We start from the raw sequence: 230686 nt of genomic DNA, 5'->3' as shown, positions 1-230686 counted from the left end.
GTCGACTCCTGGGCCGTCGACTACGCCCTGCTGCGCCGGGGCCGGATGCTCGGCGCGCCGTACCACTACCGCGACGAGCGGACCGCGCGCGGCGTCGCCGACGTGCACGCGCGGATCGGCGCCGAGGAGCTCTACGCGCGCAACGGACTGCAGCACCTCCCCTTCAACACGCTGTTCCAGCTCGCCGCCGAGCGCGACGTGCTCGCCCTCGCCGACCAGGCGCTGCTCGTCCCGGACCTGATCGGCTACTGGCTGACCGGCGTCGCCGCGACCGAGATCACCAACGCCTCCACCACGGGTCTGCTCGACCCGCACACTCGCGCGTGGGACCACGAGCTCCTCACGCGCCTCGAACTGCCGCTCGGGATCCTCGCGCCCCTGATCGAGCCGGGCTCCCGGCTCGGCTCGCTCCTGCCCGCCGTCGCCGCCGAGCTCGGCGCCCCGGCCGGGCTCGGCGTCGTCGCCGTCGGCTCGCACGACACGGCCTCGGCCGTCGTCGCCGTGCCGGCCGCGGACGAGGACTTCGCGTACATCTCCAGTGGCACCTGGTCGCTCGTCGGCGTCGAACTCGAGGAGCCGGTGGTCTCGCTGGAGGGTCGGGCCGCCAACTTCACCAACGAGGGCGGCGTCGACGGGCGGGTCCGATTCCTGAAGAACGTCTCGGGGCTGTGGCTGCTCTCCGAGTCGATCCGCACCTGGGAGCGCAGCACCGGCGAGCAGATCGACCTCGCCGAGCTGCTGCGCCAGGCCGCGGCGATCCGCGGACCGATCACGACCTTCGACCCCGCCGACGAGCGCTTCCTCGCCCCCGGCAACATGCCCGGCCGGATCGTCGAGTGGTGCGTCGAGCGCGGTCTCGCGCAGCCGCGCACCCGGCCCGAGTTCGTCCGCTCGATCCTCGAGTCGCTCGCCGAGGCCTACGCGAGCACCCTCGCCGACGCCGTCCGACTGAGCGGCAAGCGGGTCCGCACGATCCACATCGTCGGCGGCGGCTCCCAGAACGAGCTGCTCTGCCAGCTCACCGCCGACCGCACCGGGCTGCCGGTCGAGGCCGGACCCAGCGAAGCCACGGCGATCGGGAACATCATCGTCCAGGCCCGCGCGCAGGGCCTCGTCTCCGGCTCGCTCGAGTCGCTGCGCGCGCTCGTCCGCCGGGCGTTCCCGCCGACGCGCTACGAACCCCGTCCCTCCTCCCCCGAGAAAGGCTGACCAGCATGGTCCAGCGCCAGTTCCCGAAGCCCGTCGAGCTGCTCGAGTACCTCAGCTTCAAGAAGCCCGAGCTCGACGGCCGCAAGCGCCGCCTCGACGCCGCCCTCACCATCGAGGACCTCCGCTCGATCGCGAAGCGCCGCACCCCGAAGGCCGCGTTCGACTACACCGACGGCTCCGCCGAGGGCGAGATCTCGATCGCCCGCGCCCGCCAGGCCTTCGAGGACGTGGAGTTCCACCCCCAGGTGCTCCGCGACGTCGCCGCCGTCGACACCACCGCCACCGTCCTCGGCGCACCCTCCGCCATGCCCTTCGGGATCGCGCCCACCGGCTTCACCCGCCTGATGCAGACCGAGGGTGAGACCGCCGGAGCCGGAGCGGCCGCCGCCGCGGGCATCCCCTTCACCCTCTCCACGCTCGGCACCACCTCTATCGAGAACGTGAAGAAGGCCAACCCGCACGGCCGCAACTGGTTCCAGCTCTACGTCATGCGCGACCGCGAGATCTCCTACGGCCTCGTCGAGCGCGCCGCCGCCGCCGGCTACGAGACCCTCTTCTTCACCGTCGACACCCCCGTCGCCGGCGCCCGCCTGCGCGACAAGCGCAACGGCTTCTCCATCCCGCCCCAGCTCACCGTCGGCACCGTCCTCGACGCCCTGCCCCGCCCGTGGTGGTGGTTCGACTTCCTCACCACCCAGAAGCTCGAGTTCGCCTCCCTCAGCGCGACCGGCGGCACCGTCGGCGACCTGCTCGACCTCGCCATGGACCCCACCATCAGCTACGAGGACCTGAAGGTCATCCGCGAGATGTGGCCCGGCAAGCTCGTCATCAAGGGCGTGCAGAGCGTCGAGGACGCCCACACGTTCGCCGACTTCGGCGTCGACGGCATCGTCCTCTCCAACCACGGCGGACGCCAGCTCGACCGCGCCCCCATCCCCTTCCACCTCCTCCCCGAGGTCGTCCGCGAGGTCGGCACCGACACCGAGGTCATGGTCGACACCGGCATCATGAACGGCGCCGACATCGTCTCCTCCATCGCCCTGGGAGCGAAGTTCACCCTCATCGGCCGCGCCTACCTCTACGGCCTCATGGCCGGCGGCCGCCAGGGCGTCGACCGCACCATCGCGATCCTCTCCGACCAGATCATCCGCACCATGAAGCTCCTCGGCGCCCACTCCCTCGAAGAGCTCACCCCCGCCCACGTCACCCAGCTCGAACGCCTCCAGCCCCGCCCCCGCGCCTGACCCGGCACCTCCGGCACGCAGAACCGGCTCCGGCTCGCCATGATCCCCCGATCCGGCGAGCCGGAGCCGTTTCCACGTGCCGAGCCCCTGCGTGCTGGTCGAGCAACTGAAGCCACATGCTGGTCGAGTAGCCGCCGCAGGCACCCTCATGCTGGTCGAGTAGCCGCCGCAGGCGGCGTATCGAGACCCACGTCCCCCAGCACGGTGGATCTCGATACGACCGCTCCGCGGTCTACTCGATCAACATGGAAGGGTCCGCGCCCCACCGTCATGCCTGCCAGCCGCCGCAGCCGCCCTCATGCTGGTCGAGCAGTCGCCGCAGGCGTCCTATCGAGACCCGCCGCACCCAGCCTCTTGCCAGGAACACCCGCGGCCCGCTACGGTCGACGAACGCCACCACGAAAGGAGCCGACCATGACGAACGCGCCGCACTTCACCACCGCCGGCTTCTTCGGCGCCCTCTCCGACTGACCGGTCGAGCCTCCCGCTCGTCATCGCTCAGACGGTGACGGCGCAGAAGAAGCTCCCGGTCCCACGGCACCGCCGCACGGACCGTCGTCCCGTTCCCGACCCGATCCCCGGGTCCCGCGCGCCGCCCCTCCGGCGGCCGCTCCGCGCGCTCCGAGCGCGCTCCTCGCCGCGCCCACCAGGCGCTCTCCGGCGCGCCCGCGCGCCAGCCGCCCGGCATCGACCGGGCGCCGCACGAAGGACACCATCGTGAACACCGCAGCGACACTCGTCGCCCGCCTCCCCCGACCTCGACTCGCCCAACTGCTCGACCGCCTCGCGCTCCGCGCAGGCATCGCCCTCGTGGCGTGGAGCACTCGGGAGCGCCGCCTCCCGCCCACCCACGCGGAGATCGCCGCCCTCCGCCACGAGCGCGCCGCCCTCGAGGACCGCGAGCGCCGCACCGCACTCCAGCGCCTCCCGCGCTGACCCCGCCCACAACGCAGAAGTTGCGGTAGTCGAACGCGACTACCGCAACTTCTGCGTCATGAGCCGAGCGGCCTAGAGCTGCTGGTCGAACACCTCGGCCTTTCGGAGTGCGTCCTGGAACCCGAAGCCCAGCACGCCCTCGTACTCCCAGACCTCCAGTCGATCGCCGGGATTCACCCCGTCGATGAGGAAGGTCGTCTCCGCGTCCTCGGTCGACTTCGAGACCCCGGCCACCCCGCGGGCATCGTTCTGCCGCATCTCGGCGACGGGCTTGCCGCCGACGACGACCACGAAGCGCCGATCCGACTCGACGATCGCGTCCGGCAGGGTCACCAGGGCACGACCGTCCGAGATCGACGCCTTCACGAACGTCGGCTCCGCCGGGGCGGGCGGGGCAGGCGCAGCCGGAGTGGCCGTCAGAACCTGGTCGAGCAGCTTCTCCTTGCGGTGGGCCGGATCGCGCGAGTCGTACCACGTGCCCTCGTACTCCCAGACCTCCAGGTGCTGACCCGGCGTCACCGTGCTGAACTCGAACAGCTTGGCGTCGCCCTCGCGCCACACCTTCACGGCCCCGTACGCCGCGTCGCCCTGGATCTCGCCGAGGTCCCTCCCTCCGGCGGAGACCACCAACCGCTTGTTCGTCCGGAGGACCTCATCGGGCACGGACAGCACGGCGTTCCCGTTCACCAGGGACACCGCCACGCCGGGCTTCTCGCCCACCTGCTGATCGAACAGCTTCGCGATCCGCTTGACGTCGTCCACCCCGAAGTCGAACGCTGTTCCCTCGTACTCCGAGACCTCCACCCGGCTGCCGGGCTTCACACCGAGGAGCTGCACCCGCGTCAGGTCACCGTCGGTCCGCTTGCTGCCGAGGAACATGGTTCTCCCGTCCTGGCCGCCGCCGATGAAGGTCTCCCCGCCGTAGCTCTGACCGACCTCCACCCCGTCGGCCCGGAACACGAGCCTCCTCTCCGCCGCGAAGACGGCGGTGGGCACGCTCACCACCGCGAAGCCGTCCTCGAACGACGCCGTCAGTCCCGACTCGAGCGGAGCGTCCGACGCCCGGAAGTCGGCCAGCTTCTTGATCCAGTGGGCGTCGTCGACGTCGTCGCCCAGAGATCCCTCGAGCTGGAAGACCTCCAGCCGCTCACCCGCCTGCGCGGCACCGAACTCGACCTTCATCCGGCCGTCCAGCGCGTAGTACGACTTCCCGCCGAGGACGACACCGTTCTGAATCTGACCGAGGACCCTCTCCCCGGCGCGGACCATGAGCCACGTGTCCGACGAGGCGATCTCACCGGGGAGACTCACGATCACGTGACCGTCCACGAGGGATGCCGTCACGGTCGAACTCGCTGCAGGAGCGGACGTCGCGGGCGCAGCCGCGGACTGCGAGGCCCCGATCCCGGCTCGATCGGCTGGTGCGGCCATCGCCGGCGTCGCCGACAGCAGGCCGACCAGGGCGGTGGCGGCAGCGCAGGCCGCCAGAGTGCGCGTGCTTCTCATGGAATTCCCTTCCTTCAGTGCGACCGGCGACGACGAAGCGGCATCTTCTGGAGCAGCCCCGGCCGGTCACGAGGAGCCATTGTGTTCGGAGCGCACCGCACCCCCTCTCCCCCTGTCGCGCCGTGCGGCATGCCCGCCCCGCCCCGCTCGAGACCCCGGACGTCGCGCTGAGTCGCCCCCGCAACGCAGAAGTCGCGGTAGTCGAACGCGACTACCGCGACTTCTGCGTTCTCAGCCGGAGTCCCGGTGTCGGGCGAGAGTGCCTGCGGTGCGGGCTACGCCGCGGGAGCGGGGGGCGCGGTCGCCGGGAAGGCATCGCCGAGCTGCGCCGCGTAGACCCTCGTCCGGCGGAGGGTGTCGTCGAACCCGTCGTCCAGCGATCCCGCGTACTCCGTGACCGCCATGCGATCACCGGGCTTCACCCCGGGGATGTAGAGGACCGTCCGCCCATCGACGACATCGGGGACCACCCTCACCACCCCACGAGTCCGCTTGTTCTGGATCTGAGCGACAGGCTTCCCCTCGACGATCACCACGAACCGCTTGTCCGTGCGGTAGAGGTCATCGGACACCGACACCAGCACCCCCTCGTCCGAGAGCGTCGCGATCACGAACGGCTGCTCCGCGATCGGCGCCACTCCGGGAGCGGACGGCGCGGTCGCCGGGAAGGCATCGCCGAGCTGCGCCGCGTAGACCCTCGTCCGGCGGAGGGTGTCGTCGAACCCGTCGTCCAACGATCCCGCGTACTCCGTGACCGCCATGCGATCACCGGGCTTCACCCCGGGGATGTAGAGGACCGTCCGCCCATCGACGACATCGGGGACCACCCTCACCACCCCACGAGTCCGCTTGTTCTGGATCTGAGCGACAGGCTTCCCCTCGACGATCACCACGAACCGCTTGTCCGTGCGGTAGAGGTCATCGGACACCGACACCAGCACCCCCTCGTCCGAGAGCGTCGCGATCACGAACGGCTGCTCCGCGATCGGCGCCACTCCGGGAGCGGTCTCGGTCGACTCCGTCGCAGCGGCGGGCTCGGCCGACGTGTCGGCGAGCGCGGGCTCGATCCGCGTCGGAGTCGGGGCCGGCACGGTCGGCACCTCCCGAGAGGGAAGACCGAGCTCGCGGACGTCCGGTCCGCCCGGCTGCCGGCTCGCGGACATGGCCGCCTCGCCGCGATCCGGCTGCCCGGCCGGCACGTCCGTCACGGAGTCTCCGAGGAGTCCGAGACCGGCGCCGGGCGACTCCTCCCGCTGGACGGCTCCTCCAGCACCGCCGTCGAGCGGGCCGGCCATCGCCGGAGTCGCGGACAGCAGCCCGAGCAGAGTGGTCGCAGCGACGCAGGCCGCTGCAGTGCGCGTGTTCCTCATGGAGATTCCCTTCGATGAAGGCGACCAGCATCGGAGAGGCAGCACGTCTCTGTCGGCTGCGGCCGGTCGCGACGAGACATTCTCACCTCGACGCACCTCCGGCCGCTCCCCTGTGACGCGGTACGCACGCGAGCTCACGGAGCCCTGCCCGCAAGCCCCCGGATCACTCACCGCGCTCTCGTCCGCCTCGCGCTCCGCCTCGGTCCCCTAGAGCGTCACGGAGAACAACCTCCCCTTCGAATTCTCCGCGGTCAGCGGGTCCGTGATCTCCCCCTCGAACTCCCAGACGTCCAGCTGCTCACCGGGCTTCACATCGGGGATCTCGAACAGCCGATCCGTGCCCTCCTTCCACTCCCGGTCCACCCCCACGGCGGTGTCCCCCTTGATCTCGGCGCGGACGGTGTTGATGCCGACCACGAGCAACTGGTTCGCGGCGAGGAACTTCTCCGGCACCGAGACCACTGCTTTCCCGTCCACGAGAGTCGCCGTGATCTCGGTACTGACCGCGACCTGCTGGTCGAACACCGTCTCCTCCCGGGGCTCGGTGTCCCGGCCGAGATCCAGTCGGCCGAAGTACCGCCGGACCTCCACACGGCCACCGTTCCTGCCCGCGTCGATCCGGAAGCGCGCCACTGCGTCCGGGCCCTCCGTGGACACGAGGTGGACGCCGCCGATCTGACCGTCGGCACTGGTCTCGCCGATGTACTCCCCGTCGACGTAGAACACGTAGCGCTGCCCCGAGGAGAACCGCTCCATGGGCAGGGAGACGATCAACCTCCTGTCCGCTTCGAGCGTTGCCGCGAAGCCGGGCGTCGGAGCCGGAGTCGACTCGGTCGGCGCCTCCTGCACGGGCCGCGAAGGCAGAGGGGCGTCCGGTCCGCTGGGCTGCGGGGAGCCGAGCATGCCCGCGTCGCCCCGGTCGGGCCGCGCGTCCGCCGCGTCCGTCGCGAGGTGGCCGAGCAGTCCGAGGCCCGAGCCGCGCGACTCCTGGCCCTGGACGATCGAGGCGTCGCCCCGATCGAGCTCGGAGGCCAGCGCCGGCGTCGCCGAGAGCAGGCCGAACAGGGTCGTCGCGGCCACGCAGGCCGCCACAGTGCGGGTGTTTCTCATGGGTGTCCCTTTTCTCGATGCGACCAGCAGCGAAGGAGCGGTACGTCGAGGGACGGCCGCAGCTGGTCGTGATGAGACATACTCACCTAGACGACTCGACGATCAGTCCGCCGTGGCGCGCCACGCACGCCCAGCCACCGAAGTGAGCCGACGGCAGGGCCCAGGCACAAGCCGGAGAAAGCAGTCGCTCACAGTCGCCGCACATATCGCTGAGTATCGTTCGGAGCGACACGGTCGTTCGGAACGGCACACTCGGAAGACACACGGAGGTCATCATGAAGAACCAGTCCTCGACCGGCGCGTTCGGCGCCGGCAACCCCGTCGACGGCATCTGGCAGGCGATGGAGCAGGCTCGCGCCGGCTTCGAGAAGCGCGTCGGCACCCGGGTCGGCCGCGGCGATGTCCGCGACGCCGTCCTCGCCCTCCTCGCCGAGCAGCCGATGCACGGCTACCAGATCATCCACGAGATCGAGGAGCGCAGCAGCGGGAGCTGGAAGCCCAGCCCCGGCTCCGTCTACCCGACCCTGCAGCTGCTCGCGGATGAGGGCCTGATCGCCGCCGACGAGTCGAACGGCCGCAAGACCTACAGCCTCACCGACTCCGGTCGTGCGCAGGTCGCGGCCTCCGGCACCGGCACCCCGTGGTCGGAGTCCGACCAGGTCGACTTCGGCGCGCTGCCGAAGGCCGGCGTCGCTCTCGCCCAGGCCGCCGCGCAGGTCGGCCGCTCGGGCACCCCGGCTCAGATCCGGCAGGCCGTCTCCGAACTCGAGGACGTGCGCCGCCGCCTGTACGCGATCCTCGCGCAGGACTGACCCGGGTGGCGCCGGTCCGCCCGGGTCCTGCCGACCCGGGCCGCCGAGCCCGCAGCGACCAGCGTCGCTACCGCCGCATCCTGCGGTTCGCCTCCTGGCACCTCGCGGTGACCTGGTTCTTCGATCTGCTGCTGCCCCGCGTCGGGCTGACGGCGATCGCGCTGCGCACCCGCCCGCAGCGGATGCGGCGCTTCGCGCGCAGCTTCCACGTCCTGGCCGTCGACCTCGGCGGGCTGATGATCAAGGTGGGGCAGTTCATGTCGTCGCGCCTGGACGTCCTCCCGCCCGAGATCACCCGTGAGCTGGAGGGCCTCCAGGACGAGGTGCCGCCGGTCCCCTTCGCGCGCATCCGCGCGCTCGCCGAGGCCGAGCTGGGCATGACCCTCGCACGCGCCTACGCGGACGTCGACGAGTCGCCGGTGGCCGCGGCCTCGCTCGGGCAGGCGCACCGCGCGCGGCTCTCGCCGGTGGACGCGGCCGACTCCGGGCACGAGAACGCCGTCGTCAAGGTCCAGCGCCCCGGCATCGACGAGATCGTCGAGGTCGACCTCGCGGCGCTCCGGCGCATCGGCGGCTGGCTGACCCACGTGCGCCTCGTCTCCGATCGCGTCGACGCGCCCGCGCTCGTCGAGGAGTTCGCGGTCACCAGCCTCGAGGAGATCGACTACCTGCGCGAGGCCGCCAACTCGGTGCGCTTCGCCGCGGACCTCGCCGGTGACCCCCGCGTCGGCGTCCCGGACGTGATCTGGGAGCGCTCGACCCGCAAGGTGCTGACGCTGCAGGACGTCACCGCCATCAAGATCACCGACGCGGAGGGCCTCGCTGCCGCCGGAATCGACCCGCGCGACGTCGCCCCGGTGTTCGCCGCGGTCATGTTCGACCAGCTCTTCACCCACGGCTGGTTCCACGCCGACCCGCACCCGGGCAACGTCTTCGTCACACCCACCCCCGGCGGCGAGCTGCCCTGGCGGCTCACCTTCATCGACTTCGGGATGATGGGCGAGGTGCCGCCGACGACGCGGGCGGGCCTGCGCGCGATGCTGATCGCCGCCGCCTCCCGCGACGGCAAGGGGCTCGTCGACGCCGCGCGCAACGTCGGGGTGCTGCTCCCCTCCGCCGACTCCCGCGAGCTCGAGCGGGCGATGACCCAGCTCTTCGCGCGCTTCGGCGGCATGGGCTTCGCGGAGCTGCGCGAGGTCGACCCGCGCGAGTTCCGCGACTTCGCGATCCAGTTCGGCGACGTCGTGCGCTCGCTGCCGTTCCAGCTGCCCGAGAACTTCCTACTCATCATCCGGGCCATGTCGCTGACCTCCGGCGTGTGCAGCGCGCTCGACCCGGCGTTCAACCTCTGGGACTCGGTCGAGCCCTACGCGCAGCAGCTGATCCGGGAGGAGCGCGGGAACGTCGCGCAGGACGTGGGCCGGCAGGCGCTCGACACGCTCGGGCTGCTCGTCCGGCTGCCGCGACGCCTGGACGAGCTGGCGACGACCCTCGAGGACGGCACCCTCGCGGTCACCGTTCCGACGGTCGAGCGCCGGCTGAACCGGCTCGAGGGGACCGTGCGGCGGATCGTCTCCGCGGTGCTCTTCGCCGGGCTGCTCATCGCGGGCGCCGTCGTCCGGGCGGACGACACCGTGTTCGGCACGGTGCTGATGGCGGTGTCGGCACTGCCACTGCTGCACGCGTTGTTCTCGCGCTCCCGCCTGCTCTGACCCGGTCGGCGACTGACCGATTACTGCCAGGTCATCGCTCTCCGCCGATCAGTGGAGAGTCGGCCGGTCGAGGTCCACGGTGGAACCACGGTCCCCCACCACCGGGCGCCCGATCAGGTCCGAGGAAAGGAGTTGTCATGATCTTCGCGTTGATCGCCTATCTCATCTCGATCTTCGACTAGTCCCGCCGCACCGGCCGCGGCCACCCGCACACGCACGGGTGACCGCGACCACGACGGGGGATGTGAATCCCGTCACCGCGGATCCCACCACCGCGGGCCTGAGCACCACGGAGGAGTCCCGGGATCGTCGAGCGTCAGCGCTCCGATCCGGGCGCGCTCAGCCGCTCCTCCAGCAGGCTGTGCTGTCCGTAGCGGGAGCCGAGCGACCCGCCGGGCGTGCCCCCGATCACCGCGACCCGCAGGGCGTCGCCGGGCTTCGCGGGCTTCATCCTCAGGAAGACCCGATCGCCCACGGACCAGCGGTCCGCGTAGTAGGCGGAACCGCAGTAGGTCTCGCCGATGTACTCGTCGTTCACCAGGACGACGATCCGGGTGCGCGTCCGGAAGAGCCCGGCCGACAGGTCGATCACCACATCCTGACCGTCCAGGTGGGCGTTGACGGTGGTGTCGACCTGATACACGGAGTAGTTCGTGGTGCAGAGGGTCGGGTCGGTCGCCGTCCCACCCGTGTCGCCCGCCGCCGTCGCCGGGGGCGCGGACGTGAGTCCGAGGAGTGCTGCGGCGATCACGCCGATGGTCGTGGTGCGGACGAGCTTCATCCTGTTCCTTTCGATCGGACTCTCGACCGGTCGGGGGAGGACGGCGGCCTCCCCTCGTCCTGGACGAGAGGGGGTCGTCCGATCCTGGCGGAGCGAGTGCTGAAGGACGTCGTCGCTGTCACGGACTGAGGTGGATGGCACAGAGCCTGCCCTCGGCGACCTCCCGACAGGGAGCCCCTCGGCGGCCTCTCGAAGGGAAGCGATTCCGCCGCCCAGGACGAGAAGCGCCACGGACTTGAAGACGCCTCGGGGCGTCGGCGACAGTGGGCCCCGGTCATCGCGACCGCTCCCTCCGCCCCGCACCACGAAAGGAGACAGCCATGATGCCCACCGCCCTCGTTGCGATCTTCATCGCCTTCTTCGGCTCGCTCTAGCGAGTCGACCACGGGGACGCGCCTCTTCCGCCTGAGCAGTCGCCCCTCCCCGTCCTCGAGGCAGACCCCGGCCGTCCCGGCCGCACGTCCCGTCCCGCCCCTTGAAAGGAGTCGATGTGCTGCTCGCATTCTTCGCGTACCTCATCGCCATTCTCGCCTAGCCCGGTGACGCCACCGCGGTCGTGGTCCAGCACCGGAATCGGTGACGGGTCACGACCGCGGGGATCCCGGCATCGGGATCCCCCGGCCGCGCATTCCGTCCGCCGCGCATTCCGTCCGTTCTGACGAGAGGAGCTGACATGGCCTTCTTCGCCCTGGCATTCAGCTGGCTGTTCAACCTCTGACGTGGCGCTCCTTTGAGCGAAGAGCTCGAGGGACGACGACCACGACCCGACCGGCAGGGGGAGGCGGTCCTATCTCCCCGCCTCCCCCTGCCCCACCCCGCACTGCTGAGACCGCGGTCGCGCAGTCTCATGCGAGGACGATCACCTTCCCCGCGATCCGGCCCGCGGCCGCCTCGGCGTGGACCGCCGGCAGCTCGGCCAGCGGCACCCGGCGGGTGACCTCCACGGTCAGCTCCCCCGCGTCGACCAGGGCGACCAGCTCGGCGAGCCGCTCGCGGTTCGGGAGCACGAAGACCGTCGCGGCCCGCACGCCGCGGGTCTCGTCACCCGGAGTCGACAGGAAGGCCGTCGTGCTGACGACGGCCCCGCCGTCCCGCACCGCGGCGACGAGAGCGGCGAACCGCTCCGGCTCGAGCGGCGCCAGGTTGAGCAGCACGTCGACCTGCTCGCCGAGAGCACCGAGGAATTCGGTCGTCGTGTGGTCCACGATCTCGTCGGCCCCCGCCGCACGGACGGCGTCGATGCTGCGTGGACTGGCGGTCGCCACGACGTGCACGCCGGCGCGCTTCGCGAGCTGCACGGCGTACTTCCCGACCACCCCGCCCGCGCCGACGATGAGGACCCGCTGCCCGGCCACGAGCCGGCCGTCGTCGAACAGTGCCTGCCAGGCGGTGAGCGCCACCGACGGCAGCGCGGCCGCCTCGGCGAGCGGAAGGCTCGTCGGAGCGGCGACCACGGCCTCGGCCGGCGCCAGCACGTACTCGGCGGCTCCCCCGTCCCGCTCCATCGGCAGGAATGCGACGACCGGATCGCCCACCGCTACTCCTTCGACACCGTCGCCGACGGCATCCACCGTTCCGGACACGTCGTAGCCGGGCACGTGCGGGAGCTCGACCGGGATCGGCAGGAAGCCGGCGCGCATCCCCGCGTCGGCCGCGTTGAAGGCCGAGGCGGCGACCCGGAGCCGCACCTGCCCGGCGCCCGGAACCGGAACCGGGATGTCGTCCCGGACGAGGACCTCGGGTCCACCCACCTCGTGGAATCGCATTGCCTGCATGATCGTCTCCCTCTCGTAATTGCTTCCAATTCGAAGCACTGAAGCCACGCTAGCACTGCTTCCAATTCGAAGCAACGATAGGATCGGAGGCATGACGAAGCCCGCCCTGACCGCGACCCAGCTCTCGGCCTATCTGGCCTTCACCGAGGTGGGCAGCCTGCTGCGGCCCGCGGTCGAGCAGCAGCTGCGCGAGGCGGGCGACCTCAGCTATCTGCAGTTCCAGCTGCTGGCGCGACTCGGCGACGCCCCGGGCGGTCGACAGCGGATGACCGACCTCGCCGATGGCGTCGTCCACAGCCGCAGCGGCCTCACCTACCAGGCGCAGCTGCTCGAGCAGCGGGGACTGGTCACCCGTTCCCCGTCGCCGGACGACGAGCGCAGCACGGTCGTTGCGCTCACCGGCGCCGGGCGCGACGTCCTGGCCGCCGTCTTCCCGGGGCACATCGCGACCGTGCACGGTCTGCTGTTCGCACCTCTCACCGACGCGGACGCGGGCGAGCTGGCCCGCATCCTGGGGCGGGTCGGTGAGCACCTGCGGGCGGCTCCGCCGAGGTCGGCGCGGCGCCGACGGCCGAGAGCAGCGCCGGCGCCCGAGGCGACCGGCGAGTCCTAGAGCAGGCCGGTCAGCACGCCGCCGTCCGCGCGCAGGGCCGCACCGTTCGTCGCGGAGGCGCGCGGGCTGGCGAGGTAGGTCACGAGCGAGGCGATCTCGTCCGGCTCGAGGAAGCGCTCGACGAGCGAGGTCGCGTTGCCGCCGATGATCGCGGCGCGGAGGACGTCGACCGGCACGCCCTGCGCATCGGCGATGCTCTGGACGCTGCTCGCGACGCCGTCGGACCAGGTCGGGCCGCCGAGGACCGTGTTGACCGTGACTCCGGTGCCGCGGGTCAGCTTGGCCAGGCCGTTGCCGAGAGCCAACATCCCCGCCTTGGTGACGCCGTAGTGCGTCATGTCGCCCGGCACATCGACGCCGGACTCGCTGCTGACGAAGACGATGCGCCCCCAGCCCGACTCGAGCATCGGGTCGAGGACGTGCCGGGACAGGCGGACTCCGCTCAGCACGTTCACCGTGAAGTAGCGCAGCCACTGCTCATCGGTGATCGCCGCGAAAGGGGCGACCTCGAACAGGCCGACGTTGTTGATCAGGACGTCCACCCGGCCCAGGAGGCCCAGGAGCCGGTCCACCGACTCCGCGTCGGCGAAGTCGGCGGCGATCCCCGAGACGACGGCGCCCGGGACCTGCGCGCGCAGCCCCTCGACCGCTGCGCGGACTCCCGCCTCGCTGCGGCCGTTGACGACGACCTCGACGCCCTCCCGCAGCAGCGCGAGGGCGATGGCACGGCCGATGCCCTGCGTCGATCCGCTCACGAAGGCGCGCTTGCCGTCCAGTTCCAGGTCCATGCGGGTCGGTTCCTCTCCGTCGCAGCCGAATGCTTGCCTGGGAAACCATAGTCAAATCACTTTCCTGGTCAAGTGAAATCCGGCTACGCTCAGGGGATGCCCGATCCCGATGACTCCCCACTCAGCGGGGACGACCTCGCGGCCTGGAGCGCGCTCGCGACCCTCCTCGAGTGGCTTCCCGCGGCACTCGACGCGCAGCTGCTGAAGGACTCCGGCCTCAGCCACTTCGAGTACGGCGTCCTCTACGCCCTGGCCGCCGCGCCGGAGCGGACGCTGCGGATGAGCGCACTGGCCGGCTTCGCGAACAGCTCGCTGTCGCGGTTGTCGCGGGCGGTCTCGCGACTGGAGAAGCGCGGCTGGGTCGAGCGGCGGGCCGACCCGGAAGACGGGCGCACGACCCTCGCGACACTGACCGCGGCGGGACTCGCTCAGCAGGCGAGCGCGGCTCCGGGGCACGAGGCCCTGGTGCGCGACGTCGTCCTCGGACCGCTCAGCGAGCGGCAGCGCCGGGAGCTGCGCGGGATCGCCACGACCATCGCCGGCGCGCTCCGCCCGGACGGCTCGTGGTCGGCGCCGCGGGGCGGCCGTGCCGCGGGGTGAGCCCTCGCGGCGCGGCCGAACGGCGGCCTCACCGGGGCGTCACCAGGTGAACGTGTAGCCGGGAAGGTTGAAGACGCTCTGGTAGAACCACGCGACGGAGGGGTTGCCGGCGGGCATCTCCCCGGGGTAGCTCCGCTCCGCGAGGACCGTGCCCGAGGCGTCCTTCACCTGGAGGTCGACCTCGCGATCATCGCCCTGGAGGATGGTCTGCCACGCGGGACCACCGGGCTGGAGGAGCGGGGACACCTCCTTGAAGGAGTCGCCGTTGCCCTGCTGGTAGCGCACCTCGAGGTACGCGGCGCTCGGAGCCTGCGGGGGGTTCGTGAAGGTCAGCGTCCTCTTGGGGGCCGGGGTCGCGGCCGGGTCGACCACCCGGTACTCGACGGTCCGCTCCTCGACCGGGACGAGTCGGTAGCCGGGCGTCTCGAGGTCGCGCGCGGGTCCGGTCAGGAGCGCCGAGAGGTCGTGCGCGGGGGCCAGCGCGGCCGCGACCGGTCCGCTGCCCTCCGTCGGTGCCGCCGTCGCCGGGGCGGCGGACAGCCCTGCGAGCAAGGCCGCCGTCGAGCAGATCGCCGTCGTCTTCCAGAGTCTCATCGTGATCCCTTCTCTCGCCGCGCGCGGGAGGACCCGGTCGATCGGGTCACCGCTCGCGGACCGTGGATCCCACAGTCTGCGAGTGACGCGCCGGATCTCCGCAGTCCGCGTCGGAGAACGATCGGGATGGCACGGAACGGTGCGACCGGCGTCCGATCGCCGGGCGCGTGGAGCACTCCCGGGCGGAGTCAGCTCACAACGATGCGGGTGAAGACGGTGCTCTCGTCGGAGGCCGCGTTCACGTAGGCGTAGCGGCGGGCGGTCGAGAAGGCGACGTGCTGCCCGGTCGCGAGCCGGAGGTCCGGCTCGCCCTCCCGCTCGAGCAGGAGCACCCCCGCGGTGACGAGGAGGATCTCGTGCCAGCCGTCGGGGTCGGGCTGCGCCTGGTAGCGGTCGCCGGGGCCGAGGGTCCAGGTCCAGAGCTGCGCCTCGGCGCGGGCCGGAACGGAGGCGAGCAGGACGGCGACGCTCCCCGCATCCTCGCCGCGCCAGGCCACCTCGTCGATCGCCGCGGGAACGGAGCCGGGAGCGGAGACGAGGGCGGTGAAGCTGGAGCCGAGCGCGCTCGCGAGGCGGTCGACGCCGGTGAGACTGATGTTCGCCTCGCCCGCCTCGACGTTGACGATCGTGCGCCGGCTGATGCCGGAGAGCTCGGCGAGCGCCGCCTGACTCAGCCCGACCTCCAGCCGCGCCCGGCGGAGGTTGCTGCCGACGTGAGCGAGGACGGCGGAGGGCTCTGGCGTGCGCATCGTTCTGCACTCTATAGTGTGCAGAATGCTGCGCACCCGCCCTCTCTCGGCCGTCCGGTTCTCGCGACCCGAGTGGGCGCTGATCGGCATCACGGCACTCTGGGGCGGCACCTTCCTGGCGGTGCACGTGGCGATGCAGCACAGCGGTCCGCTCTTCTTCGTCGGGGTGCGGTTCCTGGCGGCGGGAGTCATCAGCGCGGTGGTCTTCCACCGGTCGCTGCGCGGGATGCGGCGGATCGATCTCGGCGCGGGGGCCGCGATCGGGGTGATGATCGTCCTCGGCTACGGGCTGCAGACCTCCGGGCTGCAGACGATCCCGAGCAGCACCTCCGCCTTCCTCACCGCGCTCTACGTGCCGCTGGTGCCGCTGCTGCAGTGGGTCGTGCTGCGGCGGAGGCCCGGCGTCTTCACGCTGGTCGGCGTCGGTCTGGCGTTCGTCGGACTGCTGCTGATCGCGGGGCCGCGGACGGGAGTGGGGCTGGGCCCGGGCGAGCTGGCGACGCTGATCAGCACCCTCCCGATCGCCGCCGAGATCATCCTGATCAGCGCGTTCGCCGGCCGGGTCGACCTGGGGCGGGTGACGGTCGTGCAGCTCCTGGTCGCCGGACTGCTCTCCTTCGCCGGAATGCCCTTCGCGGGGGAGGCGATCCCCGCGTTCTCCTGGGTCTGGCTGATCGCCGCCCTCGCCCTCGGGGCGAGCAGCTGCCTCATCCAGCTGACGATGAACTGGGCCCAGCGCTCCGTCTCGCCGACCCGCGCGACGATCATCTACTCCGCCGAGCCGGTCTGGGGCGGCGTGATCGGACGACTCGCCGGCGACCGGCTGCCGGCGCTCGCGCTGGCGGGGGCGGCGCTGATCGTCGCGGGGACGCTGGTGAGCGAGCTGCGGCCTCGGCGGGCGGGCGGGGACGCGGCGGAGGCGGACGCGCAGGCACCGGAGGGGGCATCGGAGGGGGCCGGTCCTGCGCCGGAGCGGCTGGACCGCACCTCCGGCTCGTGAGAAGGCCTCCGGCTCGCCGGAATCCGCAGATTCCGCGTGCCGAACCCTGTTCCACGAGCCGAACCTCGCGCCTCCTGACCTCCGGCTCGCAGAAACATCCTGAGCTCGCCGGAATCCACCTCTTCCGCGTGCCGGACGCGGTTCCACGAGCCGGACCTCGGCCGCCACGGCTTCCGGCTCGCGAAAGTACCTTCGGCTCGTCGGAGCCCGCGGATTCGGCGAGCCGAACCCAGTTCCACGAGCCGAGCCTCCGGCGCGGCGAGCTTCGGCTCGCAGGAACACCCGCGGCTCGCCGGAATCCGCGGATTCCGCGTGCCCTGCGCGGTTCCACGTGCCGGAGGTCGGACGCAGCGACCGCACGCCCGGCAGAGGCAGGCCAGCGAGCAGCCGGCCGGCACTGGCCGCGGCCCAGGAAGTTAGGTTAGGTTAACCTTCGCAACCCCGTCACCCCCTCCGAAGGATCGCCGTGCCCGTCTCCCGCATCCCCCTCCGCCGCACGCCTCTGCGCGTCTCCGCCGTCGCCGCACTCGGCCTCTCCGCCCTGCTGCTGACCGGCTGCTCCGCGGGGGCCGACGCCGCCGGCACCGACGGAGGCACCGACGCCGCCGCGACCGGCGCGGGCTTCCCCGTCACCGTCGAGCACGCGTTCGGCGAGACGACCGTCGAGTCGGCGGACCGCGTGGTCGCGACCAGCTGGACCAACCAGGACGTCGCGCTCGCCCTCGGCGTGACCCCGGTCGGCTTCGCGAAGGCCTCCTACGGCGACGAGGACGGCGACGGCCTGCTCGCCTGGACCAAGGAGGCGCTCGACGCGAGCGGCGCCGAGACGCCGACCCTCTTCGACGAGACCGACGGTGTGCCGTTCGAGGCGATCTCCGACCTCACCCCCGACGTGATCCTCTCCGCCTACTCCGGCCTCACACAGCAGGACTACGACACCCTCAGCCAGATCGCCCCGACCGTCGCCTACCCCGGTCTGCCCTGGGCGACCACCTGGCAGGACTCCGCGAAGCTCGACGGCGAGGCGCTCGGACTGGGCGACGAGGCCGAGGCGAAGGTCGCCGAGGTCGAGGACGAGATCGACGCCGCCGTCGCCGCCAAGCCCTCGCTCGCGGGCAAGACCTTCACCTACGGCTGGTACGACCCGACCGACGCCAGCACCTTCACCTACTACACCGGCAACGACGCGCGCGTGAAGTTCGTCGAGGACCTCGGCCTCGAGCTCGCCCCGAGCGTCGTCTCGCTCACCGGCGACTCCGAGCTGTTCAGCGGCACCGTCAGCTCCGAGAACGCCGACCAGCTCGACGCCGACGTGCTCATCGTCTACGGCGACGACACCACCCTCGCGGCGCTGCAGGCCGACCCGCTGCTCTCCAAGATCCCCGCGGTCGCCCGCGGCTCGGTCTACGTCCTCACCGACGACTCCTCCGAGGCGATGGCGACCTCGTCGCCGAACCTGCTGAGCATCCCGTGGGTGCTCGACGAGTACACGACCGGCCTCGCGACCGCCGCCGACAAGGTGTCGTGACCGCCGAGGCCACGGCACCCCACCGGCGCCCCGGACGCGACGACACTCGCCTCCGGGGCGCCGGTGCGCGCTGGCGCGTCCCGGCGCTGATCGCCGTGCTCGCCGCGCTGGTCGTCGCGTCGGTGCTCTCGCTGGTCTACGGCTCGCGCGAGATCCCGCTCGGCGCGATCTGGCCGGCGCTCACCGCACCCGACCCGGACTCGATCGTCGACGCGGCGGTGCAGGGGCGCGTCCCGCGCACGGTCCTGGCGCTGCTCGTCGGCGCCGCGCTCGGGCTCGCCGGCGCGGTGATGCAGGGGATGACCCGCAACCCGCTCGCCGATCCGGGGATCCTGGGGCTGAACGCGGGCGCGTCCCTCGCGGTCGTGCTCGGGATCTCGACGGTCGGAGCGACGACGCTCCCCCAGTTCATCTGGCTCGCCTTCCTCGGCGCGGCGGCGGCCGGCGCCTTCGTCTACGCGGTCGCCTCGCTGGGTCGCGAGGGCGCCACTCCCCTCAAGCTCGCTCTCGCCGGCGCCGCGACCGCCGCGGCCCTCGCCTCGCTGATCAGCGCGGTGCTGCTCACCCAGGACGCGACGCTCAACCGCTTCCGGTTCTGGCAGGTCGGCGGAGTGGGCGGCGCCGAGTTCACGAGCATCGTCCAGGTCCTGCCGTTCCTCGCGGTCGGCGGTGCGCTCGCGATCGGCAGTGCTCGCGGGCTCGACGCCCTCGCTCTCGGCGACGACCTCGCCAAGGGGCTCGGCCGCCGCGTCGGCCGGACGCGCCTGGTCGCGGGGCTCGCCGCGGTGCTGCTCTGCGGAGCGGCGACCGCGATCGCGGGGCCGATCGGCTTCATCGGGCTCACCGTGCCGCATCTCGCGCGGCGGTTCACCGGGCCGTCGCACTCCTGGCTGCTCCCCTCCTCCGCACTGCTCGGCGCGCTGCTGCTCCTGGTCGCCGACGTGATCGGGCGGGTCGTCGCGCGACCGAGCGATGTGGAGGTGGGCATCGTCACCGCGCTGATCGGGGCGCCGGTGCTGATCGCGATCGTGCGCCGCTCGAAGGTGCGGGCCCTGTGAGCGCCGCCCCGTCGCTCCGCTCTTCTGCGGGTGCTCCCCCGCTCGGCGTCGCCGCGGGCCGTCGCCGCCGAGCCCGCCGCACCGCGCTGGGCTGCGGGGTGCTCGCGCTGGTCGCCCTCGCACTCGCCGTCGTGTCGCTCACCGTCGGCAGCACCGTCTACTCGCCGCTCGAGGTGCTGCGGGTGATGCTCGGCGAGACCGTGCCGGGCGCCTCCTTCACCGTCGGCACCCTGCGGCTGCCGCGCACGCTCACCGCCGCGCTGGTCGGCCTGGGCTTCGGGATGGGCGGCGTCATCTTCCAGACGATGCTGCGGAACGCGCTCGCCAGCCCGGACATCATCGGCATCACCTCGGGTGCGAGCGCGGCGGCGGTCGTCGCGATCGCGTTCTTCGGACTCTCGGGAGGCGCGGTCTCGGTGATCGCGGTCGCAGCGGCCCTCGTCACGGCGCTGCTGATCGCCCGGCTCGCCGACGGCAGCGGCGTGATCGGCGCCCGGCTGATCCTGATCGGCATCGGGATCGCGGCGATGCTGCAGAGCGTCATCGCCTACGTGCAGACCCGCGCGCAGTTCGAGGACGTGCAGGAGTCGCTGCGCTGGCTGACCGGCAGCCTCAACTCCGCGTCGTGGGCGGGGGTGCCCGCGCTCGCGCTGTCGATGCTGGTGCTCGTGCCGCTCGCGCTGCTGCTGGCCGGACGACTCTCGATGCTGCAGCTCGGCGACGAGTCGGCGACGGCGCTGGGCGTGGACGTGCGGCGCAGCCGGCTGGGGCTCCTCGCGGTGGCCGTGTGCCTCGTCGCCGTCGCGACCGCGGCCACCGGGCCGATCGCGTTCGTCGCCTTCGTCTCCGGGCCGATCGCGCGGCGGCTCGTGCCGGACGCGCGCGTGCCGCTGATCCCGTCCGCGCTGGTCGGGATCGTCGTCGTGCTCGCGGCGGACCTGGTCGCGCAGCACGTCGCCGGGCTCGCCTTCTCGGGCGCCCGCTTCCCCGTCGGAGTGGTGACCGGTGCGCTCGGCGCGCCGTTCCTGCTCTGGCTCCTCGCCCGCCGCAACCGCACCGGAGGATCCCTGTGACCGCCTCGACCTCCCCCGTGACCGCCGGTCACTCCACGCTGTCGGTGGACGGCGTGACGCTCGCCTACGACGAGCGCGTGGTCGTCGACGGGCTGTCGCTGACCGTGCCGACCGGGGCGATCAGCGTGATCGTCGGGGCGAACGCGTGCGGCAAGTCGACGCTGCTGCGCGCGATGGCGCGGCTGATCACGCCGAGCGCCGGGGCCGTGCTGCTGGACGGCGAGGCGATCCACCGGCTCCCGACGCGGCAGGTCGCGCAGCGGGTGGGACTGCTGCCGCAGACGCCGATCGCGCCCGAGGGGATCGCCGTGGCGGACCTGGTGGCGCGGGGACGGTACCCGCACCGCGGCTGGTTCGGGCGGGGCGCGTCCGCGGACGACGACGCGATCGTGGAGGACGCCCTGCGCGCGACCGGGACCCTGGAGATCGCGGACCGGCCGATGGACGAGCTGTCCGGCGGGCAGCGGCAGCGGGTGTGGATCGCGCTGGCGCTGGCCCAGCGGACCGACGTGCTGCTGCTGGACGAGCCGACGACCTACCTCGACGTGTCGCACCAGGTCGAGGTGCTGGACCTGCTGACCGACCTCAACCGCGAGCGCGGCACGACGATCGTGATCGTGCTGCACGACCTGAACCTGGCGGCGCGGTACGCGGACCACCTCTTCGCGGTGCGGGCGGGCGCGCTGTACGCGTCGGGCACGCCGGCCGAGGTGGTGACCGCGGAGACGGTGCGCGCGGTCTTCGGCATGGAGTCGCGCGTGATCGCGGACCCGGTGTCCGGGACGCCGCTGGTGCTGCCGATCGGCCGGCACCACTCGAGTTGACGGGCCTCGACACGCCCCTGCGGGGCCACTCGACCAGCGTCTTGCGCCGAGGCGTCCTCGGACGGTCGAGGCGTCCCGGTGCTGCTGGACGTCTCGACCGTTGCAGGACGCCTCGGCGGAGTGCACTCCATGCTGATCGAGTAGGCCGCGCAGCGGGCGTATCGAGATCCACCGGTGCCGAACGGGTGGTTTGCAGACCCGCCGTCCTGACGACCGTGGGTCTGCTGCGCCCCTCCGGGCCGCTCGACCAGCATGCAGGGGTCGCTGCACGTCTCGGCGGGGTGCTGCCAGACTCTCCGGCGTGGAGATCGTGGAGCTCGGTACCGGCGTGTTCGGCACCGCCGCGTTCCGGCACCTGCTGTGGCTCGCGGTGGAGGTCGACGAGGCGGCGATAGACGCGATCATCGTGGACGAGCTGCCGGGCCTCCGCGTTCAGGGCGCGGTGGAGGGCGGAGCCGTCACGGCATTCGTCGCCTACGAGGAGCGACCCGACGGGGTGCTGATCGACTACCTCGCCTCGGCCGAGTCGCAGCGCGGGACGGGGCTGGGCCGGGCACTCCTCGCGGAGATCGCCCACCTGCACCCGCACGCCGCGCTCCGCGCCCAGACCGACGACGACGCGATCGGCTTCTACCGGTCCCTCGGCTTCGCGGACTCGCCGGCGCCACCGGACCCGCGCTGGCCGGACCGACCCCGCTACGACTGCGTCCTCGCCGGGTGAGCTCCCTGCTGATCGAGCAGCCCGCGCAGCGTGGGTATCGAGATCCACCACCGTCAGAACGCGCGTCTGCAGACCCGCCCTGCTGATGACGGCGGGTCTCGAGACGCCCCTGCGGGGCCACTCGACCAGGGCGCTGCGGCGAGACGTCCTCGGACGGTCGAGGCGTCCCGGTGCTGCTGGACGCCTCGACGGTTGCAGGACGCCTCGGCAGGGTGCACTCCATGCTGATCGAGCAGGCCGCGTAGCGGGCGCATCGAGATCCACCGGTGCCTAACGGGTGGTCCGCAGACCAGCCGCCCTGACGACGGCCGGTCTCGCTGCGCCCCTCCGGGGCCGCTCGACCAGCATGCGGGGGCGGTGGGAGCGGTTTCCTGGGGCGGGTGTCGGAGGCGTGTGGCACCCTCCTCCGAGGAGTCCGCAGGCGGCGGACGGAGCGGAGCGGCATGATCGAGCTGGACCTGAGCGGACGGACGGCCCTGGTGACGGGGTCGGGGCAGGGCATCGGACTGGCGATCGCCGTCGGGCTGGCGCGCGCCGGCGCCGAGGTGGTCGTCAACGCGCGGTCGGAGCGCTCGGTCCGGCGCGCGATCAAGGACGTGCGCGCGGCGGTGCCCGACGCCACCGTGCGCGGTGTGGCCGCCGACGTCTCCAGCGAGGCCGGGACGGCGAAGCTGCTCGAGTCCGTGCCGCGCGTGGACGTGCTGGTCAACAACCTCGGCATCTTCGGCAGCACCGAGCCGCTCGACATCACCGACGACGAGTGGCGCCGCTACTTCGAGGTCAACGTGCTCACCGGCGTCCGCCTCACCCGCGCCTACCTGCCCGCGATGACGGAGGCGGGCTGGGGTCGCGTCCTCTACATCGGCAGCGACTCCGCCGTCGTCACGCCGGCCGAGATGATCCACTACGGCGTCTCGAAGACCGCGCTGCTCGGCGTCTCCCGCGGCTTCGCGAAGGCCGCCGCCGGCACCGGCGTCACCGTCAACAGCGTGCTCGCCGGGCCGACCCACACCGGCGGCGTCGAGGACTTCGTCTACGAGCTCGTCGACCACTCCCTCCCCTGGGAGGAGGCGCAGCGCGAGTTCATGCGGCTGCACCGCCCGCAGTCGCTGCTCCAGCGCCTGATCGAGCCGGAGGAGATCGCCAACATGGTCGTCTACCTGTCATCGCCGCTCGCCTCGGCGACCACGGGCGCCGCGGTGCGGGTGGACGGCGGGTACATCGACGCGATCGTGCCGTGAGGTGCCGGGAGGTGCCGGGAGGCAGGGGCGTGAGCTGCGGCAGTGCCGGGCTCCCCTCCTCCGCCCACCGGCCCGGCCCCTCGACCCGGATCAGCACTCCCCGGATCGCCCTGCTTGAATGAGTCGATGACCTCCCGCGCCGACCACCTCGCCGACTTCGCCGAGTTCCTCACCGCCTCGCCCTCCTCCTTCCACGCCGCGGCGGAGACCGCGCGGCGGCTGGCGGCGGCGGGGTTCGACGCGGTCGACGAGACCGCCGCGTGGCCTGCCGAGCCCGGGCGCTACTTCGTCCTCCGCGACGGCGCGGTCATAGCCTGGCACGTCCCGGCCGGGGCCACCGCGGTGACGCCGTTCCGCATCCTCGGCGCGCACACCGACTCCCCCGGCTTCAAGCTCAAGCCCCGGCCGACGGTCGAGTCGAAGGGCTGGCTGCAGGCCGGTGTCGAGGTCTACGGCGGACCGCTGCTCAACTCCTGGCTCGACCGCGAGCTCGAGCTGGCCGGGCGGATCGTCACCCGCGACGGCGCCGAGGTGCTCGTGCGCACCGGGCCGTTCCTGCGCATCCCGCAGCTCGCGATCCACCTCGACCGCGAGGCGAACGACGGCCTGAAGCTCGACCGGCAGAAGCACACCGTCCCCGTCTACGGCCTGGGCGACGCGGACGGGAACGACCTGCTCGAGATCCTCGCGGCGAAGGCCGGGCTCGACGGCGCCGCCGACATCGCCGGTTACGACCTCATCACCGCGGACACCCAGCCGCCCGCTCGCTTCGGCCTCGACGACGCGCTCTTCGCGGCCGGGCGGATGGACGACCTCAGCTCGGTGCACGCGGGGCTCATGGCGCTGCTCGCGGCGAGCGGCGGGGATGCAGACTCGGACTCGAACGCGGAGCCGGGGCACATCAGCATGCTCGCCGCCTTCGACCACGAGGAGCTCGGCTCGGCCAGCCGCTCCGGAGCGAGCGGTCCCTTCCTCGAGGACGTGCTCACCCGCATCGGCGCCGCGCTCGGCGCGGGTGTCGACGAGCGCGCCCGCGCGACGGCGCGGTCCTGGTGCCTCTCCGCCGACGCCGGCCACTCCGTCCACCCGAACTACCCGGAGAAGCACGACCCGGTGAACCAGCCGGTCGCCGGCAAGGGCCCGCTGCTCAAGATCAACGCCTCGCAGCGCTATGCGACCGACGCCCGCGGTGCGGCGCTCTGGGCCGGAGTGTGCGCCCGGGCGGGCGTGGAGTTCCAGGAGTTCGTCTCGAACAACACGGTCCCCTGCGGCTCCACGATCGGCCCGCTCACCGCGACCCGCCTCGGCATCTCGACCGTCGACGTCGGCGTGCCGCTGCTGTCGATGCACTCGGCGCGCGAGCTCGCCCACGTCGACGACCTCGTCGCCCTGACCCGCGCGATCGAGGCGTTCTTCGCCGCTGCCGACTGAGGCCGGCGGGTCGGCGGGCCGCCGTCTCGACGGGGCCGGATCTCGATACGCGCGCTGCGCGCGCTACCCGATCAGCAGGGAGAGGCGCCCCGCGCGCTACCCGATCAGCAGGGAGAGGCGCCCCGCGCGCTACCGATCAGCAGGGAGAGGCGCCCCGCGCGCTACCCGATCAGCAGGGAGGGGCGCCCGAGCGCTGCTCGATCGGCAGGAGGGGGACTGCGCCCGCTGCTCGATCGGCATGCAAGGCGGCCTCTGCCTGATCATGCTGGTCGAGTAGCCCCGGAGGGGCGTCTCGAGACCCGCCGCCGCCGCGAGGGCGGCTCTGCAGACTCGACCTCTGATGCTGATGGCTCGCGCGACGCGCGCTGCTCGCGCCGCTCGATCAGCATGGGCCGAACCCCGCCCATTCGACGAGAAGTGTCGGTAAGGCTCGCGCAGAACAGCGTTTCTCGTCGAATGGACGCATCACCTCCGAGTGAGGACCGTCGCGGGCGGGCGATCAGCGGGCTCCCCAGGATCGCAACCCCCTTGTCGGGGTCCCCGAGCACGGGGTGCCCTGGGGCATGCGCGAAGTGAAGCTCGTCCGTCTCGTCAGCCGTCTCGAGAACGTCGCCGCCCTCGATCCGCTCGTCGACCGGGTCAAGAAGGTGGTCGACGCGGTCATCCGGCCGCAGCCTGTGCGGGACGTGCTGCACGGCGTCCCGATCGGGCACCCCGTGCATCCGCTGCTCGTGCTCGTGCCGACCGGCGCGTGGGTGTCGGCGGCGGTCCTCGATCTGCTGCCCGGCAACGAGCGCGCGGCGCGCACCCTCGTCGGCCTGGGGATCGTCAGCGTGCTGCCCACCGCCGCCGCCGGCTACACCGACTGGTCCGAGCTGCACGAGCAGCAGAAGCGCGTCGGGCTCGTCCACGCGGCGGCCAACGTCGCCGGGACCGTCCTCTACACCGCGTCCTTCGTCCAGCGCGTGCGCGGGCGGCGCACCAGCGGGAAGGTGCTCAGCGCGCTCGGCCTCGCCGTCGTCTCCGGCGGCGGCTACCTCGGCGGCCACCTCAGCTACCGCCAGGCGGCCGGCGCGAATCACACCGAGGACGTGCCGCACCGCTTCCCGACCGGCTGGCAGCCCCTCGGCCCGCTCGCCGAGCTGCCGCAGAACTCCCCCGTGAAGAGGACCGTCGCCGAGACCCCGCTGCTCGCCGTCCGCCGCGGCGACCGCGTCGACGTGCTCTCGAACGTCTGCAGCCACCTCTCCGGACCCCTCGACGAGGGCGAGCTCCGCGGCACCGGCGCCGACGCCTGCATCACCTGCCCCTGGCACGCGAGCGCCTTCTCGCTCGAGACCGGCGAGGTCGTCCGCGGCCCCGCCACCTCACCCCAGCCGCGCTTCGAGACGCGCGTCACCGACGGCCTGGTGGAGGTGCTGCTGCCGCACGCGGGGTGAGCGCGACCCCCGCGGCGCCACGGTGCCGGCGGAGCAGCAGTGTCCGGGCGCTTCCCGCCCACGCCGGACCGTCCCGTCGAGCGACCCTTGGCCGAGGACTCCTCGCCGCGGTCGTCCCGAATGGGCGCACAACGGGCTTCGGCTGCGCTCAGACCCCGTCGTCCGTCCACTCGCGGGCGGGCACGCAAGCGACTGGCCGCGAAGAGGGCTCCGGGACGTGCCACGAGCCCGTTCCGGGTCCACTCGCGCGCGAACCACGGCAGCTGCGGCGCTGGACGACGGCGGGTGCCCGACTCGGCGGTCAGCTCCGCTCCGCAGGTCCAGGCGCGCCTCCCTCGCTCCGCCGCTCCTCCGCCAGCGCTGCGAGCTGCTCGCGGCAGCGCGCCAGCAGCGCGTCCTTCTGCTGCTGCGGCTCCAGCGGGAACAGCTCGCCGGGGCGGGTCCAGTCGGCCGCGGCCGGGATCGCGGCCTCCTCGTCGATCCACTCGGAGAAGGCCGTCGTCAGGCGGTCGGCCTCAGCGCGGCGCCCGAGCGCCAGGAGCGCGCGGATCGCGGAGACCGTCTGCTCGTCATAGCGCGGCGCCGTCACGGCGTCGCCGGTCAGCCCGGCCGCTGCCTCCCAGTCGTCGGCGGCGCCCGCGTCGTCGCCGAGGCGCGCACGCGCGGCACCGCGGCGGAGCAGCAGCCCGGCGGGGACGGCCGACGGCGGGCGCTCCTCGCCGAGGCAGGCGGGCGGCGCGAGAGCGGCGCAGAGGAAGGTCAGCGCGTCGGCGGGCGACGACGCATCGGCGAGCGCGATCATCGTCGCGTCCCAGACCTCGAGCACACGCCCTTCGGGGATCCGGCTCCCGGGGCCCTCCCCCTCCCCGAGCACCCGGCCCAGCAGCAGGCCCTGAGCGCGACCCGCGCGGCCGTCGGCGACCAGCAGCGCCGCGTACTCGAGGGTCAGATCGTCGCGTTCGAGGACGAGGGCCTCGTTCTCCTCGAGGAGGGCGAGCCGCCCCTCGTGCCCGAGGAGCACCCGGAGCCGGTCGTACTCGACGAGGAGCCCTGCGTCGCCGGGGGCGAGGTGCCGCGCGCGCTCGAGGTAGGCGAGCCCCGCCTCGGCGTCGCCGAAGGCCGTGCAGGAGGCCGCCCCCAGCGCGCGCAGCGCGGCCACCCGCACCCACGCCCTCGGGTCGTGGGCGGCGGCGGACCACGAGGCCGCGAAGGCGTCCTCGACCCGACCCACCGCGGCGTACCAGCCGCCGAGGAGGAAGCGAGCGGTGGTGTCCTCGGCGTCCGCCGCCTCCAGCGCCTCGACGTCCTCGAGGCGGACCGGGCGGCAGCCCTCGAGCGGCGCCTGCTGCGCGGTCCACCGAGCGGCCCGCGCCTGGTCGGGCCGACCCTGCCGCTCGTGAAGCAGTGCGGCGTGGTAGTGCACCAGCGGCACCACCCCGGTCCGCTCGGAGGGCGTGCGCCGCGCGGCATCGGCTGCGAGCGCGAGGGCGAGCAGCCGCAGTGCGTCGTCCGGCAGGCCTGCGTCACGGTACTCCAGCGCGACGTCGAGCAGCGCGTCGGCGTCGGCGTCGAGCGGGCGGCCGGCGAGGTCGCGCGCCCAGTGGTCGAGCGGATCGCGCGCGAGCACGCTCTCGAGCAGCGCCCTCGACTGCTGCGCCCGCCGACAGCGCCGGAGCACGACGGCGAGCAGGACCGTCGCCCGCGCGTGCTGCCCGTCGATCGCGCGCACCTCGCGCAGCACGGCCTCGGCCTCCTCGAGACGGTCCGCCGCCAGGAGGAGCCGCCCGAGCGCGACACCGGACGCGGCGCGCCAGGCTCTCGCCCTCCGCGCCGTGCTCAGAGCCTCGAGCGCCTCCTCCGGCCGTCCCTGCCGGGCGAGGAGCTCGCCCAGCCGGTGGTGCGCCTCGCCGTCGGCCGGCACCACGCCCAGGGAGGTCAGCCGCTCGATCGCGGAGCGGAGGTGGCCCTCCGCCTCGTCGAAGCGGGCCGCGACGGCGAGCGACCGCGCGAGCGCGACATGGCAGCGGGTGTCGCCGGGGTCCCGCCAGACCGCCTCCTCCCAGTAGTGCTCGGGCGCGCATCCGGAGCGCGGGCGCTCCTCGAGGTGCAGGCCGAGGAGGAACAGCTCGTCGTTGGACGCGACGTCCTCCGGGGCGGGCGGAGGGGGCGGCGCCGCAGCGCTTCCCCTGGACGTTCCACTGGTACTGTCTGCGGGAATGGCAGCGCTGTCATCGAGCATGACGCCCAGTCAAGATCAGATTCGGGGCCGGGACGGAGGACGGAAACCGTGGAACTTCTGGACGGAACGCTGATGCGGTGCGCACGGACGCCGACGATCCTCGGCGCGGGCTTCCCGGGCGAGACGATGCACGTCCTGCCGCGACCCCGCGTGCGGGAGGCGCTGACGCAGCCGGGGACGTCGCACCTCCTGGTCACCGACTGCGGCCACTTCCCCGAGGCGCGCGGGCACGGGCGGGTGCGCACCAGTCCGATCGCGGACGCCGTCGTCCTGGTCTGCACCCGGGGCTCCGGCTGGTGCACGACGGCGGCGGGGACCTTCGCCGTGACCGCGGGGCAGATCGTCCTGCTGCCGCCCGGCGAGCCGCACGGCTACGGGTCCGACGCCGCCGACCCGTGGACGCTGTGGTGGCTGCACCTCGCCGGCAGCGATCTGCCCGAGTTCCTGCAGGCCGCGCGCGCGACGGTCGATGCGCCGGTGCGCAGCCTGTCCGACGCCTACGCCGCGGTCGCGCTGATCTCGGCGGCGATCACGCACCTGGGCTGCGACTCGACGACGAACAGCCTGCTCGCCGCATCGGGCGCCGCCTGGCACCTGCTGGCGATCCTCGCCTCGGACCGCCCGCCCGGTGACGCGCGCAGCACCGCCCTCGACCGGGCCGCGCAGTTCCTCCACGACCACCCCGCGGAGCGGATCGAGGTGGCGGAGCTCGCCTCGATGGCCTGCCTGAGCCCGTCGCACTTCGCGGCCCTCTTCCGGCGCCGGTTCGGGATGCCGGTGCTGCAGTACCGGACCGAGCTGCGGATGGCGCGGGCCCGCGAGCTGCTCGACATGACGGAGCGGCCGATCGCCGAGGTGGCCGCCGCCGCCGGCTACGAGGACTCCTTCTACTTCGCCCGGCAGTTCAAGCGGATCCACGGCCTGACTCCGCACGCGTACCGGACGCGGAACTGAGCGGCGCGGTACCGAGCGGACTGGAATCGAGCGGCGCGGAGCCGAGCGGCGCGGAACCGAGCGGTGCGGAGGACAGCGGCGCGGGCCCGGCCTCCCTTCACTCCTCGGGTTCCCCCGTCTCCGCGGACTCCGCGGTCTCCCCGGACGCCAGGACAAGGCCGTTCAGCCGCCGCTGCAGCTCGACGTTCGACCAGCCCGGGTGCTGCGGTGCGGAGTTGGAGCCGACGAGCGTGCCCCAGTAGCCGAGGTCGATGCAGCGCTGGACGGCGTAGCCGGCGAGGACCTGACCGGCCGGCCCGTCCTCGAACTCCGCCTCCAGCGGCGTGTAACCGATCCAGCCCTCGCCGACCACGGCGGGGACTCCGCGGCGGCGGGCCCAGGTCGCCACCGCGCGCAGCCGGACGTCGATCGCCTCCCGCATCGCGACCTCGTAGTGGCCGTAGTGCGAGGAGAGCCAGGCGTCCCACGCGACCGGATCGACCCGGTCGTAGGCGTAGAACATGCTCGGGCTGATGCCGGTGGCCGCGAGCCGCCACGGTTCGACGGCGTGCGCCACGGCGTCGAACTCGGGCGCCCCCTCGCGCAGCAGCGACCTCAGCTCGGCGCTCGGGAACACCGGCGGCTCGGCCCGCACTCCCGCCCACTCCTCCAGCGCCGCGAGGACCCCGTAGACGTAGAAGTGCACGTGCGCGACCTGCGCGTTCTCCGGCACGGAGTCGAGGTCGAGGTAGGGCGGGATGCCGTAGCAGACGGTCGACAGGACGTCCAGATGCTCCGCCTGCAGGATCTCCAGCGCGGCGGTCAGGTACGGCTTCTGCGCCCAGAAGGTGTCGAGCCCCTCCGCCGGCACCTCGCCGAGCCGGGACAGGTCGACCTCGTTGTGCACCTCGACGTAGGCGATGCGGTCGGCCAGCCCCTCGGCTTCGAGGAAGGCGATCAGCCGCGATTCGGCGCGGGCGAGAGCCTCGTGCCGCTCGGTCGGCGGGATCGCCGTCAGCATGTCGTGCCAGGACGGGTCGCTGAGGAACGCAGGGCTCTGCTGGTACTCCCAGGAGGAGACGATGACGAGCACGTCGTGCGCGGCCGCCTGGCGGAACAGCTCGACCAGGCGCGCCCGCAGGTCGAGCACGGCGCCGCCGACGGCGTCGTACCAGCGCGTGCCCCGGCCGATGTCGCCGCCCATGTTCGAGAAGCGCAGCTGCGAGCTGTCGATCGAGTGGTCGCCGAACAGCAGGAGCGGAGCCGCGCAGATCCGGACCGTGTTGCAGCCGCGCTCCACCGCCTCGTCGAACGCGCGCCCGAGGTCGTGGAAGGGCTCGCCCGGCATCGTCCGCGTGTACCAGGAGAAGTCCCAGAGCGAGAGGGTCAGCCGCGGCGGCAGGTGGGCGGGCGGAGGGGGTGAGCGGGTCGCGCGGGTCATGCCGGGTGCTCCTTCGGGCCGGAACGGTGCTCCCACGCTAGGCCTCGTGCCGCCCGACCCACACGGGCGATCCTCCGGAGAAGACTGGAGGATTCGCTGATCAGTCAGGAACCGCCACTTACGACCAGTCTCTGCCACCTGGACGATGGGACGGTCGGCTGACCGGTGCGGTGCGAGCGCGCCGGTGCTCAGCCGCGCGTCGCCGCGACGGACCCGCCCGGGCGCCACGGCCCGCCGATGCGCTCCTGCAGCAGCGGCGCGGCCGGGTCGGCGAGGCGCGCGAGCAGCGCCTCCACCCCGCGGCGGCCGAGCGCGTGGCCCGGCGCGACGAGCAGGTCGAGCGCCGGATCCGCGAGGTCCCCGACGTCGGGGTCGGAGGCGAGCAGGACGATCGAGAGGTCCTCGGGCACCCGCACGCCGCGGTGGCGCAGCTCGTGCGCGAAGCCGACCGCGGCGCCGCCGTTGATCACCAGGACCGCTGTGGCCGCCTCCGGGTCGAGCGAGCGGGCCAGCGCGCGGCCGCCGGCCGGCGACTCCTCGCAGTGCAGGAGCGCGGCGGTCAGGCCGCGGGCCGCGGCCGCGCGCTCGAACGCCTCCCGGGTCCGCGCGTACGGGCCGAAGTCCGCGCCGCCCTCCGGCCCGAGCACGAGCGCGACCCGGCGGTGCTCCAGGGCGGTCAGGCGCTCGAGCGCCTCCTCGACCATGCCCTCGAAGTCGATGTCCACCCAGTCGAGCGCCGAGGGGTCGCGGGTGCGGCCGAGCAGAGCGAAGGGGGTGCCGGAGTCGCGGAGGATCGCGACCCGCTCGTCCTCGGAGGTCACCTGCATCAGCACGACGCCGTCGAGCAGCCCGTCCGCCCGCAGATCGGCGAGCTTCTCCGCGCCGCCGACCGTGGGCCAGAGCACGATCGAGTAGCCGCTCTCGGCGGCGGCCTCGGCGGCGCCGGCGAGGAAGGTCGTCGCCGTGTTCAGCGGCCGCGTGGGCACCAGCGGGTACACGATCGCGATCATCATCGAGCGCCGGCGGGCCAGCGCGCGGGCGAGGGCGTGCGGGCGGTAGCCGAGCTCGCGCATCGCCTCGCGGACCCGGGCGGCGGTCTCGGGCGAGACCGGCTTGGTGGCGTTGACGACGAAGGAGACGGTCGCGATCGACACGCCCGCGCGGCGCGCGACGTCCTGCATGGTCGCCATCGCGCCTCCCTCCGCTCGACGCGCCCCGCCGCGGTTGACGCGGGGGCGCGGTGTCCCGCAGTCTAGGAGCACTCGCCGGTAAAGCGCTTAACCGCTGCGCCGGCGCACTCGACACCCTCCGACGAAGAAGGACCACCCGTGACCACACCCGCCGCTCCCCTCCGCGTCCTCGTCTGGGGCGAGAACCGCCACGAGCAGATCGAGGAGAAGGTCCGCGCGATCTACCCCGACGGCATGCACACGACGATCGCCGCCGGCATCACCGAGAACCTCGGCGAGCGCGCGACCGTCTCGACCACCACGCTCGACGAGCCCGAGCACGGCCTCACCGAGGAGGTCCTCGCCGGCACCGACGTGCTGGTCTGGTGGGGCCACATGGCGCACGACGCCGTCGCGGACGAGATCGTCGAGCGCGTGCAGCGCCACGTCCTGTCCGGCATGGGGCTCGTCGTGCTGCACTCCGGCCACTGGTCGAAGATCTTCGGGAAGCTGATGGGCACCACCTGCACGCTCCGCTGGCGCTCGGCCGAGGACCGCGAGATCGTCTGGACCGTCGATCCGACCCACCCCATCGCGCAGGGCGTGCCGCACCCCTTCACGATCCCGCAGCAGGAGATGTACGGCGAGTTCTTCGACGTCCCCGCGCCCGACGAGCTGGTCTTCCTCTCCACCTTCTCCGGCGGCGAGGTGTTCCGCTCCGGGATGACCTGGAAGCGCGGCCACGGGAGAATCTTCTTCTTCTCGCCCGGCGACCAGGACTTCCCCGTCTACCACCACGCGGACGTCCGCCGCGTGATCGCGAACAGCGTCGAGTGGGCGCGCTCCGACCGCCCCGAGCGCCGCCTGCCCGTGCTGCAGCGCTACGAGTCCGGCGAGTTCTTCGCCGGCGAGGACTACCGCGGAGCGCTCGTCCGATGACCGTCCGTCTCGTCCAGGTCGGAGCGGGCGCCATGGGGCGCGCGTGGATCCGCACCATCCGCGACCACCCCGACGCCGAGCTGGTCGGCCTCGTCGACCTCGATGTCGACCTCGCCGAGCGGGCCGCCGAGGAGGAGGGGGTCGGGCCGATCGCGGTCGGCAGCTCCGTCGCCGAGGTCGCCGCGCGCTCCGGTGCCGACGCGGTCGTCAACGTGACCGTGCCGCGCGCGCACCTGCCGGTGAGCAGCGAGGCGCTCTTCGCCGGGCTGCCGGTGCTGTCGGAGAAGCCGATCGCGCCGACGATCGCCGAGTCGCTGATCCTCGCCGCGACGAGCGAGGTCGCCGGGCGGCTGCTGATGACCAGCCAGTCGCGGCGCTACTACCCCGCGATCGCCGCGTTCCGCGAGCAGGTCGCCGGGCTCGGGGAGCTGGGGACGGCGTCGGTGCTCTTCGCGAAGGCGCCGCACTTCGGCGGCTTCCGCGAGGAGATGCCGCACGTGCTGCTGGTGGACATGGCGATCCACGCCTTCGACGCGGCGCGCTACGTCCTGGACCGCGACCCGGTCGCCGTCTACTGCGAGGAGTACAACCCGGGCTGGAGCTGGTACGCCGACGGCGCCGCGGCGAGCGCCGTCTTCGAGTTCGCCGGCGGCGTCCGCTTCAGCTACACCGGCAGCTGGTGCGCCGACGGGCTCGAGACATCCTGGAACGGCGACTGGCGCGTGACCGGCGCGGGCGGCACCGCGCACTGGGACGGCGACGGCGCCCCCTCCTGGCAGGCGCGCGAGTCGGAGGCGGTGCAGACCGCGACGCTCGAGCCCGGCCCGCAGGAGATAGCCGGCTCGCTCGCCGAGTTCGTGCGCGTGCTCGGGACCGGCGCCGTGCCCTCGGGCGAGGTGCACGCGAACGTGCGGAGCATCGCGATGGTCGAGGCGGCGGTGCGCTCCTCCGAGACGGGCGCCCGCGTCCGGATCGACGACGTGCTGGAGGAGGGCTACGCCGAGGCGCTCGCGCTGGCGCGCGACGAGCGCGTGCGCGCCGCCCTGGCCGGCTGGGGCTCGGCGGCGGCGGGCCTCGCGGCCCGCTGATGCGGCGGGCGAGGGCGCGCCGGCCCATGCTGGTCGAGTAGCCGCGGCACGCGGCGTATCGAGACCCGGCGTCCTCAGCAGGAAGGGTCTGCAGACCACTGTTCTGACGCGGGTGGATCTCGATACGGCCGCTAGGCGGCCTACTCGATCAGCATGAACTTCCCCCACGTGCGCGTTGCATGCTGGTCGAGTAGGCGCGGCACTCGGCATATCGAGACCCCGCCGCCCCGGGCGTTCGCCCGCCGGACACCTGCGCGCGCCGTCGCGTTCACCCGGAGAGGCCAGCGTGGGCGAGTTCCTTCGAAACCGCTCAGGAGACCCGTGCCCCGTCACTTCGCCCCCCGCCGCACCGCCGGCGCCGCGCTCACCCTCGTCCTCGCGAGCTGCACCGTCGGCGCCGCGCTGCCCGCCACCGCCGCCGGCGACTCCTTCTTCACCCGCGTCGCCACGGTGCCCGCGTACCTCAACGCCGCCGACCCGGCCGTCGACTCCGCCGTCGCCGAGATCTCCAGCGCCTCGCCCGACGGCCGCCTGGTCTACTCCACCGACTCCGCCGGCCAGCGGATCAACGTCCTCGACATCAGCGACCCGGATGCGCCGAAGCCCCTCGGCGGCGTCGGCGTCGGCGGCGAGCCCACCTCGGTCTACGCGACCGGCGAGTACGTGCTCGCGGTCGTCGACACCTCCGACGGCGACTTCGCGAACCCCTCGGGCCACGTCAGCGTCCTGCACGCCAGCGACCTCGCCCCGGTCGCGACGATCGAGCTCGGCGGCCAGCCCGACTCCATCGACGTCACCACCGCCGGCGACCTCGCCGTCATCGCGATCGAGAACCAGCGCGACGAGGAGTTCACGCCCGAGGGCGCCGAGGAGGGCGACCTCCCGCAGGCTCCCGCGGGCGAGCTCGTCGTGATGGACCTCACCGCCGACCCGTCCGCCTGGGTCGCCGAGCACATCGCGCTCACCGGCCTCGCGGGCCTCGACACCCCGAGCGACCCGGAGCCCGAGTACGTCTCGATCAACCCCGCCGACACCGCCGTCGCGGTGACCCTGCAGGAGAACAACGCCGTCGCGATCCTCGACCTGGCGACCCGCACCGTCACCGCGTCCTACTCGGCCGGCACCGCCTCCGTCTCCGGGATCGACACCCTCGACGACGACCGCATCGCGCTGACCGACTCGATCACGGACGTCCCGCGCGAGCCCGACGCGATCGGCTGGGTCGGCGACGACCACGTCGCGATCGCGAACGAGGGCGACTGGAAGGGAGGCACCCGCGGCTGGTCGATCCTCGACGCGGCCTCCGGCGCCGTGGTCTGGGACGCCGGCAGCACCTTCGACCACCTCGCCGTCAGCCTCGGCCTCTACCCCGACAAGCGGTCCGACGCGAAGGGCTCCGAGCCGGAGGGACTGCTCTCGGCGACCTTCGACGGCGTGCCCTACGTCTTCGTCGGCGCAGAGCGCGCCAACTTCGTCGCGGTCTACGACGTCTCCGACCCCACCGCGCCCCGCCTCGTGCAGGCGCTGCCGTCCACGCCCGGCCCGGAGGGGCTGCTCGCCCTGCCCGAGCGCGACCTGCTGGTCGTCTCGAGCGAGACCGACGACGCCGAGGCCGCGGTTCGCGCGAGCGTGCAGCTCTACGCGCTCGGCGCCTCCTCCCCCGCCTTCCCGACCATCGCGTCGGCCGACGTCGACGGCTCGCCGCTGCCGTGGGGCGCACTCTCGGGCCTGTCCGGCGACCCGGCCGCCGCGGATCGTCTCTACGCCGTGAGCGACAGCGCCTACGCGCCGAGCACGGTCTACTCCGTCGACACCTCGGTCGTCCCGGCACTGATCGACTCCACGCTCACCGTGACGGAGGCGGGTGAGCCCGCCGCCCTCGACCTCGAGGGCATCGCCGCTCGCGAGGACGGCGGCTTCTGGGCCGTGACCGAGGGCGCGACCGGTCCCGAGAACGCGCTGCTGCGCCTGGACGCCTCCGCCGCCGTGCTCGAGCGCATCGCGCTCCCCGCCGAGCTGGGCGACGCGCTCGGCTCGCAGGGCTTCGAGGGCGTCACGATCGAGGCGGGCGCCGACGGCGAGATCGTCTGGACCGCACTGCAGCGGGAGGCGTCGACCGACGCCGACGGGATCGTCCGGATCGGACGCTACGACGTCGCGGCAGGCAGCTGGAGCTTCTTCGGCTACCCGCTGGAGGCGCCGTCCGGCGCCGAGGGCGACTGGAACGGCCTCTCCGAGATCACGCTGACGCCCGCCGGGACCCTCGCGGTCATCGAGCGCGACAAGCGCAACGGACCGGATGCGGCGCTCAAGGCCGTGTACACGGTGCCGCTGCCGACGGGGCCGGGCGCCGCGATCGGCGAGGAGCTCCCCGTGCTGGAGAAGACGCTCGCCGTCGACGTCCTGCCCGCGCTCGAGGCCGGCCACGGCTGGACGCAGGAGAAGCTCGAGGGCCTGGGCATCACCGGCGCCGGCGAGGTCTTCGCGGTCACCGACAACGACGGCGTCGACGACGCGAACGGCGAGACGGTGCTCGCGTCGCTCGGCTCCGCGGCGGACGTGTTCGGAGCGGCGGTGACGCCGACCCCGGTGCCGACGGCCGGACCCACGGCAGTGCCCACGACCGAGCCGACCGCTGCGCCCACCGCACAGCCCACGGCCGAGCCCACGTCGCAGCCCACGGCCGCGCCGACGCACCCCGCCGGTGCCGTGCCGCCGCGGACGGGCTCGGGCTCCGGCTCGCTCGCCTCGACCGGCGTCGAGACCGGCTGGCTCTCGGCCGCCGCGCTGTCCCTCCTCGCCGGCGGAGCCCTCGTGCTCGGCCTCGCCCGGCGGCGCCGCACGGCGCGCTGACCGGAGCGGATCTCGATACGGCCGCTGCGCGGCCTACTCGATCAGCATGATTCCTCTGCTGGTCGAGGAGGCCGCGGCAGGCGGCCCCACCTGCTGGTCGAGTAGCCGTGGCACGCGGCGTATCGAGACCGCCCTCACCAGCAGGGCGGGTCTGCGGACTCCGCTTCTGACGCCGGTGGATCTCGGTACGCCCGCTCCGCGGGCTACTCGATCAGCAGGAGTGCGCGGCCCCGCTCCCAGGAGCATCCGCACCCTTCCTGCGCCGACGGCGGGCCTCAGGCGAGCTCGGAGACGGTGCGCCGGATGACGCGGATCTCGCTGCCGTCGGAGAACAGCTCGGGTGAGCCGGCGCGGATCCGCTCCACGTCGTCGAAGACCGCCCGCAGGTGGGAGCGGAGGGCGACGACGGCCCCGTCGCCGTCGCCGCGCCCGATCGCGTCGACCACGGCCTCGTGCTGATCGATGAGGGCGTGGATCGGGCGCGCGTCGACGAGGCTGAGCCGGCGCGCGCGATCGAGATGGGCCTTCGCGGAGTTCACCGCGTTCCAGGCGCTGCCGTGGCCCGAGAGATCGAGCAGTCCGCGGTGGAAGTCCTCGTCGAGGCGGAAGAAGCGCTCGACGTCCTGCTCGGTGTCCGCCTCCCGCTGCTCGTCGAGGATGTCGCGCAGGGCCGCCAGCCCCGCCCGATCCGGTTCGCCGTGCTCGCCGACCTGCTGGAGGGAGGAGCACTCGATCGCCTCGCGGATGAACTGGGCCTCGGCGACCCGCTCAGGATCGACGCGCGAGACGAAGCTGCCGCGCTGCGGGAAGATCTGCACCAGGCCCTCCTCGCGCAGGAGGATCAGGCTCTCTCGGACCGGCGTCCGGGAGATGCCGAGCTCGGCGGAGAGCTCGTTCTCGGAGAGCGGGGAGCCCGGCTTGAGGTCGAGCGAGATGATGCGTCGCCGCAGGGCGTCGACCGTGCGATCGCGCGCCGATGCGGTCCTGATCGCGGGCTCGCTCCGTGTCGCCATCGTCCGAGTCTAATCGGCGTTGACACAACTGCCATGGCAGTGCTTGTATGGCAGTTGTCGGCCGCTGCAGATCCTCCGTGCCGCCGTTCCGACCCGCATGCAAAGGAGCACCGGATGTCTCAGCGATCCACCGCGTCGTCCTCGACGCAGACCCCCGATCAGAAGGGGGCGCGCACCACCAAGGACCTCGCCAAGGTCGCCGTCTCGGGCTGGCTCGGCACCGCGATGGAGTTCATGGACTTCCAGCTCTACTCGCTGGCCGCCGCCATCGTCTTCAACCGGATCTTCTTCCCCGAGTTCGATCCGGCGGTCGGCCTCATCGCGGCCATGGCCACCTACGGCGTCGGCTACGTCGCCCGGCTCCTCGGCGCGATCTACTTCGGCCGGATGGGCGACCGCATCGGCCGCAAGAAGGTGCTCTTCATCACGATCGCCCTGATGGGCGTCTCGACCACGCTGATCGGCGTCCTGCCCACCTATCAGCAGGTCGGCCTGCTCGCCCCGATCCTGCTGGTGTTCCTCCGCCTGCTGCAGGGCTTCGGCGCCGGCGCCGAGATCGCCGGAGCGACCGTGATGCTCGCCGAGTACGCCCCGGTCAAGAAGCGCGGACTGATCTCCTCGCTCGTCTCGCTCGGCACCAACTCCGGCACCCTGGCCGCCTCCGCCCTCTGGGCGGTCCTGGTCGCGACCCTCCCCGACGAGGACCTGATCACCTGGGGCTGGCGCGTGCCGTTCCTGGCCAGCTTCGTGCTGCTCATCCTCGCCGTCTGGATCCGGACCTCGCTCAAGGAGAGCCCCGTCTTCGAGCAGCGCGACGACCTCGTCGACGGCGTGGCGCTGACCAAGAAGCAGCTCGCCGAGCAGGCGCTCATCGCCGGCACCGGCAGCATCGAGACCGCGCTGAAGCAGAAGAAGGGGAAGGCGTTCCTGATCGCGCTCGGCCTGCGCTTCGGCCAGGCGGGCAACTCCGGCCTGATCCAGACCTTCCTGATCGGCTACATCGCCACGGTGATGCTCAGCGACAAGGCGATCGGCACGAGTGCGATCGTGATCGGCTCGCTCTTCGGCTTCGTCACCGTTCCCCTCGTCGGAATCCTGGGCGACCGCTTCGGCCGGCGCCCGCTCTACCTCTTCTTCACCTCGCTCACCATCCTGTTCGCGATCCCGATGATGCTGATGGTGACCAGCGGCGATCCCGTCCTGATGACGATCGGCATCGTGGTCGGCCTGAACATCGGCGTCCTCGCGCTCTTCTCGCTCGAGTCGGTGACGATGGCCGAGCTCTTCGGCTCCCGCACCCGCTTCACCCAGCTGGCGCTCGCCAAGGAGATCGGCGGCATCCTCACCACCGCCATCGGGCCGGTGCTGGCCGCGACCCTCACCGCCGTGACAGGGTCCTGGTGGCCGCTCGCCGCGATGGTGATCGGCTACTCCCTCGTGACGCTGGTCTCGGCGCTGCTGAGCCCCGAGGTCCGCGGACGCGACATGGTGCGACTGGAGGACGCGGTATGAGAGCCGTCGTGGTGCACGGCGCAGGAGATCTGCGCATCGACGAGCGGCCGGAGCCGGTCGCCGGACCCGGCCAGGTCGTGCTCGCGGTCGAGTGGGGCGGCGTCTGCGGATCCGATCTCAGCTACTGGAAGCACGGCTCCTCCGGGACCGCGCGCCTCGTGGACCCGCTCGTCCTCGGGCACGAGTTCGCCGGCCGCATCGCCGAGCTCGGCGAGGGCGTCGAGGGCTGGGAGATCGGGCAGGCCGTCACCGTCCACCCGTCCGAGCTCCTCGGCGACCCGGGCCTGCCCGAGCGGATCGCCGGCCGCACCAACCTGCACCCCGCGATCCGCTACTACGGCTCGGCGGCCTTCCGCCCTCACGCCGACGGCGGGTTCAGCGAGCGGAAGACGGTGCACGCCTACCAGCTCCGCGCACTGCCCGACGGCGTGGACACCCGGCACGGCGCACTCGCCGAGCCGCTGGCCGTGGCGATGCACGCGGTCCACCGCGCGGGCGACGTGCGGGGCAGGGACGTGGTCGTGAACGGAGCCGGCCCCATCGGCTCCCTCCTCATCGCCGCCCTCCGCCACGCCGGCGCCGGCCGCATCGTGGCCGCCGACCTGAGCGCGGCCTCGCTGGCGATCGCCCGTCGCATGGGCGCCGACGAGACGCGCGACGTCTCCGCCGGCGACGCCCTCCCCGAGGACTCCGAGCTCGTCTTCGAGGCCTCGGGAGCCCCGGCCGCGCTGGGCTCCGTCCTGCACGCGACCGCCCGCGGCGGCACCGTGGTGCAGGTCGGCAACCTGCCCGGCGCTCCGGCGCCCGCCGCGCTGGGCGATCTCGTCACCCGCGAGATCACCTGGATCGGCAGCTTCCGCTTCGTCGATGAGATCACGGACGCGGTCGTCGCGATGCGCGACGGCCTCGACCTCTCTCCCCTGATGACCCACGAGTTCGACCTGGACGACGCCGAGGAGGCGCTGCGGACCGCGGCGGACCCGGCGTCGGGCAGCAGCAAGGTGATGCTCCGCCTCGGCGGGCGTCGCACCGAGACGGAGGACGCTCCCGTGAAGAAGGTGGCACCGTGAAGATCACCGACGCCCGAGTGGTGGTCTCCTCCCCGGGGAGGAACTACGTGACGCTCGTCCTCGAGACCGAGGACGGGGTGATCGGTGTCGGCGACGCCACGCTCAACGGCCGCGAGCTCTCCGTCGCCTCCTACCTCGAGGACCACCTCTGCCCCCTCCTGATCGGCCGCGACGCGCGCCGCATCGAGGACACCTGGCAGTACTTCTACAAGGGCGCCTACTGGCGCCGCGGCCCGGTCACGATGACCGCTATCGCCGCCATCGACGTGGCGCTCTGGGACATCAAGGGCAAGGCCGCCGGGATGCCCGTCTACCAGCTGCTCGGCGGCGCGGCCCGCGACGGCGTGATGGTCTACGGCCACGCCAGCGGCTCGACGCTCGACGAGCTCGACGAGGACTTCCAGGACCACCTCGACCTCGGCTACAAGGCGATCCGCGCCCAGGCCGCGATCCCGGGCCTCGAGAAGACCTATGGCATCGCCCCGGCGGACGGGAAGCTCTACGAGCCCGCGAGCGGGAACGTGCCGCAGGAGGACTCGTGGGAGACGACCGCCTACCTCGACTTCGCGCCGACGATGATGGCGCACCTGCGCGAGGAGTTCGGCTACGGCGTGCACCTGCTGCACGACGTGCACCACCGCCTCTCCCCCATCGAGGCGGGTCGCCTCGGCGCCGCGGTCGAGCCCTACCGTCCCTTCTGGATCGAGGACCCGACCCCGGCCGAGGACCAGTCGGCCTTCCGCCTGATCCGCAGCCACACCACCACGCCCCTCGCGGTCGGTGAGATCTTCAATTCGATCTGGGACTGCCAGCAGCTGATCACCGAGCGGTTGATCGACTACATCCGCACCTCGGTGTCCCACGCCGGCGGCATCACCCACCTCCGCCGGATCTTCTCGCTGGCCGACCTGTACGGCGTGCGCTCCGGATCGCACGGCGCGGGCGACCTCTCGCCGATCGCGATGTTGGCCGCTCTGCACGTCGATCTGAGCATCCCGAACTTCGGGATCCAGGAGTACATGGGCCACCGCGATCCGGGCGACGAGGTGTTCCGCTCCAGCTACCGCTTCGACGACGGCTACATGCACCCGGGCGACGCGCCCGGCCTGGGCGTCGAGTTCGACGAGGAGGCCGCGCAGCGCTTCCCGTACGACCCGAAGTACCTGCCGGTGAACCGCCGGCTCGACGGATCGGTGCACGACTGGTGAGCGCCGTCGACAGCACTCCCGCCTTCGACGTCGTCGCGATCGGCGAGGTCCTCGTCGAGGTCGCCACCGAGAGCGCCTTCGGACACGGCGTCCCCGCGCTGCTCGGGATCTCCGGTGACGCGCTGAACGTCGCCGCGTCCGCCGCCGCCGCCGGCGCCCGGGTGGGCCTGCTCGCCGTGCTGACCGACGACGAGCTCGGCCGCGCGATCGCCGACCGGGTCCGGGCGCTCGGGATCTCCCCCGATCTGCTCCGCTTCCGCCGCGGCCAGCAGGGCGTGTACCTCGTGCACAGCGACCCCGACGGCGAGCGCGAGTTCTCCTACGCCCGCTCAGGCAGCGTCGGCTCGACGCTCTCGATCGGCGACGTCGACGACGACGTGCTCCGCTTCGCCGGAGCGGTCGTCGCCAGCGGCATCGCCTGCGCGATCTCGGAGTCCTCCCGCTCGCTCGTGCTGCACGCCGCCGAGGTCTCCGGCCGGTTCGTCTACGACCCGAACCACCGCCCCCGGCTCATCGACGCCGCCGACGCCGCGGCCGACCTGCGGAGGATCGCCGCCTCGGCCGCGCTCGTCACCCCCTCCTTCCCCGGCGAGACCACGGCTCTGCTCGACGCCGTCACCGCGGCCGAGGCCGCGCGCGCGCTGCTCGCCCTCGGCGCGGGCGTCGTCGCCGTCACCTGCGGCTCGAAGGGCGTCCACGTCGAGTCGGCCGACGAGTCGTTCTGGGTCGACGCCGTCCCCGCTCCGCTCGTCGTCGACCAGACGGGCGCCGGCGACGCCTTCGTGGGCACCCTCACCGCCCGCATCGTCCTCGGCGACTCCCTCGCCGAGGCCACCGCACTCGCCGCGGCCGCCGCATCCCTCGTCGTCGGGGGCCGCGGCGGGACCGGCCTCGTCCCGACCCTGGAGCAGACCAGGACGCACGCGGGAGCGAGAGCATGACCCGCCTGTCCCTCGCGGCGCTGTCCGCCGCCGGCCTCGGCCCGTCGATCCCGCGCGAGCGGCTCGAGCCGGGGATCGTCCACCTGGGCCTCGGCGCCTTCGCCCGCGCGCACACCGCCGTCTTCACCGAGGACGCCGTCCTCCGGACCGGGGACACTCGATGGGGCATCACCGGAGTGACGCAGACCTCCGACACCGTCGTGCGGCAGCTGTCGCCGCAGGACGGGCTCTACACCGTCGTCGAGCGCGGCGAGGGATCCCGGCCTCCTCGGATCGTCTCCGCCGTCACCGGTGTCCTCGCCGGGCGGAGCGACTCCACGGCGGTCGTCGACCGGATCGCCGATCCGAGGACGGCGGTCGTCACGCTGACCGTCACCGAGAAGGGCTACCGGATCCGCCCCGAGACGGGCGGGCTCGACAGCGACGACCCGGACGTGCGGGCCGACCTCTCGGGACGGCCGCCGGTCACCGCCGTGGGCCAGATCACCCGCGGCCTGCAGAGGCGCCTCCGCGACGACCTCGGCCCGGTCTCGGTCGTGTCCTGCGACAACCTGCCGGCGAACGGCGCCCTCACCCGCGCCCTCGTCCTCGACTTCGCTGCAGCGCTGCCGTCCGGCGAGTCGGCCCCGCTGCACGAGTGGATCTCGGAGCGCGTCCGCTTCCCGAGCACGATGGTGGACCGGATGGTACCCGCCACGACTCCGGAGGACCTCGACGCGATCGAGCGCGCGACGGGCCTGCGCGACGAGGGCGGCGTGGTCGCCGAGCCCTTCGGGCAGTGGGTGCTCGAAGACGACTTCGCCGCCGGCCGCCCCGCGTGGGAGTCGGCCGGCGCGCTCCTCACGAGCGACGTCGAGCCGTGGGAGTCGGCCAAGCTGCGGCTGCTCAACGCCAGCCACTCGCTCCTCGCCTACCTCGGGCTCGCCGCCGACCTGACGACGATCGCCGAGACCGTCGACGACCCCGCCTTCCGCCGGGCCGCGGAGAGCATGATGGCGGAGGACGCGCTGCCGACCATCGCTCTCCCCGCCGATCTCGACGGTCCGGCCTACTCGGAGTCGGTGCTCCGGCGCTTCGCGAACCCCGCTCTCGGGCACACGACGGCCAAGGTCGCGTCCGACGGGTCGCAGAAGATCCCGCTGCGGCTGCTGAGCACCGTCCGGGCCTCGCTCGCCGCCGGCCGCGAGCCGCGCTGGGCCGCCCTGGGTGTCGCCGCCTGGCTGCACCACGTGGCGACCGCGTCCGCGATCGCCGACCCCTGGGCGGCGGAGCTCAAGGCGCTCCTGCCCGACGACCGCTCGTCGACGGCGGTCGTGCCGGCGCTCCTGCGCTCCCGCAAGGTCTTCGGGCCCGACCTCGCCGAGAACGCCGTCTTCACCGCCCTGCTCACCGACTGGTACCGGATCCTCGATCGGCACGGCGCCCGAGGCCTCAGAGAAGAGATCACCGCATGACCACAGCACTGGACGTGATGCGGGTCTCGCCCGTCATCCCCGTCGTCACCCTCCTGGACCCCGAGACCGCCGTCCCCGTCGCGCGGGCGCTGCTCGCGGGCGGCGTGGGGCTGATCGAGCTCACGCTCCGCACCGAGACCGCCCTCGAGTCGCTGGCGCTGATCGCGGCGGACGTGCCCGAGATGCTCCTCGGCGCCGGCACCGTCCTCTCGGCCGCGCAGGCCGATGCCGCGCTGGCGGCGGGGGCGCAGTTCCTCGTGAGTCCCGGACTCACCCGGACGCTCCACCGCCACTTCCGCACGCTCGGGATCCCCGTGCTGCCTGGGGTCTCGACGGTGGGCGAGGTGATGACGGCGCTCGAGGAGGGGGCGACCGAGCTGAAGTTCTTCCCGGCGGGGCCGGCCGGCGGGGCTCCCTACCTGGCCGCCCTCGGCGCACCGATCCCGCACGCGACCTTCTGCCCGACCGGAGGGATCTCGGTCGAGAACGCCGGCGACTACCTGTCGCTGCCGAACGTCGCCTGCGTCGGCGGGAGCTGGCTCACGCCGCAGTCCGCGATCGATGCTCAGGACTGGGACCGGATCACGGCGATCAGCGCGGCGGCCGCCGCACTCGCCCCGTCCGCAGGCTAGGGGCGCCGCACCTCCGGGTACAGCACCTCGATCGGCGCGGCCAGGCCCGCCTTGACCTGCGCGCTGAGCTCGTCGGCGACGATCTCGACGGCGCCGTTCTCGACGCCGTCGAGGACCGCGTCGACGAGGTCGGCGGGCGCCAGCTTGGGATCGTCGCTGTGGGCCGCCATCGCGGTGTCGACATAGCCGACGTGCACGCCGGTGACGAGCACTCCGCGAGGGGCGAGCTCGAGGCGGAGCGAGTTCGTCGCCGACCAGAGGGCGGCCTTCGACGCGCTGTACGCGCCGCCGAAGGCGTACCAGCTCGCGACCGAGTGCATGTCGATGAGCACGGCGTCCGCGGCGGCGACGAGCAGCGGGGCGAACGCCCGGGCGACCAGCAGCGGAGCGAAGAAGTTGATCTCCATCGTCCGGCGGAGGTCCTCCTCCGTCACCTCGAGGACGCTCGCCGTCGCGGGCAGACCGCCCGCGTTGTTGATCAGAACCGTGACGTCGGAGGCCGCGGCGACCGCCACCGCGATCGAGGCGGAGTCGGTGACGTCGAGGGTCAGGGGGACGACGCGGTCGTCGTCCCACTCGCGAGGGCTGCGCGCGGAGGCGTACACCTTCGCGGCACCGCGGGCCAGCGCGGCGTGCACGAAGGCCGAGCCGATACCGCCGTTCGCTCCGGTGACGAGGACGACGGACTGGGAGAGGGAGGGCACGGGGTTCTTCTTCCTGAGGGGTGAGCGGGAGGAGTGAGCGGGAGGAGTGGGCGGGAGGAGTGGGAGCTACTTCGGGAGGTTCGACCGCAGGGCAGCCGCGAGGACCCGGTCGAGGACGCGGTCCGGCAGGATGCGTGCCAGGCGCGTGAGCACCGCGGCGTCGCGGCCGATCGTGTAGCGGGTCCGCGGCCGGGCGTCGGTGGCCGCGGCCACGATGACCTGCGCCGCCTGCGAGGCGTCGCGACCGGTGCGGAGGAACCCCTCGGACTGGGCGAGGATCGCCTGCATCAGGCCGCCGTACCGGCGCTCCTGCTCCGGGGTCATGCCGCCGACCAGCTTCCTCGCCGTCACTCCTCCGCGACCGACCATCTCGGTCCGGACCGCTCCCGGCTCGACGATCGCCACGGTGACGCCGTGCGGCGCGACTTCGCGGCGGAGCGCGTCGCTGACCGCCTCGAGCGCGAACTTCGATCCGGAGTAGGCGCCGTAGGTCGGCTGCGCCAGCCGGCCGCCGAGCGAGCTCATCATGACGACGCGCCCTCGGCTGCGCAGCAGCGCCGGCAGCAGAGCCTGGGTCACCTCGATGTGGCCGAAGAAGTTCACGTCGAACTGCCGGCGCCACTCGGCCATCGGGAGCACCTCGACCGGGGCGTTCACGGCGATGCCCGCGTTGTTGATCAGGGCGCGGAGGGGGCGGCCGTCGGCCCGCACGAGGGCTGCGAGGCCGGCGACCTGCTCGGGCACGGTGATGTCGAGGATCACGGGGCGGACCCGTGCCGACGCCAGCTGCTCCCCGTCGGCCTCGCGGCGGACGCCGGCGAGGACGTGGTGGCCGCGGGCGGCGAGCTCGCGGACGGTCGCGGCCCCCATCCCGGTGGAGGCGCCGGTGACGACGATGAGCTCTGATTCAGGTGACGATGTCATCTCAACAAGGTAGCACTCCGGTTGACGTTGTCAACTGTAGAATGAGGGGATGGTCAGTCGTCTCGAATCCGCCGCGGCCACGCGCCGCGCCCTGCTCGATGCCGCCCGCGCGCTCCTGATCGAGGGCGGGCCGCAGAGGGTCACGCTGCGGGAGGTCGGCGCCCGCGCCGACGTCTCGCGGGGCGCGGCCTATCGCCACTTCGCCGACAAGGAGAGCCTCCTGGCCGCGGTCGGCGCGGAGAGCTGGGACCGGATCACCGCCGAGCTGGCGGCCCTCGGTCCCGCCGCTCCGGGCGGTGGGGCGGCACTCCTCCACAGCGCCCTCGAGGCGCTCCTCGCCGTCGGGCAGCACGAGCCGGAGGTGTTCCGGATGATGTTCACGATGCCCGCGGGAGACCCCACTCTCGCGATCGAGGCGGCCGGACGTGCGCAGGCCGAGTTCCTCCGGATCGTCGGGAGCGTGGTCGGCGACGAGCACGCCCATCTCTACGGAGCGATGCTGCTCACCAGCGCACACGGCATCGCGAGCATGCACGCCAGCGGGCACCTCTCGCCGCAGATGTGGCGGACGACACCGGAGGACCTGGTGGCGGCACTGGTGGCGCTCGTGGCCGGCAGCACCGAAGCCGCTCGCTGAGCGGGCGGCCCCCGGGGCGCGGCCTCCTCCCGGTCGAGCAGCCGCGGCACGCGGCGTATCGAGCGGCGAAGCCGCTTCGCGTCTCAGTGGTGAGGGAAAGGACGCAGCTGCGCCGCGTCAAGGTGGTCGAGTAGCCCCGCACTGGCGTATCGAGACCCGCCGTCACCAGCAGGGCAGGTCTGCAGACTCCACTCCTGGCGGGTGTGGCTCTCCTTGGAAGAGACGCCCGCACACATGCTGGTCGAGTAGCCCCGAAGGGGCGTATCGAGACCCGCCACCGCATGAACGTCGGATTCCTCCCCGCCCCGCGGTGGCGCCGGAGGCGCCCCCTCCGCTCGATACGCCCGCTCCGCGGGCTACTCGATCAGCAGGAGTGCGCCGGTCACCCGAGGACGAGCGTCAGGCGGTGCGCTCCCGGCCAGAGTGCGTCCTTCGGCAGGACGTCCGGGCCGCAGGCGCGCGAGCCGAGGCCGTGCTGGGCGGCGTCGAGGAAGAGGTGCAGGCTGTCGGAGGGCGGCAGCTCGTGCGGGTGCGCTACGGAGCCCCGCTGCTGCGGGGTGTGGCGCGAGAGCTGGAAGCCCGGACGGCGGCCCTGCGCATCGGGGAGGGCCGTCACGCTGAGCGGCCCGAGCTCGAGCGAGCGCAGGTCGGAGCGGTGGCCGGACTCCTGTGGGCGGGCGTAGGCGACCTCGAGCGCATCGACTGCGGACGTGTACCGGCCGACCCGGGCCGCCGCGCGCGAGTCGGGGTAGGACTCGGCGGGACCGGTGCCGAACCACTCCACCGAGCCGTCGGCGAGCGAGCCGGGCAGGTCGAAGCGCAGCCCGACGCGGGGCCAGGTGCAGTCCCAGACTCCGAAGGGCACGATGTCGGCCCGGAGCAGGAGCCCGGTGTCGACCAGGGTCCACTCCAGCCGGGTCTCCACGCCGATGCCGGTGCCGGCGGCCATGCTGCGCAACCGGCGGACGAGTCCGCGCTCGCCGAACTCGACCGAGAGGGTGCGGTGGCGGAGGCGGTCCAGCCCGCGCTCCCGCCACCGGTCGGCGGAAGGAGGCACATCCTCCGCTCCCCGCCCGTTCGTCAGCGCCGGATCGGCGACCTCGTACGAGCCCTGGCCGTCGAGCCGGTCGTTCTCGGTGGGCGCGCGCCACAGCTCGAGACGCGGGCCGGCCATCGGCAGGGCGGCGAGTGCGATCAGTGCTCCGTCCGCGGCGAAGCGGGCGCTGCCGAGAGCCGCTCCCTCCGCCGTCCTGCGGAGGCGGTCGGTCCTCGGTCGCGGGCAGGTGCTTCGGCGCGCCACGGACGCCTGCGCGGTGGCGACGACATGTCCCGCCGCCGACCACGCGGTCGCCGCGCGGCGCGTCGCCCGTACGGTCAGCCAGCGCTCGGCGCCCGTGAGCGGTGGCGTCGGGAGCAGCAGCGGGACGTGCGCGACTCCTCCGGCGGCGACGGGTACCGCCTCGACGACGCCGCGGGCGACGGGGCGGCCGTCGTCCTCGAGCGTCCACTCGAACGCCAGATCGGCAGTGTCGAGGGTGTGCCTGCGGTTGCGGATCTCGAGGGTTCGCAGAGCGGGGTCGATCGCGAGCGCGACCTCGGCGGCGACCGCAGCGAACTCGGCGAGGGCCGGTGTCGGCGTCCCGTCGGAGAGGACGAGGCCGTCCATGATGAAGATCCCGTCGTGCAGCGCCTCGCCGAAGTCGCCGCCGTAGCCGAAGAACTCGGTGCCGTCGGCGGTCCGGGTGCGCAGGCCGTGGTCGCGCCACTCCCAGATGAAGCCGCCGTGATGGCGCGGGTACCGGTCGACGAGGTCCTCGTAGTCGGCCAGCGCCCCCGGCCCGTTGCCCATCGCGTGCCCGTACTCGCACATGATGAAGGGCTTCGACCGCTGCCGGGCGCCGGCCGCGGGGCCGATCTCGTGCACCGGCATGGTCTGGGTGCCGCAGACGGAGTGGATCTCCTCGAGCGTCGGATACATCCGCGAGTAGAGGTCCGTGTAGGCGCCCTCGTAGTCGCCCTCGTAGTGGACCGGCCGCGTGCGGTCGCGCTCGTGCACCCAGGCGGCCATCGCCGCGAGGTTGCGGCCCGTCCCCGCCTCGTTGCCGAGCGACCAGACGACCACGCTGGGGTGGTTCTTGTCCCGCTCGACGGTCCGCTGCACGCGGTCGAGGAACGCGTCGCGCCAGGCCGGGTCGTCGGACGGGTTGCCCGCCCAGGAGACCTCCCAGAAGCCGTGCGTCTCGAGATCGCACTCGAGGACGACCCAGAAGCCCAGCTCGTCGGCCAGGTCGAGGAAGGACGGGTGCGGGGGCTGGTGCGCGGTCCGGATCGCGGTGATGCCGTGGCGCTTCATCAGCTCGAGGTCGGCGCGGGTCGCGGCGGCGTCGTGCACGCGCCCGCGGTCGGGGTGGGACTCGTGGCGGTTGACGCCGCGGAAGACGAGCGGGCGGCCGTTCGCGAGCAGGCGATCGCCCTCGATGCGGACGCTGCGGAAGCCCAGGCGCAGGGTGACGGTCTCCTCCGGGGAGGCGACGGTGGCGTCGTAGAGCCGCGGCGACTCGGCCGACCACGCCTCGACACTCGGGACGGCGAGAGGAGCGACATCCTCCGCGGTCGCCCAGACCTCGTGGATCCCGAGCTCCGGGACGCGGATCGTGATCGGGAACGCGCCGGTCGGCACGACGGCCAGCTCGCCGCCGCCGATCTCGTCGTAGGAGGCGGTGATGTCGACGTCATCGAGGGCGAGGGCGGGACGGGCGAGCAGGGTCACCGAGCGGAAGATCCCGGCGAGCCACCACTGGTCCTGGTCCTCGAGGTAGCTGGCGGCCGAGAACTGGTGCACGCGCACGGCGAGGACGTTCTCGCCGGGGACGAGGTGCTCGGTGACGTCGAACTCGGTCGCCAGCCGGCTGCCGGTGAACCAGCCGATCTCCGTACCGTTCAGCCACACGGTCGCCAGCGATTCGACTCCGTCGAAGCGCAGGAGCACCCGGGCGGCGCCGTCGAAAGCGGCCGGGAGCGCGAAGGTCCGGCGGTGGTCGCCGGTCGGGTTCTCGTCGGGGACGTGCGGTGGATCGACGGGGAAGGGATAGCGGATGTTCGTGTACACCGGCCGCCCGTGGCCCTCGAGCGCCCAGTGCGAGGGGACTCGGAGCGACTGCCAGCCGTCGGTGCTCGTCGAGGGATCGGCGAAGGAGGGCGGCGCTGCGACGCCGTCCCCGGGGTCGCCCGGCAGGAGCCGGAACGCCCAGTCGCCGTCGAGCGAGAGCGCCGGGGCGTCCGAGTGCAGCCAGGAGCGCGGGGCGAGGCGGGAGGAGGAGCCGGGGGCGGTGGTGCCGAGGTGGGGCATGGCGGTGCGGGGTCTCAGTTCTCGAGGGGGCGGCCGAGGGCGGCGTGGTCGGCGACGACGCTCACGCGCGGGTGGCGCTGCAGGGCGGAGGCGGGCAGTCGCGGATCGACCGCTCCGGTCAGGGCGGCCCGGAGGGCGCCGGCCTTGCCGGCCCCGCGGGCGAGGAGGAGGACGTGGCCGGCGTCCAGGATCGTGCCGATCCCCTGGGTGACCGCGCGGCTCGGCACCCGGTCGGGGTCGCCGCCGAAGTAGCGCGCGTTGTCGCGGCGGGTCGAGGCGGCGAGCTCGACGACCCGGGTCCGGCCGTTCAGCGGCGCCCCGGGCTCGTTGAAGCCGAGGTGTCCGTTGGAGCCGATACCGGCGAGCTGCAGGCCCGCTCCGCCGAGCTCGACGAGGCGGCGCTCGTGCTCGCGCGCTGCGTCCTCGGCGCCGAGCCGGGCCGTCTCGGGGACGAGGACCCGGGCCGGGTCGATGCCGAGGGGCCCGGCGATCCGCTCGAGGACGTAGGCGCGGTAGCCCCGGGGGTCGCTCTCGTCGAGCCCGACGTACTCGTCGAGGGCGACGAGGGTGAGGCCCTCGGTCCGCAGCCCGTCGGCCCGGGCCCGCGCGAGCTGCTCGTAGACGGGCTCGGGCGAGGAGCCGGTGGCGACGCCGAGCACGCCGCGGGGGTTCGCGCGCACGAACTCGGTGACGATCGCGGCCGCGACCCGCCCGACCGACGCCGCGTCGCTCGCGTGCAGCAGGGTGCCTGCCGAGCGCGGGACGAGCGCCCGCTCGAGCAGCGCCGTCACTTCAGCGCCCCCTTCGCGATGTCGCCGATGAACTGCTTCGCGCCGAGGAGGAAGACGAACAGCAGCGGAACCACCGAGAGCAGCGCCCCGGCCATCACCATCCCGTAGTCCTGCCCGTGCGCGGTGTTGAGCTGGCTCATCGCGACCTGCAGGGTCAGGGTGTTGGGGTTGTTCAGCACGATCAGGGGCCAGAGGTAGTCGTTCCAGGCGGCGATGAAGGTGTAGACGCCGAGGAAGCCGAGCCCCGGCCGGATCAGCGGGAGGCAGACGGTGAGGTACTGCCGGAAGAAGCCCGCCCCGTCGATGACGGAGGCGTCGAGCAGCTCGTCGGGGACGCTCGAGAGGATGTACTGGCGCAGCCAGAAGATGCCGAACGCGTTGGCGGCCGCCGGCACGATCAGGGCCTGCAGCTGGCCGACCCAGCCGAGGTTGATCATCGTGATGAACTGCGGGATCACCGCGAGCTGCATCGGCAGCATGAACGTGCCGAGCAGCACTCCGAAGAGCAGACGGCGGAAGGGGAAGTCGAACTTCGCGAAGGTGAAGGCTGCGAGCGAGTCGAAGAACAGCACGAGCGCGGTCACCGAGATCGCGACCACGACGGTGTTCAGCAGCGAGCCGCCGAAGTCGATGGTCGTGAAGACCTTCTGGATGTTCGCGAGCAGCTGCGTCCCGGGGACGAGCACCGGCGGCGACTTGTAGATGTCGCTCGTCGAGTTGCTCGCCATCACGACCAGCCAGTAGAGGGGGAACAGCGAGACGACCGCTCCCGCCCCCAGCAGCACGTGCAGCACGACCCGCGACGGCGGGGTCGGGCGGCGCCGGCGGGTGCCCGCCTCCTGGTCGCGAGCCCGGCGGGAGGGGGCGGCGTCCGCGGTGCGGACGCGGCCGGGGTTCTCGGCGAGTGCGCTCATGAGCGGGATCCCTTCTCGCCGCGACCCGCGGCCCCGCGCCAGCTCAGCACGGTGATGATGACGACGAGGAGGAAGATCGCCCAGGCGATCGCCGCTCCGTAGCCGAAGCGGTTGTAGTTGAAGGCCTGCTGGTAGAAGTACAGGACCGTCGTGAGTCCGCCCTGGCCCGCTCCGCCGCTGTTCGGGTTCGTGATGCTCGAGGACGAGGTCAGCACCTGGGCCTCGGTGAAGCTCTGCAGTCCGGTGATCGTCGAGACCACGACCACGAAGATGATCGTCGGCCGCAGCAGCGGCAGGGTGATCGAGAAGAAGCTGCGGATCGCTCCGGCGCCGTCGATCTTCGCGGCCTCGTAGACCTCGCTGCCGATCGACTGCATGCCGGCGAGGAAGATGATCGCGTTGTAGCCGGTCCACTGGTAGGTGATCAGGATCGCGACCGTGATCTGGATGCCGAACGGCGTCGACAGCCAGCCGACCGCCGGCAGCCCGATCCCCTGCAGCGCCGCGTTCGCGAGGCCGAAGCGGTCGCCGAAGATCGAGCCGAACAGCACCGCCATGGCGACGACCGAGGTGATGTTCGGGACGAAGTAGGCGATGCGGTACACCGTCGTGAACTTCACCGCGGAGTTGAGCATCGCCGCGACGAGGATGGCGAAGAAGAGCATCGGCACGGTCGAGAGCAGGAAGATCACGAGCGTGTTGCGGATCGACAGCCAGAAGGTGGCGTCCGAGAGCAGCCGGGTGAAGTTGTCGGCGCCGACCCACTCGGCCGTGCCGAGGCCGTTCCAGTCCTGGAACGACAGCAGCAGCGAGTACACCATCGGGTAGAGCCCGAAGGCGAGGAAGAGCAGGAAGAACGGCGAGATGGCGACGTAGTACGGCCACACCTTCTTCCCGCGGCGGCGGGGGCGCGCCGGCCGGACGGGCGCGCCCGCCGCCAGGCCTGCCTGGGTCACGCGGCGCTCTCCAGGGCGGACTTCGCCGCGGCGACGGCGTCGTTCCACGCGGCCTCGGGATCCTTGTCCTGCGACTCGATGTTGGTGAGCTCCGTGTAGTAAGGAGCGGAGACCTGGTTGTCGAAGGGACCGGTGTAGGTCGTGGGCATCGAGTCGGTGGCCTGGGCGAAGACGTCGACGGTCGTCTGGCCGCCGAAGAACGCGTCGCCGCTGGTGAGGGCGGGCTGATCGAACGCGGCGGTCGAGGAGGGGAAGGCTCCGGTCTCGGTGTACGAGATCGCCTGGTTCTCCGGTTCGAGGAGGAACTCGATCACCTCGAGGGCGCCGGCGGAGTCCTCGGTGCCGGCGGGGATCGTCAGGAACGAGCCGCCGATGTTCGCCGGGCCGCCGGGCATCGGGGCGACGCGCCACGATCCGGAGGTCCCCGCGGCGGCGCCCTTGATGTCGGCCTGATACCAGGCCGCGCCGAGCAGGGTCGGCAGCGATCCCTCCGTGATGGCGGCGGCCCAGTCGGGGCTGCCGTCCTGGAGGCCGGCCGAGAGTCCGCGCTGGTGCGCGTCGACGGCGCGGGCCCAGGCCTGCTTGACCGGCTCGCTCTCGCCGAGGAACGCGCCGTCCTCGTCGACGAACTTCGTCGGGCTCTGGAACATCGACTTGCTGAAGACGTCGCCGAGCGAGACCTCGATGAAGGCGCCGTTCGCGGCCTTCAGCTTCTCACCGAACGCGAAGTAGTCGTCCCAGGTGGCGGTCGCCGCCGCGACGTCGGCCGGCTCGGAGGGCAGGCCGGCCGCCGCGAGGACGTCGGAGCGGTAGTACATCGCGGTCGGGCCGATATCGATCGGGAGTCCGAGGAGCTTGCCGTCGGGCGTCGTCGCCTCGGCAAGCTTCCAGTCCGGGAACTGCGCGAGCAGATCGGCCGAGACGAGGGGCTTCAGGTCCGTGAAGAGATCGGCCTGCTGAAGGAAGTAGGGCATGTCCTCCCCCTTGACGCCGGTGACGGCGGGCAGGCCGGAGCGTCCGGTGAAGGTGGTGACGAGCTTCTGCTTGAAGTCGCCGCCGATCACCGAGACGTCGATGCCGGCGTCGGGGAACTTCGTGACGGCCGAGGCGGTCACGGTGTCGCTCAGTCCGCCGGGCCAGATCCAGATCGCAGTCCCGGCCGAGGCGGAGCCTCCGGTCGAGCAGCCGGCGAGGAAGGAGGGCATGGCGAGGGCGGCGGCAGAGACGAGTCCGACGCGAAGCATCGTGCGACGGGTGGGCTGGATCATTCTGGCTCTCAATCGTGGGGGGTCGGCAGGGCGGCGAGCGTGGGGGTGAAGGGGTGGGGCTTCCCCTGCGCGAGTGCGTCGCGCAGGAAGTCGTAGCGGCCGGGTGCCGCGGCGTCCGGGTGGACGGCGAGCCAGGGCAGGAGCTCGTCGAGCCGGGGTGCGGCGGAGGCTCCGCCGGGGCGGGAGACGGTGACGGCAGCGACCAGGCAGGCGAAGTCGACCCGCTCGGCGAGCGACCACGGGGCCGTCGTCGCGACGGCGAGGGCGGCGCCGAAGACGTCGCCCGCCCCGGTGGAGTCGACCGCACGGATCCGCACGGTGGGGCGGACGACCTCCTCGCCGGCGCCGGAGTCGACGGCGATCACGCCCTCGGCGCCCATCGTCACCACGCTCAGCTCGACCCGCTCGGCCAGCGAGCACGCGGCCGCTCGCGCATCGTCGGCACGGGTGTAGGCCATCGCCTCGAGATCGTTGGGAAGGAAGGCGTAGCAGTCGGAGAGCTGGGCGAGGATCGCGGTGTCCCAGACGCCACTCTCGTCCCAGCCGACGTCGCCGAAGACGCGGGTACCGGCCGTGGAGGCGACGGAGAGCCAGCGCGAGCCGCCGGGCTCGAGGTGCGCAGTCGCGAGCGCCGCGCGGGGCGGTCCGGCGGAGAGCAGCTCGTCGGCGGTCAGCGGAGCGGGTGTCCCGCCGGTCACCAGCGCTCGATCGCCCGCCCAACCGAGCGACGCCGTCACGGGAAGCGACCAGCCGTCGACCTCCACGGCGCCGCCGAGGTCGATGCCCTCCGCGGCGAGCAGGTCGAGGCACAGGGCGCTCTGCCGGTCCGTCCCCACCGCGGCGACGACGCGAGTCGGGAACCCGAGCCGCGCTCCGACGATCGCGAAGTTCGCGATGCCGCCGGGAGTGATGCCGAAGTCGGGCGTCCAGATCTCCCGGCCGGGAGTGGGCGCCTCGGGCAGCGCCGCGTAGACGAGATCGAGGAACAGCTGGCCCACGGTCAGAAGACCGGTCTCAGGACGGCTGTCGATCATCCGGAATCCTCTCGATGGTGCGGATCCTGCGACGCGGTGTGCGAGGCAGGCCGCGACAGTGCACGACGGTGTGAGGAGTTTCTAGCACGGCATGATCGGTAAATGAAGACTTCTGCTTGGAAAACATTTGCGATTGAGCGATTTTGAGCGCTAGGGTCGTGGCGATGAAGGACACCAGAGATCTCGCCATCCTCGACCACCTCCGCGCCGCTCGAGCCGCGTCGGTCGCCGAGCTCGCGGACGCCGCGAAGACGAGCATCGCCACGATGCGCCGCGACCTGCAGCGGCTCGACGAGGCGGGGCTGCTCCGCCGCACCCACGGCGGCGCCGTCGTGCTCGACGCCGACGCGCCGTTCGCTGACGTCGAGCCCGTCAACCGCGACGCGAAGGAGCGGATCGCGGCGCACGTGGTGGCGGGAGTGGAGGACGGGCAGTCGCTCATCCTCGACATCGGCACGACCACGCTCCAGGTGGCGCGGATGCTGCACCACCGCAGGGTGACGATCATCACGCCGAGCCTGGCCGTCTATGAGACCCTGCGCGACGACCGCGAGGTGCACCTCATCCTGCTCCCGGGCGATTACGACCCGGTCTACCGCTCGGTCTCTGGCCATCTCACGACCGAGTGCCTGCGCTCGGTGCACGCCGACCACGCGCTCCTCGGAGTGAGCGGCATCGCCGACAACGGCGACCTGCGCGACACCACGATCGCCCAGGTCCCGATCAAGCGGGCGATGATGGACGCCTGCGACCGGGCGACGGTGCTGGCCGATTCCAGCAAGTTCCCCGGTCTGGGAATCGCGCGCATCGCGCCCGTCTCCTCCCTGACCGGCGTCATCACGGACGAGGTGCCGCCGGCGACGACCGCCGCCGCCCTCGCCGCCCAGGGTGTGGAGGTCACCGTCGCATGAAACTGGTCCTACTCGGTGGAGGCGGCTTCCGCGTCCCCCTCGTCTTCTCCGCCCTGGTGCGCGACCACGAGCCCGGCCGGGTCACCTCGGTCGCGCTGGTCGACACCGACCGCTCGAAGCTCGAGGTCACGGCGCGGATCCTCGCCGAGCAGAGCGCGCCGCACGCGGACGCCCCGGTCGTGTCGATCCACACCGACCTCGAGGAGGCGCTGCCCGGCGCCGACTTCGTCTTCTCGGCCATCCGCGTCGGCGGGATGACCGGCCGCTGGAGCGACGAGCGCATCGGGCTCTCGCACGGCGTGATCGGCCAGGAGACGGTCGGCTACGGCGGCATCTCCTACGCGCTGCGCACATTGCCCGTGGTGATGCGCCTGGCCGAGACGATCAAGCGGCTGGCCCCGGAGGCCTGGGTCATCAACTTCACCAACCCGGCGGGTGTGGTCACCGAGGCGATGTCGCAGGTGCTCGGCGACCGGGTCATCGGGATCTGCGACTCGCCGATCGGGCTCGCCCGGCGCGCGCTGGGCGCCCTCGGCGTGCAGTCGGCTGAGGCCCGGATCGAGTACGCGGGGCTGAACCACCTCGGCTGGGTCCGCAGCCTGGTCGTCGACGGCGTCGACCGCCTCCCGGAGCTGCTCGAGCAGCCCGAGCGCCTCGAGTCGTTCGAGGAGGGCCGCCTCTTCGGGGCGGACTGGATCCGGACCCTCGGAGTGCTGCCCAACGAGTACCTGCACTACTACTCCTTCACCCGCGAGGTCCTGCACGCCGACCAGCTCGCCCCGCGCTCGCGCGGCGGCTACCTGGTGGAGCAGCAGGGGCGCTTCTACGCCGAGGCCGCGCACTCCGCCCACAGCCCGCTCGCGCTCTGGGAGGCCTGCCGGCACGACCGCGAGCAGACCTACATGGCCTCGAACCGGCAGTCCGTCGGCATGGGCGAGCGCGACGAGGACGACCTGGTGTCGGGCGGCTACGAGGACGTCGCCATCGCCCTGATGCGCGGCATCGCGCACGACCAGAGCGCCCGGCTGATCCTCAACGTGCCCAACCGCGGCGTGCTCGATCTGCTCGACGACGAGGCCGTCGTCGAGGTGCCGTGCATCGTCGACGCGACGGGCGCGCACCCCGTGCCCGGGTCGAGCATCCCCGACTTCGGCCGCGGGCTCGTCACGAGCGTCAAATACGTCGAGCGGCAGACGATCGAGGCCGCACTCAGCGGCTCGCGCGCGGCCGCCGTCCGGGCGCTCGCCCACCACCCGCTGATCGACTCCGTCGGCATCGCGCGGGCCCTGCTCGAGGACGCGACCGCGACCTTCGGCGAGCTCGCGTACCTGCGCTGAGTCGCCCCTCCCCCACACCCTCCCCGAACCGATCCCGAGGAATCCGTCGTGCACCAGAACCAGAAGCTCGTCGAGGAGCGCATCGCCCGCGTCCTGACCGAGCGCATCGTCCCCGCCGTCTACTCCGCGACGACCCCCGTGTCACTGCGCTCATGGACCGTCCCCGACGAGCCCGTCCCCGCCGCCGAGGCTCTCGCCGCCGAGTACACGCCCTTCGCGCTCGAGCAGCCGTGGGGGCGCGCCTGGTCGACCTGGTGGTTCGAGGTCACCGGAGAGGTCCCCGCCGAGTGGGCGGGCCGCACCGTCGAGCTCGTGCTCGACCCGGGCTTCCAGGGCGACTGGCCCGGCAACCAGGCGGAGTGCCTGGTCTTCACGCCCGACGGCGTCCCCGTCAAGGGCATCCACCCGCGCAACATGTACGTGCGGATCGCCGAGGACGCGGTGGGCGGCGAGCCCGTGCACTTCTTCGTCGAGGCGGCGGCGAACCCGGACATCCTGGTGAACGAGTTCGTCCCGACGGCCTTCGGCGACAAGAGGACCGCGCCGCAGACGCCGATCTACCGCTTCCGCACCGCGCAGCTCGCGGTCTTTGAGCCCGAGGTCTGGGCGCTGCGCTTCGACATCGAGGTGCTCTACCAGCTGGTGAAGGAGCTGGCCGAGACCGATCCGCGCCGGCACGAGGTCCTCCGTGCGCTCGAGCGCTCGCTCGACGTGCTGCGCCTGGACGACATCGTCGGCACCGCCGCGGCCGCGCGCGCCGAGCTCGCCGAGGTGCTCGCGAGCCCCGCGAACCCCTCCGCCCACGTGCTCAGCGGCATCGGCCACGCGCACATCGACAGCGCCTGGCTCTGGCCGATCCGCGAGACCAAGCGCAAGACCGGCCGCACCTTCTCGAACGTCCTCGAGCTCGCGAAGGACTACCCCGAGCTCCGCTTCGCCTGCTCCTCGGCCCAGCAGTACGCGTGGGTCAAGGAGCGCTACCCGAGCGTCTGGGAGGGGATCAAGGCGGCGATCGCCGACGGCACCTGGATCCCGGTCGGCTCGCAGTGGGTCGAGCCCGACGGCAACCTACCCGGCGGCGAGGCGATGGTGCGCCAGATCACCCAGGGCATGCGCTTCTTCCACGATGAGCTCGACGTCGAGACGAAGGGCGTCTGGCTGCCGGACTCCTTCGGCTACACCGCCGCGTTCCCGCAGATCGCGCTCCTCGCCGGCCTCGAGTGGTTCCTCACGCAGAAGCTGTCCTGGAACCAGACCAACACCTTCCCGCACCACACCTTCTGGTGGGAGGGCATCGACGGCTCCCGGATCTTCACGCACTTCCCGCCGATCGACACCTACAACGCGACCCTCGAGGGCGAGGAGCTGCACCACGCGGTGCGCCAGTTCCGCGAGAAGGGCCGCGCGACCACCTCGCTCGTCCCGTTCGGCTACGGCGACGGCGGCGGCGGACCCATCCGCGAGATGATGGAGCGCCAGCGCCGCGTCGAGTCGCTCGAGGGCTCGCCCAAGGTCGTCATCGAGCACCCCGACGAGTTCTTCGCCCGCGCGCAGGCCGAGTACCCCGACGCCCCCGTCTGGGTCGGCGAGCTCTACCTCGAGCTGCACCGCGGCACCTTCACCTCGCACGCCCGCGAGAAGCGCGGCAACCGCGTGGCCGAGCACCGCCTCCGCGAGGCCGAGCTCTGGTGGGCCGCCGCGGCCGTGCAGGCCGGGGCCGAGTACCCCTACGCGGCGCTCGACCGGCTGTGGCAGGCGACCCTCCTGCAGCAGTTCCACGACATCCTGCCCGGCTCCTCGATCGCCTGGGTGCACCAGGAGAACGAGGCGGAGTACGCCGCGAACGCCGCGGAGCTCGACGCCCTCATCACGGCGGCGGTCGCCCTCGTCGCCCCCGCCGGCGCGGTCCTGAACACGGCCGACCACGAGCGCACCGGGCTCGTCGAGTCCGCTGACGGCACCGCTCGCGCCCTCGTCCGGGTGCCCGGCAGCGGCATCGCGCCGCTGGTCGCGGTGGAGCCCGTCCACCCCGTCGAGGGCTCGGCGACGCGCCTCTCGAACGGCCTCGTCGACGTCGTGATCGACGAGCGCGGACTGCTCACCTCGATCCGCGACCTCGTCGCCGACCGCGAGCTCGTGCCCGAGGGCCGCGCCGCCAACCTCCTCCAGCTGCACGAGGACCTCCCGAACGCGTGGGACGCCTGGGACATCGATGCGCACTACCGGCACAGCCGCACCGATCTCGTCGAGACCGAGTCGATCGAGCTCGTCGAGTCCGGGCCGCTCCGCGCCACGGTGCGCATCGTCCGCAGCTTTGGAGCCTCGCGCGTCGAGCAGTTCGTCTCGGTCGTCGCCGACGACCCGCGGGTGCACCTGCGCACCGAGGTCGACTGGGCCGAGGTCGAGAAGATGCTCAAGGTGACCTTCCCGCTGGTCGTGCACGCGCAGCACCACAGCGCCGAGATCCAGTACGGGCACGTCCGCCGCCCCACGCACACCAACACCTCGTGGGACGACGCGCGCTTCGAGGTCATGGCGCACCGCTGGGTGCACGTCGAGGAGCCCGGCTACGGCGTCGGCCTCACCAATGCCGGCAGCTACGGCCACGACATCACCCGCACCGTCGGCGTCACGGGCGAGGTCGAGACGGAGGTGCGCATCAGTCTGGTGCGCGCGGCCCGCTCTCCCGACCCGGAGCAGGACCTCGGCCACCACCGCTTCGACTACGCGCTGCACCCCGGCGCGAGCATCGAGGACGTCGTGGTCTCCGGCTACGAGCAGAACCTGCCGCTGCGCCTCGCGGCCGACGGCGAGTCGACCGCGCAGGCCTGGTCGCTGGTCGCCCTCGACGGCGGGACCGCGCACATCGAGAGCGTCAAGCTCGCCGACGACCGCTCGGGCGACGTCGTCGTGCGCCTCTACGAGGCGGCGGGCAGCCGCTCGAGCGCGACACTGACCACAGCGTTCGGCTTCTCGGCCGTCACCGAGGTCGACCTGCTCGAGCGGCCGCTGCGCGACGACATGCCGCGCGCCCGGTCCTTCGAGCAGGGCGACGCGTCCGTCACCCTGGGCCTCCGGCCGTTCCAGGTCGTGACGCTCCGCTTCGCCCGCTGATCGAGGACAGGAGGAGCGTCGTGATGCAGCGGCTCGCGCTCGACGCCGGCCAGAGCGGGGTGCGCGCGATCGTGGTGCGCGGCTCCGAGCGGCCGCGGATCGAGCTCGACCTCAGCCGTCACCGGGGGATCCGCACCGATCTCCCGGTGGCGGCGCAGCTCGCCGACGTCGTGCGCCGAGTCCATGCCGACGTCGGAGCGCTCGATGCGGTCGCCGTCGGCGCGACGGGCTTCGCCGGCACGGAGGACCTCCGCGATCTGCACGCGCTGTCGCACCTGGGCGTCCGCTCGGTCTCGATCGCGCACGACTCCGTGACGTCCTACCTCGGGGCGCTCGGCGCCGAGCAGGGCGCGGTCGTCGCCGCCGGGACCGGAGTGGTCACCCTCGCGGTCGGCGCGAGCTCCGTCGCCCGGGTCGACGGCTGGGGCAACATCATGGGCGACGCCGGCAGCGGCTACTGGTTCGGGCGGGCGGCGCTGACGGCCGCGCTGCGCTCCTACGACGGCCGCGGCCCGGCGACCGTCCTCCTCGACCGCGTCCGCGAGGAGTTCGGCGACGTCGAGGACGCCTACCTCCAGCTCCAGGCCGATCCGGGACACATCCGGCGGACGGCCTCGTTCTCGCGCTGGGTGACCGACGCCGAAGCGGACGGCGACGCGGTGGCGGCGGAGATCTGCCGGCGCGGGGCCGCCGAGCTCGCCCTCGCAGTGGCCGCTGGCCTCGCTCGCGTGGGGGCCGACACGGACAGCGCGCCGGCGGTCTGCGCGATCGGAGGGCTGTTCCAGTCCGACGCGATCACCCGCGCCTTCGTCGGCGAGCTGGAGCAGCGCCGTCCGTCGTTCCGGTCGACCGTCCCGCGCGGCGACGGGCTGACCGGCGCCGAGGAGCTGCTCGTCCTGCCCGCGGAGCACCCGCTGACCAGCCGGGTGACCACGCTCACCCTCGCCTGACGGCCGCCGCATGCAGCCCCCTCACGCTGGTGGATCAGCCGCGGCGCAGCGTCTCGAGCGGCGAAGCCGCTCCGCGTCTCGGTGATGAGGGAGAGGACACGGCTGCGCCGCGTCATGGTGGTCGAGTAGCCCCGCAGGGGCGTATCGAGACCCGCCGTCGTCAGCGGGGCGGGTCTGCAGACTCCCCTTCCGACCGAGGTGCGTCTCGATACGGCCGCTCCGCGGCCTACTCGATCAACAGGAGTCCTCCGATCGACTCGCGGTGGGCCTCGAGCATCGGGCGGACCCCCGTCCGCGTCCACTCGCCGTCCCCGACTCGCGCGAGTGGACGCGCAACGGGCGCTGCGCCTTCGCTGGGCCCCGTCCCGGGTCCACTCGAGGAGCGCTGCCGATCGAGCAGCCGCGGCACGCGGCATATCGAGCGGCAAAGCCGCTTCGCGTCTCGGTGGTGAGGAGAAGGACGCGGCTGTGCCCCGTCATGCTGGTCGAGTAGGCCCGAAGGGGCGTATCGAGACCCTCCCACCCCAAGGACGTCGGTCTCTTCCCCGCCCTGCGCTGGCGCCGAAGGCGCCCCCTCCGCTCGATACTCCCGCTGCGCGGCCCCCATGCTGGTCGAGTAGCCGCGGCACGCGGCGTATCGAGACCCACCGTTACCAGCAGGACAGGCCTGCAGACTTCTCTTCGAGCGCGGGTGGATCTACTTGGAAGAGACGCCTGCGCACATGCTGGTCGAGTAGCCCCGTAGGGGCGTATCGAGACCCTCCCACCCCAACGACCTCGGTCTCTTCCCCGCCCTGCGCTGGCGCCGAAGGCGCCCCCTCCGCTCGATACGGCCGCTCCGCGGCCTACTCGATCAGCATGAGCGCGCGGCCCCCTTGCAGAGGCGCCCGCCGCCCGATCAGGTCGAGCAGCCGCGGCACGCGGCTTCCCCTGCTGGTCGAGCAGCCGCGGCACGCGACCTCTCGAGGCCGCAGCAGAACTGAGTACACTCGGTTCTTCAGCTCCGGGAGGTCCGATGTCGACTGCACTGCCCTCCGCGGTGCCCGGGCGCCGCGAGCGGAACAAGCTCGCCAAGCTGGAGCGCATCACCGCGGCCGCGAGCGAGCTGTTCGCCGAGCACGGGGTCGACGAGGTCACCACGCAGCAGATCGCCGAGCGCGCCGACATCGGCACCGGCACCCTCTTCCTCTACGCGAGGACGAAGAGCGAGCTGCTGCTGCTCGTGCAGAACGCGCACTACGCCGAGGCCCTCGAGCGCGGGCGGGCCGCCGCCGCGGACGCCGGAACCGCTCTCGACGCGGTGCTCGCACTGGTCGCGCCGATCGTGGCGTGCAATCGCGTCCAGGTCGGCAACGGCCGCGTCTACCTCCGCGAGATGGTCTTCGGCGACCCGGCCGAGCCGCACCACGCCGAGGCCCGCTCGATCGTCGGGCGGAGCGAGGAGGCGATCGCCGAGATCCTCGAGCACCACCGGGCCCCGGGGGCGGCGACCCTGGCCGGCGTCGTCTCCGCCGTCGTCTTCGTCACGATGGCGGCCGGCGACGAGCCCGACGTCGCGGTGCTCCTCGCCGCGATCCGCGCTCAGCTCGCGGCGATCCTGCCGGGCTGAGCGCCGAGCCGGCCGCCCGTCAGGGCCGCAGGAACTCCGCGGCGACCGGGGCGAACCGCTGCCAGTACTGGAAGATCCCGCCGTGCCCCGAGTTCGGGTAGAGGATCAGCTCGGACCCCGCGATGCGCCGGTGCAGATCCTCGGACAGGACCGACGGCACCTTGCGGTCGTGGTCGCCGTTGGCGATCAGGGTCGGCTGCGTGATGACGGACAGGTCCGACGGCGCGGAGCGGCCGAAGCGCTGGATCGCCTTCAGCTGGGTCGTGAAGGCCTTGGTGCTGACCGCGTCGTCGCGGTCGATGGTGCGCTCCTTCAGTCGGCTCACAAACTGCTTCGCGGCCTTCCTGCCGGCGGCGTCGCGGGGAAAGAAGAGGAACTCCTTGATGTCCGAGCGGGTGAGGACGGAGCGGACGAGGTCGAAGTAGGTGACCCCGACCACCTTGTCCATGTCCTTCCCGCCGCGGGGCCCGGTGCCGGTGAGCACGAGCCTGCGGACGAGCTCGGGGTGCTTCACGACGAGGTCCTGCGCGATCATCCCGCCCATCGAGAACGAGAAGACGTCGATCTTCTCGAGACCGAGGCCCCGGAGGAAGAGGTACGCGTCGTCGGCGGCCTCCTCGATCGTGCCCGGCACCGTGCCTCCGGAGGCTCCGACGCCCTGCTGGTCGAAGGCGATCACGTGCCGCCGCGCCGCGATCGCGTCGACGATGCGCGGGTCCCAGTTGTCGAGATTCGCGGCGAGGTGCCCGAAGAAGACGACGGGGACGCCCTCCTCCGGACCCAGCTCGCGGTAGGCGAAGGTCTTGCCCTGGGTGGTGACGCTCCTCGCGGGGGCGAGCGCGTACGAGGTGATGACGGGATCGGCGGTGCTCATGGTGTCTACTCCTTCAGGGGCCGGCGGGCGGGAGGAGCGGTCAGAGACCGAGGACGACGGTCTTGCCGCGGGCGCGGGAGGCTCCGAGCGAGGCGAGTGCGGCGGGCGTCTCGTGGAAGGGGAAGGTGGCACCGACGACCGGGCGGATCGCGCCGGCGTCGACGAGCTCGGCGATGCGGGTCAGCTGCTCGCCGCTCGACTCCATGAAGAGGAACTCGTAGTGGACGCCCAGCGAGCGGGCGCGGCGGCGGACCCCGAGGCTGAGGGCGGCGATCGCGAGGCGGAGGACGGGGTTCAGCCCCTTCTTCTTCGCGAAGGCGGGGTCGGGCGGGCCGGAGATGCCCACGGCCCGGCCACCCGGAGCCAGCACGCGCAGCGACTTCGCGAGGTTCTCGCCGCCGAGGCTGTCGAGGACGACGTCGTAGCCGGAGACCTCCTTCTCGAAGTCCCGGCTGCGGTAGTCGATGACCAGGTCGGCGCCGAGGTCGTGGAGGAAGCCGGACTGGGCCGCCGACGCGGTGGTCGCGACGAAGGCGCCGAGGTGCTTGGCCAGCTGGATCGCGACGGTGCCGACTCCGCCGGAGCCGGCGTGGATGAGGACCTTCGATCCGGGACCGACCTTCCCCTTCACGACGAGCGCCTGCCAGGCGGTCAGCGCCACCAGCGGGAGTGAGGCCGCCTCGGTGAGGCCGATCGAGGACGGGGCCAGGGCCACGTCGGCCTCGTCGATCGCGATGCGCTCGGCGAAGGTCCCGATGCGGTGGTCGCGGGGGCGGGCGTAGACCGTGTCGCCGACGGCGAAGCCGCTGACCGCCGACCCGATGCGCAGGACGGTCCCGGCGACGTCGTGGCCGAGGACGAGCGGCGTCGTGTACGGGAGGATCGCCGTGAACTCGCCGAGGCGGATCTTCTCGTCGAGCTGGTTCAGCCCCGCGGCCGCCACCCTCACGAGGACGTCGCGCGGACCGATGACCGGCTCGGGGACGTCGGTCTCGTGCAGAGGCTGCTTGTACCTGTCGATCACGAACGCGCGCACGGGGACTCCTGGAGAAGATCGGCGGCCCGGCCGGATGTGGCGAGCGCACTCATTACTGAGTGTACTCACTATTGACGACGTCGAGGCGAGCCGGTCAGCCCTTCACGGCCGAGCCCGCGACCGACTGCACGAAGTAGCGCTGGAAGATCAGGAACACGATCAGCACCGGCAGCACGAGCAGGGTGCCGAAGGCGAAGGTCTGCCCCCAGTCGGGCGGGACCTGCGCCGAGAACACGCTCATCTCGAGCGGCAGCGGCCGGGCGGCGGGATCCGAGGTGACCAGCGAGGGCCAGAGGTACTGGCCCCAGGAGGAGAGGAAGGTCAGGATCGCGACGGTCGCGAAGACCGGGCGCGAGTTCGGCACGACGACGCGCACGAAGGTCCCCCAGGCGCCGAGGCCGTCGAGCCGGGCCGCCTCCTCCATGCTCTTGGGCACGTTGAGGAAGAACGTGTAGAAGAGGAAGACCGAGAACGCGTTGGCGATGAACGGGATCATCTGCACGAGGAGGGTGTCGCGCTGCCCCTGCAGCAGGGACATCAGCGGGATCGCGACCGACTCGAACGGCACGATGACGAGCAGCACGATCAGCAGGAACACCTTGTCGCGGCCCACCCACTCCAGCCGGGCGAAGGCGTAGCCCGCCAGAGAGTTGACGACGAGCCCCGCCACGACGATCACGAGCGAGATTACGAACGAGTTGGCGAAGAACTGCCAGAAGTGGCCGGTCGCGTCCGAGCTCAGCGCCGTGAAGACGCTGGCGTAGTTGTCGAAGGAGAGGTTCGTCGGCAGGAAGCCGGCGAAGCCGTCGAGCACCTCCGCGGACGGCTTGAGGCTGCCGATCAGGAGGTAGTAGATCGGCGCGAACATGAGCGCCGCGGCGGCGATCATCACGACGTAGTCGCGGACGGTGCGCGCCGTGCGCGCGGTGCGGACAGTGCGGGCGGTGCGGCGCCCCGATGCTGTGCTCAACTCTCGCTCCCTTGGCGGAGGACCCGACGCTGGATCAGGGTGATGACGACGATGATCAGGAAGAGGACCACCGAGATGGCGGACGCCCGCCCGAGGTTGCTCTCGCTGTAGATCGCCTGGGTCGCGTTGTAGAGCAGGGTCTGGGTGCCCTCCTCGTTGGCGCCGGCGGTGCGGATCAGGATGAAGACCTGGTCGTAGACGCGGAACGCCAGGATCGTCGTCAGCAGCGTGACGAAGATCAGCGTGTTGCGGATGCCCGGGACCGTGATGTGGACGAACTGCTGCCAGCCGTTCGCGCGGTCGAGCCGGGCCGCCTCGTAGCGCTCCTCTGGGATCTCCTGCAGCGCGGCGAGCAGGATCACCATCTGGAAGCCGACACCCTGCCAGATCGAGAGCAGGATCACCGAGCCGAGCGCGGTCGCCGACGAGCCGAGCCAGTCGTGCGCCGGGACGAGCCCGCCGGTGAGGAAGGTGACGGAGGAGTTCAGCAGCCCGTCGCTGCTGCGATCGAGGATGAGCCGCCAGACGACCGCGACGAGGGCCATCGGGAAGACGACCGGCATGAAGAAGAAGGTGCGGAAGAAGCGCACGCCGGCGAGCTTGCGGTTCAGCAGCACGGCCAGCAGCAGCGCCAGGCCGGTCTGCACCGGGATCACGACGATCGCGAAGACGAGGTTGTTGACCAGCGAGCGCAGGAACGCCCCCGAGATCACCGGATCCGTGAAGAGCCGGACGTAGTTGGTGAGCCCCCAGAACTTCGCGGGGCGGGACTGGTCGACCTGGACGTTGTAGAGCGAGAGCACGATCGCCGCGACGAACGGGACGGCGACGAAGGCGATCAGTCCGAGGACCGCCGGGGCGGCCATGAGGGCGCCGTCGCGGGTGTCCTTCCAGCGGAAGCGGGGTCGGGCGCGGGTGAGAGCGACGGGTCGCATCGGCGTCGATACGGGTGAGGCCACGGTCGGAGTCCTTCGATTGTCGGCGTCGGTGCCGGACGGCAGGAGGGGGTGGGCGGGCGCCCGGCTGCGAGCGCCCGCCCGGATCGGCTACTTGTAGTCGTCGTTGTCCGCGAAGCTCTGGTCGATCGCGGTGGCCGCGTCGGTCAGGGACTCCTTCGGATCCGCGCCGCCCCAGACCGCGGCGAAGGCTCCGGAGAACTTCGCGGTGATCGTCGGGTAGCCGGCGGTGACGGGGCGGTAGACGGCGATGCAGTCGTCCGTGATCGCGTCCGCTGCGCAGGCGTTCGCGAGCTGCTGGCCCCAGAGGGCCAGCCCGCCGCCGTCCTGGTAGAGGGCGTCGGCGGCGAAGGCGGTCTTCGTCGCGGGCGGGGCGCCGTTGGCGGTGGTCATCGCGCCGACGTTCTGGTCGTTCAGGAGGTAGTCCAGGAACGCTCCGGCCGCGTCGCCGTTCTTCGTGCCGGAGCCGATGCCCCAGGTCCAGGAGCCGGCGCCGGCCTTGGCGCCGTCGCCGAAGTCCGGCAGCGGCAGGGCGACGAGGTTCTCGCCGAGCGCCTCGGAGAAGGTCGGGTAGTTCCAGTGCCCGCCCCAGGCGACCGCGACCCGGCCGTCGACGAACGCGTTTCCGTCGGAGTTGGGGTCGGAGTAGTCCTTCCAGGACGCGAAGTCGGTCAGCGCCTGCACGCTGGCGTCCGAGTCCACGGCGCCGGCGGCCTTGCCGTCATAGATCAGGTTGCCGCCCGCGGACTGGATGAGGGGCGCGAAGCCGTAGGTGCCCCACTCCCCCGACAGGCTGGCCTCGTTGAGGTCGATGGACTTGCCGGACGGGTTCGCCGCGGCGAGCGTCTTCAGCGCGGCCGAGAACTCATCGGCCGTCCAGGCCGTGTCGAACGAGGTGGGCACGCTGATCCCCGAGGCGTCGAGCAGGGTCTTGTTCCCGTAGAGGCCCATCGCGGAGTCGAACATCGCCAGCGCGTAGAGCTCATCGTCCGAGGTGCCCTCGGCGATGGAGCCGGGGGTGGCGTTGTCGATGGTCGCCTGGTCGACGAAGTCGCTGATCGGGGTGATCTTGTCGTTGTAGACGAAGCTCGCGAGCGTCGGCCCGTCGATCTCGAGCACGTCGGGAAGCTGGTCCTTCGGCGTGCTCGTGACCGTGGTGGTGTACGTGTCGCCGGAGATGATCCGCAGCTTCGCGGTCACCTCGTCCTGCGAGCTGTTGAAGCCGTCGACCGCGGCCTGCAGAGCGGCGTTCTCGCTGTCCTGACCCTGGTGCGCCCAGACGTTGATCTCTCCCGTGCCGTCGCCGGCGGCGGCGTCCGTGCCGCCACCGCCTCCGGCCGAGCAGCCGGTCATCGTGGCGATCGCCGTGGCGACCGCGACGGCGACCAGGGCGCCGCGACGGATGGTGCGTGTCTTTCTCATGATTCTCCTTGGTGCTGTGTGATCGCATCCGTCCTTGGATGCGCGGTGCAGGCTGAGTGGTGACGGCCGGGACGCGCCTGCGGGTCCCGACGAGATCGGGGGCCGCTAGAGCGCGGCGTCGGTGAGCTCGGCCGAGCCGAGGGCGATCGGGTCGACGATTCCGCCGAGGAAGACGCCGTTCTCGTCGGCGGTGCGGAACGCGAGGAACTGCCAGCGACCCGCGCGATCGCGGATGACGCGGCCCGAGTAGAGCGAGTCCTTCGTCAGGGGTCGTGCGCCGGAGAGGTCGTAGCACCGGGTCGGATCGTTCACCTCGACCGCCCAGGTGCCCGCTCGCGGGTGGGCGAGGGCGTGGGACGGCGTCATCGAGTCCTCCGTCGAGGAGAAGAGCAGCAGCCAGCGGCCGTCGACGAGCTCGACCTGCGGGACCTCCAGGTGCGCGAATCCGGCACCCGGGCGCGAGAGCGGCGGGCGCACCTCCCAGCTGACGAGGTCGGGCGAGACGGCGTGGCCGATCACTCCGCGGTCGTCGAGCGGCCCCTCCGTGGAGCGCGCCGTGACGAGCATGTGCCAGCCGTCGCCACTCGGGTCGCGGAAGACCCACGGGTCGCGCCAGGCCTCCTCCTTCCACTCGGAGGTGCCCCAGGTCTCGTACCAGCGCGGATCGGCGACGACGACCGGGCCGGGCTGCTTCTCCCAGCTGCGCAGGTCGGCGGACACGGCCACGCCGATGGTCTCGATGTTCGCGACGAGCGGCTCGGGGTGGAGGAAGCGCGAGCCGGTGTAGAACATCCGCCACAGCCCGTCGTCGCCGCGGACGACGCTCCCGGTCCAGGTGGCGGTCTCGTCGAACGCGCCGGCGGGACCCGGCGCGAAGGGCGAGCCTTCGAGCACGGTCCAGGACGAGAGGTTTGAGGAGACGGCGTGGCCGATGCGGGCGGCCCGGTGGCGGCGGCCCTCCTCGCCGAGCGAGGTCGGTGCGTGCAGGAAGAAGGCGTGGAACTCGTCGCCGTCGTCGGCCAGCCAGAAGTCCCAGACCCACGAGCCCTCGAGGGTCAGCATCCGAGCGCCTCCTCGGCGATGGTCGACCGCATGTGCATCCCTCTCCGTTGAACGAGTAGCGGTGCTAAACCGCTTGACTGGCGAAGTTATGCGGTTTAGCCCGCCAAGTCAATCGCTTTAGCAGAATCGATCTACGATGGGACGACCAGGAACGGCGGAGGGGGCGCGATGGCGCGGCAGCGAGTGACGATGGCCGACGTCGCGCGGAAGGCCGGCGTCTCGACGACCGCCGTCTCTCTCGTGCTGAACGACCGGCAGGGCACGCGCCTGTCCGAGGACGCCGCGAAGCGGGTGCGCGCCGCGGCCGACGAGCTCGGCTACCGGCCGAACCTCACCGCCCGGGCGCTGAGCACGCGGAAGTCGCGGATCATCGGCTTCATCTCGGAGCAGGTCACCGTCGACCGGCTCGCGAGCGGCCTCATCCGCGGGGCGCTGCGCGAGGCGAAGCGGCAGAACCACGTGCTCTTCATCGCCGAGACCGAGGGTGAGGCGGATGCCCTCGACGAGGCCGTCGACGCCCTCACCGACCGTCAGGTCGACGGCATCATCTACGCCGCGACCCGGCCGCACGCCCTCCGTCTGCCGGCCCGCGTGGGCGGAACGCCCGTGGTGATGCTGAACGCCGTCGCCGACGATCCCGAGGGCTCCCCGGGCGGTCCGCGGCCCGATGCCGTGCTGGCCGACGAGCGCGCGGGAGCGGTCGACGTCGTCGATCTGCTCCTCGACGCCGGACACTCCGAGGGCGTCGTGATCGTCGGCCGCTCCGTCGACCAGCCCGACGACGAGTGGCTCAGCCTGGCCGTGCAGCGCCGGCTCGAGGGCATCTGGGAGTCGCTGGGCGCGCACGGTGTCCGCCCGATCGCCCAGCTGCCCTGCCTGCCGTGGTCGGTGAAGGCCGGCTACGAGGCGGTCCGCGACCTGCTCGCCGCAGGCGTCACGCCGCACGCCCTGATCTGCCTGAACGACCGGCTCTCGTTCGGCGCCTACCGCGCGCTCGGTGAGGCCGGTCTCCAGGTGGGGCGCGACGTCTCGGTGGTCTCGTTCGACGACGACGACATCGCGGTGTACCTGCACCCGATGCTCACCACCGCCGCCGCGCCCTTCGAGGAGATGGGCGCCCTCGCCGTCCGCCTCCTCCTCGACGACGACCGCGAGCCCGGCGAGCACCTCGTGCCGATGCCCACCCGCGTCCGCGACTCCGTCCACCTCACCCGCGCCCGCGCCGCCGAGCTGCAGCAGCAGAGCCCCGAGCCCGACTGGACCCGCTGACCGGCTGCCCGGCTGCCCGGCTGCCCGGCTGCGCGGCTGCCCGCGGAACCATGCTGGTCGAGTAGCCGCGCAGCGGCGTATCGAGACCCACCGTCCCCAGCACGGCTGGCCTGCAGACTCCACTTCTGCCGCCGGTGGATCTCGATACGCCCGCTGCGCGGGCTACTCGATCAGCGGAGTGGGCCCTGCGAGACGGCCAGCACCTCCGGCACGCGGAAGCGCCTTCGTCTCACCGGAAGCCATGAATTCGACGAGCCCGACGTCATCTCACGAGCCGAAGCCGCGGGACCGGGACCTCCGGCACGCGGAAACACCTCCGGCTCGTCGAATCCGTGGATTCCGACGAGCCGGAGGTCGTTCCGCGTGCCGGAGGTGCGGCCCGGAGGGTCAGCTGCCGGAGGGGGCGTCCGACTCCTCGGGGGTGGCGGTGTCGCTGGGGGTGGCGGGGGTCGCACCGGCGTCCGGAGCCTCACCGGCGGCACGGCCGGCGCCGGGGCGCGCGGGACCGGCGGGCGCCTCACCGGCGGCCGGCGGCGCGGGCGGGGTCGGTGCGGAGCCGTCGGCCGGGGGTGCCGGGAGCTCGCAGTCGCCCGAGGGGGCGGCCGGCGGGGTCGGCGGCGTCACGGCGTCGCCGTCCGCGGGCGCGGCGGACGGGGTCGGGAGCACACCGTCGGCCGGCGGGGTCGCCGTCGCGCCGTCGGTGGGCGCGGCGGGAGGCGTGGGCGCCTCGCCGTCGGCCGGGGCAGCCGGCGGGGTCGCCGTCGCGCCGTCGGCAGGAGCGGTGGGAGGCGTGGGCGCCTCGCCGTCGGCAGGGGCCGCGGGCGGGGTCGGCGTCTCGCCGTCGGCAGAGGCAGCCGGAGGCGTCGGCGCCTCGCCATCAGCGGGAGCCGCCGGCGGGGTCGGCATCGAGCCGTCCGCGGGAGGCGTCGGCGCCTCGCCGTCAGCAGGCGCCGCGGGCGGGGTCGGCGCCTCACCCTCGGCAGGCGCAGCCGGCGGCGTCGGCATCGTGCCGTCCGCACCGGGCGCCGGGGGCTTCGGCAGTCCGGCGCCCGCGGGTCCGCAGGCGGCCGGGCCGGTCGAGGCCGGTCCGGTGAGGGTCGGCGCGTCGCTGGAGTCCGGGGTCGGCGTCGCACTGGCCGTCGCGCTCGGCGTCGTCTCGATCGTGCTCGAGCTCGTCGAGCCGGAGGTGGGCGCGGAATCGGCGAAGGCGGCGGTCGAGCCGATCGCGGCGAAGCCGAGGGCGCCGGCGGCGATGCAGAGCGCGATCGCACGGGTCCGGGGGCTGCGCGGGCCGAAGCCCTGGCCCTCAGTGCCCGAGCCCTGGGTTCCGGGGGTGCGGCTGTCGGGGGTCTTGCTCATGGGAGTCTCCTCGGTCCGGCCCGGTGCCGTTCCCGTTCGGGAGCGGTTGCGGCCGGTTCCATTTCAGATTCCGAGCCGAATCTGAAGCGGTCCTTAAGAACAGAGGCTCCCCAGCGGAGTGGCGGTCGACGCCGATCCGCGCCCCCTACGGTCGGAGCATGCTCCCCTCCGCCCGCGTGCTCCTCGTCGAGGACGACGACGCCATCCGCTCCTCCGTCGAGGCCGCCCTCCGCGGCGAGCGCTACACCGTGCGCGCCCTGCCGACCGGCGAGGACCTCGCCCGCGAGCTCGCCGACTTCGCGCCCGACCTGGTCGTGCTCGACTGGATGCTGCCCGGCCCGAGCGGCATCGTGCTCGCCGAGCGGATCCGGCGCACCAGCGACGCGGCCGTGATCATGCTGACTGCGCGCGACGCCGTCGACGACCGGCTCCGCGGCTTCGACGAGGGCGTCGACGACTACGTGGTCAAGCCGTTCGTCCTCGCCGAGCTGGTCGCCCGGGTCACCGCGGTGCTCCGCCGCCGCGGCCGCATCCCCTCGATCATCGAGATCAGCGACCTGGTCGTCGACCCCGACGCCGGACGCGCCCGCCGCGGCGGCGAGCCCCTCGACCTCACCGCCACCGAGTTCCGGCTGCTGGCGTTCCTCGCGGGAAGCCGCGGCCGGACGCTCACCAAGACGCAGATCCTCACCCAGGTCTGGGGCTACGACCACGTCGACCCGAACCTCGTCGAGGTGCACCTCAGCTCGCTCCGCAAGAAGATGGAGGCGCACGGCGACCGCCTCATCCACACCGTCCGCGGCCTCGGCTACCGGGTGGAGGCATGAGCGTGCCGGCAGGCGCCGACGCCGCGGGCACCGCTTCCGCAGGCACCGCCCCCGCAGGCCCCGCCGCACGCCCCGCCTCCGCCCCGCTGCGCACCGGCTCCCTGCGCCTGCGCACCGTGCTCGCCGTGCTCGCCCTGCTGGCGGTGCTGCTGCTGGCGCTGTCCGCGACGGTGCAGGTCGTGCTCGGCGAGCGCCTCCGCGACCAGATCGAGGAGCGCCTGGCCGATCGCGCCTCGGCCGCCGCGGCTCTCGTCGGCACGATCGCCGACGACGAGCTCGCCTCGCGGCTCTCCGCGCAGGGTGTCGCGGTGCGGATCCAGAGCCCCGACGGCGAGGAGGTCGTCGCCGGCCCGAGCCCTGAGCAGCTGCGCCAGGGGCCGGGAGCGGCGGACCAGCTGGGCGAGCCGCCGAGCCCGCCCGGGAGCACCGGTGCCACCGCGCCCACGCCCCGCGACGCCACCGTCACCGTCGCCTCGAGCAGCGTCTCCGGCGACGACGGCCTGATCACCCTGCAGTCCGTCCTCAGCGACGGAACCGTCCTGACGCTCAGCAGCGAGGCGGGCTCGGTGGGCTCGACCCTCGCGTCGCTGAACGGGATCCTGCTCGGCGCCTCGGCCGTGTTCCTCCTGCTCGCCGCCGGCGCCCTCGTCCTGGTGGTCCGCGCGACCCTGCGCCCGCTCGAGCGGATGACCACCGTCGCCCGCTCGATCGCGCACGGCGACCGCGGCCGGCGCCTGCGCCCCTCGCGGCCCGGCACCGAGCTCGGCCGCACGGCCACGGCGTTCGACGAGATGCTCGACGACCTCGAGCAGGCCGAGCAGTCCGCCCTGGCCGCCGAGCGCCGGATGCGCGCCTTCGTCTCGGACGCCGCGCACGAGCTGCGCACCCCGGTCGCCGGCATCCAGGCGGCGGCCGACGCCCTGGTCCGCGCCGACGGCTCCGAGGAGGAGCGCGAGCGGCTGTCGGTGCACGTGGTCCGCGAATCGCTGCGGGCCGGGCGGCTCATCCAGGACATGCTGCTGATGGCGCGGCTCGACGAGGGACTCGCCCTCAACGCCCGATCGCTGGACGCGGGCGCGGTGGCGGCCGCCGCGATCGAGCGGCAGCTGCTGCGCGACTCCGGCCCCGAGATCGTCCTGCACCGCGACCCCGCAGCGCCGCCCGTGCACGCCGACGCCGACCGGCTCGGCCAGATCGTCGGCAACCTGCTAGAGAACGCCGCCCGCTTCGCCCGTTCCCGGATCGACGTCACGCTCGCGCATGCCGACGGCCGGGTCACCGTGACGGTCGACGACGACGGCCCCGGCGTCCCCGAGGCCGACCGCGACCGCGTCTTCGACCGGCTCGTCCGCCTCGACGACGCCCGCAACCGCGCGGACGGCGGCTCTGGCCTCGGCCTGCCCATCGCCCGCGGCCTCGCGCGCGCCCTCGGCGGCGACCTGGTCTGCCTCCCCGGGGCCGCCGGAGCGCGCTTCCGCGTGATCCTGCCCGCCGGCTGAGGAAAGTCACCCTGCGGCGTGGGATCCCCCTGCGGCGTGGGACCCCCCTGCTGATCGAGTAGCCCGCGAAGCGGGCGTATCGAGATCCACCACCGCCAGAACAGGGATATTTGGACCCGCCCTGCTAGTCGCGGCGGGTCTCGATACGCCCCTGCGGGGCTGCTCGACCAGCATGAAGTGGCGCCGCCGCTGCCTTCCCGCACCACCAGCTGCGCTTCCCGGGCCGCAACCTGCTCTTCCTGCTGGCGCTCGCGACGATGATGATCCCGGTGCAGGCGATCATGGTCGCCCAGTTCAAGCTGGTCACCGGGCTGCAGATCTACGGCCCCTACTGGTCGGTGATCCTGCCGGGAGCGGCGGCCGCCTTCGGGATCTTCCTCGCCCGCCAGTTCTTCCTCTCCATCCCGGAGGAGTTGATCGAGGCTGCGCGGATCGACGGGGCCGGCCACCTGCGCGTGTTCCTGCAGATCGTCCTGCCGCTGAGCAAGCCGCTGATCGCGGTGCTGCCGATGGTGCTGCTGTTCCTCGCCTTCCAGCGCTACTTCGTCCAGGGCTTCGCCCGCAGCGGCATCCGCTGAGCGGGGCTGCGCACCCATGCTGATTGAGCAAGGCGGTCGCCCACTCATGCTGATCGAGTAGCCCGCGCAGCGGGCGTATCGAGATCCCCCACCCCCCGGAAGCCCGGCCTGCAGACCCGCTTGGCGGACAACGGCGGGTCTCGATGCGCCCCTGCGGGGCTACTCGACCAGCAGAGCCATGCTGATCGAGTAGCCCGCGCAGCGGGCGTATCGAGATCCCCCACCTCCGGAAGTCGAGTCCGCAGACCCACCCAGCCGGCACCGGCGGACCGTCGCCGGCCCCTCGGCCCGCCGCCTAGTCTGAGAGCGTCCGCCGCACGAACGAGGAGACCTGGGTGAACGTCCGCGAGCTGCTCGGCCACCCGGAGCTGCAGCTCACCCTGGTCGGCGGCGACGACGTGCAGCTGGCCCGTGCGATCTCGGGGACGTACACGATCGACCTGCCGGATCCGGGACGCTTCCTCTCCCCCGGCGACGTGGTGCTGACGAGCGCGCTCTGGACCTCCGGCCGGGAGAGCGTCGAGCGCTTCGTCGGCGGCGTCGCCGACCGCGGAGTCGTGGCCATCGTCGTCGGCCTGATCGCAGTCGGCTCGCTGCCGGAGGGGATGCTCGAGGTCTGCCGCCGGCACGGCATCGCCCTGCTGACGGTGGCGCCGGACGTGTCGTTCAAGACCATCGCGCAGACGGTCGCCGGAGTGATCGCGCAGGCCGACCTGCCGACGCTCGGCCGCGAGGCGCGGTTCGCCCGGCGCCTCCTCGCCGACCCCGCCTCGGGCGAGGGCGTCCAGGTCGCTCTGCGCGCCTTCTTCGAGGAGTTCGCACACGGCAGCTGGGCGGTCGACCGCGCCGGCACCCTGGTCGCCTCCGCCGGCGGACTGCCCACGGCCGCCGACTACGGCGCCGCCTGGGAGGCCTCGCTCTCCTCCCCCGACAGCCGCTGGGAGGTCACCGAGCACGGCCGCTCGCTCTCCCGCCGGGCCCTCTTCTCCGCCGCCGGCGAGCGGCTCGGCGTGCTCGTCGTCACCGGCGATCAGCGCGGCTGGTCGGAGGAGACCGCAGACGGCGTCGAGCTGCTCGCCGGCGCGGTCGCCGGCCGGCTCGACCTCGCCCGCCAGCGCGAGCGCACGTCGGCCGCTCCGCTGCTCGACCTGCTCCGGGCGCTCCTGCACGACGAGCTGCCCGAGTCCGAGACCGCCGTGCGGCTACGACTGCTCGGCTTCCGCCTCGGCGCGCCGCTCCGGGTGGTCGTCGCGCGCACCGACGACCCGTCGCTGCCCCCGGAGGCGCTGCTGCAGCCGCTGCGCGCGGCCGCCGAGCGCGAGCATGCGCGGGCGCTGGGCGCGGTGCTCGACGGGGCCGCCGTGCTGCTGCTCGGCGACCCCGCGGACGAGAGGTCGTCGCCGGGGCCCGCGCTGCGCACGGCGGTCGAGGCGGCGCCGTGGCTGCTGCACGAGCGCCGGATCGCGATCGGCGTGGGCGATGCCTCGCGCGCCGTCGAACAGCTGGGGGTCTCACTCCTCGCAGCCCGGGAGCGCGCGAGCCGCGCTTCCTCCGACGAGCCCGTCTCGATCGTCGAGCACACGGTCCCCGTCTCCAGTGACGCCCTGCTCGAGCTGGTCGCCCCGCGCACCCGCGCGGCCTTCGCGCTCGCCGTCCTCGGGCCGCTCGTCCGCTACGACGACGAGCACCGCAGCGACATGGTCGAGACCCTGCGCGTCTTCCTCGAGAGCGGCGGCTCCTGGCGCCAGGCCGCCGACCGCCTGCACCTGCACGCCAGCACCCTCCGCTACCGGATGCAGCGGATCGAGGCGCTGACCGGCCGCGACCTCTCCGCGATGGCCGACCGCGTCGACCTGCACCTGGCGCTGCGCTTCCTGTAGCGGGCCGAGTGCTGCGGGAGGACACGGCCTGCGCCAGTCGACCGTGCCGCGTCAGCGTGCGCTACGGGCGCCAGACCGTCCCGTCCGTGCCAGATGTTCGACGGTCCGAATGTGAGGATGCGAGCATTCGTCGTCTCACCTTCCATCCACTTCCGAGGAGCCTCCGTGCATCGTCGTCCCGACTCCCTTCGCCCGCGCCGCTGCGCCGGCACCCCGTTCACCGTCGCCGCCTCCCTCGCCCTGACCGTCGGGCTGCTCGGCTCGGCCACGGCCGCCCACGCCGCCGTGGCGCCGACGGCCACTCCGACCCCCACCGCGAGCGCGACCGCCGCTTCCGCCTCCCTGAGCGCGACCACCCGCGGCGAGCTCCTCCTCAAGCCCGGCGAGAAGCCGGCCTCCGGCACACCGCTGAGGTGGACCATCACGGTCACCAATACAGGCGACGTCCCCCTCCACAACGTCGCCACCACTTTCAGCGCCGGACTGATCACCCTCCAGCCCGGCGAGAAGCACGACTTCATCGAGCAGGACCTCCTCACCCAGAACATCATCAGCAACGGCTACGCCCTCCTCACCACCCAGGCCACCGCACTCACCCCCACCGACACCGAGATCACCACCCCCATCACCGCCCGACACGACCTCCCCACCCCCGCACCCGCGCCCACGCCCACGCCCACGGCCATCCCCACGGCCACGCCGACGCCGACGCCCACACCGACGACACCTGTGCCCGCTCCGACGACACCGGCGCCCACTCCGACGACACCGGCACCGACGCCGACACCCGTACGGGGCGCCGCTTTCAGCGCGACCGCAGTCGGCGAGCTCGTCCTCCCACCCGGCGAGAAGCCCAAGGTCGGCACCGAGGTGAAGTGGACCATCACCTTCACGAACACCGGCGACGTCCCCCTCACCGGCATCGCCCCCGTACTCGTCCAAGGCGGCGTCACCCTGGCGCCCGGCCAGACCCGCGAGGTCGCCGCGCGGGACACTCTCAACCAGAACGACCTCACCAACGGCTACATCGACCTCAACAACTTCGTCAGCGGAACGACACCCGACGGCGCAAAGATCCGGACCGACATCACCGCCCGACTCGCCCTCCCCGGCGCGACTCCCGCACCGACTCCGACCACGCCGGCTCCGACCCCGACGACACCGGCGCCCACCCCGACCACACCGGCACCCGTCCCCGCCGGTGAGGGCGCCCTGACGGCGACCGTCCGCGGCGAGCTCGTGCTCAAGCCGGGCGAGAAGCCGACGCTCGGCACCGAGGTGAAGTGGACCATCATCTTCACGAACACCGGCGACGTCCCCCTCGACGACGTCGCCAGTACGTTCGCAGGGCCCGGCCTCCATCTGGAACCCGGCCAGGGCCGCGAGTTCGCCTCGTCGACCACCCTCGACGAGAGGGAACTCGCGGACGGCTACGCCTACTTCGACGAGCTCGTCGGCGGCAGGACACCTGACGGGCAACCAGTCTCCACACGCGTCAGCGGCCGACTCGCCCTCTCCAGCCCGACGCCCGCACCCACCCCGACACCGGTGCTGAACCCCTTGGTGAAGGCGTCCGCCCACGGTGAGCTCGTCCTCCTGCCCGGCGAGACCGCGAAGGTCGGAACCGAGGTGACGTGGACCATCACGGTCACCAACATCGGGAAAGTCCCCGTCCGCGACGTCACCGCCAAGCCCGACGGCGACAGCCTCGATCTCGAGCCCGGCAAGAGCGGCGAGCTGAAGACGTCGACCACCTTGACTCAAGGTGACCTCACCGACGGGTTCGCCGTCCTCAAGACGCTCCTCACCGCGAAGAGCCCCGAAGGTGTCGAGACAACGACCTTCCTCACCTCCAAGCTCACCTTCGCCGCCCCGGTTCCTCCGGCGCCCACGCCCTCGCCCACACCCACCTCGCCCGCACCTACCTCGACGCCCACCCCTCCGGGACCCACACCCACACCCACCACACCCGCACCTCCGTCGACGCCCACCCCGAGCCCGACCCCTGCGAGCCCCACACCGGCCACTCCGACGGCGGCTCCGGTCGCCCCGGGACCCGCACCCGCGACAGGCACCCCGGCAGCTGTCCTGCCCGCGACCGCCGGTACGACGGGCTCGACGGGCCCGATGGGCTCGACCGGATCCACCGGCTCAGCCGGCTCGGCCGGCTCGGCCGCGAAGAGCTCGACTGCGACGAGCCCGGCCGCCGCTGAGACATCGAAGCGCCGCCTCGCCGAGACCGGGTCCGACGCAGCGGGCGTGCTGTCCGCCGCTGGGATCCTCACCGCACTCGGCGCGATCGGCGTGCTCGTCGGCCGCCGTCGTCGCCGCACCCGTCCGGCCACCGACCGAGCCGGCCACTGACCGATCGCCGGTGACGTCGACGCCCTTCGACGCCACCGGCGATCCACCACGGCCCGGGCCCGCTTCTTCAGCGGACCCGGGCCGTTCCCGCGCTCACCGCACGATCGCCCCCACCGCGGGCGGGAAGATCGCGCAGCCCGTGACCGCCGAGCTCATCAGTCTCAAATCCATCGCCCGCGCCACGGTGCGCTGCGGATGCCAGACCGTCTCGCCTGTGTCAGATGTTCGACAGCCGATCCGGCTGGATGCGAGCATTCGTCGTCTGTTCTTCCATCCACTCCTGAGGAGCCTCCATGCATCGTCGTCCCGACTCCCTCCGCCCGCGCCGCTGCGCCGGCACCCCGTTCACCATCGCCGCCTCCCTCGCCCTGACCGTCGGGCTGCTCGGCTCCGCCACGGCCGCCCACGCCGCCGTGGCGCCGACGGCCACTCCGACCCCCACCGCGAGCGCGAGCGTCAACGCCCTCGGGTTGGAGGCGACCGCGACCGGCGAGCTCGTGCTCAAGCCCGGCGAGAAGCCGACGGTCGGCACCGAGGTGAAGTGGACCATCACGGTCACCAACACCGGCACCGTCCCCCTCGACGACACCGCCTCGAGATTCGCTGGACCCGGCCTCCGTCTGGAACCCGGCCAGGCCCGCGAACTGACCTCGTCGACCACCCTCGATCAGGAGCGACTCGCGACCGGCTTCGCCAACCTCGATGATTTCGCCACGGCGACGAGACCTGACGGCGCACGAATCGCCACACGCATCAGCGGCCGCCTCGACCTCCCCAGCCCGACTCCGACCACATCGGCACCCGTCCCGGCCGGTCAGGGCGCGCTCACGGCCACCGCCCGCGGCGAGCTCGTGCTCAAGCCCGGCGAGAAGCCGACGGTCGGCACCGAGGTGAAGTGGACCATCACCCTCACCAACACCGGCGACGTCCCCCTCGACGACGTCGCCTTCCCGATCGCGGGTTACCGCCTCGTCCTGGAGCCCGGCCAGGCCCGCGAACTGACATCGTCGACCACTCTCGACCAGAAGCTACTCGCAGCCGGCTACGAGGACCTCGATGTGTTCACCGGCGCAACGACACGTGACGGCGCACGAGTCTCCGCACGCATCCGCGGCCTCCTCGTCCTCCCCAGCCCGACTCCGAGCCCGACCGCACCGGCACCCGCTTCGGCGCTTCCGGGCGCCTCGCCGGCCACTCCGGCGCTCGCCCCGGCCGCCCCGGTGCCGGCGACCTGATCAGGTACCCCTGCGTCCTTCGTACCTGCCCGCCCGGCTCGACCGCGAAGAGTTCGGCTGGCACGAGCTCCTCGGCCACGACGGCATCGAAGCGCCGCCTCGCAGAGACCGGTTCCGGCGTGGCGGGAGCGATGTCCGCCACCGGGATCCTCACCCTCGGCACGGTCGCCCTTCGACGCCACCGGTGATCGGGAACGGCCCGGGCCCGCGTCTCCATCGGACCCGGGCCGTTCCCGCGCTCCCCGCACGATCACCACTGCGCAGGCGGGAGGGTCGCACGACCTGTCACAGCGGAGCTCACCAGCCCGAGAACCATCGCCCGCGCCAGCGTGCGCTGTGAACGCCAGACCGTCTTGCCTGCGCCAGATGTTCGACGGCCGATGCGGGTGGATGCGAGCATTCGTCGTCTCGTCTTTCATCACCTCTCGAGGAGCCCCGTGCACCGTCGTCCCGACTCCCTCCGCCCGCGCCGCTGCGCCGGGACCCCGTTCACCGTCGCCGCCTCCCTCGCCCTGTCCGTCGGGCTGCTCGGCTCCGCCACGGCCGCCCACGCCGCCGTGGTGCCGACGGCCACCCCGACGCCGATCGCGAGCGCGACTGCGAAGGGCGCCGCTTTCAGCGCGACCGCAGTCGGCGAGCTCGTCCTCCCGCCGGGCGGGAAGCCGACGGTCGGCACCCAGGTGAAGTGGACCGTCACGGTGACCAACACCGGCGACGTCCCCCTCGACGACGTGGCCCGAACGATCGCGGGACCCGGCCGCCATCTGGAACCCGGCCAGGCCCTCGAGCTGACTTCGTCGACCACCCTCACGCAGAAGCAACTCACGGAGGGCTCCGCTGTCCTCGACGAGTTCACCGGCGCGAGGACACCCGACGGCGTCTCGGTCTACACACGCGTCCGCGGCCGACTGACTCTCCCCAACCCGACGCCCACACCGACCCCGACTCCGACCACGCCGGCGCCCACTCCGACGGCCCCGACCCCCACCCCGACCACCCCGGCGCCGACACCCGCCCGGGGCGCTTCCTTGAGCGCGACCGCCCGCGGCGAACTCGTCCTCAAACCCGGCGAGAAGCCCCAGGTCGGCACCCAGGTGACGTGGACGGTCACGGTCACGAACACCGGCGACGTCCCCCTCGACGACGTCGCCACCGTCTTCGCCGAACCAGGCTTCCGCCTCGAACCCGGTCAGGCCCGCGAGGTGACCACGTCGACCACCCTCGACCAGAAGCAACTCGCGGACGGCTACGCCGACCTGGATGTGTTCGTCGACGCGACGACACCTCGCGGCGCATTGACCTACGCACACCTCAACGGCGAACTAGCCCTCCCCAGCCCGACACCCACGCCGACACCTCCCCCGACGCCCACTCCCACCCCGCCTGCACCCACCCCGACACCCACTCCCACCCCGCCTGCACCCACCCCGACACCCACTCCCACCCCGCCTGCACCCACCCCGACACCCACTCCCACCCCGCCTGCACCCACTCCGACCCCTCCGGGCCCCACGCCCGCACCGACACCGACGCCCACCCCGGCCTCCCAGGGCGCGCTGGAGGTGTCCGCCAGCGGCGAGCTCGTCCTCGCGCCCGGCGAGAACCCCGCGGTCGGCACCGAGGTCGAGTGGACCATCACGGTCACCAACACCCGCGCCGACACCGTCTACGACATCACCAGCAGGACCGCGGAGAACTTCTTCGACCTGCAGCCCGGCGAGACCGACGAGCTGACCTCCACGACCGAGCTCACCCAGGCCGACCTCACCAACGGCTACACCGTGCTCGACGACATCGTCGACGGACTCGACCTCTCCGGGGAGGAGATCGAACCGATCAGCACACCCGTCACCGCCCGACTCGCCCTCCCGACGCCCACGCCCACCCCGCCGGCACCCACCCCGACCCCGCCGGCGACGCCCACCCCTCCGGCGCCCACCCCTGCACCGGCACCCACCCCGGCACCGGAGCCCTCACCGACCACCCCGGCCCCCGTCGTGCCCGCAGCCGCCGGCACCACGGGCTCCACCACGAAGAGCTCGAACGCCGCCGAGGCGTCGAAGAACCGCCTCGCGGAGACCGGGTCCGACGCGGCCGGCGCGCTCTCCGCCGCCGGAATCCTCAGCGCACTCGGCGCGCTCGGCGTGCTCGTCGGGCGTCGTCGCCGGCGCAACCGCTCCGCCCACTGACCGCTCGCCGGCGGAGTCGACGCCCTTCGACACCGCCGCCGAGCCACGACGGCCTGAACCCGCCCTCCCGGACGGGTTCAGGCCGTTCTCGCGTTCCCCGGGGCCTTGCCACCAGCAGAACCCGGCCGATCGGGCCCATGACCGGCCCTCCCTCGACGCCGACCTGCCCACTTCGACACAACGCCCGCCACGACTGCACATGAGTGCCATCACTCTCATCGAGCGCCTCATTGCCCATTCCACGCCACCGATGTGTCAACTCCTCCTCTCCGATGTGATCGTTTCCGAGCTTCACTCGATATTCGAATCACCACCGCCTAGGAGTTCGCATGACCCCCCGCCGCCACGACATCCAGGGACCCCGCCGGCCCCTCGGAGCACCGCTCAGCATCGCCGCCTCGCTCACCTTGAGCGCCTGCCTGCTCGGCTCCACCGCCCTCGTCGCCCACGCCGACGAGTCCACCGCTCCCGCCGCCGTCGAGACCACCGCACAGGCCGTCCCCGTCGAGACGACCGCGCAGGCCGTCCCCGCGGACACCACCGCACAGCCGGTCATCTCGGCACCCACCGCACCCGAGGCCGCCTCCGCGCCTGCAAGCCAGACCCCTGCTCCCGCGAGCACCCCGGAGCCCGTCTCCCCGGCCTCCTCCGCGGCGAGCGCTCCGGCTGAGGCCGATGAAGCGACCGCGCAGATCACCCCTGCCGTCACCTCGGCGCCGACTGCACCCGCGGCCGAGGTGCCGGTCGTCCCGGCCCCGGCGTTCCAGGACGCGCCGGCCGATGCGCCCGCGGCGGCGACGGAGACGCCGGTCTCGACCCTCCAGCAGCAGCCGGCTCCGGCACCCGTCGCCTCCACATCGGACGGCGTGACCGCCACGGTGAAGGGCGTCCTCGATCTGAAGCCCGGCGAGAAGCCGACCGTCGGCACCGCGGTGAAGTGGACCGTCACCCTCCACAACTCCACCTCCCACCCCGTCGATGTCCTCAAGGCGCTCCTGCACCTCGAGCCCGGCGAGAGCGGCGAGGTCGAGGACAACCTCGCACCCACGACCATCACCCAGGCCGACCTCGACGCCGGCCGCGTCACCTACGCCAGCCGCTACGACATCGTCTCCAGCGACGGCCGCCAGATCATCCGCGCGCAGGGCGCACTCGATCTGCCCGAGACCGCACCGACGCCGAGCACGACGCCGACCACCAGCCCCGCGCCGACCACCCCCGCACCCGCCCCCACTCCGACCACCACCGCGTCCGACCGGGTGACCGCCTCCGTCCGCGGCGTCCCCGATCTGAAGCCGGGCGAGAAGCCGACGGTCGGCACCACCGTGAAGTGGATCGTCACCTTCCTCCACCACAGCCCCGACACCGTGAAGATCGACGGAACCACCCTCGAGCTCACCCCCGGCCGCAGCGGCTACGTCGAGGACACCACCAAGCCGAGCACCATCACCCAGGCCGACCTGGACGCCGGCGTCGTGCGCTACGAGAGCGAGTTCGGCGTCGAGGCACCGGGAGGCCGCTACACGATTCCCGCGCGCGGCGAGCTGACCCTCCCGACGCCGGCCCCGGCTCCGGCCGCCGCCGAGCACCCCTCCCTCACCGGGAGGATCGCCGGCGAGTCCGTGCTCCCGGCCGGTGGGCGGGTGCAGGTCGGCACGCCGGTGAAGTGGACCGCCACGCTCACCAACTCCGGCGACGTCGCCCTCTCCGACGTCCACGTCACCGATGCGGGAGAGCACACCGCCCTCGCCGTCGGCGAGACGAAGGACCTGACCTTCTACACGACCGTCACCCGAAGGGACATCGTCCAGGGCTTCACCTTCGACACCTTCCACGCGACCGGCCGGACCCCGTCGGGCTCCAGCGTGGACCTCCGGCTCAACGACTCGCTCGACCTCACCTCCGACGAGGGACGCGTCGCCGTCATCACCACCGGCGCGTTCGAGCTGACGGCGGGCGAGCAGGTGAAGGCCGGCACCCGGGTGAGCTGGACCGTCACGGTCACGAACACCGCCGGCACGGACCTGCACGACCTCTCCGCCGACGGTGACGCCCACAGCGAGACGATCGCCGTCCTCACCCCGGGCGAGACCCGGCAGCTGCACCTCGAGACCACCGTCACGGCGCAGGACCTCGCGGAGAACCGCACCCTCCTCGTCGCCGACGTGGTCGGCCGCACCGGCGACGGCCCCTTCTCCGCCTCCGCCTCCGGCGAGCTCGCGATCGGCACCGAGCACCCGCGCCTCGAGGCGAGCTCCACCGGCGCGTTCGACCTCGAGCCGGGACAGCCCGTCACGGTCGGCTCGACGATCATCTGGACCGTCACGGTGACGAACACCGGCGACGTGTCCTTCCTCGACCTCGACCAGCAGGGTCCCGGCAGCATCGCCGTCGGCGAGACGAAGGTCTACCAGGTGGTCGACGCCGTGACGCAGATGGATCTGGACGCGGGAGTGGTGCGACGGGTCTCCACCGCCACGGGCATCCGGAAGGACCGCCCCGACTACACCTCCGCGCCCTTCCTCGGCGTCCTCCCGATCCCGGCGGCCGTGGACGGACCCGCCACCGGCACGCCGACGCAGACGGAGACGAGCACCGGGACCACCACGGAGGCCGCGACCACCGGAGGAACCGCCTCCGCGACCGGGCCGACCGTCGGCACGGCGACCGCCGACGAGAGCGCCCCGGCCGGCTTCGTGGCACTCGCCGGTGCCGCGGGCGCGCGTCGCGACGCAGCCGCAGGATCGGCGCCCAGCGCCCCGGCCGCGGCGAGCACGACTCCGCAGCGCGGGGGCGCCTCCGCAGCGCACCTCGCCCAGACCGGCGTCGACGCGTCGTCCGCGCTTCCGGCTGCCGGCGCCCTCGGGCTCCTCGGCGCGCTCGGCATGCTGCTCGGCGCCCGCCGCCGTCGCCACCGCACCGCCGACTGACGCACCGTCGGTCAGGCCCAGGGCCGGTGGCGTCGACTCGATTCGACGCCACCGGCCCTCGGTCGTCCTGCACCGCCAACGGTGTCGAAGACTGCCGGGCACCCGCTTCCGCGCCAGATATTCGCAGCCCTGGAAACACCTGTGTGAATCTTCCCGGAATCGTTTCGACCTCTCGCCGATCCCTGCCCAGGAGTGCCCTTGACCCCCTCACGCCCCGACCCCCGAAGACCGCGCCGAACGCCCAGCACGCCCCTCAGCATCGCCGCGTCCGTCGCGCTGAGCGCCTGCCTGCTCGGAACGACCTCCGTCGCCGCCCACGCCGAAGGAGGCGCCGACGCCACGACCGCGGCACCGGCACAGGACGCCCCGTCGGTGCCCGCGCTCCCGGCGCCCACGCCCTCGATCGCACCGGACGATGCCGCGCCGTCGGTCGGACCCGCTGCGCCCGAGGCCGCCCCGGCCGCCGCCTCCGCCGCACCGAGCGCCGCCCCCGCTGTGCCGGACGCCGCTCCCTCCCCCGCTCCCCCGGCGCCGACGCCCGAGACCGCCCCGCCCGCGGCCGCTCTCGCTCCGGCCCCGGCCGCGGTCGACGTCACGACCCCGCCGAGCGTCACGGCCGCGCCGGAGGCACCGGTCCCCTCTCTCGCGCCATCGGCACCCGACGCGACGCCGACGCCGACGCCGACGATCGAGGCTCCTGCCGCCGCGTCGGAGACGCCGGTCGCCGCCGCCCAGCAGCAGCCCGCTCCGCCGCCGTCCGCGCCCATGACCGGGGACTCCCTGGTCAGTGCGACGGTGAGGGGGACGTTCGAGCTGAAGCCGGGCGAGAAGCCGGTGGTCGGCACGAAGGTGAAGTGGATCATCACCTTCCGGAACAACGGCACGGCCACCGCCGATGTCTACGGAACCCAGTTCTCCATCCCGGCGGGGCAGAGCCGCGACGGTCGGGACGACGTGAAGGAGCAGACGGTCACCCAGGCCGATCTCGATGCCGGAGTGATGAGGTACGCGAACACCTGGGGCGTCGTCACGCCGGCGGGCGTGCACTGGATCCCCGTGCGCGGCGAGCTGCCGATCCCGGCGGAGAACCCCGCGCTCGAGGTCGTCTTCACCCCGAGGTTCGAGCCGGCACCGGGCCAGCCCGTCGTCCTCGGCACCGTGGTGGACGCGACCGTCACGGTGACCAACCGCGGCGAGGTGACCCTCCACGACATCACCGTCACCGGCACCACGCCGTTCAGCCTCGCGCCGGGCCAGCAGGCCGTTCTCGGCGTCAAGGACAAGGTCGACCAGCTGGACGTGAACGCCGGCGAGTACCGCCGCGGCGAGGGCTACGTCACCGCGCGCACCCCGAGGGGCGCCGCCTACAAGACCATCGCCCCCGTGAGGCTGCCGTTCCCGAAGCCGAACGTCGCCGGCGCGACGAGCACCGCCACGCCGGCTCCCGCGCCGGGTGCCGGCGCCGGAGGCTCCCCGGCGAGCGGCACTGCCGACGAGTCCTGGCGGTTCCGCGGCGAGTTCGTGCTGCAGCCCGGCGAGCAGGTGAAGGCCGGCACGAAGGTCCGCTGGACCTCGACGCTGACCAACACTGGCCCCGACGATCTGCGCGACCTCGTCGCGGTCCGGGTGGGCGCCGCCCCCGGCAGCCCCGGCAGCACCAGCGAGAAGCTGGCCGTCCTCGCCAAGGGCCGGACCGCGCAGCTGCACCTCGAGTCCACCGTCACCGAGGACGACCTGGCGAGCGGCCTCGCCCACCTCGTCGTCGATGCGAACGCGGTGACCGGCGGGAAGACGATCTCGGTCCGCAGCGGCGCGACGCTCGCGATCCCCGCCGAGAACCCCCTCCTCGCCGTGACCGCCACGATCGTGCCCAGGCTCGCGCCGGGAGCGACCCCCGTCGCCGGCACCGTCTTCGACGTGACCCTCACGATCGTCAACCGCGGCGACGTCACGCTCACCGACGTCCGGATCGACAAGCTGGTCCCGCTCACCCTCGCGCCGGGCGAGAGCGCTGTCCGGGTCCTCACGGGCGAGATCCAGGACTGGGACGTGGAAGCCGGCGAATACCGCCGCTCGGGCAACATGACGGCACGCACCCCCCGCGGTGTCGAGTACTTCTCCCCCGACATCGTCGTCGTGCTGCCGATCCCCACGAGCACGCCGTCCACTCCCGCGCCCACCGGGACCCCCTCCACTCCGGCGCCCACCGGGACCGTGCCCACTTCCGCACCCACCGGCACGCCGTCGACCCCCGCACCCGTTCCGCCGACGTCTCCGGCCGCCACGGGGGACCACCTCGTGAGCGCGACGGCGAAGGGGACGCTCGAGCTGAAGCCGGGCGAGAAGCCGACGGTCGGCACGAAGGTGACGTGGATCGTCACCTTCCGCAACGACGGCCCTGTCCCGGTCACGGTCTCCGGATCCGGCCTCGTCATCCCACCGGGTGAGAGCCGCGACGGTCGGGACGTCACGTTCTCTCGGACAGTCACCCAGGCCGATCTCGATACCGGCAAGGTGTCGTACGCGTTCACCTGGGACCTCAGCTCGACGCAGGGCAGGTTCGCGCTCCCCGTGGTCGGCGAGCTCGCCCTGCCCGGGGGCCCGGCGGCGGCCGCCGAGCGGCCCGCCCTGGAGGTGACCTACGCCCCGTCGTTCCGGCTCGCACCCGGCGCACCGGTGACCCTCGGCACCGTGGTCGACGCGACCGTCACGCTGACCAACCGCGGCGACGTGGCACTGAACGACATCCGACTCGCCGGACTCCCCCCGTTCAGCCTCGCGCCGGGCCAGGTCAGCGTCCAGCGCCTCTCGGACACGATCTCGCTGTCGGACCTGACCGCGGGCGAGTACCGCCGCGTGGGCGGCTTCGCCACCGCACGGACACCCCGGGGCGCCGAGTACCGGTCCACCCCCGCCACCATCGTTCTCGCGATCCCGAAGCCGGCCCCCACCGGCACGACTCCGGGCTCCGCGGGAGGTACAACGACAACGACCACGACCACGACCACGCCCACGCCCACGCCCACACCGACACCGACGCCCACGCCCACGCCCACGCCCACGATCTCCAGCCCGGCCGGCACCGCGACGCCCGCGCCCGGCACGACGGGGACCGCACCGGGTGCCACCGCCGGAGGACCGGCGGCCAACGGTCCGAGCGACGCGGCCTGGAGATTCCGGGGCGAGTTCGTGCTGAAGCCCGGCGAGCAGGTGACGGCCGGCACGAAGGTCCGCTGGACCTCGACGGTCACCAACACCGGCGCCGGCGACGTGCGGGACCTCGTCGCGGTCCGGGTGGGCGCCGCCCCCGGCAGCCCCGGCAGCACCAGTGAGAAGGCGGCGCTCGTCGCGCCCGGCGGGAGCGCCGAGCTGCACCTCGAGTCCACGGTCACGGAGGACGACCTCGCGAGCGGCCTCACCCACATCGTCGCCGACACCACCGCCGTGATCGGGGGCCGCCCCACGACGGTGCGCAGCGGCGCGCAGCTCGCGATCCCCGTCGAGCGCCCCCTCCTGGCGGTCACCACCACGAGCACCCCCAGGCTCGCACCGGGAGCAGCCGTCGCCGTGGGCACCATCGTCGACACGACCTTCACGATCGTCAACCGCGGTGACGTCGCGCTCACCGACGTCCGTGTCGACACACTGCCGCCGTTCACCCTCGCGCCGGGCGAGAGCGCGGTCCGCACTCTCGCGGGCCCTGTCGAGCAGTCGGACGTGGAGGCGGGCGAGTACCGCCGCTCGGGCACCATCACCGCGACCACTCCACGCGGCGCCGCATACACCTCCGACCTCCTCGTCACCGCCGTCCCGATCCCCCGGGGCAGCACCACCGGCGGCCCCGGCACCGCGCCGACACCTGCGCCCACCGGGACCCCCTCGACTCCCGCCCCGACCGGCACCCCGTCCATCCCCGCACCCACCGGCACGCCGTCGACCGTCGCGCCCACCGTGACCCCGTCAGGTCCTGTTCCCACCGGTACGCCGTCCACTCCCACACCTACCGGCACCCCGTCCACGCCCGCGCCCATCGGGACCCCGTCGGCTCCGGCACCCACCGGCACCCCGTCCACTCCCGCACCCACCAACACCCCGTCCATCCCCGCACCCATCGGGACCCCCTCCACTCCCGCACCCACCGGCACGCCGACCACTCCCACACCCACCAACACCCCGTCCATCCCCGCACCCATCGGGACCCCCTCCACTCCCGCACCCACCGGCACGCCGACCACTCCCGCACCCACCAACACCCCGTCCATCCCCGCACCCATCGGGACCCCCTCCACTCCCGCACCCACCGGCACCCCGTCCACTCCCGCACCGACCGACACGCCGGCCACTCCCGCGCCCACCGGCACGCCGGCCACCCCGGCGCCCACCGGCACGCCGGGCACGGGCACGGGCGTACCGGCAACGGGCACGACCGGTGCCGGAACCACCGGGACGGGCACCCCCGCGACCGGGACCCCGGGAACAGCCGGGACCGGCACGCCGAGCACGGGCACCACCGACGCCGGCACGACCGGCACGCGCCCGAGCACCGCCGGTCCGCGCACTACGGACACCGGCACCACCGGCACTCGCCCGACCGTCACCGGCACGACCGGGACCGCCACCCCGGGCGCCGTCGGACCGGGAGCCGGCACGACGACCGGCACCATCGCCTCGGGGACGACCTCCTCGGGCGGCGCCGCGGCGGCGAGCGCCGGGACGTCGGACGCCCGCACCACGGCGTCCCGCACCACCGCGTCGGGCACCGGCACCACCGCGTCGGGCACCGGCACCACCACGTCAGGCACGGGCACCACCGGCACCACCCCGTCCGGTAGCGGCTCCGGCTCGCCTCACTCCGGCGTCACCGGCACGAGGCCGACGACGGACGCCTCCGCCACCCGTCTCGCCGAGACCGGCGTCGATGCGGCGTCCGCGCTGCCCGCCGCCGGGGTCCTCGGCCTGCTCGGCGCGCTCGGCCTGCTCCTCGGCCGCCGTCGACGCGGGAACCGCGCCGCCGGCTGACCGCACGGGTCACCCTCGGAAACCGCACCGGACACGGAGAAGGGCGCGGGGCCAGCAGCCCCGCGCCCTTCCGTCGTCCCGTGCGTCAGCTCGCGGCGAGCGCGATCTCGTTCGGCGTGACCTCCAGCTCGGCGCTGGACAGCACCTTCCCGGTGGTCAGGTCGAGCGCGTGGACGCTCTTGGCGGCCGGGTCGGTGACGTAGGCGATGTCACCGGCGACCGTGATGGCGGGGTGCGGGTCCTGCCACTCGACGGGGCTCTCCCAGGCGTCGACGACGGGGTACGAGTCGGTGATCTCCCCGGTCTCCGGCTCGATCACGTGGACCGCTCCGTCGGAGCCGATCAGGTAGGCGAGGTCGCCCGGGCCGCGCGCGACGCCGCGGAAGGTGTACTCGACACCCTCGGGCAGGTCGACGACGTCGAGGGTCTTCGCCTCGGTGTCGATCAGCGCGAGGCGGTGCAGGAGGTAGCCCTCGGCGTCCTGGTCGTCCTTGTAGTCGCCGACGACGATCGGGCTGGTCTCGCTGACCCAGGCGTTGCCCATCCGGCCGTACGGCTGGTCGGGCGCCTCGAGCTTGGTGATCTCGCCGCCGTCGTAGACGAGGGCGCCGTTCTCGCAGCCGAAGACCACGACCTCGTTCTCGGCCGCGCCCTCGCCGTGCACGCCGGGGCACTGGTCGTTCGTGGCGACCACGGCGCCGGACGCGTCGCGCACCTCGATGCCGGTGCGGCCGTCGGCGGTGCCGACCGTGGTGAGGAAGGTGCCGTCCTCGAGGACGATCGACACCCCGTGGTGCGCCTGGACGCCCGGGATGGTCTCGACCTCGGGCACGCCCTCGGCGTCGGCCAGGTCCGCGGTCTCGATGACCGTCGTGTCGCTGGTCCCGTCGGCGTAGAGGATCGTCTTGCCGCCGTGGCGGACGACGTGCCCGGGGGTGTCGGCGGCGAAGACGACGTCGGTGAGCTCGGGCTCGCCGTCGGTGCCGGCGGCGGTGTCGAGGAGCTGGAAGCCCTCGCTCATGGTGACCATGACGTGCCGGCCGTCGCCCGCCGGGTTCAGGCGGGTGAACTCCTCGGAGTCCAGGTCGGCCACGGTCTCGAGAGTCTCGCCGTCGAGGACGAGGATGCCGCCCTCGTAGGCGACGGCGAGCCGGGTGCCGGCCGCGTCAGGTGCGGTGACGGCGGTCGGATCGGCCGCGGGCGCGCTGCTCGAGGAGCAGGCCGCGAGGGTCGCGATCGTGCCGAGGGCGAGGAGGCCGAGGCCGGCTCGGCGGAGGGGCGCTCGCCGGAGCGGCGCTCGGCGGAAGGGGCTGGTTCGCATGGGGATGTGGTTCTCCTGGTGCTGGTCGTGGGCGCTCACGGTGAGAGCCCGGTGGCGATGCGCTGCGTGTTCACGCGCATCATGCTGAGGTAGTCGGGTGCGCCGCCCTCGGGTCCCGTGAGGGACTCCGTGAACAGCTCGACCACCTCGACGCGGATGTCGGCCTCGCTCGCGAGCGCCTGGACCAGGCGGTCGGGAGACGAGGACTCCGCGAAGATCGTGGGGACACCGGTCTCCTCGACCGCCTCGACGAGGTCGGCGAGGTCGGAGGCGGACGGCGCCGCGAGGGTGGTGCCGCCGGGGATCACCGCTCCGACGACGTCGAAGTCGAAGCGGTCGGCGAGGTAGCCGAAGACGTGGTGGTTGGTGACGAGGGCGCGGCGCTCCTCCGGGATCGCGGCGAAGGCGGCCGTCATCTCGGCGTCGAGCGCCTCGAGCTCGGCGCGGTACGCGGCGGCGCTGCGCTCGAGGGCCTCGGGGTCCGCGCCGTCGAGCTCGGCCAGCACCGGCGCGAGCGCGTCGACGACGGCGATCATCCGCGCCGGGTCGGTCCAGAAGTGCGAGTCGGGGCTGCCCTCGGCGTCGCCGTCGGAGTAGTCGAGCACGTCGATCGCGTCGCCGGCGACGAAGGCCGGCACGTCCTCGGCGGCCGCGGCGTCGAGGTGCTGCTGCAGCCCCTCCTCCAGGCCCAGGCCGTTGGAGACGACCAGGTCGGCCGAGCGCAGTCGCGCCGCCTCCTGCGCGGAGATCTCGAAGGAGTGCGGGTCGGCGTTCGGCTTCATCAGCGTCACCACCTCGGCCTCCTCGCCGACGAGGCGCTCGACGACGTCGCCGAGGATGTTGGTGGAGACGATCACCACCGGGCGGTCGTCGGCGCCGGCCGAGCAGCCGGTGAGCGCGAGCAGCGCGACGGCGGCCGCGGCGAGCGGCGTGCGGAGTCGTCGGCGTCGGCGTCGCATGCTCAGCGTCCCGTCTCGGCGGTGAACGCCGGCTCGGTCGCCGTCTCGAAGCTGCGCGCGAGGCGGGCGTCGTCGGCGTAGTCGATCTCGTGCAGGCGCCGCTCGGCGGGCGCGCTGAGGTAGGCGCGCTGCTGGTCGGCGACGAGCGTCGGGGCGAGGTCCACGGCGAGCGACTCGGCCGCGAGGGGCTCGGTCTGGGCGAGCACCGCGCCGTCCGCGCCGTCGAGCACGAGCACGCGGCCGTCCTGCCCCAGCGCGAGCACGTGGTCGTCCTCGTCGTCGACGGCGGTCACCTGCGCCAGCGGCGCGGGCGCGGGGAGCAGCGACCACGAGCGGGCGCGGGTGTCGAGCAGCCAGATCCCCTCGCTCCCGGCGAGCCCGGCGACGGTCGGCCGGCCCTCGCGGTTCGCGAAGACGGTCGCGGCGGGCGCGGTCGCGCCTTCGGGGTAGGGGATGTGCTCGACGGTCAGCTCCTCGCCGTCGACGGTGGCGAGCAGCGCGCCGTCCGCGCAGCCGATGACCGCGCCGACGCGGGTGGTGATCGTCCCCGCGGGCTGCGGGCACGCCTCGACGAGGCCGGTCCGCTCGCCGCCTGCCGTGTGCCCGACGACCGACGCCGACTCCCCCGCGTCCTCGGTGACGAGCGCGAACGAGCCGACCGGGACGACCATCCCGGGCCGCGGCTCGCCGTCCAGGCGGAACGACTCGCGGACCTCGCCCTTCGACAGCGCCTCGGTGTCGAGGAGCACCGCCTCGCCCGACTCCGGGAAGAACAGCCCGGTGCCGCCGGAGGTCGACAGGTTCGTGGTGGCGACGACCGCCTCCCCCTCACCCGTGACGGTGCCGAGCAGCGCCGGCTCGGCACGGTAGTAGTGGAAGTGGTCGACGTGGTCCCAGGTCCAGACGCCGCTGTCGACGATCTCGACGCCGACGGCGGTCTGCACGAAGAGGTAGCGGCCGTCGGTCGTCATCGCGGACGGGGCGCCGATCGTGCCGAGCTCGGCGACGCTCTCGTCGAGGAGGTCGAGGTGCGAGACGGCGCCGGCCGGGTCGATCCAGGTGAGGCCGAGGGCGGGCTCGGCGAGCTCCGCGGCTCCCGAGATCGCACCGTGGCCCTCGCCGGTCGCGTCGTCCACCGGCGGGGCGGCGGGGTCGGCGGAGCAGGCCGCGAGGGCGAGGGCGCCCAGGAGGAGCGCCGGGGCGATGCGGAGGGAGCGGGTGGAGCGGGAGAGCACGGGGTCCTTTCGGAGTGGAGACGAGGATCAGGCGGGGACGGCGACCCGGCGCGGACGGCGCGACACGGTCGCCGCCCGCAGCGCCCAGGACAGTCCGGAGACGGCGAGGGCGGTGGCGGCGACGGAGGCGCCCGCGGCGGTCGCCGCGTACCAGGAGACGAGCAGTCCGACGAGCACGGAGAGCACGCCGAGCACGGCGGCGAGCGCCATCCGGGTCGGGATCCGCGTCGTCCAGTGGCCCGCGGCGACCGCGGGTGCGAGGAGCAGCCCGACGACGAGGAGCGAGCCGACGGCCTGGTACGAGGCGACGACCGCGAGGGTCACCAGCCCGACCAGCGCGGCCTGGGCCGAGCGCGGGCCGAGCCCGAGGACGGCGGCGATCCGCGGGTCGAGCGCGAGCGCCACCAGCGAGCGGTGGAACACCGCCGCCACCGCGAGCCCGACTCCGGCAGCGACGGCCAGCAGCACGAGATCGACCGGGGCGATGGCGAGGATGTCGCCGAACAGGATCGAGGTCGCGTCGGTCGCGAAGCTGCCGGAGTGGCTGATGATGATCACGCCGAGCGCGAGCATCGAGACGAAGAGCATGCCGATGCTGGTGTCGTACGACAGGCGGCCCCGACGCTGCAGCGCCGCGATGCCGAGACTCATCGCGACGGCGCTCGCCGCCCCGCCGACCAGCACGGGCGCGCCGAGCACGGTCGCCAGCGCGACGCCGGGGAGCATCCCGTGGGCGAGCGCCTCTCCGAGGAACGCCATGCCGCGGATCACGACCCAGGTTCCGACGACGCCGCAGAGGACGGCGACGAGGGCGCCGCCGACGAGGGCGCGCTGGAGGAAGTCGAGCGCGAACGGCTCGAGGATCCCGGAGAGGAGGGCTGGCATGGTGCCCGACCGTAACGGATAATGAGAACGATTATCAAACTGGTACGCTCGGGGTCGTGTCCAGCAGCCAGCAGTCCCCCGCCCGCGTCGGCCTCCGCGGGATCGGCGTCGACTTCGGCGAGCGGACCGCGCTGGACCGCGTCGATCTCGACGTGCCGCCGGGCACGCTCACCGTCGTCGCGGGGCCGAACGGCGCGGGCAAGTCGACCCTGCTGGAGGTGATCGCCGGCACCCGGCAGCCCTCCCGGGGAGTGCGCACGGCCTCGTCCGCGATCGCCTTCGTCCCGCAGCGCACCGCCGTCTCGGACCGCCTCCCCGTCACCGTCCGCGACGTCGTGACGGTCGGCGCCTGGGGGCGCACCGGTCGCTGGCGCCGGGTCGGCGCGGACCTGCGCGCGGTGGTCGCCGCGGCGATGGAGCGGCTCGAGATCTCCGCACTCGCGGCCGAGCCGTTCGCCGTGCTGTCCGGCGGGCAGCGCCAGCGGACGCTGCTCGCGCAGGGGCTGGCGCGCGGCGCCGACCTGCTCCTCCTGGACGAACCCACGACCGGACTCGATGCGGCGAGCGCCGAGCGCATCCGCGAGATCCTGCGCGCCGAGGCGGAGCGCGGCGTCGCCGTCGTCTGCGTCTCGCACGACCCGGCCGTGATCGCGCTCGCCGACCGCGTCGTCTCGCTGGCCGACGGGCGCCTGCGGGGCGAGGGCGCCCTCGCCCACTGAGCCGGGTTCGGGGACGGCGGGTCTCGATACGCCCCCGGGGGCTACTCGACCGACATGCTCTCCATGCTGATCGAGTAGCCCGCGCAGCGGGCGTATCGAGATCCGCCAGCGTCAGAAGTCGAGTCTGCAGACCGCCCGCTTGGGGACGGTGGGTCTCGATACGCCCCTGGCGGGGCTACTCGACCAACATGGAGGACGCCCCTGCAGTGCTGCTCGACCGGCAGGACGCGCGATCCATGCACGTCTGCTTGGATGAGCAGATGACCTGGAGGCGCCGATGACCGAGGATCTCGAACCCGCCGCCGAGCTCTTCAAGGTGCTCTCCTCCTCCTCACGGCTGCGCCTGCTCCGCGCGCTGGCGAGTGAGCGGTCGACCGTCGGGCACCTCGCCGAGACCACCGGGCTCTCGCAGCCCCTGGTCTCGCAGCACCTGCGCACTCTCCGGGCGGCCGGCCTGGTCGCCGTCGAGCGGATCGGGCGCGAGGCGCACTACTCCGTCGCCGACACCCACGTCAGCCACATCGTCGACGACGCCGTCCGGCACGCCCTCGAGGGCTGACCGCGGTCGGCGCCCGGCGCCCGGCCCTCAGCCCTGGCGCGCCTTGAACCGCGGGTTGAGCTTGTTGATGACGAAGACCCGGCCGCGGCGGCGCACCACCTGCGACCCCGGCATCGACTTCATGGACTTCAGCGAGTTGCGGACCTTCACGAGTGCTCCTTCTAGTTGATAACGATTATCGTTTAGAGTAGCTCGCCATGCACACTCCGCGCTCACTGCCCCGACCACCCGTCCTCGCCGTCACGCTGGTGAGCGCGACCGACGCCGCCGACAGCGCCCGGATCGCGCGGCAGCTGTCCGGCGGAGTCACGTCCGTCGAGAGCTTCGCCGTCGACCTCCCGGACTCGGACAGCGCGGAGTTCGCGGCGGAGCTGGCCGCCGAGCTGGCCCGCCAGGCCGACGACGGCGAGAGCGGCATCACCGCGATCTCGCTCGACCCGGTCGCCGACCCGTTGGAGGTCGCCCTCGTCCTCGAGCACCTCTGCGTCCGGCGGCACCCCGGCGACACCCGGATCGGCGTCCTCGACGTCGTCGCCGTCACCTCGATCGACGAGGTGACCCGGGTGCTGCTCGGCGGGGCCGCAGAGCAGGGGCCGGAGCAGGAGCCGCCGCAGTGGGACCGCGCCGAGCGGCTCGCGGCGCGCCTCGAGTTCGCCGGCCTGATCGTCCTGACCGACGGCGACGGCGCGGGAGTCTCGCCCGCCGTCGACCTGCTGCGGGCGCTCTCGCCCGGAGCGGAGATCCTCACCGAGCGCGACCTCGACCGCTACCGGCAGCGCCGCGCCGTCCTCACCCCGCAGCGCGCGCACCGCCTCGCCTCGGACCTCGGCTGGCAGCGGGCCCTCCGCGGAATCCCGGCCGACGCGGGGTCGGTGACCACGTTCGTCTTCCGCGACCCCCTGCCGTTCCACCCCGGCCGCCTGAACACGGCGGTCGCCACCGACTTCGTCGCGCACCGGGTCGGCCGGATCCTCCGCTCCCGCGGTCTGGTGCGGCTCGCCAGCCGGGCGGATCGGGTCGCGAGCTGGTCCATCGCCGGCGACGTCCTGAGCCTGGACCCCACGGCGATCCGGAGCTGGAGCACCGACGCGCCCGTCGGCCAGGAGATCGTCTTCCTCGGCCGCGACCTCGACGTCGACGCGCTGACCCGGGTCCTGCACGGCTGCCTGCTCACACCCCGCGAGCTCCTCGCCGGCCCGGACCTCTGGCGCACCCTCGCCGACCCGTTCCCCCGCTGGGAGGACGAGCACCAGCACTGAGCGGGCGGAGCCCGGCGCGTCCGGTGCGCGCGACCGGACCCGGAACGGGCTCCGCCATCGCTGCAGACCCCAAGAGGCGTCCGCTCGAAGGGCTGCGAGCACGCGACCGGACGCGAACGGGGCGCTGCGACCGGGTCAGGCCCCGGCACGCGTCCACTCGAAGAGCTGCGAGCGCGCGACCGGACCCGAACGAGGCGCCACGGCCCGGTCGGACCCCGGTTCGCGTCCGCTCGCGCAGCCCGGACCCGCGGGTCAGCCCGCGTACGCGTCGATCCGGGCGAGCAGCTCCGCCTTCGACGCGTCGGACGCCCAGGACCCCAGCACCGAGTTGCGCGCCAGCTGCACCAGCTCGTCGCGGGTGAAGCCCGCGTCGGCGAGCGCCGCGTAGTTGTCGGCGATGTAGCCGCCGAAGTAGGCCGGGTCGTCGGAGTTGACCGTCACCCGCACGCCGCGCTCGAGCAGCGCGCGCATCTCGGGCGCCTTCGAGTCGCTCGAGACGAAGGAGTTGGAGAGCGGGCAGCAGGTCAGCGCGAGGCCGCGCTCGACCAGGACGTCGATCAGCTCGGGCGCCTCGACGACGTTCGTGCCGTGATCGATCCGGTCCACGCCGATCTCCTCGAGCACCTGGCGCAGGTGCTCGACGCCGTTGGGCTGGTCGACGTCGCAGTGCATCGTCAGGCGCAGTCCCGCCTCGCGGGCCCGCGCGAACACCTCGCGGAACTTCGCCGGCGGGTTGCCGCGCTCGTCCGAGTCCAGGCCCACGCCGACCAGCCGGTCGGCGAACGGCAGCGCGCGCTCGAGCGTCTCCGCCGCGCTCTCGGCCGAGAGGTCGCGGAGGAAGCAGAGGATCAGCGCGGCGTCCACGCCCAGCTGCGCGGCGTCCTGCGCGGCGCGGTGGTAGCCGCCGATCACCGCCTCGAACGGCACGCCGCGCGAGGTGTGCGCCTGCGGATCGAAGAACGCCTCGACCCGGACCACGCCGTCCGCCGCGGCCCGGCGGAAGTACGCCGTCGCGAGGTCGTAGAAGTCCTGCTCCTCGCGCAGCACGTCCATCGCCGGGTAGTAGACAGCGAGGAACGAGGCGAGCGAGTCGAAGTCGTAGGCGAGCGCCTCGGGCACGGGCAGGCCGTTGCGCTCGGCGAGCAGCGCGCGCAGCTCGGGCTCGAGAGTCCCCTCCAGGTGCACGTGCAGCTCGACCTTGGGCAGACCGAGGAGGAAGGAGTCGGAGGTCACGGGAGCCTTTCGTCGGGGCGTGCGGTGGTGCGTGCGGTCGGGAGCGGAGAGCAGGATCAGGGGCGCGCCGCGATGAAGTCCAGCGCCACGAGCGGCCCCGGCAGCACCGCGCCGATCACGGTGCGGGCCGGCGGATCGACGGCGAACCGCGCTCCGTAGACCTCGGACGCGGCGGCGAAGTCGCGCTCGAAGTCGCTGAGGATCATCGTGACCCGCACCACGTCGCCGAGGCCCAGACCGAATTCCGTGGCGAGCAGCCGCTCGATGTTGTCGAGGGCCGCGGTGGTCTGCGCGGTGATCCCCTCCGGGACCGTCCCCTCCGGCACCGAGCCGTCGCCGGGCGCGAACGGCCCGATCGCCGAGCCGTAGACGACGCCGTGCGCCTCGACGGCGTGGCTGTACGCGCCACGGGGAGCGCCGAGCGCCTCCGCGGTCACGAAGCGGCGGGTCGCGGTGGCGGTCATCGCGGCAGCTCCCCCGAGACGACGCGGCCGCGCGAGACGACGGCGACGATGCTCTCGGCGCGCAGGTCGTCGATGCTCTCCCACGGGCGGCCGCGCAGCACGACGAAGTCCGCGCCGAAGCCCGGAGCGAGACGGCCGACCTTCGCGCCGAGTCCGACGACCGCCGCGGCGTCCGAGGTCGCCGCGACGAGCGCCCGCTCGGAGCTCCAGCCGAACGACTCGCGCATCCGCCGCACCTCGTCGAGCTGCTCGCCCCAGTCCACGTAGACGCCGTTCGCGTCGGTGCCGAGCACGAAGCGCACGCCCGCCTGGCCCGCGGCGAGGAAGCCCGCGTCGCGCACGGCGACCACGTCCTGCGCCTTGAGCGACGCCTCCGGCGACGACGGCGCCCGACCGGCCGCGATCACGTCGTTGATGAAGAGGGTCGGCGCGACGGGCAGGTTCCGCTCGACGAGCGTGGCCCAGTGCTGCGGGCCGATCGCGGTGCCGTGCTCGATCGAATCGACGCCGAGCGCGAGGGCCCGGTCGAGGCCGACCTCCGAGTGGGTGTGCGCCGCGACGGGCATCCCGAGCGCGTGCGCCTCGTCGATGGTCGCGGCGATCTCCTCGTCGGTCTGGTTCCGCCAGCCGACCTTGTCGCCCATCGAGAGCACCCCGCCGCTGGTGTAGATCTTGATGCCGTCCGCGCCGGCCCGCGCCCAGGTGCGCACCAGGCGGCGGCACTCGTCGGGGCTGTCGGCGACGCGGTCGCGGTGCGGGTAGTGCGGCGGCACGAAGAGGTCGCCGTGGCCGGCGGTCATGCCGACCGCGCCGTGCGTGACGATCCGCGGACCCTCCGCGATGCCCTGCTCGAACATCCGCGCCACGGTCATCTGCAGCTCGTCGGCGCCGAGGTCGCGCAGCGTGGTCACGCCCGCCCGCGCGGCCTTCCGCGCGTTGTTCGCGATGTGGAAGACGCGCTCCTCGCGCGGGGTGACCAGCGGCCAGGAGGCGAAGTCGGCCGTGCCCGCGCCGGAGTAGGCGCCGAGATGCACGTGGGTGTCGACGAGGCCGGGGATGATCGAGAACTCCCCCGATCCGCGCTCGCCACTCGGGCCGTCGGCCGTCTCGACGGAGGCGATCGCGTCGCCGCTCCAGGTCAGGGTCGCCGTGCCGAGGGCGCGGGTGCCGTCCCAGACGGCGCCGGTGATGCTCGTGGTGGTGCTCATGTCCGTCCTCAGTTCTGTCCGCCGAAGCGGACGGCTGCCAGTCTCTCGCCGATCGCGACGACCGCGTAGGCGACGACTCCCAGCGCCGTGATCACCGCGAGCGACGCCCACAGCTCGTCGTAGCGGAACCCGGCGGAGGCGCGTTGCACCGCGCCGCCGAGCCCCTGCCCCGTCGCCAGCCACTCGGCCAGCATCGCGCCGCTCAGCGCGGAGGGCACCGCGACCTTGGCGGCCGCGAAGATCGCCGGCACCGCGGTCGGCAGCGCCACCTTGAGCAGCACGTCCAGCGGCGAGCCGCCGTAGACCGAGACCAGCTCGAAGGACTCGCGCGAGAGCGAGCGGAGGCCGAAGCCGACCGTGACCAGCGCCGGGAAGAACACCGCGATCGCGCCGACGGTGGCGACGGCGCCGATCCCGTTGCCGATCGCCAGGGTCACCAGCGGCGTCACCACGATCAGCGGCATCGACTTCAGCAGCATCGCGATCGGCATCACCGTCGCCTCGAGCGAGCGGATCAGCACGAACAGCACCGCGATCGCCAGGGCGACCAGCAGGCCCGCGACGTAGCCGACGAGCGCGTCGACGGCCGTCACGCCGAGGTTGCCGAAGACGATCGCGCGGTTCTCCGCGGCGTCGGCCTCGACGAAGAGGTACTCGGCGACGTCGGTCGGCGTCTTGCCGAGCAGCGGCGAGATGTCGGTGATCGCGAGGAAGGCGTACCAGAATGCGAGCGCGAGGACCGCCGCGACGGCGAGCGGCACGAGCTCGCCGCGGACGATGCGGAGCACCATCCGGCCGGTGAGGTCGCTCGGCCGGCGGGCGGCGCGCGAGGAAGAGAACGGGGAGGAGGACGGGGTGCGGGTGGCGGTGCTCATACGACGCCTCCCGTGCTGCGGGCGACCTCGACGCGAGCGCGGCGGCGGGCGGCGCGCGGGCGGCCGACGACCAGCGGCATCAGCCAGCGGCCGAGCGCGGCGATCAGCGCGTAGCCGATGATCGTGACCAGTCCGCTGGTGACGGCGAAGGCCCAGGCTCGCTCGACGTCCATCTGCCGCTGCGCGACCGCGAGAGCGACGCCGAGGCCGGTGGTCACTCCGCCGAGGTACTCGCCGAGCACGGCGCCGAGGATGGCCGCCGGCACGCCGACCTGCAGCGCGGTGATCGTCGCGGGCACGGCCGCGATGGCCTGCACCTTGACGATCTTCGCCCAGCGGCCGCCGCGGTAGGCCGAGACGAGGTCGAGCGCGGTGCGCGGGGCCGAGCGGACGCCGAGCAGCGCGCCGATCAGCGTGGTGAAGAAGACGAGCAGCGCCGCGAGGAAGATCGAGGTGGTGCGGCCGCCGAAGATCACCAGGATCACCGGGCCGACCGCGGTCAGCGGCAGGCAGTGGCTGATCACGCCGATCTGCTCGATCACGCGGTGGGTCCACGGGAGCAGCAGCGCGACGGCGGCCAGCGCCAGCGCCGCGAGGTTGCCCCAGAGGTAGCCCTGGCCGGCGGCGAGCACGGTGTCGCCGACGTTGCGGAGGTAGAAGAGCGGCCCGTCGCGGACGAACGCGGCGATGATCGCGCCGGGGCTCGGCACGGCGCGGCTCTCGCGGTAGACGGTGTCGGCGAGGATCCACCAGACCGCCACGAAGACGGCGAGCCCGGCGAAGACGCGCCAGTTGGTGCGGATCCAGGGCGTCACGCCTCGTCCTCCATCGCGACCCCGTGCTGGGAGAACAGGATGTCGGTGATGCGGTCCTCGATCGCATGGAACTCGGGGCTGCGCAGCATCTCGACGGTGCGCGGGCGCGGCAGGTCGATGTCGATCACCTCGACGATCCGGCCGGGCCGCGGCGACATCACGGCGACGGTGTCCGAGAGCAGGATCGCCTCGGCGATGCCGTGGGTGACCATCAGCGTGGTCGCGGGGCGCGCGGTCCAGATCCGCTGCAGCTCCAGGTTGAGCCGCTGCCGGGTCATGTCGTCCAGGGCGCCGAACGGCTCGTCGAGCAGCAGCAGATCGGGCTGGACGACCAGCGCGCGGGCGATCGAGGCGCGCTGGCGCATTCCGCCGGAGAGCTGCGAGGGGTAGGCGTCCTCGAACCCGGTCAGCCCGACGAGGTCGAGCAGGTCCGGGATGCTGTCGCGCTTCGCCGCCTGCCGGGTCAGCTCCAGCGGCAGCCGGACGTTCGAGCGGACCGAGCGCCAGGGCAGCAGCGCCGAGTCCTGGAACGCGATGCCGAGCTCTGCCGAGCGCTTGGTGCCGAGCACGGGCGTGCCGTGGATCGAGACGGAGCCGGTAGTGGGCTTCTCCAGCCCGGCCAGCATCCGCAGGATCGTCGACTTGCCGCAGCCGGAGGGGCCGAGCAGCGAGAGGAAGGAGCCGCGCGGAGTGACGAGGTCGACCTCGGCGAGGGCCTGCACCGAGCGGCTGCCCAGGTCGAAGCGCTTGCTCAGGCCCGACAGGCGGATGCCCTCGTCCTGGATGGTGGTCGCTTGCTCGGTCAACTGCTCGTCCTCTCCGCGCGGTCCGTGGTGGTCGTGGCCGGGCCCTCCGCAGGGCCCGGCCAGGTCGAGGGTCAGCCCTCGAGCAGCTCCGGGTGCTCCTCGTAGACCTCGTCGATCAGCGTGGTGTCGAAGAGCTCGTCGGCGTCGAGCTCGATGCCGGTGAGGGCGAGCGAGGCGACCGACTCGTCCTGCAGCTGCGGCGTGATGGTGAGCAGGCCGTTGGCGTCGGTGTCGGGGGTGCTGATCAGCTCGGTCTGGGTGACCATGACCTGCGCCTGCTCCTCCACCTTGTAGTTCTGGTCGGCGGCGTAGTCGGCGACGACGGTCGCGGCGGTCGCGTCCGGGTCGGCGACGGCGTCCTGCCAGCCGCGGGCGACCGCGTAGAGCAGCGCCTTGACCTTCTCGCGGTCGTCGTCGATGCTCTCCTGCGCCACGACGATGGTCTCGCCGACCATCGGCAGTCCGGTGTCGGCGAGCAGGAACTGCTGCGCCGAGAAGCCGCGCTGGTTGAGCGTGTTGGCGCCGGCGGTCGCGTAGCCGATGTAGCCGTCGACCTGGCCGGTGGTGAGCAGGGTGGAGTCGGTGAGCGGCACGCGGGTGACGTCGTCCTCGTCGATCTCGTTCGCGGCGAGGAACGCGCGCCAGACGAGGTCGTTGCTGTCGCTGACGCCGATGGTCTTGCCGACCATGTCCTCGGGGGTCTCGATCGGAGCGTCGGTCAGCGAGACGATCGCGAAGGGGTTCTTCTGGTAGGTCGCGCCGACGATCTTCATCTCGGCGCCCTCGGAGATCGCGGGGCCGGTGATCAGCGGCGAGGAGACGCCGGCGAAGGCGGAGCCGCTCGCGATGGCGGTCTCGGCGCCGGTCGCGCCGGTGCCGCCGGGGGTGAGGGTGACGGAGTCGAAGCCCGCGTCGGCGAAGTAGCCGTTCGCGTCGGCGAGGTACTCGCCCGCGAACTCGACGTGGGGGACCCAGGAGAGCTGCATCGTGGCCTCGCCGAACGAGCCGGCGTCGCCGGACTCGGCGGCGTCGGAGCCGTTGGAGCAGGCGGCGAGCGTGGTGCCGGCCACGACGGCGACGGCGAGGGCGCCGAGCACGGAGCGGAGGCGGGACCGGGACGGGGCGGTGCGGGGCATGCGGGCTCCAAGGGACGTCGAGGGCTGGGGGGTGGGTGGGGCGGACCCGATGGGGCGGACCCAGGGGAAGGCACGCGCCGAGGGGGCGGCGCTGAACCAGTCGACCGCAGCCGGGCACTCCGCCGCGTCGTCGCACGGAGGATTTCCGCGCCGCGACGGCCCCGACTCCCCGATGCACGGACAAACCGTGTTGCAGTCAGGTTTCCAGCCTCGCATCCCGGCCGCCCCCTCCACGCATCGTGGAGTCTTCGACGCCGTTCACCGGCGGCTCCTCCACCTTCCGTGGAGTCTCCTCGAGAGGAGAGCCGCCCTCTCTCTCCTGCTGATCGAGTAGCCCGCGCAGCGGGCGTATCGAGATCCCCAAGCTCCAGACGAGCAGCCTGCAGACCACCCCGCTGACGACGCCGGGTCTCGATACGCCCCTCCGGGGCTCCTCGACCAGCAGGGGAGGGCAGCCGATCATGCTGACGTCGGGTCTCGATACGCCCCTCCGGGGCTACTCGACCCGCATGCAATGGCATGCCTGTTCCAACCGATCGCGCAGCGTGCGCGGCGGGCGGCCCCTTCCTGCTGATCGAGCAGCCCGCGCAGCGGGCGCATCGAGATCCGCCGGCTCCGGACGAGCAACCTGCAGACCACCGCGCTGACAACGCCGGGTCTCGATACGCCCCTGCGGGGCTACTCGACCAGCATGAAACGGCTGCCCGTTCCTGCCGACCGAGTCGCCCGCGCGGAAGGCTGGGCGTCCATGTTGATCGAGTAGCCCGCTCAGCGGGCGTATCGAGATCCACCGTCGGCAGACCTGCGGCCTGCAGACCCACTCTGTGGTGACGGCGGGCGCGTCACGCCCCTGCGGGACTCCTCGACCGGCTGGGTTGCGCACAACATCAGCTGAGAGCAGGGTCCCTCCCCTGACAGCGGAGGCCTCCCCTTCTCAGCTGATGTTCTGCAGCGCTCGAGCGCTGCCTACCGTTCGAGCGCCTCTCTGCTGATCGAGCAGACCCGTGCTCAGCCGGCCGCGTCCGCGGCGACGCCGCGCAGCGCCGCCAGCACGGTGCGGACCGCGGTGCGGGCCAGCGCGTCCGGGCGGGCGAGGACGTCGACGTGGCGGACGAGGCCGGCGCCCTCGAGCGGGCGGAGGACCATGCCGTCGACGGCGAGCGGAGCCGCGGTGATCCGGGGCAGGATCGCGATCGCGGCGCCGGAGCGGACGACTTGCGCGGCGACGGAGAACTCGTTGATCCGGTGCGCGACCCGCGGGGCGCGGCCGATCAGCGCGCCGAGGTGCTCGAGCACGCCCGTGAGCGGGAAGCCCTCGTGCGTCGAGACCCACTGCTCGTCGGCGAGCTGCTCGGGCCGGATGCTCGGCTGCGCGGCGAGCGGATGCGCGGCCGGCAGCGCGATGTCGAGCGGCTCGACGAGGAGCGGGGTGACGACCAGCCGGGCCTGCGGCCACTCCGGATCCTGCGGCAGCCGGTGCGCGACGACGAGGTCGTGGTCGGCGGTCAGCCCGGCGAAGCGGCTCTGCGCGACGTCCGCATCGGCGAGCGCCACCCGCGGGCCGTCGGCGAGCTCCGCGAGCAGCGGGCCGAAGAACGCGAGCCCCGCACTGTGGAACGCCGACACCCGCACCGCGCGATCGTCGTGCCGGAGGAACGAGCCGATGGTGTCCTCCGCCTCGGCGAGCGCCTCCGCCACCCGCGTCCCCGCGACCGCGAGCGCCTCGCCGGCCTCGGTGAGCACGAGCCGCCGCCCCTCCTTCACCGTGAGCGGCACCGGGACGCCGGCCTGCAACGAAGCGAGCTGCTGGGAGACCGCGGAGGGGCTCACCCCCAGCGCCGCGGCGACGGCGGCCACGCTCCCGCGGTCGCCGAGCTCGCGGAGCAGGCGGAGGCGGGCGGGATCCATGGGCGCGAGCCTAACCGGGAAGCAATCGCTTCATCGTCGGTGAAGGAACAGCCGATCGCTCTTCCGCTTCCGGACTGCGACGCTGTCCCCGTGCCCCTCCGCTCCCGCCCCGATCTCGCCGTCGACCTGCTGCTGCTCGCCGTCGCCGCCGTCTGGGGGGCGAGCTTCGTCGCCGCGAAGGACGTCGCCGCCGACATCGGCGTCCCCTCCACCGTCGCGCTGCGCTTCCTCACCGCCGCCGCCGCGCTCGCCCTGCTCTGCCTCGCCCGTCGCGAGCGCCTCCCCCGCGGTCGCGGGCTCGCCGTCGCCGCCCTCCTCGGCGCCTCGCAGGCCGCGATCATCGGACTCGAGACCTGGGGCGTCCACCTCACCTCGGCGACCAACGCGGGCCTGCTGATCAGCCTCGCCCTGGTGCTCACCCCCGCACTCGAGGGCCTCGCATCGCGCTCCTGGCTGCCGCGCTCCTTCTTCATCACCGCCGTCGCGGCCGTCGTCGGGGTGGCCCTGCTCGTCTCCGACGGCGGTCTGCGCACCCCGACCTGGGGCGACGCGCTCGTGCTCGCGGCGGCCGTGGTGCGCGCCGTGCACGTCACGGCCAGCGCGCGGCTCGTCCGCGGGCGCACGGAGGGCTCGCTCGGCGTGGTCCTGGTGCAGCTGGTCGTCTGCGCCGCCGTCTTCTCGCTGCTCGCCGGGCCGGACCTTCCCGCCGCCGCCCGGGCGCTGGACGTCGGCGGCTGGGCCGGCGTCCTCTTCCTCGGGCTGCTCTGCTCCGTCTTCGCCTTCGTGGTCCAGCTCTGGGCGGTCCGGCGCACCTCGGCGGCGCGCGCCAGCATCCTGATGGGCACCGAGCCGGTCTGGGCGCTGCTCGTCGGCGTCGTCGTCGCGGGCGAGGCGATCGGCCCGCTCGGAGCGGTCGGCGCCGCGCTGATCGTCGCCGCGGGCTACGCGGGCCAGGCGATCGAGCGCCGGCACCGGCTCGGCGCGAGCGCGCCCGCCGACCGATCGGCCGACGCGGTCAGTGCGCCACGAGCTCCTGCAGCCCCGTGACCCGGAGCAGGTCGAGCCGCGTCTGATCGGTCGAGCCGGGCGTCGCCGTGTAGATCACGATCCGCAGATCGCCACCCGGCACCGCGAGCACGTCGCAGTCGATGGTGATCGGCCCGACCGGCGTCGAGGTCACGGTCTTCCGGCTGGAGCGGTGCTCGGCGACCCGGGCGACGGCCCAGCGCCGCTCGAAGTCCGGCGAGGTCGCGCGCAGCCGCGCCACCAGGTGCGCGAGCGCCGCGTCGTCGGGGTAGCGGCCCACCGCCGCGCGCAGATCCGCCGCCAGGTCGTTCGCGAAGTCCTCGGCGTGCTGGTCGTCGAACTCGGTGCCCTCGTGCCCCTGGGTGAAGTAGCGCCAGACCAGGTTGCGGTCCAGGCCCGTGTGCCGTGAGGGGTCGCCGTTCAGCGCCGCCCAGAGCGGGTTCCAGAGCAGGATGTCGTGCGCCGCACTGAAGACGGCCAGCGGCACGTCGCCGCAGCGGTCGACGATCCGCTGCACGCCCGGAGTGATGTGCTGCGGCACCTGCGTCGCGGTCGGCGGCGCGACGCCCGCGACCCGGTAGAGGTGGTCGCGCTCCGCCTCCGTCACCCGCAGCGCGCAGGCCAGCGCGCCGAGCAGCTGCGCCGAGGGATGCACGGCCCGGCCCTGCTCGAGCCGCACGATGTAGTCGACGCTCACGCCCGCCAGCGCGGCGAGCTCCTCGCGGCGCAGCCCCGCCGTCCGGCGGCTCGGGCCGGCCGGCAGCCCCACCTCGGCGGGCGTCACGCGCTCGCGCCAGGAGCGGAGGACGTCCGCGAATTCGCTCATGCCCCCATGATCCCCCGCGGGGGCGGAGCGGTCCTGGTACTGCTGGTCCTCCCGTCGACCGGGGCCTGGGCGGAGAGACCGGGCGGGGCGGAGCATGGAGCCATGACAACGACACTGATCACCGGGGCCAACAAGAGCCTCGGCCTCGAGACCGCCCGCCGCCTGATCGAGGCCGGCCACACCGTGCACGCCGGGATGCGCGACCCCGCCAACGGCGACGCCGCCCGGGCGCTCGGCGCGCAGGTCGTCCAGCTCGACGTGACCGACCAGGCGAGCGTCGATGCCGCCCTCGCCTCGCTCCCCGCCCTCGACGTCCTGGTCAACAACGCCGGGATCCTCGGCACCTCCTTCGGCGTCGACGATCTCTCGGCGGAGGCGATGGCGAGCGTCCTCGAGACGAACGTCGTCGGCATCGTCCGCGTGACCCAGGCCGCACTGCCGCTGCTGCGCCGCTCGGCCGCGCCCGTCGTCGTCAACGTCTCCTCCGGAGTCGGCTGGCCGCGCGCCCTGGTCACGCCCGGCCGCGACGAGTTCGGCGTGCCCGCGATCCCCTACGCCGCCTCGAAGGCCGCGGTGATCACCCTGACCGTGCAGTACGCGAAGAACCTGCCCGAGTTCCGGATCAACGCGAGCGACCCCGGCTACACCGCGACCGACTTCAACGGCCACGGCGGACACCAGACCGTCACCGAGGGCACCGACGCGACCGTCGCGCTCGCCCTGCTCGGCCCGGACGGCCCGACCGGCGAGTTCCACGACCGCCACGGACGCATCGAGTACTGAGCGCCGCTGCAGGCTCGCCGCCGAGCGCTCGCCGCCAATTCGTTGGAGACGGCAACAAACCGGCGGCGGGCCCGGCAGAATGGAGCCATGACGCAACGGAGCAACTGGGCGGGCACCTACGAGTACCGCGCCGCCGACATCCTCGAGCCGGAGTCGATCGACGAGGTGCAGACCCTCGTCCGCGGGAACGAGCGGGTCCGCGCGCTCGGCACCCGCCACTCCTTCAACGCCCTCCCCGACACCCCGGGGGCGCTGCTGCACCTCGGCCGCATCGCCCCCGACCCGGTGATCGACGCCGACGCGAGCACCGTCACCGTCGGCGGCGCCACCCGCTACGGCATCGTCGCCTCGCACCTGCACAGCAACGGCTACGCCCTGCACAACATGGGCTCGCTCCCGCACATCTCGGTGGCCGGCGCGATCTCGACCGGCACCCACGGCTCGGGGGACCGCAACGCCAACCTCTCCTCCGCCGTCTCGGCGCTCGAGCTGGTCACGGCCGACGGCTCGCTGCGCACGATCCGCCGCGGCGAGCCCGGCTTCGAGGGCGTCGTCGTCGGCCTCGGCGCCTTCGGCGTCGTCACCCGGGTGACCCTCGACATCCAGCCGACCTTCGACGTCCGCCAGGACGCCTTCGTCGACCTGCCCTGGGACCGCGTGCTCGACGACTTCGACGCGATCACCTCCTCCGCCTACAGCGTGAGCCTGATGACGCACTGGTCGAGCCCCACCGTGGAGCAGCTCTGGCTGAAGACCAAGGTCGAGCAGGGCTCGGTCGCCGACGTCGACGCGACCCACCTCGGTGCGGTCGCCGCCTCCGCCTCGCTGTTCGCCGTCTCCGAGGGCGTCGACTCGAACCTCAACCCGTTCGGCGGCTCCGTCGGACCCTGGTCGGAGCGCCTGCCGCACTTCCGCCTCGACCGCGAGCCGAGCGCCGGCGACGAGATCCAGAGCGAGTACATGGTGCCGCGCGAGAACATCCGCGAGGCCCTCGTCGCCCTGCGCGCGATCGGCGAGCGGATCGACGAGGTCCTGCTGATCACCGAGCTGCGCACCATGGCCGGCGACGACCAGTGGCTCTCCCCCGCGTCCGGTCGCGACAGCGTCGGCATCCACTTCACCTTCAAGAAGGACCGCGCCGGCGTCGACGCCGTGCTGCCCGCCGTCGAGGGCGCGCTGCTCCCGCTCGGCGCCCGCCCGCACTGGGGCAAGCACTTCCTCGCGACCGCCGCCGACATCGCCCCGCTCTACCCGCACCTCGACGAGTGGCGCACCCTCCGCTCCGCCTGGGACCCCACCGACCGCTTCGCCAGCGCCTTCGTCCAGGACCGCCTCCTCGGCTGACCCCCTTGCTTCCTCCCGCGAGATGCCACTTGAGTACGCGACACGCCGTGAAACGCGTGCACAAGTGGCATCTCGCGGAGGGGGACGGCGGGGGTAGCGTCGGAGCGACGAGAGGGAGGCAGCATGCCCGCGAAAGAGGAGATCCCGTCGACGATCGAGCGGTCGGACGAGCACGCGCAGAAGCTGTGGTCGGCCGCGCACGACTCGGCCGTCGACAGCTACGGCGAGGGTGAGCGCGCTCATCGCACGGCGTTCGCCGCGCTGAAGCACGAGTACGAGAAGGTCGGCGACCACTGGGAGCGCAAGGCCGAGAGCGGCCCCTCCGACGACCGCGCCGCCCAGCGCGGCCCCGACGGCGACGGCGACACGGCCGGCGGAGTCGACGCGAACGCCACCAAGGCGCATCTGCTCGATCTCGCGAAGCGCCTCGACGTCTCCGGCCGCTCGCGCATGACGAAGGCCGAGCTCGTCGACGCCCTGCAGCGCGCGAACGCGAAGCAGACCCGCCGCGCCCGCGACTGACCCGCGCGCGCACCGGCCGACACCCCGCCACTCTCCGGAAGTCGTCGTACTCGGCGCTCGAGTACGACGACTTCTGAGGAATCGGAGGAGGTCGTCGTCCTCGGCGCCCGGTGCGACGACGGCCGAGGACCGGAGGGCCGGCGGCTAGGAGATGCCGAGCTCGTGACTGAGCACGAGCGCCGCGGCGCCCTGCAGGACGAGCTCGCCCGGGTCCGTTCGGGACTCCATCCGCAGCTCGCGGGTGACGGCGGGCAGGGTGCGGCGGGCGATGGTCGCGCGCGCCTCCTCGAGCAGGACCCCCTCGACGAAGCGCTCCGGACCGGCGAGGACGACCGCGTCGATCCCGAGCACGGCGACGATCGGCGCCAGCGCGATCCCGAGCGAGCGGCCGGCCCGGCGCAGCAGCCGCTCCTGCTCGGGAGCCGAGGCCGCCGCGAGCCGCGGGCCGAGGTGCGCGACGGACACCGCGGACTCGAGGCAGCCCCGCCGCCCGCACGAGCAGTGCTCGCCGTCCTCGTCGATGACGACGTGGCCGATCTCGCCGCCGGTGAACTGATCGCCCTCGACGAGGGAACCGCCGATGATCAGTCCGGCCCCGACGCCGTCGCCGAGCAGCACGAGCAGCAGGTTCGCTCCGCCGCCGCGGTGGAAGGTGTGCACGGCCAGGGCGGCCGTGTTGGCGTCGTTCGCGACGTGCACGGGCAGGCCGAACCGCTCGGCGAAGACGCGCCGCAGATCGAGACCCAGCCAGCCGAGATTGGGGGCCTCGCGCACGACGCCGCCGTGGTCGACGACCCCCGGTGATCCGATCCCGATCCCGAGGACCGGCGCCTGGGACGAGGCGATCAGCTCGGCCGCGAGGCCGAGGGCGAGCTCGACCGCGTCCGCCCCGGACGCGCCGTCGCGGGCGAGCCGGCGGTGCTCCCGGATCTCGCCGCGCAGGCTGACCAGGGCTCCGGTGCACTCGGCCTCCGCCGAGAGGTCGAGTCCGACGATGCTCCGCGCCCCGTGGTCGAAGGCGATCACCAGCGCGGGCTTGCCCACCCGGGCGTCGACGCGGGGGCCGAGGTCGAGCAGCAGCCCCTCCGAGTGCAGCTCGCCGACCAGATCGGAGATCGTGACCGCGGTGAGCCCGCTGATCCGGGCGAGATCCGCCCTGCTCATCTCACCGTCGTGGAAGAGGCGCTGGAGGACGAGCGAGCGGTTGTGCCGGCGGTTGTGCGACGGCAGTGCCTTCTCGGTGACGCGCAGCTGGCCCATGGTCCTTCATCTCAGCCCGTGACCGGCTCAGCCCTTGACGGCGCCGGCCGACATCCCGGACACGAGATTACGCTGGATGATCAGGAAGAACACGACCACCGGGAGCGAGAAGAGCACGGCCCCGGCCATCTGCCCGCCGTAGTCCGTCCCCACCTGCCCGCCCGACGCGGTGCTGAAGGACGCGAGCCAGACCGGGAGCGTGTAGCGGGCCTGATCCTTCAGGAACGTGTAGGCGACGATGTAGTCGTTCCAGCCGGCGATGAAGGCGAAGACGCTGCTCGAGACGATCCCGGGCATCACCAGCGGGAAGAGGACGCGGGTGAGCAGCTGCCAGGTCGAGGCGCCGTCCAGGCGCGCCGCCTCGTCGAGCTCGACGGGGAGCGCGAGGAAGAACCCGCGCATCACCCAGATCGAGAACGGCAGCACGCCCGCCACGTAGGCGAGGGCGAGACCCGCGGAGGTCCCGATCAGATCGACCGCGTTCAGGAGCAGGAACTGCGGCAGGAGCAGCGCCGTCGCCGGGAGCATCTGCACGACGAGGAGCAGGACCAGGATCGCCCGCCGGCCCCGGAAGCGGAACCGCGCCAGCGCCGCCGCCGCGAACAGCCCGAGCACCATCGCGAAGGCGACCGCGGCGCCCACCACCACGACCGAGTTCTGCAGGTGGCGCAGGAAGTCGCCCTGGGTGAGCGCCCGGACGAAGTTGTCCAGGGTCGGCGACTCGGGGAGGAAGTGCGGGGTGGAGCTGAGCATCTCGGACTGCGGCTTGAAGGCCGTGTTGACCATCCAGTAGACCGGGAACAGCCAGAGCAGGCAGAACAGCACCGCGATCGCCGAGCTGATCCACGGGTAGCGCCGCAGTCGGCGCCGGATCGAGGTCGAGGTCGAGGTCACGGTCGAGGTCACGGTCAGAGCTCCTCTCCGGAGCGGACGAGGGTCCGGATGTAGACCGCGCTCAGGGCGAACAGGATCAGCGTCGACGCCACGGCGACGGCGGAGCCGGTGCCGACTCGGGCGCCGCCCGAGAACGCCGTCGTGAAGGTGAAGACGCCGAGCGTGGACGTGGCGCCGTCGGGCCCGCCGGCGGAGACGAGCCAGATCTGGTTGAAGACGTTGAAGTCCCAGATCACCGAGAGCATCGTCACGAGCAGCAGGGTCGGCCGGAGTGCGGGGAGCACGACGACCCGGTAGACCGCGAGCTCGGAGGCGCCGTCCAGTCGCGCGGCCTCCTTGCGCTCGATCGGCACCTGCGTCTCGGCGGCGTGCAGGGTGAGGGCGAGGAAGGGCACCGCCTGCCAGACGACGAGGAGCCAGATGCAGACCCAGGCGAGCCGCGGGTCGGCGGCCCAGTTCGTGCTGGTCAGATCGCCGACCAGTCCCGTCCGGGTGAGCAGCCAGTTGACGACGCCGTACTGCGGCTGGAACAGCCACCGCCAGATCAGCGAGGAGGCGACGTTCGGCATCGCCCAGGCGAGGATCAGCACCACGGTCGTGAGCAGGCGCAGGGCCGCCGGCAGCCGGGTCAGCAGATGCGACATCCCTGCGCCGATCAGCACGCTGCCCGCGACGAGAGCGCTCGTGAAGACGAGGGTGCGCACCAGCGCGAGCCAGAACTCCGGGTCGCCGAGGATGTCCGCGTACTGCGCGAGCCCGACGACGTCGTAGGCACCGGTGAACAGGCTGCGCTGGTCGTAGTCGGTGAAGGAGGTGAGGACGAGGAACACGATCGGGGCGATCGTCACGCCCGCGAGCACCAGCCCGGCCGGGGAGAGCAGCAGCAGCGGGGCGAGCGAGGAGCGGCGCCGGGCGCGGCGGGCCGCCGCCGCCGGGCGGGGCGGGGCGGCGGCCGGAGCGGTGGACATCGCGCGATCGCCCGGTCGGCCTAGTGGCCGTTGAGCGTGTCGTCGGCGGCGGCGTCGAACTCCTCCGACGCCTCCTGCACGCTCTTCGCGCCCGAGGCGATCGAGGAGAACAGCGACTCGATCTCCCGGTTGCTCTCGATCGCGGCCCAGTTGGGGTTGGCCGGCACGGACTCCGAGGTCAGCGCGGCGGTGAAGAACGCGCGCTCGATCTCGCTCAGATCGGACTGCGCCGCCTCGATCCCCTCCCGGCTGTTCGGGATCCAGCCGTCCACGCCGTGGACGAAGTCGCGCTGCACCTCGGGGCTCGCGGCGACGGCGATCCACTGCCGGGCGAGGTCGGCGTTCCGCGACTTGGCGGCGACGGCCCAGTTCGAGCCGCCGAGCACCACCGGCTGCGTGCCGCCGTCGACGCCCGGCATCGGGAAGGTCCCGAGCTCGTCCTCCGACAGCTCCGGGTTCGCCTTGAGGACGCCGGCGACGCCGGTGGTCAGGATCGCGGAGGTCTTGCCGTCGGCGAAGATCTGGTTCTGGTCGGGGTCGAGGGTGTTCAGCGTCGCCGACGAGGCGCTGGAGTAGGCGTTCTGGAACTCCTTGAACGCCTCGAGACCCGACCGCGAGGCCCTCGAGCTGAGCGCGGACCACCAGGTGTCGCCGTCCTGCATCGCGATCCGGCCGCCCGCGTCCCAGACGAACTGCAGCCCGGCGTACCAGTACTGCCCCGGGAGGTAGAAGGCCGAGAAGTCGGGGGTTCCGGTGTGCGCGGCCTTCACCTTGTCGAGCGCGGCGGTGAGCTCCTGGTAGCTGGTGGGGAGCGTCATCACGCCCGCCTCGGCCCAGAGCTTCTTGCTGTAGACGACGGCCCGCGCGCCCGCGAAGCCGGGGACGGCGAAGAGGTGCCCGTCGAACGTCGCCGGGTCGACGAGGCCGTCGAGCCAGGTCTGTCCCTGCGCGAGCTCGTCCCGGTGGTCCGTCAGGTCGAGGAGCCCGCCGTTCGCGGCGTAGCCGGCGACCTGGGTGTTGCCGATGTCGAGGACGTCCGGCGGGGAGTCGGTCGCGAGCGCCGTCGAGACCTTCGTGGCGATGCCCTCCCAGGTCTGCACCTGGACGTCGACCTCCGCCCCGGTGGCCTTCGTGAAGCGCTCGTCGACGGCGGCGAGGGTCTCGGGCGAGTAGTCGCCGTCCATCGTCCAGACGGTGAGCGTCCGGCCCTCCTCGCGCGACCCGTCCGGCCCGCCGTCGCTCGGCGTGCAGGAGGTGAGCAGGAGCACGCCCGCCACCCCGAGGGCACCGAGGGCGACCGCCCGGCGCCGCACCGACGCGCTCTTTCCGACCAGGTTCTTCCAGACCACAGTTCTCTCCTCCGTAGGGGTGCCGCGGCGCGATCCGGGATTCTGCGCCAGTTGCGACGGAGTTAGTAAAGGACCCTTGCGAACCCCTGTCAACGAGGCTTCACTGACAGGCGCGAAGAGTCGCATCCCCCGCGCAGAACGGAGACCGCCGTGCCCCTCCTCCTCCCCCGACCCCGCTCGCTGCGCCCGGAGACCGGCGAGTTCGTGCTCTCCGCGAGCACCCGGATCGCCTACCCGGACGCCCTCGCCGGCGCTGCGCAGCTGCTCCGCGCCGCGGTCGGCCGGGCGACCGGATCCGCCCTCGAGCGCGGCGACGAGGCGACGGCCGGCATCCGGCTCGCGCTCGACCCGGCGCTCCCGCCGGAGGGCTACCGCCTCCGCGTCGACGACCGCTCGGTCGTCCTCACCGCGGCGGGCGCGGCGGGCGCGCTGCACGGCGTGCAGACGCTGCTCCAGCTGCTGCCGCCGGCGATCCACCGGTCCGCTCCCCTGCCCGGGATCCGCTGGGCGGTGCCGGTCGTGACGATCGAGGACGAGCCGCGCTTCGCCTGGCGCGGGATGCTGCTCGACGTCGCCCGGCACTTCCTGCCCGTCCGTGAGGTGCTGCGCCTCATCGACCTGCTGGCCCTGCACCGCCTGACCGTGCTGCACCTGCACCTCACCGACGATCAGGGCTGGCGCCTGGAGATCCCGCGCTACCCGCGGCTCACCGAGGCGGGCGCCTGGCGGCGGCGGTCGCAGGTGGGCGCCGGCCCGACCGCGGGGCAGGACGACCGGCCGCACGGCGGGTACTACCGCCGGGACGACATCCGCGAGATCGTCGCCTACGCCGCGGCGCGGGGCGTCACCGTCGTCCCCGAGATCGAGCTGCCCGGCCACGCGCAGGCCGCCCTCGCCGCCTACCCGGAGCTGGGGGTGCGGGGCACGCCGCTCGAGACCTGGACGGAGTGGGGCGTCAGCTCGAACGTCCTCAACGTCGAGGAGAGCACGATCGAGTTCCTCGAGGACGTGCTCGACGAGGTGATCGAGCTGTTCCCCTCCCCGTACGTCCACATCGGCGGCGACGAGTGCCCGAAGGACCAGTGGGCGGCCGACGCCCGCACGCAGGAGCGGATGCGCGAGCTGGGGATCCCGGACGAGAACGCGCTGCAGAGCTGGTTCGTCGGGCGCATCGGCGCCCACCTCGCCCGCCGCGGGCGCCGACTGCTCGGCTGGGACGAGATCCTCGAGGGCGGCCTCGCACCCGGCGCGACGGTGCTGTCCTGGCGGGGACGGGTGGGGGCGGTGGCGGCGGCCCGGGCCGGCCACGACGTGATCGCCTGCCCCGAGGACACCGCCTACCTCGACCACCGGCAGTCCGAGGCGGCGTCGGAGCCGATCCCGGTGTCCACCGTCACGACGGTCGCCGATGTCCTCGCCTTCGACCCGGTCCCGCCCGAGCTGACCGCCGAGCAGGCCCGGCACGTCCTCGGCGGGCAGGGGAACCTCTGGACCGAGCACGCCGACTCCCCGCGCACCCTCGACTACCTCGCCTTCCCCCGGCTCTGCGCGCTGGCGGAGGCGCTCTGGTCGGGCGGGCACCGCGACACGGAGGACTTCGAGACCCGGCTGGCGCACCACCTGGCCCGGCTCGACGCCCTCGGGGTCGAGTACCGCCGCGCCGACGGACCGCTGCCGTGGCAGACGCGGCCCGGTGTCCCCGGCCGCCCGATGACGCACGAGGAGGCCGCCGAGCAGGTCGCGCTGCTCACCGCGGACATCGCCGGCGGTGGGGACGGATCCAGTCCCTAGCCCGAGAGGCACAGGGTCATCGAGCAGGAATCCGCTCTCCGAGCGGTCCTCCGCGGCCGGGAAGGCGGGCCTCCGAGATGTGCCACAGCCTGTGGCACCTTCGCCGTGGGCCACGTCCGAGTCCTCATCGACGAGCGCGAGGGGCAGCAGGTCGACGGCTCGGACTTCTCCATCGATCTGCTCTTCTTCCACATTCGTCAGCTCCGGTACGTCGTGAACGAGCTGAAGAGGGGCGCGTTCGCCCCCCCCACTGGGCGGCTCGGGTCCTCCCTCGCGCTCGTCGACGACCAGCCCCGCGGCGACGTGCTGTCCGGCGGACGGTGGGATTCTCATCCGCGGTGGCCGTCGCCACCTGCACTCACGAACCCCGGCCGACGGAGGAAGACCGAGCAGTCGACGTCAGAGCCGGCTTCATCGCGGCGAGCCGACCGACTGACACCGCCGCCGCGGAGGTAGGGATGAACCTGCTCGAGATCGAGCAGTCAGCTCGAAGGGCCGTGGACGAGCGGGGAGCCGTGTCCTGCTGTTGGGACTACGCGCCGTCGTTCGGCAACGGTCCGTTCCGCACTGTGATCTGCACCTCCGTCAATGACGCCGCCCAGCACGGGCTGCCGCACGACTACCGGCTGCGCGACGGCGACGTGCTCAGTCTGGACTTCGCGGTGTCGGTCGACGGCTGGGTCGCGGACGCAGCGGTGACCACGATCGTCGGACGGAGCCGTCCCGGCGACGAGGTGCTGATCCGCTCCACCCGCGAGGCTCTCGCGGCGGGCATCGCCGCCGCCGTGCCGGGCAACCGCGCCGGCGATCTGTCGGCCGCGATCGGCGCGGCCTCCGCCGCGGGCTACCCCGTGAACCTCGAGTTCGGCGGGCACAGCGTGGGCCGCACGATGCACGGCGACCTGAACATCCCTCAAGACGGGCGGGCGGGCCAGGGTTTCCGGCTGCGCCCCGGCATGGTGATCGCGCTCGAACCCTGGTGGGCGGAGACGACGTCGCGCGTCCGGATGGACGCCGACGGCTGGACCGTCCGCTCGGCCGACGGGAGGACAGCCGCCCTCATGCCGAATCGCGGACCACCAGGGTCGTGCGAAGCGTCATCTGAACGGATGGCCCGCCGTCGATGCGGGCGAGGAGCAGTCGAACCATCTCCTGGGCGATCTGCGCGAAGGGCTGATGCATGGTGGTCAACTCCGGAGTGCTCTGCACTGCGGCCTCACTGTCGTCGAAGCCGCCGACCGCGATGTCGCCGGGGACGCTCAGACCACGGCTGCGGATGGCCTCGATCGCCCCCGCGGCCATCAGATCGTTCGCCGCGAAGACGGCGTCGATCGTCCCGGCCTCGTCCAGCAGGGAGTTCATCGCCACGGTCCCGCTCCTCCTCGACCAGTCGCCTCCGCGCCGGAGCGAGGGGTCGTAATCGGAGCCCATCGCGTCGACGAACGCCGCCTCGCGCCGCTGGGAGCCGTAGGCGTCGTCGGGCCCGGTGATCAGCGCGATCGACCGGTGACCCCTCCCCCGGAGGTACTCCGTCATCTGCAGACCACCGTCGTACTCGTCGCAGGCGACGTAGCTGAGATCGCGGTGGGACGGGCCGGGGACGCCGCAGAAGATCGCCGGGATCCCTGCGCGCTGGATGCGCTTCAGCATGCTGCTGTCGCCGTGCCAGGACACCAGGATGACGCCGTCGATCTGGCCGGTCGAGATGAAGTCGAGGGTCCGGTCGCGCTCCTGGTCCGTCGCGGCGAGGAGGATCACCATCGACGTGTCCTGGGCGGCGAGCTGGTCGGAGGTCTCGCTCATCAGGGTGGCGAAGTTCGGGTCGGTGAACAGGCGCTGCACCGGTTCGCTCAGGAGGAAGGCGACGCTGCCGGAGCGCCGCATCTTGAGGCCCCGGGCGAGGACGTTCGGGCGGTAGCCGGTCTTCTTGATCGCCGCGTCCACCGCGCGCTGGGCCTCGGGGCTCACCCACTTGCCGCCGTTGATGGCCCGGGACACCGTCCCTCGCGAGACTCCCGACTCCGCCGCGACGTCGTCGATGGTCGGTCGTCGAGGGGGGTTCTGCGCTGCCATCGTGGGCACATCCTAGGGCGGGGGCGGCGGCCGGGCCGGGCGGCTCCGGAGTCCGGTGCCCGCAGCTCCCGGCTCCGGCTCCGGCTCCGGGCAGCGGTCAGCGGTCAGCGGTCAGGCCCGCCGGAGCACGACCTCGAAGCGAGCGCTCTCGCGGATCTCGACCGCGACGTGCGGCGGGGCGCTGACCTCGAGAACCGGCAGCGCGCTTCCGCGGCCGCGCCGCCAGGCGACCTCGAAGCGGCCGGCGGGCGACTCGAACACGGTCCGCGCGTCGTCGATCCCCTCGAGCAGGTGCGGGTCGACGACGACCGACCGCCAGCCGATGCTCTCCGGGGCCTGCCTCAGGCCGGCGACGTCGCCGAGGAGCCACTCGTCGACGGCGCCGAGCATGAAGTGGTTCTGCGACGCCACGCCCTCCGGTCCCGTCGGGCCCTGCCAGGACTCGGTGAGGGCGGTGGCACCCGTCGCCAGCTGGTGCCCGTAGCCCGGAGCGTCCGGGCGGCGCAGCATCCGGTGGAGGAGATCCGCACGGCCGGAGTCGGTCAGCGTCCGGATCAGCGGGCTGAGGCCGATCTCGCCGACCGTCACCGTGTCGCCGTCGGCGTGGATGCGCGCCACGAGCTCGCGCACGATGCGCCGGCGCTCGTGCTCCTCGAGGCCCGCCACGGTCGAGGCGAGCGCCCAGCTCGCCTGGCTCCCGCTCCCCCAGATCCCGGTCCGCCGATCGCGGAAGGTCTTCCGGACGCCGTCCCAGAGGCGGGTGGCGTGCCGCGACCACTTCTCGGCGAGGGCGTCCTCGCCGTTGACCGCAGCGCAGCGCGCGGCGGTCCGCAGCGCCTCGGCCCAGGCATGGGTCGCCACGAAGGCGCGCGGCGTGCTCGTGTCGATCTCGATCCAGTCGCCGAGCCCGATGTCGAGGACGCCGTTCTCGGCGCGGGCGGCCAGGTGCTGCAGGTAGCGCCGCATCGCGGGGAGCGCGACCCTGATGGCGGCGTCGTCGCCGTAGTGCCGGTAGAGCTTCCAGGGGACGTCGATGATCGAGCGTCCCCAGTTCGGATCGTCGCGGAAGGCCGTCGCGTCGCCGCGGCTGCCGAAGGTGTCGAAGACCACGAGCTCGGGGACGGTGCTGGGCACCAGTCCCGACGGGGTCTGCGCCTCCAGCATGTGCCGCACGGCGTCGGAGAGGTGCGCCTGCACGTCGTAGCCGCGCGCGAGCCCGCCGAACACCAGGGACAGCTGCTCCACCCAGCCCAGCTTCTCCCGGTGGGGGCAGTCGGTGAAGACGCTGTACATGTTGCTCTGGATCGCCCGGTCCACGATCCGGTGCAGATCGTGGAGGAACGGGTCCGAGGAGGAGAACTCGCCGACGCGGCGGTTCTCCGCCCGCAGCACCTCGAAGCCGATCTGCGGGTCCGGAGCCGTCGCCGGCAGGCCGGACACCTCGAGGTACCGGCCGCCGTGGTAGACGAACGAGGGCGCCCAGTCGGTGCCGTCCGGGTCCACCGCGGAGCCGCTGAAGGTGTCCCGGATAGGACCGCCGGTGGTCGACTGGTCCGCGCGCCCGGCGTCGTCGAGGAGCTCGGACGGGGCGAGGCGGATCTCCGCTCCGTCGGGCAGCGACGCAGTCCGCAGTCGGGGGCGGCCCGCGGCGTTCACGCCGAAGTCGACCACCCGCACGTCGGCGACCCGGCGGACATCGACGGGAGCGAGGGTCTCGGTGACGACGATCGGCGGAGCGGAGCGCCACCACGGGTCCACCGCGTCCGGGACGACGGCGGCAGGCCCCCACTCCCCGGCCGGGCGGGAGCCGACGTCCTCGCCGCCGTACCAGTGCGCGACGGTCGTGCGGCCGAGCCGGGCCCGCCAGCCGGCATCCGTGGTGATCACGGTGACGCTCTCGTCGTGTCCGACGATCTCGAGCCGCGCGCGGACCCAGGGCACCGATCGCTCGGCCGCGAACTTGGTGTAGCGGCCGGGGAGGCGCGGGACGTGCGCGATCCCGCCGCCGAGGGCGAAGCGCAGCACGTTCTCCCCGGGTGAGAGGGACGCCGCCACGTCCCACGCCGCGGCGGGGACTCCCGTCGCGAGGTCGGAGTAGCCCGGCTCGAGCTGACCGCGGATCGCGGCGGCGCCGTTCAGGGTCGGCACGACGACGCCCGCCGCCGTCAGGTAGAGGCGCGCCCGGAGGACCGGGACGCCGAGGGAGAAGCGCTGCTCCAGCTCGGGGAAGGCGCCGGCGGTGTCGCCGGCAGCCCACGCGGCATGGCTGATCGCCTCGGCCCCCCACTCCTCGGCCGACCACAGCGGCGCTTCGAGGGACGCGCTCGCGCTCCACTCGATCGCGCCGCCCACCACGACTCCGACCCGCCACCACACCCGCTCCCGGCTCGCCAGGGGCGCGGCCGGCCAGCGCAGCAGCGTGCCCTCCGCGGCGGCGACTTCGACGGAGAACCGGTCGGCGCGATCCCGCTCGAGTGCCGCCCGCGAGGACGCGCCCTCGACGACGAAGCGCTCCGGCGGCCGGTCGCCGCGGATCCCCCAGCTCAGGACCGGCGCCGCCACCGCGACGCCGAGAGGGTCGACGAGACCGCTCGCCCGGAGACCGTAGGCCGTCGTCCTCTCCGCGGTCATGCGGCGACCCACCGGTACCAGTGGGTCACCACGACCGAGTCGAGCGAGAGGAGGGCGGAGGACTCGCTCCGCCGGCGTCGCTCCGCGGTCTCGGCGAGGCCGATCCGGGCGTCGGGCGACATCGGCAGGATCTCCAGCACGAGGTCGCCGGAGCCGAGCTCGTCCAGGTCGAGGAGCCACGGCCCGCCATCCCAGAACCGGTCCGCCACCACCTCGCCGTCGACGAGGACGCGCGCGACGTCGCCCGCCCAGTCGATCTCGAGTTCGCGGCGCCGAGCACGCCGATCGACGTCCAGGAGCCGGAGGCGGTAGCGGGCCGCCGAGGAAACGAAGTGCTCCTCGCGCGGAGCGGAGGCGCGCGACTCCGACTCCCCGTACGACGCGGGCACGTCGCCGCTCTCGCGGATCGGGGCGATCTCGACGTCGGCCCGGGCCCGCTGCTCCTGCGCGGCCGATCCGGCGAGGGCGACGAAGCGCTGCAACCGCGGATCGTAGGCGCGGGGTGGGCGAGAGCCGTGCCGGAGGTCCCCGGTGATCCGGCCCGCTCCGTCCGTCCACACCGGGTCCTCGGACAGGATCAGGCGACGCTCCCCCGAGACGGCGTCCACGAGGACGGTCGCCTCGTCTCCCGCGTCCGCCGAGAGCAGGAGCACCGTGAGCGCCCCCTCGGCGGTCCGAGCCCTCACCCGCACGGGCTCGTCGACGTCGAGACGGAGGATCCGGCCCTTCTGCCGGACGCCGTCGACGTCCAGCTCCGTGCCCTCGGCGAAGGCCAGCTCGGTGGTGATGCCGCGCGCCGCGACCAGCACCAGCGTCGGCTCCGCCCCGTCGAGCAGCGTCAGCGGAGTGGCCGTCGCCCAGTCGAGCCTGACGCCCCCGATCGTGAGGCGCACCGGCCAGGTCGCCAGCGTCCCGGCCGGGACGGGCGTACTGACGGACGGGAAGCGCACGGTCTCGTCGTCGAGGCCGATCTCGAGGACGACGCCGGGATGCTCGGGCAGCGGCTCGTGCGGCTGATGCCAGGTGACGAAGACGAACCCGCTCGTCCCGTCGCTGCGCAGCGCCCAGCGCAGCGTGTCCGTGTCCTGCTGGTCCGTCGGCCGCTGGTCGGGCAGCGTCGAGGGCATCTCGGCGAGCTGCTCGCCGAACGCCTCGAGGAAGGCGTGCTGGCGCCGCAGCAGCGCGAGGGTCGGCGACGGCCGGCCGCTCGCGCCGATCGGCGCGCGGAAGTCGTAGTCGAACCGCGGCAGGTCGTTCGGGTAGCCGGTCGCGTGCGACTCCTGCAGCCCGTCCGTCAGGGCGCTGCGCGGGTTCGTCCCGCCGGCGAACATGTAGTAGCCCTGCCAGGCCGAGCCGTTGCCGATCTTGGTGTGCGCGACCGCGGCCACGTCGAGCGGCTGCACGTGCGGCCTCCGGTGGTAGGCCGTCGCCATGCCTCCCCCCAGCTCGCAGGTCGCGGCCGGATAGTCCGGTGAGGCGGCGCGGGGCGTGATCGCCGGCGTCCCGCGGACGTCGGCGCCGATCCCCGGGTCGTCCCAGGTGTGGCTGAAGAAGAAGTGCTCGCGGAAGGTGCTGTCCCAGGGAGCGTCCGCGTCGACCCAGAAGCCGTCCGCGTAGCCACCGAACAGCGGCAGCACCTCGTCCAGCGGCAGGTCGGCGCCGCCCCAGCCCGTCGACGTCCAGATCGGCGCCGTCAGCCCCGCCTCCCGGGCCAGGCCCTTCAGGGTCCGGATGTGCTCGGGCTGATCGTAGATCTCGTTCTCGATCTGGATCGCCACCACGTTGCTGCCCGGCCCGCACCGCGACGCGAGCTCACCGCCGAGCGCGCCGAACCAGTCCCGGACGAGCGCGAGGTATCCCGGGTCGTCGGTCCGGTGCTCCACCTCGGCGGCCTGCACCCAGTCCGGGAACCCGCCGTTGCGGACCTCGCCGTGGCACCACGGCCCCACCCGCAGCACGACGTCCAAGCCGACCTCCGCGCACAGGTCCACGAACGCGCCGACGTCGAGGTCCCCGTCGAAGCGGCGCTCCCCGCGCACCTCCTCGTGGTGGATCCAGATCACGTAGAACGCCACGACCGTCACGCCGCTCGCGCGCATCAGCCGCAGCCGCTCCTCCCACCGGGCCCGTGGCACGCGGCTGTAGTGCAGCTCACCGGAGACGGGGATGAAGGGCCGACCGTCGCGCAGCACCGAGCGGCTGGTCAGCCGCCAGCGGTCGTGGCGGTCGACCGCGTTGCTCATCGCCGGCGCGTGGCGCGGCGCCTCCCACGGGAGGTGGCGCACCGACGCGGCTGCGGTGACGTCGTGGGGTGCTCGGGTCATCGGGTACTCCTTCGGGACTGCCGCTCGAGAGAGCGAGTGAGGCGCACTGCTGGAAACGCTCCCAGCACTGGGAGGCCGTTCGCGTCGGCGCTTGGGGCGTGAAACGTTCAAGAAAGAGTCTTGCAGACTTTGTTACGCTGTGTAACCCTGGGAACGATCCCAGTAGGACGGGCTCCCACCCCTCGATGAAGACGGACACCCGATGCACACTGACACGCAGAGCACTCCTCCCCGGGGAGAGGGCGCTCGATGAGCACGACGCAGGCTCCCGCCCCCGTCGTCCCGCCCGGCGCCGAGCCGCCGACCCGACCGAGCAGGAGTTCTCGGGGCCCGCATCGGGCCGGACCGCGCACGCCCTGGTGGTTCGTCGTCCCGGCACTGGTGCTCTACGCGCTGATCGTGCTGTGGCCCAATCTGCAGGGCCTCTTCTACTCGTTCACCGACTGGGACGGACTCGGCTCCGCGTGGAGCCTCGCCGGCGTCTCGAACTTCTCCCGCGTCCTCCAGGACCCGAACACCCTGCGCGCGATCGGGAACACCTTCCTGATCACGGTGATCGTCACCGTCGGGCAGAACCTGATCGGGCTCCTGCTGGCCCTCGGCCTGAACACGCAGGTCCGGAGCCGCTACGTGCTGCGACTCGTCTTCTTCCTGCCTGTGGTCCTGACCCCGATCGTCGCCGGGTTCCTCTGGAAGTACCTGCTCAGCCCCACCGGAACGGTGAACGCCGTCCTGGAGGCGATCGGCCTCGGCTCATGGAAGCAGGACTGGCTCGGTGACCCCTCGATCGCGATCTACTCGATCTGCGCCGCCATCATCTGGCAGGGAGCGGGCTACTCGATGGTCATCTTCCTCGCGGGCCTGCAGGGGGTGCCGGAGGAGACGCTCGAGGCGGCGGCCATCGACGGCGCCGGCCCGCTCCGGCGGACCGTCAGCATCGTGCTGCCCCTGATCAACGGGTCGATCGTCGTGAACGTCCTGCTCACGCTGATCTCCACCCTGAAGCAGTTCGACACGGTCTTCGCGATGACGAAGGGGGGCCCGGCCGGAGCGACCGAGACGATGGCGACCATCGTCTACAAGACCGCGTTCACCTACCTGCAGTACCCGACGGCCCTCGCCCAGGGCGTCGTCCTCACCGTCGTCGTCGGCGTCATCGCCTTCGCCCAGTTCCGCCTGACGCAGCGCAAGGGAGACCTCTCGTGAACCGCTACACCGTGCGCACCGGGATCCTCGAGGCCGTCCTGATCCTCACGGGGGTCGTGTTCCTCATCCCGTTCATCGTGCTGTTCTCCGTCGCCCTGCGCGACCCGGACGGCGCCGTCGGATTCCTCGGCTTCACCTGGCCCCTCAACTTCGGCAACCTCGCCGTCGCGTGGAGCACGTCCGCCCTCGGTGCCAGCCTGGTGAACAGCGCGATGATCACCGTGGTCTCGGTCGTGCTGATCATCGCGCTGAGCGCGACGGCCGGCTACGTCGTCACCCGATCGACCCGCTACTGGTCGCGCGGGGCGTTCTACCTCTTCCTGGTCGGCTTCCTGTTCCCGGGCCAGCTGGCGCTGCTCCCGCTCTACCTCTGGTTCTCGCAGCTGGGCCTCGTGGGCTCTCCCGTCTCCGTCATCCTGATCAACGCCGGCGGCTTCCTGCCGTTCGCGATCTTCCTGTACTCGGCCTTCCTGCGGGATCTCCCGCGCGACTACGAGGAGGCCGCCACCATCGACGGCGCGCGCCCGAGCCGCACCTTCGTCGCGATCGTCTTCCCGCTCCTGCGGCCCGTCACCGGGACCATCGCGATCCTCTGCGGGCTCTCGGTCTGGAACGACTTCTTCACGCCGCTGCTCTACCTCTCGGGCAGCGGGACGACCACGGCACCGCTCGCGGTCTACAGCTTCGTCAGCACCTACAGCGCCAACTGGCCGCTCGTCTTCAGCGCCCTGATCATCTCCGTCATCCCGATCCTCGCCGCGTACTTCCTCCTGCAGCGCTTCATCATCAAGGGCTTCGCCTCCGGTCTGAAGGGCTGATCCCCCTGTCCTCGCATCCGCTCCACCGTCCTGCTCGCCTGCAGGAACCGCTCCCGAAAGGAACCCCATGTCACCGATGACATCCCGGCGCTGGCTCACCGGCGCCGCCACCCTTGCGCTCACGTCCGTCGTACTCGCCGGCTGCTCCACCAGCACCAGCACCGGCGGCGGCTCCGGCGATGAGAACACCCTCACCGTCGGCATCAACGGCGGAACCGCCATGGAGACCGTGCTCGACGGCTTCGAGGAGGCGAATCCCGGCATCACCGTGCAGCTCCAGGACTCCCCCGACAGCTACCAGCAGGTCACCGCGACCCAGCTGACCGGCGGCACCGCGCCGGACGTCGTCCAGGTCTTCCCCGGGACCGGGAACAACGTGAGCGTCAAGATCGCCGGACCGAAGGGCTTCTTCAGCGACCTCAGCGACGAGAGCTGGGCGTCCGAGCTGCCCGCCTCCGCCGTCGACCTGCTCTCCACCCCGGACGGCGAGCTCGTCGGCGTGCCGATGACCTTCTCGTCGATCGGCGCGATCTACAACACGGGAGCGCTCCAGGAGGCCGGCCTCTCCGAGCCCACCACCTGGAGCGAGGTGCTGCAGTTCTGCTCCGACGCGACCGCCGCCGGGAAGGTCGCCTTCGGGCTCGGCCTCTCCGACACCTGGACGACGCAGCTCATCCCGTACGCGCTGACCGCGTCGCTCGTCTACGCGCAGGAGCCGGACTTCGCCGAGAAGCAGACGGAGGGCCAGGCGTCCTTCACCGATTCGGCCTGGCGCACCGCCTTCGACAAGTACCTCGAGATGAACGAGGCGGGCTGCTTCAACCCGTCGCCCAACGGCACGGCCTACGCGCAGGTGCAGGAGGCCATCACGCAGGGGACGACGCTCGCCACCGTCTCCGTCGCCGCGGAGACCAAGGGCATCGCCTCGCTCGGCGGCTCCGACCTCGTCCTCGACTACGCGGCCTTCCCCGCGACCGACGACGCGGCCGACACCTATCTCTCCGCCACCGTCGGGCCGTCGTTCGCCGTGAACGCCAAGTCCTCGAAGCAGGAGCTGGCCAAGAAGTTCCTCGCCTACCTCGCCAGCCCCGAGACCCAGATCGCCTACGCCGACGCCTACGGCGACACCGCGGCCCTGCCCGGCGACCTGCAGCAGTCCTCGCAGGTCGCGCAGCTCGTCTCCGGCTACGTCGCCGAGGACAAGGTGGCCAGCTGGCCCGACCAGCTCTGGCCCAGCACGACCGTCCAGCCCGCGATGTTCGACGGGGTCCAGGCGCTCTTCACGGGGCAGTCCTCCGTCGACGACGTCCTCGGGAACATGGACGCCGCCTACCAGTCCGCCGCCGGATAGCGCGAAGGGGAAGAGACACCCGCAGACATGCTGGTCGAGTAGCCCCGCAGGGGCGTATCGAGACCCAGCCGCCCCGAGGACGTCGGAGCTCCCTCGGCGTACGGCGGGGCCGTGGCGCACGACCGCTCATTCGGAGCAGGCGCACGGCGATCTCGTCGTCCCCTCGTCAGGAGGGGGCGGCGACATCGCCGTCTCCCCACCCGAGCCGGAGGGATCGGGGGCAGGTCGCCTCCACTGCACGACAGCGCTCGGCGGCGCTTCCCCTGCGGCCTTCGGGACACCCCTCTGGCGCGGGAGAGCGGAACGGCGGGAGAATCGGACCGATGCCTCAGACGATCCTCTGCCGCTCGATGCGACCAGTGACGCGACCCATTCGGCGACCGCGTCCCGGGCGGAGGGCCTGATGCGTCCGGAGGTACTCTTCCTCGGCGGTCGATCCGGAGTGGGCAAGTCCTCCGTCGCAGCGGAGGCGTCTCGTCTCCTCACGACGGCCGACGTGAGTCATGCGGTGATCGAGGGCGACAACCTCGATCAGGCCCATCCGGAGCCGTGGCGGCGGGGACTCGCGCTTGCGGAGAGCAACCTCGCGTCGATGTGGAAGAACTACTCCGCCGCCGGTTATCACAGGCTCATCTACACCAACACCGTCAGCGTGCTCGAGATGCGGACGCTCACTGCGGCCATCGATCCCGGCGCGCGACCGATCGGCGTTCTCCTGACAGTGGAGGACGCCGTGGCTGCGCATCGCCTCGGCCGGCGAGAGATCGGAACGGGGCTCGACGACGCGGTCGACCGCAGCAGAGCGGCGGCCGTGATGCTCGACTCCGAGGTGCCGCCGACGGTCCATCGCGTGGTCACCGACCACCGGCCCGTTCATGACATCGCACTCGAGGTCCTCGCACTCACCGGGTGGCACTCGTCGGACTAGGGACGTGTCGGTCGCTACTTGTCCCCCGCGATCGTCGGGGGGAGTCCCCGCGACGCGCGCTCCTCGTTGAGCAGCTCCTCGATCAACGGCTGCTTCGCCGCGGTGTACTCGCGGCCGTCCTCGAGGGAGGCCAGCGACTCCTTGAGCGATCGGTAGCGACGGCGCGCGTCCGGATCATGGATCAGCTTGTCCCGGAAGAGCCGCTGGTCGCAGTGCGTCCACTGCTCCGGCCGGAACACGTGGAGGATGTGCGTGCGGTGCCGCTCGCCGTCGAGCTTGACGTGGACGACGTGGTTCTTGGGACCACTTGTGTGACGCACGTAGCCGATGCGTGCCAGCGGTGCTTCCAGATCGGTAGCGGCCGTCCCATGCCGTGATCTGGCAGCGAGATCGATGATCGGCTTCGCGGTGAGCCCCGGCACCGCAGTGCTCCCGATGTGCTCCACCGAGGTGATGAGACCCGCGAGCGCCTCCGACACGCGCGCTGCTTCTCGCCGATACCGATCCGCCCAGCTCGGTTGGTACTCCCGCAGATCGATCATCGAGCTCGACGCTACAACCCGTGCGATGTGCTCGGAGGAGCCGGTCTCTCAGGAGGGGCCGCCGAGGACCGGCCGGTGCACGAGCGCTCCCGCACCGATCAGCGGTCCCTCGTCGCCGAGTCCCGTGCGGCGGACGGCAACGTCTCGGGAGTAGTCGAAGAACGCGCCGGCCCATGCGGCGTCGCGGACGGCGTCGAGGTACCAGGGGGTCACCCGCGAGAATCCGCCGCCGATCGCGACGGCACCGAGGTCGAGCAGCGTCGCGACGCTCGCGATCGCGGTGCCGACGGCGGTCGCGGAGCGTCGGACGGCGGCGAGGGCGACTGGATGATCCGCGGCGCAGTCCCGCGCCAGATCCTCTCCGCTCGCTCCCGCCCACCCCCGGCGCCGCGCCCACTCCACGCTGCTCGGACCGGAGGCGACGCCCTCCAGCGTCCCGTCCGAGTCGCCGTCGCCGTCGCCGTCCGGATCCGCGATGCGCATCTGGCCGATGTGCCCGGCGTTGCCGGAGACACCGCCGACGATCCTGCCGTCGAGGACGATCCCGCCGCCGATCCCCGTCGACACGACCAGGCTCATCGACGACGAGGTGCCGCTGGTCGCGCCGATCCACTGCTCGGCGACCGCGATGCACGTGCCGTCGAGGCTCAGGATCGCCGGGCGTCCGGGGACGACAGCGCCGACCTCGTCGCGGATCGCGACACCGTGGAGCAGCGGGAGGTTCTTGGGCAGGATCCGGCCCTCGACGAGATCGACCGGACCGGCGGAGCCGATGCCGACGCCGATCACGTCGGCGGCGCCGCGGGCGGCGAAGGAGTCGTCCAGACAGCTCCGGACGGCGAGGCGGAGACCGGCGGGGGTGAGCTCGCGACCGGTCGGGCGCCGGCTGCGCGAGCCGGGGACCAGCCGGCCGTCGGCTCCGACGAGAGCAGCCTCGATCTTCGTCCCCCCGATATCGACGGCGAGCGCCACCGCACCGGGCGTGCTCACTCCTCCCTCGTCATGGCGGACCCTCGGCGATGCGGCATCAGCGCTCACGGATCACCGCCACGCCTCCGGCGGCGAGCGGGACGCGCTCCGCGTGCTCCGCTCCCGTGAGCAGGTCGGTGCCGGACGCCTCCGCCCAGCCGTCCGCCTCGGCGTGGTTGATCAGGAAGAGGTAGGAGGCGCTGTCCGAGGTGCGCCGCACCGCCTCCGTCCCCGGCGAGACGACGGCGACGGGGTCGATCCCCGTCTCCTCGAGGATCCGCTCGATCAGGGCACCGAGATCGGCCGGCGCGAGGTCGGCGGAGAGGTACCAGGCCGCGCCGGCTCCGACCGAGCGCCGGGTGACCGCCGGGGAGCCGGCCATGACGCCCTCGGCGTAGCGCGCGACGACGTCGGCGTCCTCGGCGTGCAGGAGCTCGCTCCAGCGGTGCGCTCGCCAGCCGTTGTCCAGGGTCAGGTTCTCCGAGTCGGTGAGCGGGTGGATCTCCTCGCTCCTCACTCCGAGCAGCTCCCGGAACGCACCGGGGTAGCCGCCGGTGCGGACGGTGCTGTTCTCGTCGACGATGCCGGAGAACCAGGTGACCAGCACCGTCCCGCCCGACTCGGCGTACTCCGCGACCCGGCGCGCGTTCTCGTCGGAGATCAGGTAGAGCCCGGGGACGACGACGAGCCCGTAGCCGTCGAGCGAGGACCAGGCGGGCAGGACGTCCGTCGTGACGGCCCGCTCGAACAGGGCGTTGTGCACCGCGCGCGCCGTGTCGGCGTAGCTCTGACCCCGGATCGGCTTCAGCCCGCTCTTCAGCGCCCAGCCCGCCTCGTTGTCGTGCAGCAGGGCGACCCGCGCACCGGTGACGACCGAGCCCGCGATCTCGCTCATGCTGCGCAGGTGGGCGCCGAGCCGGACGACGTCGCGGAAGGTCCGCGAGTCGCGGCCGGCGTGCGGCAGCATCGCCGAGTGGAACTGCTCGGTCCCCGACCGGGATGCGCGCCACTGGAAGAACATCACGCTGTCCGAGCCGCGGCCGACGTGCGCGAGGGCGTGGCGGATCATCTCCCCCGGCTTCTTCGGCTGATTGATCGGATGCCAGCTCGACGCGCCCGTCGCGTGCTCCATCAGCATCCACGGACCGCCGCCGGAGATGCCGCGCATGCGGTCGCCGCTGAAGGCGAGCTCCTGGTGCCGCAGGGGGTCGGGACCGTAGGTGTAGTGGTCGTTCGCGACGATGTCCATCTCGGGAGCCCAGCGCGCGTAGTCGACCACGTCCGGACCGAGACCGACCATGAAGTTGGTCGTCACCGGCAGATCGGGGGTGTGCCGCTTGAGCACCCGGCGCTCGGCGCGGTACTGCTCCAGGAGCTCGTCCGAGGAGAAGCGCTCGTAGTCGAGCAGGTGCCCCGGGTTGTGCGCGGTGACCCCGCCCGGGGTGGTCACCTCCTCGAACGACGAGTAGCTGTTGCCCCAGAAGGCCATGCCCCACGCCTCGTTCAGCGCGTCGACGGTGCCGTGCTTCTCCTCGACCCACTCGCGGAAGCGGGCGTTCGACACCGGGCAGTGGCAGCGCGCGTTGCCGCCGCCGAGCTCGTTGCTGACGTGCCACATCCGCACGGCCGGGTGGCCGGCGACGTGCGCGGCGAGGCGCTCGACCATCCGCAGCGAGTAGGAGCGGAAGACCGGGCTCGACGGGCAGAAGCCGAGTCGCCCGCCCGGCGCCAGCGGGTGCCCGTGCTCGTCCTGCGGCAGGATCTCCGGGTGCAGGCGGTGCAGCCACATCGGCACGGCCGCGGTCGGCGTCGCGAGGTCCACGGCAATGCCGTTCTCGTGCAGGAGGTCGAGCATCCTGTCGAGCCAGGAGAAGTCGAAGACCCCCTCCCGCGGCTCGTGGACCACCCAGGAGAAGACGCCGAGGGTGACGAGGTCCACCCCCGCCTCGCGCATCAGCGCCATGTCCTCCAGGGCGATCTCCCACGGCCACTGCTCGGGGCTGTAGTCGCCTCCGAAGGAGAGTCCGGTCGTGGGCCGGATGTCGAGGGTGCTCATGCGGTGCGGTGTCGCTTTCGTGAGGGGTCGGTCGGGAGTCGGATCGCGGGTCGGATCGGGTCGGGTCAGCGCAGGCGGAGGACGCGGGCGGAGGGGGCGACCGGAGCCTCGATCACGAGGACGGCGGCCTCCTGGTCCCAGGTCCAGGACCACCCGGCCGGGTCGGCGGGGAAGAACGGCTCGACGCTCAGCGAGCGCCCCCGCCAGCTCGGAAGCGGCAGGGCGATCGTCGCGGCAGCACCGGGTCGCCGCCACACCGTGAGGTGCGCGTCCTCGTCGGTCGCGAGTCCGAGCGCGAGCCACTCGTCGTCCCAGCCGGGCAGCCCGAGCGGCCAGAACGGGTGCGACCGCTCGATCGAGCCGAGGACGGACTTCTGCGCCGCGACGGCCTCGCGGACCAGCTCGCGCTCGCCCTCGGTCATCCGGTTCAGGTAGCCGCTGAGGTACATCCGGCCCAGCACGCCGTTGGCGAGAGCGAAGATCATCAGCTCCCGGTCCGTTCCCGACAGCGGGTACGCCCAGTTGCCGGCCTGCTCCGGCAGGATCGAGGCCGGTGCCGCCGCGGCGATCGAGGCGTACATCACCGGGTCCTGCTGGTCCGAGGTGGACTGCAGGTGCAAGCGCGAGAGCATCGCGTAGTCCATCCGCATCGCGCCCGAGGCGCAGCTCTCGATCAGCAGGGACGGATGACGGGCCTGCACCGCGTCGATCCAGTCGAGGAGTGCCCGTGCGTGGGCGAGGAGCCCTGCTCCCGGGGCGGTGCCGTCGCTGTCCGTCCCCGGCCCGGGCATGGTGTTGCAGTCCATCTTGAGGAAGTCGACGCCGTACTCGGTGACGATCCTGTCCACGACCTCGTCGAGGTGCGCCCGTGCCGCCGCGCTCCGGAGGTCGAGCAGGTGCCGGCCGTGCTCGGCCACGCGCACGCCGTCCCGCGAGAAGAAGGCCTCGTCCGGGAGCGCCGTGGCGGATCCGCGGACCGCCAGCGGGCTGCGGACGCCGATCACCTCGGGCTCGAGCCAGAGGCCGGCGGTCATCCCCTGCTCCCGGATCCGCCCGATGACCTCGCCGAGACCACCGGGGAAGCGGCTCGCGGCGGGCTGCCACTCCCCCACCGTGTCCCACCAGGTGCCCTCCGCGTACCAGCCCGCGTCGATGCAGAAGGTGTCCGCCCCGGCCTCCGCGGCGGCGTCGATGAGCGGCAGCAGCTTCTCGGTCGTCGGGTCGCCCATGAGGGTGTTCATGTAGTCGTTGAACACCACGGGCAGCGCGCGGTCGGCAGCACGGTCCTCGCGGATCGCTCGGCGCTGATCCGTCAGCGCGCCGAGGACGGCGTCGACCCCGCCCGCGGCGAACGCGATCGAGGCGGGGACCGAGACGAAGGGCTCGCCCGCCACCAGGCGGTGGCTCCACTGGTGCTCCTGATCGGTGGGCCCGGAGAGCAGCAGGTACGCCCCGCGCCGGGTCTCGCCCAGCTCGAAGAGCCAGGGGCCGTTGTGCTCGACCTGCCAGGCCAGCGCCTGCGGTCCGCCGAGCAGCGCGGCGGTCGGCGCCTGCTCGCCGCTCGACCACGAGCCGCGGTTCTGCGTGACGTGCCGGCTGCGCGGCGGGTGGTGCTGCAGCTCCCGGTCGATCCGCGCGAGCCCGATCTCCCGCAGCGGTCGGACGCTCCACCGCCCCTCGGCCACCCAGTCGTTCTGCGCCGAGGCCAGCGACAGCTCGTCGACGGCGGCATCGGCCGCGAACGCGCCGGTGGCGAAGGTGGAGACGAAGTCGAGGACGAGGTCGTCGCCGTCGACCTCCGTCCAGGTGCGGACGGCGTCGATGCCCTTGGCGCGCTCGAACACGCTCGTCACCCGGATCCCGGTCTCGGGATCGGCCTGGAGAATCCGCAGCCGGGCGTCGTCCGCCTCGGTCGACACGGGGCGGAGGCGGGCGCCGATCACGGTGTCGACGTGCCGGAACCCGCCCGGGAAGCGCCCGTGCCCGAACGCGGACAGCTCGACCAGGGGCTGCTCGGTGCCGGGCTCGAGGAGCGAGCCGTCGCCGATGCCGATCAAAGCGACCGGCGCGTCGTCGCCGAGGGCGAGGACGAGCGGCCCCCAGCGCAGGAGGCCGCGCTCAGGCACGGGCGGGGGCGCGGTCGGCCGAGATCCAGGTCTGGGCGAAGTGGTCGTAGCAGACCGAGTTGTCCAGGGAGGCGCGGTCGGGAGCGGCCTCGCTCGAGACGACCTTGCCGATCTTCTCCGGGTCGGGAGCGGCCAGGGCCAGGAGCTTCGTGTAGTCGTGCTGCGGGTTCAGGATGACGTCGTCCGCCGGCCCGCGCTCGACCACGCGCCCCTTGTAGAGGACGAGGATCTCGTCGGAGAAGTGCCGGGCCGTGGCCAGATCGTGGGTGATGTAGAGGACGGCGAGCTCGTCCTCGCGCTGCAGGCGCCCCATCAGGTTGAGCACGCCGAGCCGGATCGAGACGTCGAGCATCGAGACCGGCTCGTCGGCGATCAGCACCTGCGCGCCGGGAGCCAGCGCCCTCGCGATGGCGACCCGCTGGCGCTGACCGCCGGAGAGCTCGTGCGGCCGCCGCGCCGCGATGTCCTCGGCGGGCGTGAGGTTGACCCGCCGGAGCATCTCGAGCGCCTTCTCGTGCACGCCCTCGGAGCCCTTCGCCCGCTGGTGGATCCGGATCGGGCGGGCGAGGTGGTGCTCGATCGAGTGGAAGGGGTTCAAGGACGCGAACGGATCCTGGAACACCATCTGCACGTGACGGCGGTAGAGCGAGCCGTGCACCGGGGTGCCGTCGTCGAGCCGGACCTCGATGGACCCCGAGCTGGGCTTCTCGAGCTTGGCGAGCATCCGGGCGATGGTGGACTTGCCCGACCCCGACTCGCCGACGAGGGCGACGGTGCGGCCGGGGGTCAGATCGAAGGAGACGCGGTCGACCGCCCGGAAGGCGGTGCGCCGCAGTCCTTTCCTGATGCCGAAGTCCTTGGTGAGGTCCTTCACCTCGATGCTGGTCACGATGCGTCTCCTCGATCGGATGCGGGCGGTGCGGTGACGATCGACCGCGTGTCGGTCTCGGCGTCGGTCCCCTCCTCGACACCGGTGCGGATGAAGGAGCCGCGGGATCCGCTGAGGCTCGGGAAGGAGCTCAGGAGCTTCCGCGTGTAGGGGTGCTCGGCGCGGCGGTAGATCTGCTCGGCCGAGCCGAGCTCGACGATCTCGCCGCGGAGCATCACGGCGATCCGGTCGCTGATCTCGAGCAGGAGCGGGAGGTCGTGCGTGATGAAGACGACCGCGAAGTTCAGCTCGTCGCGCAGGCGGACGATCTCGCGGAGGATGTCCCGCTGCACCACGACGTCCAGCGCCGTGGTCGGCTCGTCCATGATCATCACCTGGGGCTCGAGCAGCATCGCCATCGCGATCATCACCCGCTGCCGCATCCCGCCGGAGAGCTCGTGCGGGTAGGAGCTCAGCCGTGCCCGGTCGACGCCGACCCGCTCGAGGACGTCGCCCGCGCGCTCGGTCCGCTGCTTCTTCGTCAGCTCGGGACTGTGGGTCTGCAGGACGTCGCTCAGCTGCGCGCGGATGCTCGTGACCGGATTGAGCGCGTTCATCGCACCCTGGAACACCATCGACAGCTTCGACCACCGGAAGGCCCGGAGCTGCTCGTCCTCGAGCGAGAGCAGATCGACGTCGGATCCGTCGCGGTCGTGGAAGGTGATCGAGCCGCTCGCGATGCGGGCCGGCGGCTTGTGCAGCCGGTTGATCGCGTAGGCCAGCGTCGTCTTGCCGCAGCCCGACTCCCCCGCCAGGCCGAGGATCTCGCCCGGGGCGAGCGTGAGGCTGGCGTTCTTGACCGCCGTGACGGGGTTCTCGACCTCGTAGACGACGCTGAGGTCGTCGATGGTGAGGACGGCCGGGCGAGTGCTGCGTCCCGGCGCCGTCCGCGGCGGGCGGGTGGTGGTGCTCATGCTGCGGCCTTTCCGAGCGCCCGCGCCTCGTTCCTCTTCGCCAGCTTGGCGCGCTTGCGGTGCAGGCGGACGTTCTTGAGCTTGGGGTTGATGATCTCGTCGATGGAGAAGTTGATGAGCGAGAGGCCCATGCCGAAGAGGGCGATGATCAGTCCGGGAGGGCCGAACCACCACCACGCGCCGAGCGGGAGGGCGAAGCCGTTCTGCGCGTAGAAGAGCATCGTGCCCAGCGTCGACGAGTTGGACGCGCCCAGGCCGAGGAAGGACAGGCCGGCCTCGCCCAGCACGGCCGAGATCACGGCGAAGACGAACTGCGAGGCGAGCACCGGCAGCAGGTTCGGCAGGATCTCGACGGCGATGACCCGCCAGGCCTTCTCGCCGGCGACCCGCGAGGCGGCGACGTAGTCCCGGTTGCGAATCGACAGGGTCTGCGCCCGCAGCACCCGCGCCGACGCCGCCCAGCCGGTGATCGCCAGCACGACCGCGATGGTCCACAGGCCGCGCTGCTCCTGGGGCACGAAGCCGGAGATGACGATGACGAGCGGCAGGCCGGGGATGACCAGGAAGACGTTCGAGAAGAGCGAGAACGCCTCGTCCGTGAAGCCGCCGACGTAGGCGCCGAAGATCCCGAAGAAGGCGGACAGGACGGTGGCGAGCACGCCGACCAGCAGGCCGATCTGGAGGGAGCCGCGGGTCGCGTAGGCGAGCTGCGCGAAGACGTCCTGCCCGGTCTGCGTCGTGCCCAGGAGGTGCTCGGCGCTCGGCGCGGACATGCCGATGTCGCGGATGACGGTCGGGTCGGAGACGAAGAACGGACCGACGATGCCGAACAGGGAGATGCCGCCGACCAGGACGAGGCCGAAGAACAGCCACGGGGTCATCGTGGGCAGCATCATCCGCCAGGCGGAGCGCGGTCGGCGGCCGCGCTCCGCGTTCGCGGTCGCGAGTCCTCGGGTGGCGTCGGCCACCGAGGGCCCGGTGCGGGGCGCGAGGTTGGTCATCGGATGCTCCTCGAGTGGGACAAGCGGGAGAACGGCCGGCGCATCAGGCGTGCGCCCGGGTGCGGGGGTCGATGAGGCCGTAGAGAAGGTCCACGACCAGGTTCGCGCCGAGGACGGCGAGCGTGATGTAGAGGAAGATCCCCTGCATCAGGGCGTAGTCGTTGTTGGTCACGGCCGAGAGCAGCTTCGAGCCGATCCCGGGGTACGAGAAGACCTGCTCCGTCACGATCGAGCCCGAGACGACGAAGCCGAGGGCGATGGCGAAGCCCGCCACCGACGGCAGCACGGCGTTGCGGGCCGCGTAGTTGCGCAGGATCCGCCCCTGGCTGAGGCCCTTGGCCTGAGCGGTGAGCACGTAGTCCTCGGAGAGCGTCGAGACCATCATGTTGCGCATCCCGAGCAGCCAGCCGCCGAGGGAGGCGACCACGATGGTCGCGGCCGGCAGGAAGCCGTACTGGATCGCGGAGGAGAGGAACTCCCAGCTCCACCCGGGATCGAGGACCACGTCGTAGCCGCCCTGCGAGGGGAAGAGCTTCAGGGTCGTCGCGAAGACGTAGACCAGGATCAGCGCGAGCCAGAAGTAGGGCAGCGCCGCCAGCAGGGTGGTGGCCGGGACGAGCGAGTCGAGCCAGGTCCCCGGCTTCCAGCCGACCACGGCGCCGAGGACGACGCCGATGATCGTCGCGAGGATCGTGGCGATCCCGACGAGGGCGATGGTCCACGGCAGCGACGAGCTGATCACGTCTGAGACCTGGGCCGGGAAGTAGCTGACCGAGACCCCCAGGTCGCCGCGGAAGACGTTGACCAGGTAGTCCCAGTACTGGGCGATCAGCGGCTCCGAGGAGTCGCCGCCGAGGAGGAGGGCGTACGCCTTGCGCGTCTCCGGGGTGACCTGGCCGCCCCGCTGCTGCAGCTTCGCCAGCAGGATGTCCACGGGATTGCCCGGCAGCAACCGCGGGATCAGGAAGTTGAGGGTCAGCGCCGCCCACAGAGCGACCAGGTAGAACCCCAGCTTGCGCACGAAGTAGTTCACGGCGTGCCCTCCTCCTCGACTCTCATCTGCGTCCTACTTCCCCGTCGGCGTCAGCGACTTGAAGATCTGCGCGTTGTCCGGCGACGCCCAGACGGCCGGGAAGGCGTACAGGTCGTCGGTCGTGGGCCAGCCGGTGAACTTCTCCGAGTGGAACTCGCTCGTCGTGCCGCCGGTCATGATCGGGATGTAGGGCATGTCCGCGACGATCTTCTGCTGGATCACGGCGAACTGCGTCTGGCGGGCCGCGGTGTCGGACGGGTCGGTCGCCTTCAGCGCCGCGATCGCGGCGTCGACCTCGGGGTCGCTGAAGCGGGCGAGGTTGGTGACGGCCGTCTCTCCGACCGGCGCGGTGTAGGCGCTGTTGAAGAACTGGTTGTAGAGGTAGTACGGATCGGACGTCGCGCCCTGGCCGAGCGAGTCGATGGCGAGCTCGAAGCTCCCCTTGCCCTTCTTGTCCGTCCACTCGTTCCAGGAGGACTGCGAGGGGACGAGCTCGATGCCCGCGGCCTTGAGCTGCTGGCCCATCGTGTCGATCGCCGTGATGTAGTCGGTCCAGCCGGTGACGACCTCGACGGTCAGCGAGAGCTTCTCGCCGTCCTTCGCGTAGATGCCGTCGGCACCCTTCGCGTAGCCGGCCCCCTCCAGGAGGGCCGCGGACTTCGCCGCGTCGGGGGCGCCGGGAGCGATCGGCTCGGCGATGCTCGGGTCGATCAGGTCGCTCTGCGAGGAGGTCAGCGCGAAGGTCGGCGAGACCTCGCTCGCCGTGCCCTCGAAGGCGAGGGAGTTCAGCTGGTCGCGGTTGACGGCGTAGTAGACCGCCTGGCGCACGGCCGGATCGGTCTGCGGGCCCGTGCAGCCGAGCTCGGTGCTCGAGCAGGTGATCAGGGCCATCTGGTTCTGCGGCACGGTGATCGCGTCGTAGCCCGGGTAGTTCTTCGAGACGTTCTGGATGTCGGGGACCGGGCCGGTCTGCCAGTCGACGGTCCCCGCCGCGAGGGCGTCCACGCCGGCCGTGTTCCCCGAGAGGGACAGGTAGCGGACCGCCTTCACCTCGGGCTCGCCGCCCCAGTACTCGGGGTTCGCGTCGAGGGTGAAGGCCTGGGGCTTGAAGTTGCCCAGCGTGTAGGGACCGGTGCCGATCGGCTTCTCGATCACCGAGGTGGTCGGATCGAGGTCCGCCCAGATGTGCTCCGGCACGATCGGCGTGCGCCCGAGCAGCTGCGGGCCCGACACGAAGGCGGGCTCGGTCCAGGTGAAGACGATGTGCGAGTCGTCCGTCGCCTCGACCGTGCCGTTGAAGCCGCTGGTGTTGATCGACGGGGTCTTCAGCAGCATGTCGAAGGTGAAGGTCACGTCCTGAGCGGTGAACGGCTCGCCGTCCGCCCAGGTGACTCCCTCGCGCAGGGTGACGTCGAGCTGGGTCCCGTCCGCGTTCCAGGTGTAGTCGGTGCCCAGCAGCGGCACGTACGGGTCGGTGTTGACGTTCGTGACGAAGAAGAGCGACTCGAAGATCGTGCCGATGCCGCCGATCTGGGAGGGCGAGTACGGATTGAAGTTGATCTGGTAGTCGCCGGACTGCCCCGTGTAGGCGACGAGGGTGTCGGCCGGGGCCGCGCCTGCGCCGGAGGAGCCTCCGCCGGGAGCGCAGCCGGAGAGGAGCAGTGTCGCCGCGGCGGCGGCCGCCGCGGCACCGAGTGCCCAGGTGCGGCGTGCGGGCCGTCGGCCCGAGGTGCGGAGGAACATCGTTGATCCTTTCCCTGGCTCGACAGCGGGGGCAGTCGACGCCGACTTCATCTGGTGCGGTGCAGCCGGGCGGAGCGCCGGGCCTCTTGCAGCCATTGTTACTTAGGTAAATTATGTAGTCAAGCAACTCCGCTCCTCCTCGTCTCGAAAGGCCTCCCGTGACCGATCTCCTCGATGCTCCGCCCCTGGGCGGCGCCGACCCCGCGCGGGAGCAGCGCTCCTCCCACGTCCACCTGCGCCGCGAGGGCGTCAGCGTCCTCCTCGAGAACGACCCGGCCGGCCTTCCCGCCGTCCTGCACTGGGGCGGCGATCTCGGTGAGCTCTCCGACGCCGCACTCCTCGAGATCGGGGCGATGACGCGGCGGCAGACTCCCCCGCAGACCCTGGACACGGTCTGGCAGGCGTCCCTCCTCCCCGTCGAGGGCGACGTCTGGGCCGGTCGGCCCGGACTGCAGCTGAGCCGCGGCGGACTCCCGCTCCGCGCCCGGTGGGGCGGCGCCGACGTCCGCCCGGACGAGGACGGCACGGCGGTGACCGTGGTCGCCGAGGACGTCGCGAACGGGGTGCGGCTCAGCACCAGGATCGCGATCGACGCCGGCGGAGTCGTGACCGTCGTGCACTCCGTCGCCTGCGCCGAGGGGGCCGACCCCGTCGTCGTCGACTGGGTCGAGGCGACGCTGCCCGCCCCGAAGGCGGTCGATCACCTCACGACCTTCTCAGGCCGGTGGACGCGCGAGAAGGCCCCGCAGACCGCCCTGATCCCGAGAGGGTCGACGCTGCGGCAGACGCGTCGCGGCCGCGGCGGCCACGACGCCCCGATGCTCCACCTCGTCTCGATCGACCCGCCCCGCGACCGCGACGGCTCCCTCTGGGCGGTGCACCTCGGCTGGAGCGCGGACTGCAGCTACCGCAACGACCGCCTCCCGGACTCGTCGAACGTGATCGGAGCGGGAGAGCTCCTGCGCGCCGGCGAGATCCACCTCGAGGGCGGCGAGAGCTACACGACCCCGACGGCCTACTTCGCCTGGTCGGACGCGGGGCTGGACGGGCTCGCGGCTCGGTTCCACCGCTCGCAGCGGGCGCGGCCCCAGCATCCGCGCACGCCGCGCCCGCTGGTGCTGAACACCTGGGAGGCCGTCTACTTCGACCACGACCCGGCGTTCCTGCACACCCTCGCGGATCTCGCCGCCGAGGTGGGCGTCGAGAGGTTCGTCCTCGACGACGGCTGGTTCCTCGGCCGGCGCGACGACCGCCGGGGGCTCGGCGACTGGCACGTCGACCGCACCGTCTGGCCGGACGGCCTCGAGCCCCTCGCCCGCCACGTGCACTCCCTCGGCATGGAGTTCGGCCTCTGGTTCGAGCCGGAGATGGTCAATCTCGACACCGATCTCGCCCGCGCCCACCCCGACTGGCTCCTGCACGACCCCGCCCACGTGCCCACTCCGCAGCACCTCTCGCTGCGCAGCCAGTACGTGCTCGACCTCGCGAACCTCGAGGCGTACGCCCACCTCCTCGAGCGGATCGACGCGCTGGTCGGCGAGATCGGCGTCGACTTCATCAAGTGGGACCACAACCGCGACCTCGTCGAGTCGACGCACCACGGTCGTCCCGGCACCCACCTGCAGACGGAGGCGCTGTACCGGCTGATGGGCGAGCTGAAGTCCCGGAACCCCGGCCTCGAGATCGAGTCCTGCTCCAGCGGCGGAGCGCGCAGCGACCTCGGAGTGCTCGCCGTCGCCGACCGCGTCTGGGCGAGCGACTCCAACGATCCCCTCGAGCGGCAGGACATCCAGCGCTGGACGCAGCTGCTCCTGGCTCCCGAGCTGGTCGGCGGCCACGTCGGCCCGACCACCGCGCACTCCTCCGGCCGGACCACCGCCCTCTCCTATCGACTGGCGACCAGCCTGATGGGGTCAGCCGGCTTCGAGTGGAACATCCTCGAGTGCACCGAGGAGGAGCGCGCGACGATCACCCGGTGGGCCGCGCTCTACAAGGAGCTGCGCTGGGTGATCCACACGGGCAGCGCGGTGCACGCGGACCCGCGGGATCCCGCCCTCCGCGTCGTCGGCGCCGTGGCGCCGGGCCTCGGCGAGGGCGTCTGGACGATCGCCACGGTCGCGACGATGGAGGACTCGCTGCCCGAGCGGATCCGCCTGCTCGGGCTCGACCTGGACGCGGACTACCGCGTGCGCGTCCGGGACGAGATCGGGACGAGCCTGCACGGCTTCGCCACCCCGGAGTGGCTGAGCGCCGGCGGCTTCACCGCGTCCGGCCGCGTCCTCGCGACGCTCGGGGTGCAGATCCCCCCGCTGTGGCCGGCGCAGGCCCTCGTCCTGCACGCCGTGCGCCTCGGCGGCTGAGCGCAGGGCGACGCCCGGGTGCCGAGCCGAGCGAGCAGCGCGGCACCCGGGCGTCGCCGGTCGACCGATCAGGCGCGCGCGGCGGTCAGCAGTCCGTTCGCGTGCCGGACGGCCGCGGTGAACGACGCGGGGTCGGCTCCGGCCGCGCCTGTCACGTGGAAGACCGCCGCCTCGCCCGCGAGAAGTGTCACCAGCGCCGTGTCCACCGTGGCCCGAGGGTCGACCAGGTCCACCAGCAGGGCGACGTCGCGCGCGAAAGCGTGCGCCGTGACGGTCACCTCGAATCCGCCGTCGACGGCCTCGGCCGAGACGGACACCGGGTCGGGATCGAGGTGCTGGTCGACGACCTCCGCAGGGTTCCAGAGCGCGCGGGCCGCTCCGGGGACGTCCACCACGACGATCTCGTCCGCCGGATCGCCGACGGCCGCGACGTCCTCGGGGAGCGTCAGCGTCTCGGCCCCGCGTGCACCCACGGCGGCGACGAGCTCGCCGGTCGCGAGCACCGTGCCGTCCAGGCGCCGGCGCGAGACGGCGACCGTGCCGGTCCACTCGTCCGCGGTGTCGTTGAGGAGCACGACCGCGAGCCCGCCCTCGCGCGGCTGGACGGTCGCGAGGCGGGGGGCGTAGGCGTCCCGCAGCGCGTACCAGAGCGGTTTGCGGTGCTCGTCGAAGTCGACCGCGGCCCAGGAGACGACGGGCCAGTTGTCGTTCAGCTGCCAGACGATCGTCCCGGTGTTCAGCGGGGCGAGGGAGCGGAAGTGCTCGATGCCGAAGCGCAGCGCGGCGGCCTGGTTCAGCTGGGTGGCCCAGTGCCAGTCCTCGATGCTCGTCGGCGCGGGGAGGTGGCCCTGCAGCCCGCGCTCGAGCTTGAGGTTGCCCTCGTGCGCCTTCTGGTGCACGAGCATCTGCTCGCCGTAGGGGTCCAGCGGCTCGTCGTGGACGACGGCGGTGAGGGTGGACCAGGCGGGCGGGCCCTGGAAGCCGAACTCCGAGACGAAGCGCGGCGCGTAGTCCCGGTAGACGGTGTAGTCGTGGGTGTTCCAGACGTCCCAGATGTGCATCGTGCCGTTGCGCGGGTCGTTCGGGTGCGCGTACTCCAGGAAGGAGAAGGGGCTGCCGGGCGAGTACGGGCGGGTCGGGTCGAGCTCGGCGACGAGCCGCGGGAGCAGCTCGCGGTAGTAGCCGTCGCCCCAGCTCGCGCCGGCGAGACGGTGGCGCCACTGCCACTCGACGTAGCCCCAGAGGTTCTCGTTGTTGCCGTTCCAGAGCACGAGCGAGGGGTGGACGCTGAGGCGGGTGATCGCCCCGCGCGCCTCCTGCTCGACCTCCTCGGCCAGCCACTCCTCCTCCGCGTAGGCGGCGCAGGCGAAGAGGAAGTCCTGCCAGACCAGCACGCCCGCCTCGTCGCAGGCGTCGTAGAAGTCGTCCGACTCGTAGATCCCGCCGCCCCAGACCCGGAGGAGGTTCATGTTCGCGTCCACGGCGTCCTGGACGCGGCGACGGTAGCGCGCCGCGTCGATCTCGGTCACGAAGGCGTGATCCGGGATCCAGTTCGCGCCGCGGATCTGGACCGGCTCGTCGTTCACGACGATGACGAAGGGGGTCCCCTCCTCGTCCGGAGTCGTGTCGACCCGCACCGTGCGGAAGCCGACCCGGCCGGACCACTCCGCGGCCGTGCCGTCGACGGTCACGGCGACGGGGTGGAGCGGCTGCGCGCCGTGTCCTCGCGGCCACCACAGTTCGGCATCGGGCACCACCGCCCGCACGGTCGCCTGCGTCGCGCCCGCGGGGACCTCGACCGCTACCTCGGCGCCGTCGATCTCCAGGCGCAGCACGACCGGTGCGACCTCGTCGCCCGCCCACTCGAGCGCGACGTGGGCGTCGAGCACTCCGTCGGTCCCCTCGACGCCCACGAGCGGGCGCACCGAGGCGATCCGCACGCCCGACCAGCTGTCGAGGCCGATCGGCTTCCAGATGCCGCTGGTCGCGACGTCGATGCCCCAGTCCCAGCCGAAGTTGCTCGCCGACTTGCGCAGGGCGTTGTACGGGTGGTGGTTCACGTGCGGCCGCTCGCCGTGCTCGGCGGAGCGGGCCTCCGCCTCCTCGACCGGCGCCGCGAAGGTGATCACGAGGACGTTCTCCCCCTCGACCAGGAGGCCGTCGACGGGGAGCCGGTAGCCGCGGTGCTGGTTCTGGGTCCGCGCGACGACCGTGCCGTTGAGCTCGATCGTGGCGACGGTGTCGAGCCCGTCGGCGACGAGGTCGTGCCGGTCGGCGCCGTCCTCGCTCCACTCGAAGCTCGTCCGGTAGCGCCAGATCGTGCTGCCGATCCACTGCTGAGCGCTCTCGTTGTCGCCGTCGAACGGCTCGGCGATCAGTCCGGCCGCGAGGAGGTCGGTGTGCGCGCAGCCGGGAACGGCCGCCGGAATCGCGCGGTCCGCGATCCCCGGCGGGACCGGACCGGCCAGTGCCTCGAGAGTCCAGCCGGTGTGCAGGGGGAGGAGGGCCATGAGCATCCTTGCGTCGGGGCGGATCGGCGGGTTCCACCGATATTGTTGTTTTAGGTTACTAAGTACAGGATCGGCCCGACAAGCGGCCGCCGAGCGAGAGAGGAGCAGCGGATGACGGCGCCCCCTCGCTCTGCTCCGCTCGCCTCGGATACACTCCGAACTCCGCGAGCGAGACGAGGCCAGGTGTCGGAGCAACCCCTCGACGGTCCGGTCTCCCGTCGATGGCCCTACCTGGCGGACGCCGAGCGGGCGGCACTGCGCGAGCTCCTGATCCACGGCCCGCTCTCCCGCGCCGAGATCGCCCGCCGCATCGACGTGTCCCGGGCCAGTCTCACTCGCGCGACCCGCGTGCTGATCGAGAACGCGCTGGTGGTGGAGGGGGAGATCGCCCTGCGGTCCGGGATGGGCCGCCCCAGCGAGCTGCTCGTCGTGCGCGAGGACGCTCACCACTTCCTCGGGGTGAAGCTCACGGGGGACGCCGTGTTCGTCGTGGTGACCACGCTGCGAGCGCAGGTGGTGGCGGCGGTGGAGGAGCCGCTGGACTCGACCGACGTCGCCGCGACGGTCGAGCAGATCGGGCGGATCCACGACCGGCTGAGCGCCGACTTCGACGACATCCACGCGGCGGGAGTCTGCCTCGCGGGCGACATGGCCGAGGTCGACGGACACCAGATCGTCACGTTCTCCTACTTCCTGCAGTGGCAGGACGTCCCGCTCGCCGATCTGCTGAGGGCCCGCCTGGGCGTCCCGGTCACCACGGACAACGACGTCCGCGCCCTGACCGCCGTCGAGCACTGGTTCGGTGCCGGTGCGGGCACCGAGGCGCTCGCCCTCCTCACCGTCGGAGCCGGGATCGGTGTCGGTCTCGTGATCGACGACCGGATCGTCACCGGCCGGAACGGCCGAGCGGGCGCCCTCGACCATCTCCTCATCGACCTCGACGGTCCCGACTGCGGCCGCGGCCACCGGGGCTGCGCGAGCGTGTTCCTCCCCGCGGAGTCGATCCTCTCCGCGATCGGCGTCGCCGACCTGGACTACCCGGGGGCGGTGGAGCTGGCGCGCTCCGGGCACCCCGCCGCCGTCCGCGCCTTCGACGAGGCCGGCCACACGCTCGGCGTGCTCATCGCGACCCTCCTGAACGCCTACGACCCCGAGAAGGTGATCCTGACCGGCGAGGGCCTGGCCGTGATGGAGCTGGCCGGCGACCGCGTCCGCGCGGCGATCGCGCGCGATCGCGTCCCGACCGAGCGCCCGGTCCCCCTCGACGTGCAGCCGTTCGAGTTCACCGAGTGGGCGCGGGCCGGGGCCGTCCTCGCCCTGCGCACGGCCCTGCAGTTCTGAGCCCGGGCGGCGGCCGGCCGCGCGCCGCCCGGAGCGGTCAGCCCTCACGCACGACGGAGAGGACGACGGTCTCATCGGGCAGGATCGCGGGCGTCTGCAGTCCGGCCGCGGCGAGCGCCCGCCCGGAGAGGACCGTCCCCGGGAATCCGGCACCGTCGCCCCCGAGGTCCTCGCCGAACCAGACCGGGGCCTGCACGCTCTCCGGCAGCCCGCCGACGAAGACCGGGCGCACCCGGTAGCGGGAGTCCGCGTCCAGCGCGGGCAGCACGAACCGCCCCCGCGGCGAGACCGCCGAGCGGCCGATCGAGGCGAGGAAGAAGAGCGCCTCGCTCCGGTCCTCCGCGACGGCGCCGTAGACGAGCAGGGTGTCGTCGGCCTCGTCGACGCGGATCACGTCGCCCGAGTGCAGCAGCCGCCGGTGCTCCCGGTAGAGCGCGATCCAGCCCTGCAGCTCCTCGCTCTCCGCCTCCGTCGCGGTGGCCAGATCCCACTCGATGCCGAGGTGGCCGAACAGGGCGGTCCCGGCTCGGAAGGAGAGGCGGTGCGAGCGCCCGGTCGTGTGCGAGACGCCGGAGGCGATGTGGGAGCCGAGGAGCTCGGGCGGCAGCAGCTGCATCGTCCACCGGTTCATCTGCTGCCGCTCGAGGGGATCGATGCAGTCCGACACCCAGACGCGGTCGGTCCGCTCGAGGATGCCGAGATCGACGCGCGCGCCGCCGGAGGAGCACGACTCGATCTCGAGTCCGGGGAAGCGCCGCCGGAGCTCGTCCAGCAGGCGGTAGGTCGAGAGCGTCTGCACGTGCACGCCGGCGACACCGGACGGCGACGTGCCCGCGTCGACGAGGTCGCGGTTGTGGTCCCACTTGACGTAGGCGATGTCGTACTCGGTCAGGATCGCCGAGATCCGCGCCAGCACGTGCTCATAGGCCTCCGGGACGCCGAGGTTCAGCACGTGCTGGTGGCGGGACGGCACGGGCAGCCGCCCGCCGGTCGCCATGATCCACTCGGGGTGGGCAGCGGCCAGGTCCGACTCGAGGTTGATCATCTCGGGCTCGAACCAGAGGCCGAACTCCATCCCCAGGCCTCGGACGTGATCGACGAGCGGACCGAGGCCGTCCGGCCAGACGTCCTGGTCGACGGACCAGTCGCCGAGTCCGGCGGTGTCGTCGCGCCTCCCCCGGAACCAGCCGTCGTCGAGGACGTAGCGCTCGACGCCGAGCCGGCCCGCGCGGTCCGCGAGGTCCCGGAGCCGGTCGAGGTCGTGATCGAAGTAGACCGCCTCCCAGACGTTGAGCGTCACCGGCCGGGGGCTGCGCGGATGCGAGGGACGGGAGCGCAGGAAGCGGTGGAAGCGGTGCGCCTGGTCGTCCAAGCCGGTGCCGTAAGCCCCGTACACCCAGGGCCCCTCGTACGCGGCGCCCTGGGCGAGCCGCACCTCCCCGGGCAGCAGCAGCTCGCCGCCGCCGAGCACCTGGAAGCCGTTCGAGAGCCGCTCCGCGTAGTGGCGGTGATTGCCACTGAAGCCCACGTGGATCCCCCAGACCTCCCCCGCTGCGAAGCCGAACCCGGGCACGCCCACGCTCAGCACCGTCGCGGCGTCGGCCCCGGTGCGCCCCCTGCGCCCCTCGCGCTCGTGCAGGCCCACCACGAGCTCGCGCCGCTGCGGGACCCGCTCCTTGCCCCAGCGCCCCGCGAAGTCGAGGATCTCCCGGCCTCGCGCGGGGATCGGCAGAGCGAGGGTCAGCGCGTCGAGGGTGTAGGTCCCGGTGCCGAGGTTGGTCAGGGCCGCCCGGGCGCGCAGGAGTCCGCTGCCCAGCAGCTCGATCCGGAGCTCGAGAGCGAGCTCGGCGGTCTCGTCGACGGCGTGGACGAGGACGGTCGCGGGTCCGGTGGAGACCAGCTCCAGCGCTCCCCCGCTCCCGAGCTCGGAGCCGTCGACGGAGAGGGCCGTCGTGCGGAACAGAGGGGACCAGTCGGTCCCCTCCCGGTGGCCCGACAGCCCGGGTCGTCCGACCCAGCCGGTGTGCTGCTCGGGCAGGAGGGAGAGCCGGATCGGCTCGTCCACGACGTTCGGCACCACGGGCTCGACGTCCGCCTCCGCGAGGGCGATCACGTCCTCCAGGGTGGCGGTGCCGAGATCGGCGCCCCAGTGCAGCACCGCGGGGAGCCGGCCCGAGGTGAGATCGAGCACGACGGAGACTCCCGACGCACGGAGGTGGACGAAGGCGTCGGGCGCCGGAGCGGCGACGCTCACGGGGTCTCCTGCACGACGCGGACCTCGCCCGCGGGGACGTCGAGAGAGCCGTCGACCGGCGAGCCGGTGACCAGCTCGAGGCCGTTCGCCGCGACCGTCACCGGCTGCGCCGTGTGGTTGGTGAGGAAGAGGAATCCGCCCGCATCGCCGACCCGGCGCACCGCCTCGATCCCGTCCGGCACGCCGAGCCCCGACAGGCCGGCGTCCGCGGTGATCCGGTCGACGATCGAGCCGACGCCCTCCCGCTCGAGCATCGCCGACACGTACCAGGCCGAGCCGGGCCCCGCCGTCGACCGCGTGACCGCTGGGTGTCCGGCGAGCGCACCGGTGGCGTAGCGGCTGACGACCTCCACCCGGTCGCTCTCGCGCATCAGCTCGATCCACTCGACGGCCGTCGACCCGTCGTCGAGGAGGACCCGCTCCCCCTCGAGGAGGGGGAAGTGCTCCTCGGACGACGTCCCGAGCAGCTCGCGGAACGCTCCGGGGAATCCGCCGGTGCGGATCCTGTCGTTCTCGTCCACCACTCCGGAGAGGTAGGTGACGACGATCGTTCCGCCCCGCTCGACGACCGCGGCGATCGCGGCCGCCGAGGCGTCGTCGACCAGCAGCAGCGTCGGGACGACGACGATGTCGTAGCCGCTCAGATCCGCCCAGGGTCCGACCACGTCGACGAGGACGTTCCTCCTCCAGAACGCGAGGTGCCACGCCCGCGCCTCGCGCCCGTAGGCGAGCCCGTGCCGCGGCTTCAGGCCGCGGGTGAGCGCCCACCCGGCCTCGTCGTCGAAGAGGATCGCCACGCGCGCCTCCTCCACCCGGCTGCCGGCGACGCCGGCGAGACGCTGGAGGATCCCGCCGAGCTCCTTGGTCTCCCGCCAGATCTTCGAGTCGGTGCCGGCGTGCGGCACCATTCCCGAGAAGTACTGCTCGGCGCCCGATCGCGACGAGCGCCACTGGAAGAACAGGGCGCCGTCGGAGCCTCGGGCGATGTGGCCGAGGCTGTTCCGGATCAGCTCGCGGGGAGCCTTCGCCCGGTTCACGGGGTGCCAGGTGCCCGCGCTCGTCGAGTGCTCCATCAGCAGCCAGGGCCGTCGCCCCGCGGTCATCCCGCGCATGCGATCGCCCGAGAAGGCGATGTCCTGCGCGGAGTCGGGGTCGGTCGGCAGGGTGTAGTGGTCGTTCGCGACGACGTCGACCTCGGCCGCCCAGCGCGGATAGTCGACGACGTCCTGGGACGGGCCGACCATGAAGTTCGTCGTCACGCTCGCGTCCGGGTCGACGGACAGGATGACGGCCTTCTCCGCGCGGTACTGGCCGAGGAGCTCGTCGGAGGAGAACCGGTCGAAGTCGAGCATCGCGGCGGGGTTCTGCGCCTCCCGGCCGCGAGGGGGCCGGACCTGCTCGAACGAGGCGTAGCGGTGCCCCCAGAAGCCCGTCCCCCAGGCACTGTTGAGGACTTCGACGTCGACGTACTTCGCACGGAGCCAGCCGCGGAAGGCGGCCGCCGACTCGTCGCAGTAGCAGCGGCCGTTCCCGCCCCCGAGCTCGTTGCTCACGTGCCACAGCACGACGGCGGGGTGGTGCGCGTACCGCGTCGCCAGCTCGGCCACGACGCGCAGCGACTTCTCGTGGAAGACGCGGGAGCTCGGGCACCAGCCCAGCCGGGCGCCGGGGAACTGCGGGACGAGGTCGGCGTTCACGGGCAGGATCTCGGGATGGGCCTCGTGCAGCCAGGCCGGCGGCGCGGCCGTCGGCGTGGCCAGGTCGACCGCGATGCCGTGCCGCCAGAGCAGCTCGATCACCTCGTCGGTGGCCGACCAGTCGTAGTGGCCCTCCTCCGCCTCGACCGTGCCCCAGCTGAAGACGCCCAGGGTGACGATGTTCACCCCCGCCTCGACCATGAGGCGGACGTCCTCCTGCCAGATCTCGCGGGGCCACTGCTCCGGGTTGTAGTCGCCGCCGAAGCTCAGACCGGCGGTCGGCCAGCGGCGAGGGGTGGTGGGTGCGGTGGTGGTCATCCCTTGATGCCTCCAGAGATGAGGTCGAGCTTCCAGTACCTCTGCAGGAAGAGGACGAGCGCGACGAGCGGAATGATCGAGACGGCCGCACCGGTGATGGCGAGGCTGTAGAGCGCCGGAGAGCTCGAGCCTTTCGACAGCAGGGTGAAGAGTCCGACGGTGAGCGGGTAGTTGTTCTGGTCGGAGAGCATGACGAACGGGAGCAGGAAGTTGTTCCAGATCCCGACGAACTGGAGCAGGAAGACCGTCACCATCCCGGGGACGAGCAGCGGCACGGCGATGGACTGGAAGGTCCGCCACTCCGAGGCGCCGTCGATGCGGGCCGCCTCCAGCGTCTCCTGCGGCATCGCCGAGGCGCAGTAGACCCGGGAGAGGTAGATCCCGAACGGGCTGATGATCGACGGCAGCAGCACCGACAGCGGATTCCCCGCGAGTCCCACCTCCGACATGAGGAGGTACTGCGGGATGGCGAGCGTGATCCCGGGGATGAGGACGCCCGCGAGGATCGTGTAGAAGATCAGGTCGCGCCCGACGAACTCGTACTTCGCGAGCGCGTAGCCGGCCATCGTCGAGACGACCGTCGAGACCAGCGCGCCGACTCCCGCGTAGAGGACGGAGTTGGCCGCCCACAGACCGAACTGCCCGTCGCCGTAGGCGAAGAGGTCGCCGAGGTTCTGCAGCAGACCGCTGCCGGGAGCGAAGGTGAAGGTCGTGAAGAGCTCGCTGTCGTCCTTGCTGGCCGCGACGAAGACCCAGGCGACGGGGATCAGGCAGTAGACCGCGCCCAGGATCAGCAGGAGGGTCGGGAGGTGCGCGCCTCGCGCGGGCCTCCTCGGCGCGGTCCTCGGCGGGCTCGACGGCGAGGTCCTCGGCCGTTCCTCGGTGCGGGTCATGACGGGGTTCCGAATCTGCGGCGGGACGACACCCAGAGCACGAGCGCCGAGACGATCAGGGTCCCCAGAGCGAGGACCGTCGACGCGGCGGCGGCGGCCGGGAGGTTGTCGGTGATGAAGGCGTCCCGGTAGATGGTCATCAGGGGTGCCCAGGTCTGGGTGATCCGGCTGGTCAGCGGCCGGAGGGTCGTCGGCTCGCCGTAGAGCTGCAGGACGCCGATCAGGGAGAAGACCCCCGTGAGGATCAGGGCGGGTCGCACCAGCGGCACCTTGATCCGCAGGGCGATCTGCCGCTCGTTCGCGCCGTCCAGCCGCGCGGACTCGTAGAGCTCGCTCGGGATCCCGCGCAGCGAGGTGTAGATGATGATCATGTTGAAGCCCACCCCGCCCCAGATCGCGATGTTCGCGAGGGAGCCGAAGAGGCCGGGGTTCTCGAGGAACGGGATCGAGCCGAGGCCGAGACCGCGGGTGATGTACGAGAACGGGCTCGTGCTGGGCAGGTACATGAAGCCCCACATCAGCGCGGCGACGATCCCCGGGACCGCGTACGGGATGAAGATCGCCGTGCGCGAGAACCGCTTCGCCCGCACCGCGGGGACGTCGAGCAGCAGGGCGAAGAGCAGCGCGAGTCCGAGCGTGAGCGGCACGGCGATCGCGCCGTAGATCAGCAGGCGGAGGAACCCGGCCGCCATCTCCGGATCCGCGAAGACCGTCGCGTAGTTCTCGACGCCGGCGAAGACGTCGACGCGCCGCCCGCCGATCCCGGAGCCCTGGAGGCGGTAGGCGCGGAAGCTGATCCAGATCGTGTAGCCGACGGGGACCAGCGTGAGGAAGACGTAGAGGAGGACCGCGGGAGCGCTGAAGAGGTACGGCGCGAGGCGGGGGCGAGTGCTGCGGGGGCGGGATCGCGCCCCGCGGGGTGCGGAGGCGGTCCGCACGGAAGTGGTCGTCATAGGAGCATTCCTGACATCGGGCGGGAGGGCCGGGCTCCGCTCGGGAGCCCGGCCCCGCCGCTAGCCGTTGGAGACGGTGAAGCCGTTCTTGACCATGTCGTCGACGACGGCCTTCTGGGTGGCGACGAACGCGTCCCGCCACGGCGTCTTGTCGGTGATCGCCTTGGAGAGCGCGTCCACGAAGACGGACTTCGCGAGGTTGACGTTCGGTCCCCAGGTGACCGGCGTGGTGTTCGCCGAGATCTCCGCGGCCTGGCTGTAGAAGTCGGTCTGCTGCGGCATCAGCGCCGGAGGGGCCTGGTCCGTGGCGAGCTCCTGACCCGACGTCGCCGCGGGGTAGAGGTTCTGCGTGCCCAGGATGAGGTCGAGGCCCTCCTCGCTGGCGTTGTACCACTTGGCGAAGTCCGCGGCGGCCTCCGCGTTCTTCGAGTTCTTCGTCACGATCACCGCGGATCCGCCCTGGTAGGACACGGCGGTGTCGCCGGCCGTCCACTGCGGCAGAGGGGCGGTCGCCCACTTGCCGGCCGTGTCCGGCGCGACGCTCTGCAGCACGCCGGGCGCCCAGAGCGCCGACGGCCAGGAGAGCATGGTCCCGTCGTTCAGTTTCTTGTCGTACTCGGGGGTGAGGAGGGGGTCCGTGCTGACGAGACCGTCGTCCGCGAGGCCCTGGAAGTAGTCGGCGACCTCGAGGGACTTCTCGTCCGCGATGCCCACGGTCCACGTGCCGTCCTCGACGGTCCACCACTGGGAGCCCGCCTGGGCGGCGATCCCGGCGAACATGCCGAACTCCGCGGGCGGGATGGCGGCGATGACGGAGTCGGGATCGGAGGTGCGGATCGTCTGCGCGGCGGTCCGGAAGTCGTCCCACGTCGCGGGGGCGGCGATGCCGAGCGAGTCGAAGACGTCCTGGCGGTAGGTGTACGACATCGGGCCCACGTCCTGCGGGATCCCGTAGACCTTGCCGTCGAAGGTCGTCTGCCCCCAGGTGCCCTCGGTGAAGTCGCCCTGGATGTCCGAGACGTACTCCGTGATGTCGGCCGGCACGTCCGCGACGATCATCGCGGGCAGCGTCGTGTACTCCACCAGCGCGAGGTCGGGGGCGTTCCCGGCCCGGCTCGCGGTGAGGAGCTTGGACGACGAGTCGTCGCCGCCGCCGGCGTCGGTGTACTTGATCTGGACGTCGGGGTTCTCCGCGTTCCACGCGTCGACGACCTTCTGCGTGCTCGGGGCCCACGACCAGAGGTCGAGGGTCACCGGACCCGAACCGCCGCCGGAACTCGTGCATCCCGCGAGGAGCGCCGCGGCCACCGCGACCACCACTCCCGCTGCGCCTGCTGATCGAAATCGCATCCTGTATCTCCTTTGATGTGCTGCGAAGCCTGGTGCCCGCCCGCTTCCACGGACGTGCTGATCAATATGCGCCTCGCCTCGCCCTTTGTCAACGAGTGAAATTAAGTCCTCCGGCGGCGGTCCCGCAGGGTCGGCCGCGGGCTATGGTGAGCGCGTGTCCACAGTCCTCGACGTTCGGGCGGGCGGGTGGCCCGAGCTCCAGGCGACGGCGCGCGCGGCCCTCCAGCTGGTCCTGCGCAACGGACCTCTGGGGCGCTCCGAGATGGCGCGCATGCTCGGGGTCTCCCGCGCGAACCTCACCCGCGCCACCCGGGACCTGCTCGCCGCTGGACTGGTGACGGAGGGCGCGACCGAGCTGCGCGCGAGCACGGGGCGACCGATCGAGCTGCTGGAGCCGGTGCCGGGCGCCTACCACTTCGTCGGCGTCAAGCTCACCGGAGAGGCGATCTACGCCGCCGTGGTCGACCTGAGCGGCGCTGTCGTCCTGTCGGCCGAGATGCCGATCACCTCCAGCGCCCCCGTGGACGTCGCCGAGGTGGTCGAGTCCGTCGCCTCGCTCGTCGACGACTTCCGCAGTCGCATCCCGACTCTCGTGGGCCTCGGCGTCTCCCTCGCGGGAACCATCTCCGGCCTCCCGGGGCGGGAGATCGTCTACGAATCGACCTACATCGGCTGGGACGGAGTCCCGCTCGCCGAGCTCCTCGGCGCCCGGACCGGGCTCGCCGTCGCGGTCGACAACGACGTGCAGGCACTGACGCTGGCCGAGAGCATCAGCATCCACGGGCACTCCTCGGAGCTCACGATGGCGCTGATCACCGTCGGCGTCGGCATCGGCGTCGGCTTCATCGCCGAGGGCTCCCTGCTCCGAGGCGCGCACGGCCGACCGGGCAAGCTGAGCCACCTCCTCGTCGACACCGGCGGCCCGCTCTGCGACCGCGGTCATCGAGGATGCGTCTCCAGCTACCTGACGAACGCGTCGATCGCCCGGAACGCCGGAGCGCCGGACCACGCCGCGGCGAGCACGGCGGCCCGCGCGGGCGATCCCCGTGCCGCCGCCGCGTTCCAGGAGGCGGGAACCGCGCTCGGGGTCCTGATCGGAACGGTGGTGGACGCGACCGATCCGGGCCTCGTGGTGCTGACCGGAGACGGGCTGGCGGTCCACGCGCTGGCCGAGCCGCAGATCTCCGAGGGCATCGCCCGCGGACGCTCCTGGGACGCCGGCGCGTTCACCCTCGACGTGCGCGCGTTCGACTTCTCGGAGTGGGCCCGCGCCGCGGCGGTGATGTCGATCAACCGGGCGGTGACCCAGGGGCGGACGCGCTGACGGCTCAGTCGGCCGCCGTGCGCTCGACCCAGGCCGCGCTGACCTTCGCGCTCTCGGCCGGCGGCATGCTCGCACCGTCGACCTCGACGATGATCCAGCCGCCGAAGTTTTCGGATTACCCGGGCGGAACGATCGAGTGACACCGCCGTACTCTCGCCGGACGCGCATCGGGCATGCGAGGTCGTGACATCCGCCCGGCCGCGGCGCATGGAGACGCCGCCCGCTCCCTGAGAAATCAACGAGCAGACGCAGATCCATCGCGCATCTAGCGTCGAGGGTGACCCTCCCCGACCCGACCCCGGAGCGCCATGACCCCCCTCGCCCCCGCCGCACTCGCCTGCGGCACCGCCCCCGCGCACGTCCGCCCGACCGCCACCACGGAGGCGTCCGCATGAGGGTCACCGATACCAGCGACCTGTGGTGGCGCGCCGCCGTCTACTACAACCTCGACGTCAAGACCTTCATGGACTGGGACGACGACGGCGTCGGCGACCTCGAGGGTCTCGCGCACCGGATCGACTACCTCGCCGAGCTCGGCGTCGGCTGCCTGTGGCTCGCGCCGTTCTACTCCTCGCCCGGCAAGGACAACGGCTACGACATCAGCGACTTCTACGGCGTCGACGAGCGCTACGGCCACCACGGCGACGTCGTCGAGGTGATCCGCACCGCGCACGACCGCGGGATGCGCGTCATCGTCGACCTGGTCGTGAACCACACCAGCGATCAGCACCCGTGGTTCCAGGCGGCGCGCTCCTCCCCCGACAGCCCCTACCGCGACTACTACGTCTGGCGCGACGAGCCGCCGGCCGACCAGCCGGCGAACGTCTTCCCGGACGTCGAGGACGGCGTCTGGTTCCTCGACGAGGAGGCCGGGCAGTACTACCTGCACAACTTCTACCGGCACCAGCCCGACCTCAACACCGACAACCCCGCGGTGCGCGACGAGATCGCGAAGCTCGTCGGCTTCTGGCTGCAGCTCGGGGTCGACGGCTTCCGCGTCGACGCGGTGCCCTACCTGATCGAGCCGGGCGCCCGCGACGAGCACGAGTGGCTGCGCCTGCTGCGCCGCTTCATCAGCCGCCGCTCGGGCGAGGCGATGCTCCTCGGCGAGGTCAACACGACCCGCGACGAGCAGCTCGCCTTCTTCGGCGGCGAGGACGCCGACGAGCTGTCGATGCAGTTCGACTTCATCGGCAATCAGCGCCTCTACCTCGCGCTCGCGCGGGAGGACGCGACGCCGCTCGTCGAGGCGATCGCGAGCCGCCCGCCGATCTCCGTCGGCAGCCAGTGGGCCAACTTCGTCCGCAATCACGACGAGCTGACGCTCTCGCAGCTCACCGACGACGAGCGCGACGAGGTCTTCGCCGCGTTCGCGCCGGAGGAGTCGCAGCGGATCCACGGCCGCGGCGTCGTCCGACGCCTCCCGCCCATGCTCGACGGCGATCCGCGCCGCATCCGGATGGTCTACAGCCTGCTGTTCTCGCTGCCCGGCGCGCCCGTCCTCTACTACGGCGAGGAGATCGGGATGGGCGAGAACGCCGACATCCCCGGCCGCAGCGGCGTGCGCACGCCGATGCAGTGGACCTCCGCGGCGAACGGCGGCTTCTCGCGCGCCGACGCCGACGATCTGATCGCGGCCCCGCCCGTCGGCGGCTTCGGCCCGGAGCACGTCAACGCCGCCGCCCAGCTCCGCGACCCTGGCTCGCTGCTCGCGCACATCAAGGGCCTCGCCTGGCTCTACCGCCGCTCGCCCGAGATCGGCTGGGGCGAGTACACCCACCTCCCGGCCGACCAGTCCTGCGTCTTCGCGCACCGGATGTCCGCGTCGACCGGCACGACCGTCGCCGTGCACAGCTTCGCCTCGAGCCCGCGCACCGTGACGATCACGCTGCCCGGCTCGGAGCCGCGCTCACGCCTGGTCGATTCCCTCGGCGGCGAGTCGCAGCCGATCGGCGACGACGGCACGGTCACGGTCGGCGTCGACGGCTACGGCGCCCGCTGGTTCCGCGTGGTCACGGAGGGGTCGCGCCGCCTGGTCTGATCCGGGAGCGCGGCTGGTCCGATCCGGGAGCGCGGCTGGTCCGATCCGGGAGCGCGGCTGGTCCGATCCGGGAGCGACGGGTGCGCCGATCCGGGAGCAGCGGCAGGAGAGGTCAAGCCCCTTCTGAGCGCCGGAGGGCCCTGCCTACCGTCGAAGGGCGGGCGACGAGGTCCGCACCGACTGCTCCCGGAAAGGTACGACCGCATGTTCTTCCACCGTCAAGAGCTCCAGTTCACGTCCTCCCCCTCCAAGCCCGACGCCGTCTTCGCCCGCCGGTTCCAGGAGGTGCTCGGCGGCCAGTACGGCGAGATCACCGTCGCCATGCAGTACGGCTTCCAGGCCTGGAACGCCCACGAGCCCGGCAAGTACCGCGACCTGCTCTACGGCATCGGCGCGGAGGAGTTCGGCCACGTCGAGATGATCGCGATCATGATCGCCCAGCTGCTCGAGAAGGCTCCCGTCGAGCAGTCCGAGGACGCCATCAAGAAGGACCCGGTCCTCGGCGCCGTCATCGGCGGCACCGATGTCCAGGCCGCGATCGTCGCCGGCGCGGGCGTCCGCCCCGTCGACAGCAACGGCAACCCCTGGCAGGGCTCGTACATCACGGCGAGCGGCAACCTGCTGGCCGACTTCACCGCCAACGCGAACGCCGAGATGCAGGGCCGCCTCCAGGTCGCGCGGCTGTACCACATGACCGACGACCACGGCGTGCGGGACCTGCTCTCGTTCCTCCTGGCCCGCGACACGATGCACCAGAACCAGTGGATCGCCGCCGCCGCCGAGCTGCGCGCGGAGGGCGCGGAGGACCTGCCGGTGCCCTCGAACTTCCCGCTCTCGAAGGAGGAGCGCTCGGTGTCGTACGAGTACATCAACTTCTCGGACGGCGCCGCGGCCGCCGAGGGCAGCTGGGCGTCCGGACCCACGCCCGACGGCAAGGGCGAGTTCAGCTACCGCACGGCGAGCCCGGACGACGGCGTGCCGATGCCGCCGCCCACCCAGCCGGACGAGCGCTTCTACGGCACCACGCCGAAGCCGAACATCGTCGAGAAGGCCGTCGGCGCGGTCAAGGACGCGGTGACGGGCAAGTAGTGGTCGAGGCCGTGGACGCCGGGGGGCGAAACGATTCGCGTCGTTTCGCCTCCCGGCCCTGGTCCGACGAGTGGGGATGCACCTAGGCTGAATGCGAATCGTTTCGCCTCACGACCCCGAGGAGTGGCATGGACGCCGCCGTCACCGCCGCCGACCCCCGCACCGCCGCCCCGCCGGCGCACCGCACCCTCGCGAGCGGTCGCCGCATCCCCTCGATCGGCGCCGGCACCTTCGGCTCCGACCGCTACGACGCCGAGACGGTCGGCCTCGCCGTCGAGCACTCGCTCCGGGCAGGCTTCCGCCTGCTCGACTGCGCCACGGTGTACGGCAACGAGCCGCGCGTCGGCCGCGCGATCGCCGACTCCGGCGTGCCGCGCGAGGAGCTCTTCGTGATGTCGAAGATCTGGAACGACGCGCACGAGCCCGCAGCCGCCGTCGCGTCGGTCGAGCGCTCGCTCGAGGACCTCGGCCTCGACGTGCTCGACGCCGTCTTCGTGCACTGGCCGTTCCCCAACCACCACCCGCCGCACGCCGAGACCGACGCCCGCGACCCGGAGGCGCGCCCCTATGAGCACGCCGGGTTTCTGCGCACCTGGGCGGCGCTCGAGTCGCTCGTCGACCGCGGTCTGGTCCGGCACCTCGGCACCTCGAACGTCACGATCGCCAAGCTCGAGCGGATCCTCGCCGACGTCCGCATCGCCCCGGCGCTCAACGAGATGGAGCTGCACCCCTGCTTCCAGCAGCCGGAGCTGTTCCGCTACTGCCTCGATCACGGCGTCCAGCCGATCGGCTACTCGCCGCTGGGCTCGCCGTCCCGCCCCGAGCGCGACCGCGTCGACGGCGACCTCGTCGACATCGAGCACCCCGCCGTGCAGGCCATCGCCCGCGAGCGCGGCGTGCACCCGGTCGTCGTCTGCCTCGCCTGGGCCGTCAACCGCGGGCAGATCCCGATCCCGTTCGCGGTGAAGCCCGAGCAGATCGAGGCCAACCTCGCCGCCGCCTCCCTCGCCCTCACCGCCGCCGAGCAGGAGTCGCTGCGCGGCGCCGAGCGCAACAACCGGCTGATCAAGGGCCAGGTCTTCCTCTGGCCGGGCAGCGCGGACTGGCTCGACCTCTGGGACGCCGACGGCACGATCCCGGGCTGGGACGGCTACGGCTCGCCCGCGCTCTGACGTGTCGACGTACAAGGACCTGCAGCGGCTGACCGGGCTGTCGCTCTCGACGATCTCGAAGCACTACAACGGCCTGCCGGTGCGCCCCGAGAACGCCGTCGCGATCGAGGCGGCGGCCGAGCGGCTGGGCTTCCGTGTCAACGGCTTCGCGCGCGGGCTGCGCTCGCGGCGCTCCCGCACGGTGGGCGTGCTGCTGCCTGCGCTCGACAACGAGTTCCACCTGTCGATCATCGCCGGGCTCGAGCGGGCCCTGCGCGGCGACGGCATCGGCGTGCTGATCGGCGTCAGCCTGCCCGAGCCGGGCGCCGCCGTCGGGCTGCTGCTCGAGAAGATGGTCGACGGGATCGTCGCCGTCCCGACCCGGGGCGACGTCGACGCGCTCCGCAGCGCCTCCGAGCAGGGCACTCCCGTCGTGACCGTGGACTGGGTCGACGACGAGCTCGAGACCGACCGCGTGGTGCTCGACAACCGCGCGGCCGGAGCCTCCGCCGCCCGGCACCTCGCCGACCACGGCCACCGCGCGATCGCGGTGCTCGGCGGCGATCCGGACGTGTCGACCACCCGGGAGCGCACCGCGGGCGTCCTCGACGAGCTCGCCTCCCGCGGCCTCGGGCCGGCCGAGGTCGAGCTCGGCCCGCTGAGCGTCGAAAGCGGGATCGCCTCGATGGAGCGGATCCTCGCCCGCCGCGACCGGCCGACCGCCGTCTTCGCGAGCAACCGCGAGCTGACCGTCGGCGCGCTGACCGCGCTCGGCGACTCCGGCCTGCGCCTGCCCGCCGACCTCTCGATCGTCGGCTTCGACACCGTCGAGCTCGCGCGGGTCGTGCGACCGCGGCTGACCATCGTCGAGCAGCCGACCGACGCCATCGCCGCCGAGGCCGCCGCGCTGATCGAGCGCCGGCTCGACTGCAGCCCCGAGCCGTTCGAGACGCGCACCCTTCCCGGCCGGCTGATCGCCGGAGCCTCCGTCGCCCACGTCCACCACTGACGCCCGTCCCCCCACCGTCCCACCACCGAGGAGCACCATGCTGACCACCACCCTCCTGCACCCCGAGATCCTGCACGCGCTCGCCCGCGCCGGCCACGGCTCCCGCATCCTGATCGCCGACGGCAACTACCCGGTCGGCACCACGCTCGGGAAGAACTCCGCGCTCGTGCACCTCAACCTGCGCCCGGACATGCTCACCGTCGACGAGATCCTCGAGGCCCTGCTGACCGCGATCGTCGTCGAGGAGGCGACCGTGATGACGCCCGCGCCCGGCCTCGACGTGCCCGCGCAGGACGCCTTCCGCGCCACCCTCGACGGCGTCCCCTTCACCTCGGTCGAGCGCCACGCCTTCTACGCCGAGGCCCGCACCGACGACGTCGCCCTCACCATCGCCAGCGGCGACCGCCGCATCTACGCGAACCTCATCCTGACGATCGGCGTCCGCCCGGCCGGCGCCTGACCGCCCGGCCGCCCGCCCGCCTTCCCCACCCACTCTCCAAAAGTTGCGGTACTCGCCGCCGACTACCGCAACTTCCGAGGAGTGGATCCGTCCCGCCCGCGAGCGCCCCTCCCCACCCTCCAGAAGTTGCAGTAGTCGGGCGCGACTACCGCAACTTTTGCGGGGTCGAGCGGGCCGGAGGACGGACAGTCGCCCCGCCTCCAAAAGTTGTCGTAGTCGGCCTACGGATACGACAACTTCTGGACAGCGGACGCACCCTGCCCGACGCGCGCCCGCCCACCCTCCAGAAGTTGCGGTCGTCAGACGCGACTACCTCAACTTTTGAGGAGTGAAGGTGGGTGCGGACGCGGCCGCCAGCCTGAGAAGGCGCGAGGCGTTCTCCGAGCGGGCGTCCGTACTCTGAGCACCGTGGATCTGGACACCCTCCTCAACATCGGCCTCGTCGTGCTGTTCGTGCTCATCGGCGGGGTGTTCGCGGGCACCGAGATGGCGATCGTCAGCCTCCGCGAGAGCCAGGTGCGCGCGATCGAGGCGGGCAGCGAGCGCGGCCGGCGCATCGCCGAGCTGGTGCGGAACCCGAACACTTTCCTCTCGGCGGTGCAGATCGGCGTGACGCTCGCCGGCTTCTTCTCCTCGGCGTACGGCGCCTCGACGATCGCGCCGGACCTCGTGCCGCCGCTCGAGTCGCTCGGCCTGTCGAACGGCGCGGCGTCGACGGTCGCGCTGATCCTGATGACCCTCGTCATCGCCTATCTCTCGCTCGTGCTCGGCGAGCTGGTGCCCAAGCGCCTCGCCATGCAGAAGTCGGTCGCCTTCACCAAGGTGCTCGCCCCGCCGCTCAACACTCTCGCCCGCCTGATGCGCCCGATCATCTGGCTGCTGTCGGTCTCCACCGACGCGGTGGTCCGCCTGCTGGGCGCCGATCCGCGCGAGAAGGGCGAGAGCGTCTCGGCTGACGAGGTGCGCGACATGATCTCGAGCAACACCGAGATCGCCGAGGACAGCCGGCAGCTGCTCGCCGACGTCTTCCGCGCGGACGACCGGCGGGTCGCCGAGGTGATGCGCCCGCGGCCGGACGTCGACTTCCTCCGCGGCGACCTGCCCGTCGCCGAGGGCTACGCGGAGGTGCTCGGCCGGCCGCACTCGCGCTACCCGGTCGTCGGCGAGAACCGCGACGACGTCCTGGGCTTCGTGCACGTGCGCGACCTGATGGCCGCGTTCCCGGAGGCGGGCCGCGACGGCACCGCGAGCAGCGTCGCCGACATCACCCGCCCGATCCTGGCGGTGCCCGGCACGACGAAGGTGCTCGCGGCCCTGCGCACCATGCGGCAGGACGGCCACCAGATCGCGGTCGTCATCGACGAGTACGGCGGAACCGACGGCATCATCACCCTCGAGGACCTGCTCGAGGAGCTCGTCGGCGAGATCTACGACGAGTACGACGGCGCGCGCCAGGACGTCGATGCGAAGGCGGCCGAGCAGCTACAGGACCTCGACGGCGGCATGATCCTCGAGGACCTGGAGGAGCTGCTCGGCATCGAGCTGCCCGAGGGGCCCTACGAGACGGTCGGCGGCTACGTGCTCGACCGCATCGGCCGGGTCGCGGTCGTGGGCGACACCCTCGTCGTCGGCGACCACGTGCTCCGGGTCGCCGAGACCGACCGCTACCGGATCTCGCGGGTAACCCTGACGCCGCAGCCCGCGTCGGGGCCGGCCGCGCCGGTCGACGCCGACTGACCGCGGGTCCGAGAGTCCGGCCCCGATCCGTCGCCGCCCCGCCCCGAAGCGACCCCGGGCCTCGTCAGGGCAGCGGCGCCTCGATCCAGCGCGGCGCCGGCAGCCCGGTCGCGCCCGGCCGTGCGAGCCACAGCCCGCCCGCGAGCGGGTACCGCGCCCGCTCGTCCGCCGACAGGTCGCGCGAGGCCGACGACACGACGGCGACGTCGAGCGCCTCCCCCGCGAAGGCGATGCTGGAGGAGTGCGGCGCGTCGATCGCGATGCCCTCGCCCTCGAGTCGGCGGCCCTCGGAGTCGTAGACGCGCACGCCGCTCCCGCCCCAGACCGAGCACCACAGCCGGCCCTCGGAGTCGACGGTCATGCCGTCGAGGAAGACGCCCTCCTCCGGCTCGAGGAACGTCTCGCGCGGGCCGTTCACCCCGTCGAGGTAGGGCCGGCGGTAGATCACGCCGGACTCGGTGTCGACCGAGTACATCACCGCGCCGTCGGGCGACCAGCCGAGTCCGTTCGAGAGCCGCAGGTCGTGGTCGAGCACGGTGACCGCTCCGTCGTGCTCGAGGCGCAGCAGCACGTCGTCGCCGACGGACTCGCCCAGCGTCAGCGAGCCGACGACGAGCCGGCCCTGCGGGTCGATGGAGCCGTCGTTGAAGCGGTGCCCCTCGGGCAGCAGCTCGGAGCCGCGGGTCAGCGAGCCGTCGACCTCGAGGATCGCGAGGCGGCGGGTGAGCGCGACGAGCACGCGCCCGTCGCCGAGCGGCAGCGCGCAGCCGACCTGCTCGCCGACGTCCGTGCGGGTGATCGCCCCGAGCCCGTCCGCGGTGAGCGGCGCCGACAGCACCGCGCCCGCCTCGATGTCCACCCAGGTGAGCCGGCCGGTCTCCCCGTCCCAGACGGGCCCCTCGCTCAAGACGTAGGCGGGTGTTCCGGCGGGTGTCGCATCGATCATCCCCCCACGCTACCCACGCCGTCCCCGCGCGCCCACCCCACCCCTCCCCCCTCCGCGAGATGCCACTTGTGCACGCGACACGCCGTGAAAGGCGTGCACAAGTGGCATCTCGCGGAGGGGAGCAGACGCGCACGTCGTCGGATACACCCGGCAGGCGCGCCGTGGCAAGGGGTGCATAGCCCGGCGATGCTCGGGTCTATCGTCGTCTCGCCGCGTCCGGGACCGCGCGCATCAGCAGCGCAGCCGGGGCGACAGGAAGGCGCGAGCCATGTCCACCGACACCGAAGAGCGCGGCCCCGTCCGGAGCCTCGTCCCCGCCCGCATCGACCGGCTGCCGTGGACGCGGTTCCACTGGTCGATCGTCGTCGGCCTCGGGTTCTCCTGGGTGCTGGACGGCCTCGAGATCCAGATCGTCGCGAGCGCCGGCTTCGCGAAGGAGTTCGACCTCTCGGCCGCGCAGGTCGGCGTGCTCGGCACGGTCTACCTGGTCGGCCAGATCGTCGGCGCGCTGATCTTCGGGCGGCTGAGCGACCGGCTCGGGCGGCGGAAGCTCTTCATCCTGACGCTGGTGATCTACCTGGTCGCGAGCGGCCTGGCGGGCCTCGCGCCGAACTACCTCTTCCTCGCCGTCTTCCGCTTCTTCGCGGGGATGGGCATCGGCGGCGAGTACGCGGCGATCAACTCCGCCATCGACGAGCTGATCCCCTCGAAGTACCGCGGCCGCGTCGACATCGCGATCAACGGCACCTACTGGGGCGGCGCGGCGCTCGGCTCCGCGGCGAACCTCTTCTTCCTGAACGACCAGCTCTTCGCCGAGAACGTCGGCTGGCGCCTCGGCTTCTTCCTCGGGCCGATCCTCGGGCTCGCGATCATCTATCTCCGCCGGCACATCCCCGAGAGCCCGCGCTGGCTGATGACCCACGGCCGCGAGGAGGAGGCGGAGCGCACCGTCGACGAGATCGAGCGCCGCGTCGAGTCGGAGGGCGGGACGCTCGAGCCGGTCGACGACTCGCAGGCGATCACGGTGAAGGCGACCGAGAGCATCCCGTTCCGCACGATCGCGCGGGTGCTGATCAGGCAGTACCCGAAGCGGACCCTGGTCGGCGCGACCATGATGATCACCCAGTCGTTCCTCTACAACGCGATCTTCTTCACCTACGCGCTGGTGCTGGAGAACTTCTACGGCGTGGAGCAGAACGCCGTCTCGTACTTCTTCTTCCCGTTCGCGATCGGCAACCTCGTCGGGCCCCTGGTGCTCGGCCACCTCTTCGACGTCTGGGGCCGGCGGAAGATGATCTTCCTCACCTACGGCGTCTCCGGCGCGGTGCTCGCGCTGTCGGCGCTGCTGTTCAGCATGGACGTGCTGACCGCGACGACCCAGACGATCCTCTGGTGCGTCTCGTTCTTCTTCGCCTCCGCCGGCGCCTCGAGCGCCTACCTCACCGTGAGCGAGATCTTCCCGCTGGAGCTGCGCAGCCAGGCGATCTCGTACTTCTTCACGCTCGGCCAGATCGCCGGCGCCGTCGCGCCGACCCTCTACGGTGTGCTGATCGGCGACGGCAGCGACCGCGGCCCGCTCACCGTCGGCTACTTCGTCGGCGCGGCCGTCATGATCGTCGGCGGCGTCGTCGCCCTGATCTTCGGCGTCGACGCCGAGCGCCGCAGCCTCGAGAGCATCACCGAGCCCCTCTCCACGGTCCGCGACTGACCCGCCCCTCCCGCGAGATGCCACTTGTGCACGCTTTTCACGGCGTGTCGCGTGCACAAGTGGCATCTCGCGGCGGGGAGGGGGGAGGCACGTACGCTGAGAGGACACCCCCGGACGCTTCGGCTACCGGGCGCGAGGCCCCTTCTCCGGAAGGGGCCTCAGCTCTTTCCGCCCCATGCAGCGGGACGGCGGAGGACGCCGCGGTCGTTGTGGAGCACATCCGGAAACCGGCTCCGCTCGAGCACACCGCGGCGGATCTTGCGGATGTGCGCAGGCGCCACCGCGAGCAGCGAGGCCGAGGGTCTGTCCGTGGGCGAGATCAGGCCGATCTCCTTGCCCGCCTCGTCGCGCTCCATCCGGAAGGCCCCTCCCGCGAGATGCCACTTGTACACGCGACACGCCGTGAAAGGCGTGCACAAGTGGCATCTCGCGGCGGGGAGGGGGCAGGGGCGCGGGTCAGCCGACGTGGACGCCCGGGCGGCGCTCGCGGCGGGGCTCGGCGCGGCGCAGGACCTCGCGGGTGACGGGGGCGACCTCGCCGGTGCCGGTGATCAGGAAGCGGAACATGTTGGAGAGCGGGCCGCCCTCGGTCCACTCGAAGTAGACGTCCGGGACGACGCCGGTCAGGGCGCGGATCTCGAGCAGCACGGTGGCGATCGTGTTCGGGATGTTGCCGCTCGTCACCGTGAGCACGCGGAAGCCGTGGCAGACGCGCCCCTGCACCACGAGGTCCTCCTCGAAGTCGGACGAGTCGGTGGTGTGCACCTCGAGGAAGAGGACCGGGCCGCGCATCGGCAGGTTGCTGTCGCGCTGCTCCTCGGCCAGCTTGTCGCGGTACTCGCGCTCGGAGCCGTCGTCGGGCTCGTTCGCGAGGACGCGGATCACGCCGTAGTCGTCGGCGTCGGTGCTGAGGAAGTCGAGCGCCTGCGCGTCGAAGGTCACCGAGGTCGCCCGCAGCTGGAACGAGCGCTGCACCCGCGAGATCAGCGACACCACGAGGATCCCGAGGATGAACAGGCTCGCGATCCGCACGCCGTCCGGCCGCTCGACCACGTTCACGACCGTCGTGTAGACGAAGACGAGTGCGATCACCGCGAACCCGACGGCCCGCTTGCGCTGCTTCTTCCGCTTGGCCGAGAGGAAGACGGCGACGGAGGCCGAGGTGATCAGCACCAGCACCCCGGTCGCGTAGGCGCCGCCCTGGGCGTCGACGTCGGCCTGGAAGAGGATCGTGATCAGGAACGCGACGGCCGTGAAGACCAGCACCAGCGGGCGCACCGCCGCGGCCCACTGCGGCGCCATCCCGTAGCGCGGCAGGTAGCGCGGCACGATGTTGAGCAGCCCGGCCATCGCCGAGGCGCCGGCGAACCAGAGGATGCAGATCGTGCTGACGTCGTACGCGGTGCCGAAGGCGTCGCCGAGGTACTCGTGCGCGAGATAGGCGAGGGCGCGGCCGTTGGCCTGCCCGCCCGGCTGGAACTCGGCCTGCGGGATCAGCAGCGTCGTCACGAAGCTCGAGGTGATCAGGAACGCCGACATCGTCACGGCGGCGGTGATCAGCAGCCGCTTCGCCCCGCGGATCCGCCCGAGCGGGGCCGCGTCGGTGTCGCTCGCGTCGCCGCGGATCTGCGGCATCACCGCCACACCGGTCTCGAAGCCGGAGAGCCCCAGCGCCAGCTTCGGGAACACGATCAGCGCGATGCCGACCATGATCAGCGGATTGCCGTGCTGCGTCGTCAGGGCCGACCACCAGTTCCCGATCACCACCGGGTTCTCGGCGACGTGCGCGATCGCGACGACGATGACGACCGCGTTCAGCGCGAGGAACACCGCGACCAGCACGACCGCGATCGAGATCGCCTCCTTGAAGCCGCGGAGGAAGACGATCCCGAGCAGCGCGACCAGCCCCAGCGTCAGCGGCACCTCCGCGCCGTGGAACCAGGCCGGCGCGAACGGGTTCTCGACCGCGTGCGCGGTGGCGTCGGCCGCCGACAGGGTGATGGTGATCATGAAGTCGGTCGCCGCGAAGCCGAGCAGCACCAGCACGAAGAGCTTGCCGCCCCACCAGGGCAGCAGCCGCTCCAGCATCGCGATCGAGCCCTCACCGCGGAAGCTCTCGCGCGCGACGCGGCGGTAGACCGGCAGCGCGCCGAACAGGGTCAGCAGCACCAGGACGATGGTCGCCAGCGGCGAGACCAGGCCGGCCGCGAGCGCCGCGATCGCGGGCTGGTAGCCGAGGGTGGAGAAGTAGTCGACGCCGGTCAGGCACATCACGCGCCACCAGGAGTGCGTCTTCTCGGTGGTGGAGTGCGGCCCGGGGTGCGCGCCGGAGTCGCTCCGCAGCCCCTCGAGCAGCCACGCCTTCACTCCGCCGCGGCGCCCTGAAGAGGGCGCAGAGGAGAGGGGCGAGGGTTCGAGGGCGTCGGCGTCGCCGCGGACGAGAGAGGAGGTCACTGGACGTGTCTACTCGGCGGAGGCGGCTCCGGAGCCGAGAACGCCCGGATCCATACGGTTCCCTAACGGGCAGTTCGCGGGCGGGCGGCCCGACGGAAGCCGGCCACCGCCTCTAGGGGTACACAAATAAGGCTGGATGGCCGGATCAGCCCGAAAACGAGGCGATCGCGGCCATCCAGCCTGAGTTGTGCACGGGGGCGGAGGCTTACTCCTCGACGACGATCGTCGTGATGACCGGGTTGCGGCGGTGACGGCGGGTCAGCCAGCGGCCGAGGGTGCGCGTGATCAGCTTCTCGATCGCGTCGCGGTCGGTGGGCTGGCCGGCGGCCTGCAGCACCGCGTCGTCGATCGCCTTGCTGGCGTTCTCCTTCCAGCTCGGCTCCTCGACGAAGCCGCGGGTGAAGAACTCGACCGGCTCGCCGAGCGTGCCGCGGTCCAGGTCGACGATGGCGAGCACCGTGATGGTGCCCTCCTCGGCGAGGACGCGGCGGTCGATCATCGCGTCCTCGGTCGCGACGCCGATCGTGGTGCCGTCGACGAAGACGAGGTCGGCCGGGATCCGGCCGCTCATCCGCGAGCGCCCCTTGACGAGGTCGATCGAGACGCCGTCCTCGACGACGAACACGTTCTTCTCGTCGATGCCGGTGCGCGTCGCGATCGCGGCGTTCGCCGTGAGGTGGCGCCACTCGCCGTGCACGGGCAGGACCGCGGTCGGGCGGAGGATGTTGTAGCAGTAGGCGAGCTCGCCCGCGCTGGCGTGGCCCGAGACGTGCACCTTGGCGTTGCCCTTGTGCACGACGGTCGCGCCCCAGCGGGTGAAGGCGTTGATGATCCGGTAGATGGCGTTCTCGTTGCCGGGGATCAGCGAGCTGGCGAGCAGCACGGTGTCGCCGGGGCCGATGTCGATGATGTGGTCCTTGTTGGCCATCCGCGAGAGCGCCGCCATCGGCTCGCCCTGCGAACCGGTGCAGATCATCACGATCTGGGTCGCGGGCAGCTTCTCGAGCACCTTCATGTCGACGACGAGGCCGGCCGGGATCTTGAGGTAGCCGAGCTCGGCGGCGATGCCCATGTTGCGGACCATCGAGCGGCCGACGAAGGCGACCTTGCGGCCGTGCTTCTGCGCGGCGTCGAGCACCTGCTGGATGCGGTGCACGTGGCTGGCGAAGCTCGAGACGACGATGCGGCGCGGGGCGGTGCGGAAGACCTGGTCGATCGCGGGGGCGAGGTCGCCCTCGGAGATCGCGAAGCCGGGGACGTCGGCGTTGGTGGAGTCGACCAGGAAGAGGTCGACGCCCTCGTCGCCGAGGCGCGCGAAGCCGGGGAGGTCGGTGGTGCGGCCGTCGAGCGGGAACTGGTCCATCTTGAAGTCGCCCGTGTGCAGCACGAGGCCGGCCTCGGTGCGGATGGCGACCGCGAGGCCGTCGGGGATGGAGTGGTTGACCGCGAGGAACTCGAGGTCGAAGACGCCGGCGTCGATCCGGTCGCCCTCCTTCACCGGGCGGGTGCGCGGGGTGATGCGGTGCTCGGTGAGCTTCGCGGTGATCAGCGCGAGGGTGAAGGTCGACGCGATGATCGGGATGTCGCCTCGCTCCTTGAGGAGGTACGGCACGCCGCCGATGTGGTCCTCGTGGCCGTGGGTGAGCACGATCGCCTCGATGTCCTTCAGGCGCGAGCGGATCGCGGCGAAGTCGGGGAGGATCACGTCGATGCCGGGCTGGTTCTCCTCGGGGAAGAGCACGCCGCAGTCGACGATGAGCAGCTTGCCCTTGTGCTCGAAGACGGTCATGTTGCGACCGATCTCGCCCAGGCCGCCGAGCGGGGTGATGCGCATGCCGCCCTTCTCCAGCGGCTTGGGGGCGGGGAGCTCGAGGTGGTGGCGCGCGGGCTTGGCGGTTCTGGCGTTTCGCATGGGTGCTTTCCGGTGGGGGACGTGGCGTCGTGCTGGTGCGCGCGGCCCCCGCTTCGTGCGGAGCGCCTCGGCGCAGGTGGTCTGTGTGGTCGCAGGCGCCGGGTGGTTCCGGTGCTCTGCACGGCCTCGTCCGCGGCCACCCGGGTCGTGCTCCGCGCCGCATCGTGCGGCACCGGGAGCGGTGCGGGTGGGGGCGCGGGTCGCGGTGAGGAGGTGGATCCGGAGTGTGCGGATCGCTGCAGAGACCGCGGCGGCCGCGTCCAGCATGACACCATCCGCCGGAAGTTGCCCGCACTGCGCCGGATCCGCGCTGACCCCGGGCACGACGGAGCCCCCTCGCCGTCGCCGGTCGAGGGGGCTCAGCACCCTCCGCGAGATGCCACTTGTGCACGCGACACGCCGTGGAAGGCGTGCACAAGTGGCATCTCGCGGGAGGGGACTCGTCAGTCGTTCAGGTGCAGGATCGCGAAGTCCGCCTCCTCCGCGGTGAACTGCTCGCCGTACTCGCTGGTGAGCTGATCGCGGATGGCCTCGGGAGACATCGCCATCTGGCTCTGGTAGTCCTTCGCTTTCGCGAGGGCATTGGCGTTCCAGTCCGCAGCGACGTTGTCGACGGCGTACTGGGCGGCCTCCGGCGAGAACTGCTCGCCGTACTCCGACGTGAGCTGACCGAAGAGACCGGCCTTGCTCATGTGCAGCATCTCGGAGTAGCTGGCGGCCTTGATCAGGGCCGAGGTGTACTCGACGGGGACCGCGGGTGCCTCGGGCGCGACCTCCTCGACGGGCTCGGCCTCCTGGACCGGAGCCGGCGTCTCGACCGGAGCGGCCGTCTCGACCGGCGCGGCCTCCGTCTGCGCCGGCGCAGGCTCGGCGGTCGGGGTCTCGGCCGCGGGTGCGGGTGCGGACGTCTCGACGGTGATCGCCGGGGCTGCATCGTCGGACACGGAGTTCATCGCTGCTCCGAATCCGATCGTCATCGCGATCGAGGAGAGCACCGCGATACCGCCGAGGCCGATGCCGGTGATGGCGAAGCCCTTCGACAGGTGCCGCCGCAGGGCCAGCACGCCGAGGACGACGGCGGCGATGCCCACGAGGGCGCCGAAGACGGGGACGAGTCCGACGAGGAAGGCCACGATGCCGACGACGAGCGCAGCGATCGCGAGGCCGGCGGGGCGCGGCGATCGCGCGGGCTGCGGCGCCTGAGCAGTCGCCGATCCGTAGGGAGCGGGAGGGGGAGGGAACGACGGCTGCGAGCCGCCTTCGGGGGGCAGAGGGGTGGTCATCGGCTGAGCATGGCAGAACGGCTCCGATCAGCCCCACGACCGATATCGAGTTGAGACATTCCGTCCTAGCTCGACCCCTGCTGCTGGACGAACGGCGTACCCCGCCGACGACGCGAGATGCCACTTGTGCACGCGACACGCCGTGGAAGGCGTGCACAAGTGGCATCTCGCGGGAGGGGGGGCGTCAGCGCAGGGCGTCGAGCACGGCCTCCAGCTCGTCGACGGCGGAGTCGATCTCGGCGGCGGTGACGACGAGGGGCGGGGCGAGGCGGATGGTCGAGCCGTGGGTGTCCTTGGCCAGGACGCCGCGGGCCATCAGGGCCTCGCAGACGGCGCGGCCGGAGGCGAGGGCGGGGTCGATGTCGATGCCGGCCCAGAGTCCGGCGCCGCGGACGGCGACGACACCGCGGCCGATCAGCGCGGTGAGGCGGGCGTGCAGCTGGGCGCCGCGCTCGCGGGCCAGCGCCTGGTACTCCCCGGTGGCGAGCAGCTCGACGACCGCGAGGCCGACGGCGGCGGCGAGCGGGTTGCCGCCGAAGGTCGAGCCGTGCTGGCCGGGCTGGAGCACGCCGAGCACGTCGGCGTTCGCGACGACCGCCGACACCGGGACGATGCCGCCGCCGAGCGCCTTGCCCAGCAGGTAGACGTCCGGGACGACGTCGACGAGGTCGCAGGCGAAGGTCGCGCCGGTGCGGCCGAGGCCGGACTGGATCTCGTCGGCGATGAAGAGCACGTTGTGGCGCGCGGTGATCTCGCGGACGGCGGGGAGGTAGTCGGCCGGCGGGACGACGATGCCCGCCTCGCCCTGGATCGGCTCGATCAGCACGGCGACGGTGTCCCCGTCGATCGCGGCCTCGAGGGCCGCCGCGTCGCCGAACGGCACCGTGCGGAAGCCGGGCGTGAACGGCGCGAAGCCGTCGCGCGCCTCCGCGTCGTCGCTGAAGGAGATGATCGTCGTGGTGCGGCCGTGGAAGTTGCCGGCCGCGACGATGATGTTCGCGCGGCCCGGCGCGACGCCCTTCACCCGGTAGCCCCAGGCGCGGGCGACCTTGATGCCGGACTCGACGGCCTCCGCGCCCGTGTTCATCGGGAGGACCATGTCCTTGCCGGCGAGCGCGGCGAGCGCCGTCACGAACGGACCGAGCTGGTCGTTGTGGAAGGCGCGGCTGGTGAGGGTGACCCGGGAGAGCTGTGCGCGCGCCGCGTCCAGCAGCACCGGGTGCGAGTGGCCGAAGTTGACGGCGGAGTACGCGGCGAGGCAGTCGAGGTAGCGGCGGCCCTCGACGTCGGTGATCCAGGCGCCCTCGCCGGTCGCGGCGACGACGGGCAGCGGGTGGTAGTTGTGCGCGGCGTGCGCCTCCTCCGCGGCGATCAGCTCGGCGGAACGGTCGGTCTCGGTGATGCTCATGTCGTGCCTCCTGAGGACGATCGACTGCTCAGAAGTTGTCGTACTCGAGTGCCGAATACGACGACTTCTGCGGAGTGGGTGTAGGGAGAAGGGGAGGGGTCAGCGCCGCAGCTCGAGGGTGCAGCACTTCACGCCGCCGCCGCCGAGCAGCAGCTCGGACAGATCGACGCCGATCGGGTGGTAGCCGCGCTCGCGCAGCTGGCGCTCGAAGCCGGCCGCCCGCGAGGCGATGACGACGTTGAGGCCGTCGGAGAAGGAGTTGAGCCCGAGCACGGACGCGTCCTCCTCCGAGACGAGGATCGCGTCGGGGTAGAGCTCGCGGAGGACGCGGTTGCCCTCCTCGCTGAACGCGCTCGGCAGGTAGGCGATGTTCGCGTCGTCGAGCACGGCGATCGCGGTGTCGAGGTGGTAGAACGACGGGTTCACCAGCTCGAGGGTGACGACCTCGCGGCCGAAGATCCGGGCGACCTCGGCGTGCGAGTCGGAGGCGGAGCGGAAGCCGGTGCCGGCCAGGATCCGCTCGCCGACGAGGAGGAAGTCGCCCTCGCCCTCGTTGACCTCCTCGGGCACGCGCACGTCGAAGCCGGCGCCGCGGAACCAGTCCATGTAGGCGGGGCCCTCGGGCTGGCGCTCGGGGTAGGTGAAGGAGGCGCCGTAGGCGATGCCGTCGATCACGAAGCCGCCGTTCGCGGCGTAGACCATGTCGGGCAGGCCGGCCTCGGGCTCGATCAGCTGCACGTCGAAGCCGAGCTCGACGTAGGTGTCGTACAGCGTCTGCCACTGGCGCACGGCGAGCGCGGTGTCGGTCGGGACCTGCGGGTCCATCCACGGGTTGATGCGGTAGACGACGGTGAAGTGCTCGGGGCGGCACATCAAGACCGTCTTCGAAACGGGGATGCGGGTCGGGGCGGTGGCGAGCACGGCGGTATCGGTCATTCGAGTCCTCCTGCGAAAGGATGCGGATGAGCGGACCGGGTCCAGTGGCTCCGTCCCCGCGAGGCGGGTGGAGCACGCTCGCAGCCAGTCTCGCACGCGCGGATCCTGCGATTTTCGCCAGGAGACGCACGGAATCGCTCACTATCGCGGTCTCGCGCGCAGGATCGCGGCACTGCGGCGAGGACGCCTCCGAAGGGATGGACCGTCCGTTCGTGGCGCCGGCCGTGACGCACGGGGAGGGCAGGAGTCCCGCGACCACTCCCGGGGACGTCGGATCTCCGTGGAAGAGACGCCCGCCACCCCATGCTGGTCGAGTAGCCCGAAGGGCGTATCGAGACCCATCATCACCAGGACCTCCGCCGCCACCGCTCCGCCGCGCGCCCTGCTCGATCGGCCCGGAGCCCGAGGTCCGCGCTGAGCGCCCTCCGTGCGCGGCCGTTAGCATTCGAGCATCGTGTCCGCCGCGGCCCGCCGCGCTCAACGGAAAGCCTCACCGTGACTCCTCGACGCCGCCGTCCGCCCGTGCACGTCCTGCCGACCCGGTGACCTCGGACACCGCGCCTCGCGCCCTCCTCCTCGGCATCGAGACCGGCGGCACCAAGGTCGTCGCCGCGATCGCCGCGCAGGAGGACCCCGAGCGGATCCTCGCCAAGAGGACCCTGCCCACCCGCGGCCCCGCGGAGACCCTCGGCGACCTGGCCGCGTTCACCCGCGACCACGGCGTCGAGGGAACGGTCGCCGCGATCGGCGTCGCCTCGTTCGGCCCGCTCGACATCGACCCCGCCTCGCCCGGCTACGGCCGGCTCACCTCCACGCCCAAGCTCGGCTGGGAGGGCACCGACGTGCTGTCTCCGCTCGAGGCGGCGGCGCCCGGCGCGCGGACCGCGCTGGTGACCGACGTCAACGGCTCGGCCCTCGGCGAGGCGCGCTGGGGCGCCGGGCAGGGCGAGCCCGATTTCGTCTACCTGACCGTCGGCACCGGGGTCGGCGGCGGCCTCGTCGCGGGCGGCCGTCTCCTCGCCGGCAGCGGCTGGCCCGAGGTGGCGCACGTGCTGCCCCGCCGGCACCCGGAGGACCGCTTCGAGGGCACCTGCCCGTTCCACGGCGACTGCCTCGAGGGGCTCGTCGCCGGCCCGGCGATCTCGGCGCGCTGGGGTGTGGACGGCTCGAGCCTCGGTGCGGAGGACGCGGCGGCGAACCTGCGCTTCAGCTCCTACTACCTCGCCCAGCTCGTGACGACGCTCGCCTACGTCGCGGGCGTCCGCCTCGCCATCGTCGGCGGCGGCGTCGCCAAGACGCCCGGCCTGCTCGCCGCCACCGAGGCCGAGGTGGAGCGCCTGATGGGCGCTCCCGGCGCGAACGGCACCGGCGCCGCCCACCTCCGCCTGGTCCCCCCGGCCCTCGGCGACGAGGCCGGCGTCCGCGGCGCCCTCTCCCTCGCGGAGTCCCTGCTCTGACCCCCTCTGCTCCCCTCCGCGAGATGCCACTTATGAGCGCGACACGCCGACGGAAGCGCTCACAAGTGGCATCTCGCGGGAAGTGCGGAGGGGCTACAGGGCGTCGAGGTCGCGGAGGGCCGCCAGGGCGCGGTCGAGGCGGGCGGACTCGGGCTCGTCCCACCACTTCGGGCCGCGCTCGCCGAGGCCGTGCTTGGCCAGGCCGGTCCGCGTGCGGGCGGCGGCGACCGCGGCGTCGTCGCCGGCCTTCTTCGCCGTGCGCACGCCGGAGCGGCCGCGGCCGAGGTGCGACTTCAGCGCCGCGACGACGTCCTCGGGGAGGCTCGGGTCGGTCCGGCGCCAGCGGCGGCCGTCGACGACGAGCCAGCGCCCGTCTTCGGTGGGTCCGTCGGCGAGGGGCCCGTCGGCGGAGCGCCCGTCAGCGGAGCGCCCGTCGGCGCCGGGCTGATCGGTGCTCACGACGCGGCGTGCGCCAGGGCCGCGTAGGCCCGCTCGGGCCCGGTCGTCCCGGTGAGCGCCGCGGACAGCTCGTCCAGCCGCGCCCGCGCCGCGCCGTCGAGCGCGAGCATCCGCTGCGCCGCTGCCGCCAGCTCGGGCACCCCGGCCGCGTTCGGATCGAGCACCTCCGCGACCTCCGAGTCCTCCAGCGCCGCGGCCCCCGCGAACTGGTCCGTCGAGAACGGCAGCACGACCAGCGGCACCCCGGCCGTCATCGACTCCGTCACGCTGTTGTTGCCGCCGTGCGTGACCGCCAGCGCGGCCCGGCCGAGCAGCGTCACCTGCGGCAGGAAGCCGCGGACCAGCCAGCCGGCGGGCACGTCGCCCAGGGCCGACGGATCGGTCGCTCCCGAGGCCAGCGCGACGCGCACCGGCCGCCCGTCGACCGAGACGCCGGCCAGCGCCGCGACCACCCGCGCGAGCACGTCGTCGCGCACCGAGAGGAAGCTGCCGAAGCTCACGTAGACGACCGGGTCGTCCGAGGCGGCGAGCCACTCCTCCACCTCGGCGTCGCGCGGCTCGCCGCGGACGGCCGAGCCGAGGAAGGCGTGCGGTGGGAGCTGCGCCGTCCGCGCCGCGTCGTGCAGCTCTCCGGGGTAGTTCAGCAGCAGCACGTCGCCGCTCTCCGCGAAGGCGTCGAGGCTGAGCGGCGCGGCCGGGTCGAGCGCGGTCAGCGCGGCGTTCCACTCCGCCGTGAAGGAGTCGCGGACCCGCTCGCAGAGCGCGCGCAGCCGCGCCAGATCCTCGGCCGGCGGCTCGAAGGCGTCGGGCCAGACCGGCGGGAAGCCGTAGACCTCGCCGGGCACCGTCAGCGCGCTCGGGTGCCCGAGCACCACGTCGCCGTAGGGCACGCCGAGCGCCCGCAGCGCGACCCGCGCGGTGAAGGCGAGGTGGTCGACGACGATCGCGTCGGGCCGGACCTCGTCCAGGATCTCGCGCAGCCGCGCGGCGACGCCCGCCGGGTCCCAGAGCAGGTCGGTCAGCCGCTCGCCGGCCTGGTACTCCAGCGTCGGCACCATGCCGCGGCGGGTCGCGTCGAAGAAGCCGCGGAGCGAGTCGCCCTCGTCGGGCGCCTGCTCCTCCGCCCGGATGGTACCCGGGTTGGAGCCGCGGCCGAGCCGGAGCGGGACGTGCTCGAAGCCGAAGCCGTCGACGATCGAGCGGGTCGCGTCGCCGGTCGCGACGACGACGCGCTCGCCGGCCGCCCGCCAGGCGGTGCCGAGGGTCGCCAGCGGCAGCAGGTGCGAGGCGTAGTCGGGGCTGACGATCAGCAGGGTCACGAGGCGCCCAGCACGAGGTCCGAGCCGAGCGGGCGCTCCTGCTCCGCGGTCGCCCGCGCGTAGACGGCGGAGAGCTCATGCGCCATCGCCTCGATCGTGTAGCGCTCGCGCACCATGGCGCGGCCGCGCTCGGCGGAGTACTCGGCGAGCGGACCGGCGGCGAGATCGAGCGCGAAGCAGGCGGCGACGGCGAGCGCCTCCTGATCGGAGGTGTCGACGAGGAAGCCGGTCACGCCCTCCTCCACGTAGGTCGCCGGGCCGCCTGTAGCCGGAGCGACCACCGGCAGCCCCGCGGCGAGCGCTTCGAGCAGCGCGATGCCGAACTCCTCCTTGACGCTCGCGCAGACGTAGGCGCCGCCGGCCGCGGCGAGCCCGGGGCGGCCGTGACGCACGGCGCCCAGCCAGCGCGCGACGGTGCCGTTCGGGCGGTGCCCGGCGAGCAGCAGACCGTCCGCGGAGACGGCGCGGATCCGGTCGAGCTGCTCCGTCTCGTCGGGGGTCGGCGCGTCGAGGTCGCCGCCGACGAGGAGGAGGTTCGCGCGGTCGCGCAGCGGCGAGCCGGCCCAGGCCTCCGCCAGCGTCGCCATCCCCTTCACCCGGTGCAGCCGCCCGACACTGAGCAGCAGCGGCAGCCCGCGGCGCTCGGCCGGCAGCTCGGCGAGGAGCGCGTCGAGGGAGGAGAGGTCGTCGCCGGCGTCGAGGGCGACCGGCTCGCCGGCGGCGGCATCGCGCGCCGCCTCCTCGCCGCGCTCGACCAGGCGCACGTCGATCCCCTCGGGGACGATCGTGTGCCGCTCGGGGTGCGCGGTGATGTCGATGCCGAGCATGTCGCGCATCGTCTCGGCGAGCTCGGCGCGCGGGAAGAGCACGGTGTGCGCGGCGTCGGCGGCGAGCCGCTGCACCAGGCGCACCCGGAACCAGAAGTGCTCGACGGCGTCGCGGTCGCCGAAGTCGGCGCGCGAGAGGGTGCCCGCCTCGTCGAGCCCGGCGATCAGGGCGTGCGGGTCAGGTGCGACGGTGAAGACGACGGGGATCTCCAGCTCGCGCGCGACGGCGGCCGCGGCGAGCGAGCCGACGTCGGCCATCCGCAGGTGCACGACGTCGACGCGGCCGGCCGCGCGGAGGTACCGGCGGATCCCGCGCTCGGCGGCGATGCGCCGCGGCCAGGCGAGCGGCATCGGCACGGCGGCACCCACGAACGGCACGGGAGCGAAGCCGTGGCCCGCGGCGGGCAGCTCGGCGAGCGCGCGCTCGGCCTCGGCCGGGGTGCCGCGGGAGAGGGTGAGGACGCGCTCGATGCCGTCCTCCTCCGTCAGCGCGTCGCCGAGGCGGACGAGGAGGGTGGCGATGCCGCCGTTGTCGCCCGCGCCGACGCGGGTGAGCGTGCCGTCGATGTCGGCGTGCACGAAGAGCTGCGCGACGGTGGGGCCGGCGTCGGCGACAGGAGCGATGGCGCGGTCGGCGAGGGCGACGCGCGCGACGGGGCCGAGCGGCTCGGGCATCTCGCCGAGGCGGGCGAGCATCAGCGCGGCGTCGTCGGAGGGCCGCTCGCCGAGCGCGTCGGCGGCCGCGGCGCGCGCCTCGAACACCTCGCTCTCGTCGGCGGCGGTGTGCAGGAGGGTCCGCTCGGCGATCGCGCCGGGGACCAGGCCGATCGTCTCGACGTAGCGCGCGCGGACGTCGCGGTCGCGCTCGCCGATCAGCGCGCCCTCGAGCGCGAGCGCGACGAGGTCGGGGGTGGAGGACGCCCAGAGCAGCAGGGTGCGCTGAGCGAGCATGCCGGCGAAGCCGCCGTCGCGGACCATGCGCAGCAGCGGGCCGACCGCGGCCGGCCGGGGCAGGCGGCCGCCGAACGCCCAGGCGGCGTGCTCGCGGATGAAGGCGCGCTCGTCGGCGAGCAGCCGGAGCAGCGCGAGGTCGGCCTCCTCGTCGAAGACCTGGGCGAGCGAGTGCACCGCGGCGATCGCGGTGAGCTGGTCGGCGGGATCGAGGGCCGCGCGGGTCAGCAGGCGCACCGCGCGTCCGCCCCCGTCGCTCACGGCGGCGATCGTCAGGGCGTCGGCCGCCCGGATCGCCTCGAGGAGGGTGGGCGCTGCGCGCACGGCGTCGAGAACGGTCTGCGTGGCCACGGGATCACCTGGTCTGGTCGGAGCGGAGGAGGGCGCGCCTCGGAGACGGCCCCCACGAGCATGCCGCTCCCGACGCTGGGAAATCACTACTTGCGCCGGAACTCCCCCCGCGCTAGCTCCTCCTGTCAAGGGGGTACCACCCGTGACTTCGCTTTCCGCGAGATGCCACTTGTGCACGCGACACGCCGTGAGAAGTGTGCACAAGTGGCATCTCGCGGCGGGGGATCAGGGCGCCAGCCAGTCCAGGAGTTGCGGGAGGGGCCACGTCGTGACGATGCGGGCGGGTGGGACACCGAGGCGCTCGGCCCGCTCGGCGCCGTAGTCGAGGAGGCCGAGCTGACCGGGGGCGTGCGCGTCGCTGTCGATGGAGAAGAGGCAGCCGGCCTCGAGGGCCAGGGCGATCAGCTCGTCCGGCGGGTCCTCCCGCTCGGGGCGGGCGTTGATCTCGACCGCGGTCCCGTGCTCGGCGCAGGCCCGGAAGACGGCGCCGGCGTCGAAGGTCGACGGCGGCCGGGTGCCGCGCTCCCCCGTGACGAGCCGCCCGGTGACGTGCCCGAGCACCCGGGTCCGCGGATGCGCGGCCGCCGCGACCAGGCGCGCCGTCATCTCGCGGCTCGGCATCCGCAGCTTCGAGTGCGCGCTCGCGACCACGACGTCGAGCCGCGCGAGCATCTCCTCCGACTGGTCGAGCGCGCCGTCCTCCAGCACGTCGACCTCGATCCCGCTGAGCAGCCGCAGCGATCCGGTGTCCAGACCGGCCAGGTGCTCCAGCTGCTCGGCGAGCCGCTCGGCGCTCAGCCCGTGGGCGACCCGCAGCCGCGGCGAGTGGTCGGTCAGCGCGAGGTACTCGTGCCCGAGCACGCGGGCCGCGTCGGCCATCGCCGCGATCGGCGTCGCTCCGTCCGACCACTCGCTGTGGCTGTGCAGGTCGCCGCGGAGGAGGCTCCGCAGCGCGCTCTCGGGCAGGGACGCGGTGCCGCGCAGCTCGGCGAGGTAGTCCGGCACCCGCCCCTCGAGCGCCTGGCGGATGACGGTGAAGGTCGTGTCGCCGATCCCCGGCGCCGCGCGGACCAGCGCGAGGTCTGTCCGCTCCCCCTCGGCCATGCCCTCGAGCACGGCGAGCGCCTTCCGGAACGCCTTCGCGCGGTACTTCGACGCCCGCTCCTGCTCGAGCAGGGCGGCGATCTCCTGCAGTGCCGCGAGCGGATCCATGCTCCCGGTCTAGCAGACGCCCGTCGACCCCTGGGTGATCGCCGAGCGCTCTTGCCCACGGCGCCAGACGCGATATATCGTGACTTCCATCGACTCGCGCTATATCGCGAGTCGTCCCGACATCACCAGCAGCAGGATCGCCCCACGAGGGCGCAGAAGGAGGAGCACCATGTCGCTCGAGAAATGGCTCGTGCAGGCGGGCGAGACGAAGGTCATCGACCTCGACGTCGTCCGCGCGATCAAGATCGCCCTGGTCGGCGGTCAGATCGACGTCATCGGGCACGACGAGCCCACCGCCCGCGTCGAGGTGCACAGCGTCTCCGGCCGCCCGCTCAAGGTCTCGATGGACGGCGACCGCCTCGAGGTCGACCACATCCAGCTCCGCTGGGACACCGTCGTCGACGTCGCCAAGGGCCTCGGCCGCCGCGGCGACCGCGCCGACATCAGCCTGCTCGTCCCCCGCGGCGTCGCGCTCAAGTTCGACACCGTCTCGGCCGACGGCCTCGTCTCCGGTCTGCACTCGGACGCCCGCGTCTCCACCGTCGGCGGCGACATCGTCATCGACGGCCTGCGCGGCGACATCGAGGCGAACACCGTCCACGGCGAGCTCTCCGTCCGCAACCACACCGGCCGCGTCACCGCGCACACCGTCTCCGGCGACGTCACCACCGCCGGCGCGCTCACCCGCTTCTCCGTCGACGGCGTCTCGGGCAGCGTCTTCGTCGACGCCGAGGACGCACCGGACGAGATCCAGTGCAACACCGTCAGCGGCGACCTCACGATCCGGATCGACGAGGGCCTCGGCGCCCGTTACCGGATCAACACCGCGACCGGCACGCTGCAGCTCGACGGCGAGGTGGTCAAGGGCACGTTCGGTCGCGGCTACACCGCGACCACCGGCTCCCTCGACTCGAAATGGGTCGACGTCACCGCCAACTCGGTGACCGGTGCCGTCACCGTGGTCCGCCGCTCCCCCGCCGCTCCCGCCGCGCAGCGCCTCACCGACGCGAGCGCACTGTGAGCCCCGTCTTCGCGCACGGCCGCCTGCGCCTCTACCTGCTCAACCTCCTCGCGGAGTCGCCCAAGCACGGCTACGAGCTGATCCAGGCGCTCAGCGAGCGCTTCGGCGGCACCTACGCCCCGAGCGCCGGCACGGTGTACCCGCGCCTGGCGAAGCTCGAGGAGGAGGGCCTGGTCACCAAGGAGGCCGACGGCCGCAAGACCGTCTACTCCATCACCGACGCAGGCCGCGACGAGCTGGCGAACCGCGCGACCGACCTCGGCGACATCGAGGAGGAGCTGACCGACTCCGTCCGCCGCCTGGCCGACGAGGTGCGCCTCGGCGTCGCGGAGGCGATGAAGAGCCTGCGCGCGGATCTGGCGAGCGCCGCCCGCGACTCGCGCCCGTCCCGCGGCGGTCCGGAGCACTCGGCCGAGACGCCCGCCCCGGCGGAGTCGTCGTCGGAGTCGTCGGAGGCGACGTCGGGCCAGCGCCCGCAGGACGCCCCGCCCGCGGAGACCCCGGCCGCCGACACCGCCGCGGTCGACGCGCGCACCGCCTCCCGGCTCGCCCTGCGCGACGCCGAGGTGCTGCTCACCGAGTTCCGCGACGAGCTGCGCGCCGAGCTGCGCACGGCCGCCGCGCACGGCTCCGTGACCGCGGCGAGCACGGACGCCCTGCGCAACGCGCTCGACCAGGCGCGCGCGGCGGTCCGCTCCACGCTGAGCTGACGCCCGCCGCACCACCGCTGACGGCGGGGGTCCCCTCGGGGGTCCCCGCCGTTCGGCTGTCCGCCGCTGCCGCCGCGGTGCACGACGAAGGACTCGTGGCCCCGGCCCGGTCCGACGGGATCGGCCGGCTCCTCCGTGCCGGAGCGGTTTCCACGTGCCGGAGACGCGCCGACCGACCGGTGCCGGAGGTTCGGCTCGCGCGATCGGCTCGGGCTCGTGGAATCAGCCGGTTCCGGCGCGCCGTACTGGTTCTCGCGTGCCGGACGTGGCCGTGGTGAGACTTCGGCTCGCGGATCCGGCTCGGGCTCGCGGAATCGGGTGGTTCCGTCGTGCCCAAGCGGTTCTCGCGTGCCGGAGGAGGCCGGTGGCGGATGTTCGGCTCCCAGTTCAGGCCCGGGCTCGCGAGATCGCACGGTTTTGACGTGCCAGAACTGTTCTCGCGTGCCGGAGGTGGCCGGGACGGATATTCGGCTCGCCGTTCCGGCTCAGGCTCGCCGAATCGGATGGTTCCGGCGTGCCCAAGCGGTTCTCGCGAGCCGGAGATGGCCGGCGCGCATGTTCGGCTCGCAGTTCCGGCCCGGGCACGCGGAATCGCAGGGTTTCAACGCGCCGGACTGAGTTTTGCGTGCCCGAAGTAGCCGAGACGGACGTTCGGCTCGTGGTTGTAGCTCAGGCTCGCGGAATCGGACATTCTCAGCGTGCCGGAGCGGTTTCCGCGTGCCGGAGGTAGCCGGGGTGGCGGTCCACCGGCCGCGCCCCCATCCGCCCCTTGCGCTCCGCCGCTCCAGGACTATATTTCCTATAGGATCTTTTGTGCGACCAACGCCGGTCGCATCGAGCGCAATGGAGCACTGATGAGCGAGAGCACACCCGCGCGGACCGTCCAGGGGGCGCCGAACCTTCAGGGGGCGCAGTCCTGGGACGGCGTCGACTGGAACCCCGACAGCTGGACCGCCGAGACCTGGCCGATCGCCACCTGCCTGCACGGCATCCCGCCCGTCGGCCGCGACGGCGTCGCCCTGCACGACGCGGCCCCCGAGGTCTGGGACGACATGTTCGCCCAGGTCGAGCAGGTCGGCTTCACCCTCGCCGAGCTGGCCGACAGCCACGTCCGCCCGGCGGACCTCGAGCCCTCGCGCCGCGACGAGTTCCTCAGCATCGCGAAGTCGCACGGCATCGGCATCCCCTCGGTGCACCTGCAGCGCCAGAGCGTGATCATGCCCGGGCACGAGGAGAAGAACCTCGCCTACGCGCACCGCACCATCGACGCGGCCGCCGAGTGGGGCATGCAGGTCTTCTCGACCGGTCTGCACCAGCCGTTCAGCGCCGCGCAGAAGCGCGCGCTCTGGTTCTGGACCGCCGAGGGCCCCAAGGACCCGGACGACCCCGACGTCTGGAACGCCGCCGTCAGCCGCATCCGCGAGCTCGGCAAGCACGCCGCCGACGTGGGCCTCCCGCTCGCGCTCGAGCTCTACGAGGACACCTACCTCGGCACCGCCGACAGCGCCGTCCGCTTCGTCGAGGAGGTGGGCCTCGACAACGTCGGCCTCAACCCCGATGTCGCGAACCTCATCCGCCTGCACCGCCCCGTCGAGGACTGGCGCGAGCTGTTCGCCAAGACCCTCCCCTACGCCAACTACATGCACGTGAAGAACTACACCCGCGACGAGTCGGCCGACGGCTCCTGGGCCACCTCGGTCCCCTCGACCATGGAGGCCGGTCTCATCAACTACCGCCAGGTCCTGCGCGATGCGATCGAGGGCGGCTTCCGCGGCATCCTCCTCGCCGAGCACTACGGCGGCGACAGCCTCGGCATGTGCTCGACCAACCAGACCTACATCCGCTCGCTGCTGCCCCGCGCGGCCCGGGCCTCGCAGTAAGGAACGACAGACATGAGCGACACCACCGGCACCACCACCCCGACCGCGCGCACCATCGCCGTCGTCGGCTCCGGCTACATGGGCGGAGGCATGGCCCAGGTCCTCGCGCTCTCCGGCGCCACCGTCGTCATCGCCGACATCTCCGAGGAGATCGCCCGCAGCAACTACGAGCGCCTGCTCACCGAGACCGCGCAGTTCGTCGCCGACGGCCTCTTCCCCGAGGACGCGGTCGAGCGCATCCGGCAGAACCTCTCCCCCGCCGCCTCGATCGAGGAGGCCGTCGCGACCGCCGACTTCATCGAGGAGGCCGTCCCCGAGAAGATCGAGATCAAGCACGAGACCCTCCGCCGGATCAGCGCCGCCGCGCGCCCCGACGCCGTGATCGGCTCGAACACCTCGACCATCCTGATCGGCTCGCTGGCCGAGGCCGTGACGAACCCCGAGCGCTTCCTCGGCGTGCACTTCTCCAACCCGGCGCCGTTCATCCCCGGCGTCGAGCTGATCCCGCACGCCGGCACCGCCGAGAGCGCGATCGCACTGGCCGAGGAGATCGTCGCGGCGACCGGCAAGGAGACCGCGCGGGTCAAGGACTCCACCGGCTTCGTGCTCAACCGCCTGCAGTACGCGCTCTTCCACGAGGCGACGCAGATCGTCGAGGAGGGCATCGCCACCCCCGAGGACATCGACACGATCGTCCGCACCACCTTCGGCTTCCGCCTCCCCGTCTTCGGCCCGTTCGCGATCGCCGACATGGCCGGCCTCGACGTCTACGCCTTCTGCTACGCCTCGCTGCAGACCCGCTGGCCCGAGCGCTTCGCCACCCCGGAGTCGCTGGCCGCGCTGGTCGACGCCGGGAAGTTCGGCACCAAGTCCGGCGCCGGCTACCTCGACGTGCCCGCCGAGCGGACCGCCGAGCTGATCGCGTACCGCAACCGCGCCTATGTCGCCATCAAGAAGCTGATGGACGAGCTCGGCCCCGCGCCGATCGCCTGACGCGCCGACCGAGAAGGAGCACCCTCATGACCGCATTCCCCGAGTCCCGGACCGTCGTCCTCACCGGCGCCGCGTCCCCGCGCGGCATCGGCCGCTACTCCGCCCACCACCTCGCCGAGCTCGGCTGGAACGTCGGCGTCATCGACCTGCACGCCGAGGCCGCGCAGGAGGTGGCCGCCGAGATCGCCGAGCAGCACGGCGTCCAGGCCGCCGGCGCCGGAGCGAACGTCGCCGACGACGCGCAGGTCCGCGCGGCCTTCGACGCGCTCGAGGCCGCCCTCCCGCCCGTCGTGGCGCTGGTCAACCTGGCCGGGATCGCCTCCCCCGTCTCCTACCTCGAGGTCACCCCCGAGGAGTGGCAGCGGGTCCTCGACGTCAACCTCAACGGCGTGCACTTCAGCACCCGCCGCGCGGTGGAGTCGATGGTCGCCCGCGGCGTCGGCCGCGTGGTCAGCCTCTCCTCCGTCTCCGCGCAGCGCGGCGGCGGCACCTTCAGCAAGACCGCCTACTCCGCGGCCAAGGCCGGCGTCATCGGCTTCACCCGCAGCGTCGCCCGCGAGCTCGGCGGCCAGGGGATCACCGTCAACGCGATCTCCCCCGGCCCGATCGACACCGACATCATGGGCGGCACCCTCACCGAGGAGCGCAAGACGGCCATGGCCGCCGACGGCGTGCTCCCGCGCATCGGCACGCCTCGCGACATCGCCGCGGCGATCGCCTACCTCATCAGCGAGGACGCCGGCTTCGTGACGGGTCAGACCCTGAACGTCGACGGCGGCCTCTACATGCACTGATCCTCCTCGGAACCGATCCCTCGGCACCGATCCCCTCGGCACCGATCCCTCGGCACCGATCCCTCGGCACTGATCCCTTCAGCACTGGAACGGACGTCCCCATGAACAAGCTCACCGGAACCTGGTCGCTCGGCCGCTGGATCTTCCTCGGCGTCGGCGTGATCCTCGTCGCCGTCGGCATGGCGCAGATCCTGCCCGCGCTCGGCTCCTGACCCCTCCCACCCCTCACCGCATTCGGCCGACTCAAAGGAGAGCGCCTTGACCACCTCGTCCCCAGCCCTCGGATCCACCCGTGATCCCGCGCTGAAATCCGCCATCTCGAAGGCGTCCCGGCATCTGATGCCGATGCTCGTCATCCTCTACTTCGTCGCGTTCCTCGACCGCACCAACGTCGGCTTCGCCGAGGAGGCGCTCTCGGTCGACCGCGGCATCTCCGACGGCGCGTTCGCGCTCGGCGCCGGCATCTTCTTCATCGGCTACGCGATCTTCGAGATCCCGAGCAACCTGCTGCTCAAGCGCTTCGGCGCCCGGTTCTGGCTGGCCCGCATCGCGGTCACCTGGGGCATCGTCGCTGCGGCGTTCGCCTTCACCACCGGCGACACGATGTTCATCGTCCTGCGCTTCCTGCTCGGCGTGACCGAGGCCGGGCTCTTCCCCGGCGTGATCATGTTCCTGTCGGAGTGGTTCCCCAACAAGGTCCGCGTGCAGATGTTCGCGATCTTCTACCTGGCGCAGCCCTTCTCGCAGATGCTCGGCGCCCCGCTCAGCGGCGGCCTGATCAGCGTCGGCAACCAGATCACCCCGTGGGAGGGCTGGCAGGTGATGTTCTTCACCGAGGGCGTGCTCGCGGTGCTCGCCGGCATCGCCGCGCTGAAGTTCCTGACGAACCATCCGCAGAAGGCGAAGTGGCTGACGCAGGGCGAGAAGGACTCGTTGACGGCGGCGATGGAGCGCGAGGACACCGTGCGCCAGGCCGACGGCCCGACCGGCATCTGGAAGGCGATGGCCAGCTGGAAGGTCTGGTACTTCACGATCATCTACTTCTGCCTGCAGATCGCGGTCTACGGCACGACGTTCTACCTCCCGCAGCAGGTCGCCAATCTGATCGGGCAGGACGTCGGCTTCCAGGTCGGACTCGTCTCGGCCATCCCGTGGCTGGTGGGCCTGTTCGCCTGCTACTACGTGGGGCAGCACGCCAACACGATCCGCCGCCGCCGCTCCTGGGGCGCGATGTTCTACATCTTCACCGGCCTGTCGATCTTCGGCTCGGCCTGGGCGGGATCGGCCGGCCAGCCGATCCTCGGCCTGCTGTTCATCACCCTCGCGGTGGCGAGCTTCCTCTCCGTCGGACCGATCACCTGGGCCTACCCGACCGCGTTCCTCACCGGAGCAGCGGCCGCGGCCGGCATCGGCCTGATCAACTCGCTCGGCAACCTGGGCGGCTTCGTCGCCCCGCTGATGCGCAACGGCTTCAATGAGGCCGTGCCCACCGAGAGTGGCGTGTGGGGAGTCGTCTCCCTCGGCGTCTTCGCCTTCCTCGCCGCCGCCATGATGTTCTGCACCAAGTTCTTCCGCGGCTCCAAGGCGGACGAGCTGCTCGAGACCACGAGCGTCCAGGCGAGCCACTGACCCGCCGCCGCCGTGAAGGGCCCGACCGCACCCGCGGCCGGGCCCTTCGCCGTCCCACCCTCCGGCTGATCGAGCAGCCCGCACAGCGGGACTAGCGAGATCCACCGTTCTGCAGGAGGGTCGGTCTCGATACGCCGCTCCGCGGCTACTCGACCAGCATGAAGGGGCTCATCGCCTGCAGATCGGACAGCCCGGCCGACGGCCGGTCCCCTTGCCGACCGAACAGCCCGCCCATCACGCGACCCATGCCGACGGAACAGCCCGCGCATCGAGCGGCCCATGCCGATCGAGTAGCCCGCATGGCGGGCGTATCGAGATCCACCGTTCTGCAGGACCTCGGGTCTCGATACGCCGCTCCGCGGCTACTCGACCAGCATGAGTGGGCTCATCGCCTGCAGATCGGACAGCCCGGCCGACGGCCGGTCCCCCTGCTGATCGAGCAGCCCGCGCACCGCGCGGCCCATGCCGATCGAACAGCCCGCGCAGTGCGCGGTCCATGCTGATCGAGTAGCCCGCATGGCGGGCGTATCGAGATCCCCCCTGCAGAAGCCAGGTCTCGATACGCCGCTCCGCGGCTACTCGACCAGCATGGGTCGCGGCATCCGCGCACACCTCTCGCCCTGACAGCGCACCGTCCGGCCACCTCCGGCACGCGGAACGCACTCCGGCACGCGGGAACCACCCGATTCGGCGAGCCGAGGCCGATTCTGCGAGCCGGAGCTCAGCCCCGGCCACCTCCGGCACGCGGAACGACCTCCGGCACGCGGGAACCACCCGATTCCACGAGCCCGGGCCGATTCCGCGAGCCGGAGTTCAGCCCCCGCACGCCCGAAGTGTCAGCGGACGGAGTCGCGGCGCGAGCGCTCGCGCACCCGCTCGATGTGCACGCGCATCGCCGCCGCCGCCGCCTCCGGGCCGGCCGCGAACGCATCCACGATCGCCCGGTGCTCCATGACGGCGTCGTCCGCGTCGCTGACGCCCGTCTGCACGGTCTGGCGCATCCGGTGCACTCGCGTCGAGATCGCCTCGGACATGTCGATCAGGAACGGGTTGTGCGTGCCCTCGAAGATCAGGTGGTGGAAGTTCCAGTCCACCGCGAAGTACTCGCGCAGCAGCGCCACCGGCAGCTCGCCCTCGGTGGAGGCCGCGCGCACGACGGCGGTCATCGCCTCGTGCGCGGCGAGCGCCTCCTGCAGCCGCGGCACCAGCGCCGCCTCGTGCGCCGACGCGAGCGCCGCCGCGCCGCTCTCGAGCACCAGCCGCGCGTCGAAGAGCGCGTCGAGCTGGTCGTCGGCGAGCGGCGGCGCCACCCGGTAGCCCTTGTTGGCCACCCGGGTGACGAGGCCCGTCCGCTCGAGCTGCACGAGCGCCTCGCGCACCGGCGTCGGCGAGACGCCGAGCTCGCGCGCCACCGCGTCGATCGACAGGCGCATGCCCGGCTCGATGTCCGGGCCGAGCAGCACGTCGAGCACGCGCTCGTAGACGTGGTCACGCAGACCCCGCCGCTCGATCGACTCCGCACCGGTCAGGCGGAACACGGCGTCGGTCATCACAGCCTCGCGGATCGGTGCGGAAGGGGCCGGCCGGGGCGCCCGATGGAGGGCGCTCGGCACAGCGGTCGGCTCAGCTTACGCAGTCGCTCCCGAGCGCTCGTACGCGACGATCTCCTCCACCTTCGCGGCCGAGGCGCTCGACTCGTCGAAGACGTAGCCGAGCCACTCCCGCACGTTCCGCCGGGCGACCTCGATGCCGACGACGCGCTGCCCCATGCAGAGCACCTGCGCGTCGTTCGAGAGCACGCCGCGCTCCACCGAGAAGGAGTCGTGCGCCGTCACAGCGCGGATCCCCTCGACCTTGTTCGCCGCGATCGCGACGCCGAGGCCGGTGCCGCAGATCAGCAGCGCCCGGTCGACCTCACCGCGCGCGACCAGCTCGGCCGCCGCGATCGCGACGCTCGGGTAGGGCGTGTGCGACTCCGCGTCCACGCCGACGTCGACGACCGAGACGACCCGGTCGTCGGCCTCGAGATCGCGCTTCAGGATCTCCTTGTAGTCGTAGCCGGCGTCGTCCGATCCGACGACGATCCTCCAGGTGGTGCTCATGCGGTCTCTCCTTCGTGGGTGGACGGTGCGTTCGGGGCGGATGCGGTGCCGGAGTCGGCACCGAGCTGCGGTGCGATCGCCTCGACGATCAGCGCGAACGAGATCGCGCCGGGGTCGGGCGTCCCGAGCGACTTCTCGCCGTGCGAGCGCGCGCGGCCGAGTCCGGGCATCAGGTCGGAGGTGGCGTCGGCGGCCGAGCGAGCGGCCACCGCGGCGGCGCCCCACGCGTCGGCGAGCGCGTCGCCCGCACCGGCCCGCTCCGCCAGCGTCTCGGCGAACGGCACCAGCGCGTCCACCATCGTCTTGTCGCCGACGCTCGCCTTCCCGTAGCCGCGCACGGCGTCGGAGGCGGCGGTCACCCCCGCGCTCACCTCGCGCGCGCTCACGGCCCGGTCGTCGCCGAGCGCCTCGCCGACACTGCGGAGGATGACGCCCCACAGCGCTCCGGACGTCCCGCCCGCGCGGTCCGACCAGGCGTCGCCGGCCCGGGTGAGCAGCGTCTGCGCCCCGGCCCCGCGCTCGAGCACGCCGGCCGCCTCCTGCGCGGCGGCCCGCGCCCCGCGCTGCATGCCGATGCCGTGGTCGCCGTCGCCCGCGATCGAGTCCAGCCGACCGAGCTCGTCGGCGTTCGCGTCGATCACGTCGCGGATCGCCGCGATCGCGTCCGACAGCCGCGCGGCCGCGGCCCGCGACTCCTCCGAGGCCTCGCCGACCTCGGCGGCGACCTCCTCGGCCTGCGTCGCGGTGACGGCCACGAGTGCGCCGCCGTCGACCGCCCCGGTGCGGAAGGCCGGCGTGTCGCTCGGCGCCGTCCACAGCGTCTCGAGCTCCTCATCCACCCAGAACAGCGTCAGCGAGACCCCGGCCATGTCGAAGCTGGTGCAGAACTCGCCCACCTGCGGGTCGACGAGGGTGATCCCGCGCGCCTCGAGCAGGTCGGCGATCGTGCTGAAGACGACGAACAGCTCCTCGCTCTTCACCGAGCCGAGCCCGTTCAGCACCGGGACCACCCGGGCGCCGTCGACGCTCACGCCCTCGGGGATCTCGGCGTCGGCGAGCAGGTGCGTCACGAACAGCTCGGCGAGCTCCGCGGCGCTCGGGATGTCGACCTCGTCGATCCCGGGCTCGCCGTGGATGCCGAGGCCGACCGCCATCCGGCCCTCGGGCACCGAGAACAGCGGCTCGTCGGCCCCGGGCAGCGTGCAGCCGGTGAAGGCGACGCCGAGCGAGCGGGTGCGCGCGTTGCCGAGCACGGCCACCCGCTCCACGTCGTCGATCGCGTAGCCCGCGGCGGCGGCGGCCCCGGCCACCTTGAAGACGGTGAGGTCGCCGGCGATCCCGCGGCGCTTGTGCGCCTCCTCCGGCTTCGCGCTGAAGATGTCGTCGGTCACGGTGACGGTGCGGCAGTCGATGCCGTCGGCCCGCACCGCGTCCTGCGCGGCGGTGAAGTGCAGCACGTCGCCGGCGTAGTTGCCGTAGCTGAGCAGCACGCCGCGGCCCTGCTCGCTCGCGCGGATCACCGACTCGACCTGGTGCGCCGAGGGCGAGGCGAAGAGGTTGCCCATCGCGGCGCCGTGGGCGAGGCCGGGCCCGACCAGTCCGGCGAAGGCCGGGTAGTGGCCCGAGCCGCCGCCGATGACCACCGCGACCTCGGGCTCCTCGGAGCGGGTCGAGCGGGAGACGCCGCCGACGACCTTGCGGACCCAGCGGCCGTTGGCGCGGACGAAGCCGTCGACCATGTCGTCGGCGAAGTCGGCGGGTTCGTTCCAGAGACGGGTCATGCTCGTCGGCTCCTCATCATCGAGTGCGCCGGCCCTCCGGCCGGACCCGTCGATCCTATAGGATTTTCACCGCCCACTCCAGGCGGCCTGGGCAGGTCAGCTACTGCCGCCCCACCGCCAGCGCCTCCTCCTCCACGTCGAGGAACGCCAGCGCGCTGCGCACCGCCGGCTCCTGGTAGCGGCCCTCGGCGCGCGCCTTCAGCACCGCCTCGCGCTCGGCCGCGATCATCACGCGCCGCAGCCGGTTGTAGGAGTGGGTCAGCGGCTCCGCGCCCTCGGCCTCCGGCGGGTTCTCCAGCGCGTCCGCGAGGAACACCGCGTTCCGCCGCAGCCGGTCGAGCACCCGCTCCTCGACACCGTCCTGCGGCTCCTGGTCGAGCCGCGCGAGACCGGCCGACTGCGCCTCCGCCAGCAGCATCTGCTTCTCGACGTGCTCCTGTTGCTCGTTCGGCGCCGGCAGCTTGAGCAGCCGGAGCACCCTCGGCAGCGCGAGCCCCTGCACCAGCGTGCCCGCCACCACCACGAACGCCAGGAACTGCAGGAACGCCCGCTGCGGTGTCTCCTCCGGCAGCAGGAACGCCGCCGCGAGCGTGACGACGCCGCGGATCCCGGCCACGGACACCCCGAGCGCCGTCGGCCAGGTCCAGCCGCGCTGCTGCAGCCGCCGCGGGCCGTGCCGGAAGAGGACCGTGGTCAGGCACATCCAGAGCACCCGGCTGCCGATCAGCGCCCCGAGCAGCGCGGCACTGATGCCGATCCCCTGCCAGACGCCGATGTCGGAGTCGGCGGTCGCCGCGACCACCGAGGACAGGCTCAGTCCGATGAAGAGGAAGACGGCGTTCTCGAGCAGGAACTGGATGGTGCGCCAGTTCAGCGACTCCGCGATCCGTGCCTGCGCCGACTGGATGACCGGCGCCCGGAAGCCGAGGAACAGCCCGGCGACCACCACCGCGAGCACTCCCGAGCCGTGCAGCAGCTGCGCCGGGATGAACGCGACGTACGGCGTCACCAGCGAGAGGCTCGTGTCGAGCACCGAGGAGGACACCTGCTTGCGCACGAAGCCGAGGACGACGGCGATCAGGATGCCGACCCCCGCCCCGACCACGACGGCCAGCACGAAGTCGAGCGCGATCCCGCCGGGCGTCACGGTGCTGACGATCGCGAGCAGCGACGCGTTCAGCGCGACCAGCGCGGTCGCGTCGTTGAGCAGGCTCTCGCCCTCCAGCACCGTCATCATCCGCCGCGGGAGGCGCAGCCGCCCCGCGATCGCGGACACCGCCACCGCATCGGTCGGCGCCACGATCGCGCCGAAGGCCAGGGCCGCGGCGATCGAGATCGCCGGCACCACCGCCCAGGCGACCGCGCCGACCACCAGCACCGTGAAGACCACGAGTCCGACCGAGAGCAGCAGGATGCTGTCGCCGCGGGCGCGGACGTCGAGCACCGAGGTGCGGATCGCCGCCGCGTAGAGCAGCGGCGGCAGGATCCCGTAGAGGACGACGTCCGGCTCGACCACCACCTCGGGGATCCCGGGGACGAAGGAGGCCAGCGCCCCGACGGCGACCAGCGCCACGGGTGCCGACCAGCCCGCCTTGCCCGAGAGCCCCGTCACCAGCACGGTGACGACGACGAACGAGACGATCCAGATGATGGCGACGACCGGTTCCTCCACGCGGCTCCCTCCCGAGAGCCGAGCCTAGGCCCGACGGCCGACGCTAGGCACCGGCCTCGTGGATGTCGCGGGCCTTGGTCACGCGCCCCGCGTCGACCGGGTTCATCCCGAGCACGATCTTGCCGCGCGAGTGCCGCTTCTCGAGGTCGTCGAAGGCGTCCTGCACGAAGCCGTAGGGGTAGAAGCCCGAGACCAGCACCCGCAGCTTCTGGTCGCGGACCAGCGCGACCAGCTCGCCGAGGATCTCGGTGTCGCGCCGCGCGGTCTCGGCGTCGGGCCAGACGGCGCGCAGCTCGATCTCCTTGCGGTCGTCGCTGGAGTGGAAGCGGGCCGGCTCGATCCCGAGCTCCTCGGCCAGCGCCGCGTTGTCGCCGCCGAAGTTGTCGAGGAAGACGGTCACGCCGTTCGGCGCCGCGGCCCGGATCCGGTCGGCGATGCCGTCGCCGTAGACGATCGGCTTCACGCCGATCTGGCGGAGGTAGTCGAAGTTGCGCTCGCCGCAGGTGCCGAGCACGGTCGCGCCGCGCAGCTTCGCGAGCTGGATCTCCATGCTGCCCACACCGCCCGCCGCCGCCGAGACGACCACGGTGTCGTCCGGCCCGATGTGGGTGGCCTCGATCGCGCGCCAGGCGGTGACGCCCGCGAGGAACAGCGCGCCGCCGACCTCCCAGCTCACCGAGGCGGGCTTCGCGACGAGGTTCTCCCGCGGGACGACGATGTGGGTGGCGTGCGAGCCGACCAGCGCGTGGCCGACGACGTCGCTGCGGAGCTTGAGGTCGCTCACGCCCTCGCCGAGGCCGACGACGATGCCGGAGAAGTCGGTGCCCTGGCGCATCGGGAAGGCCGCGGAGTGGTCGGAGTCGAACATCCCGCGCCGGATGAACGCCTCCATGTGGTTCACGCCTGCCGCGAGGACCTCGACCAGCACCTCCCCCGGCCCGGGCTGGGGTCGCGCGATGTCGGCGATCTCGAGCACGTCCACGCCGCCGAAGCGGGAGAACTGGACGGCACGGGCGGAGTCGGAGCGCAGACGGGACATGCGCTCATCATCCGCCTCCGGCGGCACGACCCCGTGGCCCCCGAAAGGGGACATGCGACGCCGGAGGGGCCGATCGGGCCGTCAGGCGACGAGGTCTGGGTCCGCAGCGGGATCCGTGCCGGGGCAGTACAGCTGCGTGCGCGGACCGCTGCGGTCGATCACGTGCTCCGACATCAGGCGGCCGCAGAGCGGGCAGGCGCGGCCGGCGGGAGCCTCGGGCTCGGGCTGGTCGTAGGGCCCGAGCGGCGGCGGACCGAGCCAGGGGAAGAGCCGCGCGTTGAAGCGCTGGTAGAGGGAGCGGGTCGGCTTGGCCATATGCTTAGTGTACTAATGATCAGTGTGCGAGGGGAAAGGGAGGACGAATCCGTGGAGACCGATCCCGTGGACACCGATCCGCTCGCCCTGCAGAACCAGGTCTGCTTCTCGCTCGCCGTGGCCGCCCGCACCGTCATCGGCCTCTACCGCCCCGTGCTCGAGCCGCTCGGCCTCACCCACCCGCAGTACCTGGTGATGCTCGCGCTCTGGGAGCGCGCCCCGCGCTCCCTCGCCGACCTCGGCGCCGCCCTGCACCTCGAGCCCGCCACCCTCAGCCCGCTGGTGAAGCGCCTGGAGGCCGGCGGCTACGTCACGCGCGCCCGCAGCACCGAGGACGAGCGCCGCCTCGACGTCGCACTCACCCCGGAGGGAGCCGCCCTGCGCGAGCGGGCGCTCCAGGTCCCCCCGCAGATCGTCGAGCGCCTCGCCCTCCCCCTCGACGAGCTGACCGCCGTCCGCGACACCCTCACCCGCCTGATCGGCGCAGCCACCCACCCCTGACGCTGCAGCGCGAATCGACTCGCCCGAGAAGGCTCGTTCTCGGGGTGGAGAACGAGCCTTCTCGGGCAAGTCGGTGCGGCTGCGCCGCTCCTGCTCGTCGGAGACCTCCGCTTGCAGAACGAAGGCCTTGACCGAGAAGAGCGGTTCAGGGGTGTGCACACGGCACGCCCCTGAACCGCTCTTCTCGGTTCTCAGGAACTCAGTTCGCGACGCGGAGCGTGATCGCCGAGCTGGTGGTCACGTTGCCGGCCTTGTCCTGGGCCTTGGCCGTCACCTGGTAGGCGGCGTTCGGGTAGGACGACGAGCTCGCGGTCAGGGCCCACGTCCCGTCCGACTGCTTCACGCCGTTGCCGAGCTTCGTGCCGGACGCGTAGAACGCGACGGCCGTCACTCCGACGTTGTCGCTGGCCGAGGCCACGAGGCGGATCGAGCCGACGACCGTGGTGTTGGTCGCGGGCGAGGTGATGCTCACCGTCGGCTTCTGCGTGTCGGTCGCCGGCGGGGTGGTCGGCGTCGCGGTCGGCGTCGGCGTGGCGGTCGGCTTCGGAGTCGACGTGGGCGTGGCCGTCGGCTTCGGAGTCGAGGTGGGCGTCGCCGTCGGGGTCGCGGTGGGCGTGGCCGTGGGGGTCGGCGTCGCGGTCGGCGTCGGGTCCGGCGTCGGAACGGTGCCGACGGGGATCGTGCTCACGGCGTATCCGAAGTAGCGGCCGGCGACGGGGCGGGTCGGGTCACCCTGGAAGCTGCGGCCGCGCTCGGTCGCCGCCTTCGCCTGCGCGATGACCTGGGCGCGGACCTGCGCCGGGCTCTTGCCCGCGCAGGATCCACCGGAGCTCATGCAGTCGAGGACGACGCCGCTGGTGCCGGCGGCCGCCATGCTGGTGCCCGACTGGATGTAGGCGTACGACCCGCCCTTCTTGGTGGTGTACGGGCACATGCCGGGGGCGGCGATGGTGTGCTTCTGGTCGGCGGCCGAGACGGCGAAGTTGCTGTTGGTCGAGACCGCGTCGTCCTTGGTCTGGACGCCGCAGGGCGCCGTGCCGAGTCCGCCGGGCTTGCCGTCGTAGTTGGCCATGTTGGTCACGGCGAGCACCTCGTCGTAGGCGGCCGGGATCCAGCCCGCGAGGTCCTCGGAGGTGTTGCCCGCGGAGCCGACGGAGACGATGCCCTTGGCCTCGAGGTCGCAGATCGCCTGGTGGATCACGTCGCCGTTCGAGCGGCCGCAGTTGCCGTCGTCGGTGCCGTAGGTGGCGAGCGACATGTTGACGACCTTGATGTTGTACTTCGCCGCGTTCGCGGACACCCAGTCGAGGGCGCACATCAGGGTGCCGGTGTTGCCGCGGTTGTTCGCGTCGAGCGCGCGGACCGAGTAGATCGGAGCGCCGGGTGCGACGCCGACCGAGCCGGAGCCGTTGTCCAGCGCCGCCATGTAGCCGGAGACGCCGGTGCCGTGGCCGTTGGCGTCGGCGGCGGTGCCCGAGCCGAAGCAGTTGATCTGCTCCTTCAGGTTGTAGTCGGGGTGCGAGCTGACGCCGGAGTCGATGACCGCGACGGCCGGACCGGTGTAGTTCGTCACTCCGTCGCCGGCGCGCACCGGGGCCTTGTCGGCCTCCGCGGTGAGCACGTGCGAGGGGACGGTCTGCGCCTGGCCGTCGACGACCTGGTCGGCGGGGGTGATGCCGAGGACGCGCGAGTCGGCCTCGAGGACCGCCTTCTGGCGCTCGGTGAGCGGGGCGGTGAAGCCCGCGACGCCGCCCTCGAACTGCACGTCGTCGGCGACGCCGAGCGCGCGGACGACCTGCTCCGAGATCGAGCTCGAGTCGACCGACACGAGGTACTGGCCGGTCGTGGCGGCCTGGGCGGGGGCGGAGCCGGCGAGGGCGATGCCGGCGGTCACGGCGAGCGCGGTGGCCAGGCCGGCTGCGCGCCAGAGGCGCGAGCGGGCCGGCGGCGCGGCGGTGCGGGAAGTGGACACGGGTTCAGTCGATTCTGTCGGCGTCTCGGCCGACCTGTCGTGGTGCGGGCGGGTCGACGCAGGCACTCCGAGCGAGCGCCCGCGCCGCTGCAGCGGGGCTCGGGTCAGAGGCCGGGAGGCGGCGGAACGGTGCAGGCCCCTCCGAGCGTCGACGGGCGGAACCCGTCGGCTCCCCCCATCGGAGTGACCTGTCTTCGACTTCAACAGACTTCAGGCGATTTCACAGCGTCGAGGGTGACCCCAGTTCGAGGGTGATTTGACCCCCTGTCCCACAGATGGGGACCTCGTTGGAACCGCTTGCCCGACAGCTGCGGAAATGCCCGGTCACAGCGCGGGTTCAGCGCTCTCGCGGCGGGCGTCCCGGCGGCTTGACTGCCCCCGGCCACGGAGTAGTGTCGTCGCTCGTGACACACGAGGGCCCCCCTTCGGGCGCGAAGGCGTCCCCCACCGGTGCGGACGACGCCGACGCCAACGAGCTCCGCACCGCGAAGCACTTCTTCATCGGCGAACCGCTCTCCAGCGACAAGCTCGAGGGCCAGCTCCTGCAGAAGCGGCTCGCCCTCCCGATCTTCGCGAGCGACCCGCTCTCCTCCGTGGCCTACGCACCGCAGGAGCTGCTGATGATCCTGCTGCTCGGCGGCCTCTCCTTCCTCACCTTCGCGCCCTGGGTCGCCGGCTGCGTCGTGGTGCTGCTGGTGGTCGTCGTCCTCAGCTACCGGCAGCTGATCAAGGCCTACCCCTCGGGCGGCGGCGACTACGAGGTCGCCCGCACCAACCTCGGCGAGACGGCCGGGCTGACGGTCGCCGCGGCCCTCCTGGTCGACTACGTGCTCACCGTCGCGGTCTCGGTCGCGTCCGGCGTCGACAACATCATCTCCGCGATCCCCGCGCTGGCCCCGCTCCGGGTCGAGCTCGCGATCCTCTTCGTGATCCTCCTGGCCGCCGTGAACCTCCGCGGCGTCTCGGAGTCGAGCAAGGCCTTCGCCGTCCCCACCTACCTCTTCGTCGCGAGCGTCTTCGTGATGGTCGTCGTCGGCCTCGGCCGCGCGGCCTTCGGCGACGCCCCGATCGCGGAGTCGGCCGGCTACACGGTGCAGGGCGAGCAGCTCACCCAGGCCGCGATCGTCCTGCTGCTGCTGCGCTCCTTCGCCAGCGGCTGCGCCGCGCTCACCGGCGTCGAGGCGATCTCGAACGGCGTGCCCGCCTTCCGCGTCCCCAAGGTCAAGAACGCGCAGCGCACCCTCGTCGCGATGGGCACGATCGCCATCGTCCTCTTCGTCGGCCTCACCGCCCTCGCGTTGCTCTCGAACGTGCACTACGCCGAGAACGCCTGCCACCTCGTCGGCTTCACCGACTGCGCGACGACGCCGCAGCGCTCCGTGATCGCGCAGGTCGCGGCCGCCACCTTCGGCAACAACACGATCCTCTTCTTCGTGATCCAGGCCGCGACCGCCGCCGTCCTGCTGCTCGCGGCCAACACGGCGTTCAACGGCTTCCCGCTGCTGGGCTCGGTCCTCGCCCGCGACGGCTACGCGCCGAAGTCGCTGAACACCCGCGGCGACCGCCTCATCTACTCCAACGGCGTCATCATCCTGGCGCTCGTCGCGGCGATCATCCTGCTCGTCTACCAGGCCTCGCTGACCAGTCTGGTGCAGCTCTACATCATCGGCGTCTTCGTCTCCTTCACCCTCGGGCAGTCCGGCATGGTGAAGCACTGGATCCGGATGATCAAGAACGGCGAGGGCTCGCGCACCGTCAAGACGAGCCTCGCGATCAACCTCTTCGGCGCCACGCTCACCTTCGCCGTGCTCGTCGTCGTCACGATCACGAAGTTCACCCACGGGGCCTGGCTCGTCTACCTGGTGATGCCGATCCTCGGCGTGCTGATGGCGGGCGTCTACCGCTACTACCGCGACGTGGAGAAGGAGATCGAGGTCGACCCGACCACGACCTTCGGCGCGAACGGCGACCACGCCGTCGTCCTCGTCGGCCGGATGAACAAGCCGACGCTCAAGGCGCTCGACTACGCCATCGCCGCGCGGCACGAGTCGCTGGAGGCGGTGCACTCGTCGATCGACGACGCGCAGACCGCGCAGCTCAAGGCCGACTGGGCGCGGATGGACATCGAGGTCCCGCTGCGCTGCATCGCCTCGCCGTACCGCGACATCTCGTACCCGCTGATCAAGTACATCAAGGCGCACCGCCTCGAGCACGGCTCCGAGATCATCACCGTCTACATGCCGCAGTACATCGTCGGGCACTGGTGGGAGGGCTTCCTCCACAACCACAAGTCGCGCCGCATCCGCCAGAAGCTGCTGCTCGTGCACGGCGTCACCGTCGCGCTGGTGCCGTGGCTGCTCGACTCCTCCGAGCTGATCTACGGCCGCCGCTCGCGTCCGATCCCCGGCCAGTCCCGCCGCGGCGAGCCCGTGCGCCCCGTCACCCGCCGGCCCATCCCGCCCGCCTCCGTGCTGCCCAAGGGCGCGGCCGGCGAGGGCGCCCCGCGCAGCGGCTCGCGCACCGCCGCGGCCACCCGCCCGAAGAAGCCCGCCGGCAAGGGCGGCGGCAAGCGCCGCTAGCCCGGCGCCCGCCGGCGACGCCGCGGCGGACGCGAGCCACGGCTCGCGGCCGGTCCGTCGGCCGCCGCTCCCGCCTCATGCTGATCGAGTAGCCCGCGCAGCGGGCGTATCGAGATCCACCAGCGCCAGAGGACGAGTCTGCAGACCACCCTGCTGAGGACGCGGGGTCTCGATACGCCCCTGCGGGGCTACTCGACCAGCATGCGGAGGGCACTGCCGCCACTCAGCGCTGTGGGATCATCCGCGGCCGCGCATCCGCAGACAGGTAGAGGGCCCGCGGCGACTCGCCGCGGGCCCTCGATTTCCCCTTGTGCCTTCCCCCGAAGGCGGCCCGCCCCAACGGGCCGTCATCGACGCTATCGGCGGGCTATGCACCCGCGCATCCTCCTCACGACGGATCCGCGTCAGCCCCCTGGCGTGGTGCGACGCCGAGCGCGAGGTGCCAGAGCACGGCCACCGCGAGCAGGGCGGCGGTCGTCCAGACGACCATGAGGACGGCCGCGTCGACGACGTAGGAGCGGTACGCCTCCTCGAACGGGTCGAGCCCCGAGCCCGAGAGCACCACGCCCGCCGGGACTACCGCGGCGGCGAGGACGGCTGTCCACGCCGCGACCCGCGCCGGGCCGCGGTGGTCGACGGCGACGTGGTGCGGCCGGCGGGCGACGTACCAGACGAGAGCGCCGATCCCGAGACCGACCAGCCCGAGCACCCCGCTGGCGTACTGCGCCCACTTGTAGCCCGCGAACGGTCCGAGCTCCTCGCGGAGGAACGGCAGGGCCGCGACGAATGGACCGCCGTCGTGGGTGAAGGCGTCCCAGAGCACGTGCGACGCCGCGCCGATCACGATCCCGACCATCGCCAGGACGATCGCCGCCGTCCTCGCCCGCGCGGTGCTCGGCGGTGCCGGCGGCGGTCGCAGGCGCACCCGGACGATCCACGGCGCGAGGTCGCGCCAGGCGGGCTGGAGCAGCACCAGCCAGAGCACGAGGCCGACGGCGCCGACCGCCAGGTCGACCGTCACGACCCCGAGCATCGAGTGCGTCGCATCGCGGGCCCAGCGCACGGGCAGGTAGAGGCCGATGTCCGGGGCCATCGCGCCGATCGCGACCGCCGCGGCGGGAATGCGGCTGTTCGTGAACGCCAGAGCGACGACGGCGTGGCTCGGCGTGAACGGCATAGTGCACGGTATCCCGTGCGCCCCTCGCTCCGGCGGCCCCGGACGCCCCCCGCACGGCCCCCGCCCGGGGAGCTCGGAGCGCCGCGACCGTAGAATCGTCCGGACGTCCGGCCCTCCGGGCTGGTCGAGGCGACGGATCGGAGCGGGTGTGCGGAAGGCGTTCGCGATCCTCCGTCTCGCGCTCGCGGGGCTGGGGGCCGTCGGGCTCGTCGGCGACTTCCTCTACACCCTCGGCTTCCGGCTGTTCCAGATCGACAACTTCTTCGCGTACTTCACCACGCAGTCGAACATGGCCGGCGTCGTCGTCCTCGGTCTCTCCGGCATCGTCGCCCTCGCCCGCGAGCGCGAGCCGCGCTGGCTCAGCACCCTGCGCGCGCTGGTCCTGACCTACATGGTCGTCTCCGGCATCGTCTTCGGGCTGATCGCCGTGGAGGCGAACAACCGCGGCGTCCGCGTCGACGTGCCGTGGTCGAGCGCGTTGCTGCACTTCGTCATCCCGACGCTCGCGCTGCTCGACTGGCTCCTCGCCCCCGGCCGCCGCCCCGTCGCCTGGCGCGGCACCCTCACCGTGCTCGGCTTCCCGATCGTCTGGGGCGTGATCACGCTGGTGCGCGGCGCGCTGATCGGCTGGTACCCCTACTTCTTCCTCGACCCCGCGCAGGTCGACGGCCCGGTGATGTTCGTGGTCTACGACGTGATCGTGCTCGGCCTGATCTCGGGCATCGCGGCCTTCATGCTGGCGCTCAGCCGGGTCCGGCCGCTCGGTGCCGCGCGCGCGACGGAGTGGCGGGGCCCGCTCGCCCGGCTTCGGGAGCGGCTCAGCCGGCAGCGACGGCGAACGGCGTGAGCGCCGACTGCGCGACCACGAGCAGCTCGTCGTCGCTGAGCGACTGCAGCGACAGGGCCTGATCGGCGCCGACGAGCCCGACGAGCACCGCCTCGCCGGTGGTCGGCTCGAGGTTCAGCCACTCCGTGATCCCGGCTGCGGAGCCGACCAGCGACCAGCGCGCGGGCAGAGCCGGATCGGTGTCCCAGAACGGCTCGTCGAAGCGGAGCCAGAGCGTCTCGACGACCCCGGAGCCGATCGCCGCGATCGCGGTGCGGTGCGCGAACGGCAGCGGCGGATCGAACGCGATCGCGTCGCTCTGCAGCACCCCGATCGGCACCGTCACGAGGACGCGGTCGGCGGTGAAGGACTCCCCCGTCGCGAGCCGGATGCTCGCGCCCGTGTCGCTGTAGCCGATGCCGCTGACGGCCGCGCGCAGCGAGATCTCGACGTCGGTCAGCAGCGTCTCGACGAGGGGCGCCAGGCCGTCGGTGAGGACCGCGGAGGCCTCGTCGGAGGAGTCGGCGACGTCCTCCGCGGTGCTGGCGGCCGAGGCGTCGCCCAGCCCGTACCAGGCGGAGAGCTCGGCGGGCGCGGCGCCCGTGCGCAGCACCGGGCCGCCCGCGAGGAACGCGGCGAGGCGGGCGGCGTCGCCGTCCCCGCTGCCGGGCTCGACGGCCGCCGGGTCGGGAGCACCGGAGCCGGCGAAGGCGTCGGCGAGCGAGAGGTCGGTGGGCTGCTCCGCCGCCCACTCGAGCGCACGGGTGAGCCCCTTGGCGGCGGTGTCGCCGACATCGGGGCGGTCGCCGTCGTCGGTGCTGGAGAGGACGGTCGCGAGGTCGACGGCGGAGGTGGTGATCCCGGCGTCGAGGACGCTCTCGCGCAGCGCGGGGCCGGCGCCGACGAGCGCCCAGGCGCCGCTGTCGACGGCGATCGGCCAGCCGTCGGGGGTGCTGGTGGCGATGCGGCCGCCGACGCGGTCGCGCGCTTCGACCAGCGCGACGTCGTAGCCGGCGTCGAGCAGGCGGCGGGCGGCGACGGCCCCCGCGAGACCGGCGCCGATGATCGCGATCCGCTCGCCCTCCTCGGCGATCGCGGCGATCTCGCCGGCCGCGCGGACCCCGGAGTTCCAGGCGCCCTGCAGGGTGCCCGGCTCCTGGGAGTCGGTGGCCTCGCCGGCGAAGAACAGGCGGTCGAGCACGTTCCCGGCCAGGTCGTCCCGGTGCTCGGGGGTCGCCCCGACCGCGAGGTAGGAGACGGCGCCGAGTGCGTACGGGTCCTCGGCCCAGCCGGAGCGGACGAACGCGGCCGGCGTCGGCACGGCGGTGGTGCTGGGCGTGGGCACCGGGGCCTCGGTGACGGAGCGCGTGGGGGTCGGCCGCGGCGGAGTGCAGCCCGCGAGGACCAGGAGACCGGCGCCCGAGGCGGCTCCCGACAGGAAGAGGCGGCGTCCGATCGTCATCCCCGTCATCCTACGTTCTCGCCGCCCGGCGGGAGCCGCGGACACGGGCCGCCCGGCGGACGCCCGACGCCGAGTGGTAGACCTGTCCCATGAGCAACGACATCCGCGAACTCTCCGAGGGCGAGAGCTACCTCGCCTTCTTCCAGGGCGGGCCGTTCGACGGCCAGACCGAGACCCGTGTCAGCACCGAGGGGGGCTACGAGAAGTCGGTCGACGTCTACGCCGCCGTCGACGGCCAGGAGACGCACCTCGTCTACACGTCCGTCTCGGCGAAGGAGGTTGGCGAGTCGGTCCACGTGACCTACGCGCTCGACGCCCCCGACTCCGACCCCGTCGAGGACCCGGAGGACCGCGGCGGCGGATTCCAGTAGTCCGCAGCAGCGCCTCTCCGCTCCCGCGCGGGAGCACGGACGCCGTCCCGGTCGCGATCTCGCGACCCGGGGCGGCGTCTTCGTCTGCGCCGGGAGGCTCTTCATGACGAACCGTGACGTCGCCCAGGTCCGCTCCGAGTCCGCGTCCCTACGATCGCGCCGGAGCGTCCGATCCACGGCCGCCCGGACGGAGACGACGATGCCCACCGAGCAGACCACCGCGACGATCGGCGCGCAGACCGCCGACTTCACCACCGGCTTCAACGAGACGATCGGCGACGAGCTCGCTGCGGTCTTCGCGAGCGAGCAGGCCGACCTCGTCGAGAACGGCGTCCCCGCCGGAGCCGTCGCGGCCGGGGAGCGGCTGCCGAGCGCGACCGTGGTCACCGGGGGCGGCGAGAGCGTCGCGCTCTCCTCCCTCCTCGGCGACGGCCCGGCCGTGCTGGTGTTCTACCGCGGCGCCTGGTGCCCCTACTGCAACATCACGCTGCGCCACTACGACGCGACCCTCGCCCCCGAGCTGGCGAGCCGCGGCGTCGCCTTCGTCGCGGTCAGCCCGGAGACGCCCGACGCCTCCGCCACGCTGGGCGGCGAGCTCGGCTTCACCGTCGTCACCGACCCGGGCAACGCGCTCGCCACCGAGCTCGGCATCGTCACCGCCCCCAGCGACGCGGCGATCGAGGCGCACACGGCGCTCGGCTTCGCGGTGAAGGACTCGAACGCCGACGACACCCCCGCGATCCCGTTCCCGACCGTCCTGGTGCTCGACGCCGAGGGCGTCGTCCGCTTCGCCGATGTGCACGTGGACTACACGACGCGCACCGAGACCGAGGCGATCCTCGCCGCGGTGGACGCGCTCTCCTAACCAGCGCGGGGAGGGGCTGTCAAGGGCCCCTCCCCTCACGGCTCACTCCCCATCCGCGGCGCCACACTCCTTCGAATCACGCATGACGCCGATCCTCGGCGCCGGAAGGAGCACGACTCATGGCAGAGATCACCGCCCACCACGGCCTCTTCAAGGACACGGACCTCCACGTCGACGACACCGGCGGCTCGGGACGTCCCGTCGTCCTGATCCACGGCTGGCCCCTGTCGGGCGAGTCCTGGAGCGAGCAGGTCCCCGCGTTCGCGGCGGCCGGCTTCCGCGTCATCACCTACGACCGCCGCGGCTTCGGCCGCAGCGACAAGCCGCTCACCGGCTACACCTACGACACCCTCACCGAGGACCTGCACACGCTGCTCACCGAGCTCGACCTGCAGGACGTCACCCTCGTCGGCTTCTCGATGGGCGGCGGCGAGGTCGCCCGCTACTTCTCGAAGTACGGCACCGAGCGCCTGCACAGCGTCGTCTTCGCGTCGGCCGTGCCGCCGTACCTGATGAAGACCGACGACAACCCGGACGGACCGCTCGAGAAGTCGGCCGCCGCCGAGATGACCGCCGGCCTGACCAAGGACGAGGACTCGTTCTACGAGCAGTTCACCACCGAGTTCTTCTCGGTGAACGGCGAGCTCAAGGTCACCGAGGCGCAGCGCCAGGACGCGCTCGCGCTCGCGAAGCAGTCGTCCAAGCACGCCGCGCTGGCCTGCATGGCCGCGTTCGCCGGCACCGACTTCCGCGAGGACCTGCCGAAGGTCACCGTTCCGACGCTCGTCATCCACGGCGGCGGCGACGGCACCGTCCCCTTCGAGGGCTCCGGTGCGCGCACGCACGCCGCGATCCCCGGCTCCGAGCTCCACGTCGTCGCCGACGCCCCGCACGGCGTCAACGTCAGCCACGCCGAGGAGTGGAACCGCGTCGTCCTCGAGTTCCTGAAGAAGTAGCACGAAGGAAGGGGCGCTCCGCTGCGGCGGAGCGCCCCTTCCGCGTCCCCGGATCTCGCGCCCTTCCCTGCTGGTCGAGTAGCCGCGGAGCGGCGTATCGAGACCCGCTTCCACCAGCAGTCCCGGTCATGGTGGATCTCGATACGCGCGCTGCGCGCGCTACTCGATCAGCATGAAGGCCGCGCTGCTCGCTCTCTCAGATCAGCCTGAACTGCATGCTGGTCGAGTAGCCGCGGCACGCGGCGTATCGAGACCCGGAAGCACAGTGCGCCGTGCGCGCCCTCGGCGTCACCCCTTCTCCGCGCCCTCCGTGGTGTTCATGATCCGCCGCTGGAAGACGAAGAAGAGCACGGCGACCGGGATCGACATCAGCACCGCCGCCGCCAGCTGCAGCGGGTACTGGTTGCCGGTGCCCAACTGCCCCGAGACCAGCGAGGCGACGCCCGTGGTGAGCGTGTTCAGCTCCGGCGACTGCCGCGAGACGACGAAGTGCGAGAACTCGTTCCATGAGCCCTGGAACGACAGGATGAACAGCGTCACGATCGCCGGCCGCGCCATCGGCACCACGATCGAGCGGAAGGTCCGGAAGACGCCCGCCCCGTCGATCCGGGCGGCCTCCTCGATCGACAGGGGGATCGAGTCGAAGAACTGCTTCATGATGAAGATGCCCGCCGCGTCGACGATCAGCGGCACGATCATCCCCGCGTAGCTGTCGTAGAGCCCGAGCTGCTTGAGGATGAGGAACCGCGGGATCAGCAGCACCACCGCCGGCACGCTCATCACGCCGATGAACAGCGCGAAGAGCAGCCCGCGCCCGCGGAAGCGCAGCCGCGAGAGCGCGTAGCCCGCGAGCGAGTCGAAGAACACCCGCCCGACCGTGACGAAGACGGTCACGATCACCGAGTTCAGCGTCCAGAGCGGCAGCGGCACATCGGTGAACAGCCGCTCGTAGGAGGCGAACGACCAGGTCGCCGGCAGCAGCGACAGCGGATTCGAGGTCGCGTCGGCGTCGGTCTTGAACGACGACGCCACCGAGATCAGGAACGGGTAGATGTAGACCAGCGCGAGGCCGATCAGCAGCAGGTAGCCGCCGATCAGCGAGGCGCGCCCGCGGGCACCGAGCTGCACGCGGCGGTGCGGCAGCGGCGCCTGGGGCGGCGGCTCGGCCTCGGTGCGCGGCTCGGAGTCGACCAGGGTGCTCATCGCACTCCTCCCGTCGTGAGGGTCGTCGCGGCGTCCGCGCGGGCGGCCCGGCGGGTCCGGCGGGCGCTCGGCTCGCCCTTCTCGCGGAGGATCGCGCGCTGCAGCAGCGTCAGGACGACGATGATGAAGAACAGGATGAAGGCGATCGCCGCGCCCTGGCCCCAGCGGAGGTCGGTGAACGACGACTCGTAGGCGAGGTACGCCGGCGTGAGCAGCGTCTTGCCCGGCGCCCCGCCCCCGGTGAGGTAGATCTGGTCGAACACCTGCCAGGTGCCGATCAACCCCAGGGTGAGCACGGTGAACAGCGTCGGCTTCAGCATCGGCAGCGTGACCGAGAAGAACTTCCGCAGCGGCCCCGCGCCGTCCATCAGCGCCGCCTCGTCGATCTCGGCGCCGATATTCTGCAGCGCCGCGAGGAACAGCAGCATGAAGGTGCCCGAGGTGGTGAAGATCGCCATGGTGATCAGCACGCACATCGCGACCGACGGACCGGACAGCCAGTCCCACCAGGTCAGCCCCAGCGGAGCGCCGCCGGCGAACCAGCTGCCGTCGACGCCGACGAGTCCGAGCAGCGAGTGCAGCACCCCGGTCGGGTCCGCCATCCAGGTCGGGCCGTCGGCGCCGAACCAGCCGAGCACCGCGTTGACGACCCCGGAGGCGCTGAAGAGGAACAGGAAGATCACCGTGATCGCGATCGACGAGGTCACCGACGGGAAGTAGAACGCGGTGCGGAAGAAGCCGCGCCCGCGCAGCACCCGGCGGTTGACCTGCACCGCCAGGAACAGCGCGAGCGCGGTCTGCAGCGGCACGACGAGCAGCACGTAGTAGACGTTGTTGCGGATCGCCGTGCCGAAGTCCTTCTGCGCCAGCCCGGAGTCCAGGAGCACCGCCCGGTAGTTGTCGGTGCCGACGAACTGCGCGGTCGGGCCCAGCGGCGAGCCGAGGCCGTTCCAGTTGCTGACGCTCACCCAGAGCGCGAGGGCGATCGGGACGACCAGGAAGACGCCGACGACGAGGATCGCGGGGAGGGTGAACAGCCAGCCGTAGCGGGCCTCGTTCCCGCGGATGCCGGAGCGGCGGCTCCGGGCGGCGGTGGCGGTGCTCATCGGCGTCGTCCCGCGCTACTTCGCGTTCGCGGTGTCGAGCGCGTCCTGCAGGTTGGTCTGCAGGTCCGCGAGGATCGCCTCCGGGTCACCCGACGCCAGGCCCTCGAGGGCCGAGTTGAAGTCGGTGATCACGGTGGCGGCGCCGGCGAAGGCGACCGGGCTGACGGCGTAGTCGTTGCCGGTGACGAAGGCGGCGTTCTCGGGGTACTTGCTCGCGTACTCCGCGGCGCCCGACTCGGTCGACGGGATCACGCCGAACGCGTCCGAGAAGGCGAGCTGCTGCTCGTCCGAGGTGAGCGATGCGACGAGCGACTCGGCCTGGTCGGCGGTGGTGCTGCCGGCCGGGATGCCCCAGCAGTTGCTGAAGGTGAAGGTCGACTTGCCGCCGGGGCCCGCGGGCAGCTCGGCGACCGTGTAGTTCACGTCCGGGTAGTCGGCCTCGAGCGCGCCGTTGATCCACGGGCCCTCGATCACCATCGCGGCCGCGCCCTTGCCGAACGCCTCGCCGGACCAGCCGGAGTCGAGGTCAGCCGGGAACTTCAGCACGCCGTCGCTCAGGAGCGTCTTCACCTCGGTGAGGCCCGCGACGTTCTCGGGGGTGTCCGCGGTGACGGTGGTGCCGTCCTCGGAGAGCAGCGAGCCGCCGGCCTGGTTCATGAAGGTGCCGATGCGGGCGTACTCGGGACCGAAGGAGAGCCCGGTCACGCCGTTCGCGGTCAGCTTCTGCGCGGCGGACTGGAGCGACGCCCAGTCGGTCGGGACGTCCGCATCGGTCAGGCCCGCGGCCGCCCAGAGGTCGGTGTTGATCACGAGGCCGAGCGTCGAGAAGTCCTTGGGCTCGCAGTAGAACTGGTCGTCGTAGGTGAAGGCGTCGCGCAGCGCCGGGTAGAAGGCGTCGGCGTCGTCCGCGTCCTGCGCGTAGGGCTCGAGGTAGCGGTTGCTCGCGTAGGTCTGGAACTGGTCCCAGCTCATGTAGAAGAGGTCGGGCGGGTTGCCGCCCGAGAAGCCCTGGCCGAGCTGCTGGGTGAGGTCGCTGGCCGCGACGACGTCGACGGCGGTGTCGTTCGCCTCGCCCCAGGAGTTCACGGCGTCGGTGACGGCGGTGGTCTCGGCGTCGCCGGACGAGCCGATCATCACGGTGAGCCCGGCGGAGTCGTCCGATCCGCCGCCGCCGCCGCTCGAGCAGGCGCCGAGGGAGAGGGCGAGGCCGCCGGCGAGGACCGCGGCACCCCAGCGTGCCGTTCTGGTGCTGTGCGTCATGTTCTGACCTTTCATGGGTTTCGGGAGGGAGTCGTGGGGAGTCGTGGGGGAAGGAGGCGCCCGGTGTGCGGCGTCAGCTCTCGGAGTGGTGGAGCGGGGTGCGCACGACGAGGTGCGGCGTGATGAGGCGGTGCGCCTCCCCGGGTGCGAGGGGGCGGTGGACGACGTCGTCGCCCTGCTCGCCGAGGAGGAGCTCGAGGGCGCCGGCCGCGACCGCGCCGAGGTCCTGCTCGACGCTGGAGAGGCCGACGGCTCCGGCGACCGGGGTGTTGTCGAAGCCGACGATCGCAAGGCTCGGCCGGCCGACCGCGACGGCCGCCATCGAGGCGCCGAGGGCGAGGGAGTCGGAGACGCAGACGAGCCCGTCGACGCCGGGGTGCGCCTCGAGGAAGGCGATCGCGGCGGAGCGCGCGCGCTGCACGTCGTCCTCGGCCTCCGCGACGAGCAGCGGCACGTCGGCGAAGCGCTCCGCCATCACCCGCTCCCAGCCGCTGCGGCGGTCGTCGCCGGTCGCCGAGCCGGCCGGCCAGCCGAAGAAGGCGATCCGGGAGCAGCCCTCGTCGGCGAGATGCGCGGTGGCCTGCGCGACGCCCGCGGCGCCGTCGACGTCGACCCAGAGGTGCTGCGGGTCGCCCTGGTCGTCGAGCCCCCAGGGGCGGCCGAAGGTGACGAACGGCACGCCCTGCTCGATCAGCCAGGCCGTGCGCTGGTCGCCGTAGAAGGTCGAGGTGAGCACGAAGGCGTCGACGTCGGCGCCGTCGCGGAGCTTGCCGATCCGCTCGATCTCCTCCTCGGGGCTCGCCGCCGTGTAGAGCAGGATCCGCATGCCGCGGGCGTCGGCCTGCTCGGTGACGGCGTGCAGGAAGCGGTCGAGCAGGCTGCCGGAGACGCCGTCGAGCACCCGGTCCATCCGCACGCCGATCGTCCCCGACTTGCGGGTGCGCAGGCGCCGGGCGGAGGCGTGCGGCCGGTAGTTGAGGTCGCCGATCGCCTTCTCGACCCGCTCCCGCGTGCTCTCGCGCACGATCTGCGGGCTGTTCAGCACGTTCGAGACGGTCTGGCGCGAGACACCGGCTGCGCGGGCGACGTCCTCGACGGTCGGCAGTGCCATGCGTCCTCCTCGACGGGTGTGCGGTGGTGCGGTCCTCGGGCTTGATCGTTCAAATCCCGGTGTACCGAGTTATTTGATCGATCAAATTCCTGGGTAATGTTACCTGCGGCGACGGCGCTGTCAACCGGCCGTACGCTCCAGTACCGACGATCCAGTGAGGAGTCGACCGTGACGACCGACCACGACGACCGCCCCCGCCCGCCCCGGCAGCCCCTGCTGAACGACGCCGTCGTCCTGCTCCGGGCCCCCACCCAGCTCTGGAGCGACGACGCCGGCGAGCTCGGCGCGCTGCCCGCGCACGGGCTCTACCACGGCGACGTCCGCGTCCTGGCGGGCCTGCGCCTGCTCGTCGGCGGAGAGCCGCTCGAGTCGATCGCGGTCGGCCGCGACGGCGCCTCCTCCGCCCGCTTCACCGCCCTCGCGCGCCACCTCGACGACGACGCCGCCGACCCGCGGCTGCGCGTCGTGCGCCTCCGCACGGTCACGGCCGGCGGGCTCGAGGAGCGGATCCGGCTCGAGTCGGCGCTGCCCGACGCCGTCGCCACCACCGTCGAGCTCGCGCTCGACCCCGACTTCTCGCTCGTGCACGTGGTGAAGGCAGGGCTCCGCGACGAGACCGCGGTGGCGACCGCCGTCGACGGCTCCTCGCTGGTCTGGACCCACGCGGGCGCCCGCGCCGAGGTGCGGGCCGAGGGCGCCGCGGTCTCGCCCGGCGGGACGCTCTCCTGGGCCGTGGTCGTCCCGGCCCGCGGCTCGGTCGAGGTGTCCTGGAGCATCGCGATGACCGACTCCGCGGCGGTCGTCGGCGCCGCCCCCGGCCCCGCGGAGTGGGCCGGCGCCGTCGTCGAGGCCGGCGACTCGCGCCTCGCCTCCTGGTGCCGCGCCGCCCTCGACGACCTGGACGCGCTGCGGATGGTGACCCTCGAGCGGCCGGATGCGCCGTTCCTCGCCGCCGGCGCGCCCTGGTTCTTCACGCTCTTCGGCCGCGACTCGATCTGGGCGGCGCGGATGCTCCTCCCGCTCGGCACCGAGCTGGCCGCCTCCACCCTGCGGGTCCTCGCGGGGCTTCAGGGCACCGAGCACGTCGCCGAGACGGCCGAGCAGCCGGGCAAGATCATGCACGAGCTGCGCTCGACGACCCTCGAGATCCCGGGCGAGGGCGTCTCACTGCCGCCGCTCTACTTCGGCACCGTCGACGCGACCGCGCTCTGGGTCTGCCTGCTGCACGACGCCTGGCGCTGGGGTCTCGCGGACGAGGAGGTCGAGGCGCTGCTGCCTGCGCTCGAGGCCGCGCTGCGCTGGCTCCGCGACGAGGGCGACTCCGACGGCGACGGATTCCTCGAGTACGTCGACACCACCGGCCACGGCCTCGCGAACCAGGGCTGGAAGGACTCGGGTGACTCGATCCAGTGGCGCGACGGCAGCCTCGCCGACGGGCCGATCGCGCTCTGCGAGGTGCAGGCCTACGCCCACGAGGCGGCGGTCGGCGGCGCGGCGCTGCTCGAGCACTTCGGCCGCGACGGAGCGGAGTGGCGCGCCTACGCCGCCGCGCTCAAGGACCGCTTCACCGGCGCCTTCTGGATCGACGACGCCGACGGCGGGCACCCCGCGATCGCGCTGGACGCGCAGAAGCGCCCGGTCGACACCGTCACCAGCAACATCGGCCACCTGCTCGGCACCGGGATCCTCGAACCCGAGCAGGCGGCCCGCGTGGCGCAGCTGCTCGGCTCCCCCGAGCTCGACTCGGGCTACGGGCTGCGCACCCTGTCGACCGACTCCGGCGGCTACTGGCCGCTCTCGTACCACGGCGGCTCGGTCTGGGCCCACGACACCGCGATCGCCGTCACCGGGCTCGCCCGCGAGGGCTTCGGCGCGGAGGCGACCGCCCTCTCCCGCGGACTGCTCGCCGCTGCCGAGGGCTTCGGCTACCGGATGCCCGAGCTGCACTCCGGCGACGCCGCCGCCGAGGTGGCGGCTCCCGTGCCGTACCCCGCCGCCTGCCGCCCGCAGGCCTGGTCGGCCGCCGCCTCGATCGCCGTGCTCTCGGCCGCCCTCGGCCTCGCGCCCGGCGGCTCGACGCTCGTCGTCGCGCCGATCACCCCGCCCCTCGCCGGCTCGATCCGCGTCGACGGGATCCGCTACCGCGGCTCCGTCGTCCCCATCGACTGGCGCGACGCCCACTGAGCGGCGGAGGCTCCGCTCTTCCTGCCGACCCAGCGGCCCTCGCCGTCCCCTTTGCTGATCGAGTAGCCCGCGCAGCGGGCGTATCGAGATCCACCGCCGTCAGGACGCTGGTCTGCAGTCCACCGTCCTGACAACGGTGGGTCTCGATACGCCCCTCCGGGGCTACTCGACCAGCATGGAAGGGCGCCGCCTCACCGGGCCGCGGCGCCGCTTGCGGATGGAGCAGCCCGCGCAGCGGTCCATGCTGATCGAGGAGGCCGCGCGGCGGCCGTCTCGAGATCCACCCGCGTCGCAGCCCCGCCGTCAGGACAGCCGCGCCACGACCGCGCGGGCGATCCGCCGACCGGAGCGGTTCGCGCCGATCGTCGACGCGGTCGGCCCGTAGCCCGCGAAGAAGACCCGGGGGTCCGTGAGCGACGCTCCGTCCTCGACCGCGACCCCGCCCTCGCGCTCGCGCAGGCCGAGCGGCGCGAGGTGCCGCAGCTCCGGACGGAATCCCGTCGCCCAGATGATCGCGTCGGCGCGGGTGTAGGAGCCGTCCGGCCAGCGCACCCCGTGCGGCTCGATCGAGGAGAACATCCCGCGCTCGTGCAGCACGCCGCGCTCGATCCCCGCCACGACCCGGCGCGTGCGCTGCACCCCGGTGCCGCCGACGATGCTCGGCAGCGCGCGGCCGGCCCGCGCCGCGCGGTCCTGCTCCGCCACCGCCTCCACCGCCGACTCCAGCGCGAGCTGCTCGCCGTCCCGGTAGACCACCGGTCGCCGCGTCGCCCAGGTCAGCGAGCGCGCGACCCGCTCCAGCTCGAGGAGGAAGCCGATCGCAGAGGTCCCGCCGCCGACCACGATCACCTGCTGCCCGGCGAAGTCGGAGGCGCGCAGATACTCGGTCGTGTCGATCTGGACGCCCTCGAAGCCGTCCCGGCCCGGGTAGTACGGCAGGAACGGCGAGCCCCAGGTCCCGGTGGCGTTGACCAGGATCCGCGCGCGCTCGTTGCCGGCGTCGGTCTCCACGACGAGCGGTGCCGTCCTGTCGCCGATCGTCGCGCTGCTGACGCCGCGCACCGCCACCGGCCGCCGGACGGCGAGCTCGTACGCGCTCTCGTACGCCTCGTAGTACTCCGTGACGACGTCCCGGGCGGGCCGCCGGCGGTCCGCGGTCGCGAAGGACAGGCCGAGCCGGTCCATCCCGGGCAGGTCGTGCACCCGGTGCGCGGAGCCGAGCCGGAGCGCCTCCCAGCGGAACTGCCAGGCGCCGCCGGAGCGCGGCCCACGGTCCAGGACGGCGAAATCGACGCCCGGGCGCAGGCCCAGACGGCGGAGGTAGTAGGCGACCGAGAGCCCCGCCTGACCGGCGCCGACCACGACGACGGGCCGCGGATCGAGCGCACTGTCCACGGTGCTCCCCACGCGGTCGGGAGGCGCCGCTCACTCCGCTGCTCGCGCACAGGGGGGCCGGTGCCTCGTCTGCTAAACTACCGGCTAGATTTCATACTTCCTGTCTGCTTCTTTTTCTCCAGCCGGCTCACTGCCCGTCTGGCCTGTCATCGTGAGGGGGTCACCCATGGGGCGCGGCCGTCAGAAGGCAAAGAACACCAAGATCGCTCGGGAGCTGAAGTCGTTCAGCCCAACGGTCGATTACAGTGCGCTCGAGCGCGAGCTCAGCCACCCGGACGAGCCGGACTACTCGAAGTGGATCGACGACGAGGACGAGGGCGACGACACCGACCTCGTCGAGGAGCAGCACCAGAAGCGTGCCTGATCCCTCCTCCGCCGTGGGGCCGCTCCAGTCGAGTGACCCCGCGGCTTCTGCGTTCCCGGAGCGGTCTGCGTTCCCGGAACGGTCTCCGCTCTCGGATCGGTCCGGACAGCACGGCCGCGTCGAGCAGCTCTCGACCCGTGTCGCGTACGAGACGCCGTGGATCCGCGTCCGCGAGGACGAGGTGCGCTGGCCGGGCGGTGTCGAGGGCGTCTACTCGGTCGTCGAGCGCGCCGACTACGCGCTGATCGTCCCGCGCGAGCGCGACGGCTTCTGGCTGGTCGAGCAGTACCGCTACCCGATCGGCCGCCGCACCTGGGAGTTCCCGTCCGGCGGCTGGCCGCACGACTCGCCCGGCGGCGACGCCGAGGCGCTCGCGCGTGCCGAGCTGCGCGAGGAGACCGGACTGCGCGCCGGACGACTCCGACCGCTCGGCCGTCTCAGCGAGGCCGACGGCTTCGTCGCGCAATCGTTCGACGTCTTCCTGGCCGAGGACCTCGAGCACGGCGAGCCGGAGCGCGAGGAGACCGAGCAGGACATGCGCCAGCAGTGGTTCCCGGACGCCGAGGTGGCGGCGATGGTCCGCTCCGGCGCGATCGTCGGCACCTCCGACGTCGCCGCGCTCGGGCTCTTCTGGCTGGACCGGGGGCTCGGCTCGTGAGCGCGCCGACCGCCCGGGCGCGGACGATGTCGGTCGTCGCTGCCAGGATGTCGAGATGAAGCCCGCGTCCGCGCCGTCGCCCGTGTGGCACTCGGAGACGCGCGGTCGCGACCTCGACGAGGCGCGCGCGTTCTACTCCCGCGGCTACAACGGGTCGGGCTTCCGCGCCGAGCACACCAGCGTCCCGTTCGCCTACCGCTACGCGTCGACCGGCCCGGGCCCCGTGAGCCTGCACGCGGCCTCCTTCCTCGGCTCGGTGCGCGGCACAGTCGAGCCCACCGGCGTGTACGTGGTGATCTGGCTCAACGAGGGCCGGGCGAGCCTCGACCTCGGGCGCGACGAGAACCGCCTGGCCACCGGCCGGCCCGCGATGTTCCCCGCCGGCCGCCCGTTCGGCTTCGAGACGAGCGAGTACCGCGACGCGCTGGTCCACTTCGACTCCGCCTACCTGGAGCGCGCCGCCGCCGAGCTGCACGGCACCGCGCCCGGCCCGATCCGCTTCGCCCCGCTCGCGCACTCGCCCGCACCCTGGTGGGCGGCGGTGCGGGTGCTCCGCGACACGCTCACCGGAGTGAAGGCTCCCTCGTCGCTGCAGCGCGAATCCGCGTCGCAGGTCGCCGCCGCGGCCGTGCTGCAGGCCTTCGCGCACCGGGTCGTCCCGCTGCCCTCCGCACCGCACTCGGTCAGCGCCCGGCGGCTGCGACGGGCGGTCGAGTTCGTGCACGCGAACGCCGACCTGCCGCTCGGCGTCGCCGACATCGCCGACGCCGCCGGTCTGACCGTGCGCGGCGTCCAGCTCGCCTTCCAGCGCGCCTACTCGATGACGCCGCGGCAGTACCTGCGCGGCGTGCGCCTCGACCTCGCCCACGACGAGCTCGTCGCCGGCGGCCCGCAGACCCTCGTCGTGGGTGACGTGGCCGCGCACTGGGGCTTCATCAGCGGCGGCCGGTTCGCCCAGCACTACACCCAGCGCTTCGGCGAGCTGCCGAGCGAGACCCTGCGGCGCTGAGCCTGCCTCGCTGGGCCCGCGGGGCTGCGTCCGGGCCGCTGCGTCCGGCCGCTGAGTCCGCGCCGCCGGACCGGCGTCACTCACTCCGCGACGCCGCACGACGCAGCATCGGCCACAGCTCCCGAGCGTCGGCCCGGCGGACCTGGCCGCACCGCGAGGACTCCGCCGCGCCGACCCCGCCAGGGCTCTCGGAGGCGTAGTGTCCGAAGTCCACCCGCGGAACGACCCGCGGGTCCGCGTCGATGGAGCCGCGATGTTCGAACCCGAAGGATCCGCGCGCCCGGTCGCCCGGATCATGTCCGTGACCGCCGCACTGCTGATCGGCGCCGTCCTCGTCGGCGGCGCGGTCGGAGCCGCGGTCGCCCTGGCCCTCTACCTCCCGAGCGCGCTCGCCGCCGGGGCGCTCGACCCCTCCGCGCTGGTCGGCTTCGGGATGCTGATGGGCGTCGCCTCCGGCGCCGGCCTCGGCGCGGTGGGAGGCCTCGGCGCGATCGCCGGCATGGTCACCGTCCGCGCGATGAGCCGTCGGAGCGGCGCCTTCATCGCCGGGACGAGCGTCGGCGCCGCGTTCGGCGTGCTGATCCTCGCCGCGAACCTCCTCGTCAGCCGGGACGCCGCGACCTGGATCACCGCACTCCTCGCCACGGCGGCCGCCTTCCTGCTCTGCGCCTGGGGCTCCTGGCTGCTGACCCGCCGCGAGCACTCCTGGGAGCGGGCACACGCCCCCGAGCGCCGGCGCCCTGCCGCGCAGCCCGCCGCCCCGGCGGCTCCGTCGCCGGCGAGACGCCACCGCCCGGCCTGACGCGCCCCGCCCCTCCGGCCGCACCTCCGGCACGTGGAACCACCCCCGGCACGCCGGATCAGCCGTTCCCGCGTGCCGAAGCCCATCCCACGTGCCGAAGCTCCACCGCCGCAACCTCCGGCACGCGAAACCACCTCCGGCACGCCGAACCAGCCGATTCTCACGAGCCGAAGCCCATCCCACGTGCCGAGAGTTCACCGCCGGAACCTCCGGCACGCAGGTTAAGCTCAAGCACGTCGAATCAGCCGATTCCCGCGTGCCCAGGCACGTTCGACGAGCCCAAGCTCCACCGCCGCAACCTCCGGCACGCCGATCCAGCTCCGGCACGCCGAATCACCCGATTCCCGCGTGCCCAGGCGCGTTCCACGTGCCGAAGCTCCTCCGCCGGAACCTCCGGCACGCGGGTCCAGCTCCGGCACGCCACTTCAGCCGATTTTGACGAGCCGAGGCCCGCTCCACGTGCCGAAGCTCCACCGCCAGAACCTCCGGCACGCGAAACCATCTCCGGCACGCCCGATCAGCCGATTCCCGCGTGCCCAGGCACGTTCGACGAGCCCGAGCTCCACCGCCGGAACCTCCGGCACGCGGGTTCAACTCCGGCACGCCACACCAGCCGACTTCCACGAGCCGAGGCCCGTTCCACGTGCCGAAGCTCCACCGCCAGAACCTCCGGCACGCGAAACCACCTCCGGCACGCCCGATCAGCCGATTCCGACGTGCCGAGGCCCGATTCACGAGCCGAAGGTCGAGCCGGACCGCCCCGCGCGTCAGCCCGCGTACGAGCCGACCAGGCGCACCGCGCCGCCGTCGACGCCCTTGGCGCCCTGCTCGAAGCCGTCGAGCGAGCGCTCGCTCAGCGACACGCGCCCCGCGACCCAGGACGGCACGCCCGACGCCTCGAGCGCCGCGATCACCGCGGGCGCCGCGTCGGCGGCGACGACGGCGAACATCCCGATGCCGAGGTTCCAGGTGCCCTCGGTGCTCTCCAGCGTCGCCCCCGACATCGCGGCGAGCGCCCGGAACACGTCGGCCGGGCTCCAGCTCGAGCGCTCGACCTCGACCCAGGAGCCGCGCGGCAGCACCCGCGCCAGGTTCGCCGCGATCCCGCCGCCGGTCACATGGCTGATCGAGTGCACGCCCGCGCCGAGCGCCTCGTCCTCGAGCACCCGGAGCAGCGGCGCCGTGTACAGGCGGGTCGGCTCGAGCAGCACCTCGCCCACGACGCCCCCGAGCTCGGCGGAGGTGTCGGTGAAGCGGATCCCCTTCTCGGCGAGGATGTGGCGCACGAGCGAGTAGCCGTTGGAGTGCAGCCCGGAGGAGGCCATCGCGATCACCAGGTCGCCGTCGCGCACCCGGTCCGCGCCGCGCACCGCGTCCGCCTCGACCGCGCCGACGGCGGCACCGGCCACGTCGTAGTCGTCCGGGCCGAGCAGCCCGGGGTGCTCCGCGGTCTCGCCGCCGACGAGCGCGGTCCCGGTGGCCGAGCAGGCGCGGGCGATCCCCGCGACGATGTCCGCGATCCGCGCGGGGACGACCTTGCCGCAGGCGATGTAGTCGGTCATGAAGAGCGGGCGGGCGCCGACCACGACGATGTCGTCGACGACCATGCCGACGAGGTCCTGCCCGATGGTGTCGTGCTTGTCGATCGCCTGCGCGATGGCGACCTTCGTGCCGACGCCGTCGGTCGAGGTCGCGAGCAGCGGCGCCCGGAAGTCCTTGAGGAACGAGACGTCGTAGAGGCCGGCGAATCCGCCCACTCCCCCGAGCACGTTGCGGTCGTGGGTCGCCGACACCGCCGCCTTCATCAGCTCGACGGCGAGGTCCCCGGCCGCCGTGTCGACTCCCGCGCGGGCGTAGCTGCTCGTCTCGTTGCTCACGCGACGACCCTACCGAAGGGCCGCGCCACGCAGACGCTGCGATCCGCCGGGGACGACCCGCGATCCCCGTCTGCGCCAGGATCGTCTTCGTGCTGCTCGCTCCCGCCCTGCCCGAGGACCTCGCTGCACTCCGCGCCTTCCTCTCGGAAGCGGATCTCACCCTCGCAGGCCTGGAGGACCGCTCGGTCCGCCTCTGGATCGACCGTCGCGAGGACGGGACGATCTGCGGCAGCACCGGCTTCGAGCTCAGCGGAGACGGCGCTCACGCGCTGATCCGCAGTGTCGCGGTCGCGGCCGATCGCCGGCGGACGGGAGCCGGGACATCCCTCGCGAGGTACGCGCTGAGAGCAGCCGCGGAGAGCGGGGCGAGGGAGGCCTGGCTGTTCTCGCGCCGTTCGGGCGCCTTCTGGCAGACACTCGGCTTCACCCCCGCCGATCGCACGGCGCTCGCGAACGCCCTGCCCGATGCTCACCAGGTGGTCCTCTTCACGAGGTCGGGACAGCTCGAGAACGAGGTCGCCTGGCGGCGGTCACTGCGCGATCGTCCTCTCGCCGAGCCGGAGCCGCCCGCGCGCGGCGAGGCCGGCCGCTGCTGAGAGCCGATTCCGAGGCGCGGTCGTCCCGCACCCCCTTCAGGGGTTGATCTGAAATTCTCGGCAGACACAGCGATGGTTGCGTTGCCATGATCGGCGCGTCCCCTCTTCATCCGGGACGGCGTCGCACTCCACGCCGTCCTCCGCGCCCCCGAGGAAACCTGATGGCCGACCCCGCCTCCCCGTCCGGCCCGCCGCTCCGTCGGCGCTCGATCGTGGCGGCCACCGCCTGGACGATCCCCACCGTCGCCGTGGTCACCGCGGCGCCGCACGCCACCGCCTCGACACCGCCCGAGCCCGTCGGTCCGCCCGATCTGCTCGACGTGACCGGCTTCGAGGCGGTCCGCTGCGACGTCGTGCCCGCCGGCACCGTGCTCTTCCGCGCCCTCGACGGGACGTCTCCCGCGGCCAGGGGCGCCTCGGTGACCGTCGCACTCCCGCCCGGGCTCGGCTTCTCCGCCGGCGGGAGCTCCGCCGTGGTGGCGGTCGGCACGGAGGGCGTCGTCTCCGTCCCGGCGTTCGCGGCGTCGGGCTCCGCGGGCTCCTACACGATCACGGCCACCTACGGCACGGCGATCGCCTACGCGCCGGGGACGGTGACCGCGAGCCCCGGCCAGGTGGTGGAACTCACGCGCTCCCCCGGCGGCGCGAACCAGCAGCCGACGTTCTCCTCCGCCGTCGTGCCCGGAGTCGTCGACGGCGTCCACGGCGCGATCTCCGGTGACGAGCTCGCCGCCAGCGCCGGCCGGAACGCCGCCGTGCTGACCGCCGACGGCCGGGTGCGCTACTGGGGAGCGAACCTCGGCGCCCCGGTGACGGCTCCCGGAACCCTGACGTTCGCCGGAGCCGCGGTGACGGGCATGGTGTTCATCGACACCTGGACCTGCGTCCAGGCCGGCAACACCTCCGCCGGCGGCATCGCCGCGGGAGCCGGAGCGGACTCCGTCCGCCAGTGGTACCGCACGGGGACCGGCACCGGCCAGCTCACGGTCGCGGCGGTGACCGGCATCACCGGCACGGTCCTCGCTGCCGAGTCGAACGACGGCTACAGCTACGCCCTCACCAGCACCGGCCTGCACTGGTGGGCGAACGCGACCTCGGGCGACCGGGTCGCCGCCACGCTCATCGCGGGAACGGCCGGCGCATCGGCGATCAGCACCTGGAGCTACCGCCGAGCCAACGGCGTCCTCGCCTTCGGCGGCGGGATCCTCCGCGCCGACGGCGGTGTCAGCGCCTGGAACGGCAGCCACGCCCTCACCGCCCTGGGCGGCGCTCCGGCGGACATCGTCGAGTTCCAGGCCGGGCAGTCCACCGTCTACGCCCTCACCGGCTCCGGCGAGCTGTGGACGCAGGGCGCCGCGTTCACGTCGTCGCCCGGCGGCGCGGGCTGGATCCTGCGCGCCGAGAACGTCGCGACGACCCACGCCTGGACCTACGAGGGCTACACCGGCGGTGTGTACGCCACCACGGCGGGAACGGTCGCCCAGTTCTTCGCCGCGCAGCCCGCCGGCAACGCCTACCGCACGGAGGCGAGGACGATCCCCGCGGGCGTCACCCTGACGAAGGTGTTCAGCACGGACGGCACCTACCTGGCGCTCGCCTCGAACGCGACCGTCTACGCCTGGGGCGGCAACCTCGACAACTCCGGCCGCTCGCAGCCCGCCCTCGTCGCCGGAGTCACGAATGCGACCGACCTGAACGCCTGGGGCTACCACGGGCCGTCCTACGTGGGCGGCGGGTACGTCATCTCCTCGATCGGCTGCTGACGCAGGACGCGCCATCGGCGGCCCGCACGACGCGCCAGCTTCGGCGGGCGCCGCGCTGGTCGGAAGCGCTCCGCTCAAAGACCGAGCCCGCTCCCGCACTGGCGTAGCGCGCTCTCCCGAGCCCCTTCAGCAGCGAGCCGCTCGGCTCTCGATCCGATCGGCTTCGAAGATCCTCAGGGGCGATTCGCGCGTCGGCTGCCAGGCTCTCGACCCGAGACGAGGTGAGGTCCGCTCACCTGTCCGTCGACAGGCAGGAGTGGGCAGTGGTGCACACGATGTTCCGAGGGAGCGCGACCGGCGATCGGGGCCGCGGGCGGCGCGTGCCGCTCCTCGCCGTCGTCGCCCTGGTCGCCCCGCTCCTGGCACCGGTCGCCGGCGCGGTTCCGACGGCGCCCACCGTCGAGCGAGTCGCCGCCGCGACCGCCGATGCCGCTGAAGCCTCCACCGACGCCGACGCCGCATCCCTCGCGAGGACGTTCGACCACGATGTCGTGGTCAGCAGCAGGACGACCGCGACCGAGATCACGACGGCCCTGCCCGACGGCACGATGCAGTACGTCGCGAGCACGGAGCCTCAGCGCGTCGAGCGGAACGGATCGTGGATCGACGTGGACACCACCATGTCCCGGACAGCGGACGGCTCGATCGAGCCCGCAGTCGCCACGGTGCCCGTCCGATTCTCGGGAGGCGGTGATCGGAAGCTGGCGCAGATCCAGACGGCGACGGGCGCCTGGCTGTCGATGAACTGGGAGCACGGCGTGCTGCCGAGCCCGGTTCTGGACGGCTCGACGGCGCTGTACCGGGACGTCTTCCCCGAGGTGGACCTCCGGGTCACGTCGACCAACGTCGGGATGTCGCAGGTCCTGATCGTGAAGACGCCGGAGGCCGCCACGAATCCGGAGCTCGACACCGTCCGCTTCGAGTTCGACGGCGGCGAGGTCTCTCGGGAGGCCGACGGCGGCCTGTCGGCGGAGATCGACGGGACGGACTCCGCCCTCGTCGCTAGCGCACCGACCTGGTGGGACTCGTCCTCCGTCGACGGGGGAAGCCGACCGACGGGCGACGCACCCGAGTCGAGCACGGTCCCGACGAGCACGACGGGAGACACCCTGTCCCTGGACGTCGACTCCGTTCTCGCGACTCCCGGCCTCGACTTTCCCGTCTTCATCGACCCGGACTTCTCCGGCACTCGCGCTCACTCGTGGTGGGTGGCGTCCAACCTGCCGAACGCCTCGTTCCTCGATGGGCAGGGCAACGACGGCCGCGGGCAGTCCGTCGGCTCCGTCGACGATCCCGCGGGGGACATCCGCAGCGCCCGATCCTTCTTCCTGATGCCCACCGAGGGCATCAAGGGCGCGGACATCATCAGCGCGAGCTTCAGCGCGCACGAGATCTGGTCCTGGAACTGCACCGCGACACCGGTCGAGCTCTGGTGGACGGGCAGCATGCGCGAGGGCGCGACCTGGAACGAATCGGGTGGCGGGAACTGGATCCAGAAGCTCGACACCGTCGTCGCGTCCGGGCGGCGAGGCGCGGCGGACTGCCCGGAGAAGAACGTCGGATGGAACGCCTCCGAGGGGGCGAAGGTCGCCGCCGGCTCGAACGCCGACTCCATCACCTTCGGTCTGCGAGCGCCGGACGAGGCCGCCCACAGCCAGTGGAAGCGGTTCGATCCCTCCGCCTCCTTGACCGTCACGTACGACCGCAGGCCGGACTCGCCGACGAACGTCGCGATGTCGACACCCGATCGCGGCTGCGGCGTCGCCTCCGATCCCGCCTGGGTGACCAACCGCACCGCGCTCGTCCTCCGCGCGACGATGCACGACCCCGACGGCGATCCGATGTACGGGCGCTTCCAGGTCGTGACGGCGAGCAACGGCGGCACCGGCCACGACGCCCCGCCCGATGCGGGCAGGGTCGTGTTCGCCACCACGCCGATCGAGCCCGACGGCTGGGACCGCACGATGACGATCGACGCCGGCACACTGGCGGACGGACGCTACGCCTGGTCGGCCCGCGCGGACGACGTTCGTCTGCAGTCGGACGACTCCCCCGTGGTGCTACTTCACCGTCCGCAGCAGCGGCCCCTCGACCCTTCCGACGATCACGAACGACGCCGGCCCCGCGGGGTACACCGTGGGCCGGCCGTTCACCGTCCACTTCGAGGCACCGGCCGAGGACGGGGTGGACAGGTTCCTCTACCGCTGGGTCCCCTCCGACGGGGTGCCGGGCGACTACAGCCTGAAGACCGAGGTCGACGCGCTGCCCGCCTGCGGGAGCAGCAGCGGGGAGACCCACGTCGTCTGCCTGGACGCCTCCGGCCGGTCGGCGACGGTCACGGTCACGCCGATCGCCGAGGTCTCGACGCTCGTCGTCACGAGCGTCGACAAAGTCGGCAGCTGGGCGGACGTCGCCAACGCAGACGGCACCCGATCCACCGTCGCACAGCTCAGGATCGCCGCCTCCGCCGACCCGACGACCCCCACCCGTCCGCAGACCCCCGCCTCGGTCGCCCCGCACCCGCTTGACCACTAGTCCGTCTCCGACGGCACACCCTCGAGAAACGGGCCTTCCTGTGGCATCTCCGAACTCCCTCCTCCGTCGCGCCCGCCTCCGGCGCCTCCTCGCCTCGACGGTCAGCGCCGTGCTGGTCGTCACGGTCCTCTCCGTGACACCTGCCCACGCCGCGGGGGTCGTGCCGCCGGTCGACCGCGGCGTCCTCGTCGACGTCCATGCGATCGCCGGACGCGAGTCCGACGGGGAAGCGGCACCCGCTCCACTCGTGGACGAGGCAGCACTGCCGGAGCCGGAGTCGTTCGACGTCGATCTGTCAGCGGAGACCTCCTCTCCCTCGTCGCCGGACGCCGCGTCGCCCGCTGCGGCGTCGCCCGCTGCGGCGTCGACGGCGATGCGCCTCGCGGCCCTCCTGTCAGCAGACGAACCGGAGGCAGGGGCGCACACCTCCTCGACGGAGCTCGGCGACACGGGCATCACGGTCCAGGCGAGTCCGGCGGAGGGCTCTCCCGCCGTCGAGTCGGTGTCCGTCTCGATTCTCAGCGCCGAGGAGGCGGCGGCGAAGGGTGCGACCGGTCTGACCCTCGAGGTGTCCCGCACGGACGGCACGACCGCAGCGGGCGTCGTCGAGCTGTCGGTGCCGGACGAGCTGACGTCGGCCCTCTACGGCGGGGACTACGCCTCGCGGGTGTCCTGGGTGCAGATCCCGGGCACTCCCTCGACGGCGACGGCCGCACCGGCGTCGGCGATCAGGACGGCGGCGGCGATCGCTCCCCGCAGAGCAGCGGCGACACCGGTGGCGTCGAAGAGCACCGGCGGAGCGAACGTCATGAGGGTGCAGGCGGACGCGACGCCGACCGTGGTGACCGCGGCCGCGGCGGCGAGCTCGGCGGCGGGGAACGGCGACTACCGGGCGACCTCGCTCGCGCCGTCGAGCACCTGGGACGTCAGCGCCCAGACCGGCGCCTTCGTCTGGAGCTACCCGCTGGCCGTCCCGCCCCCGGCGGCCGGCCCGCAGCCGGAGCTCGCTCTCGCCTACGACTCGCAGAGCGTCGACGGCCGCACCGCTTCCACCAACAACCAGACCTCGGTCGTCGGCGAGGGCTGGGACCTCGCGGGCAGCGGCTTCATCGAGCGCAGCTACCTCCCCTGCGCCCTGGAGGACGCGGCCGGCCGCGATGCGAAGGCGTCGGGCGATCTCTGCTGGAAGACCGACAACGCGACCCTGTCGTTCGGCGGCCACTCCGGCGTGCTCGTCCGCGACGGGACGACGGACGTCTGGAAGCTCGAGCAGGACGACGGGTCCCGGATCGAGAAGCTCACCGGATCCGCCGAGTGCGCCGGCAACGGCGCGAAGGACGCCGAGTGCTGGCGGATGACCACCACCGACGGCACCCAGTACTTCTTCGGCCGGAACCGCCTCCCGGGCTGGTCGCCGGGCAGCCCCGAGACGAAGTCGGTCTTCACCGCGCCCGTCTTCGGCGACGACGCGGGCGAGCCCTGCCACGGCTCGACCTTCGCATCGTCGTCCTGCGCGCAGGCGTGGCGCTGGAACCTCGACTACGTCGTCGACACGCACGGCAACGCCGAGGTCTTCTCCTACGCCCGGGAGACCAACCGCTTCCGATCGACGGCCGGCACCGGCCCGACCGCCTACGTCCGCGGCGGCGCTCTGACGAGCATCGAGTACGGCCTGACCGAGGGCACCGTCTACGCCGCGAACGCCGCGACCGGGAAGGTGACCTTCGGCTACAGCGCCACCGGCCGCTGCAACGCCTCCGACGCGAGTGCGTGCGCCCCGCTGGCCCTCGGCGGCGACGTCCGGACACCGGGCGTGGACGGCGCCGCGGGGAGCGCGAGCGTCTACCCCGACGTCCCGTTCGACCTCAACTGCACGACCGGCAGCTGCGACGGCCAGCGCTCGCCCACCTTCTGGACGACCGCGCGCCTGGACACCGTCACCACCCAGGTCCGCACCCCCTCCGCCTACTCCACCGTCGACACCTGGACGCTCGGCCACTCCTTCCCCGACACGGGCGACGGCACCGACCCCGCCCTCTGGCTCGACTCGATCGCGCACGCCGGCGGCAGCGGCGCGAGCACGCTGCAGGAGGGGACGACGACCTTCTCCGGGCGGCAGCTCCAGAACCGGGCACGTGCCGCGATCGGCTACGCGCTCCTCAACAAGATGCGGCTGAACGCGGTCCGGCTGCCCACCGGCGGCGGGATCAGCGTCACCTACCTCGCTCCCGAGTGCGACGATCCTGCCGTCCAGTCCGCGGTGCTCGGCGATCTCGCCGGGAACACGAAGCGCTGCTTCCCGCAGTGGTGGACGCCGAAGGTCACCGGAGCGGTGCCGCGCCTGGACCTCTTCAACGCCTACGTCGTCGGCACGATGCTCGAGAGCCCGCAGACCGACGGCGCCGTCGACCCGACGAAGGTGTCCACGTACGACTACAGCGGAGGGGTGGCCTGGCGCTACGACCGGAACCCCCTGCTGCCGGAGGCGAAGCGCACCTGGTCGGAGTACGCCGGCTACGCGCAGCTGAGCGTCCGGGTCGGCGATCCGGGCACCTCGGACAAGCGGGTCCGGACCGACTACGTCTTCTACCGGGGACTCAACGGAGACCGGGGCAAGCCGGGCACGCGCATGGTCCCGGGCACCGAGGCACCCGACGACCGGTGGCTCGCCGGCCGGGTGCGCGAGGTAAGGACGTACGTCGACGACACGGTGCTCACCGGCACGGTGACGACACCGTGGGCCTCCGCCGTCGGCGCCGACGACGGCGCCCGGCAGTCCCGGAAGCTCGGCGACGGGACCGTGCAGGTCACGGAGCGCCTCTCCACCGGCGGCGACCGGGTGACCACGACGACGACCGCCTTCGACCCGACCTACGGCTACCCGACCGCGGTCAGCGTCGTCGCCCCCGCTGGAGAGCTCTCCAGCTGCACGATCACGAGCTACGCCGCCGCGAACACGACGGCCTGGATCATCGGGCTCTCCAGCGAGGTCCTGAAGCTCGGGAAGGCCTGCGGCGTCGACGCGAGATACCCCGACGACGTCATCGTCCAGACCCGGGCGGCGTACGACGGAGCGGAGGCCGGCGCCGCGCCGTCGCGGGGCGACGCCACCGGCAACTGGGTCGCCGCGTCGTACTCCGGATACACCCCGACCTGGCTGCGGACCAGCACCACCGGCTACGACGCCCTCGGCCGTGTCACCTCGGTCGCCGACGTCGCGCAGCGCACCACGACGACCGCGTACACCCCGGCGGCGGGTGCGGCCTCGGGCGCCGGTGCCCCGACGCAGATCGTCGTCACCAACCCGAAGGGCTGGCAGACCGTCACCGCGCTCGACCCCGCCCGCGGCCAGGCCACGACGAGCACCGATCCGAACGGCCGGATCACCTCGACCGACCACGACGCCCTCGGCCGGCTGACGGCGGTCTGGCGGCCCGGCCGGCTGAAGACGGAGAACCCGGACTCCCCGAGCATCGGCTTCAGCTACGCGATCAACGCGACCGGGATCTCCACTGTGGAGACGTCGACGATCTCGGCCGGGCAGGTCCTGAAGAAGCTCGACGTCTACGACGGCCTCGGCCGGGTCGTGCAGTCCCGGACCCCCGGGCCCGAGAACAGCACGGTCGTGGCGGACAGCCAGTACGACAGCCTCGGGCAGATCATCGCCACCAACGGACCGTACGGCGCGAACAAGGAGTACTCGAGCAGCGCCGTGGTGCTGCAGGCCTCCTCGTCCAACAACATCCCGACCCGCACCGTCCACTCCTACGACTCGGCGGGCAGGATCACCGCCTCCTCGCTCTACGAGGTCGGCAACAATCTCCGCTCGACGACCACGACCCGCTACTCCGGAGTCGACCGCGTCGACGTCACGCCGCCCGCCGGCGCCACCGCGCAGACGACCTACACCGACGCTCGGGGCCTCACCAGCCGACTCGTCCAGTGGCAGGGAGCCGTCGACTCCGCCTCGCCGATCACCACCTCTTACAGCTACACCGCTCAGGGCCGGATGGCGACCATGAAGGACCAGAACGGCAGCACCTGGTCCTGGAGCTACGACGTCCGCGGACGCAAGACCGGCTCCAGCGATCCCGACACCGGGTCCTCGAGCTTCACCTACGACGACGCCGGCAACGTGCTCACCTCGGTGGACGGACGTGGAGTCGCTCTCGCGTACCGCTACGACGAGCTCGACCGGAAGGTGGCGCAGCTCGACGGCGCCGGCGCCCAGCTCGCCGGCTGGACCTACGACCTCCGCGCCAAGGGGCAGCTCGCCGCCTCGTCGAGCACGGTCGACGGCAAGACCTACCTGAAGAGCATCGACGCGATCGACGCCGGGTACCGGCCGACCAGCGTCACGACCTCGATCCCCGAGGGCGCGCCGGCCTTCTCCGGCTTCCGATACACGCAAGGGCTCGAGTACTACCCGGACGGGGCGCTGAAGAAGTCGATCCTCCCGGCCGTCGCCGGGCTGCCCGGACAGCCGGGCCTCCCCGCGGAGACGGTGGAGACCCGCTACGACTCCCTCGGGCTCGTCGCCGGCTCGACCGGACTCCGCGACTACGTGAGCAAGGTCGTCCTGACCAACACCGGCGACGTCGCCCAGTTCCAGAGCGACCCGGACCCGGGCGCGGCCGGGCACACGAAGATGTTCACCACCACCGACCACGACGGCGCGACCGGGCGGATCACCGCGATCCGCAACCTCACCATCGGCACGCGGGGGGCGTTCACGGTCGCGGACCGCACGATCGGCCGCAACCCCGCGGGTGGCATCACGTCGATCCGCACCCGGATCGGCGACCCCGGCATCGACACCGTCACGCCGTCCCCCGCGGACACTGCGGCGCAGGAGATGCAGTGCTTCGCGTACGACGCCCTGCAGAACCTGAAGGACGCGTGGACCCCGGCATCGGCCGACGGGAAATCGACGTGCGGTGACAGCGGCGAGGGAGTCGCACTCGGCGGGTCGGCCGCATACCGGACGACCTACACGGTCGATCCGGTCACCGGGAATCGGACGACGCAGACGACGGCCGCGGCGGCGGGCGGCGGAGTCGCTTCGACCACGGACTACAGCTACGGTGCGGCCGGGCACGCCCACGCGGTGAGCGCGAGGGCGCAGACCACCGGAGCCGGAGCGCCGGCGACGAGCAGCTACGCCTACGACGGCGCGGGCAACACGGTGAGCCGGCCCGGCCAGACCCTGAACTGGGACGCGCGCGGGAAGCTGAGCGGTGTGGTGGCGGGTCCGACCACCCAGGCGAACGTCTACGACGCGTCGGGCGACCTCCTGCTGCGCGTCGACTCCGGCGAGGGGGCGCGCCTCTTCCTGGGCGACACCGTGCTGCAGCGGAAGCCGGGCTCCTCGACCACCTCCGGGACCCGCACCTACGGCTTCAACGGCGCCGCCGTCGCGGAGCGGACCACGACCGCCGCCGCACCCGCGGTGAGCACCGTCGTCTGGCTCGCGACAGACACGGTGGGAACGGCGTCCGTCTCCGTCGACCAGGCCACCGGATCCGTGCGCCGGCGATTCATGGACCCCTACGGCAACAGCCGAGGGCCCGGATCCGGATGGACGTCGAGCAACGCGTACCTGAACGCGCCGAGGTCGTCCGCCAGCGGCCTGACGCATCTCGGGGCGCGGGAGTACGACCCGGGCCTCGGGAAGTTCGTCAGCGTCGACCCGGTCCTGTCGCCGTTCGAGCCGCAGCAGAACAACGGGTACTCGTACTCGTCGAACTCGCCCGTGACACTGTCCGACGCGTCCGGCCTGCGTCCCCTCGGAACCTTCGACAACGCGAACGGCTACGGCAACGCGCCGAATGCGGCCCCGAAGCCCAAGCCCAGATCGGGGAGCGCAGCGCCCGCGCCCGCGGGCCGCCCGAGCGTCGACCAGCGACGCGACGAGTCCCTCGCGCGGCACTCCGGCCCTGCGGGGAAGGCGACGACGCTCGCTCCCCCGATGGCGCCCACGTGGCAGGCGCCCGGATGGGACGTCGAGATACCTGCCGTTCCGTGGGCCGCAGCCGGGCGATTCTTCGGCGCAGCCGGCGCCGTCGGCCTCGTGCTGTCGATGTCCGGAGACTCGACCGGCGCGAATGACGGGGCCGCGGAGGCCGAGGACCCAACTCAGCACTCGGACTGCCCCTTGGTGATGCCGGATTGCAGCGAGGAAGATGACGGCGCAAGCGACGGAGCGTCTGAGCAGGCTCGTAACATTGCAGACCACTCTCGTCAACGATTGTTTCAGGGAGACATGGACCATCAGATCGATGGCTTTGATCATCAAGACCTAATCAAATACGTCGACGACATCCTCGACGGAAATATCGCGAGCGAGGCCCGCTATCTCCAGCGAGGGCGGGTCGGCCACTGGGACGCCGAGCGGGGCGTGGTTGTGATTGAAGAGGGAAATGGTGGCTCTGTATTCAGGCCAGAGGAAGGTGAAAGATATTTCCGCAAAACATTGCAGTGAAGTCGAGGGTGGGGATGTGAAGCATATCAAATTCGAATCACTAGACATCGCCCTACGCCTATTCGGCGAGTCTACGCGACTTCCTCGAGCAACTCGTGAAGAAATAGGTATTACGAATGACGAAGTCGAATTCTACTTCGATCTCAATGACCGAACACGACAATGCGCCAGGCACGCCGGCGGCGTCCATGAGGTATTGATCGATTTCGTTGAAGTAGACGCGGCGGAACTTGTCGCTCGTGAAGGAGAGATTGACGACCGGTCTCATCATCCAGATTCGAGGCGAGAACGAACCATTCTCAGAATAAGAATTCCCGTGAGTCTTGCACGCAAGCTATATGCACTATTACACGCGACGGTAGTCTTTCACAGATGGCCCGAGCTCTGGTACACGACCGGCACTCATGCATGGGAGATGTCGAATGTCTTTTTCGATCTTTTCGGCAAAGAAGAGCCGACCTTCGCCGATCTGCGAGAAGGACGGACCAATTACGAATGATGCTTCCAGCACCGTCACCGAGAAAAAGGGGAGCGATGTGAACGGACATGCAGCGAGGATCGTCATTATTCGAGGCTGCTCATCGCAAGCACTGGCGAGGAAATGAATATTGCACCTTATACGGGAAGGCCGTGGCTGTTCGACATTGAGGCCGGAGATCTGCATTTGGCGAACCTCATCGATGTGACGGAGACGGACGGCGGGCTGATCGAACTTCACGCGAGCGGGATGCGGACCGTCGAGCAGCTCTGGGACTGCTACGGACGTGCGCTGGAGTTCCCGTGGATGGTCGAGAACTGGCCCTCGTTCGCGGAGCAGATGAGAGACCTGTCCTGGTACCAGGCCTTCTCTTTTCTAATTCTCATTCGCGGATCGGGCGAGCTGTTGGCGGACGACCCGGGAGAACGCGAGACGTTCCGACGGATATCGAGCATCATCGGGCAGGCCTGGGAGAACTCTCCGGTGAGGTCGTACAGCTTCACCACCGTCCTGCTCGAGCGTTGAGCTGAACCCACTGCTGAAGCCAGGGCATCGTGGGGCATAACGCGCATTCGGAGCAGGGCATCGTTCGACAGAAAAGAAGGAATAGAGGTGCGAACATGAGCAACGAGATCGTCCATTCCTTCGCAATCGCGCGCGATCATGGGGTGAACCTGACCAGCGAAGGTAGACGCGACTATTCGTCGGCCGATTCTGCCGATCCGCCTTCGGACTTCAGCGAGCCTTCGGGACGACTCTTCGCACGCAGAGAAGGACCCGATGACTGAGGCTGACTGCACGCCCGGCCGGACCGTCGTCGTCTCGTGGAAGACGTTCGACGTCGCGGCCGGCATCGTCCTCCAAGCGACGCGCTTGCCCGCGTGGCAACGTGACGAGCTGCAGTTCTCCGGCGAGAGGAAGCACTCACTGCTCGCGCTGATGATGCTGACGCGAAGCGAACAGGCGCATTTCAAGAACGACGACGTCGTCGAAGTGACGATCACCGACGGACCCAGCGAGCCGAGCACGCCGGTGGAGATCCAGCAGGATCAACACGGTGGACGCCGTCTCCGCACGACGCTGCCCCCGGCTGCCGCGAGAATCGTCCGCCGACTGCTCCGCGCGACGGTCCTCCATCACCGCTGGCCGGAGCTGCACTTCACGACGGGCTTCACGGCCGTCGAGGTGAGGGCCGCGATCGCCGAGATCTTCGGTCGGCCCGATCCGGCCGTCGAGCAGCTGGCCGCGACTGAGCGCGCGTCCGGTGAGCCGGACCGCCGACCGGCCGATCCGCCCGCGTCGCCACCCGCGAGCGCCGTCGCCCGGGCGGATCCGCCGGGAGCGAACCGTTAGGGGATGCGTCCTCCGCGTGCCAGGATGGACCGTCAATCCCCCCTGCTATCCCCTTGGGAGCCCCTCCGGCATGTGCGGAATCGTTGGGATCGTGTCCTCCGGGCCGGTCAACCAGTCCATCTACGACAGCCTCTCCCTCCTGCAGCACCGCGGCCAGGACTCGACCGGCATCGCGACCGCCGACGGCAGCACGCTGCACATCAAGAAGGCGGCGGGGCAGGTCCGCGAGGCGTTCCGCACCCGCGACATGCGCTCGCTGCTCGGCACGATGGGCCTCGGGCACGTCCGCTACGCCACCAAGGGCAACGCGGAGCGCGAGGAGGAGGCGCAGCCGTTCTACGTGAACGCGCCGTACGGCATCATCCTCATCCACAACGGCAACCTGACGAACACGCGCGAGCTCACCGAGGAGCTCTTCACCGTCGATCGCCGCCACCTCAACACCACCTCCGACACCGAGCTGCTGGTCAACGTCCTCGCGAACGAGCTGCAGGCCTCGATCTCGGGCCGCGACCTCGACGCGGACGAGGTGTTCGACGCCGTCGCCCGCGTGCACGAGCGGGTCGAGGGCTCCTACGCCACCATCGCGCTGATCGCCGGTCACGGGCTGCTCGCGTTCCGCGACCCGTTCGGCATCCGGCCGCTGATCGTCGGCCGCCGGTTCAACGTGAACGGGCCGGACGACTGGGTGGTCGCCTCCGAGTCGCTCGTCCTCGAGGCGCAGGGCTTCGAGATCGTCCGGGACGTCGCTCCGGGCGAGGCGATCTTCATCACCCCCGACGGCCGGATGACCAG

182 protein-coding genes and 1 pseudogene (2 of these 183 cut by a window edge) are annotated in these 230686 nt (G+C 72.5%); 92 read left to right on the top strand and 91 right to left on the bottom strand.

The features are described from left to right. From EDF22_RS19445 to EDF22_RS19435, 3 genes are all read left to right on the top strand, one after another. Positions 1–1209: the 3' portion of a rhamnulokinase family protein gene (locus EDF22_RS19445; RefSeq protein ID WP_123706459.1), read on the top strand. Its footprint begins 234 nt before the window's first position; 1209 of the gene's 1443 nt are visible here — the last part of the coding sequence; its start codon lies beyond the left edge, outside the window; the stop codon is at positions 1207–1209. Positions 1210–1214: 5 nt separating this feature from the next. Beyond that, on the top strand, positions 1215–2453 hold the full coding sequence (locus EDF22_RS19440) for an alpha-hydroxy acid oxidase (RefSeq protein ID WP_123706458.1): 1239 nt from the start codon (positions 1215–1217) through the stop codon (positions 2451–2453). Positions 2454–3170: 717 nt separating this feature from the next. Continuing rightward, positions 3171–3389 carry a hypothetical protein gene (locus EDF22_RS19435; RefSeq protein ID WP_123706457.1) on the top strand — a complete coding sequence of 73 codons (219 nt, stop codon included), beginning with the start codon at positions 3171–3173 and terminating at the stop codon, positions 3387–3389. A 72-nt stretch (positions 3390–3461) separates the two neighbouring features. Here EDF22_RS19435 and EDF22_RS19430 read toward each other — a convergent pair whose 3' ends face one another. The 3 genes from EDF22_RS19430 to EDF22_RS19420 all read right to left on the bottom strand — a co-directional run bounded on the left by EDF22_RS19430 (position 3462) and on the right by EDF22_RS19420 (position 7375). Next, positions 3462–4733: a hypothetical protein gene (locus EDF22_RS19430; protein WP_148059251.1), complete on the bottom strand. Its 1272-nt coding sequence runs from the start codon at positions 4731–4733 to the stop codon at positions 3462–3464. 437 nt (positions 4734–5170) lie between these two features. Continuing rightward, entirely contained in the window at positions 5171–6265 is a 1095-nt protein-coding gene (locus EDF22_RS19425) for a hypothetical protein (protein ID WP_123706455.1), read from the bottom strand. Positions 6266–6472: 207 nt separating this feature from the next. Further along, entirely contained in the window at positions 6473–7375 is a 903-nt protein-coding gene (locus tag EDF22_RS19420) for a hypothetical protein (protein ID WP_123706454.1), read from the bottom strand. A gap of 275 nt (positions 7376–7650) precedes the next feature. Between EDF22_RS19420 and EDF22_RS19415 the strand changes: the two genes are divergently transcribed. Then, the gene (locus EDF22_RS19415; protein ID WP_123706453.1) at positions 7651–8187 is read left to right on the top strand and encodes a PadR family transcriptional regulator; all 537 of its coding nucleotides are present in this window, start codon (positions 7651–7653) and stop codon (positions 8185–8187) included. Between the two features lie 5 nt (positions 8188–8192). Further along, positions 8193–9899, top strand: coding sequence for an AarF/ABC1/UbiB kinase family protein (locus EDF22_RS19410; protein WP_123706452.1), 1707 nt, complete (start codon positions 8193–8195; stop codon positions 9897–9899). Positions 9900–10215: 316 nt separating this feature from the next. Here EDF22_RS19410 and EDF22_RS19405 read toward each other — a convergent pair whose 3' ends face one another. Together EDF22_RS19405 and EDF22_RS19400 are read right to left on the bottom strand one after the other, a co-directional pair. Beyond that, complete coding sequence (locus EDF22_RS19405; protein ID WP_123706451.1) at positions 10216–10680, bottom strand: hypothetical protein; 465 nt, start codon at positions 10678–10680, stop codon at positions 10216–10218. A gap of 845 nt (positions 10681–11525) precedes the next feature. Then, positions 11526–12455, bottom strand: coding sequence for an NADP-dependent oxidoreductase (locus EDF22_RS19400; protein ID WP_123706450.1), 930 nt, complete (start codon positions 12453–12455; stop codon positions 11526–11528). Positions 12456–12546: 91 nt separating this feature from the next. On the opposite strand from EDF22_RS19400, the gene EDF22_RS19395 reads away from it, so the two are divergent. Beyond that, complete coding sequence (locus tag EDF22_RS19395; protein WP_123706449.1) at positions 12547–13068, top strand: MarR family winged helix-turn-helix transcriptional regulator; 522 nt, start codon at positions 12547–12549, stop codon at positions 13066–13068. Here the strand turns inward: EDF22_RS19395 and EDF22_RS19390 are convergent. Next, a complete protein-coding gene (locus EDF22_RS19390; protein WP_123706448.1) occupies positions 13065–13856 on the bottom strand; it encodes an SDR family NAD(P)-dependent oxidoreductase in 792 nt (263 codons plus the stop codon). The two genes, EDF22_RS19395 and EDF22_RS19390, sit on opposite strands and share 4 nt — an antisense overlap. A gap of 96 nt (positions 13857–13952) precedes the next feature. Between EDF22_RS19390 and EDF22_RS19385 the strand changes: the two genes are divergently transcribed. Continuing rightward, the gene (locus EDF22_RS19385) at positions 13953–14456 is read left to right on the top strand and encodes a MarR family winged helix-turn-helix transcriptional regulator (RefSeq protein ID WP_123706447.1); all 504 of its coding nucleotides are present in this window, start codon (positions 13953–13955) and stop codon (positions 14454–14456) included. Between the two features lie 39 nt (positions 14457–14495). Here EDF22_RS19385 and EDF22_RS19380 read toward each other — a convergent pair whose 3' ends face one another. After that, positions 14496–15050, bottom strand: a complete 555-nt coding sequence (locus EDF22_RS19380; RefSeq protein WP_123706446.1) for a hypothetical protein — start codon at positions 15048–15050, stop codon at positions 14496–14498. Positions 15051–15238: 188 nt separating this feature from the next. Next, the gene (locus EDF22_RS19375; protein ID WP_123706445.1) at positions 15239–15799 is read right to left on the bottom strand and encodes a helix-turn-helix transcriptional regulator; all 561 of its coding nucleotides are present in this window, start codon (positions 15797–15799) and stop codon (positions 15239–15241) included. Positions 15800–15824: 25 nt separating this feature from the next. On the opposite strand from EDF22_RS19375, the gene EDF22_RS19370 reads away from it, so the two are divergent. The 9 genes from EDF22_RS19370 to EDF22_RS19330 all read left to right on the top strand — a co-directional run bounded on the left by EDF22_RS19370 (position 15825) and on the right by EDF22_RS19330 (position 26114). Beyond that, complete coding sequence (locus EDF22_RS19370) at positions 15825–16799, top strand: DMT family transporter (RefSeq protein WP_123706444.1); 975 nt, start codon at positions 15825–15827, stop codon at positions 16797–16799. 466 nt (positions 16800–17265) lie between these two features. Then, complete coding sequence (locus EDF22_RS19365; protein ID WP_260303573.1) at positions 17266–18327, top strand: iron-siderophore ABC transporter substrate-binding protein; 1062 nt, start codon at positions 17266–17268, stop codon at positions 18325–18327. Further along, the gene (locus tag EDF22_RS19360; protein ID WP_123706443.1) at positions 18324–19385 is read left to right on the top strand and encodes an iron ABC transporter permease; all 1062 of its coding nucleotides are present in this window, start codon (positions 18324–18326) and stop codon (positions 19383–19385) included. Before EDF22_RS19365 ends, EDF22_RS19360 begins: the two co-directional genes overlap by 4 nt. Beyond that, positions 19382–20458, top strand: coding sequence for an iron chelate uptake ABC transporter family permease subunit (locus EDF22_RS19355; protein ID WP_123706442.1), 1077 nt, complete (start codon positions 19382–19384; stop codon positions 20456–20458). The genes EDF22_RS19360 and EDF22_RS19355 overlap by 4 nt, the downstream gene beginning before the upstream one ends. Then, on the top strand, positions 20455–21282 hold the full coding sequence (locus EDF22_RS19350; protein WP_260303572.1) for an ABC transporter ATP-binding protein: 828 nt from the start codon (positions 20455–20457) through the stop codon (positions 21280–21282). The genes EDF22_RS19355 and EDF22_RS19350 overlap by 4 nt, the downstream gene beginning before the upstream one ends. 301 nt (positions 21283–21583) lie before the next feature. Then, positions 21584–22003, top strand: a complete 420-nt coding sequence (locus tag EDF22_RS19345; RefSeq protein ID WP_123706441.1) for a GNAT family N-acetyltransferase — start codon at positions 21584–21586, stop codon at positions 22001–22003. Between the two features lie 446 nt (positions 22004–22449). After that, the gene (locus EDF22_RS19340; protein WP_123706525.1) at positions 22450–23244 is read left to right on the top strand and encodes an SDR family NAD(P)-dependent oxidoreductase; all 795 of its coding nucleotides are present in this window, start codon (positions 22450–22452) and stop codon (positions 23242–23244) included. Positions 23245–23370: 126 nt separating this feature from the next. Beyond that, positions 23371–24675, top strand: a complete 1305-nt coding sequence (locus EDF22_RS19335; protein WP_123706440.1) for a M18 family aminopeptidase — start codon at positions 23371–23373, stop codon at positions 24673–24675. A 563-nt stretch (positions 24676–25238) separates the two neighbouring features. Further along, positions 25239–26114: a Rieske 2Fe-2S domain-containing protein gene (locus tag EDF22_RS19330; RefSeq protein ID WP_123706439.1), complete on the top strand. Its 876-nt coding sequence runs from the start codon at positions 25239–25241 to the stop codon at positions 26112–26114. Positions 26115–26415: 301 nt separating this feature from the next. On the opposite strand, the gene EDF22_RS19325 is transcribed toward EDF22_RS19330, so the two are convergent. Beyond that, entirely contained in the window at positions 26416–28353 is a 1938-nt protein-coding gene (locus EDF22_RS19325) for a tetratricopeptide repeat protein (protein WP_185039147.1), read from the bottom strand. Between the two features lie 48 nt (positions 28354–28401). Here EDF22_RS19325 and EDF22_RS19320 point away from each other — a divergent pair, with 48 nt between their 5' ends. Next, entirely contained in the window at positions 28402–29307 is a 906-nt protein-coding gene (locus tag EDF22_RS19320; RefSeq protein WP_185039144.1) for an AraC family transcriptional regulator, read from the top strand. A 97-nt stretch (positions 29308–29404) separates the two neighbouring features. Here the strand turns inward: EDF22_RS19320 and EDF22_RS19315 are convergent, their stop codons facing one another. Together EDF22_RS19315 and EDF22_RS19310 are read right to left on the bottom strand one after the other, a co-directional pair. Further along, a complete protein-coding gene (locus tag EDF22_RS19315) occupies positions 29405–30727 on the bottom strand; it encodes a cellulase-like family protein (protein WP_123706436.1) in 1323 nt (440 codons plus the stop codon). 188 nt (positions 30728–30915) lie between these two features. Further along, the gene (locus EDF22_RS19310; RefSeq protein ID WP_123706435.1) at positions 30916–31917 is read right to left on the bottom strand and encodes a LacI family DNA-binding transcriptional regulator; all 1002 of its coding nucleotides are present in this window, start codon (positions 31915–31917) and stop codon (positions 30916–30918) included. Positions 31918–32055: 138 nt separating this feature from the next. Between EDF22_RS19310 and EDF22_RS19305 the strand changes: the two genes are divergently transcribed. From EDF22_RS19305 to EDF22_RS21405, 3 genes are all read left to right on the top strand, one after another. Continuing rightward, positions 32056–32835 carry a ThuA domain-containing protein gene (locus tag EDF22_RS19305; RefSeq protein WP_123706434.1) on the top strand — a complete coding sequence of 260 codons (780 nt, stop codon included), beginning with the start codon at positions 32056–32058 and terminating at the stop codon, positions 32833–32835. Further along, the gene (locus EDF22_RS19300; RefSeq protein WP_123706433.1) at positions 32832–33923 is read left to right on the top strand and encodes a Gfo/Idh/MocA family protein; all 1092 of its coding nucleotides are present in this window, start codon (positions 32832–32834) and stop codon (positions 33921–33923) included. The genes EDF22_RS19305 and EDF22_RS19300 overlap by 4 nt, the downstream gene beginning before the upstream one ends. Positions 33924–34244: 321 nt before the next feature. Then, entirely contained in the window at positions 34245–36776 is a 2532-nt protein-coding gene (locus tag EDF22_RS21405; RefSeq protein ID WP_260303571.1) for an esterase-like activity of phytase family protein, read from the top strand. 275 nt (positions 36777–37051) lie between these two features. On the opposite strand, the gene EDF22_RS19290 is transcribed toward EDF22_RS21405, so the two are convergent. After that, positions 37052–37789, bottom strand: a complete 738-nt coding sequence (locus EDF22_RS19290; protein WP_123706431.1) for a GntR family transcriptional regulator — start codon at positions 37787–37789, stop codon at positions 37052–37054. A 114-nt stretch (positions 37790–37903) separates the two neighbouring features. On the opposite strand from EDF22_RS19290, the gene EDF22_RS19285 reads away from it, so the two are divergent. Genes EDF22_RS19285 through eda form a run of 6 tightly spaced genes read left to right on the top strand, consistent with a single transcriptional unit; the run spans position 37904 to position 44606 of the window. Then, the gene (locus tag EDF22_RS19285; protein WP_123706430.1) at positions 37904–39301 is read left to right on the top strand and encodes an MFS transporter; all 1398 of its coding nucleotides are present in this window, start codon (positions 37904–37906) and stop codon (positions 39299–39301) included. Next, the gene (locus EDF22_RS19280; RefSeq protein ID WP_123706429.1) at positions 39298–40371 is read left to right on the top strand and encodes an L-idonate 5-dehydrogenase; all 1074 of its coding nucleotides are present in this window, start codon (positions 39298–39300) and stop codon (positions 40369–40371) included. The genes EDF22_RS19285 and EDF22_RS19280 overlap by 4 nt, the downstream gene beginning before the upstream one ends. Further along, on the top strand, positions 40368–41579 hold the full coding sequence (gene manD, locus EDF22_RS19275) for a D-mannonate dehydratase ManD (protein ID WP_123706428.1): 1212 nt from the start codon (positions 40368–40370) through the stop codon (positions 41577–41579). The genes EDF22_RS19280 and manD overlap by 4 nt, the downstream gene beginning before the upstream one ends. Further along, entirely contained in the window at positions 41576–42520 is a 945-nt protein-coding gene (locus EDF22_RS19270; protein WP_243839987.1) for a PfkB family carbohydrate kinase, read from the top strand. Before manD ends, EDF22_RS19270 begins: the two co-directional genes overlap by 4 nt. Continuing rightward, positions 42517–43974, top strand: a complete 1458-nt coding sequence (locus EDF22_RS19265; RefSeq protein WP_123706427.1) for a mannitol dehydrogenase family protein — start codon at positions 42517–42519, stop codon at positions 43972–43974. Before EDF22_RS19270 ends, EDF22_RS19265 begins: the two co-directional genes overlap by 4 nt. Further along, a complete protein-coding gene (gene eda, locus EDF22_RS19260) occupies positions 43971–44606 on the top strand; it encodes a bifunctional 4-hydroxy-2-oxoglutarate aldolase/2-dehydro-3-deoxy-phosphogluconate aldolase (protein ID WP_123706426.1) in 636 nt (211 codons plus the stop codon). Before EDF22_RS19265 ends, eda begins: the two co-directional genes overlap by 4 nt. Here the strand turns inward: eda and EDF22_RS19255 are convergent. Together EDF22_RS19255 and EDF22_RS19250 are read right to left on the bottom strand one after the other, a co-directional pair. After that, positions 44603–45310 (bottom strand): SDR family oxidoreductase, encoded by a 708-nt coding sequence (locus EDF22_RS19255; protein WP_123706425.1) that lies wholly within the window; start codon positions 45308–45310, stop codon positions 44603–44605. The genes eda and EDF22_RS19255 overlap by 4 nt on opposite strands. A 66-nt stretch (positions 45311–45376) precedes the next feature. Next, positions 45377–46234, bottom strand: coding sequence for an SDR family NAD(P)-dependent oxidoreductase (locus EDF22_RS19250; protein WP_123706424.1), 858 nt, complete (start codon positions 46232–46234; stop codon positions 45377–45379). Between the two features lie 49 nt (positions 46235–46283). Between EDF22_RS19250 and EDF22_RS19245 the strand changes: the two genes are divergently transcribed. After that, a complete protein-coding gene (locus tag EDF22_RS19245; protein ID WP_123706423.1) occupies positions 46284–46871 on the top strand; it encodes a TetR/AcrR family transcriptional regulator in 588 nt (195 codons plus the stop codon). A gap of 382 nt (positions 46872–47253) precedes the next feature. Here the strand turns inward: EDF22_RS19245 and EDF22_RS19240 are convergent, their stop codons facing one another. From EDF22_RS19240 to EDF22_RS19215, 6 genes are read right to left on the bottom strand one after another with little or no spacing between them, the layout of a single operon-like run. Then, positions 47254–50220 (bottom strand): glycoside hydrolase family 2 TIM barrel-domain containing protein, encoded by a 2967-nt coding sequence (locus EDF22_RS19240; protein WP_123706422.1) that lies wholly within the window; start codon positions 50218–50220, stop codon positions 47254–47256. Between the two features lie 14 nt (positions 50221–50234). Then, a complete protein-coding gene (locus EDF22_RS19235) occupies positions 50235–51011 on the bottom strand; it encodes a glucosamine-6-phosphate deaminase (RefSeq protein ID WP_260303570.1) in 777 nt (258 codons plus the stop codon). Next, positions 51008–51925 carry a carbohydrate ABC transporter permease gene (locus tag EDF22_RS19230; protein WP_123706421.1) on the bottom strand — a complete coding sequence of 306 codons (918 nt, stop codon included), beginning with the start codon at positions 51923–51925 and terminating at the stop codon, positions 51008–51010. Before EDF22_RS19230 ends, EDF22_RS19235 begins: the two co-directional genes overlap by 4 nt. After that, positions 51922–52881, bottom strand: a complete 960-nt coding sequence (locus EDF22_RS19225; protein WP_123706420.1) for a carbohydrate ABC transporter permease — start codon at positions 52879–52881, stop codon at positions 51922–51924. The genes EDF22_RS19230 and EDF22_RS19225 overlap by 4 nt, the downstream gene beginning before the upstream one ends. Continuing rightward, positions 52878–54149, bottom strand: coding sequence for an ABC transporter substrate-binding protein (locus tag EDF22_RS19220; RefSeq protein ID WP_123706419.1), 1272 nt, complete (start codon positions 54147–54149; stop codon positions 52878–52880). Before EDF22_RS19220 ends, EDF22_RS19225 begins: the two co-directional genes overlap by 4 nt. A gap of 8 nt (positions 54150–54157) precedes the next feature. Continuing rightward, the gene (locus EDF22_RS19215) at positions 54158–55183 is read right to left on the bottom strand and encodes a carbohydrate kinase family protein (protein ID WP_123706418.1); all 1026 of its coding nucleotides are present in this window, start codon (positions 55181–55183) and stop codon (positions 54158–54160) included. A 164-nt stretch (positions 55184–55347) separates the two neighbouring features. Here EDF22_RS19215 and EDF22_RS19210 point away from each other — a divergent pair, with 164 nt between their 5' ends. The 5 genes from EDF22_RS19210 to EDF22_RS19190 all read left to right on the top strand — a co-directional run bounded on the left by EDF22_RS19210 (position 55348) and on the right by EDF22_RS19190 (position 63104). Beyond that, complete coding sequence (locus EDF22_RS19210) at positions 55348–56094, top strand: DeoR/GlpR family DNA-binding transcription regulator (protein ID WP_123706522.1); 747 nt, start codon at positions 55348–55350, stop codon at positions 56092–56094. Then, positions 56091–57431, top strand: coding sequence for a 6-phospho-beta-glucosidase (locus EDF22_RS19205; protein ID WP_123706417.1), 1341 nt, complete (start codon positions 56091–56093; stop codon positions 57429–57431). The genes EDF22_RS19210 and EDF22_RS19205 overlap by 4 nt, the downstream gene beginning before the upstream one ends. Positions 57432–57479: 48 nt before the next feature. Next, on the top strand, positions 57480–60545 hold the full coding sequence (locus tag EDF22_RS19200; RefSeq protein ID WP_123706416.1) for a glycoside hydrolase family 38 C-terminal domain-containing protein: 3066 nt from the start codon (positions 57480–57482) through the stop codon (positions 60543–60545). A 23-nt stretch (positions 60546–60568) separates the two neighbouring features. Continuing rightward, the gene (locus tag EDF22_RS19195) at positions 60569–61495 is read left to right on the top strand and encodes an N-acetylglucosamine kinase (RefSeq protein ID WP_123706415.1); all 927 of its coding nucleotides are present in this window, start codon (positions 60569–60571) and stop codon (positions 61493–61495) included. 1015 nt (positions 61496–62510) lie between these two features. Next, a complete protein-coding gene (locus EDF22_RS19190; RefSeq protein WP_123706414.1) occupies positions 62511–63104 on the top strand; it encodes a TetR/AcrR family transcriptional regulator in 594 nt (197 codons plus the stop codon). A 19-nt stretch (positions 63105–63123) separates the two neighbouring features. Here the strand turns inward: EDF22_RS19190 and EDF22_RS19185 are convergent, their stop codons facing one another. The 6 genes from EDF22_RS19185 to EDF22_RS19160 all read right to left on the bottom strand — a co-directional run bounded on the left by EDF22_RS19185 (position 63124) and on the right by EDF22_RS19160 (position 69424). Then, complete coding sequence (locus EDF22_RS19185; RefSeq protein WP_123706413.1) at positions 63124–63978, bottom strand: alpha/beta fold hydrolase; 855 nt, start codon at positions 63976–63978, stop codon at positions 63124–63126. 40 nt (positions 63979–64018) lie between these two features. After that, complete coding sequence (locus tag EDF22_RS19180; RefSeq protein ID WP_123706412.1) at positions 64019–65014, bottom strand: NADP-dependent oxidoreductase; 996 nt, start codon at positions 65012–65014, stop codon at positions 64019–64021. Positions 65015–65108: 94 nt separating this feature from the next. Next, entirely contained in the window at positions 65109–65984 is an 876-nt protein-coding gene (locus EDF22_RS19175; protein WP_166674115.1) for a carbohydrate ABC transporter permease, read from the bottom strand. Continuing rightward, positions 65981–66943: a carbohydrate ABC transporter permease gene (locus EDF22_RS19170; protein ID WP_243839986.1), complete on the bottom strand. Its 963-nt coding sequence runs from the start codon at positions 66941–66943 to the stop codon at positions 65981–65983. The genes EDF22_RS19175 and EDF22_RS19170 overlap by 4 nt, the downstream gene beginning before the upstream one ends. A gap of 87 nt (positions 66944–67030) precedes the next feature. Then, positions 67031–68362, bottom strand: coding sequence for an extracellular solute-binding protein (locus tag EDF22_RS19165; RefSeq protein WP_221180977.1), 1332 nt, complete (start codon positions 68360–68362; stop codon positions 67031–67033). A 105-nt stretch (positions 68363–68467) separates the two neighbouring features. After that, a complete protein-coding gene (locus EDF22_RS19160) occupies positions 68468–69424 on the bottom strand; it encodes a glycosyl hydrolase family 32 (RefSeq protein WP_123706411.1) in 957 nt (318 codons plus the stop codon). A gap of 168 nt (positions 69425–69592) precedes the next feature. Here EDF22_RS19160 and EDF22_RS19155 point away from each other — a divergent pair, with 168 nt between their 5' ends. Beyond that, complete coding sequence (locus tag EDF22_RS19155) at positions 69593–70693, top strand: LacI family DNA-binding transcriptional regulator (RefSeq protein WP_123706410.1); 1101 nt, start codon at positions 69593–69595, stop codon at positions 70691–70693. Positions 70694–71080: 387 nt separating this feature from the next. Here EDF22_RS19155 and EDF22_RS19150 read toward each other — a convergent pair whose 3' ends face one another. After that, positions 71081–72052 (bottom strand): hypothetical protein, encoded by a 972-nt coding sequence (locus EDF22_RS19150; RefSeq protein ID WP_123706409.1) that lies wholly within the window; start codon positions 72050–72052, stop codon positions 71081–71083. Positions 72053–72210: 158 nt separating this feature from the next. On the opposite strand from EDF22_RS19150, the gene EDF22_RS19145 reads away from it, so the two are divergent. The 9 genes from EDF22_RS19145 to EDF22_RS19085 all read left to right on the top strand — a co-directional run bounded on the left by EDF22_RS19145 (position 72211) and on the right by EDF22_RS19085 (position 90573). Beyond that, positions 72211–72879 carry a response regulator transcription factor gene (locus EDF22_RS19145; RefSeq protein ID WP_123706408.1) on the top strand — a complete coding sequence of 223 codons (669 nt, stop codon included), beginning with the start codon at positions 72211–72213 and terminating at the stop codon, positions 72877–72879. Beyond that, positions 72876–74378, top strand: coding sequence for a HAMP domain-containing sensor histidine kinase (locus EDF22_RS19140; protein WP_123706407.1), 1503 nt, complete (start codon positions 72876–72878; stop codon positions 74376–74378). The genes EDF22_RS19145 and EDF22_RS19140 overlap by 4 nt, the downstream gene beginning before the upstream one ends. 209 nt (positions 74379–74587) lie before the next feature. Then, positions 74588–74956, top strand: coding sequence for a carbohydrate ABC transporter permease (locus tag EDF22_RS19135; RefSeq protein WP_123706406.1), 369 nt, complete (start codon positions 74588–74590; stop codon positions 74954–74956). A gap of 335 nt (positions 74957–75291) precedes the next feature. Further along, on the top strand, positions 75292–76836 hold the full coding sequence (locus EDF22_RS19130) for a PucR family transcriptional regulator (protein WP_123706405.1): 1545 nt from the start codon (positions 75292–75294) through the stop codon (positions 76834–76836). Positions 76837–77001: 165 nt separating this feature from the next. Further along, positions 77002–79200 (top strand): LPXTG cell wall anchor domain-containing protein, encoded by a 2199-nt coding sequence (locus EDF22_RS19115; RefSeq protein WP_185039141.1) that lies wholly within the window; start codon positions 77002–77004, stop codon positions 79198–79200. A 293-nt stretch (positions 79201–79493) separates the two neighbouring features. Further along, a complete protein-coding gene (locus EDF22_RS19110) occupies positions 79494–80435 on the top strand; it encodes a hypothetical protein (RefSeq protein WP_123706401.1) in 942 nt (313 codons plus the stop codon). A 437-nt stretch (positions 80436–80872) separates the two neighbouring features. Beyond that, complete coding sequence (locus EDF22_RS19105; RefSeq protein ID WP_185039138.1) at positions 80873–82624, top strand: LPXTG cell wall anchor domain-containing protein; 1752 nt, start codon at positions 80873–80875, stop codon at positions 82622–82624. A gap of 329 nt (positions 82625–82953) precedes the next feature. Then, a complete protein-coding gene (locus tag EDF22_RS19090; RefSeq protein WP_123706400.1) occupies positions 82954–85554 on the top strand; it encodes an LPXTG cell wall anchor domain-containing protein in 2601 nt (866 codons plus the stop codon). A gap of 198 nt (positions 85555–85752) precedes the next feature. After that, positions 85753–90573: an LPXTG cell wall anchor domain-containing protein gene (locus tag EDF22_RS19085; protein WP_148059246.1), complete on the top strand. Its 4821-nt coding sequence runs from the start codon at positions 85753–85755 to the stop codon at positions 90571–90573. An 85-nt stretch (positions 90574–90658) separates the two neighbouring features. Here the strand turns inward: EDF22_RS19085 and aztD are convergent, their stop codons facing one another. The 4 genes from aztD to aztB are packed head-to-tail and all read right to left on the bottom strand — an operon-like array spanning position 90659 to position 94973. Then, positions 90659–91894 carry a zinc metallochaperone AztD gene (aztD, locus tag EDF22_RS19080; protein ID WP_185039135.1) on the bottom strand — a complete coding sequence of 412 codons (1236 nt, stop codon included), beginning with the start codon at positions 91892–91894 and terminating at the stop codon, positions 90659–90661. A 35-nt stretch (positions 91895–91929) separates the two neighbouring features. Next, the gene (gene aztC / locus EDF22_RS19075; RefSeq protein WP_123706398.1) at positions 91930–92853 is read right to left on the bottom strand and encodes a zinc ABC transporter substrate-binding protein AztC; all 924 of its coding nucleotides are present in this window, start codon (positions 92851–92853) and stop codon (positions 91930–91932) included. Between the two features lie 2 nt (positions 92854–92855). Further along, the gene (locus tag EDF22_RS19070) at positions 92856–94088 is read right to left on the bottom strand and encodes an ABC transporter (protein WP_123706397.1); all 1233 of its coding nucleotides are present in this window, start codon (positions 94086–94088) and stop codon (positions 92856–92858) included. 27 nt (positions 94089–94115) lie between these two features. Then, positions 94116–94973, bottom strand: coding sequence for a zinc ABC transporter permease AztB (aztB, locus tag EDF22_RS19065; protein ID WP_123706396.1), 858 nt, complete (start codon positions 94971–94973; stop codon positions 94116–94118). A 56-nt stretch (positions 94974–95029) separates the two neighbouring features. On the opposite strand from aztB, the gene aztA reads away from it, so the two are divergent. Together aztA and EDF22_RS19055 are read left to right on the top strand one after the other, a co-directional pair. Beyond that, positions 95030–95692, top strand: a complete 663-nt coding sequence (gene aztA / locus EDF22_RS19060; protein ID WP_123706395.1) for a zinc ABC transporter ATP-binding protein AztA — start codon at positions 95030–95032, stop codon at positions 95690–95692. 277 nt (positions 95693–95969) lie between these two features. Next, the gene (locus tag EDF22_RS19055) at positions 95970–96251 is read left to right on the top strand and encodes a helix-turn-helix transcriptional regulator (protein WP_123446984.1); all 282 of its coding nucleotides are present in this window, start codon (positions 95970–95972) and stop codon (positions 96249–96251) included. Between the two features lie 27 nt (positions 96252–96278). On the opposite strand, the gene ykgO is transcribed toward EDF22_RS19055, so the two are convergent. Next, the gene (ykgO, locus tag EDF22_RS19050; protein ID WP_123446985.1) at positions 96279–96401 is read right to left on the bottom strand and encodes a type B 50S ribosomal protein L36; all 123 of its coding nucleotides are present in this window, start codon (positions 96399–96401) and stop codon (positions 96279–96281) included. 47 nt (positions 96402–96448) lie between these two features. On the opposite strand from ykgO, the gene EDF22_RS19045 reads away from it, so the two are divergent. Next, the gene (locus tag EDF22_RS19045) at positions 96449–97510 is read left to right on the top strand and encodes a GTP-binding protein (protein ID WP_123706394.1); all 1062 of its coding nucleotides are present in this window, start codon (positions 96449–96451) and stop codon (positions 97508–97510) included. 252 nt (positions 97511–97762) lie between these two features. Here the strand turns inward: EDF22_RS19045 and add are convergent, their stop codons facing one another. The 8 genes from add to EDF22_RS19000 form a co-directional block, all read right to left on the bottom strand. After that, complete coding sequence (add, locus tag EDF22_RS19040; RefSeq protein WP_123706393.1) at positions 97763–98743, bottom strand: adenosine deaminase; 981 nt, start codon at positions 98741–98743, stop codon at positions 97763–97765. 56 nt (positions 98744–98799) lie between these two features. Beyond that, positions 98800–99207: a RidA family protein gene (locus tag EDF22_RS19035; protein WP_123706392.1), complete on the bottom strand. Its 408-nt coding sequence runs from the start codon at positions 99205–99207 to the stop codon at positions 98800–98802. Next, entirely contained in the window at positions 99204–100415 is a 1212-nt protein-coding gene (locus EDF22_RS19030; RefSeq protein WP_123706391.1) for an amidohydrolase family protein, read from the bottom strand. The genes EDF22_RS19035 and EDF22_RS19030 overlap by 4 nt, the downstream gene beginning before the upstream one ends. A gap of 8 nt (positions 100416–100423) precedes the next feature. Next, complete coding sequence (locus EDF22_RS19025) at positions 100424–101290, bottom strand: ABC transporter permease (protein ID WP_123706390.1); 867 nt, start codon at positions 101288–101290, stop codon at positions 100424–100426. Then, on the bottom strand, positions 101287–102105 hold the full coding sequence (locus EDF22_RS19020; RefSeq protein ID WP_123446991.1) for an ABC transporter permease: 819 nt from the start codon (positions 102103–102105) through the stop codon (positions 101287–101289). Before EDF22_RS19020 ends, EDF22_RS19025 begins: the two co-directional genes overlap by 4 nt. After that, positions 102102–102911 (bottom strand): ABC transporter ATP-binding protein, encoded by an 810-nt coding sequence (locus EDF22_RS19015; protein ID WP_123446992.1) that lies wholly within the window; start codon positions 102909–102911, stop codon positions 102102–102104. Before EDF22_RS19015 ends, EDF22_RS19020 begins: the two co-directional genes overlap by 4 nt. Before the next feature lie 71 nt (positions 102912–102982). Continuing rightward, the gene (locus tag EDF22_RS19010) at positions 102983–104047 is read right to left on the bottom strand and encodes an ABC transporter substrate-binding protein (protein ID WP_123736423.1); all 1065 of its coding nucleotides are present in this window, start codon (positions 104045–104047) and stop codon (positions 102983–102985) included. A gap of 1008 nt (positions 104048–105055) precedes the next feature. Then, positions 105056–105955 (bottom strand): LysR family transcriptional regulator, encoded by a 900-nt coding sequence (locus tag EDF22_RS19000; RefSeq protein ID WP_123706387.1) that lies wholly within the window; start codon positions 105953–105955, stop codon positions 105056–105058. 90 nt (positions 105956–106045) lie between these two features. On the opposite strand from EDF22_RS19000, the gene EDF22_RS18995 reads away from it, so the two are divergent. After that, a complete protein-coding gene (locus EDF22_RS18995; RefSeq protein ID WP_123706386.1) occupies positions 106046–107002 on the top strand; it encodes a DMT family transporter in 957 nt (318 codons plus the stop codon). Here EDF22_RS18995 and EDF22_RS18990 read toward each other — a convergent pair. Then, positions 106971–107807: a helix-turn-helix transcriptional regulator gene (locus EDF22_RS18990; RefSeq protein ID WP_123706385.1), complete on the bottom strand. Its 837-nt coding sequence runs from the start codon at positions 107805–107807 to the stop codon at positions 106971–106973. The two genes, EDF22_RS18995 and EDF22_RS18990, sit on opposite strands and share 32 nt — an antisense overlap. Before the next feature lie 102 nt (positions 107808–107909). Between EDF22_RS18990 and EDF22_RS18985 the strand changes: the two genes are divergently transcribed. The 3 genes from EDF22_RS18985 to EDF22_RS18975 all read left to right on the top strand — a co-directional run bounded on the left by EDF22_RS18985 (position 107910) and on the right by EDF22_RS18975 (position 110456). After that, positions 107910–108590, top strand: a complete 681-nt coding sequence (locus EDF22_RS18985; RefSeq protein WP_123706384.1) for an SDR family NAD(P)-dependent oxidoreductase — start codon at positions 107910–107912, stop codon at positions 108588–108590. A gap of 87 nt (positions 108591–108677) precedes the next feature. Further along, positions 108678–109934, top strand: a complete 1257-nt coding sequence (locus EDF22_RS18980) for a D-arabinono-1,4-lactone oxidase (protein ID WP_123706383.1) — start codon at positions 108678–108680, stop codon at positions 109932–109934. A 123-nt stretch (positions 109935–110057) separates the two neighbouring features. After that, positions 110058–110456 carry a ChaB family protein gene (locus EDF22_RS18975; RefSeq protein ID WP_123706382.1) on the top strand — a complete coding sequence of 133 codons (399 nt, stop codon included), beginning with the start codon at positions 110058–110060 and terminating at the stop codon, positions 110454–110456. A 144-nt stretch (positions 110457–110600) separates the two neighbouring features. On the opposite strand, the gene EDF22_RS18970 is transcribed toward EDF22_RS18975, so the two are convergent. Genes EDF22_RS18970 through EDF22_RS18955 form a run of 4 tightly spaced genes read right to left on the bottom strand, consistent with a single transcriptional unit; the run spans position 110601 to position 114927 of the window. Then, entirely contained in the window at positions 110601–111716 is a 1116-nt protein-coding gene (locus EDF22_RS18970) for an ROK family transcriptional regulator (protein ID WP_123706381.1), read from the bottom strand. Positions 111717–111743: 27 nt separating this feature from the next. Further along, on the bottom strand, positions 111744–112622 hold the full coding sequence (locus EDF22_RS18965; RefSeq protein ID WP_221180976.1) for a carbohydrate ABC transporter permease: 879 nt from the start codon (positions 112620–112622) through the stop codon (positions 111744–111746). Between the two features lie 2 nt (positions 112623–112624). Next, the gene (locus tag EDF22_RS18960) at positions 112625–113578 is read right to left on the bottom strand and encodes a carbohydrate ABC transporter permease (protein ID WP_123706380.1); all 954 of its coding nucleotides are present in this window, start codon (positions 113576–113578) and stop codon (positions 112625–112627) included. 20 nt (positions 113579–113598) lie between these two features. Beyond that, a complete protein-coding gene (locus tag EDF22_RS18955) occupies positions 113599–114927 on the bottom strand; it encodes an extracellular solute-binding protein (RefSeq protein WP_221180974.1) in 1329 nt (442 codons plus the stop codon). 150 nt (positions 114928–115077) lie between these two features. Between EDF22_RS18955 and EDF22_RS18950 the strand changes: the two genes are divergently transcribed. Beyond that, positions 115078–116718 (top strand): beta-N-acetylhexosaminidase, encoded by a 1641-nt coding sequence (locus tag EDF22_RS18950; RefSeq protein ID WP_123706378.1) that lies wholly within the window; start codon positions 115078–115080, stop codon positions 116716–116718. A gap of 77 nt (positions 116719–116795) precedes the next feature. Continuing rightward, a pseudogene (locus EDF22_RS21490) lies at positions 116796–117692 on the top strand (M24 family metallopeptidase); the annotation flags it as partial. Positions 117693–117777: 85 nt separating this feature from the next. Here the strand turns inward: EDF22_RS21490 and EDF22_RS18935 are convergent. The 3 genes from EDF22_RS18935 to EDF22_RS18925 form a co-directional block, all read right to left on the bottom strand. Further along, on the bottom strand, positions 117778–118791 hold the full coding sequence (locus EDF22_RS18935) for a LacI family DNA-binding transcriptional regulator (protein ID WP_123706376.1): 1014 nt from the start codon (positions 118789–118791) through the stop codon (positions 117778–117780). Between the two features lie 111 nt (positions 118792–118902). Next, on the bottom strand, positions 118903–121422 hold the full coding sequence (locus EDF22_RS18930; protein WP_148059244.1) for a family 78 glycoside hydrolase catalytic domain: 2520 nt from the start codon (positions 121420–121422) through the stop codon (positions 118903–118905). Beyond that, entirely contained in the window at positions 121419–123746 is a 2328-nt protein-coding gene (locus tag EDF22_RS18925) for a beta-galactosidase (protein ID WP_123706374.1), read from the bottom strand. Before EDF22_RS18925 ends, EDF22_RS18930 begins: the two co-directional genes overlap by 4 nt. A gap of 249 nt (positions 123747–123995) precedes the next feature. On the opposite strand from EDF22_RS18925, the gene EDF22_RS18920 reads away from it, so the two are divergent. The 4 genes from EDF22_RS18920 to EDF22_RS18905 all read left to right on the top strand — a co-directional run bounded on the left by EDF22_RS18920 (position 123996) and on the right by EDF22_RS18905 (position 128049). After that, positions 123996–124952 carry a carbohydrate ABC transporter permease gene (locus EDF22_RS18920; protein ID WP_123706373.1) on the top strand — a complete coding sequence of 319 codons (957 nt, stop codon included), beginning with the start codon at positions 123996–123998 and terminating at the stop codon, positions 124950–124952. Further along, positions 124949–125770, top strand: a complete 822-nt coding sequence (locus tag EDF22_RS18915) for a carbohydrate ABC transporter permease (RefSeq protein WP_123706372.1) — start codon at positions 124949–124951, stop codon at positions 125768–125770. The genes EDF22_RS18920 and EDF22_RS18915 overlap by 4 nt, the downstream gene beginning before the upstream one ends. Before the next feature lie 67 nt (positions 125771–125837). Next, the gene (locus tag EDF22_RS18910; RefSeq protein WP_123706371.1) at positions 125838–127121 is read left to right on the top strand and encodes an ABC transporter substrate-binding protein; all 1284 of its coding nucleotides are present in this window, start codon (positions 125838–125840) and stop codon (positions 127119–127121) included. Between the two features lie 442 nt (positions 127122–127563). After that, positions 127564–128049, top strand: a complete 486-nt coding sequence (locus tag EDF22_RS18905) for an adenylyl-sulfate kinase (protein ID WP_260303569.1) — start codon at positions 127564–127566, stop codon at positions 128047–128049. A 14-nt stretch (positions 128050–128063) separates the two neighbouring features. On the opposite strand, the gene EDF22_RS18900 is transcribed toward EDF22_RS18905, so the two are convergent. The 9 genes from EDF22_RS18900 to EDF22_RS18860 form a co-directional block, all read right to left on the bottom strand. Beyond that, entirely contained in the window at positions 128064–128591 is a 528-nt protein-coding gene (locus EDF22_RS18900; RefSeq protein ID WP_123706369.1) for a GrpB family protein, read from the bottom strand. A gap of 48 nt (positions 128592–128639) precedes the next feature. After that, the gene (locus tag EDF22_RS18895) at positions 128640–129581 is read right to left on the bottom strand and encodes an ROK family protein (protein ID WP_260303568.1); all 942 of its coding nucleotides are present in this window, start codon (positions 129579–129581) and stop codon (positions 128640–128642) included. Positions 129582–129618: 37 nt separating this feature from the next. Beyond that, positions 129619–131616: a beta-galactosidase gene (locus EDF22_RS18890; protein ID WP_123706368.1), complete on the bottom strand. Its 1998-nt coding sequence runs from the start codon at positions 131614–131616 to the stop codon at positions 129619–129621. A 65-nt stretch (positions 131617–131681) separates the two neighbouring features. After that, positions 131682–133742, bottom strand: coding sequence for a glycoside hydrolase family 36 protein (locus EDF22_RS18885; RefSeq protein WP_123706367.1), 2061 nt, complete (start codon positions 133740–133742; stop codon positions 131682–131684). Further along, the gene (locus tag EDF22_RS18880) at positions 133735–134631 is read right to left on the bottom strand and encodes an ABC transporter ATP-binding protein (RefSeq protein ID WP_123706366.1); all 897 of its coding nucleotides are present in this window, start codon (positions 134629–134631) and stop codon (positions 133735–133737) included. The genes EDF22_RS18885 and EDF22_RS18880 overlap by 8 nt, the downstream gene beginning before the upstream one ends. Beyond that, positions 134628–135584, bottom strand: coding sequence for an ABC transporter ATP-binding protein (locus tag EDF22_RS18875; protein WP_123706365.1), 957 nt, complete (start codon positions 135582–135584; stop codon positions 134628–134630). The genes EDF22_RS18880 and EDF22_RS18875 overlap by 4 nt, the downstream gene beginning before the upstream one ends. Further along, on the bottom strand, positions 135581–136585 hold the full coding sequence (locus EDF22_RS18870; RefSeq protein WP_123706364.1) for an ABC transporter permease: 1005 nt from the start codon (positions 136583–136585) through the stop codon (positions 135581–135583). Before EDF22_RS18870 ends, EDF22_RS18875 begins: the two co-directional genes overlap by 4 nt. A 43-nt stretch (positions 136586–136628) precedes the next feature. Beyond that, positions 136629–137618, bottom strand: coding sequence for an ABC transporter permease (locus EDF22_RS18865; RefSeq protein ID WP_123706363.1), 990 nt, complete (start codon positions 137616–137618; stop codon positions 136629–136631). A 33-nt stretch (positions 137619–137651) separates the two neighbouring features. Beyond that, positions 137652–139361 (bottom strand): ABC transporter substrate-binding protein, encoded by a 1710-nt coding sequence (locus EDF22_RS18860; protein WP_123706362.1) that lies wholly within the window; start codon positions 139359–139361, stop codon positions 137652–137654. A gap of 158 nt (positions 139362–139519) precedes the next feature. Between EDF22_RS18860 and EDF22_RS18855 the strand changes: the two genes are divergently transcribed. Next, positions 139520–141721: an alpha-galactosidase gene (locus EDF22_RS18855; RefSeq protein ID WP_260303566.1), complete on the top strand. Its 2202-nt coding sequence runs from the start codon at positions 139520–139522 to the stop codon at positions 141719–141721. A gap of 68 nt (positions 141722–141789) precedes the next feature. Here EDF22_RS18855 and EDF22_RS18850 read toward each other — a convergent pair whose 3' ends face one another. After that, on the bottom strand, positions 141790–144231 hold the full coding sequence (locus EDF22_RS18850) for a glycosyl hydrolase 2 galactose-binding domain-containing protein (protein WP_123706361.1): 2442 nt from the start codon (positions 144229–144231) through the stop codon (positions 141790–141792). 183 nt (positions 144232–144414) lie between these two features. On the opposite strand from EDF22_RS18850, the gene EDF22_RS18845 reads away from it, so the two are divergent. Continuing rightward, positions 144415–145572 carry an ROK family transcriptional regulator gene (locus EDF22_RS18845; RefSeq protein WP_260303565.1) on the top strand — a complete coding sequence of 386 codons (1158 nt, stop codon included), beginning with the start codon at positions 144415–144417 and terminating at the stop codon, positions 145570–145572. 37 nt (positions 145573–145609) lie between these two features. On the opposite strand, the gene EDF22_RS18840 is transcribed toward EDF22_RS18845, so the two are convergent. The 5 genes from EDF22_RS18840 to EDF22_RS18820 are packed head-to-tail and all read right to left on the bottom strand — an operon-like array spanning position 145610 to position 152941. Beyond that, positions 145610–147826 carry an alpha-galactosidase gene (locus tag EDF22_RS18840; RefSeq protein ID WP_123706359.1) on the bottom strand — a complete coding sequence of 739 codons (2217 nt, stop codon included), beginning with the start codon at positions 147824–147826 and terminating at the stop codon, positions 145610–145612. Beyond that, positions 147823–149841 carry a beta-galactosidase gene (locus EDF22_RS18835; RefSeq protein WP_123706358.1) on the bottom strand — a complete coding sequence of 673 codons (2019 nt, stop codon included), beginning with the start codon at positions 149839–149841 and terminating at the stop codon, positions 147823–147825. The genes EDF22_RS18840 and EDF22_RS18835 overlap by 4 nt, the downstream gene beginning before the upstream one ends. Further along, a complete protein-coding gene (locus EDF22_RS18830) occupies positions 149838–150734 on the bottom strand; it encodes a carbohydrate ABC transporter permease (protein WP_123706357.1) in 897 nt (298 codons plus the stop codon). Before EDF22_RS18830 ends, EDF22_RS18835 begins: the two co-directional genes overlap by 4 nt. Then, complete coding sequence (locus EDF22_RS18825; protein WP_123706356.1) at positions 150731–151687, bottom strand: carbohydrate ABC transporter permease; 957 nt, start codon at positions 151685–151687, stop codon at positions 150731–150733. The genes EDF22_RS18830 and EDF22_RS18825 overlap by 4 nt, the downstream gene beginning before the upstream one ends. A gap of 60 nt (positions 151688–151747) precedes the next feature. Continuing rightward, positions 151748–152941, bottom strand: a complete 1194-nt coding sequence (locus EDF22_RS18820) for an ABC transporter substrate-binding protein (protein ID WP_260303564.1) — start codon at positions 152939–152941, stop codon at positions 151748–151750. Between the two features lie 250 nt (positions 152942–153191). Between EDF22_RS18820 and EDF22_RS18815 the strand changes: the two genes are divergently transcribed. From EDF22_RS18815 to EDF22_RS18785, 8 genes are all read left to right on the top strand, one after another. Continuing rightward, a complete protein-coding gene (locus EDF22_RS18815) occupies positions 153192–154361 on the top strand; it encodes an ROK family transcriptional regulator (protein ID WP_221180973.1) in 1170 nt (389 codons plus the stop codon). Between the two features lie 17 nt (positions 154362–154378). Then, the gene (locus EDF22_RS21400; RefSeq protein WP_260303563.1) at positions 154379–154501 is read left to right on the top strand and encodes a hypothetical protein; all 123 of its coding nucleotides are present in this window, start codon (positions 154379–154381) and stop codon (positions 154499–154501) included. Positions 154502–154752: 251 nt separating this feature from the next. Then, a complete protein-coding gene (locus EDF22_RS18810; protein ID WP_123706354.1) occupies positions 154753–156402 on the top strand; it encodes an alpha-amylase family protein in 1650 nt (549 codons plus the stop codon). 204 nt (positions 156403–156606) lie between these two features. Next, complete coding sequence (locus EDF22_RS18805; protein WP_123706353.1) at positions 156607–157491, top strand: manganese catalase family protein; 885 nt, start codon at positions 156607–156609, stop codon at positions 157489–157491. A gap of 128 nt (positions 157492–157619) precedes the next feature. Next, a complete protein-coding gene (locus tag EDF22_RS18800) occupies positions 157620–158663 on the top strand; it encodes an aldo/keto reductase (protein ID WP_123706352.1) in 1044 nt (347 codons plus the stop codon). A gap of 1 nt (position 158664) precedes the next feature. Next, the gene (locus EDF22_RS18795; RefSeq protein ID WP_123706351.1) at positions 158665–159651 is read left to right on the top strand and encodes a LacI family DNA-binding transcriptional regulator; all 987 of its coding nucleotides are present in this window, start codon (positions 158665–158667) and stop codon (positions 159649–159651) included. 37 nt (positions 159652–159688) lie between these two features. Beyond that, positions 159689–160111, top strand: coding sequence for an RbsD/FucU family protein (locus EDF22_RS18790; protein WP_123706350.1), 423 nt, complete (start codon positions 159689–159691; stop codon positions 160109–160111). A 408-nt stretch (positions 160112–160519) separates the two neighbouring features. Continuing rightward, entirely contained in the window at positions 160520–161848 is a 1329-nt protein-coding gene (locus EDF22_RS18785) for a hemolysin family protein (protein ID WP_123706349.1), read from the top strand. Positions 161849–161912: 64 nt separating this feature from the next. Here the strand turns inward: EDF22_RS18785 and EDF22_RS18780 are convergent, their stop codons facing one another. Beyond that, positions 161913–162794 (bottom strand): SMP-30/gluconolactonase/LRE family protein, encoded by an 882-nt coding sequence (locus EDF22_RS18780; RefSeq protein ID WP_123706348.1) that lies wholly within the window; start codon positions 162792–162794, stop codon positions 161913–161915. Between the two features lie 268 nt (positions 162795–163062). Here EDF22_RS18780 and EDF22_RS18775 point away from each other — a divergent pair, with 268 nt between their 5' ends. Next, the gene (locus tag EDF22_RS18775; protein WP_123706347.1) at positions 163063–164502 is read left to right on the top strand and encodes an MFS transporter; all 1440 of its coding nucleotides are present in this window, start codon (positions 163063–163065) and stop codon (positions 164500–164502) included. 158 nt (positions 164503–164660) lie between these two features. Here EDF22_RS18775 and EDF22_RS18770 read toward each other — a convergent pair whose 3' ends face one another. The 6 genes from EDF22_RS18770 to ddaH all read right to left on the bottom strand — a co-directional run bounded on the left by EDF22_RS18770 (position 164661) and on the right by ddaH (position 172495). Beyond that, a complete protein-coding gene (locus EDF22_RS18770; RefSeq protein WP_123706346.1) occupies positions 164661–164858 on the bottom strand; it encodes a hypothetical protein in 198 nt (65 codons plus the stop codon). Positions 164859–164958: 100 nt separating this feature from the next. Then, complete coding sequence (locus tag EDF22_RS18765; protein ID WP_260303576.1) at positions 164959–166773, bottom strand: amino acid transporter; 1815 nt, start codon at positions 166771–166773, stop codon at positions 164959–164961. Between the two features lie 388 nt (positions 166774–167161). Beyond that, on the bottom strand, positions 167162–168790 hold the full coding sequence (locus EDF22_RS18760) for a ribonuclease J (protein WP_207901707.1): 1629 nt from the start codon (positions 168788–168790) through the stop codon (positions 167162–167164). Positions 168791–169311: 521 nt separating this feature from the next. Continuing rightward, on the bottom strand, positions 169312–170151 hold the full coding sequence (locus tag EDF22_RS21395) for an Ltp family lipoprotein (RefSeq protein ID WP_260303561.1): 840 nt from the start codon (positions 170149–170151) through the stop codon (positions 169312–169314). Positions 170152–170335: 184 nt separating this feature from the next. After that, on the bottom strand, positions 170336–171559 hold the full coding sequence (rocD, locus tag EDF22_RS18750) for an ornithine--oxo-acid transaminase (RefSeq protein ID WP_123706344.1): 1224 nt from the start codon (positions 171557–171559) through the stop codon (positions 170336–170338). 99 nt (positions 171560–171658) lie between these two features. After that, positions 171659–172495, bottom strand: a complete 837-nt coding sequence (gene ddaH / locus EDF22_RS18745) for a dimethylargininase (RefSeq protein ID WP_123706343.1) — start codon at positions 172493–172495, stop codon at positions 171659–171661. Positions 172496–173037: 542 nt separating this feature from the next. On the opposite strand from ddaH, the gene EDF22_RS21005 reads away from it, so the two are divergent. Then, positions 173038–173952: an ROK family protein gene (locus EDF22_RS21005; protein ID WP_185039132.1), complete on the top strand. Its 915-nt coding sequence runs from the start codon at positions 173038–173040 to the stop codon at positions 173950–173952. 93 nt (positions 173953–174045) lie between these two features. Here the strand turns inward: EDF22_RS21005 and EDF22_RS18735 are convergent, their stop codons facing one another. From EDF22_RS18735 to EDF22_RS18720, 4 genes are all read right to left on the bottom strand, one after another. Next, positions 174046–174411 (bottom strand): biopolymer transporter Tol, encoded by a 366-nt coding sequence (locus EDF22_RS18735; protein ID WP_260303560.1) that lies wholly within the window; start codon positions 174409–174411, stop codon positions 174046–174048. Continuing rightward, complete coding sequence (locus tag EDF22_RS18730) at positions 174408–175730, bottom strand: glycosyltransferase (protein ID WP_123706341.1); 1323 nt, start codon at positions 175728–175730, stop codon at positions 174408–174410. The genes EDF22_RS18735 and EDF22_RS18730 overlap by 4 nt, the downstream gene beginning before the upstream one ends. Further along, positions 175727–177859 (bottom strand): glycosyltransferase, encoded by a 2133-nt coding sequence (locus tag EDF22_RS18725; protein ID WP_123706340.1) that lies wholly within the window; start codon positions 177857–177859, stop codon positions 175727–175729. The genes EDF22_RS18730 and EDF22_RS18725 overlap by 4 nt, the downstream gene beginning before the upstream one ends. 225 nt (positions 177860–178084) lie before the next feature. After that, the gene (locus EDF22_RS18720; RefSeq protein ID WP_123706339.1) at positions 178085–179071 is read right to left on the bottom strand and encodes a PHP domain-containing protein; all 987 of its coding nucleotides are present in this window, start codon (positions 179069–179071) and stop codon (positions 178085–178087) included. A gap of 169 nt (positions 179072–179240) precedes the next feature. Here EDF22_RS18720 and EDF22_RS18715 point away from each other — a divergent pair, with 169 nt between their 5' ends. The 6 genes from EDF22_RS18715 to EDF22_RS18690 all read left to right on the top strand — a co-directional run bounded on the left by EDF22_RS18715 (position 179241) and on the right by EDF22_RS18690 (position 186098). Then, the gene (locus EDF22_RS18715) at positions 179241–180092 is read left to right on the top strand and encodes a DUF4097 family beta strand repeat-containing protein (protein WP_123706338.1); all 852 of its coding nucleotides are present in this window, start codon (positions 179241–179243) and stop codon (positions 180090–180092) included. Next, entirely contained in the window at positions 180089–180802 is a 714-nt protein-coding gene (locus EDF22_RS18710) for a PadR family transcriptional regulator (protein WP_123706337.1), read from the top strand. Before EDF22_RS18715 ends, EDF22_RS18710 begins: the two co-directional genes overlap by 4 nt. Positions 180803–181656: 854 nt before the next feature. Then, the gene (locus tag EDF22_RS18705; RefSeq protein ID WP_123706336.1) at positions 181657–182682 is read left to right on the top strand and encodes a sugar phosphate isomerase/epimerase; all 1026 of its coding nucleotides are present in this window, start codon (positions 181657–181659) and stop codon (positions 182680–182682) included. A gap of 12 nt (positions 182683–182694) precedes the next feature. After that, the gene (locus tag EDF22_RS18700) at positions 182695–183675 is read left to right on the top strand and encodes a 3-hydroxyacyl-CoA dehydrogenase family protein (RefSeq protein WP_123706335.1); all 981 of its coding nucleotides are present in this window, start codon (positions 182695–182697) and stop codon (positions 183673–183675) included. Between the two features lie 26 nt (positions 183676–183701). Next, a complete protein-coding gene (locus EDF22_RS18695; RefSeq protein WP_123706334.1) occupies positions 183702–184469 on the top strand; it encodes an SDR family NAD(P)-dependent oxidoreductase in 768 nt (255 codons plus the stop codon). Between the two features lie 258 nt (positions 184470–184727). After that, the gene (locus EDF22_RS18690) at positions 184728–186098 is read left to right on the top strand and encodes an MFS transporter (protein WP_260303559.1); all 1371 of its coding nucleotides are present in this window, start codon (positions 184728–184730) and stop codon (positions 186096–186098) included. Between the two features lie 836 nt (positions 186099–186934). Here EDF22_RS18690 and EDF22_RS18685 read toward each other — a convergent pair. The 6 genes from EDF22_RS18685 to EDF22_RS18660 form a co-directional block, all read right to left on the bottom strand. Further along, entirely contained in the window at positions 186935–187648 is a 714-nt protein-coding gene (locus tag EDF22_RS18685; protein ID WP_123706332.1) for a GntR family transcriptional regulator, read from the bottom strand. A 78-nt stretch (positions 187649–187726) separates the two neighbouring features. Beyond that, complete coding sequence (locus EDF22_RS18680; protein WP_123706331.1) at positions 187727–188200, bottom strand: ribose-5-phosphate isomerase; 474 nt, start codon at positions 188198–188200, stop codon at positions 187727–187729. Continuing rightward, the gene (locus EDF22_RS18675) at positions 188197–189981 is read right to left on the bottom strand and encodes a dihydroxyacetone kinase family protein (protein ID WP_123706330.1); all 1785 of its coding nucleotides are present in this window, start codon (positions 189979–189981) and stop codon (positions 188197–188199) included. Before EDF22_RS18675 ends, EDF22_RS18680 begins: the two co-directional genes overlap by 4 nt. A 100-nt stretch (positions 189982–190081) precedes the next feature. Continuing rightward, positions 190082–191653, bottom strand: coding sequence for a sodium:proton antiporter (locus EDF22_RS18670; protein ID WP_123706329.1), 1572 nt, complete (start codon positions 191651–191653; stop codon positions 190082–190084). Positions 191654–191696: 43 nt separating this feature from the next. Beyond that, entirely contained in the window at positions 191697–192692 is a 996-nt protein-coding gene (locus tag EDF22_RS18665) for an NADP-dependent oxidoreductase (RefSeq protein ID WP_123448085.1), read from the bottom strand. Between the two features lie 81 nt (positions 192693–192773). Further along, a complete protein-coding gene (locus EDF22_RS18660; protein ID WP_123706327.1) occupies positions 192774–193007 on the bottom strand; it encodes a hypothetical protein in 234 nt (77 codons plus the stop codon). A 51-nt stretch (positions 193008–193058) separates the two neighbouring features. Between EDF22_RS18660 and EDF22_RS18655 the strand changes: the two genes are divergently transcribed. Further along, the gene (locus tag EDF22_RS18655) at positions 193059–193508 is read left to right on the top strand and encodes a MarR family winged helix-turn-helix transcriptional regulator (RefSeq protein ID WP_260303558.1); all 450 of its coding nucleotides are present in this window, start codon (positions 193059–193061) and stop codon (positions 193506–193508) included. Between the two features lie 199 nt (positions 193509–193707). Here EDF22_RS18655 and EDF22_RS21000 read toward each other — a convergent pair whose 3' ends face one another. Next, positions 193708–195480: an Ig-like domain-containing protein gene (locus EDF22_RS21000; protein ID WP_185039126.1), complete on the bottom strand. Its 1773-nt coding sequence runs from the start codon at positions 195478–195480 to the stop codon at positions 193708–193710. Positions 195481–195980: 500 nt separating this feature from the next. Between EDF22_RS21000 and EDF22_RS18645 the strand changes: the two genes are divergently transcribed. Then, positions 195981–198059, top strand: a complete 2079-nt coding sequence (locus EDF22_RS18645) for an APC family permease (protein ID WP_243582199.1) — start codon at positions 195981–195983, stop codon at positions 198057–198059. A gap of 388 nt (positions 198060–198447) precedes the next feature. On the opposite strand, the gene EDF22_RS18640 is transcribed toward EDF22_RS18645, so the two are convergent. Further along, on the bottom strand, positions 198448–199236 hold the full coding sequence (locus tag EDF22_RS18640) for a DUF4184 family protein (RefSeq protein WP_123706325.1): 789 nt from the start codon (positions 199234–199236) through the stop codon (positions 198448–198450). 148 nt (positions 199237–199384) lie between these two features. Here EDF22_RS18640 and EDF22_RS18635 point away from each other — a divergent pair, with 148 nt between their 5' ends. Beyond that, positions 199385–200083: a Pr6Pr family membrane protein gene (locus tag EDF22_RS18635; RefSeq protein WP_123706324.1), complete on the top strand. Its 699-nt coding sequence runs from the start codon at positions 199385–199387 to the stop codon at positions 200081–200083. Here EDF22_RS18635 and EDF22_RS18630 read toward each other — a convergent pair. Beyond that, positions 200055–201524, bottom strand: coding sequence for an NAD(P)/FAD-dependent oxidoreductase (locus EDF22_RS18630; protein ID WP_123706323.1), 1470 nt, complete (start codon positions 201522–201524; stop codon positions 200055–200057). The two genes, EDF22_RS18635 and EDF22_RS18630, sit on opposite strands and share 29 nt — an antisense overlap. 89 nt (positions 201525–201613) lie before the next feature. On the opposite strand from EDF22_RS18630, the gene EDF22_RS18625 reads away from it, so the two are divergent. From EDF22_RS18625 to EDF22_RS18615, 3 genes are all read left to right on the top strand, one after another. Continuing rightward, entirely contained in the window at positions 201614–201895 is a 282-nt protein-coding gene (locus EDF22_RS18625; RefSeq protein ID WP_123448078.1) for an oligoribonuclease, read from the top strand. 199 nt (positions 201896–202094) lie between these two features. Beyond that, a complete protein-coding gene (locus tag EDF22_RS18620) occupies positions 202095–202760 on the top strand; it encodes a peroxiredoxin-like family protein (RefSeq protein WP_123706322.1) in 666 nt (221 codons plus the stop codon). Positions 202761–202879: 119 nt separating this feature from the next. Next, the gene (locus EDF22_RS18615; protein WP_123706321.1) at positions 202880–203716 is read left to right on the top strand and encodes an alpha/beta fold hydrolase; all 837 of its coding nucleotides are present in this window, start codon (positions 202880–202882) and stop codon (positions 203714–203716) included. 288 nt (positions 203717–204004) lie between these two features. Here EDF22_RS18615 and EDF22_RS18610 read toward each other — a convergent pair whose 3' ends face one another. From EDF22_RS18610 to EDF22_RS18595, 4 genes are all read right to left on the bottom strand, one after another. After that, positions 204005–204919 (bottom strand): carbohydrate ABC transporter permease, encoded by a 915-nt coding sequence (locus EDF22_RS18610; RefSeq protein ID WP_123706320.1) that lies wholly within the window; start codon positions 204917–204919, stop codon positions 204005–204007. Then, complete coding sequence (locus EDF22_RS18605; protein ID WP_123706319.1) at positions 204916–206025, bottom strand: carbohydrate ABC transporter permease; 1110 nt, start codon at positions 206023–206025, stop codon at positions 204916–204918. Before EDF22_RS18605 ends, EDF22_RS18610 begins: the two co-directional genes overlap by 4 nt. 15 nt (positions 206026–206040) lie before the next feature. After that, positions 206041–207285: an extracellular solute-binding protein gene (locus EDF22_RS18600; RefSeq protein WP_123448073.1), complete on the bottom strand. Its 1245-nt coding sequence runs from the start codon at positions 207283–207285 to the stop codon at positions 206041–206043. 73 nt (positions 207286–207358) lie between these two features. Beyond that, positions 207359–208396, bottom strand: coding sequence for a LacI family DNA-binding transcriptional regulator (locus EDF22_RS18595; RefSeq protein WP_123706318.1), 1038 nt, complete (start codon positions 208394–208396; stop codon positions 207359–207361). A gap of 168 nt (positions 208397–208564) precedes the next feature. Between EDF22_RS18595 and EDF22_RS18590 the strand changes: the two genes are divergently transcribed. After that, a complete protein-coding gene (locus EDF22_RS18590; RefSeq protein ID WP_260303557.1) occupies positions 208565–210580 on the top strand; it encodes a glycogen debranching N-terminal domain-containing protein in 2016 nt (671 codons plus the stop codon). Positions 210581–210883: 303 nt separating this feature from the next. Here the strand turns inward: EDF22_RS18590 and EDF22_RS18585 are convergent, their stop codons facing one another. Then, positions 210884–211975, bottom strand: a complete 1092-nt coding sequence (locus tag EDF22_RS18585) for an NAD(P)-binding domain-containing protein (RefSeq protein WP_243839795.1) — start codon at positions 211973–211975, stop codon at positions 210884–210886. A gap of 166 nt (positions 211976–212141) precedes the next feature. On the opposite strand from EDF22_RS18585, the gene EDF22_RS18580 reads away from it, so the two are divergent. The 4 genes from EDF22_RS18580 (at position 212142) to EDF22_RS18565 (ending at position 214808) form a co-directional block, all read left to right on the top strand. Continuing rightward, a complete protein-coding gene (locus tag EDF22_RS18580) occupies positions 212142–212339 on the top strand; it encodes a DUF3073 domain-containing protein (RefSeq protein ID WP_123448069.1) in 198 nt (65 codons plus the stop codon). Further along, positions 212332–212997, top strand: coding sequence for an NUDIX hydrolase (locus tag EDF22_RS18575; protein WP_260303556.1), 666 nt, complete (start codon positions 212332–212334; stop codon positions 212995–212997). The genes EDF22_RS18580 and EDF22_RS18575 overlap by 8 nt, the downstream gene beginning before the upstream one ends. A 55-nt stretch (positions 212998–213052) precedes the next feature. Next, positions 213053–214006 carry a helix-turn-helix transcriptional regulator gene (locus EDF22_RS18570; protein WP_123706314.1) on the top strand — a complete coding sequence of 318 codons (954 nt, stop codon included), beginning with the start codon at positions 213053–213055 and terminating at the stop codon, positions 214004–214006. Positions 214007–214259: 253 nt separating this feature from the next. Continuing rightward, positions 214260–214808 carry a hypothetical protein gene (locus EDF22_RS18565; protein WP_123706313.1) on the top strand — a complete coding sequence of 183 codons (549 nt, stop codon included), beginning with the start codon at positions 214260–214262 and terminating at the stop codon, positions 214806–214808. Positions 214809–215575: 767 nt separating this feature from the next. Here EDF22_RS18565 and purM read toward each other — a convergent pair. Then, positions 215576–216685, bottom strand: coding sequence for a phosphoribosylformylglycinamidine cyclo-ligase (gene purM / locus EDF22_RS18560; RefSeq protein ID WP_123706312.1), 1110 nt, complete (start codon positions 216683–216685; stop codon positions 215576–215578). 89 nt (positions 216686–216774) lie between these two features. Here purM and EDF22_RS18555 point away from each other — a divergent pair, with 89 nt between their 5' ends. The 4 genes from EDF22_RS18555 (at position 216775) to EDF22_RS18520 (ending at position 228060) form a co-directional block, all read left to right on the top strand. Next, entirely contained in the window at positions 216775–217281 is a 507-nt protein-coding gene (locus tag EDF22_RS18555; RefSeq protein ID WP_123706311.1) for a GNAT family N-acetyltransferase, read from the top strand. A 161-nt stretch (positions 217282–217442) separates the two neighbouring features. Next, the gene (locus EDF22_RS18550) at positions 217443–219044 is read left to right on the top strand and encodes a hypothetical protein (RefSeq protein ID WP_123706310.1); all 1602 of its coding nucleotides are present in this window, start codon (positions 217443–217445) and stop codon (positions 219042–219044) included. A gap of 263 nt (positions 219045–219307) precedes the next feature. Continuing rightward, positions 219308–221572 (top strand): hypothetical protein, encoded by a 2265-nt coding sequence (locus EDF22_RS20580; RefSeq protein WP_148059243.1) that lies wholly within the window; start codon positions 219308–219310, stop codon positions 221570–221572. Between the two features lie 47 nt (positions 221573–221619). Continuing rightward, positions 221620–228060, top strand: a complete 6441-nt coding sequence (locus EDF22_RS18520) for an RHS repeat-associated core domain-containing protein (RefSeq protein ID WP_185039123.1) — start codon at positions 221620–221622, stop codon at positions 228058–228060. A gap of 58 nt (positions 228061–228118) precedes the next feature. On the opposite strand, the gene EDF22_RS18515 is transcribed toward EDF22_RS18520, so the two are convergent. Continuing rightward, positions 228119–228328, bottom strand: a complete 210-nt coding sequence (locus EDF22_RS18515) for a hypothetical protein (protein ID WP_148059242.1) — start codon at positions 228326–228328, stop codon at positions 228119–228121. A gap of 78 nt (positions 228329–228406) precedes the next feature. After that, positions 228407–228625, bottom strand: a complete 219-nt coding sequence (locus EDF22_RS20575) for a hypothetical protein (RefSeq protein ID WP_148059241.1) — start codon at positions 228623–228625, stop codon at positions 228407–228409. A 36-nt stretch (positions 228626–228661) separates the two neighbouring features. On the opposite strand from EDF22_RS20575, the gene EDF22_RS18510 reads away from it, so the two are divergent. The 4 genes from EDF22_RS18510 to purF all read left to right on the top strand — a co-directional run. Beyond that, a complete protein-coding gene (locus tag EDF22_RS18510) occupies positions 228662–229063 on the top strand; it encodes a barstar family protein (protein WP_123706302.1) in 402 nt (133 codons plus the stop codon). 95 nt (positions 229064–229158) lie between these two features. Continuing rightward, positions 229159–229326 carry a hypothetical protein gene (locus EDF22_RS20995; protein ID WP_185039120.1) on the top strand — a complete coding sequence of 56 codons (168 nt, stop codon included), beginning with the start codon at positions 229159–229161 and terminating at the stop codon, positions 229324–229326. Then, positions 229319–229891 carry a hypothetical protein gene (locus EDF22_RS18505; protein ID WP_123706301.1) on the top strand — a complete coding sequence of 191 codons (573 nt, stop codon included), beginning with the start codon at positions 229319–229321 and terminating at the stop codon, positions 229889–229891. The genes EDF22_RS20995 and EDF22_RS18505 overlap by 8 nt, the downstream gene beginning before the upstream one ends. A 70-nt stretch (positions 229892–229961) precedes the next feature. Next, positions 229962–230686, top strand: the beginning of a protein-coding gene (purF, locus tag EDF22_RS18500) for an amidophosphoribosyltransferase (RefSeq protein WP_123448060.1). 733 nt of this gene lie beyond the right edge of the window; the window shows 725 of its 1458 coding nt (coding positions 1–725); the start codon lies at positions 229962–229964; its stop codon lies off the right edge, out of view.

Origin of the sequence: Rathayibacter sp. PhB127, from assembly GCF_003751665.1 — a bacterium.
Taxonomy (GTDB): Bacteria; Actinomycetota; Actinomycetes; order Actinomycetales; family Microbacteriaceae; genus Rathayibacter; species Rathayibacter festucae.
The sequence above is the reverse complement of the archived record's forward strand: the minus strand, read 5'-3'. Positions and strand labels throughout refer to the sequence as shown.

Bases quoted from the DNA above. Each gene is read 5' to 3' on its own strand.
- EDF22_RS19440 (WP_123706458.1), top strand. From the start codon at position 1,215: ATGGTCCAGCGCCAGTTCCCGAAGCCCGTCGAGCTGCTCGAGTACCTC.
- EDF22_RS19425 (WP_123706455.1), bottom strand. From the start codon at position 6,265: ATGAGGAACACGCGCACTGCAGCGGCCTGCGTCGCTGCGACCACTCTG.
- EDF22_RS19420 (WP_123706454.1), bottom strand. From the start codon at position 7,375: ATGAGAAACACCCGCACTGTGGCGGCCTGCGTGGCCGCGACGACCCTG.
- EDF22_RS19415 (WP_123706453.1), top strand. From the start codon at position 7,651: ATGAAGAACCAGTCCTCGACCGGCGCGTTCGGCGCCGGCAACCCCGTC.
- EDF22_RS19405 (WP_123706451.1), bottom strand. From the start codon at position 10,680: ATGAAGCTCGTCCGCACCACGACCATCGGCGTGATCGCCGCAGCACTC.
- EDF22_RS19400 (WP_123706450.1), bottom strand. From the start codon at position 12,455: ATGCAGGCAATGCGATTCCACGAGGTGGGTGGACCCGAGGTCCTCGTC.
- EDF22_RS19395 (WP_123706449.1), top strand. From the start codon at position 12,547: ATGACGAAGCCCGCCCTGACCGCGACCCAGCTCTCGGCCTATCTGGCC.
- EDF22_RS19390 (WP_123706448.1), bottom strand. From the start codon at position 13,856: ATGGACCTGGAACTGGACGGCAAGCGCGCCTTCGTGAGCGGATCGACG.
- EDF22_RS19385 (WP_123706447.1), top strand. From the start codon at position 13,953: ATGCCCGATCCCGATGACTCCCCACTCAGCGGGGACGACCTCGCGGCC.
- EDF22_RS19380 (WP_123706446.1), bottom strand. From the start codon at position 15,050: ATGAGACTCTGGAAGACGACGGCGATCTGCTCGACGGCGGCCTTGCTC.
- EDF22_RS19375 (WP_123706445.1), bottom strand. From the start codon at position 15,799: ATGCGCACGCCAGAGCCCTCCGCCGTCCTCGCTCACGTCGGCAGCAAC.
- EDF22_RS19370 (WP_123706444.1), top strand. From the start codon at position 15,825: ATGCTGCGCACCCGCCCTCTCTCGGCCGTCCGGTTCTCGCGACCCGAG.
- EDF22_RS19335 (WP_123706440.1), top strand. From the start codon at position 23,371: ATGACCTCCCGCGCCGACCACCTCGCCGACTTCGCCGAGTTCCTCACC.
- EDF22_RS19330 (WP_123706439.1), top strand. From the start codon at position 25,239: ATGCGCGAAGTGAAGCTCGTCCGTCTCGTCAGCCGTCTCGAGAACGTC.
- EDF22_RS19325 (WP_185039147.1), bottom strand. From the start codon at position 28,353: ATGCTCGATGACAGCGCTGCCATTCCCGCAGACAGTACCAGTGGAACG.
- EDF22_RS19315 (WP_123706436.1), bottom strand. From the start codon at position 30,727: ATGACCCGCGCGACCCGCTCACCCCCTCCGCCCGCCCACCTGCCGCCG.
- EDF22_RS19310 (WP_123706435.1), bottom strand. From the start codon at position 31,917: ATGGCGACCATGCAGGACGTCGCGCGCCGCGCGGGCGTGTCGATCGCG.
- EDF22_RS19300 (WP_123706433.1), top strand. From the start codon at position 32,832: ATGACCGTCCGTCTCGTCCAGGTCGGAGCGGGCGCCATGGGGCGCGCG.
- EDF22_RS19290 (WP_123706431.1), bottom strand. From the start codon at position 37,789: ATGGCGACACGGAGCGAGCCCGCGATCAGGACCGCATCGGCGCGCGAT.
- EDF22_RS19285 (WP_123706430.1), top strand. From the start codon at position 37,904: ATGTCTCAGCGATCCACCGCGTCGTCCTCGACGCAGACCCCCGATCAG.
- EDF22_RS19280 (WP_123706429.1), top strand. From the start codon at position 39,298: ATGAGAGCCGTCGTGGTGCACGGCGCAGGAGATCTGCGCATCGACGAG.
- EDF22_RS19265 (WP_123706427.1), top strand. From the start codon at position 42,517: ATGACCCGCCTGTCCCTCGCGGCGCTGTCCGCCGCCGGCCTCGGCCCG.
- eda (WP_123706426.1), top strand. From the start codon at position 43,971: ATGACCACAGCACTGGACGTGATGCGGGTCTCGCCCGTCATCCCCGTC.
- EDF22_RS19250 (WP_123706424.1), bottom strand. From the start codon at position 46,234: ATGACATCGTCACCTGAATCAGAGCTCATCGTCGTCACCGGCGCCTCC.
- EDF22_RS19245 (WP_123706423.1), top strand. From the start codon at position 46,284: ATGGTCAGTCGTCTCGAATCCGCCGCGGCCACGCGCCGCGCCCTGCTC.
- EDF22_RS19240 (WP_123706422.1), bottom strand. From the start codon at position 50,220: ATGCCCCACCTCGGCACCACCGCCCCCGGCTCCTCCTCCCGCCTCGCC.
- EDF22_RS19230 (WP_123706421.1), bottom strand. From the start codon at position 51,925: ATGAGCGCACTCGCCGAGAACCCCGGCCGCGTCCGCACCGCGGACGCC.
- EDF22_RS19220 (WP_123706419.1), bottom strand. From the start codon at position 54,149: ATGATCCAGCCCACCCGTCGCACGATGCTTCGCGTCGGACTCGTCTCT.
- EDF22_RS19215 (WP_123706418.1), bottom strand. From the start codon at position 55,183: ATGATCGACAGCCGTCCTGAGACCGGTCTTCTGACCGTGGGCCAGCTG.
- EDF22_RS19210 (WP_123706522.1), top strand. From the start codon at position 55,348: ATGAAGGACACCAGAGATCTCGCCATCCTCGACCACCTCCGCGCCGCT.
- EDF22_RS19205 (WP_123706417.1), top strand. From the start codon at position 56,091: ATGAAACTGGTCCTACTCGGTGGAGGCGGCTTCCGCGTCCCCCTCGTC.
- EDF22_RS19195 (WP_123706415.1), top strand. From the start codon at position 60,569: ATGCAGCGGCTCGCGCTCGACGCCGGCCAGAGCGGGGTGCGCGCGATC.
- EDF22_RS19190 (WP_123706414.1), top strand. From the start codon at position 62,511: ATGTCGACTGCACTGCCCTCCGCGGTGCCCGGGCGCCGCGAGCGGAAC.
- EDF22_RS19185 (WP_123706413.1), bottom strand. From the start codon at position 63,978: ATGAGCACCGCCGATCCCGTCATCACCTCGTACGCGCTCGCCCCCGCG.
- EDF22_RS19165 (WP_221180977.1), bottom strand. From the start codon at position 68,362: ATGAGAAAGACACGCACCATCCGTCGCGGCGCCCTGGTCGCCGTCGCG.
- EDF22_RS19160 (WP_123706411.1), bottom strand. From the start codon at position 69,424: ATGCTGACCCTCGAGGGCTCGTGGGTCTGGGACTTCTGGCTGGCCGAC.
- EDF22_RS19155 (WP_123706410.1), top strand. From the start codon at position 69,593: ATGGCGCGGCAGCGAGTGACGATGGCCGACGTCGCGCGGAAGGCCGGC.
- EDF22_RS19150 (WP_123706409.1), bottom strand. From the start codon at position 72,052: ATGAGCAAGACCCCCGACAGCCGCACCCCCGGAACCCAGGGCTCGGGC.
- EDF22_RS19145 (WP_123706408.1), top strand. From the start codon at position 72,211: ATGCTCCCCTCCGCCCGCGTGCTCCTCGTCGAGGACGACGACGCCATC.
- EDF22_RS19140 (WP_123706407.1), top strand. From the start codon at position 72,876: ATGAGCGTGCCGGCAGGCGCCGACGCCGCGGGCACCGCTTCCGCAGGC.
- EDF22_RS19110 (WP_123706401.1), top strand. From the start codon at position 79,494: ATGCATCGTCGTCCCGACTCCCTCCGCCCGCGCCGCTGCGCCGGCACC.
- EDF22_RS19090 (WP_123706400.1), top strand. From the start codon at position 82,954: ATGACCCCCCGCCGCCACGACATCCAGGGACCCCGCCGGCCCCTCGGA.
- aztD (WP_185039135.1), bottom strand. From the start codon at position 91,894: ATGCGAACCAGCCCCTTCCGCCGAGCGCCGCTCCGGCGAGCGCCCCTC.
- aztC (WP_123706398.1), bottom strand. From the start codon at position 92,853: ATGCGACGCCGACGCCGACGACTCCGCACGCCGCTCGCCGCGGCCGCC.
- aztB (WP_123706396.1), bottom strand. From the start codon at position 94,973: ATGCCAGCCCTCCTCTCCGGGATCCTCGAGCCGTTCGCGCTCGACTTC.
- EDF22_RS19055 (WP_123446984.1), top strand. From the start codon at position 95,970: ATGACCGAGGATCTCGAACCCGCCGCCGAGCTCTTCAAGGTGCTCTCC.
- EDF22_RS19045 (WP_123706394.1), top strand. From the start codon at position 96,449: ATGCACACTCCGCGCTCACTGCCCCGACCACCCGTCCTCGCCGTCACG.
- EDF22_RS19035 (WP_123706392.1), bottom strand. From the start codon at position 99,207: ATGACCGCCACCGCGACCCGCCGCTTCGTGACCGCGGAGGCGCTCGGC.
- EDF22_RS19030 (WP_123706391.1), bottom strand. From the start codon at position 100,415: ATGAGCACCACCACGAGCATCACCGGCGCCGTCTGGGACGGCACCCGC.
- EDF22_RS19025 (WP_123706390.1), bottom strand. From the start codon at position 101,290: ATGAGCACCGCCACCCGCACCCCGTCCTCCTCCCCGTTCTCTTCCTCG.
- EDF22_RS19010 (WP_123736423.1), bottom strand. From the start codon at position 104,047: ATGCCCCGCACCGCCCCGTCCCGGTCCCGCCTCCGCTCCGTGCTCGGC.
- EDF22_RS19000 (WP_123706387.1), bottom strand. From the start codon at position 105,955: ATGGATCCCGCCCGCCTCCGCCTGCTCCGCGAGCTCGGCGACCGCGGG.
- EDF22_RS18990 (WP_123706385.1), bottom strand. From the start codon at position 107,807: ATGAGCGAATTCGCGGACGTCCTCCGCTCCTGGCGCGAGCGCGTGACG.
- EDF22_RS18985 (WP_123706384.1), top strand. From the start codon at position 107,910: ATGACAACGACACTGATCACCGGGGCCAACAAGAGCCTCGGCCTCGAG.
- EDF22_RS18980 (WP_123706383.1), top strand. From the start codon at position 108,678: ATGACGCAACGGAGCAACTGGGCGGGCACCTACGAGTACCGCGCCGCC.
- EDF22_RS18975 (WP_123706382.1), top strand. From the start codon at position 110,058: ATGCCCGCGAAAGAGGAGATCCCGTCGACGATCGAGCGGTCGGACGAG.
- EDF22_RS18970 (WP_123706381.1), bottom strand. From the start codon at position 111,716: ATGGGCCAGCTGCGCGTCACCGAGAAGGCACTGCCGTCGCACAACCGC.
- EDF22_RS18960 (WP_123706380.1), bottom strand. From the start codon at position 113,578: ATGTCCACCGCTCCGGCCGCCGCCCCGCCCCGCCCGGCGGCGGCGGCC.
- EDF22_RS18935 (WP_123706376.1), bottom strand. From the start codon at position 118,791: ATGGCAGCGCAGAACCCCCCTCGACGACCGACCATCGACGACGTCGCG.
- EDF22_RS18930 (WP_148059244.1), bottom strand. From the start codon at position 121,422: ATGACCGCGGAGAGGACGACGGCCTACGGTCTCCGGGCGAGCGGTCTC.
- EDF22_RS18925 (WP_123706374.1), bottom strand. From the start codon at position 123,746: ATGACCCGAGCACCCCACGACGTCACCGCAGCCGCGTCGGTGCGCCAC.
- EDF22_RS18920 (WP_123706373.1), top strand. From the start codon at position 123,996: ATGAGCACGACGCAGGCTCCCGCCCCCGTCGTCCCGCCCGGCGCCGAG.
- EDF22_RS18910 (WP_123706371.1), top strand. From the start codon at position 125,838: ATGTCACCGATGACATCCCGGCGCTGGCTCACCGGCGCCGCCACCCTT.
- EDF22_RS18900 (WP_123706369.1), bottom strand. From the start codon at position 128,591: ATGATCGATCTGCGGGAGTACCAACCGAGCTGGGCGGATCGGTATCGG.
- EDF22_RS18890 (WP_123706368.1), bottom strand. From the start codon at position 131,616: ATGAGCACCCTCGACATCCGGCCCACGACCGGACTCTCCTTCGGAGGC.
- EDF22_RS18875 (WP_123706365.1), bottom strand. From the start codon at position 135,584: ATGAGCACCACCACCCGCCCGCCGCGGACGGCGCCGGGACGCAGCACT.
- EDF22_RS18870 (WP_123706364.1), bottom strand. From the start codon at position 136,585: ATGACCAACCTCGCGCCCCGCACCGGGCCCTCGGTGGCCGACGCCACC.
- EDF22_RS18860 (WP_123706362.1), bottom strand. From the start codon at position 139,361: ATGTTCCTCCGCACCTCGGGCCGACGGCCCGCACGCCGCACCTGGGCA.
- EDF22_RS18850 (WP_123706361.1), bottom strand. From the start codon at position 144,231: ATGGCCCTCCTCCCCCTGCACACCGGCTGGACTCTCGAGGCACTGGCC.
- EDF22_RS18835 (WP_123706358.1), bottom strand. From the start codon at position 149,841: ATGACCACCACCGCACCCACCACCCCTCGCCGCTGGCCGACCGCCGGT.
- EDF22_RS18830 (WP_123706357.1), bottom strand. From the start codon at position 150,734: ATGACCCGCACCGAGGAACGGCCGAGGACCTCGCCGTCGAGCCCGCCG.
- EDF22_RS18825 (WP_123706356.1), bottom strand. From the start codon at position 151,687: ATGACGACCACTTCCGTGCGGACCGCCTCCGCACCCCGCGGGGCGCGA.
- EDF22_RS18810 (WP_123706354.1), top strand. From the start codon at position 154,753: ATGAGGGTCACCGATACCAGCGACCTGTGGTGGCGCGCCGCCGTCTAC.
- EDF22_RS18805 (WP_123706353.1), top strand. From the start codon at position 156,607: ATGTTCTTCCACCGTCAAGAGCTCCAGTTCACGTCCTCCCCCTCCAAG.
- EDF22_RS18800 (WP_123706352.1), top strand. From the start codon at position 157,620: ATGGACGCCGCCGTCACCGCCGCCGACCCCCGCACCGCCGCCCCGCCG.
- EDF22_RS18790 (WP_123706350.1), top strand. From the start codon at position 159,689: ATGCTGACCACCACCCTCCTGCACCCCGAGATCCTGCACGCGCTCGCC.
- EDF22_RS18780 (WP_123706348.1), bottom strand. From the start codon at position 162,794: ATGATCGATGCGACACCCGCCGGAACACCCGCCTACGTCTTGAGCGAG.
- EDF22_RS18775 (WP_123706347.1), top strand. From the start codon at position 163,063: ATGTCCACCGACACCGAAGAGCGCGGCCCCGTCCGGAGCCTCGTCCCC.
- EDF22_RS18770 (WP_123706346.1), bottom strand. From the start codon at position 164,858: ATGGAGCGCGACGAGGCGGGCAAGGAGATCGGCCTGATCTCGCCCACG.
- EDF22_RS18765 (WP_260303576.1), bottom strand. From the start codon at position 166,773: ATGTGCCTGACCGGCGTCGACTACTTCTCCACCCTCGGCTACCAGCCC.
- EDF22_RS18760 (WP_207901707.1), bottom strand. From the start codon at position 168,790: ATGCGCATCACCCCGCTCGGCGGCCTGGGCGAGATCGGTCGCAACATG.
- EDF22_RS21395 (WP_260303561.1), bottom strand. From the start codon at position 170,151: ATGACCACCCCTCTGCCCCCCGAAGGCGGCTCGCAGCCGTCGTTCCCT.
- rocD (WP_123706344.1), bottom strand. From the start codon at position 171,559: ATGAGCATCACCGAGACCGACCGTTCCGCCGAGCTGATCGCCGCGGAG.
- ddaH (WP_123706343.1), bottom strand. From the start codon at position 172,495: ATGACCGATACCGCCGTGCTCGCCACCGCCCCGACCCGCATCCCCGTT.
- EDF22_RS18720 (WP_123706339.1), bottom strand. From the start codon at position 179,071: ATGGATCCGCTCGCGGCACTGCAGGAGATCGCCGCCCTGCTCGAGCAG.
- EDF22_RS18715 (WP_123706338.1), top strand. From the start codon at position 179,241: ATGTCGCTCGAGAAATGGCTCGTGCAGGCGGGCGAGACGAAGGTCATC.
- EDF22_RS18705 (WP_123706336.1), top strand. From the start codon at position 181,657: ATGAGCGAGAGCACACCCGCGCGGACCGTCCAGGGGGCGCCGAACCTT.
- EDF22_RS18700 (WP_123706335.1), top strand. From the start codon at position 182,695: ATGAGCGACACCACCGGCACCACCACCCCGACCGCGCGCACCATCGCC.
- EDF22_RS18695 (WP_123706334.1), top strand. From the start codon at position 183,702: ATGACCGCATTCCCCGAGTCCCGGACCGTCGTCCTCACCGGCGCCGCG.
- EDF22_RS18685 (WP_123706332.1), bottom strand. From the start codon at position 187,648: ATGACCGACGCCGTGTTCCGCCTGACCGGTGCGGAGTCGATCGAGCGG.
- EDF22_RS18680 (WP_123706331.1), bottom strand. From the start codon at position 188,200: ATGAGCACCACCTGGAGGATCGTCGTCGGATCGGACGACGCCGGCTAC.
- EDF22_RS18675 (WP_123706330.1), bottom strand. From the start codon at position 189,981: ATGACCCGTCTCTGGAACGAACCCGCCGACTTCGCCGACGACATGGTC.
- EDF22_RS18665 (WP_123448085.1), bottom strand. From the start codon at position 192,692: ATGTCCCGTCTGCGCTCCGACTCCGCCCGTGCCGTCCAGTTCTCCCGC.
- EDF22_RS18660 (WP_123706327.1), bottom strand. From the start codon at position 193,007: ATGGCCAAGCCGACCCGCTCCCTCTACCAGCGCTTCAACGCGCGGCTC.
- EDF22_RS18640 (WP_123706325.1), bottom strand. From the start codon at position 199,236: ATGCCGTTCACGCCGAGCCACGCCGTCGTCGCTCTGGCGTTCACGAAC.
- EDF22_RS18630 (WP_123706323.1), bottom strand. From the start codon at position 201,524: ATGACGATCGGACGCCGCCTCTTCCTGTCGGGAGCCGCCTCGGGCGCC.
- EDF22_RS18625 (WP_123448078.1), top strand. From the start codon at position 201,614: ATGAGCAACGACATCCGCGAACTCTCCGAGGGCGAGAGCTACCTCGCC.
- EDF22_RS18620 (WP_123706322.1), top strand. From the start codon at position 202,095: ATGCCCACCGAGCAGACCACCGCGACGATCGGCGCGCAGACCGCCGAC.
- EDF22_RS18615 (WP_123706321.1), top strand. From the start codon at position 202,880: ATGGCAGAGATCACCGCCCACCACGGCCTCTTCAAGGACACGGACCTC.
- EDF22_RS18610 (WP_123706320.1), bottom strand. From the start codon at position 204,919: ATGAGCACCCTGGTCGACTCCGAGCCGCGCACCGAGGCCGAGCCGCCG.
- EDF22_RS18605 (WP_123706319.1), bottom strand. From the start codon at position 206,025: ATGAGCACCGCCACCGCCGCCCGGAGCCGCCGCTCCGGCATCCGCGGG.
- EDF22_RS18600 (WP_123448073.1), bottom strand. From the start codon at position 207,285: ATGACGCACAGCACCAGAACGGCACGCTGGGGTGCCGCGGTCCTCGCC.
- EDF22_RS18595 (WP_123706318.1), bottom strand. From the start codon at position 208,396: ATGGCACTGCCGACCGTCGAGGACGTCGCCCGCGCAGCCGGTGTCTCG.
- EDF22_RS18580 (WP_123448069.1), top strand. From the start codon at position 212,142: ATGGGGCGCGGCCGTCAGAAGGCAAAGAACACCAAGATCGCTCGGGAG.
- EDF22_RS18570 (WP_123706314.1), top strand. From the start codon at position 213,053: ATGAAGCCCGCGTCCGCGCCGTCGCCCGTGTGGCACTCGGAGACGCGC.
- EDF22_RS18565 (WP_123706313.1), top strand. From the start codon at position 214,260: ATGTTCGAACCCGAAGGATCCGCGCGCCCGGTCGCCCGGATCATGTCC.
- EDF22_RS18550 (WP_123706310.1), top strand. From the start codon at position 217,443: ATGGCCGACCCCGCCTCCCCGTCCGGCCCGCCGCTCCGTCGGCGCTCG.
- EDF22_RS18515 (WP_148059242.1), bottom strand. From the start codon at position 228,328: ATGAGACCGGTCGTCAATCTCTCCTTCACGAGCGACAAGTTCCGCCGC.
- EDF22_RS20575 (WP_148059241.1), bottom strand. From the start codon at position 228,625: ATGACGATCCTCGCTGCATGTCCGTTCACATCGCTCCCCTTTTTCTCG.
- EDF22_RS18510 (WP_123706302.1), top strand. From the start codon at position 228,662: ATGAATATTGCACCTTATACGGGAAGGCCGTGGCTGTTCGACATTGAG.
- EDF22_RS20995 (WP_185039120.1), top strand. From the start codon at position 229,159: ATGAGCAACGAGATCGTCCATTCCTTCGCAATCGCGCGCGATCATGGG.
- EDF22_RS18505 (WP_123706301.1), top strand. From the start codon at position 229,319: ATGACTGAGGCTGACTGCACGCCCGGCCGGACCGTCGTCGTCTCGTGG.